Source organism: Candidatus Dependentiae bacterium (assembly GCA_035445995.1).
GTDB lineage: Bacteria > Babelota > Babeliae > Babelales > Vermiphilaceae > DAOMRS01.
This window is the reverse complement of the sequence record DAOMRS010000001.1, coordinates 1-230,686: the sequence shown is the minus strand read 5'-3', so window position 1 is coordinate 230,686 and position 230,686 is coordinate 1. Positions and strand designations below refer to the sequence as shown.

Below are 230,686 nucleotides of genomic sequence, written 5' to 3'. Positions count from 1 at the left end.
AAGAACGTCCTTGCCGTCAGTGCCGATACCGGCACCATAATCTTTATGAGCACCTTTACCGAGGCAGTCATAAATCATGTTGGCAACGCTCTTCTTAATAGTATGGCACACTTTGGTGCATTTGATAGTGAACAATTATTGAATAACAAATCACAAAAAATCAGTAACTTAGAATCTCTGCATCCGGCAATTAAAGCAAACCGTACTGCTCTCAAAAAATTAATCAAACAAGCAAATAATGTTGGATTACGTTGGTACAACAAGGCATATCGTGCAGTTGATAACAATATTTTCAGTCACACGAGTAAGTACCACCTGAGCATGCTTGGAGGAAGCTTATTTGGTATGTATTTGTGGTGGCTTTGGTCTATAAATAAAAACAAACCTAATATTATAACAACGGGTAATCTCAGCTGGCTCATAGGACCAAGTCCAGAATATAATCCATTATCAGGCGGCATCACCAACAAAGATAATCTTGGATTATTAGGCAACTTGGAATATACCATCAGTGGTTTTATGCGTAGCGCATTACCACTTGGCAGTATACTTGCAACATATAGCTGGGAAAACATCAAATCCTTGTGGGAATTCCAAACGCGTCCATGGCTCACCAAGAATCTCAGCATGCTACACTATCGGTTAAAAGGTGGTGCGTACCATGCTAAAGCAAATAAGATTGGTGAAATTATAGAAGAAGTTACGTTTGATGATCTTGTTGGGCTTGATCACGTCAAAGAATATTTCACCTTTTTAGTAGAATATCTAGAAAATCCAGAAGCTTATGCACGTCGTAAACTTACTCCCCAAAAAGGTTGTCTACTCGCTGGTCCAACGCGTACGGGCAAATCACACTGTGTTAAGGCACTCAATGGTGAGATTAATAAAATGCTCCAGCGTAAACAACGTTCTGAACGATTCACATTCCTTGAATTACCAGCAGCACTTATTAACTATCAAGGTATCAAGTGGTGTATGCATGTTCTCAAAGAAAGCGCACCGTGTATTGTATTTATCGATGAGATTGATTTACTTAACTTGCAGCGCAGCGGCCAAAACCAAATGTTGAGTGAATTTTTAACATCACTGAGCGGTGCACTTGATGAAACTGACCCACACAAACAGGTTATTATTATTGCAGCAACCAACAAACCGGAAAGTTTGGATTTTGCACTCAGACAACCGGGCCGATTTGGCAAAGAACTCCGCTTTGAGTATCCAAATTACAATGAGCGTCTTGAATACTTAAAACGAAAATTGAATAAGTTATCTCTTAACTTGCAAAACTTTAGTGTAGAAAAGCTTGCACGAGAAACTGATGGCAAATCATACGAAGGCCTACAAACACTTGTTGATCACTCAGTACTCAAAGCGCGTTTACGTGGTCAGTCAGTCACACAAGAACACTTGGAAGAAGCACTCGACCAAGAAGTACGCCGTGTCATGCTCACTAATATGAAAAATATCCCAGACCATGAGCAAGAAATTTTGGCCGCACATTTTGCAGGCCATGCACTCGCATTGCATCTGCTCAATCCTCATACCAAACTTGCCAAAGTAACTATTAACCCGGTCATGACCACACTCAAAGAAGAGTTAATTGGCAAACAGTTATTGCAAGGAGCTTTTGGGAAAAAAACCAAAGATGATGAACAAGCAAGGTATGAATATGGATGTGTATTTACCTATCATGAGCAAGACACAGTCAATATTATGAGCAAAGAAGAAAAAATACATATGTGCAAAATGCACCTTGCCGGTCATGCTGCTGAAAAAATTATACATGGCACTTGCAGCTACAGTTGCCACCATGCTGATAAAGAAAAAGCATTAACATTAGCAACATCATTAACATTTGAAGGATTAGATCCTGAAAGTTTACCAAAGCACATCGCACAACAAAGGTATGATCAAGCATTTGCACTACTGACACAATGCGAACAAGAGATAACCAAACTACTTGCACAACACAAAGAATCATTAATAAACATTGCACATGAATTGAAACAAGTTAAAACGCTTGATGCTCAGGAAATTAAAGAAATAGTACAAGATACGGAATCTGATATAGTTTAGAATAAATTTCATAAAAATAAGGAATTATAATGAAAAGTTATCTTGCATTGATTCTCATTAGTTCATTACCAATGCACGGCATGGAAAGTATATCAAGCTCATCCGAATCTGAAACAAACAGACCTCATGACCATGTTTCTATTCCTATCACCCAAGAGCCTATTACCTCTCAAGAAAAAATCGCGCAACAAATAATAAATTTTTTGCACAGATCTAATCCTTCTGAGGATAAATGCTGTGATTCATGCTGTTGTATGTCATCATTAGTAAACATATCAAAGGATTGGGTAAAAACTAAAAATCAAAAATTATATTCTTCCATTAAAGAAAAAGGCCCTCTCTCAGATATAACATATCTCAAACTTATCGCTGCTTACGATAGACATAGATATTACCCAGCATCTTTTGAGAATCTATTGACCTTAATGCCTACAGATGTACTAACAACCTATCTTGAACAGTCAAGTCTTCGATTAATACCCATTCTTGCAAAACATGGTGCTGATGTAGTTACCGCTAGACAAAATATTTTGGATAATATTTTGGATAAGGCATCCCATGGCTCAGATCATTATTCTAGTAAACGGTTAGCATGTTTACAATTAGAAAGTCCCAACGTATCTTTACGTGAAAAACATAATCTATATTGTCATTTACACCCTTGTTGCTGTTGTTTGACCTATTTTGGTATTATTACCGCACTGTTAGCTGGAGGAATTACGGCTGGGGTTCTAATACTCAGTTAAGAATACCCTAAAATAGGGAGCCATTATAATGAACCATACGTGTTATCTTGTATTAATGTTTTTTATTTCATTACCACTATATAGCATGGAAAGATTGTCTGATGAATCAAGTTCATCTGCCCAACTGAGTATATCCGAAGAATCACATGAACAAGCTGGTAAAATTGCACAAAGATTAATAGGATTTTTATCACTACGCAGCCGCGGCAACACGCGAGCAAATTTTCTGCTAGAGGCAATAATCGACAAGAACAACATCGATCTATATGAACTCATTAAAAATGGTGCATCTCTAAAAGATGAGACTTCGACACAACTGATAAAATCTTATGATAGCCACCAATATTATCCTCGGTCTTTTAAAAAGTTATTATCAGTTATGCCAAAACAAGTACTCACCGATTATCTTGCGCAAGCTAATGTTGGCTTAATACCTATCCTTGCAAAATGTGGCGCTGATGTAATAGCTGCTAGACAATACATCAGCGATACCATGTGTTCTAACAATAGTACGCCACCCGCTCAATTTAAAGCTCGCTTAACACAATTAGAATTAGCCAGCCCCGATGTATCATTATGTAGAAAACACTATATATATTGTCGTTCATCCCCTGAGCTCTATTGTTGCGCTTGTGTTGCTATATTGGGCACAATAGCAGGAGTAACACTTATTCTTGCAATAACTTTGCAGTAAGATAATTATTGATTTTGATATACCAAAAACTGGAGTACAATGAGTACTAAAAAATATTTTTCTTCTCTGACAAATTTTTTGCCCAAGAATCTGCTTAACAAACAAATTATTTTTATTTTCACTATTTTGGGGTTCACAATAACATATACCATGGAATTGATACTGGAAACGTCCAGCAACGAATCGAATAGATCTTACTCATCATATTCTAGTAGTTCACAATCTTGTGAGTCTATTATTGATTTTAACCAAGACAAGACAGAATCCATTATTGATCTAAATCGATATGATTCACATGTACAATTCGAGTTACTTGAACAAAGAATTAATACCTTACCTGCTTCTATTGCAACAAACATCATAAATTTTAAACTTGCACAATGTGTCCATAATACAAAAAAAGCACAAATTATTATTGAGGACTTGCTGTACGATTTGGATAATTTCAACAATTTGGTGATCACAATTGGTAATTTATTCGATAATTCCGAAACTCAATTAAATGAATTGATATATGATGGCGTTGATATACCAGATTACACCTATGAACGTTTGATTCGTGCTTACATAAAAGCTAAACGTCACCCAGATTCCTTAAATAGATTAATATCTTTAATTCCCCAAACAGTACTAGATTCAGTAAAAACAGACTGTTCATACTATGCTTTTAGTAACCGATATGCATACCATGATATTAAACATATGTTCACCAAATATGGCATTAACGATGAAAAATTATTGTTATTGACACAAAATGGTATCGATGTACCTGATACAAGATATTTGGACCTTATTACATCCTACGATAGACATAATTATTATCCCGCTTCATTCAAAAAATTGCTCAAAATATTACCAAAACATATATTAAACACAGCATTAACTGATGCATCGATGGATTTAATCCCTATACTCATAGAATGCGGAGCGGATACAAAAACTCCTTTGAATAACCATTCCCACGATCGTAAGGCACTTTTAGAATCTTATAATCCTGAGTTAAGCTGGAAAAAACGGTTTATGTTGCAGCTACAAATACAATGTAGCAATAATCATATGGTGCGCAATACAGTGATTTTATTTACCTGCGTTCCTCTGTCTATCTTAGGATTAATAACTACTGGGCTAATACTCCTATTGCATAACACATGAGCAAATCATGGTAGCATATCCAACATATCCACACGTTCTTGGTACCGTCCATTGAGTTCCTGAGCACCTAGCCACGTACGAATCATAGACACTGCTTGCTCACCGGATATGTAATCTGCAGGCAATGCAAGCACATTTGCGTGATCATGTTCTTTTGCTTCACGTGCAAGGTCATCATTCCATACCAATGCTGCATAAATACCTTTAAATCTATTGGCACCCATGGCAACACCAGCACCAGAACCACAAAGCAACACACCCCCTTCAACTTCACCGTCTACAAGTGCTTGAGCAACCGCTTTAGCAAATACAGGATAATCAGAACGTTCATCATTAAATGCACCCACATCGAGCCAGACAATATCATCCGATTGTTCTGTTATGTGTTTTTTGATATATTCTTTGATCGCAAAACCGCGATGATCGGCACCTATTGCTAACTTCATACAACCTCTTGTTCGTTCGTAAGATTATGTACATCCCAAGCTAATGTAGTTTCTTTTTTTATACTACGTAGTACAAGTTTGATTTCACCCACATTGGTTGTTAATAATGGTTGCTCATCTACATCTTGTGCATTAAATTTGACTACATAAGCAACTTTAAATCGATTAAATCGTTTGCCAAAAAAGAGTTGATACTCTTGTGGCAACTCAACCATCTTGACTTCAATTGGAGTAAAAATCTGATCATTAATATGTAATAATAACGTCCACAAACAATTATCTGCTCCCAGTGGTACCTCATATGAGCTCAAGACATAAAAAGAAATATAATGTTTGTTTTCTTCTAACTGCCGACGTAAAAATGCAGAGCTATCTTTACCATGTCGACTACTATATATCTGCGCATATGCAGTACGTACCTCGTCAGATAACCACAACGCATCAAAAATTGCATCTGTTGAAAATTGATCATACATGTAAACCGAGCGCACCTGTTTCTGTACATGAGAAATATCTACATTAACCTGCTCACCTTGATAAAAGCTATTTTGCGCCCATTCAGTAATGCGAGCGCATCCCGGTATAATGGTAAGTATTATCAAGATAGACCCTACATGTATGTATTTCATAATTTAGCCTCTTCTTTTTTTTTACAAAATCTATGCAACAGTAGTATCCTAGAAAAAAGACTGCAAATTTACAAGTACAAAAGGTATATTTTTATGAATCGTCTTAGTTTATTTTTGGCATGGCGTTACCTATGGGGTAGCGCATATGATAGTTCTATCGCTACCATGATGCGCATCTGCTTTTTCAGCATTTTAATTGGCTCTTTTGCCCTCGCACTCGTAAGCGCTGTCATGCACGGGTATGAAAAAGTTATTCACGAAAAAATGCAAGGGATTCATGCACAAGTAACCATTCGTGCCTATGGTGATCAATTACATGTGCCCGCACTAGAAGCTATTATCAAGAACAAATTTACACAAGTAAAAGCATTAAGCCCTGCCAGCATTCAATATGTACTTGTACAACAAGAAGATGGTGATCACATACCAGTTGTTGTCATGCTCAAAGCTATTGACCCTGTGCAGGAAGCACAGGTAAGCACTATTGCACATAAAATCACACCGCAACAAAACATACAGCCCACCCTTGCTAGTTTGATACATGATGAACACGTGGTAATCGGCAATGGCTTAGCACAAGAACTTGGTATTATGATTGGTGATCCTATTCAATTATTGTATGCAGAACATAATCAACCTAAACAACGCAAAGTTACCATGCAAGTACATAATGCCTATGTCAGTGGCACATTCAAAACAGGCATTGATGAATTTGATAATGGCTTAGTGCTTTGCTCATTCGACTTGATGCAACAATTATTCCCTGATGATGGCGTAACGCAACTCAGCTTACGTTTACACCCAGGCATTAATGAGCAAAAAACCATACAACAATTACAAGATGCACTCAAGCTGGAAGTTTATTCATGGAAGGACTTGTATCCAGCTCTTGTATCTGCATTAAAATTAGAGAAATATGCCATGTTTTTAATTCTTGCACTCATTACACTGGTTGCTAGCATGAATATTATTGCCCTATTATTTATGCAGATCACACAAAAACGTCCGGATATTGCAATAATACGAGCAATGGGTGCACCAGCAGAAACAATAACCTATATATTCCTAATTATTGGCATGAGTATCGCGCTTACCGCATCTGCATGTGGCATTGCACTCGCATGGTGCGCAACTCTAGTGCTACAACATTATCCATTCATTGAATTACCTGATGCGTATTACGTCTCGCATCTACCAGCCCAAATGGATTGGCCACTGGTACTGAGTGTTTTTGGTGTTGTACTAAGTATAAGCTTTGTTGCCACCTGGTTAACTGCACGGCGCACACACACCATCAACATTGCACAAGTTCTTAGATTTGAAGGATAAGTAATGAAGTCACATTTGACGAACTGGAACCTTGATAACAAATGTATATTACTCCGTGCTGATTTGAATGTACCATTAAAAAATGGCGCCATACTTGATGATACTCGCTTACGGGCACTACAACCCACTCTTGATTATATTTTAAGTAGAGGTGGCTCTATAGTTTTGGCCACGCATATTGGTCGACCAAAAGATAATGAACCAAAACTTTCAACGCAACACTTACTACCCTGGTTTAAAAAACATAATTATACAATCAACTGGCAACCCAATATAGACACCGTAATAAAACCAGCTCAAGGCACTATCACACTGCTTGAAAATCTCCGCTTTTATCCAGGCGAAAAAAATAATGATGCAACATTTGCACAAAAACTTGCACAATGGGGTGATTTGTATGTTAATGATGCATTTGGCACAATGCATCGAAATGATGCATCCATTACACGTGTTCCAAAATTGTTCGACATACATAAACGTACTGTTGGGTTTTTGGTTGAAAAAGAATTAAAAACACTTCATCAACTACGCAGTAACCCACAACAACCATGTGTATTACTTTTGGGCGGTAGCAAAGCTTCTGACAAAATACCGGTCATTGCAGGGCTGTTAGACAAAATACAAACATTAGTACTGTTACCCGCCATTGTATTTACTTTTATGCGCGCTCTCAACAAACCAGTTGGTAAATCATTAGTTGATGAAGCAAGCATACCAAACTGCAAAGACATTTTGGCGCGCGCACAGCAACAAAATATTACGATAATTATGCCTGTTGATTTTCAAGTAGCACAAGGCACTATTGATGGACCATTATCAATTGTATCAGCTGACAATTTTCCCGATGACGCTGTTGGTATTTCTATTGGGCCACGCACTATTGCCCGCATACAACAAGTTATTACACCAGCAAAAACTATTTTCTTTAATGGAATACCTGGATTTATAGATAGAAAAGAAACACTAGATGGTGTGCGTAAACTATTTGACATACTCGCACATGCACAAGGAGAAACGATTATCAGTGGTGGCGACTCAATCGCAGCTGTTACCATGTTTGACCTTGCTGAAAGAATGGATTACCTTACCACCGGTGGTGGCGCTACACTCACCTATCTGAGTGGTCAATCGTTTCCTGGATTGGAAGTCTTTAAAAAATAGGGCAAAAGCTAAGTAAACTCAACCCATTCAACACCATATCAATATCACAAGCATCACCCGTTTTATACGGCTTTTCATATATAAGTAACCCATGATTATCATGTTTCATATCCCATGCATAATAACCAGGATTTTGCATATGTAGTTCTTGACCAATCATACGCACTATTTCTTCATCTGATTCTTTACTTTTACGTAAACTTGGTCTAATAAAGTCGCGAACTTTTTGGTTGAATAGAGAACCTTGCATATGCGCAGTAAACAAACTTGGGTTTTGCCAAATATCATTATTTGGTGTCGTGTATACTTCTGGACGCCATACACCTGCAACGCCTTTTAAACAATCAAAATCAGGATTATCAATAAAGTACGCCGCTTTTTCTAGATCAAAACAATCAGTATGACATAATTCATGCAAAACAAACTCAGTGATATTTCCTTGATCTTTGAGTGCTAGCATTTTACGTGGTAATTGACTCAGTCTATTGAGCACCGCATGTTGACGTTTAAGTATTTCATTAACAGCCATCTCCTCTCCTTTCTAGTATAATACATTCTCCTCTCTCTCATTGACCATACCTCACCTATTCTTGAACAGCAACAAGGAATTACTTTTGAATTATTTTATCAATCAACACGAAGAAAAAACAAGATCGCACATAAGCCATTAGTTTATCACGTTACAATTTGACTCCACCCAATTTCTCTTTAGAATTATACGGGTGTATCATAATAAAATAATCTCTTTATCATAGAATAATTCATGAAGCAACGTATTAAACTTATTTTTATTACTCTTTGGATTCTTCTTGTTCCAATCGGACTTGATAGTCGTAGCCCATTACGTATTCAAGAATCATGGCTTCCCAAAATCACCGTATGCTGGGCAGACAAACCTAAAAAAACATATACTCTTAAACATGCAAGTTTAGAAGCTTACCCTTTGTTCGAGGTATTTAATAAAGAACACTTCGATACACATAAAATACCTCAAACGGTAATTCCACTACGTTCTAATACCACCGAATCAATTAAATCAGTAGATGGCAGAATATTATCTGATTTACTTGAAGAACTATTAATTGAGATACAAAAGAAAAAAAGACATTTTAAACATTTTAATGTGCTACAACGCAAAAATTGGAACCGCCGGCATCGATCAGGTTTGCTTGTATTGAAATTTAAAGACTATCCTTTTGTCGTAAAGCTATTTTCAGAAAATCCAAAAACATTTGTAAATTATTGGAACAAAGGATTCGAGCCAATTTTTTTTCTCTATATGGGCCATGGCGCAAACAGACATATCAGTGGTCTGACACGCATTAAAAATAAAGAACTCGTAGAACAGCGACTCAGCATGCACCCACATTGGAGCTCTATTGTCCGCATTCCACGCAAGTGGTATTGGCAACCAACCAACAGTCGCTGGATCCAATTGACAGGTACACATTTGAATGACACAGATCAAACACTAACCACCCAATTGCCAAGCATGTATGCTATTATTGCTGATGCAGAAAAAACAGATGATACGTTAGAAGTATCACAAGAACAAAAAAAGCGTATGGTTATGAAACTATGCTCACAGCTAGACCTGACTATAGATCCACATTATGATAATTTTGTTTTCCAGCAAGATGAAAAAACGGGAGATGTCCAAATTGTACTCATTGATACAGAATATTTTCCTATCATTGTAGGTATACGAGACAAAAAAACATTCAAAACATACACTGAATGGTATTTATATTTGACTGGCAAATTTGTGAACGATGCATTTTTTCGTACTAAAGATCAACGAAAATTAGCTCGTTTTGATGCACATAACCTAAAAATTCCGATAACTAGTTAGTGATTATTACTACGCACGAATTCCTGCTTCGATATCTTTTAATTTATAGGCAAAATCTGGGTTATCCTGTATATGTTTCTCTATTTTATGCAAAGCATGCATCACCGTAGCATGATTTCTACCACCCAGAAAATTCCCAATATCACGTAACGATTTATCGGTAAGTTGTTTCATTAAAAACATAGCAACCTGTCGCGCGAATGCTAATTCTTTATTCCTGCTTTTCGATCTAAAATCTTTTAAAGTAAATGAGTAATACTTACTCATACCAGTAATAATACGATCAAAATCAACCAACTGGTCAACCTGTGCATGTGCATGTGCAAGCACACGTTGTGCAAGCTCTAATGTCACTGCTTTATTGGTCAATGAAGCAAATGCCATTACCCGAATAAGTGCGCCCTCTAATTCACGAATATTAGATGTCACGCGTGATGCAATAAAGTGAGCAACTTCATCAGAAAGTATGCTATTACTCAATTCTGCCTTCTTTTTGAGAATTGCTATTTTTGTTTCTAAGCGCGGGACATGAATATCGGTCACCAAGCCCCAAGCCAATCGTGAGCGCAATCGTTCTGCAATACCAGACATGTTATTTGGTATCACATCACTTGAAAACACAATCTGTTTGTGGGCTTCATACAGCACATTAAAAATATGAAAAAATGCTTCCTGCGTTTGCTCTTTATTAGCAATAAATTGAATATCATCAATCAACAATACATCAACTACCTGATACTTTTGTTGAAATTTATGTATTTTATTAAAGCGAATTGCATTAATAAATTCATTCACAAAACGATCTGCCGTTTGATACAAGATAACCGCTTTCTTGTCTTTTTCTTTAATTTCATTGCCAATGGCATGCAACAAATGCGTTTTGCCCAATCCTGATCCACCATAAATAAATAATGGATTATATAAACGCCCTGGTTTTTCGGTAACAGCATGTGCAGCTGCATAAGACAATGAATTACTTGGCCCAACCACAAACGTATCAAATGAATAAGTACGATTAATATTACCACAATGGTTGACAAGCGAAGACTTGACCAATGCAGTCATTTTCTTTTCAACAGGCACCATATTAATATCATCATCAAATTGTACTACGGCAGCAGCTCGGTACTGCGGGTCTTCAGAAGCACCCGAAACCTTTGTATCTTTTTGCTCTTCGGTAAATACAACCATAAGATCAGTGACATGCAACAAACGTCCTAAATGCGTATGCAATAATGGCATATAATTTGTTTGAATCCATTTTTGCACAAATGTATTCGGCGCCTTGAGATATACCACCTTTTCAATGGTATCCCACCGCGCCAACGTCACCGCTTTAAACCATGTTTCCACTACACGACTTCCGGCTTCTTCTCGTGCTATGGTTAAAAATTGTTCCCAAATATTTGATATCACAAACTGATTAGTTTAAAAGGATTGTAATAGAACCACCATTAATGTAGCATATATGTCTTATACGCGCAAAGATATACTATTATTTTATCCGTGTAAATAATCGCATATTCCTTTGCATAACCCTTGTGCCAACTGCTGCGTATACATATTGTTTTTCAATCGCATGGATTCTTTTTTATTTGATAAAAATCCGACTTCTACCAAAATTGCTGGCATATGTGCACCAAGCAACACTTGTGGTACAGCATATTTGATCGAGCGATCATGTATAGGAACTTGCTTGCTGACCGTATTAATTACATTTTTATGCACTAATTGAGCTAGCTGATGGCTCGCATTATATCTAGTTAAAAAAATATTTTGTATCAGTAATGCATTTGCTGAATCAAAAAAAATTTGTTGTGGCTGTAGCAGATACGGCTGTATGCAAAACGTTTCAATACCCTCTACCGCCTCATTACTCGCATAATTTGCATGAATAGAAACAAGTAACTGAGCATCAGTAGCATTGGCAAGGGTCGTGCGTTCATCAAGCTGAGATGTACAATCAGTAATGCGCGTCATGACCACACTGATACCTTGTTTGCGTAAAAGTTGTGCTAATTTTTTACCAATAGTAAGTGTTACGTCTTTTTCTTTAAGCCCAAAGCAGCATGTCCCCGTATCCGTTCCACCATGCCCTACATCTATAACCACTTTTTTTTTACCTACATTCAGCGACGTTGTTTGCAAAATCGGGCGCTCAACTTTATTGAGGGTATCAAGTACTGCTTGGTTAAAAAAATGAATCACTAAACCTGGCTGCATACTAATTGACTGGAATGTATCATACGAAATTGCTACAACAGATGGTTTATACGACACAGTTATATCAACACCCTTTTTATTCTGTTGAGCCTGTATATTATACCCAATAGCATTATTTTGAATCAGTTTACGTAGTAACTGATTATCAATATAGGTATCCTCAAAATGAAAAACTAATTTTTGTATCCCTTGCATTGCCTGCGTATTATCCACTCTTACTTGTGGTTTGTGCGTAAAATAGAGCGCAATTTTGGCAAGTTCAACATGTACACTTTGCTCATTCCCTTTGTGATAAAAAACTTTGTTAATTTGATTGTGTTTTGCAGCAACACAAGTTATCATACTCATACTACACACAATAAATAATAATCTATTTATCATTTTCCACCCCTTTACTGATTGCGCATCTATTGCTTCTACCATTATTGTATCAATTCAAATTTCAAATAGTCAACAATACCTATGGCTTGACTTGAAATTAAGCTTTTTTATTGCACCTATTTTGTTTTCAGTTATTCAACTATGCCTCACGTAGGGGCTCAGTCCAATATACTAGCCGATGCGAACGTTCCCATGCAGGTAAAAAGCTCTTGATTGAATATTTTTTCAAGGTATCATCAGGAGATTCATGCGCTGGATCATGACAAATAACCGAACGAGTCTTTGCATCCCAGCCCACTACGACAAGTAAATGTCCATTCTCATATACTTTGGGAGCTCCCTCTAATTCACCACGCACACTAACTACAATAGGAATGCCACGCTTTAACTGACGATATAACTCAGCAAAACTATTCAAGCGACGGGTAAAAATATACGCCTTGTCAACACAATGCTCAAATGTATGCGCCACATTAAATGGCCAACTACCAAAAATATCCAGACCTTGATCAAAAACACGATCTGCAAATTGTACCGGGTCAATCTGTTCACCAAGTATAAAACTAGTCAGCATAGAACAAGATGTTGGCGAGCAAATGCGATGCGCATCAGGGTGATCCAAAGCAAATTGCGCTATTTTTGGCACCATACGCACATGAACTGAGGGTAACCCTGCACAATCAAATGATTCTGGCTTAAATTTTTTATAATCAGCTAGAGATACGGTTACACTTTTAAGTAATGAAAGATCTGCACCATTTTTTGCACCAACTTTTATGCGAAATGCATCAGTTGGTTTATTACGCTCTACTTCCAAACGTACATGCCTATATTGCGTATGGCCATCCGATTGTGTAAGGTACGATTTTTGTATGCGTGCACCCCAATCAATCATGTGATGCCACTTGCCCCATCGCTTGGTACGAGCATCGCGTGCTTGTACAAAAAATGAAAAATATCCACTAGTAGGTCGTATTGCATTCCAAGAAAAAATTAATTGAGAAAATGATGGAATATCCTTCTTTGCAAATAATAGCTCTTTTTTCTCACTACTTTGTGTCAACTCTTGAAAGCCAAATGCTTTACGGTACACCCATGCCCATTGTTTATCAATATGCACATCCTGCGCTTGTATTGGAAAAAATACTATGCATATAAGAGTAATTATATTAATTTTGTTCATGTTACTTCTCCTCACCTCACCCTAATCCACTCTATATTATAATACTATTTGTAATATCAACTACTCAAGGGTTTCAAGATGAAATGATTAATTATCTCTTTTCACACCATACCGCAATACTGCATACTAAATTAGAGAATCAGCATAACTGATAAGGAAAAGCTATGGTACATATAAAAAAACATTTTACATTATTACTTCTGTGTCTTTTGTTACCTTGCATATCTGATGCAACACATAAAGCAATTACTATTGTACCTGTTGCAGACCTTGTCGGCCAGCCCATGCAACAATGGTATGCAAATCAGTCCATTCATCAGTCATACGCCACCCTACCTCTATGCGGTGCCGGAACTGCTGCACAAGCAGGCCGCGTATGTCCGCGCATTCATCAATTACTATTCAATGAGATGGTTGAAGTAATAGCTGAACACGGTGAAGAAGTACATATTCGGGTACCACAAGTATTTTATTGCACACAAGCAAGCAATGTAAAACATAATACTTTCTGGACCGCAAAAAAAAATCTACTTTCTGTACATACGCTACAACAACACCAAGTAGATATGCGCTTATTCCCCCAACCTGTTGTCGCAAAGACAACGTATCGCGCTATACCACAACACATAGCAATTCTTGTCGAGCCATACACGGATCCAAAAACAAAATTGACATTCTCTGTAGGCACGCGATTTGTATATGACCCAGATACAATAACACACAAAAAGATTGGATTATATATATTCCATCCAGATACCTATACTATGGTCTTAACATATGTTGCACGAGAAAAATGTGTATTACCAAGCACATCACATCAAGAACAGAAAGATAATTTTGTAGCAACACTCAAAAAATGGGCCCATCCTGACAAACATGCAATACCTTATGTATGGGGAGGGTGCAGCTTTACGACTACACACCAAACACAGAATTTTTTAAAAAAAACATGTACCTTACCACATAATAACACCGGTACTTATTATGCAATTCCACATAACGTACAACAAACAAAAACCGGATTTGACTGTGCAGGTTTAATCGCGCGAGCAGCACAGCTAAATGGACTCCCATACTTTTGTAAAAATACAATGACCGCACTCAAGACACTGCAACCTCTACAACCAAATGACCGCATACAACCTGGTGATATTATCTATATCCCTGGACACGTAATAGTAATCAGTGATATAGAAAAAAATCTAATTATTGAAGCTCGTGGCTATGATCACGGCTATGGTAAAACGCAGGAAATCCCTTTATGTGAAGAATTTAAAGATATGTATTCATTGGCAGATTTACAAAATGCATATCATGCAAAAAAAACAATACATCGCCTTAATAAAAATGGCGATGTAGTACAAAAAATTACTAATTTAGTGATACTAAAATTAGACTCGATTTGGTCTGTGTAAATACTGGTTTTGCCAGTCATTTCTGTAGGAAATGACTGGTGCGCTTGACAGGAATTGAACCTGCGGCCTACAGATTAGGAATCTGTCGCTCTATCCGACTGAGCTACAAGCGCTAATGAAAATTATTAAAGAAATTATTCATTTTGAATGGCCTGCCAGTCATTTCTAGAGGAAATGACTGGTGCGCCTGGCAGGACTCGAACCTGCAACCAACGGTTTCGAAGACCGCTACTCTATCCTGTTGAGCTACAGGCGCACATGCATAAAATGTAGCACAAATACCCTTAAAAACCAAGTATTCTGCTAGTACTTTTAATTATTCGATGTGTAGGATTTCACAAGATTTCTTCACCATCTTGTACATATTGTATTCAGTATAGTATGAACCCCCATACTTAGATGACTGCACTACAAATATATAGTGGTTGCGCGCGATTACCTTGCCCCATACCCACTTAGTATGTTTTTGATCGGAGTCTGAGATGGTAACTACTGGTACAACCACATATTCATTAATGTGTGGTATAACTCCCAAACTTGCATAGCTTACCAATTGCTTATTGCATGGCACAGAAACCTGCGCACCTATTTTTTTACCTTTTTCTAATTCATCAAGTTCTGATTGAGTATTTGTGATCGCCATATCATATATGTCATCTGCCAAACATCCCATACAATTCAATAAACAAAATAGCGTGATCGATATGCGCATATTATTCCTTTTTTTGTATATCCAGGGTATATATAGCACTCAGTAAAAATGCAGCTCCCTGTATGCCTGCGCGTGTAGATTTACACGCCACTACACACATATCATTATATACAGAATGAACCTGCCCCCAAACAAAATTCCCTTCCAGTTTGACTATGACATGCTCATCTTGTTCTGGTATACGCTGCAACAATTGCACAGAGGATATATATGCACTATCAACTAGTTGACCTATATTACATTGCGCCATAGGATGCATGTGCAATACAATAAAAACCAACCATACAAAACGTTTCACCTACCATCCCTTAATTTTTTCTGAAATATGCAAGAAATTCTTTATTACCTGATCCACCAAGAATGGGTGATTCTATCACGCCAATACAATTAAACCCATGTGCAATAATTCCTTGCGTTACACGCTCAACTACCTCTTGATGTATCTTACTATCTTTAATAATACCACCACGCCCAACGTCTTCTTTTCGTGCTTCAAATTGCGGTTTGATCAGCACAAGCAATTGCCCCTGAGGTGCAATAACTTTATTAACAGCATCCATAACTTTAAGCACAGAAATAAATGATAAATCGAGTGTCACTAAATCAATCGAATCACCAAGGTCAGGCAATTCACGTAAATTAATACGTTCCATAACTACAACACGTGGATCAACTCTGATTTTTTCATGAACTTGGCCATACCCAACATCAACACCATATACCTTTTGTATACCACGCTGTAACAAACAATCAGTAAACCCACCAGTAGACAATCCTGCATCAAGTGCTACCAAACCAGTCACATCAATCCCAAAGTGATCAAGCACCTTTTCAAGCTTAAAACCCGCACGACTAACAAACTTTGGTTCTTCGGCATGACATACAATTGTTACATCAGATGCTAGCATAGTACCAGGTTTATCAATTTTTTTACCATCAACAAATACTTTACCTTGCATAATCCAGCTTTGTATTTGTTGCTTACTGTACTGTGGATAGAGCTCATGCACCAAGTGATCAAGGCGCTTTTTTTCTTTTGCCATATGGTACCAACTCATCTCATCATAATATGGTAGAATATCTTCTGCATAAATCTCTCGTAATTACAATTGGTTTATCTGTATCGCTTTTTCCACGATAATCTTGCTGACGAATATGCTCTACCAACTGCGTTAATTCCTTGTCCGCAAGTTTGATCCCCACACAATATCGATTAACTATCTTAGTAAAAATCTTGTCATTTTCACAACGCGCATTAAGATCCGCTAATAAACAGCGTGCCATTTGTTTTCTGTTATTTGCTGCATACCACAGCGATTTTTCTGTAATTACAAGATTATGTCTAGCATGAACTGATTGAATTCGAGAACTATCGCCACATTCATTCGTCATTTGAATTGTTTTATCTACAAATTCCTTTATTTTTTTTGGCGTAAGCTCGGATTTATGCATTATCTTTCGCAATACATCCACTGCATGTTCATCTGCAAATGTAACGTTATGGTCTGCAAACATAATTTGTGCTATTTCAACACGTTGCTCAGCACAAGGTATCTCTAACTCAATATGCCAAGCTTTAACTGGTAATAAATATGATTTATGATCGCTTATTCCAATAAGTATATTCCGTTCACATCCCGCTCTCAATATAGCTACACCCTGTTTTATCATCTCAAAATTTAATTTCTTATTAAAATATCGAGCGCTTCCTGATGATAATACGTGCATATGATCTATAATCAACGCTACATTTTCCTGTTGAGCATGCTGCTCAAATACATTACTTATTGATTTGCTTGTTTCTTCTGGATTCTTACCAACTAAACTATATGAAGAAACTAATACCTCTTGCAACCCTAATTTATATGCTATAGCACGAGCTAATGTATATCTACCCATACCTCCATAAAAAGAACCTATCATTATTGTATTATATTTTTTTACTTTACGTTCTATCGCATCTACTTGAGAGAAATATTTTAAAGCACATGTAAAATGTGGTATCAACTGATTATGTTCTACAATAGACTGCTGATCTGGTGTATTTTCTATATGAGAATCTAATGTCTGGGCACATTCGGAAGGCATTATAATCCTATCTTGCACAGAAGATGTTTTAGATGATTCTTCATCCGAGGAAGTAGGATCTGCTACATCCTCATCTTCAATGGCAACAAAGTTATTTACATCTTCGACTTCAACACCTACAAAGTCTTCTACACTTTCAATTAGACCATCAATCATTTCATCACTTTGTCGATGAAAAAAACTAAATATATTCCAAAATCCTCTCGATGATCTATCGTTTGGAGATTGCCCCATTGAGTAAGAATACAACGGAAATGATACCAAGAATGTTATTGATAATAACCTTTGCAAACACATAAATAGTTAATCCTACGTATTATTTTGGAAGCCATAATTCTTCAATCTATGCAGTCTTTGTCGCTTTCTGCAATGCTTTATTCGCTTGTGCAGCAGCAAGCAATTCTTTGGTTGTATTTGTCATTGGATAGCGATAATCATGTGCAAGTTTTGGTTCTTGTTCAATCAACTTATCCCATTCAAGCGCAACAATAACATTTTCTGATCTGCGCGCAACATTGTCTGATAAACGCATGGTAAAGAACTTGTTATCGCCTTTTTGTTGCAATGCATTTCTGAACTCATGCAAATTGCTTACTTTAATACCATTCACTTCATGAATAGTTGAACCAACGGCAACAGCGCGTGAGCGATACAAATGCGAACTTGGGAAAATATGTGTAATAATCAATGTTGGTTCATTGCGATTTTTCATGTCCATATATTTTGCAAGGCCAGGCGCATGACTACCAAGTAATTGTAAATGATTAATCGTGAGTGGTGTAATTACCATACCACCAAATACTTCATAATCTAATTCTTCATATCCTGGATAAAACTCAGATACGCCTTGTGATTCAGCTTGCTCAAAGATAGCTTTTAATTCTTTGCGTTCACCATTGCGGTACACAACAAGCTTAATTTCTTCCCCGATAGATATGCGTGATACATAGTCAATTAATGAAACTTTATCTTCTGACCATGGCACACGCATCTCCCCAAAAATATCAAGTCTATGATTATTAATCTCATACAACATATCACCACGCTTGACCCCAGCTTTGTCGAGCGTACTGTTGGAAACTACCTCAACAATATATGCACCACCTGGTGCCGGATTACCCAAATATTCGGTCAATGCATCAGTTGCATTATTAAATACTATGCCAAGGAATGGTTTGCGTAATAACTTAACTTTATACAAATCAGGCAAGATAATTTCCAGCTGACTGATAGGAATTGCATACCCTACGTTTTGTGCTCCAGGAATATTTGCATTATTTACTCCAACAACTTCACCTTGCGTATTGAGCAGTGGACCTCCAGAGTTACCTGGATTAATTGGCGCACTGGTCTGAATCCAACGATGCTCAAACCCGCTTACTACACCGGTTGTACTTTTGAGCGATTGCTGACCCAATGGGTACCCGAGCGCAAGAACTTCATCTGAGCGTAATACTTTGTCAGAATCCCCAATTTTCAAATAAGGCACTGTACCTAATTCATCTTTAATTTGTTGTAAACTATCCGGAGTCAGACGTAATAACGCAAGGTCCCGCTCAGGGCTTACACCGAGCACTTCAACATCAAGTACTCGTTTGCCCAATGCTGGAATTTGAATCCAAATGGCACTTGCTTGATCAATTACATGCGCATTGGTAATAATGTCCCCATCAGCATTAATAAAGAAACCACTACCCGATGAAGTTCCCTGTTTTGGTGTTTTGTAGGGCTGCAATAAATCAAGTTCTGCAATTTGTGAAAAAATTTGTACAACAGTATTTTCTACCTTCTCCTGAATTGGACGCCATAGTTGTGAACTAGTCACCACACGTTCAACCACATTTTGCTCAGGAGTCGGCACATCAATAGCAACCCGCATTACATCATCATATATCTGCGCGCTTGCTTGTTCGATTCTTTGTTGTCGCTTATATAATAAATAACCAAACAAAAATAAAATAACTATTGTCAGAAAAAGAAAAATATATGAAATGAGTATATGACGATTTTTCATGCAATCTCCCTTGCTATTTGTAAACATGAGTAAGTCAATAGGTTTCTAGTGTACCCTAAATACACAGAAAGGCCAGCCTACACCACAGCTGTAATTGACAAACTAATTGCTTGAAGTCTCTACCATCTACTTTTAAAAGTGCTCATTCCACGGTATACTAATCACAAATATAAAGCTTAAGGAGCATATTTCATGAGTTCTCAAACAAGCCCAGTTACCTTAGAAAAACTTGTTGCACTCTGCAAACGCCGCGGGTTCATTTACCAGTCTGCAGAAATTTATGGCGGCCTAAACGGCGTATATGATGCCGGACATTTGGGCGCACTCATGAAGCAAAACATTCGTAACGCATGGCGTTCTGCCATATCAAGCAACCATCTTGATGTAGTATTTTTAGAAGGTGCGCTTCTTGGCCCACAAGCAATGTGGGAGGCATCTGGACATTTAGAAGGATTCCATGATCCAATGGTAGATTGCATGCAATGTAAGCATCGCTATCGTGCCGATCATATCGATTTGAATAAAGCGTGCCCACATTGTGGTAAAAAAGCATGGACCGATGTGCGACAATTCAACATGATGTTTAAAACAGATGTTGGTGCCGCTGCAGAAAATGCTACCACTGCCTATTTGCGTCCTGAAACAGCACAATCTATTTTTGTAAATTTTAAAAACGTCCTTTCAACCAATCGTGTTAAAGTTCCATTTGGTATTGCTCAAATTGGCAAAGCATTCCGTAATGAAATTACACCAAAACAATTCCTATTTCGTATGCGTGAATTCGAACAAATGGAATTAGAATGGTTCTGTAAACCAGAAGATACTGATAAATTCTTCACCTTCTGGACTGAACACCGCGAAAAATTTTATACCACTATTGGTATCAATCCAAGTAAAATTCGCTTGCGGCCACATGGCGCTGATGAGCTTGCACACTACTCAACTAAGTGCGTTGACGTAGAATATGAGTTTCCATTTGGTTGGAAAGAATTGGAAGGTATTGCAGACCGTGGTAATTATGATTTACGCCGACACATGGAATATTCCGGTAAGGATCTGCGTGTATATGATGATGAAACTAAAGAATCATACATTCCACATGTAGTAGAATGCTCAGTAGGTACCGACCGATTGTTCCTTACCTTATTATTCGATGCATATTCAGAAGACATAGTCGAAGGCGAAGAACGTATTGTGCTCAAACTTAATCCAAAAATTGCACCAGTCAAAGCAGCATTCTTCCCACTCAGCAAAAAACTCAACGATCAAACACTAGCCATTTATCATGATATTAAAAAGAAATTAGGTCTTGAACTCATATTTGATGACAGTGGTTCAATTGGCAAACGCTATCGCCGTCAAGATGAAATAGGTACACCAGTATGCTTTACCTATGACTTTGATAGTGAAACTGATAACAGTGTTACGGCACGTAATCGTGATACAACCAAACAAGAACGTATTGCAATTGACAACATTGTACCGTATCTTAAAGATCTCTTAATTTAGTTTTTCTTTATTTTAAAGGAGATCTTGTGTTTGGATTCATGCGAGACCTATATGATTGGATGGGTTCATATGTGTATAAACCTTATGCAGATTTTATGCTTGGGTTTCTTTTCTATTTAGAAGCAATCTTTTTTTTGCCTACTGACCCCATGCTCATCGTATACTGCATCAAGCGGCGTGAACGATCATTTTATTATGCAACAATTGCAACAGCAGCATCTGTTTTAGGTGGTATCACCGGGTATTTTATTGGGTACTTTTTGTGGGATATGGCAGGAGAACAAATAATCCACAATAGATTTGTTAGCCATATTCTTTCTCCTGAAAATTTTGCAACAATTTCTGCATGGTATAAAAAATATGAAGTCTGGGCAATTTTGGCAGCAGGATTTACGCCAATACCATATAAAGCCGCAACCCTGACTGCAGGATTTTTTAAGTTATCACTGATTCCATTTATTATATGCTCTATTATTGCACGAGGCGCTCGCTTCTTTCTGTATGCCATCATCATTTTTATATATGGTGAACACATTCAAAAATCAATCGATACTTATTTTAATACTGTCATGACTTGTATGCTCGTCATGATTATTGGTACCATATGGTTGTTTACTCATTAAAAACATGTAGATGTTTTAAGTTATAAACCATATTTTTTAGTAAGGAATCATAATGAGCGCCAAGAATTTAGCCCACATTCCCCCCGGACGTATATTATTGCTTTCTATAATAACAACTATTTTGCTTGGTACAATTTGTCTTCTATTACCTATTTCACGCGTCACCTCTGTTCCATTAATTGATCTTTTCTTTACCGCAACATCTGCTACCTGCGTTACCGGGCTATTTACCATCTCCCTTGATCAGTTTACGTTTTTTGGACAAGCTGTCATTTTGGCACTTATTCAAATTGGTGGCCTCGGTTTGATTACCATGACCGTATTCTTAATCACATTGTTTGTAAATATCGGCATGGGCGCACAGTTAATGGCTGGTCAAATTTTAGAAATTGATTCGTGGAACAATGTAAAGCGACTTTTATTATTTATTATTATTTTGACTCTTGGTACCGAATTAATAGGTGCCTTACTTATTTACAATGCCATAGATCACGCATCAATTGATCACGCTTGGTTTTATGCATTATTCCATGCTGTCTCATCATTTTGTAATGCTGGCATAACAACTACCATTAAAATGATTGATTACCAACGCAATTGGTTAATGCTTGCAGCAACAATTATGCTTATGTTTTGTGGCGGATTTGGATTTGTTACCTGGCGCGAAATTCTCCGACGTATACAAGCCTACATAGGTAAAAAACGTTATAAATTCTCTTTACACAGCAAGCTCATTATCTATGTATCAATCATGCTGATAATCATATTTAGTATCATATTTTGGATACTTGAGCATGATAATACCTTACTTGATTTGAATGTACCACTCAGCATACTTAATTCAGTTTTTCATGCGGTATCATTTAAAAGTACAGGCTTTGTTACAATGGTACCCATTCAATTACAACTTGCTACGTTACTCATGATCATGATTTCAGGTTTTATCGGTTCATCACCGGGATCAACTGGTAGCGGGATTAAAATTACTACATTTTCTGTTTTTTTAGCTACCATAAAAGCTGCAATTACCGGAAAAACTTCAACAGAAATACAAGGTAGGCAAATACCTCTTGAACAAGTATACAAAGCCATAGCAATAATTGCGTTTGGATTTACGTGTATTATCTTTACCACATTTTGCCTGCTCATTACGGAAAAAAATACTCCATTTTTAACAATATTATTTGAGTCAGTTACAGCATTTACCAATCTAGGTATTTCACTTGGGTTAACATCACATTTATCGCCTATTGGTAAGGCATTCATTATTATGAATATGATCGTTGGCCGTATTGGATCACTCACCCTCATACTGGGTCTAAAATTCAGAAAACGCACTGAGTCCACTACGCGCATAAAATATCCAGAAGAACGTGTTATGCTTGGTTAATTAATTAAGGAATATGGTATGAAATTTTGTGTTATTGGATTAGGACGATTTGGCCAACAAGTAGCAAAAGTGCTTGCCGATAACGGCATGGAAGTTATGGCCATCGATAGCAATGAATCAATTGTAGCTTCGATTAGAGATAGTGTTACCCAAGCCATCTGTATGCGCGTCACCGACGAAGATTCACTACGTAGCGTAGGGGTAGATGAGATGGATACGGTGATTGTTGCCACAGGTGAAAACTTTGCACAGTCTATCCTGATTACTGCTCTACTCAAAAAACGACTACATATCCCACAAGTTATCGCCCGCGCTATCAATGATATACATAAAGAAATATTGACCATTGTAGGTGCTGACCGAGTCATTTTACCAGAGCAAGAAATTGGTATAAAAGTTGCCGATAACCTTAGCTCCCCCTTTATTGACCTGATACGCCTGAGTAAAGACTTCTCTATCAGCCAAATTAGAGCGCCCAAAAGCTTTGTAGGAAAAAGCTTGAAAGACCTGGCATTATTTGTCAATTATAAGGTCTATTGCATAGGCTTGAAAGAAGATGATAACGTTATATCTATAGACCCGGGGCACGTGGTCAAAGCACATGATAAGCTCATCTTTGCAGGCCATAATGACAACCTGAAACAACTGGCAGATCTGTAAGCCTCATTTATAAATTAGTTGTTTAATTATTGTATCAGTATGGTATACTAAGGTATGTAAATGAATCGTATTATTTTCTGTAGAAAGGAATCGTGGCTCGCGTAAAGTATCCTGGATAGAAATATCCCAAACCAATTGAATTAGAATATTGAATAACATTTTTCTCTCGAAGTATTTTTATGAAATTATATATCGGCAATTTGCCTTACTCAGCAACTGAAAACGAACTTAAAGACCTTTTTTCTCAGCATGGTACTGTAGTATCAGCTAAGATCATTACCGACAAATTCACTGGCCAATCAAAAGGCTTCGGCTTTGTTGAAATGAGTTCAAATGACGAAGGCAATGCAGCAATCCAAGGCGCAAATGGTGCAGACTTTAAAGGTCGTAACATTAAAGTGAACGAAGCTCGCCCAGTTCAACCGCGCAGCAACGATCGTCGCTCAGGCGGCAGCAACTATAACCGTTACAACTAAGGTTATAGGTTAAGTTGAATATTGAAAGCCCGCTATAAAAAGCGGGCTTTTTGCTTGGGCAAAAAAATAAGGCATAAAATCAATCTGATTCTATGCCTACAATTTTTTAATAAACTATTATATTACACTGATTCAATACGAACCACGGTAATCGGTTGTCTATGCCCGCGCTTTACACGTACTTTTTTACGACGTTTAAACCTAAAAACGGTAATTTTTGGTCCACGCATCTGCTTAACGATAGATGCTTTAATTGGAGTTGTAAGGTGTGGTGTACCTACTTCAAAAACTCCATCAGCATTCTTACGGAAAAGCACCTCATTGAATTGAACCGGTGTTCCAGCTTCACCTTCAAGTTTCTCTATGGCAACAGTTTTGCCTTCGATTGCTTGGTATTGTTTACCGCCGGTTTGAAAAATAGCGAATTTTGAGACTGAATTAATTTGTTCCATCAAATGACCCTATAATCTGCAAGACTTGAATCTATATTACGTAATAATTCTGGATTATTGATGCTATCATTCTAGCATAGAAGCTATGCCAGGTCCAGTATAAAATAGCATTTTAAGCCATTCATTACTAATAGAAATCTCTATCCTTGTAATTCTTTAAGCTCCCATAATACATCAAATGCCTTTTTAGGGGACAATTCATTGTAATCAATGGTTTGGAGTTTCTGTAATAGTAGCTCTTTTTGCCCGAGGACTTGCCTTAAGGCGCTCATTTCTGATTCAAGCTGGGCTATTTTTTGCGATTCTAAGCCTACCACCGGCTGAGCCAATGCGGCCTGGACCGGCAAACTATGGCTTACATCCAGCTGATTGACAAGTTCTTGGGCACGCGCAATAACACGTGGTGGCAATTGGGCTAATTTAGCCACTTCTACCCCAAAGCTACCATCAGCAACCCCTTTTATTATCTTGTATAAAAACACGATACCTTGATTTGTTTTCTTACTGGCTGCATAATAGCTCACCACCCCTGGATAACGTTCCTGTAAATGGGTTAATTCATGATAATGCGTTGCGAACAAACAGCGGGATCCAATATGTTCATACAAAAATTCAACTACAGATTGAGCAATAGCCAATCCATCAAACGTACTGGTACCACGGCCAACTTCATCTAAAATTACCAAGCTATGTTGAGTCGCTAAAGCACATATAGATGCCGTTTCTTCCATTTCTACCAAAAAGGTACTTTTACCTTCTGCTAAATTATCCCCTGCACCTATACGCGTAAATACACGATCAAACAATGGTAATTGTACAGCTTGGGCAGGAACAAATGACCCCATCTGTGCTAAAATGCCTATTAATGCCACCTGACGCAAGTAGGTAGATTTCCCGCCCATATTGGGGCCAGTAATAATCCATAAAGACTCTTGATCATTAAGTATCGTATCATTGGGAATAAAGCGACTATTTTGTTGTTGCTCAACCACTGGATGACGACCATTCGTAATGTGAACAATTCTGTGTTGGTTGAATACAGGTCGGACATAGCCATTATTATATGCCACCTTACTCAAGCCTAATAATGCATCAAGATGTGCTAATGCATGTGCTAACTTACGCAATGGCGTTATATACACAACTACTTCTTGTTTAACGCGATTGAATACCTCTTGCTCAACTGCAGTACATTCATCTCGTGCTCGCAATATAGCACCCTGCAATGACTGTAATTCATCAGTCATATAGCGTTCTTTGCCGGCTAATGTCTGCATGCGATTATAATGCATTGGTACTGCATCAGTATTAGATTTAGTAACTTCAATATAATACCCTTGCACTTGATTATAACGAATCTTCAAAGAGCCAATACCGGTAGCCTGTTGCTCTTGAGCTTCAAGCTCAACGATCTTCTGATTACCATTTGCAGCAAGATCACGCAATTCATCTAAACGCGCATCAAAACCTGATTGAATAATCCAATCTTTGCTACTATCTACATTAATTGCTGCATGTAACAAACCATGTAATCTTGTAAAATCAGTTATCTGGCTTAAAATAACCTGAAATAATGTTACGTGTGTATACGGCTGCAAAAGTGCAACTATGGTTGGCAACACATTAAGCGCATGTAACAATGCAACAAAATCATGTAATTGTGCACGGTGCAATGCAATACGGCCAACTACACGTTCAATGTCACCAATTTGCTTCAAGCGATCTTCTAATTGTTGTGCCAATGAGACATCCTGCATACAAGCGTCCACTACATCTTGTCGTTGCACAATGGCTTCTTGCTTGACCAACGGACGAAGCAACCATTTTTTGATCATACGGGAACCCATAGCAGTAGTCGCACCATCTATAACTGAAAATAACGTATTTTTATGACTTCCATCTTGTGTATTTTTGACAAGTTCCAAATTACGTTGAGTTGCACCATCTAATAGTAAAAAATCATCAGGCTTATATATATGAACATGATTGAATTGTCCCAATGCAACTGCTTGGTTTCTCCGTACATATGCATAAAAATAATATAGGGCTAATCGCAATGCTTCCTGTTGCTGTATTGTATTCACAACTTGTGGCTTAAACTGTTGTTGCAACCACGCATCAATTTCAGTTTGTTCTTGTGCAATATCTACATCAATAGCAGTCGTAAAATAACCAAGTTTTTTTACATATGTTTGTAGTGCTTGTCCCGACTGATTACGTGGTATAATGATTTCATCCGGAAAGAAGCGAATTAATTCTGATTCCAAAACTTTTTCTGCTTGTGCGGGCAATACCGTTGCAAATAATTGTGCAGTTAATAATTCCCCACACAATAATCCCCACTGATCTTGCATCGGAAATAATGAAAATAAATAAGAAGCAGATTTTTCATCAAGCAACTTTGCATCTGTAAGTGTTCCTGGTGTAAGTACTTGTGTTACACCGCGCTTGACTACGGTACCGGGGCGTGGTTTTTCTAGCTGGTTACAAATTGCGACCTTAAAACCACCCTTAATTAACTTTGATGCATAATGATCCAATGCATGAACCGGCACACCACATAAAGGAATAGGTTCTCCCTTATTTTTGCCACGTGCAGTAAGTGCAATTCCTAAAAATGCAGCAGCTTTTTGCGCATCTTGGTAAAAAAGTTCATAAAAATCACCAACTTGAAAAAGCAATAATGCATCTTGATATTCATTTTTGATATCATGATATTGTTGCATTAATGGAGTATTTTTATCATTATCGTGTGTCATATATTTCTATCGCTACTTAGTATGGTATAAAGTAGTGAGTATAACAAAGCTTACTGTATGATGTAAGCTAAAATAACAAAGGAGTATCATGTTAAACAAATTAATGGTGTATACACTCATATGCACATTTGTATGCATATGTTTTGTACCATGCGCTTGGGGCAAAAAAATAAAAATTCATGATGCTGCACCAGATTTTTCTTTATTAGACAGTGAAGGCAACGTCCATACATTATCAGCTCTGCGTGGTAAAAAAGTCGCGCTTTACTTTTATCCAAAAGATAGCTCCCCATACTGCACCAAACAAGCTTGTAACTTACGAGACAATTTTGCAACACTAAAAAAAGAAGGTATCACTATTCTTGGCATAAGTAGCGGATCGACTAAGAGCAAACAAAAATTCAAAACAAAATATCAGTTACCATTTCCACTTCTGCAAGCGGATAAGAAAACGCTCAGGGCATATGGCGTGCATGGCTTTTTGACTAAGCGAAAAACATTCTTAATTGATGGCAATGGAACCATTGTTGATATTATTACCAAAGTAGATGTCAACAATCACACGCAACAAATTATTAATGGATTTAAGAAATCAAGTTAATTTATTGCTCTTGATTATCTTCTTCAATAAATAGAAAATGTTCTATTTCATTGCTCAATATGTTTTCATATTTTTGCAAAACATGTAACAGGTCAAGATAATCAATATCTTCTTCTGCTACTGTCAACAAAGGCTGTATTTCTAATGAAAATTCATCAATACTCATACTTACTCGTTGCTCAACTCGTGAGGCTTCTTGTTGTAGTGGTATAGAGAAATTCATTTTTTTTGCATACATGTATCCGAGCAATTTTTCTGCCCGTTCTACCAAACGCCTACTTACGCATATCAAACTATCTTTATCAATAGTAGAACCACGACCAGAAGAACGATGATTCAATACGCGCTGTATATCTTTTTGCATATGTTGCATTAAGGGTATGCAGCGCGAACAATGCGTATCAAAACTTTTGATCGATTGAGTATAAATAATATGATTCATTGAATCACTAATAGTATGTGATACAAATTCATAAACAACTGCCATAATAGTAATGCCCAAAATATTTTTACCCGTACTGGCTACCCAAGAACCAAACTTACTAAAATAATCAGCTGCTGGAGAAATAGATGGCGGAGTAACTTCAGGTTGAACGGTATTTGATTTTTGTTCTTGCGTATGAGCAAAAGAATGTGCAATCGAATACACCTCAAATGCAAATGCACCGCATGTCATTCCCCCTACCGTATACAAAAGCGCCTTACGTAACTGGACATCACGCGTGATACGCTCTGCATGCTTGACAACTTCTTGATGATTAACCGTGGGTAGCAAGACCTCTTGCGTGGTACATGTGACAATGCTATGCATCATCAATAAACCCAACATCAATAATTTAAAAATATTCATTATGTATAGCCCTACCATACCAAAAAAATAAGATACTTTTTCAAGTATCCCTTATAATACTACATTAATATATCTATGCAATGGCTGTAAGCCCTATAGAATTACCAAATTGAATATACCAAATTATTATTCGCGATAGGTAGTATATTTGTCAGAGCGTCCTTTGACCTTATCAATCGGATATTTTTCAGCATTTAACGCCATCTTTTTTGCATAAGCAGCACTTAAATCTATTTCACACACATTGGCCAGAGAAATAAGATACGCAAGCACATCAGCCATTTCATGCTCGAGTTCAGTACGTTTGGCACGCGCTAGTTCCCATGATGCATTATTATCACACCATTGAAATAGCTCCATTAACTCTGCAGCCTCTATGCTCAAGCTCATGCTCAGATTCTTGGGTGTATGGAACTGAGTCCATTCACGTTCCGCTACAAACTGCCGCATAAAATTTTTGATATCTTGTATGGTTGTTTTATTATCTTGCATTAAACATCCTTAATCTTTTTTATATTCGTGTATTAATTGCGCAATTTCTTCATTTACCGCTACATCTAATGGTGTTTTTCCATCATTATTTTTTGCTTCTTTATGAGCTCCTGCAGCCAATAATTGTTTTACAACCTGTGGTCTGCAGAATCCTAGTGTTCCATACCAACCTCTAGCAGCTAGATGTAATGGCGTGTTACCAAGTGGATCCCTCGCATTTATTTTTGCTCCTGCCTGCACTAATAATTCTATATTTCTTGGATTATGACAATCACGAGCTGCTAAATGTAATGGTGTGTCCCCAGCGTTATCTCTCACATCTACTTGTGCCCCCGCCTGCACTAATAGTTTTATAGCTTTTCCGTCAACATCAACTTGATAACTAATATTTAAACGACCTTTATACGCTGCCAAATGTAACGGCGTTCTTCCTGTTGGACCCATTATATTTACATCTGCTCCTGCCTGCACTAATACTTCTACAACTTCTGGAGCACCATACCCTGCTGCCAAATGTAACGGAGTAAAACCCTGTGTATTTTTTGCATTTACCTGTGCTCCTGCGCACACCAATGACTTTATAATTTCTGGCTTTGCATACGAAGCATACCAACCAGCAGCAACCTGATGCAATAGTGTGTTCTTCCCGCACTCTTTTACATGGACATCTGCCCCTAATTGCAGTAATAATTGCACCCAACCATGATTATTTCTTCTTACCATCCTCTGTAAATAACCGTCTATTAACCATTTGTTAAGTGATTTGCTAAAATTAGGGTCTTCCTGTCCTATTTTTTTTGCTAGCAAAAGCTTATTGAGCAAAAAAAATTTATTGAGTGACCTATTGATAGCACGTAGCTTTGCAAACATTTTCAGGAATTGATCAAATTTATTATTAGCTGTTTGGAAATCTGTGTATATATACGATGTGGTTAATAATAGCTCCATAGGTTCATACGCTTGATCAATAATTTCTTTCCAAATATCTTCCGGTAATCCAGTGGTTTCAAAGATGCCTAATTGAACAGAAGTTTCGTGAAACGGTATAATCGATGATTGAAATGCTTGTTCATATGATCTCTTCATACCATGGCATATATCTTGGAAACACATCATTGGTACTAAAAAAAATATTAATCGCAGAAACATATCCACTCCCTACTCACATGTATCTTGTACGGTTGTTTTATAAACATCCTTAGTCTTTTTTATATTCACGTATTAATTGCGCAATTTCTAGACGCCCTTTTTTCTTCTCTGCCAAATCCAATGGTGTTCGTCCATCATTATCTTTTGCATGTACGTCTGCCCCTGCTTGTAGTAATAGCCGCACAATTTTTTTTGGTACACCCCAATCAACTGCCCAATGTAATGGTGTGTTTCCATACATATCTCTTGCATTTACCTCTGCACCTGCATCCAGTAATTCTTGTAATACTGCAGGCCTACCCCATCTAGCTGCCCCATGTAGTGGTGTGCCCTGATGAAAATCCCTTGCTTCTATATCTGCCCCTGCGCGCAATAATGTTTGTATAGCTTCTAACCTATATGGAATCTGTACATATAGATTACTAGTGCTAACTGCTACGTGTAGAGGTGTTTCTTCTCGATTATTTTTTGCTTCTATATCTGCACCAACTTGCAATAATGCATTAATAGTATTTAAACAACACCGCTCAATTGCTAAATGTAATGGTGTTTGCTTATTGTAATTTTTTGCATTTACGTCTGCTCCGAATTGCACTAATAATTGTATACTCATTGGGCAACGTGCATTAACAGCATAATGTAAAGGAGAATCGCCATTAATATCTTCTGCCTGTATATCTGCCTCTGCTTGTAATAATAGATTTGCAACATCTAATCTCCTATTCATAATAATTAGATGTAATAGACTTTTCCCACTAAAAATTTGTCTACTTGGATTTGCTCCCGCTTGAAAAAATATGCGTGTCCAAAAAAAATTGATAGGAAAATTAATTTTCAAAAAACAATCAAACGTATGTATTCCCAAAAAATATCCCACATAGGTATCTAATACTTGTTGCTTCAAATTATACTTTTTAAGCATAAGGACTATGCGTGCTGGCGATAGAAATTGCTTCAAGTACTTATTCGTTGCACGCAATGTTGTAATTAGCTTTATTCCTCCTAATGCTTCATCTTTATAATTAAAAACGTAATAACCAACTAGTCCCGATAGGGGCAATATTTTTATAGGAGTAAAAGCGTGATCAATAATTTCTTCCCACATATCTTCCAGTAATCCAGTTGTTTCAAAGATGCTTAATTGCGCAGAAGTTTCGTGACACGATATAATCGATGGTTGAAATGCTTGCTCATGTGATCTCTTCATGCCATAACACATATCTTGCACACACACCATTGGTACTAAAAAAAATATTAATTGCAGAAACATACCCACTCCCTGCACGCATGTATAATGAATATTGATGAATTTAAGCTCTTTTGATTATAGTTTATTTTTTCAAAAGTTGCTTGAGATATGTACCCGTATGACTTTTTCTGTTCTGTGCTACTGCATGTGGCGTACCGGTAGCTACAATAGTACCGCCACCATCACCACCTTCTGGGCCAAGGTCTATAAGATAATCTGCTGTTTTGAGGACATCAAGATTATGCTCAATAATGATCATTGAATTTCCCTTGTCTACCAATTTATTGAGCACCTGTAGTAATTTTTGAATATCATTGGTATGTAGTCCGGTCGTCGGTTCATCTAAAATATACAAAGTATCACTGCCACGTTTGGCAAGCTCTTCCACAAGTTTGATACGCTGAGCTTCACCACCAGACAATGTAGTAGATGGTTGACCAAGCTTGAGATAATCAAGTCCTACATCACTGAGTAATTGTAAACGTTTTGCAATATGTTTATGTGCTGCAAAAAATAGTGCCGCTTGGTACGCAGTCATTTCTAATACATCAGCAATAGTTTTACCTTTGTAGGTAATTTGTAACGTTTCTGTATTATAACGTGATCCTTTACACACTTTACAGGTCATTTTGACTTCCGGCAGAAAGTGCATTTCTACTGTAATGGTGCCTTCACCCTTACATGCTGAACAACGCCCTTCCGGCACGTTAAAACTGAAACGCCCCAACGTATATCCGCGCGCATTACTTTCTGGCAATCCTGCAAACAATGCGCGTATTTGATCAAAAATTCCTAAATAAGTTGCCGGGTTTGAACGCGGCGTACGACCAATTGGCTTCTGATCAATAACTACTAAATTTTGTAATGATTGAGCACCTTCAAGATTTATATCATGAGACGTCTTTGAACGCTTAGTACCTGCTAATTCACGTTCAACTGCTGGCACTAATTCATGCATAATTAATGAACTTTTACCAGACCCTGAAACGCCAGAGATACCACATAACACACCAAGCGGAAATGCAACGGTAAGATCCTGCAAGTTATTTGCCGTAGCGTTATGTAAGGTCATGTATGATTTTGGCGTACGCACTGACGTTGGTACAACAATCATACGCTTACCAGCCAAGTATGCACCGGTTAATGATTTATCATTTTTCTTTAACTCTGTAGGAGTTCCTGCAGCTGTTACCGAACCGCCCAAGGTACCGGCAGCAGGACCCATATCAATTAGATAGTCTGCCTGCTCCATAGTATCATGGTCATGCTCTACCACAACCACTGTATTATCTTGATCGCGTAATTTTTTAAGTGTTTCGATCAGACGATCATTATCGCGTTGATGCAAACCAATACTTGGTTCATCCAAAATATATAATACACCAGACAATGAGGACCCTATTTGTGTTGCTAATCGAATCCGTTGCCCTTCACCACCGGACAAAGTAGCAGCAGAACGATTTAAGGTTAAATAGCCAAGACCAACATCATACAAAAAGGTCAGGCGATCAATAATTTCTTTAATAAGGCCATGACCAATTTCTTTGGCAGTCGGGTCAAGTTTGAGTGTTTTGAAAAACTGTAATGCATCTTTGATTGGATACTCACACACTTGGTATATGTCTTTATCATCCAACGTAATTGCCAATGCAAATTTATTCAGACGTTTGCCATAACATTCACGGCATGTATGCTCCGTTGCATACTTACCAAAAAATGATGGATATTCTGCTTTCCACGCATTCGGATCATTATCACCCCAAGGCCATTCATGAGTAATTCCCAAACCATGGCAACCAGGACACGCACCAATTGGTGAATTGAAAGAAAATAATCGTGGTTCCACTTCAGGTACTGAACCGCTACATTTTACACACATACGGTGTGATGAATAGAGATATTCCTCATGTCCTACAATAACTTTGCACATGCCGCCCGCATGCTTAAATGCAGCCTCAATAGCCTCCTGCAAACGTGAACGTTCGGCAGAGGTTATTTCAACCACATCAATTAAAATATCAATCGTGTGTTTTTTTGTTTTCTTTAAATTAAGTGCATGAATTTGATCCACTGCAGTAAATTTATGCCGTTCACCGTCAATCATAAACCGATATAATCCGGCATGAAATAGTTGCGTTAATTCATTAACAAATTCGCCCTTTTTTTCTTGCGCATAAGGGGCAGCAATGGTAACCGTTTTATTAGCAAATTTTGCACTCAATAGTGCGGTAATTGTATCAGGAGATTGTGCTGAAATAGCGGTATGACAATCAGGACAATGTACTTGACCAATACGTGCAAAAAGCACCCGTAAATAATCATATAATTCAGTAATAGTCCCTACGGTAGAACGCGGATTACTGCTTACCGTTTTTTGCTCTATAGCAATAGAAGGACACAATCCTTCAATACGGTCAACATCGGGTTTTTTTGCAGTACCTAAGAATTGGCGTGCATATGCCGAAAGCGACTCCATATAACGCCGTTTACCCTCGGTAAAAAGAACGTCTAAAGCAAGAGAACTTTTACCTGAACCTGATGGCCCGGTAATCACCGTTAATTTGCCCTTGGGGATAGCTACGTTAATGTCTTTTAAGTTATGCTCGCGTGCACCGAATACTTTGATCCAATCGGTGTTTTTGAGCGTTTTGCTTTGTTTTGACATATTAATTCTTGAAATTATTAGATTTTTCTACCCAATTCCTATTTATCATTAGTATAATATTACCATATCGCCCACCGCCTGACAAATGAGGCAAATGTGGCTTAAAAGACCAAATTTCTCTTTGATTTTTAACCAAAAGCACGTATACTACTATGCGTACTTATCTTTGAAGTATATGGTGAGTGTAGCTCAATCGGTAGAGCGCCAGGTTGTGGTTCTGGAGGTCATGGGTTCGATCCCCATCACTCACCCCATTAAATTCGCACTATTTTAGTTGCAAGTCAGATAGAATCTGTTACTATAACTAGCATATTTGGTGTCGGGATGTGGCGCAATCGGTAGCGCACTCGCTTTGGGAGCGAGGGGTTGCCAGTTCGAGTCTGGCCATCCCGACCATTTTTTTTACTCTCCATAATTATATCCTATATCCTAATTCACATAATCCTAAGCATTATTACAACTGTTGTTATGCTTTTATTGCTTGAATAACCTCCGATGATTTATAGTATCAATATATAAATCACGTAAAAAAGGGAGTATCGCTATGAAAATAAAAGCACATGCATTTGCACTCGCATCTACCATAGTAACCACTGGTATGTATGCACTTGCTACTATATTAATTAAAGTATTTCCAAGTTCTGCATTTGAGTATGCTGCACCACTATTTCACCTTGATCGTCTTAAATTAGTAAAATACCTCAAACCATTTTTTGCAATACGACCAATTAATTTTGCAATTGCACTTGCAGAAATTTCTATTTATACATACGTCTCATCATTCATACTTATTGTACTTTATAACTTATTTGCAGGTTATTACCGTAGAGGCCGCAAAGAATAACGAGACTATTGATGCCACACTATGTTGAAAAAACATCCGGCGAAAAAGAACTATTTGATGCAGAAAAACTAAAACGTTCTTTAAAAAAAGCTGGTGCAGATGGTAATCTGATTGATGTTATTCTGCGAGAAATAACAGCACAACAGCCACAAACTACGCAGGAAATCCATGCGATTGTGAGTGGCTTCTTGCAAAAAATTACCCCACCAATTGCTGCACGATATAACTTAAAACGTGCATTGATTGAATTGGGCCCCATAGGGTTCCCCTTTGAACAATTCATAGCACATATTTTACAAGCACAAGACTTTCATACAAAAACAAACCAAATAATACGCGGTGCATGTGTAGAACATGAAATTGATGTTATTACAGAAAAACAACATAAATATGCCATGGTAGAATGCAAATTCCATAATAGTTTAGGCACAAAAACTGATATTCAAGTTGCCTTATATACACAAGCACGTTTTGAAGACATCAAAAAAACAGAACAATTTCATGAAGCATGGATTGTTACCAATACACAATTTACATCAGAGGTTATCAAATATGGTGAATGTATGCGTATACAATTACTGGGCTGGAATTATCCGACCAGCAAAGGACTTGCACACTTAATTGATACACTTGGCATTCACCCTATCACTGCCCTGCAAGAGTTAACTGCGCAACACAAACGTGAATTAATCAAACAGGGACTGGTGCTATGCCGCGATGCCAATAAATATCAACATGCATTCAAGAGTCTTGGCTTTACTGATCACAGAATAAAAAAAATAATTGAACAAGCTGAAGCTGTCTGTAGACTATAAAACATATTGATTAATTTTTTATACCAGTCAGAAAGAAGTCCATGAAAAAATTATATGTACCATTTTTTGTTGTATGTACCGGCATTCAGCTACTTAGTATGGAATCTTCCCATAAAAAAGATTTAGATCAACAAATACAATCTAAGCTTGATAGATCTTATTGGCATAATGCGGAAAATATTATGGAAGAAATTGTCCACTTAATAGAACTAGGGGGCAATCCTGACTTTCAAGATAATAATGGGAACACACCATTACATATCGCCTGTGGTAATAACCGTATTGCTATGGTTCAAACACTTATTCAATGCGGCGCTAGCACTCACATAAAAAATAAAAGTGATAATACTCCCCTTGACAGTGCCAAAAATGCTGAAAGTATAGAAATTATACATTTTTTAGAACAAACAAAAAGCTAACAATTTATTTCATCTTGCCACACCTCCAATTATCGCTAGACTGAACATAAAAATAATTAGGAAATTTTATGTTCAGTGTGGAACAACGCATATTTAAATACTTTGATTGGGTATATTTTATACTAATATTAGCACTTGCAAGCATTGGTTTACTTTTTGTGTTTAGTGCCACTTATACAACAATCACACCTATATCGATTTATTTTAAAAAACAATTATTTGGTATTATTTCAGGTATCATTATTTATTTTTTATGTTGCTTAATTGATTATCGCACCCTACTGCGATGGGGATACTTTGGATATGTAGGCGTCATTGGCCTGTTATTATTTACTTTAGTAAAAGGCAGTATTGGTATGGGAGCACAACGCTGGATTAGTGTTGGCTTTATAAAATTGCAACCATCTGAATTAGCAAAATTATTCTTCCCCGCATTTGCGGCATATCACATTCATACTGAATATGGTCCGAACAAACGTTCGTGGTATACATACCTACCTATCCTAGGCATGCTGGGTCTTAGCTTTGTACTTATTTTAAAGCAACCGGATCTGGGCACCGCACTTATTATTGCATTTACCGGACTCGTAATGCTGTGGCTCGCAGGAATTGATAAAAAATTTTTTATTATTGGTTTTTTTGTTTCTGCTATCGCTATGCCTATTGTTTGGAAATTTATACTCAAACCATATCAAAAAAATCGTATTGCCGTATTTATGGGTTATGGTAGTAGCCATAAAGAACGATACCAAATTGAACAAGCAGCCATTGCAATAGGATCAGGCGGCATACAAGGTAAAGGTTTATTGCGTGGCACACAAAATCAATTACAATTTTTGCCCGAAAGTCGAACTGACTTTATTTTTGCCGTATTATGCGAAGAATGGGGATTTGTTGGAGCTCTTTGCGTACTCATACTGTTTGCATTATTGTTTTGGCGCATGTTTTTGACTATTCTGACATTCCATGATGCTGATATTCAATTGTTTGCAATCGGTATTGTATTGCATATCATACTCTCTGTTATTATTAATGTTGGTATGGTCATTGGATTATTACCTATCGTTGGCATCCCCTTGCCATTGATGAGTTATGGACTCAGTAATCTGTGGATAACCTTCGCTAGCCTTGGGTGGTTTAGTCGGATTGCTATGCAACAAAAATACTTAGAAGAATATGTATCTGTTACATACTAGGTAATATTAGTAATCGTAATCCCATCAATAATAAAAATAGTGCAATAACATAGCGGAAATGTCTTTGTGAAATTTTGTCCGTTAAATATTTCCCCATATATATTCCTATAAAAGCGCTTATCAACGTAATGCCTATTTTCGACATAAAATCATAATCTACATGTACGCCATAGTACCAATACATTGGCAAACGTATCATATCTACCGCACAACCAATTACCCCTACGGTACCTAAATAACTTTCTTTTCTCAAATTCAATGCTGAAAAAAACATAGCACCCACAGCACCTCGTATACCTGATATACCGGCTAAAAATCCATATACACTTCCTCCTAGTAGCTTAAAACTGTTAGTTGGCGGGATATAAAAAGTAGGTTTGTATACTATGAAAAAACTATAGATTATAAAAAATATCCCAAGCACTTTTATCATAATGTTCGGCATATATCCTACTAACAACGCTCCTATAAAACTTGTTATAATTGCAGGAACCCCACTTTTAAACACTAAATCCCATACAATATAATTTTTAAATAAAACAACCTTGCCAATGCTATTCATTAAATGAATAATACCAACCAAAAATAGTGTCTGCGACAATGGTAAAATCAATAAAACAAGTGGTGTCATTATAGTGCCTACACCAAATCCAGAAATAATGCCTATACAACTTGCTATACATGCAGTAAATGCCAAGAACAATAATATTTGCATGTCTCACCTTTTCATTAGACCTTATGAAGTAATTTATATAAGATATCTTTTGTTACTCAACCGATATTCTATTAATGTAGGTATATATATGGAAGAAATGCAAGGCATTGATATTATTGCACTACAAGAAATACCTGAAGAAACTAGTTTTGATTTTGTTCCAAAAACATTTGACCATTACATTGGACAAACGGAACTGAAAAAAAAGCTCGATGTGTACACGCAAGCAGCCAAGATGCGTAATGAGCCACTCGATCATATGTTATTGTTTGGCCCTCCAGGTCTGGGTAAAACAACGCTTGCGCATATCATGGCACATGTCATGGGTGTCGGAATAAAAATTTGTAGCGGTCCTATGCTGGAGCGCACGGGCGATTTGGTTGCCATATTATCTGGCCTTGAACCACGCAGCATATTCTTTATTGATGAGATTCATCGCTTACCAACTACAGTAGAGGAAATATTGTATAGTGCTATGGAACAATTTCGCGTAGATGTTATTATTGGTCAAGGTGCCGGAGCACAATCGGTCAGTTTACCCATTCATCCATTCACACTCGTTGGTGCTACTACCAAAAGTGGTATGCTATCTGCGCCATTGCGTAGCCGATTTGGTATCACCGAACGATTAGATTTTTATGAAGACGAAGAATTACGCGATATCATTCTACAAAACGCTCAATTTCTTCAAGTTAATATTTCACCTATGGGCGCATTAAAAATTGCACAATGCGCACGCGGCACACCACGAATAGCAAAGAAAATATTGCGGCGTGTACGAGATTTTGCTCAAGTACACAACAACAATATTGCACATGATGCATTAGTTACACAGGCACTGCAATTTCTTGGTATCGATGATGATGGATTAACCAAAGTTGACAATCTATTACTTCGCAAAATTATTGAACATTTTAATGGTGGTCCAGTTGGTCTAGACACGCTTGCATCTCTTGTTGGCGAAGATGCAGATACCATAGAAACGGTGTATGAGCCCTTCTTACTGCGCAAAGGGTATCTGGAAAAAACAGCACGCGGCCGGCAAATTGCACGTAAGAAATTACCTCATTTACACAAAAAATTTTTAGGGCAAGACACTTTATTGTAGGTCTGAATCGACAAAAAGCCCACAAAACGATACCATAGTACATGGAGGTATCAATTCAGTTATTTTTGCAGGAGAAAATGCCCATGGCAGGACATAATAAGTGGTCTCAAATTAAACACAAAAAAGCAAAAGAAGATTCAAAACGCGGTCAAGCGTTCACCAAACTTATTAAGGAAATCACTGTTTCAGCACGCCGAGGTGGTGGTGATCCTGCACATAATCCACATTTGCGACAGCTTCTGGAAAAAGGCAAAGAAATTAATATGCCCATTGATAATGCACAGCGCGCAATTAAACGTGGTACCGGTGAAATCCCTGGTGTAAGTTATGAAGAATTCACTTATGAAGGTTATGGTCCAGGTGGCATTGCCATTATTGTCGAAACACTTTCTGATAATAAAAATCGTACTGTAGCTTCATTGCGTCATTTATTTAGCAAGCATGGTGGCAACTTAGGCGATACCGGATCGGTCAACTGGATGTTCGAACAATTGGGTGTAATTAATGCAACTCATCCAACCATAACAGAAGATACATTGCTCGAAGCACTGTTGGATTTTAACATAAAAGATATCCGGGTCGACAAGAATTGGTTTACCGTCATATGTGAATCAAAATCAATAGAACAAGTAAAAGATATCATGAAAAAAGCCGGCATGCATATTGAAAATTCTGGCCTTGAATGGGTTCCTAAAAATACCATGTCATTAGAGTCATCACAAGAAGAAAAAGCACTTGAACTACTGTCCGCTTTACAAGATGATGACGACGTAAAAAACGTATACACTAATTTAGCGTAATGGAATATCTATGATTCAAAGCATGACCGGTTTTGCACATATAACATTTGTACTTACGGCTCCATCTGGTGAAAAAACAAGTGTTGCCATTAGTTTAAAATCACTTAACTATCGCTTTTTTGAAACAACATTCAAACTACCCTACACACTTTCTCACCTTGAAACTAAACTTATTAAACTGTGTAAAAAAAAGTTGGTACGTGGTCATGTATACCTGACCATCCATCTGAGCAATCCAAGTTTATTCCGTGGTAATATTGAACCAGCACTCAATACTATACAGAATTATATTAACGCGATTAATACCATAAGAAAAACACATAATATCAAACAGGAAATCACGCTTGATCAAGTACTACAATTACCCAATATTTTTGCGGTAGAAGAAATTGGGTCCGATGAAGAAATCGAACAAAAAATAATTGATACTATTGAAGAACTCATCGACCGTGTAGTACAAGCACGAGAACAAGAAGGTCAAGCACTCAAAAAAGATATTCAAGAACGCATTGCGATTATGCAAAAAGAAATAGATGTAATCGAAACATTATCACAACAGTTGATTGAAACACACAAAGAAAAAGTTCAAAAAGCTCTGGCAGAAATTACCCATGATGAAAGCTCATTGGCACAAGCACGCCAAGAAGCACTTTATGCTATGCTTGACAAGCTCGACATACATGAAGAAATTATCCGTTTCAAAAGCCATATAAAAAGTTTACGCGAACAATTGGATTCGCCACAAATAGAAAAGGGAAAACGTTTAGATTTTACTCTTCAAGAATTGGGGCGCGAAATAAACACCATTACTGCAAAATGTTCTGATGCCCAAATTAGTACACGTGCTATTAATGTAAAAGTAGAAATAGAAAAGGCACGTGAGCAAACACAAAATATTGTATAATTATTTTTTCTGCTCAACTTTTTTCACTAGATGCCGTACAATAAAACATATTGTTACGGCATTTTTCATGGGTAAGGTTTTCAATTTATATGAGTAAACATTTTACACACCTGCATTTACATACCGACTATTCATTGCTGGACGGCGCAATTTCTACGCAAAAACTTATCAACTTTGGCAAAGAGCATAATTTTAAAGCACTTGCAATTACTGATCATGGCAATATTTTTGGTGCAGTAAAATTTTTTCAACAATGTAAAAAGTCTGGCATAAAACCTATTCTTGGCATAGAAGCATATATTACCGAAAATGCTCGCTTAAAAGATGCAAATAACAAATATTATCACCAGATATTACTCGTACAAAATCAACAAGGGTACCGTAATCTATGTAAATTAATTTCTTATTCTTTTCAGGAAGGTTTTTATTTCAAGCCACGTATTGATTACCCCATGCTTGAAAAATATAATGAAGGATTAATTGTAACATCTGCCTGTTTGGGTGGTCATATTTCAAAACTACTACAAACCGGTGATGATACTGCCCTCAATAAGCAGCTTGATTGGTTCATGAATGTTTTTGGCCCTGAACGATATTTCCTAGAAATACAACCAGAAGACCAAGCTGAGCAAAAAATTCTGAATAATCATTTATATAGATTAAGTGCTGAAAAGAATATTCAACTTATTGCTGCAGGCGATTGTCATTATGTGCATGCAGAAGACAGAGAAGCACATGAAATTATGCTTGCTATTCAAACACATAATAAGTTGGATGATCCGGATCGCTATACGTTTGGTGATTGTCGAGTACATATGCGTACCGCAGAGGAAATGTTATCGTTATTTCCAGATCACCCTGATGCTATCTGGAATACGGGTAAAATAGCAGATCAATGTGAGTTTGATTTTGAAACAGATAAGTTATTTTTTCCAAAATTTGAAATTCCTCAGGAATTCACGCAAGAAAGTTTTTTCAGACATCTGTGCCAAAAGGGCTTAGATACTCTAAAAACTAATGGATTAATTCTCGCTGATAATTTTGCTGAATATCAAGAACGACTCACGATGGAAGTAGATCTCATTATAAACATGGGCTTTATAGGATACTTTTTAGTTGTCAGTGATTTTATTCAATGGGCACACCGCTCAGGTATTCCAGTCGGACCCGGACGTGGCTCTGCAGCAGGTTCTCTCGTTGCCTGGGCACTAGAAATAACTAATATTGATCCGCTCAAATACAATTTACTTTTTGAACGGTTTCTGAATCCTGAACGGGTGACGATGCCTGATATTGATATTGATTTTTGTATAGAAGGACGAGATCGTGTAATTGAATATGTTCGTCAAAAATATGGTCATGACAAAGTATGTCATATTATCACCTTTGGTACTATGATGGCAAAGGGAGTAATCAAAGACGTAGCACGCGTACTTGGCTTTTCTTTTGAAGACTCCAATGCAATAACAAACCTCATTCCCGATCAATTAAAAATTACACTCGATGAGGCGATTGAACAAGAACCACGTCTAAAAGACATGGTCGCAAATAACCCAAAAGTTAACAAACTAGTCAGCATTGCACGTAAACTTGAAGGCCTCACGCGTCATGCATCCAAACATGCAGCCGGCATTGTAATCTCACCTGAGCCGATTGATGAAGTATTACCAGTATATGTACCCCCAAAAAGCACTGAATTAGTCGCACAGTATGCAATGAGCGAATTGGAAAGTATAGGATTTTTAAAAATCGACTTTTTAGGGCTCAAAAACTTAACACTTATTGCTCATGCCATACAACTCATCAAAAAAAATCATGGCATCATGCTTGATATGAACAAAATTCCTCTTGATGATACACGCACATTCCAACTTATTTGCGCTGGTAATACATCAGGCGTATTCCAATTGGAATCAGAAGGTCTAAAAGAAGTTCTACGCAAACTACAACCAGATAAATTTGAAGATATTATTGCCGTCAATGCTTTGTATCGCCCAGGACCACTCGGTTCAGGCATGGTGGATGATTTTATTGAGCGCAGACACGGGCGTCAACAGATTACTTATTTGTTCGATGAGCTTGCGCCGATTTTGCAAGAAACTTATGGTGTTATTGTATATCAAGAACAAGTGATGAAAATTGCATCCACTATTGCGGGTTACAGCCTTGGTGAATCTGATATCTTGCGTCGTGCCATGGGTAAGAAAAAAGCAGAAGTTATGGCTGAACAGAGCGAACTATTTTTACAAAAATCACAAGAACGTGGTTTTGATGGTAAAAAAGCCGCTGAACTATTCGACTTAATGGCTTATTTTGCCGGCTATGGATTCAACAAATCTCATTCCGCTGCGTATGCACTCATTGCGTATCAAACAGCCTATTTAAAAGCAAATTATCTTGCTGAATTTATGGCATGCTTAATTTCTCTTGAGGCTACCAATGCCGACAAAATGAGCTTTTATTTACAAGAAGCAAAAGATATGGGTCTTGCAATCTTGCCACCAGACATCAACACATCTGAAATTCAATTTTCTGTTGTCGATAATAAAATTTTATTCGGATTACAGGGCATCAAGAACGTTGGTCTAGCTGCACTTGAAAATATTATTGCCGAACGTACAAAAAAAGGTCCTTTCTTGGACTTACTTGATTTTTGTAAACGCATAGATTTACGTACTGCAAACAAACGAGTTATTGAAAATTTAATTTGTGCGGGTGCATTTGATAAACTCCCTGGTAATCGCGCACAACAGTTTGAAGAAATTCATCAAATAATAGAACAAGCCGTTGCCTATAAACGTGATACCGCCACCGGACAAATGGGCTTATTTGGTGGTGGTGCACAGATAAACAAAGAACATATTTATTATGAATTTGAACCACGTAAAGAATGGGCAGATAAAGAAAAACTTGAAAAAGAACACAACGCCATGGGCTTTTATGTTACGGCCCATCCGCTAGAAGCATATAGCAAACAATTGAAATGGTTCACTATTACACCATTTGATCAAGCACTCCAAAAAGTAAAAGAAAGTAATACTGGACAAGAGATAACTATTATCGGATGCGGACTTATCAAAAATCGTAAAGATATTTTGACCAAAAAAGGAGATCGCATGAGTTTTGTACAACTTGAAGATACAAGCAGCGCCGCAGAACTCATTTTGTTCCCTAAAACTTTTTCTGCTGTTGAACAATGGTTGGATGAATACACGGTATTTATAGTAAAAGGAACTATTGATCCAACATCAACCACAAAATGTAAAATTAAGGTTAATAACCTAGTGCCCATTGAACTAGTTCTGCAAGCATGGCCACGTATAGAAAAAACAGTTTGCACCCTACCAGCAACTGTTGAGCAAGAGATGCTAGAAAAACTCAAACATCTTTTGCCTTCTGGAACAGTACCACTAGAAATAATATTTCATGAAAATGGTAAACAATTACAGTTGTCTACCAAGGAAAAAATTAAACTTGAAGCTGATTTATTAAAGCAAATTGAGCACGAGTTACAGATTAACGTACAATGCTACTTATAGATTACGGGCACACTTTCTGCATCTGCTTTTCAAGCAACTGAAACATATTGTGCCCATATTGCCGTGCACATTCGACATGTCTACATGCCGGTTTTGCACCATACTTTAATAATAATTCAACAACTTCTGGCATATCTTCAAATGATTGGCATGTCACTATATCGAGTGCAGTAAGTCCTTCTGTATTTTTATAGTTGGGATTTGCGCCATGTTCAAGCAATACGCGTACAACATCAGCATTACCAGTATAAGCTGCTATCATCAGTGCTGAACGTGGTTGTTCTATAAGCATATCTGTAATATAATTACTATCCACACCCTGCCTGAGTAAGCTATATACACGTTGATAATCTTTATCATAAATAGCTTCAGTCAAAGCAGAACCATCAGCAAAATACTTCTCTACCGCTTCTTTATTCAGACCTATTTTTGATAAATTGTCATTACTCAAAAATGCAATACGTGAAATGCTAAATTTTTGCGCTAATGATTGTATGACATATCTAGTAACAATTGGATTTTTCATCAAACCATTAAACTCTTTGTTAACTAATGGAACATTTTTTAGATTATTAATCGCCTCATCAAGTGAGTTTGTTTGAGTAATATGCGTAATAATTATGGTCTTTATTTCTAGCGGCAAATCAGTCATAGATGTTATCGTCTCTGTTTGGCTATACACAAACTGCATTGCACAAAGTAGATTAATACACAATATATATTTTATATACTTCATAACAAATCGCTTTCTGTCATTACTTACCTTTTTGTTGCTCAATCGCTTGTTTTAACATATTAATAATGCGTTCATCTCCCATTTTTTGCTCTCTTTCCAATTGTTCTTCAGATACACGAGCTCCATATTTGAGCAATAATTCAATTGTTTCTGGATCAACATTTCCTCCTGACAATTCAAGCTCAAGCGGTATAAAATGAGGGGTAACTCCATAATTTGGATCTGCACCATATTGGAGCAAAAGCCCCATTATTTCTTTATTACGTGTGAATACAATTGCAAGCGTTAAGGGCGTATATGGCTGATTCGAAAATGAATTTAAATGATAAAAATCACCATCAGCTCCTTGCTTTAACAGCTCTTCTACTCGTCGAGAGTTATTAGTTTGTACAGCTGCCACCAATTGATTACCTTCCGCAAAATATCTATTTACTGCGTTTTTATTCCAACCTATTCCCTGTGTAGAACTTTTAAAAGATATTTCAGGTATCTTAAACGTGTGCGCTAATTGCTTAACTAATTCTTCCGTTGTACGAGCATTCTTAATCCACGTATTAAATGCTTTATTGGTCGCAGCAAGAGCTCTCAGGTTATTAATTGCTTCATCAAAGGTATCTGCCGTGCCAACTAACCTAATAATTTCTAGTTTAATCTCTGGTGGCATATACTCAAGAGACGCTGGGTGTGTTTGTTCCATAGCATACACACCAGTAGCAACCATTAGTATTAAAAATAAGTACTTTATTATATTCATAAAATATCTTTCAACAAAAAATATAAACCTTACTTTAATATTACCACTACCAATCACCTAAAATAAAGAGTTATTGCTTGATTTTTACAAATTATAGGTTATTATATACCGTACACTGGGTTCAAACACCTGGAAATTGGAGGTTGATAGGGGAAATTGAGGTTTATTCGATCCCTGCAGTATAAATAGTAATGATAATAATGTGTGCTTGTATTAAGAATGGGCGTAACCTTGGTTACGCCTGTTCTTTTTTATTGACGAAGCACTATTCTTATTATTTAATAACAACGTGCAGAGAGTAATCTTAATTACCATTTTCTAAAATAAGGAGTAATTCGATGAAACGACTATTCGTCATATGTACCATGACCATATGTAGTATGAGCGTACTCGCCGTTGAAGATCAGACGCGCGAAAATCTTACACAGCAACGAGAAGAACAAAAAAGAAAACATGAAGAACGACGAGTTCAGATGGAAAAACGCAAAAACGAGCGTAAACAACAACATGAAAACCGTCGTCAAGAACGAGAAATCCGTCATAAACAACAACGCGCAGAGAGCAATTTACGTATGAAAGAAGCACGCAAAGCACGTCGTGCTGCACTCAATAGAAATAAATAACATATTCAAAGCAACGAAAGGCAGGTTTTTAAAACATCCCTTTCGTTGCTTATTTTTATGTAAATTATTTACTTTTTATTATTTTGTAATAATGCTTGAATTTCCGGTTTACCTTCAGCTAGTTGTGCTACGGTTTTACCTTCAGCATTTTTTGTACCCTGCTGTGCACCATGTTTAAGCAACATACGTACTACTTCTATTCTATTTTGAGTAACGGCATTAATAAGCGCTTTATTTTTTGTTTTTTGATTTGCATTACCTTTTTCAAGAAGCAACTGTACAATTTTATCGGGAATATTGTTATTACGTATCGCTTGGTCTAATGGCGTCTCCCCTTCAGCATTTTGAGTATTTACATCCGCATTATATTTCAATAGTAAAGCAACGATTGCACTATAGTCTGTTGCCTTATCATTTTTTTCTACGGCAAGATATAGTATAGATTTTTTATCAAAATCACGTTGAAAATTAACATTTGCTTTAGCATCAAGTAATATACGTGCTAATTTTACATTACCTGGATTATTTACCACTGCTGCTAGTAAGGGCGTAACAACGCGCGCTGAACCAATGGGCAAACCACTCACTGCGCCATAAAAATTAACATCCGCACCGTTTTTAAGTAATTGTTTTATTTCAGCTGGCTTATTATCTACTGCTGCATTAATTAATTTAGTACCCATTTCAATGTAATTGTTCACTGCTTGCTCATTGTAGGATAATTTTGCATTTTTCATTTGTTTAGCAATATCAGCGACTGGTTCATTAAACTTAAATGCCATTAAGATCAGTACATTAACAACAGTATCTTTTTGCAATTGTTGCAAATTCGATTGGCCTGATTGTTTAATCCGTTGAATTGCTTGTTTACTGGATGAAGCATTTTTGATTATAGCAGTTATATTTTTATCCTTATACGTGCTTTCGAGTCGTTGCTCATTAGTCTCTTTTGTACGGGCAAAAAGCATTACATTACATACAGATACCATTACCGCTAACACTATTTTTTTATTCATACGATCCTTCCTTTATTTATTATTGCTTTTTCATGATCTATACCTACCTATTAAACATATGCATGAGCAACTCCTTTCGTTTGCATTATTGTTCAACTATTTTTGAGGTAAGCGTAAGCATATTGATAATATGCGTCATTCAATGCTTGAATTTGTGCCAAACCCTGCTGTAATAGCAAATCATTACATTCTTTACTAAGCAAATCCATAGCCCGCTCAATATGTGCATGTATCTTTTTTTGAATTTTCAATTGATCGTATGGATATAATATATTAATGTGGTGCTCGTATTTATGCGGTTCTATGCTAATGATATGCTCATATACACCTGCTGCTTCAAGCCATCGATTATCTTGCTGATACGTTTGTATTGCAGTACGATATTTTTCTATTGCCTGTTCTTTATCATCAAACGCTAATAATAAATCACCTTCAAGCTGCAATACAAATGCCGCATCACCGATTGAATGTGATAGCAATCTATAGACACCTAATGCGCGCTCTTTCTCTCCTCGCGAAACACACTCGGCAAGTTTAAACCACGCAATATTATAGTTTGACTGGACATGCTTCATGAACACCTCTCGATTTTTCTCTATTTTATGAGCTTTTTTCAACACAATAATTAGGTATGATGTGTTCATCCTACTTTAATTTAGTGGACAAGTGCAAGCCCTAATTTTGATAAAAATATTTGAGAAAAAAAGAACCGAAGAATAATGTTTTGAGCATTTTGAAAATAGGAAAAGCTGGTTGATCTGATTTCATGCAAAAACAAATGGTGCCGGGAGTCGGAATCGAACCAACGACGCAAGGTTCTTCAGACCTACGCTCTACCACTGAGCTACCCCGGCACACAAATTTATATTACAGAGAAGACATCTTAAAATAAGATACTATAAAGACGTAATTAAGTGTACGTATTCAGACCTATTTGTCAATATTAAGATACCATTTTTTTGCCGTATTTAGAAATTTTTTATACTCAGCTCAGATTGCCAACCTGCTGCCCCTTTGGTAATATGAGTTGACACGAGCCGTATAACAGCATATTTTTGGGGATTTTATGGCACACTTATCTGATCAAATTAAACAGGTAAAAAAAGCCTTTCTAGAGCAAATCAATAAGGTTAAACAAGAGGCCGAGCTCGAACAAGTTCGCATCGCCTTCTTGGGCCGCAATGGCCAATTGACTGACCTCATGGCCAACCTCAAAACGTTAAGTCTTGATGAAAAAAAAGAAATTGGGCCACAGCTCAATCAACTGAAACAGTTTATACAAGAAACATTTGAAGCAAAAAAACATGAGCTTACTGCTGCTGTTCAAACTATTGCACGCAATAAGCAAAAATATTTTGATGTCACTGCATACAAATATAACCCTTTACGTGGCACTACGCATATTTATACACAAATTATTAATCAACTGGAAGATATTTTTACCGCCATGGGATATGCGATTGTTGATGGCCCAGAAGTAGAAACTGATTATTATAATTTTGAAACACTCAATATCCCAACTGATCATCCTGCTCGTGATGCACACGATACATTTTGGCTCAACACACCGGGCAAACTATTACGCACACACACTTCATCAGTTCAAGCGCATACCATGGAAGCGCAAGGTGCCCCACTGGCTATATTTGCACCAGGCCGCGTCTATCGCAATGAGGCTACTGATGCCTCGCATGATTTTATGTTTACTCAGGGTGAAGGACTATTCATAGACAAAGATGTATCAATTGCACATTTACTTGCAACTGCACAAACTTTTTTAAAACATATTTTTGAAAAAGATGATCTAAAAATTCGTGTACGACCTGGATACTTCCCTTTTGTAGAACCGGGACTAGAAATTGATGCCTCCTGCCCTTTTTGTAGTACAGGGTGCTCAGTATGCAAACATACAACATGGATTGAATTATTAGGTGCTGGTATTGTACACCCAAATGTACTACGCGCAAGTAATATTGATCCCGAAAAATACAGCGGGTTTGCATTCGGTTTTGGTATTGAACGCATTGCCATGATTAAATACGGCATTAATGACATTCGCTTATTTCATAGTAGCGATCTTGCTTTTCTTAATCAATTTTAGTTAAATACAGCAGTAAATAAAAAGGAACTACCATGGAAATTACAAAAATTATTATTCCTGCTGCTGGACTCGGTACTAGATTCTTGCCTGCCACAAAAGCCATCCCCAAAGAAATGGTCCCTATTTTGAATAAACCTGCAATTCAATACATCGTTGAAGAAGGTATTCAATCAGGCATATCTCAATTTTTGATGGTCACAAGCAAAAATAAAATAGCAATTGCCAATCACTTTGATGCATGTTGTGAGCTAAATACACTTCTGAAAGAACGCGGCAAAGAAAAACTTATTGCTGATGTAGAAACTATAATGCGTAAGGTACATTTTACCTATATCAGACAATCTGACCCACTTGGACTTGGACATGCAGTTTTAATGACCCGTTATTCCATAGGCAAAGAGTATTTTGGCGTCATGCTACCCGATGATATTATCCACAGCAAAGAACCTGGATTAGGACAGTTAATGCACATAGCACGTCAAGAAAAAGCTAGTGTAATAGCCGTACAAGAAGTTCCTGCAGATAAAGTATCTGCATACGGTATTATTGGGGTCAAAAAACAAATTACACCGAATCTCTTCCACATAAATAACTTGATAGAAAAACCATCTGCACAAAATGCACCATCTAATCTTGCGGTAGTCGGCCGCTATGTACTTTCACACAAACTGTTCGATGCGCTGGACGCTATTGCGCCTTACGCAGAAGGTGAGCTACAACTGACTGATGCTATTGCCCACATGCTCAATAACGGTGAAAAGGTATTAGCATACAAATTACAAGGCCAACGATATGACACCGGCACCCCTATGGGTTTTTTAAAAGCTAATATTGGCATTGGATTACAACATCCAGAATACGGCAAAAAAATTCAAAAATTATTCGAAACTAATTTACTTGATGCGCTGGCTGGCGATCTATAATATATCCTGATATAAATAAACAACCAACATCAATCAATCCTTTTTATACGCATATAATTTATTTAATTATTGCAATTAGAAAATTCATATTGATATACTCAATGGTGAATAACAAGGAGTGGTTTATGAAGAAATCAAATCTATTTTTTATGCTTATTATGCTTTTTAACATAGGCATTCAAGGCTGCCCAACATGCATTGGACGCATGCAAGCAGATTCACCCCCTTTTTTTAGTAAAAAAAATAACAAAATAGAAGTAGAAACAAGCAAATACAATCGAAAAACTGAACAAAAAGTTGAAACTCCAAAATCCAATAAACAATCTGATGAAAAAAAGGATGAAGCATGATAAAACGCCTTATTATAATTATTTTCATTGCCTGGATAATATCAAACAAGCTCTTTGGTGCTGTTGGCTGTATGGACAATAGCTGGCACCTGCAAAAAAAATATGATACTAAGAGTTTCCATTATGTGCAGTGTAATTGCCCCTGCTACCAGCACAAAACACTCAAAACAGCCGGCCTCTGTCTGCAATGTCAACATTACCACATGCCTCGCAAGTGGCAGGTTATTGGCAAAGATGGTAATGATATAGCTACGCTAGAACAAATTCATAGTACTGACCCAAGTCAGCAAGATATTAATCCTGCCGTTCAAAAGGTAGTGTTAAACCTGATACAACAGTATAAAATCGGTAAAAACAACTAACTCCTGATTTTCAGGGTACATACCACCCCTTTTGGCTCTCCTCAGGTAATATGTTAAAATAATGGTAGGTTTAAATGGAGGGCCTATCTATGAAAAAACTACTCATTATACTTTCTAGCATAACCATGATCATGCCGTGCATAAGCATGGATAAAAATGATTTACAAGGCATAACAGAAGATCGTGCGCTTCAAGCGGCTCTAGCAGCCAGCCTTGCCACATACAGACAAGAAAAACAAAACTGGCAATTGGATGAAGATGAAGAATTCGCTCATAACCTAGCTGAAATTGAAGCACTAGAAGAACGGGAACGAGTACATACATATACGCAAGAACAACAAGATGCAGAACTAGCTCACCAGCTGGCCCAAGAAGCATCTCAACCTTCTCCTGCTCCAAACGCACGTAATAATAATTCAGCACGTAAAACACCGGTTGCTCATCGTCAAGTACGCCAACCACGCAATACACCGAGAGCCAATCGCCGTCAAAACACACCAGCGTCACGATTACGCCCTATACAAGCTACAACACCTGCAGCTTTACAGAATCGTAACTTAATCTATTTGCCATCATTACCACAAGGCGCAAATCAATGTGGTCATTATGCTGCGATAAATGCCAAAGCAATACAAATATTGGTAGAACAAGGGAAAGAACTAACTGCAGCAAATATTCAAGCTGAAGCACGTAATTATGTGCATCTTGTTCCAGCCCAAGTCACCGGAGAAGTTAGTGAAATTTTATTACGTTATGGACAAAGCTTAAATTTACATTATTTATATTTTATCAAACATGATAAAAATACTGGATTTGTACCGGCAGGACTTGCACAACATGTAGATGAAGAAATTGACTCATTTGTACAATCGATTTGGGTAGAAAATAAAGTTGGACACTTCATTTGTAATACTGGTGGCCACTGGATATTATTGTCTGTTATCAAACGTACTGGTGAAGAAAAACCACGCATAATTTTACTTGACTCCGCAAATCCTGCCCAACCGGGTCATACAACATGTCGCATTGCAAGCACATTATTAGATAAACTTGGATTATAAAAAAGGCGCCTGGAATTAGGCGCCTTTTTTGTTGCTCATTTTATTTCTTATTATACCGCATTAAAAATGGCAATACGGTATCAGGATTTAATGATAAAGAATCAATGCCTTGCTCCATTAAAAATGTTGCTATTTCCGGATGATCGGATGGTCCTTGACCACAAATGCCAATATATTTTTTATTTCTTTTGGCACCTTCTACTGCCAGTTGCATCATTTTTTTTGCTGCTGGATCACGTTCATCAAAAGAAGCAGCAAGAATTTCTGAATCACGATCAACACCAAGTGTCATCTGCGTCAAATCATTGGAACCAATAGAAAATCCATCAAATCGCTTACTAAAATCATCAACTAATAACACGTTTGATGGAATTTCACACATCATGATGACTTCAAGCCCATTTTGCCCACGAATCAAACCATTTTTATCCATTTCAGCAAGCACTTTATCTGCCTCTTCTAGCGTCCGCACAAATGGTATCATCACTTTTACGTTTGTCAGTCCCATTTCTTCTCGCACTTTTTTGAGTGCGGCACATTCGAGCGCAAATGCTTCTTTATATCGCTCATTGTAATAACGTGATGCACCACGAAATCCTATCATAGGGTTTTCTTCAACCGGTTCAAAGTAAGTTCCTCCCACAAGCCCGCGGTATTCATTACTCTTGAAATCTGAAGTACGTACAATTACCGGTCGTGGATAGAATGCGGCCGCAATTTTACCTATACTTTCTGCCAACTTATCAACAAAAAACGCTGGTTTATTTGCATATGACTTAGTAATATCATCTATTTCTTCACGTATTTTTTTATCAGTCACACGCTCTGGATGAATCAATGCCATTGGATGAACTTTTATAGCATTTGGAATAATAAATTCCAAACGCATAAGCCCTACCCCCGCTACTGGCAAAGCAGATACGGCAAACGCACTATCTGGATCTGCCAAGTTAACCATCACATGAACAGGCAATTGCGGTATCGTATCAAGTTCGATACGTGTAGTTTTAAATGGCACCTTACCATCATAGACATATCCTATTGACCCTCGGCTACAATCTAACGTTATCTCTTGACCATCTTTAAGTATACGCGTAGCACCTTCTGCACCAACAATAGCCGGAATATTTAATTCACGACTTACAATTGCAGCATGGCATGTACGACCGCCACGGTTAGTAATAATACCTGCTGATTTTTTCATTGCTGGTACCCAATCAGGATCAGTCATATCAGTTACAATAATATCGCCTTTTTGTACTTGATGAATTCCCGATACATCTTTAATCACACGCACTACACCGTGCGCTATGCGTTGCCCAATACTCTGGCCCGTCACAAGCACAGATGTAGCCAATTGTTCAGGAGAACCATTTTCTATAGTAAATTGTGTTACCACATTATGATCGTTTTGTTTACCATGAATAGTTTCCGGACGTGCTTGAATAATATATATTTTGCCATCATCTCCATCTTTTGCCCATTCAACATCCATAGGAGTCCATGTACCACGCACCTGCGAGTAATATTTTTCAACCGTATTGACTGCACGTGCTAATACTAGAACCTCTTCATCTGAAAGTGAAAAATCATGTAGTTCTTCTATTGTAGTATCCACTAGCTCAACTGGTTTATCGGCATGCTTTGTGTAAATCATTTTCACTTTCTTATCACCCAGCTGCTTTTTAATAATTGGCGCAAAACCCTGCTCCAATGTTGGCTTGAACACCACAAATTCATCTGGCGTAACCAAGCCCTGCACAATGGTCTCTCCCAACCCATATGACGAATTGATAATCACTACATCCTTAAAACCACTTTCTGTGTCGATTGAAAATGCTACGCCAGAGCTAGCTAAATCAGAACGAATCATTTTTTGCACCCCAACAGAAAGTGCTACCTCAAAATGATCGAACCCTTTGGTGCGCCGATAGACAATCGCTCGATTAGTAAACAATGACGCGAGACACCGTTTATATGCATGGAGCAGTTCTTTATCGCCACGAATGTTTAAATAGGTCTCCTGCTGACCCGCAAATGATGCGTCAGGCAAATCTTCCGCGGTCGCAGACGAACGAACTGCCACATCACAATCAACTACCCCATAGCGCTCGGAAAGATTGCGATATGCCTGTAAAATTTCTTCTTGCAAATCAGATGGTATATCTCCACCTTCTATTAATGCACGAATTGCGCCGCCAACTTCATCCAAAACTTTAAGATCATCTTCTGGTGCTGCATCAAACTTGTCCATTAACTTCTGCATAGGTTCACGAAGCTTATTGTAATCAAGAAAATATCGATATGCTTGTGCCGTAACTGCAAAACCCGTCGGGACCAAAATACCCTGAGGCATCAATTGTGAGATCATTTCTCCCAATGAAGCATTTTTACCACCAACCAATGGTAAATCCTTCATAGTAATATCTTCAAACGTCTTTATATACTCCATTAAACTATTCCTTTTGTGTATATATTGTTTTTCTGCATGCGCAAACACCGCAACGAACAAACCAAATACTAGTACGCAGTGTAGTATTTTCATGTATTTCCTTTGTAGACTATAGGTAAAAAATGCTATCAAGGACATTATTGAGAATGTCTTGCATAACGTCCCATCAAACGTCCTTCTGCTATAATATGACCTTGCATAGCATCTTCTACCTCTTTTTTGTCAGAAGAAGCCCTCAAAGATAATACTTTATCCAATGCGTATATTTTGAAGAAATAACGATGTTCACCACTGGGCGGGCATGGCCCGCCCCATGCTTGTTTTCCCCAACTATTGGTACCAACCACCCCACCTGCCGCCTCAACATCCATATCCGATTCTAACGATGTCGTACTAGGTATTATGTTAAATGCCACCCAATGAACCCAGGTACCTGCTGGAGCATCTGGATCATCACATATGATAGCAATGCTTTTTGTAGCATCAGGAATACCATGCCAACGTAATGGAATACATTCATTAGCACCGTCACAAGTATATTGCGCTGGAATTAGTCCGCCATCTTTAAATGCAGAACTGGTCAAATTTATCATAGATATCCTTTATATAGTTATCCGGTTATCAATATCCATTTACCTTCACTTGTCTTATCATTTTTATTATGAAAAAGATACAGGTATGCGTCCCATACGATCCACAGCAATAATCAGCTAGCTATACATGTAATATATGCCATCTGTAGCCTATTTTCCCCAATGTTTTTTTGCCAATACAAACCATACATGTTATAGTAAAACCATCTATAATATCATTCATTTTTATTTTAAGGATCGCTCTATGAGTACGTATTCCTACGCACCCATAAGAAATACATCTTATCTTCTTAACGCTACCCAATCTTACATTACATACGTTATTATACGCTCTACTCTCCTGGCCATGCGATTAGCCAATATTATGAGCATGTGTTAAACTTCTACTCTTTTTAATTTTTAATACTCTTTTATCTACAGGAATATACATGAAAACTATACGTATAGAACACATTGTTGCTACTGGCTTGGCTATATTTTCAATGCTATTTGGTGCAGGAAACTTAATATATCCACTACAAGTTGGTGTTGAATCAGGAAATTTAACCGCTTTTGGGATATTTGGCTTCCTGATTACGGCAGTATGCTTACCGGTAATTGGGCTCATTGCTATGTTACTTTTTGATGGTGACTATCAGTCATTTTACTTGCGATTGGGCAAACCTATTGGCCACGTACTCTTATTTGCATCAATAATGATTATTGGACCAATATTGGCAATTCCACGTATTACAACTCTATCTCACACTATGATTGCACCTTTTTTGCCGACATTTTTACAAACCATAACACCGCTTACATCTTTCATTTTTGCCTTATTATTTTTAGGTACTACATTCTTAGCAACATACAGAGAAAATCAGATTGTAAACATATTGGGTAAGTACATTAGCCCGCTTCTTTTGCTCTCACTCATTATAATTATTGTTTCCGGTTTCTTTACCGCAGAAAATATTGTCCCGACTACTAACACTGCATGGCAAATTTTCAAAACAAATGCAGTACGCGGATATGAAACATTAGACTTGTTGGGTGCTATATTTTTTGCTGCTATCGTATTAACTATTTTGAAGCAAACTATTGGTACCGGGCATAGTGTAGGTACTTTAGTGCGAGTCGGCCTGCAATCTGGTATCATTGGTGTATCATTATTAGGCCTTGTTTACATTGGCATGAGCATGCTCGGGGCATATCATGGCCATGGCTTATTGCATATCAATGCCGGTGAACTATTCCGTGAGATTTCTTTTGGCATACTTGGCAATTATGGGGCATTACTTATAGGTACTGCAGTACTTATGGCATGTCTTTCTACATCAATAGCATTGAGTGCCGTAGCCGCTGAATATACACACCAGGTAATTTTCAAAAACTCAATAGATTATGTTCATGCATTAATGATCGTACTGCTTGCATGTATACCACTTTCTACCATTGGCCTTGGCCAGGTACTCAAACTGACTGCTGGACCAATTGTATACATTGGCTACCCAATTATTATTGCCCTTACCTTCTGCAATATTGCCTATAAAATGTGGAACTTTAAGTCAGTTAAGCTACCTGTATTTCTAGCATTTATTGTTGCATTGATCAGTTACGTCTGGTTCTAATCGGATGTTGTAGAAACATAATTTGCATGATAGACTACCAACTATATAATTTAGAAAGCATTTAAGTTCTCATTGAAATAGTAAAACGTGAGTTTAACCATTTTTTTTAATCGGGAGATTTATCCATGAACACAGTAATCAAAAAAAGTACGCTTTCTGGCATCATATTGAGTGGCCTCATCTTGAGTAGCATGCCGGCTCAAGCAGCATCAACATGTGTTCCTTCGGCAAACAAAGCTACCTTAATCGCTTTAATCATCGGTTCATTCATCGCTATGACCCGTGATCACAAAACCCCAAATTATGATCTTAAAAAATTAGCTCAAGTAGATGAAATTTTAGGTAAAGAATACTGGGAAAACGTATATAACTGTATCATGGATGGTTTAATTGGTGCAACTGACCGTGACGGTTCATTGAAAATTAAAGTTGGTGATAATAAAATCAGTTGGTCACCTAATCAAAAAGCATATGGAGTTTTAGGCAGTACTTTAAGCTTTGCAGGCAGATCAATTAAAGAAATGGATAAGCTTGCAGGTGTGGTAATTGGTGCATTCATACTCAAAGAAGCTCTAGAAAAATCTGAAGATACAAATCCTAAATCATTACTAGACATCATCAAATCTTTCTTTGTAAAAGTGCAAGGTAAAAAGCTTGCATAAAAACAATAGATTATAACTTGAATATTAAAGGGACGGAATAAAATCCGTCCTTTTTTTGTATACAAAGGACTAGTATATGCAAGCACCACTCATTGTAATTATCTACGATGGTTTGTACAATTCCGTCTTTGACGGTCAAGTATTACAACCGCTCATTGCACATAGCCAACTCTATCAAGATCAGCCACTATATCTTGTTTCTTTTGAACAAGAATCTGCAACAAAACTGTTGTCTATCAACAATAAACTTGCTCACCATGCCATTCAACTACACATACTTAAAAAATTCCCTCTTATAAACACCATGAGTTTATGGCTTGCAATCTGGCAACTGCGATATTTTCTCAAAAAATTTCCTGCCTACGAACTTAAAATTCGTGGGCCACTTGCCGGATTCATTGCTTTACATGCTATGCAAAAAAATGCATGTAAAAACATACGTATCCAAGCTCGCGGTCTTGCTGCAGAAGAATACATGTATGACCGTAAAGTTCCTAAAAACACATGGTTATATACATGGCACCATTATAAAGTAAGGCTGTTACATACTGTAGAACAATTTGTATATAATACTGCCATGCAAAAGCACAACAATATAACTATTGAAGCCGTTAGCCCTGCGCTCAAAGAACACCTTGTGCAAGCATATCACACACCTACTGCACGTATTACCATTGCACAGCATGATATTCCACCACTAGTTGTACCTGCACAAAAAACACTGTGGCGCACAGCAGTACGGCAGCAATTGAATATCATGCAAGATATGCATGTGTATTGTTATAATGGTTCAATAAAACCATGGCAATGCCCACAAGAAGTTCTCGAATTTTTTAGGCATAAATATGCACAAGATAAAAATAAGTTTTTGTTAATTCTAACACAAGATATACAGCAATTTAAAAAACTTATACACGAGTACCAACTTCCAGAACATTCGTATCATATTGCTACAGTGCCACATGATAAGATATATCACTATTTATCTGCATGTGACACGGGCATTATATTTCGCCAAAAACATATCGTCAATTGGGTTGCACGACCAACTAAAATACTTGAATATCAAGCAGTAGGATTAAAAATCGTACACAATAATACTATAGGATATTTGTCGCAAAAATAACTTTATTACCATTATATTTGCAATTCCGTATAGTTAGAACTTGGTAATTGTTCCGTATGTATTTGCATATCTTGTTTGGAACGCATTATAGCGTGCTGCTGGCATGCAACCACAAATTCTTTAAATATCGGGTTTGGATTCGTAAATCGACTCGTAAATTCTGGATGAGCTTGGGTAGCAATAAAAAACGGATGTCCTGGTAACTCTATGAATTCCATTAACACCGTACTATCTTCTCGTCGATAATAACCAGAAAATAACATACCTTTTTCTTCAAGCTCAGAAACATATGTTGGATTTACTTCGTAGCGATGCCGATGACGCTCACGTACAAAAAAACCATTGTTATTGTGCTCAAGCCGACCAGCTTTCTCATATAATTCAAAAATACGCGTACCACTTTTGACTAGGGCTTCATATTCCCCTAAACGCATAGTACCTCCATAATAATGATCATTGAGGTATTGTTGTTGCATAGGCAGCAAATCTATCACCGGATACGGAGTTGATTTATTTACTTCAGTGGTATGTGCACCATGTAATCCACATACGTTACGCGCAAATTCAATGACAGCAAGTTGTAATCCGTAACACAATCCCACATACGGTATATTGTTCTCACGCACATATTTAATTGCTGAAATCTTTCCTTCAACACCCGTATTACCAAAACCACCGGGTATTATGACACCATCAAAATGTGATAATTGTTCTATCGTATGTGGTTCCTGCTCATAACGCTTTGCATCAATCCATGTGATATCAACAGTAGCATTAAGTTCTGCGCCTGCATGCATTAATGCATGACAAATACTTATATAACTATCTGTCAAACTATACGCACCAACATCCAAGTATTTACCAACTACCGCTACGGCAACTCGTCGTTTGGGCGTACGCAGACATGTAACACGCTCTTTCCAACTAGACCAATTAGGTTTATTTTTACTTGTTAATCCCAATGTTTTCAGAACTTTTTCACCAAGTTGCTGCTCTTCTAAGTCCAGCGGCTGTTGATACACTGTTTCAATATCACATGCGGCAATAATATTTTCTGAAGCGACATGAGAGAATATTTCAATTTTTTTTCTACGCACATCATCAATCGGATATTCCGAACGACAAATAATAAAATCGGGCAATATTCCTTCCTGACCAAGCAATCGTATAGCTTGCTGTGTCGGCTTTGTCTTCATTTCACCAATATGGTGTGGTACCGGCAAATACGTAACCAAAATATGCGCCATACTATCTTGTCCCAACTCACGTTGTAGTGTTTTGAGTGCAAACAAAAATGGTACATTTTCATAATCACCTACCGTACCCCCGATTTCTATAATCGCAATCTCATGCCCTTGCGCTGCTTGTTTGATACGATAAATTACTTCATCAATAATATGAGGAATAAATTGAACCGTTTGACCAAGATATTCGCCCTTGCGTTCACGATCGAGAACTGCTTGGTATATTTGGCCGGTAGTAATGTTATTTTTACGTGAAATATCTTCATTAATAAATCGTTCATACGTTCCCAAATCTTGGTCGATTTCTCCACCATCTGCCGTTACCCAGACTTCACCATGTTCGGTAGGCCTGAGCGTACCTGCATCATAATTAATGTAAGGATCTACTTTGATCAAGGTAGTTTTATAGCCATGCTCTTTTAAAATTTTACCTAGAGAAGCTGTGGTAACTCCCTTGCCTACACCAGAAATAACACCACCGGTAACCACAATAAATTTGGTTTGCGTACTTTTATTCATTACTTTCCCAACATGTGTAATTTGGATCCTTTTGTTATTCAACTTAGCAGATCCATAGACATTGTCCACGAGTTCATAAACCAGATTAAATCAATATATTATAGCAGCAACCCCGCAACCATCGCGGACAAAATATTTGCAAGTGCCGCACCAAATACCGTGCGAAATCCAAATTCAGTTAATATACTACGTTTTTGTGGTACAAGCGCACCAATACCACCGATCTGAATTCCTATACATGAAAAATTAGAAAATCCACATAACGCATATGTTAAAATATCAACCGTACGTTCAGATAGTGGCATAGTAACCATCTGACTATAAGCAACTACCTCATTTACCGCAACCTTAGTACCAATTAATTCACCAGCAAGTAAGGCCTCATGTCCCGTAAACCCAAGCAAATAGCCAAATGGTGCAAAAAGATATGCAAAAATGAGTTCAATAGTAATAACAGGTATCTGCCATGCCACACCAAGATACATAAATAATGTATTAATACCATGTGTGGTAAAACCTAGCGTATAATTAATCAATGCAAGTAATGCTAAAAATGAAATTAACATTGCTGCAACGTTGAGCGCCAGTTGCAAACCATCTAAAGTACCAGCAGCAATAGCATCAAGTACATTTGTTGCAGTATCCTCAAATTCAGCTGATACACCCGCCATAGTTTTTGGTTTCTCTGTTTCTGGATACAAAATTTTAGCAACTACAATAGAAGTAGGGATTGCCATAACGCTTGCAGATAATAAATGCATGGTAGGCACGCCCATAGAAGCAAACACTACTAAAATTGCACCACTAATGGTCGCCATACCACTAATCATAACCACTAGAATTTCTGACTTGGTCATAGTAGGTAAATAATGACGAATTAATAAGGGAGCCTCCGTTTGCCCTAAAAAGCTATTAGCAATAGCACATATTGTCTCCGCACCTGAAGTACCAAGTAGTGGGCGAATCACATAACTAATAACACTTACAGCTTTTTGTACCAAACCAATGTGAAATAAGAATGCCATAAATGCACCAAAAAAAATAATAATAGGCAGTACTTGAAATCCAAAAATAAAGCCCCACGGTGAATCTGGATTTACTAAGCTTCCAAAAATAAACGCCGATCCTTGTCCTGCACATATATAGAGAGCACTTACCAAGTCAGCTATGGTACCAACAATTTTTTGACCTATGGTCGTCTTGAGCACAAAAAAACCAATCAAAAATTGCATTAACAAACCATTGAATACTAATTTGTAATTAATTTCAGAACGCTTTGCGGATGCACCCCACAATAAAGATAATATGACCGCAATACCAATAAGATTCATCCATCGATTATATTCAATCAAGTAATCAAGTAATAGCATAAACGCCCCTAAAAAGAAGATATTTAATTTTGGAAATATCTCAAAAGTGTACATGTTTTTGAACTGTTACGCCAGCCATTTAGTACAATCAGAACTTTCAACGATTAAGTGAAACGGCTTGCACACCTCCAAATAAAGATTTTATGCTAATTATTTTACATGGAGAGTAGTATATATGAGATATTTATGAAATAAAATATAGCTGAAGGTATATTCCGATTTTAGTAGTAAAAGCCTTTTGTATTAAGAAAGATTACATAAATTGTGTGCCTATAATGATTACAAATTGAAACATGATTTTTGTTGCACTGGCATACTATACAGGGAAGTTGTTGCACAAATTTTTACCAAAGTTTCTTATTGAATATTTGTGTTTGTTGCGTTTTATCATTTTTGGGTAAAAAGCAACACTTTTTTTCTATGTGTAACAATTGTTTTATATGAAATTCATGTATTAATTAATGTTATTTTTTCTTGAACTTTTATATAAAGTTCTTACAATCAAAATAATGCATCTATAATTATGAGAGTTGCATAAGAAGCCGAAAGCGAGGCATGTGAGCATAGATAAGATTAAGTGAGATTTCGTAATTGAAGCAACAGTAGAAATAGTTCAATAGTACGTAGAGTAGAGTACGGAAAATATTGAACGCGTAGCAGTGTATTATAATCATTACGGAGTAAACTATGATGTACAAAAACAAATGCATAAAAGCATTAATCTTGTTACTCATCTCGTCTAGCCTTATTCAGGCAATGAAAATCGAAAAACAATCTTTATTTATTCCTGCACGATTGGGAGATATTTCAGTTACCCATGATCAAGATTCATTTCATGTAACACATGATGGCCAAACAACCACGGTGAAAACATGGCAAATGGATAAAGAACTGCGTGGTGTTTCTCAAGATAAGCTTGCTAAATTGCTGGCTGCAGGGGCATATCTTCAAGTGAATCAATCAGGCAACAATGATTATACATTGAAGTTGCAACAACGTTTAGTTGGTGGTGGTCTTTTTGGCGCTAATGCAGGATTTTTTATTGGTAAATTTGCTGTACATTTTGTAGCACATGGAGCAATTACCGCAGTAAGTTTATTAACTGGACCTCTTGCGCCGGCTACAGCTGCTGGATTAGAGGCATGTTTATTGCCATTCATAGAAGGGGCAAGTAATGTTGTGGGACTTGGCTGTGGCATAGTCGGTGGTGTTGCAACTGGTCCAGTGTGATAACTATGTGGTATTGGTATGAGATATTTGTAGCTATCTTGCTGATACATATTGTTGTATATTGGCGTATATATTCACAGTATTTCTTTGGTAATGAAGGGTAATATATGTCACAATTCATGCACTGCATCATTGGCATTGGATTGTTTAATCTAGTTTGGCATATGTATCTTAAACATTTACCACCAATGCATGCATATATAAAAGACCAAAAACATTTGATAACAAAAGTGCTAGCTAAGATATTTGGCTAAATCAAGAGGGGGGTTCCTTATAGGAGCCTCTTTTTTATATGAAAGAACAATATGCCCAAGGATTTTGATATTTTATGTGAAAAATTGGTAATTTGGGAGTTTCTTGCAGAAAAAGGGCTTTATCAGAGTGCAACACTTATATACCCTGACCCACCAGATTGTGAATTTAAAAGTGGTGATAAAAGTGGTTGGATAGAAGTTACAAAGGCTATCTATAGAAAATTTAATCGAAAAAAAAGCATATTGAGCGGAAATAAACAAGAAAATAATAATCAATTATGGTACGATTTTACGGAAACAGATCTTGAGTATTATGAACAATCCAAACAAAAAATTGTAGAAAGTATCATGAAAAAGGATAATAATTCTGTTTATGATTCATCGATTGAAAAATATGGCAAAGGTGATTTATTATTACAAGTTGATGATTTCTATTTTTATCCCAAAATAAATCTAGAAAATATCACAAATCCAGATCATTATAAGCACCTCGAATTAAAAAGATTTAAAAGGGTCTATCTTTGGACCTCATCATCTTCCCCTTATCGATTAGTTGGTGTAAGGGTAATCTTGACACCAGAGATATTAATGGGATATAAAAAATTTTTTTTACTAATAGGTGAGGAATAATAGAAAAAATATTTTAATAGTTATACGTTAGCCTCAAAGTTGGAAATGCCGTTTCAATATGAGTTAACGTGATAGTAAACTCAAGTTTTACATTACAGACTGTATCCAAAAGCCACAGCCCCTTTTTACACAAAAAGATCACTCATTAATTCGAGATATACATTGTACTAATTGGCAAAATGTATTTTCTTCTCTTCTGCTAGCACGTGCTGAAATAGATTTTCTTGATCGTACCCGGACATGTTGTTTGACTACATTAACAATAGCTGACATATTATCCAAAATAATTTCTATATTGGGAAATTGAGCATACTGATATAATATATCGAACAGTATATTTTCATGCACACGCATTTCATATAATGCTTTTTCTAATTCTCGTTTTTCATGCACTTGAGGATCCGTAGAAAAAATATCTTGCGTATTAATATCAAGCATATTTCTATAATGTATTTCTGGCTCTATACGTGCCTGTCTGGCATGTACATAATTACAGGTAGCGTTCAAAAATCCTTCAGCTAAAAGACGCCGGTCTGCTGTATGCATTGCAACTATGGTATTCATGAACATTAAAAAAACTAAATGTATAATTTTCACCCTATTCCCTTTATATGTAAAAACCATACAAAATCATAACAAAAATGATATGAATAAAAAAAGCCACTGACAATGCAGCGACTTTTATTTTTATAATTCACACGAATAGAAAATTATTTATATTTTGCTAAAAATTGTTCTTTACGCATAGTACGCTCACGCTCACGTAATGCATCAATGATCTCACCAAGATCCCCTTCTATCACCCTATCGAGTTTTTTGAGCGTTATATCTACTTGATGATCAGACACACGGTTTTGTGGAAAGTTGTATGTACGCACTTTTTCTGCACGCATACCAGTACCCACTTGCTCTTTGCGCATTTTACTCATCTCTTCTTGTTGCTTTTCAATCTGAGCAACTAAAAGTCGCGATTGTAAACGCTTGAGTGCCTTTGCTTTATTTTTATGTTGTGAGCGTTCATCTTGGCAACTGACTACTTCACCGGTTGGTATATGCGTAATACGCACGGCAGAGTCGGTCGTATTTACATGCTGTCCACCAGCACCACTAGCACGGAACACATCAATACGTAAATCCGATGGGTTGATTTTTACATCAACCTCTTCTGCTTCGGGCAACACGGCAACCGTCGCTGTTGAGGTATGTACGCGGCCTGAGGTTTCTGTTGCAGGCACACGCTGTACGCGATGCACACCTGATTCATGCTTAAAGTGACCAAATGCCCCTGTACCTTCTATATGCAATACTACTTCACGATAACCACCCAGATCTGTATGGCTTTCACTTTCTATTGCAGTACGCCAACCTTGCTGTAAGGCATAATTAGTGTACATGCGTAATAGATCAGATGCGAATAACGCTGCCTCTTGGCCACCTGCACCTGCACGAATTTCTATGAACACCGAACGATCATCAAGCTCTGCTGGCGGAGCCATAAAATTATCAAGCTCATGCTCCGCTTGTGCTAATTGACTTTCAAGGTTAGCAACTTCTTCCCGAAACAACTCTGCCATTTCTACGTCTTGTGACTGTGCAGCTTGCGCTTTGGTATCGGCGATTTGTTGTTCTAAATCTTTAATTTTTCTGTATTTAGTAAGTAACGCCTCAAGATGCGAAGATTCTTTCTGCATCTCTTGGCGCTTAACTCTATCGAGATTTTGATCAGTAAGCGCAGCCAACAAATCCTGTTGTCGTTGCTGCATACGCTCCCATAGTGCTAATTGGACTGACACAATGAGTACCTACCTTACTTACTTTTTTTTATTTGCGTATTTTTTCTGGAATTTTTCAATACGACCAGCAGTATCAACGAATTTTTGATCGCCAGTGAAGTATGGATGGCATTTAGAACACAAGGTCATATTAATTTCTTTTTCGGTAGAACGGGTTCTAAAGGCACTGCCACATGCACATGATACGGTAATTTCGTAAAGCTCTGGGTGAATCTCTTTTTTCATAGCTCATTAATCCTTAAAATTGACTATTTGAAACTTTAGAAAGGTATTTTTTATTGATTATAAGTATTGCTTAAAATAGGGTACTTGTAAAGACCTAAGCCCGTATTTTAAATAACACTGAGCCGTGCCACATCAAGATCTATTGCCTCTTTGACAATACGTAGTATGTCATTAATATGCTCTTTATTACCCTTAAAAATAATCCCTTCATCGGGACATAAAATAAGTTTTACCTGTAATTCTTCTATATTGACTACTTTACGCCCCTGACTCATGCTTACTGTTGTTTTATAGGCTCCACCCGCACTCAATCGGCCTACAATGATATTAAACATTTGGGTGGTCCCTATTACCGGGAAAACCCCTATATTCATAGAAAAGTCTTCTGCATTTTTACCTGCCTCCAATTGAGCCAGCCAATGAAATCCAACGCCTAACATAATAGGTGCTGCTATGGTAGTCAGTACAATCACCATCACCGTAATGACATATTGATACGGAGAAATTACTTTTGAACCATATAAAACAGTTGCTACAACCAAGCCAACCTCACCCCGCGCTACCATTGATGCCCCAAATAAATAGGTATCAATCCAACGCCAATGATAAGCATTACGTTGGTACCACCAATTGCTCAAAGCAGTCGCCATCCAACAACCTATCAATTTGGAAACAATAGCTAATAACAATAATAATGCAACAATAAGCCATGCTGCTTTATCCAATATACTAATATCAATTTGCAATCCAATAGAGCCCAAAAAAAGTGGCAATAATATAGCATGGACATACGGAGAAAAAACTTTTTCTGCACGATGACTTTCATCAATACGGCGGTGAAACAATCCCGCAAAATATGCACCAGTAATACCTGCTAGGCCGCCAATCAATTCGGCACCTGCAAAATATAAGAGCATTTTTGCATTTGCAACCGGTGCAATCAGGTGTGTATAGTGATGTTTTTTTAGCCACTGCATAATAAAAGGAATTATCCAATAACCTGCACCGGCTATCACTATTAATGTACCAATCATATAGACCAATGCGCTTACTAATCCTACACTGTGGCCAACAGCCAAATTACCAACCGCACCAAACATGCCTGCCTCTGCCACTATGAAAAACACTGATAATAAAATAACTGCAAAAATATCATCTATAATTGCAGCACCCAACATTGCTTTTGAACTTTGTAAGTACATTTTATTATAGGCAAACAACATAGCAACAGGAATAGAAACGCTCGTAGCTGCAAAAGCAAGACTTATACCAATTGTTTCTGTTAAACTCCATTCGACTACACTCCCGTAATACATAGCTATTACAGTTAAAAATATAGGAAACAACGCGCCGAAAATACCTGCCGTTATTGCGGTTACACCAATCTGGTAGATATCACGAATATCAGTCTCATTACCAGCAATCCACAATAAATATGAAACGGTTAATGCAGAAGATATAAGTACAATAACAAAAACAAATAAGTCAGATGATGCAACTGAATATACTTCCCATGTATCATACTGTACCAAACGCAATGGTGCTGCGAAATATGACCAACCAGGCATATTCAAGAGCGATGGACCAAGTATAATGCCACCAACAATTTGCCCGGCAATAGATGGTAATCTAAATAATGAATTTAATATCCTACCAGCTGCAATAGTACCCATTAAAAGAAGCGCTACAAACAACGCAAACTTGGCAACAAAATGTGGGTTAAGAGCACTGCTCAAAAGTCCCATAGGTATAGACAATGGCTCAGACTGCGCCATGCAGGTAACATGAGAAAACAGAACAAGGAAAATACCCATCAAATATTGATAGCAATTCACAAAGAACCTTTCTGTATAAAACAATAATTAACCACAAGTTTTTATTGAATCCTATACAGAAATGGTATCATGAAGTCCAATGATTACCAAGAAAATAATATATTTACGCTACCACTGTATATAACCGAACCTGTGCATGTTTTTCGTCTTCTGGATTTTGGCATAATGCAACGAATGTACTATTAGATTTTTCTAAAAATCTTGCTTGCACAAACATATAGGGTTCTTCTATAGTATAGGATCCTTGTTTGCCTGTTAGTACATCCATAACCTCTATACGTTGATCTCTAATGACCAAAATTCTATCTTGCCGATAACGCACATCGGTTATACTATCACCGCCTGATAGTAATATCGGACGTTGATGTTGATGATGGCGCGGATCCGTAAATATAACTTTTATATGATCATGTTCCCGTATAACTACCACAAAATTTGTTTGGTCCCAAAACATAACCTGTTGCATACGATATGTATTCCAGCACTGATAAAAGGTATGGTAATTCTCACGCACCGTTACTTCAGTTGCACGCTCAATGTTTTTTTGCAATATATCAACTGCATATATATGATTTTGAGTACCCAATAAACATACTGCATCATTCCATAGAAATAATGGTGTAAACGCAAATTTATTCAATTCACCGGTTATGTTTATTTTTTCGGATACCATCTGCTTCAAATCAATATGCATCAAACATTTATTCTGCTGACAATACAGCAGTAATTCAGTCCCATCTTTTTTTTGGTATATATGCTGTATTTTAATGTCATGCAACAATACCATGTCACGTACATATTGTAACCTATTGGATACGATGTATAACCCATTATCTTGATTATTAATTACTATGTTGCCAGGTATATCTTCTAATATGTACGCATTCAAATGATGAATATCAAGCATTACTTCTTGCATAATTTTCATATAACTTCCTTTGCTAGCTATGCCATATATAACATAATCAATGCCATAATTCCCATCACTACATCTTCTGCTAAGGTTACATAGGTCATAGGAATTTTAAAGACAGCACCTAAACATGCGCATACAATCTTTTTTCCTTTTGCCAACTCAAGACCAACACCTATGCTACTGACAAACATCAATATAAAGGTAATCACATTCGTTGAAAATAATTGAAACCTGGTCAAATATGCTATACCAAGCATCAGTTCTATAAATGGATATATATACGCATATACCTTACTACGTTGTGCAACGATATCATACATGCGATACGCTTCAACAAACCCATGCAAATTAACAATTTTAAATAAACCAAAGATAACAAAAAATGCACCCATAAAATCTGACATAGCAGTATACATATGCCAACCATACCACCATTGTTTACTAACCGTGAATAAAACAATGAATCCAAAAATACTAATTAATGGCAAGAAATCTTGTAATATATAACTATGTTTACTTGATTTATGATTGTTCATAGCATTCTCCTTTATAGCTCGTATTATTCTTCGTTTATAGCATAATAATGCGTAGCATTACTACCTATTGCATTAAAGATATTATTTTCAGTATTATTAAATTAGAAAAATATTTAAAAAGGGGACCCTCTCATGAATAAATATGTAAAAATACTACTTATTGTACTCATTGTATTAGTAAGTGCCTATATCACATATGTGGTTTATAATTATGTGGTACAAGATGTAACACAACGCGTACGCAAAGGCGTATCTGAAGGCGTTAGTGAAGGAATAGGTTCTGGTGTAGGTGGACTACTCAACCCACTAACATTACCGAAAAAAATGTTTACCCCTCCAGCTAAATAAGGAAAAAAATGAAATTGCACACGACACGTATGAGTTTACCGGAAAAAGATCGTATTGAAATTATTGCAATGCTCAATAAATCACTCGCATCTACTAGTGATCTTTATGCACAATGCAAACAAGCGCACTGGAATGTAAAAGGACCAGAATTCATCTCACTACACAAGTTGTTTGATGAAATCGCTGAACAAATAGAAGATCAGGTAGATATTATAGCAGAACGCATCACAAGCTTGGGTGGTACCGCCTTGGGCACATTACAAGAAGCAGTTCAAAATACAGAATTACGTGTATACCCAACAAATATTTTTGCAGCTAAAGATCACGTTGAACATCTAGGACATAATTTTGCTATTCTTGGCGAATTATCACGTAACAATATTGATGCATCAATAGAAATTGGCGATCAATGTACGGGCGATTTGTACATTGAGCTTACCCGTTTACTTGATAAAAGCTTATGGTTCATAGAAGCATATATGCAAAAATAATCATCCATTCTAAAAGGCCTACCGTAGACATAGTAGGCCTTATTCTATTTTTTGGCACGTTCCATATTTATGCGTTGAACCAAAGCAACAAAATCAAAATTGGTATACCAATCGATTGATATGATATTTACTTTGCTCAAAACCCCCTGGTTCCGCCAAGTATTTATTAATTTAACTATTGTAGGGTTTGCTTGTTCTGCTAACTCTTCGAGCGAATCAATAGCATCTGTACGCCCTGGTAATAACACCCCAAAAATCTCTCCTGCTTGTCCTTTTACAATAGTTTCTATTTGAGGAGTCAGAGAACACCCTAAATCAAAAAAGTTAGCATCAGATTCCGGACGTTGAGTCAGGGCTTCAGTCAATTTTTGTTTAAAAATACTTAAATCAGTTGTATTCGGCCACACCGTATGTATAGTATTGTACGACCATAAATAATCATTTTTTAAGTAGTTGTTATCACCATACAAACAAACAATTTGCTTTTTGGTGTTCCAGATATCTTGTAGGGTGCTCGTAGTGGAAATCTTTTTTCTTGAAATTAAGCAATCACCAAGAACAGTAGAAACATCATGTATTAATCGCGCATGCCTATCTTGATCCATGTTTACAAAAATTTTAAAGCTAACAACAACGATTTCTTGAGGATATTGCTCGGCAAATTCTTTAAACGCCTGCAATACATCATCTACATTTGTACTAAAAAGACCATGATGAATTTTAAAACGATCATCTTCATCATCATAGCCTGGACGCAAATCAAAGTAGCGAATCCCATCTACTAATTGCTGCGCAATCGACGTTGATTGTGCTTTTGCCCATTTTGCGGCTATACGTCGTACCAAACTACTTTTGGAAAATAATGCTTCATGTGCTTTTATTAAATCTTTTAAAAAAGGTTCTTGCGTGATATTGGGAATAAATTTCGATTCCTCAGTTATATCACACGTACCTGCATCATGCGTTCCTGGTAATACTACTCGATTTAATGGCACGGTCGCTATTTGTCCTGCCATGTCTGCCATCCAAGTAGTATGTCCAGAACGTTCTGTCAAATCTGTCTGTATAACTTGAGGCGGTTGTGTCTTTTTAAAACACGATTGAGTTTTACCTGCATATAAATTACTTAAGTTACTTACCACTACCACACATACTATGCACTTAATAATATGTTTCATATTACTCACTTCTTTTTTAGTGTATATTTTAATGACCGCGCACCCGATACAACTAATGTATCAGCACTAATCTCATCACCAGGCACTGGAATTTCTCTGCATACTTTTTCAATTATTGGCACAAGCCCAGATGAACCCACCTTCAATTGTGTCCCTTTGTAATCAAATACTCTAGATGATCCTACATTTTCAACAACATTGCGGGTATTGTGCACTGCTATATAACCCAATGAAATATGTGGGCGAAAATTTATAAATTTCTTGACTGCTATATTTTTCGCACGTAATGATGTAGTAATAATATCAATTGCTTTTCGCAATTTTTTTGATTCCTTAAGTGGAAACACAATAAATGGAATTTTTTGTCCTAATAGAATAGGATGACTTTGTATATATATATCATCTATAGGAACTATACGTTGTGCCGCATGTTGTAGCGCAAGTTCTAAATCAGCATATTTGTCAGTGGGCATATTATCTATGTATACCAACGTAATATGTAATTCTGTTGCCGTAACAAATGTTAAACCATACGACCTGAAAAATGGATCCAAATCACGCACCAATAATCTTTGATTTTCCTTTAATTCATTTGCCAAAATAGCAGGGATGGTGATCTCTACACGTATATTTGCATTGTCACGTGCATACATATCACATAGCATAATAGACGCAACTAACACTACATATCGCACAATTATACTGTTCATATTGTTACCTTTCACGACCAATCATTATTTGGTGCGCTGTACAGTCTTCAACTCTTCCAATTCCTTGGTCAGAAAATAACTTAAAATTGTTCTGATAACTACAATAATTGCTAATAAGCCTAAGTTATAATAATCAGGAGCAACCAGTGACCCAATAATGTCTGCGCCTACCATAAATTCAAGACCAAGAATTACACTGTCGCCAAATTGTAGACGAATGTAATTCAAATCAAACGCATCACGCAATACAAACAACGCTAACTGATACAGTGAACGCAATGCACCTAAACAAATAACAAGCACACCAATTGATCCAATAATCGCTCGCATCAGGTGCAGGACATTATCAGGAAGTAACATATTCATATTAGTACTCCTTAATTTTTTTATATCATTTGTATGTCCATAATAATATATTGACAAATCTATATCATCATTTGATATGATTGCTAGTGTTACCGGTAAAAAAAATTAAAAAAGGAAAAAAAATGCATATAAGTAAACAATTACAAGTCATAATTGTTGTGGTAGTAGTTGCCTTGGTATTACTTTTTGTATTCCGTAGTTGCCAACAAGTAGAAATTAAACACAAAAGCACCGATGATAAAAGCAAGTTCTCTTTAGAACTTGAAAGAAAAGAACCAAGAAATAATCAATAAAAAAAAGTTACATAAATCTATTTTAAAAAAGCCCTCTATATATATAGAAGGCTTTTTTACATTGGAGCATTATGAAAAAATTACAAATCATCCTTCTGACTTGTTGTATATCCATCAAATTATTTTCATGTACCGGTTTATTTCTAAAAAACACACAAAATGGCTACACCTATGGGCGTACATTAGAGTTTGGCCAGGACCTACAATCTGATATATTATTTGTCCCCCATGCATACAACTTTGCAGCACCTACCCCAACAGATGATCAAGGGGGTCTTTCCTGGCAAACTAAATATGCTGCTATTGGTACCAACGCCTTTGGGTTTCCCTATTTTGTAGATGGCGTTAATGAAACTGGCCTTGCTGGTGGTTTTTTTTATTTTCCCGGATTTGCAGAATACCAAGAAGTTTCTCCTGATAAGTATGATAAGTCCCTGCCTATGTGGATGCTCCTCACTTGGATGCTTACCACTTGTTCCAATGTTCAAGATATAAAAAACACCTTACCAAACATATACGTCTCAAAAGCAAATCTACCTGGCAAACTAGGTCTTCCACCTGCACACTTGATCATACATGATGCAACCGGTAAAAGCTTAGTTGTTGAATATATAAATGGAAATTTGCACATGCATGATAACCCGCTTGGTGTTATCACTAATTCCCCAAATTTCGATTGGCATTTGATCAATTTACGTAATTACATTCATCTTTCTCCAATTACCACACAACCGAAAGACATGGGGGGCATGACCTTTGCATCACTCGGACAAGGCACCGGGATGTTGGGGCTCCCCGGAGACTTTACACCACCATCTCGCTTTGTACGCATTACCACATTTACCCAGGCAGCGCCACAAGCATCAACAGAACTTGAGAGTATCTATCAAGCATTCCACTTGCTCAATAATTTTGACATTCCCAAAGGTACCGTCAAAGACCACAATGGTCTTACAGAATATACACAATGGACAAGTGCAATAGACATGAAAAACAAAGTATATTACATAAAAACATACGAAGCATTTCAATTGCAGAAAATCGACCTCATGAAGCAAAAGTTTGATGCAAAAAAATATCAAACATTTTCTCTGAACCATCAAGATGTGATTCATGAAATAATTGGCAAGAACTAATCAAAAAGGCAACTCTCAAAACCCCTACCAGGTAACCTACATCTCCTCTTGTACAATTTTATAACAATATATTGACTATTTACAATTAGAATTAATATATTAATATAAGGATATAGTATACAGATTTATCTTTCTGAATCATGGGATGTTTATGGGGAATCGGCATTGTAACCCAATATATATATATATTACCTTTCTTCTTACATTTCTATTTTCAAACTGCATGGAAAAAGAAAGTCCTGCCCTACTCGATCCCAATACTGCTCCAGAAAGACCACTCAATGCTATTATTATATTCGATAAAGGTTCTACTGAAAATACTTACACGGGGGCCATGGCATTGCGCTACCACTTGCAAGATGCACTCAGGCAAAAAGTAGCTCCCATACTTGTAACCGGTTCAATTTTACACAGTTTTCATACGAGAAGAACAAAAGCAACCCAAAAATTAAAAAATGACCCATCTTTTATAGAAAAAATACAAAATATAGTCACCGAACAAAAAAAAGTAGAACAAACAGTAGATGATATCAACCATTCAATTACGGATCTTCAAACAAAAATAACAAACATACTCAAAGATGCCGCACAAAATCCACACTATCAAACACAACTTGCCCAACTCTATACAGAAAAAATAAATTTAGAGGCCAAAAAAATAGCGCTCAACAAACAATTATCTCTGGAAGGCACACATACCGATAAAACCATAGATCTTATCAATTTATATTGTGCTCAAGTGGTACCGTTTAATTTTAATGAATGGTACGTGTACAAACACGTAAAATCAGATATTTATCTTTTAATACCACAATTATATAAACAATATCTTAAAAATAATTGGCAAGCTATACAAAAAAATAATCAGAAAGATATAACAAAAATTACACAAAAAAATGGTATTACTGAGCAAGAACTGATGTTGGGATTTATGGTAGATCATACCAATATTTTAATACCCATAAAAAACATAGAAGAACTAGATAAACAACTCAACAATACATGGGGAACTCTTAAAAGGAAACTATTGATGCCTAGCATTGTATCGGATTTTATGAATCTCGATACCATACATACAATTGATCCATTATTATCATTTTTTGTTACTTCCCACAAATACAACCCTTTATATGGCCTATGGAATATATATCTTATTGGCCATGGCTTAACATCATTATTACGATTTGAGTGGACTATAAATAATCTACGTGCTCAGAGCTATGGTGCTTATATAGCTGGCTTTACCGTCCCTGAATTTAATAAATTTATCAAATTCTTACACAATAACATTCATACAAGCTTTTTTTACTGGATGACATGTTATGGTGGTGGTTACAACTTAAAGCTCGTAACTGACATGTTACAGCACCTAGAAAATGCACAAAAGCTTGAAGTTGAACAAGTCCCTTCGCTCAAAACAAATACACACAACTTTATTGCCGCATCAGGTGCATTAACTGATGCCCCAACGGAACCTGCAGACATCGTGGTGTTATTAAAATCATGCTTGAATGACCAGAATGTAATAGATTTCAAAACTTTTTTTGATACATTGGCAGTACTAACCCATGATATTGCACAGAGTAAACAAACACTAGCTCGTATGCAACAAGTAGATCCAACACGCCGAGAACAACTCATCAAAACGCTTCTGCTGCCTGATATGGTAAAAGCACTCAAAGCCGTTACGCCTACTCAGTTAGAAACAAAAAACTGGATATATTCAACCCCATCTGTTTATATCCCTGGGCATAAGCAATTCAAAGTTCCAGGATTTGATTATAACATTGCTATTTTTGATAAGAAATACTTATCCCTTTATAAGCCATATCCATTATGGTTATTTAATAAAAGTGCTGTTTTACTTTATGAACCAACGGTTGCGAATGTTATTACTATAACTGCTGATCAAGAAATACCATTATTAATTTCTATGATTCCTGGTAATGCAATACATAATTTAAATACTCTGGTATTCAGGAGAAGTGATGGCACACTTTACTATTTACAATACATTTTATTTCATTCATTTTTCAAACCAGAAGTAGTCTACGATAAGATATTTAAAATTAACAAAATCCAAAATATAATATTCGATGATCAAAAATCAAATAGAGTATATGAGGTGGAGAATGTAGTTATTCACCGATCTGGTACCATATCAGGTTATACCGGTACTATTATTTTTACGACAAAAAATGCAAATAATGACCATAATACATTCTTCAAAGGAACATGGACCAACAAAGGAACCATTGACTTTGAAGAAATCAATGCTAATCAGTATGCAAAAGAAAAAAGCAAAATGCTTAAACAGTTCGAAAAATAAAACCCGGCTTTTACACCGGGTTTACAATAGTCTCTATACGTAATTTATGATAAATGCAAACATTGCACCTGTTCATGAACATCAAATAGCGTATTTAATGAACCATAGTGCGTTGAGGTCAAGCTCACTACATGGTACATACCAAATAACTTAGCAAGTGCTTCTTGTAGATATTGAAGCCCACGTTCGCGATTGGTGCTTGTATATGGCTCATCAAGCGCTACAAAACAAAAACCATTACTGTCCTGAGTTGTTTTTAAGATAGTGTCTACACGCATGCACTCTGCATAAAAACGTGAAGTTCCTTCAAAAATATTATCTTCTATAAAGCGATATGTACAAATATGTGTAAACGGTGTTAATTCAAAATATTCAGCAGGAACAATACCTAGCGTCTGTGCAAGTATAACCGCATGCCCCGTACCATTCAGGTAGGTTGATTTACCAGCACCATTATCTCCCGTGATAAATATATGTGTGCCGCGCACAGTAGAGATATTCCATCCTCTGACTTGTTCCTTATTAATAAAAAGATGGCGAACATTTTTTCCTACTATTCGAGGAGATTCAGTAGCAGCAAATGTAACAAAACACCACGTATCTGATTTTGTGGTGTTTTTGAGCAACTGAGCGGATCCAACCCATACATCAATATCACCAATAGCATCCGCTAAAAGTAATAATTCATCGCGTGAATCTCTATATGCATTATATGCAGCCAGTACATTACCTACGTTGTTAAACACACGAGCCTCACCGGTAAATGTAGTACGCTCCAATAATTGGAACAAACGCTTGCACGCATCAGAACAAGTAGCAGACGATCCAAAGAAGTTATCTAATGTGTTATATGCCTCTATCATTGCAAAGTTATTATGCGACTTTTGTAATAACGCATATAATTCTCGAGACTTCCGCACATACGCCGCAATATGAATCATCTCATTTTGCAAATATTTCATCATCTGAGCACGGTGCCAAATATCGGCACCCATATCATACAACCCCGGTACATGTAAACCCCAGTGGAGCACCTGTACCCCATAATATGAAAGATCACTTACTTGTTCATGATCTTTTTTGTGGCTATGCTTCTTTTTGTGATCATGTTTTTTGTGACCATGATCATGATGCGAACAATGCTTATGAGAAGCAAGCAAATCAATCCCCATATGTAAAGCAATGTGTTCTGCAAGCGGTGCACACAATCCTACAATGTGGGTTATATATCCAAAATACAGCGCATATGCTGAGGTATTAAATTTTTTCAATACAGGCCAAGAAAAATATACGCGATCCAAAACCTTCTCAACCAGTGGATCTTTTGCAATGTGTTCATGTAAAGAGAACTCGTGCTGAGCCAATTGGTTTAACAAGTCCTTGAGTGAGGTATGCAGCACCTCGTGATCACGCAAGTGCGCAATACATTGTTGTCTATTTCTGAGCACATCCAAAGACGCGGTCGGGTTCAAAAACAAATTATTTAACCTATTACGACCACTGAGTGTTATGGTGTTATTAACCATATCACCAAGCGTTTTTCTATCCGTATGCTTTAGGTCTAAATCAACGTATGTTTTCTGATCTATAACCACCTGAGCAGCAGCATTGCATGCCATAAGTACAGAAAGTACCAAAGAACTCCATTTAATATTCATGACTAAAATTCCTCATTAAATTATCAGAATGACCCCATTTTCAAGAATGTGCGATGCTCTCTACCCAGGCCATAGGCCAACCTCATGCCATTAACTGGGCCTTATACAAGCAACGAACGTTACTTTAAGGTTAGTTTGTTTTAAAAAATAGTCAAAATTGAGTAGCAAAAACCCGAGTTTCTCAGGACTCGGGTTAAGATTTATAATGTACCGAACCATTTAAACTAATTCAAATGATTCTGCATATTTTGGGATAACTACCTGCCATCCAAAACGTTCTTTAATTTTCTTTTGTAACGATTCCGACGCTTGTATTTCACCATGGGTTAGAAATACTTGTTTAATATGGCCAAAAGAACTAAGCCATGCCAAAATCTCATTATAATCAGCATGTGCAGAAAGCATATCTAGCTTCTTTATATCTGCACGCACGGGATATGTCTTGCCATCTATCCCTATCTCTCGTGCACCACGTACTAAATCACGACCTCTGGTCTCATCTGCCTGATAACCCACAAAAACAATAGTATTCTTGGCATCAGAGATAAAATGTTTAAAATGGTCCACAATACGGCCGCCATCGGCCATTCCACTGCCCGCCACAATAATGGCACTCCCCTTCATACGATCAATGTGCTTTGAATCATCAATATTATGTATGTACGTTGCAATACCAAAAATATCTTCACATAATTTTACTGAAAATTTATGCTCATCGGGGAATTCACAATATAAATCTGTCACTTTAATAGCCATTGGACTATCTAGAAAAATAGGAATATTCGGAATAGTATGTTTTTGTTTCAATTGATATAAATAATATAAAACTTTCTGCGCTCGCCCTACAGCAAATGTAGGAATAATAATCTTGCCACCTTTTTTCACCGTTTGATTAATAATGTCTCGCAACTGCTCTATCGGATCTCCTATATCATGTAACCGATCACCATACGTTGATTCCAATACTAAATAATCAGTATGTTTGAGTTGCGGCGGAGATTTCATAATTATTTGGTCCGGTCGCCCAAGATCTCCGGAAAAGGTCAATGTAGTATTGCCATCCGACAACACAATAAATGACGATCCCAAAATATGTCCGGAACGAATTAATGTGCAGGATAATGAATCACTTAATACAATTGGTGAGTCATACGCAACCGTCTGAAAATACCTCAGTGATTCTTCAGCTTCCTTTCGCGTATATAATGGCTTTTTATGTTCTTTTTCAGCATTATTTTCTTGCACTGCCCCACTATCAATTAACAGAATACGACATAATGCATACGTTGCTTTGGAACAATAAATTTTTCCCTTAAAACCATTTTTAACTAATAATGGTACATATCCCGTGTGATCTATATGCGCATGCGTAAGTACAACAGCATCAATTGTTTTTGGATCAATCGGCAATGGATCCCAATTACGTTTATTAAGTTCTTCATTGCCCTGAAAAATCCCACAATCAATTAAAACTTTTGTATGCTCGTGTTCAACCAGATATTTTGAACCAGTCACATCTTCTGTTGCACCGAAAAAAGTTATTTTCATAATAGCTACTCTCATTTTTAAAAAGTAATCTGAACTATTTATATACCTAGATATAAAAAAATTAAACAAATAAGAAAATCTGCATCTATAAGAAATAGTTTTTGCATATTTAAAAAGCAATAAAAAAACCCGGCTTTTACACCGGGTTAATTTCTATAGTAAGAATAAACAAACATTTCATGGATTTACGTTCACATAAAATTCATGACATAACCTGACGCTCTCAATATATCCTCTCTAACTAAACCCAGTATTTAAGTATAATCCACGTCATAATTGTTCAAATAAAAGTAATCCACTAAGCCGTAAAGTTACGAATAAATTCAGTCATAATTTCCCGCGCCTTTATTAATTGTCTCACGGGAACAGACTCATCTGTACCATGAATATTATCTTGAATGGTAAATGGCGTAAACCCTACACTATCTATGCCTTTAGCCAAGTAAAACCGCAAATCAGATGATGCTTCAAAATAATGTGGTTTAACATCATAGCCAAATGATTGAATTGTTTTTTTAAGTTCTTTATATAAGAATGTTTCATCTTCAGAAAAATCTGGTTCTTCATCTGCTTGAGCCATAATTTTATACGTCAAATGTCGATACTTCTTAAATGCATCATCTAATAATTCAATTACATCTTTTTTCTTAATAGTTGGGGGCACACGAATATCTATTGAAGCCTGAGCATCATCTGGAATCATATTATAGGCTACAGTACCATCAGGTTTACGAACACCTGCAGTCAAAGAACTAATATTTAATGATAATAATTTTCCAGGAGCTGTAGTACGCGATTCAATCTGACTTTTAACATGAAGATTTACTATGAAGTTAAGAAATTGTATAAGTTCATGCGCAACATTAAAATTCTGCAAATGCGAACCGTGTGCTAACGCACCCTTACCATGTACAATAATTTGAATCGGTTTACGCTCTGAAACTTTGATCTCTAGTACATCGTCTAAACCTGATGCATGTCCCTCATCAATAACAAACCCGATATTAAGACTTTCAAATATATCAGAATTAACAAATTCTTTAGTCCCTTTAAATCCACCAACTTCCTCATCTGGCACAGCTAATATATGAATAGTTCTGCTTGGTACAAATCCACTGTCTTTTAATGCTTTGAGCGCAAAGTAGTGAACCATGCCAATCCCCTTCATATCCTGCACCCCTCTGCCAACAAGATTACCGTCAATTATTTGTGCTGCAAATGGATCTGCCACCCATTCAGCTACATTTGTTGCTTGTACCACATCCATATGGTGATTAAGCACTAAAGAGGGCTTGAATGAATCGGTACCCAAAAAACTAATAATTCCAACTGGATTTCCGGAAGGAAGCATAATTTTTTTGAATAGAAAGCCATCTCTACATGCATATGATTCAAGCAAGCACAATGCTTGTTGATAATTAGGATTCGGATGTGTTGTATCAATCCGAATATATTCTTGTAAGTTTCTAATCATTATATCATCAAGAGAACCGATTGGTTCTCTTGATGACAAATAATAATAGCTACTTATACCAACAAGAAGCATGATTGTTAAAAAAATTAATAGTTTAATCTTCATGCAACACCTCTTTTTTAAGCGGAAAGGCTAATACAACTCCAGCCCCTGGTACTGCATATTCATCAGATAGAGGCTTAAATTCTGTACTTTCCTGATCAAAACTAGGCTTAAATGCACGATAGCGTGTATGTAAAACTGAATTTATTTTTGATGAATAACCAATACACGCTGCTACGTGTTGAGCAAATGGTACAAATTGAGACACAATTGGCCTTGTTCTGTCATGCATAGCTCCAGGTGTATATGAACCATTATTTTCAGTTATACCGTATAATAACGCAATATAAGCACTCTTATTATGCTGTATATAGTCAATTACTTTTGACGCAATTGAATCAAGTGCTTTTTGCATAAGTAACTTATTTAAACCCTGTCCTCTATACTCTTTTTTGGTAAAATCACCACCATTGTAAATATATACTGCATTGTCAATCTTAAGTTGTTGATCATTATGCTCAAAAAAGTTTATTACATTATTTTCATACGAAATAACACCATTATAAATAAGCTCACTATCAGCACCCTGACAACGAATTTCATCTTCTAGAATAGATAATTGCTTTTCTTGATCATCTATTACAAAAAGCTTTTTATATCCAATAATATGTTCTCCTTGGGTAACTACAAATAGCTCATTATTTTCTATAGCACTTTGGAAATAAGCACTACGAAATTTTTTAGGTGGGATAACAATTCCCTCTTCTGTTGATGCTTCCTTGTTCATTAAATTAACTAATGAATCAAGGTCTGTTGGTGTTGCCAATCTAAAATTATATTCGTCTGCTATTGCTACCAAAGAAGAAAAAAAGCATGTAAAAACGATTATTAAAAATTTATTCATGATAAATCCTTATACAATAGATATATAGGCTTTAAGAGCAGAAAAAACCACTCAAAAGCAAATTTTTGATAAAACAAAAAAAATTATAAATTTAGGGAAAAAAGAATAGGTGGCTTAACGCCAAGAATTAGCCCAACGCCAGCAAGGAGCCTCTATGAGAGAAACGATAAGTTGTGTTCGGTATGGTATATGAAGAATGCTAAAAACCATATGAACCTCTTGGGCATTAGGGTTAAAAATATAACTAATACTATGTTACTAAGAATAATAATATCAGTCAAACGCCTCTGAGAAAGCAAAAAACCTGGCATTTAGACCAGGTTAATATTTATACATTTTTCTATTCGATTTGATCGTAAATAGTTCTAATCATTTCGTATGGCGGCAAACACTGGGTACACTTCCGTCTTCGCTAAAGCTTCGCCGGACACAGTCGAACCTTCAGATGGAGTATATTCAAAGAGGAATTAACGCTATTGTTAGGAGTATTGAGCTGAAAGTGTTAGGGCTATTTATACCGAAAAAAAAGGTATCGTTTTATAAATTAAATGAGAGTCTTTTTATTTTAGTTATACCTTAAAAGGAATATTCTCCACTTTTTATTTGTGGGAAATAATACTTTTTAGCTTCCTCAAAATTATCAAAATCACTCATGAATCGCCACAAGCGATCCGGTATGCCCATATCATATTTGTACACTAATATTGATAACATCGATTGAATATCATCTAAAATCTCAAAATAATTTTCTGCAGATTCGATATTTTCACATAATTTTATTTTGGAAAATATATACTTAATATTTTGGGCCATTAAATTCAATCTTTGTGAAACCTGAGCGCCAAGTTGCTCTATCTCTTTTATGTCTTTTTTTATATCACTTGGTGTAATAAAGATATCTTTCATTAATGTGATCCTTATTTATTTTTTAGTCCAGATAAATGAGAAACAATTTTTGTGGATGGATTGTATACCATTTCCCAACCATCATATATATACTTATAAAAACCAGGATAGCCTTTAGGATCTGGTAAAATCTTCTCTGCACCCTTTAATATAGATTCAGCTCTTAAACCAGGATAATGCCTACCATTCTTCCACAACCTATTATAATAATATTCTGTGAACTTAAAACCATTAACCTCATAATAACCATTTTTTAAAATAGGTACTGTAGTTGTATTTACAAAGCCAGCAGCCTCCCAAGCCCCTAACTTTCCTGTGGTATATAAAAAAGCAGCATATATAAAACCGGTGCGGGTAAGTTTACCCAGATGTCTCGCTCTATCTACATATACTTTTTCTTCTGGTGATAAGTTCAAATCTTCATCTATTGTTGATGAAATAATCTGATCAAGCTCTTCAATTTTTCCATAGTCTAAACCCTCAGGAAGATTCAATTCAGGATTTTTTTCACGAAAATCTTTATAAGCAGCATTTGCAGCATCTCTCATTGACTGACCTTGTTGTTCCACAAACTCTACAAAATTATCTTTCCATTTTCCCGTATCCGCCATATCTTGTAAATAAGTACCAACCATTATAACCAAAGCATTAATTTGCTCTTCTGGCGCAAGTAATCCTTGTTGTTCCAGATCATTAAGTGTCTGCCCTACAGCATCTAAAAACTGCGGTAAATCATCTATCGTTTTGACATCGATTTTATTTAATGCATTAGTAATGCGTTGGTCAATTTTTAAACTAATGTTGTGGGTGCTACTATAAGCAGATGTAGATAGCATATCCATATCGAGATCAGGACTCGGTGTTCTCTTTTGTTGTTCCTCACGTTGTTTGTTCAATTGTTCTTGTTGGGCTACATATGCCTTGTAATCATCACGTGATTTCAATAAATTTTCTGCTACTGCATATTCTTGTTCTGTATAGGTTCTTTTTTGATTAGCAGGAAGATTTGTTTGTATATTACCTGTGCATACTTGAGTTCCATTGTTTCGCACATCAGGCCACAAGATGCCATTACTAAATCTATCAAACGCATCAATAGCAGTTTCTATATCAGCGGTTTTAATAGTAGCTAATGCATCTGTAAGCGGATCTGCCAATATCCTATCAACTTCTTCTTTTTGCTGTGTTTTATATCTTTGCTGAAAAGGCAATAACCACCCTTCAAGCTCTTCTTTTAGATCTGTTTGTAATTTTTCCAGTGCTACTTTTTCACCTGCAAGCTGCAATGCGGTATATTCGCTTTGTGGCGAATGGGGCATCTGCTTGACTGATGCATGATCATATCCATAAGAAGTATTTTTGTCAGTACCTAATGCTACAGGAAGGATTGAGCGAGAAACTGGCAAATTTTCTTGAGCTGCAACATTAACCAAAACAACTGACTTGGGGCTCATTGGTACCAGTAATGTATTCAAAGATAAAAGCATAAAACACATAATTTTTCTAATCATATAACACATCCATTTAATTTTAGATAAACTAATAACACCTTAAAAACTATTGAATTGCACAACGATTTTTTCTCGCATCAATTTGAGCACGTCTTTTATCACCGTTTTCAACTAATTTTCTCATCATTTCCCATTGTTCATCAGTAAATATATGAGTCATAACTTTTAGTTTATCCTCTGGAGATTCACCCATAAAGGGTATAGTATCTGACATAAAACGCGTAATCTCCCTCACGGTTGTAGAATTAAATTTTCCAGCTTTCATATCTAAAATTAACTGTATAAACTGCTGTTGTATAAAAAGACGATCTTGTCTTTCAGCTGTTGATTCCTTCTGCTTTCCCCACTTAACACGTTTTTTTTCATCTACAAGCTCTCTTAAGGCTTCTTCTAAATGTTCTTTACGAATAACTCTTTTTTTACTTGTCTGATCTTTTCTTCTGAAAATTGCCTCTGCTTTAAAAACAAGCGACGTTAAATCCCGTATATTCCAATCGATAATCCTCTGTACAAACTCTTTAAAAAAAGCATCATCACATGATGTGTGCAACGTAGTAAATTTTTTGCCTGCAAAACAGGTACGCAATATGTCTATCTTAACGGCATCACCTACCGCTTCTGATATCCATATATTTTTACCAAGTGCTCTACTTTTAATTTGTTGTGGGGCATCTTCAATTTTGTTCATAGTCCCAACCAAAAAAAAATTATGATTAAACCTTTGTGCATCTAAAAAAGACCACAAAGATTTTGATGTTGCATCCGTATCATGATGCCTATCATCTGCATGTTCAAAAAGATGGTTGATCTCTTCTATTAATAATAAAGTTTTTTGCTTAGGATCTATCGAATTTAATACTTTGTTTAATTTTTCGGCAGTACCACCCCTATTTTTATCTTGGAAGTCTGTACTCGCATATTTTTGATGTGACCATCCATATTGCAATAATTCCGCTGCAACCGCATCTGCTTGTGTTGATTTACCAACACCAGGTGCACCTATAAAAAATGCAAATCTATAACTAGGTTCTTCAAAGAAATCTGGATCCTTTAAGTGATTCACAATGTTTTTGACATCTATGGGTGCTTGCGCAAATACTTTAGCCAATAATCGATTTAATTTGGCTATATCACTTGTATCAGTTGACACGGGTTGTTCTTGATTAACTTGAGGAGCAGAACTTGATTCATTTATTTTCCTTGTCTTCCCTTTGCCTTTGGATTGCAGCTCAAGAGCAAGTTTATGCTCTGGCTTCTCCATAGCATAAGAAATTGAACCAATAAGAAGGAATATTAACGAAAGCATAAAAAATTTTTGCATGATCTTCATGCAGAATCCTCCATTCCTAAATAAGATTAAAAACACTCTACTATTATTCGATAGTAAAGATTTTGCATAAAACTTCAAGTGATAGGTTTAATTAAGAGTGATTATTACATATATAATTAACAATCTAACCATATTTGTAAACCTGTAAGTAGTAAAAAACCCGGCTTTTACACCGGGTTAATTTTATAGTTCATTTTTATAGGAAAATGCCAGTCATTTTTTTATAAAATAAATGGCGGAGCTGACGAGACTCGAACTCGCGACCTTCCGCGTGACAGGCGGACGCTCTAACCGACTGAGCTACAGCTCCACAATTCGTGGATTTTCTGGCCCCTGGTAGGGGTAGAAAATAGTTTGGCTCCTCGGGCAGGACTCGAACCTGCGACCTAACGATTAACAGTCGTTTGCTCTACCGACTGAGCTACCGAGGAACATATTCAAAGATTATATCTGATGGGTATTCTGGTGGGCGGTACAGGACTCGAACCTGTGACCCCCAGTTTGTAAGACTGATGCTCTACCAGCTGAGCTAACCGCCCTTATCAGATAATTTCAATAAAGAAGATTGTAGAGGAAATTCAGCCTAAAGTCAAAGATAAAATTGCTATTTTTTACTCTTTTTTATCCAGGTATAGAGAGTCTCCTAGAGCTCTTGGTGGGTATCGTCAAAAATTCTTCATATGAGTTGCTCAAATCCTGCATATTCCTTGGCTATAGAATCCTCTAATTGCACTTCATATTCGACAAGAGCCCAGATCATGTTCTGTTCAATATAGCTAATGAAATATTCACCTTCGGAAGTTTTTGGTACGGTATCTTTAATAGCTTGATAATCGGCAGATTCGGTCCCATGTTCTAACATATTTTTTATTATATCAGATGTTCCCGAATAATAGTCACGTGCTTTTTTATTATGGTTACACGTCAAGTCTACACGTGCACCGTATCGTAAAAATTGATATATCAGAAACTCAGATGCCCCTCGCTGCACTGCATGCATAAATACGCTCATACCCATTTGATCCTGCTTGTTTGGATCAGCTCCAAGTGCCAATAAAGTTCGTATGTTGCGTTCTGCACGCGCTATATCCGCATGTTGTATCGGGAACAATAAAGGTGTCTCTCCTTGATTATCCAAAACATCTACATGGGCCTTACCAAGCTTGACCAGTACGAGTATAGAAGCCATATCTTCCAGCATAGCGCGATGCAGTGCGGTGTATCCACAATATAATGCACTTGGATTTGCACCTCTATGCAATATACGTGCTATCCTAATGAGTGACTTTGCCGAAGAATCACTCAAACAGGTTGTAGAATTGAGTATCTGAGTAGCATTATACTTCGATGTATCAACCCAAAATGGTTCTTGTGTTGCATCTTCTATACGTTCTTCTAAGTAGTTAATATGTTTACCTATTAATTCTATGGCTATACGTGCAACTGATTGTCGTTCATGTGCTTTTGTAGGTACTTGTACAACCTGCCTCTCAAACAAACTTTTTAATTCTTCAACCTTAGATTCATCTAACGGCCCCACTTTTTTTTCTAATGGTTCCATAACTGAGATTATTGATTCCATAAATACAGCAAGAGAATTCTCGTCGTTTATTTGAGGCATTTCTTGTTTCAATGCATCTATCTGTTCCCGTGCTGTGCGTATAGCCTTACGCTCCATTTCTTTTACATGTTGTTCAACCAATGCTCGGATGGATTCTATATATCTGTATGGCCCATCTAGTTCTTCAACCTGTTCCATATTATATGACGACATATGCATAATACCACATAAGGTTGCTACCAATAATATTCTTTTATAATGCATACTAACTCCTCTGTATTGTTATGTTGCTCGAGCCAATAATACACAATAGCGTAACTGCTGTAAATCGAGTGCTGGCTTGACCGCTATAGCATAATAAAGTCCATTCTGCTGACAAGTTGCAATAGTACCTAATGCAAAACCCTGCGGAAACACTAAGCCTTCACCGCTTGAAATCACTGCATCACCAACCTTCACCGTATCCAGATGACTCACATATTGCATAATTGTTTTGTCACCCATTTGTTGTCCACGATGAATACCCAATGCATGGCTGGTAGCACACGTTGCGGATACTTTGCATCCAGCATCAGTAATTAATTGTACTTTGCTGTACCACGGATACACTTCCACCACACGACCGACTAAGCAATTTTTGTACACTGCTACCATATCCTGCTGAATACCATCTGCCACTCCCGCGTCAACCAAAAAATGGTGTGATTGTTCCGAAAAACTTTTGGCAATAATTTGCACAATACGAGCCTCTCGCTCATATCGCTTTTTGAATTCATGTACTTCAACAATATCATCTGCATACGCATGTGATGCACGCAATGCGATAATTTCTGCATTGAGACTATCGCACTGGTTCTGCAGTTGTGTAATAGTGTCATGCAACTCATGCATAGAATGCTTGTATTGCCACCAGATTTTTATCGGTTCTATGAGCTTATGTTGCATAACCAAACATGGATACGTAGCATATGATGCCACCTGTTTGGCAACTGCATGAGAAGAAGATGCTATAGCTTCTACATTAAATAGATTAAACGAGGTACCTAGCATTAATATACCAACTGATAATATGAGTGGTATTAATAATATCCCTTTTTTGAGCATACTATACCTTTTTTATGGTCAAACCTTTTTTTTGCACATGTGCATCAGCATACCACACTCATGTCTGATCTTCATTAAAAACGATAAGAAAGTTCTACGGCTGGTGTACCACGGTGATCAAGCTTCATACCCACCATCAAATTATCACCCAATTTTTGGTCAATTAATCGATTTGCAGCTACACCATACATAGCACCCAGTGTTGCACCACCAACTACTTGTGATAGGTAATGGCGATTACAACTAACAAACGTGGTACCGATAATACCCGCTAATAATCCAAGTGGAATAGCATATTTGGGACCATATCGCATGCCATATAATACTGCTACATATACTGCCTCTGCGGTATGCCCTGACGGGAATCCGCCATATGCACGTTTTTTGCATGAAAATTTCTGGTTCCACGGTCTGAAGCAACTATCAAATCGTGCTTTTTTGATAATCTCTTTACCCCAAATAACAAACGGCAAGCCAATTAACATCATTCGGCTTGACTGGAACAGTTCCACTTCATGGGAAAAAAGCCCTTGCAGACCAAGTAATACAATGGGTGCTGCAATTGATTTTTGTGCAACATCATGGCACCATCTGGGCAATTGCCGAATATTTTTGTGGTACACCGGGTCGTAAAAATGCATTTGAATATTTTCATCAATCATGCGAGCACCAACAAACAATGGAAATGTACTCGCAAGAATTTTAAAAGTATCCCAAGAAATTAAGTTAACATTTAATATAAACGCATCTTTGAGTATGCCACCTACTTTTTGTGCTGCATAGGTGGTTCCTTCCGGATAGCGGGATTTGCGCCGTTTAGGCAACCGTATTTTTTTTGGTTTTCGTTGTAAAAGATATCTTCTTTTTTTTGGTACTGTCTCTTGAGCAGCTTGCTGCACCTCTTCTTGTGATGCAGGTAGTGTAGATGATGAAGTATCAACAGCAAGACCAATTATATGGGGATACAACATCAATATACTTAGGATAAGCACACTGTATCGAGCACTCTTCATCCACTGCTTCCCCCTGCTTGATTATGATACCTACCGGGCTACAGACAGAATACTGTATCAAGAAGTAACAAAACAAGGATTGCTCAAAATCTCATGTGTACTGCTAAAAACCCTGCGGATGCTTTGTATGCCAGTCAGTATGTTGTTGATAGACATGCCCCACGCGGTACAATAATGTCTCCGACAAATGTGGCCCAACCAATTGCATACCAATCGGCAGGTTATTGCTTGTAAAACCACATGGAACTGAAACCGCAGGGATACCTGCCAAGTTCATTGCACAGGTAAAGTAATCTTGTAAATCCATTTGTAATTTATCTACCGAATATGCACCAAATTTAAATGCCGGTGCTGGATGTGTTGGCATAATAAGCATATGTACATCATTAAAGACATCAATGAATTCACGTCGAATCATACGTTGCACTTTTTTGGCATTGTTATAAAACTGGCCTGCGTGACCGGCGGATAGCACGTAGTTACCAATGATAATACGCGATCTTACTTCCGCCCCAAATCCATCATGACGTGTATTTGAATACATAGCATCTAATGTTTGCGCTTGCTTGTCTCGCATACCATACCGTACGCCATCGAATCGCGCCAAATTAGAAGCTGCTTCTGCTCGGCTGACAATAAAATAGGTTGCTGCTGCATAATCAAGCATTGGCATAGAAATACGTTTAACTTTTGCACCACGTTTTTCAAGCACCGTGATTGCTTCTTCTATAGCACGAACAATTTCAGGATCCATTCCTTCTGCATGTAACGCATTATCAACCACACCAATACGTACATTGTCCGGCAATGTATCTGACAATTGTTCTACATAATCTTTTTTCTGTACATACAAGCTTGATGAATCTCGTAAATCATGCCCTGCGATAGTAGAAAGGACTAATGCATTGTCATATATCGAGCGTGTAAAAATACCGATTTGGTCCAATGATGAAGCATAGGCAACCAACCCATAACGCGATATCAATCCATACGTCGGCTTGAGGCCTACAAGGCCACAAAATGCAGCTGGTTGTCGCACTGATCCACCCGTCTCAGATCCAAGCGCCCACGGCACCAAACCTGCTGCAACTGCTGCTGCAGAACCACCACTTGATCCACCTGGCACACGACTCATATCCCAAGGATTTTTTGTTTTTTTGAATGCAGATGTTTCAGTTGAACTACCCATGGCAAATTCATCCATATTTGCACGTCCAATTAACAATGCACCATGTTTTTTTAAACGATGCACTGCACAGGAATCATAGGTAGATTTAAACGGTTCTAATATTTTTGATGCACATGAAAGGCCGCGATCTTGTTGGGCAATATTATCTTTGATAAGACCGGGAATTCCCTCAAGTAACCCTTGTGATTGAGCACGATCTAAAATAGATGCTGCATCAAAAACTTCAATAGCAGAACCGAGATCGCCATCAAATTTTTTGAATCGGTCAAGAAAAAAATTGAGCAATTCGGGTGTACTTATTTCTTTTTTAAGTAATTTATTTTTGAGCTCTTTAATAGATGCAAAAGCAAGTGTTTTCATGATAATTCCTATGTGCGATGTTCTATTCGTTGCTTTCTAAAATACGTGGCACTACAAAGTAGTTACCTTCTCGTTCAGGGGCTTGCGCAAGAATAGGTTCTGGGTCCGTTGATACCACCACATCTTCACGGAACACATTCACATTTTTTACGGGTGGCTCTTGAATATCAGCTGCAATATCTTGTACACGCTCTGCATAGCTGAGCACCTGATCTACTTGTTCAACTAATGCGCCTATCTCATCTTCATGGATAGTAATTTTTGATATATTTGCAATATAGATAATTTCTTCGCGTGTAACTTTTGTCATAATGCCTCTACTAAATTGACTGCTTGTTCCAATTTTTGCCACGGAACCGATGAATGTAGGCTAAGCTCATGAGTGCATTGCCTACGTAAAATGCGCCATATATCAAGATAAATCGCCAACTATTGTCCGCAATCTGCATTTTGGAAAACAGATACGAAAGTGGTCCAAAAAAACCAACACATACCGCCAAACGAACAATCATAACAATATTGGCATTTCCAGAAGCTCGGAGTGCTCCGGCAAGTATTAATTGTAACAAATCAAAGAATATAAGTACACTCAAAATTGGGAACGCTTGAGCTGCAAGCCCGGTAAATTTACCCTTTGTATCAAATAAGCAAATCAGTTGCTCATAAAACATACCAAAAAAAAGCAATACACCTATAACCATGACTGACGATAAAAATAGAATTTTTTTTGTATTACTCTTGATGCCATCCCAATTTTGTACCCCATAATCATTGCTAACCAAAAGTGTAATAACCTGGGCAAAGGCAAGAGCTGGTAGTATAGCAAAACGCTCCATATCTTTGAGTACAGAAAACGCAGCAGCACCTTCTTTGCCTAATGTACACAACATACTACTAAGCCACACGTATGCAAGCGCCATAATTGATTTGTCGAGTATGACCGGCAAACTGAGAACCACAAGTCGCCAACCATAGGAAATGTCACGCATGATGGAAAATAATTCAATACCATACTTACGATTATGTGGATGTAAAAAAGTATAACCTATGGCTGCAAGCGCCATAACACCATACCGTATGACTGAAGCAATAGCAGAGCCTTCCAAGCCAAGCGCAGGAAACCCCATTTTGCCAAAAATCAAAACATAATCAAAAATAACAAAGGTAAAAATCCCGGTAATAAAAATTGCCATTGGTACCTTGGTATTTTTTATGCCACGTAAAAACCCAATAAAGCTGAGTGAAGTAAACATGAACAGCAAACCCATTGCTTGCAGGCGTAAAAATGGCACACCAAGTTGAATCATTTTATCCGGCACACCATAGAATGCATAAATGCGGTAAGCCCCTAAATATAATGCACTTGCAAAAACGGCACCCACTAACATATTCAGCCAAAATGCATCGCGGGCGGAACGTCCAACATCTTTGTATTCACCACGGGAATTAAACATACCACTCAGTATAACAGTCCCTACCGAAACACCCTCTGCTACTTTGATTAACAAGTGGACAAGGGTACTGGTAACCCCGAGCGTGGCATACGTGGAAGTAGATTTTAATGAACTAATAAAATAGGCATCAAGCCAAAATGGTAATGAGTATAATAAAAACGCGGTAACAAATTCTGGTACAAAATATTTTAAAATACGGGTATAACTTTCACCATGTGTATCTGATAATCCAGACACATAGCTCGTTACAATTCCCTTTTTCATATGCACCCTTTCTGAAGTAATACAATAACGCAAAGAAGTAAGTTAATATAGTAGCTCTAGTATACTCAGAACAGATTGAAGCGCAATTAGCTGGAAATATTATGGCATATTATTTTTTTAAAAATACTAACTTGTGTTTCCTATTGCCTACTGAATATGGAATCTCTTCTTGTACAAACGGCGCCTCTTTTGTAGATGGTTGCCATTCTTTTGATGCCCAATAAACAAGCGTTGCATCTTTATACGGGCTTGCTGGTTTGAACATACGTAGAAGTTCTTCTGGCTGCAATGATGCGCGCGCGCAAATATAATTGGCGGGATAGTCAGTTTTACGTAAAAAGGTTCGCCAATCATATGTATATAAATCAACATTTTCTAATTTAAGTGCATTAATCACCAATTCCAAAAATGCAACTTTCTTGTGACTTACTTCTACCAATACAACTTCAACATGCGGATATTTGATGGCAAGTGGAATACCTGGAAATCCCGCACCGGTACCAACATCAATAATGGTTTGTTCGTTATGCAAATCAATAACATGTCCTAGTTGGAGTGAATCTTGAAAATGATACCGAATGACTGCAGTAGGAGCAGTAATGGTAGTCAAATTAGTCTTCTGACTCCATTCAATAAGAAGCTTAAAATAGTGGGCAAATTGATCTGCCTGCTTGACGGTCAATTGTTCATCGGCAACAAAACGATCCCAAATGTCTGCTGTTTTTGTATCAAATATGGTACGGATATCCAATGCAATTCCTTAAATGGTGGATTTTGGCAACTCTATTTTGCTAGAGTTTTTTGTATAAAGGAGTTTGTTATGAAATTATATAAACTTATTTTGAGTATAACATGTTTATTATCACAACAAAACTTGTTGACTGATCCAATTATTACTTTTTTTGTGCGTCCGTATCCTCATGATGAACAATTTGCACAAGAGACAGCGGATCGATTACAATGTGGTAAAAAACTTGCTAAAGAAACTATTTCATGTGCTACTAACCAATGCCTACAAGCAGGTATTACCGCAAGTTATGCCGGTTTTATCGATGTATCAAGTTTAACAGGGCAAATCACCTTTCCTCGTAAACATGCAGAACCTTATGTGTATATGGTTATTACCGATCGTATTGTACCGGTGCCTATGCTGGGCAATACCATCCGACATTTAGCATTTAACCCTGGTACCGCAACTGCTTTATATAAAATACAACAGAACTATGACACACAAACAAATAAAGTATTTTGGAACACACAAAAAATAGAAAAACCTGATAGCAATATCATCCCATTCGAATCGATCATTATTATTGCCAAACCCAAGCATATAGTAGTACCCGAAGGTATTACACTTACACAAGAAGGCCCAAATCTTATTCTGCCCGATATATACGCCAAAAAAGGTGTCAATTTAATAGACAGCACACTCTACATGCTTAATCTTTCTTACTTATTCGGGCTCCCTTACACCAAATACAAGCAAGAAGATAAACGCTATCTTGAACAAACTGGTGATTAGTATGCATTTTTAGTAACCATTCATGTTAGTATACTAACTTATATTCCATCTTATACTTCAATTAAGGAGAATTCTATTTATGAAATTACAAATTTCATTTGATATTACCGATTTAGATCAAGCCATTACAATAGCCCAACAGATCGCACCATTTGCAGATATTATTGAGGTTGGTTCATTACTAATTTTAAATCATGGTACACATGCGGTAAAAACATTTCGCAACGCATTACCAAACAGTGTGATTCTTGCCGATACAAAAATTGTAGATCGTGGTAAAGATGCTACTACTCTGTTCGCCAAAGCCGGCGCTAATTGGGTTACTGTTATGGGAGGCACTAATAAAAATATTATTCATGCTGCTTGCACCAATGCACATGCGCTCAATGCAAAAGTTATGCTCGATCTAATTGATGTTGAGTCAGTTGGACAAATCGCAATGGAAGCAAAAAATCTTGGTGTAGATGCATTATTATTTCATGAACCGTATGAAGAAGAAACGCTCACATTTTTAGACAGATGGGAGATGGTACACGGTAATACGGATTTGCCTATCTTTATTTCTAATAATATAAAACGCGATAATATCCATAAGATCATTGCAATAAAGCCAGATGGCGTAGTGATTGGCAAAAGTATTACTGACGCAACTGATCCGGTGGCTGAAGCTCAATTTTTCAAAGCATTGTGTTAGTTTATTTTCTTAAACTGATCTTCATACAATCGCTTAATCTCACTTACCTGCGTTGCTTCTTCAGCACTTTTATCAGTTCGATATCCCATAAAACGCGGGAATCGTAACGCATAACCAAGCTGCGTTACGGTTTTGCCTGCATAATGGAGCGGGGATAATGTAATTTCATCTGCACGAATACTACATACTAATTCAGGATATACCCAGACATCCGGAATTAATTCTTTTGCACATTGTATATTAGTTGGCTTATCTTTTTCTGCCAGTGCATCACATTTTTTCTTAAGATCTCGCCATTCTTCATCAGTCAGTCCCGTACCAATTTTTGCAATGGTCTGGAACATATCCTCTTGCTTATTATATACTGCCACCAAGAATGCACCGATACCAAATGCAGCGCGTTTGCCTTTACCCGCATAGTAGCCAACTATGACACAATCAATTGTATCTTCTAAATGGCCCTCTTCTTGTCGTTTTAATTTGATCCAGTTGAAGTTACGTTTGCCTGGTGTATACACAGAGTCGGGACGTTTGACGACTAAGCCCTCAAGCCCTGCTGCAATATTAGCAATAAAATAATCTTCTAATTCTTGCGCTGTGTTAACTGGTTGTTCGTCAATAACTTGTACATTATCACCCTTGTATTTATTGAATACATGCAGTAATTGCTTGCGGCGTTCTTCATGTGTTTTATGCAAAAATGAGTTACCATTCAAATACAATAGGTCAAAAATAAACACTTTGAGGGGTAATTCTTCTGCTGCTTGTTCAATGCCATGCTTACGTTTACGCTTTACCGTTTCTTGGAATGGTAAAAAACTTCCCGTATGTGGATCATATACAATTGCTTCACCTTCACAAATAATCGTATCCACATCAAGTTGTTGCAATGCTTTGACAATATCAGGAAACATGAATGACATGTCTTGTAAATTGCGCGAAAAGAAATGAACTTTAGGTTCATTGCCGGTATTGTCAATATGAATTTGCAAGCGAAACCCATCTAATTTTGACTGTGCAATACAGGGGCCAATTTTTTGTATAATATCTTTGGCAGTTGGCAGACGTTCTGCTGCAGCCGGCCGAATAGGAATACCGATTTGAATATCAAGTGTTTTGAGCGCTTCTACGCCACCTTCTTTTAATTGTTGTGCAATAAAACCAATATCTGCACATACATTATATGCATCTTCAATAACACCACGTAGTGATTTATCTCCCGTGATCATCCATGATAATGCATCAACAATCGTCATATCAGAAAAACCAAGACGAAGTTTTCCAAGTACAATGCGTATTACAAACTTAGCAGAAATAGGATCTAATTCTTTGAGTAACTGATGAAGTTGATTAACTTTTTCTTCCTGCGCACCCTCACCACTGATCTGCTCAATAGCGCTCAATTCATGGTAAACTTGTGTAATAGTCATTTCATCGGTATAACGCCACGAACCTTCTGCAACCAATGCACCCAAATCACCAACTTTTTTTGCACGCTTTCGTATTTCTTCCGGAGACTCATTGAGTAACTGAGCAACCACCTTGATCATCATCTTTTCTGCAATATTAAATTGCGTAGCAACATATGGCGGATGTAATTGACCAAGCGAAAGATCACAAATAATACCAATCTCGCGCGCAGACACGTGCTTGAATAAATCTGCTAATAACTGCGTAATCTCAAGACGAGATGAAATATGTTCAATTTTATCAAATACCTGAGCAACTTGGGTAAATTTCATAGACTAATCCTTTGGCAAAACTGCTGATATATAGCATAGCATTTTAGCCTTGAAATGCCCAGATTGCTCTGTATTTACTCAGCTATTTTTATTTTAAAAATATGACAATTCTTGTTTGCGATACTCAGCTTGCTGTTCAATAAAGCTTTCTGGCCATGATGCTGATACATCTACTATTTTTTTGTGATGTTTATCATAACATGGTTTAAGTTTTGGATAAATGCGAGTGCTCACTTTTAAATCACCCATGATTTTTGCTCGATTATCTTGAATAATATCAATATGCTTCAAATCACGTACATAACGACCATACGTATTGATAAGGTTTTCACAATCGGTACCATTACCAGTTGATTTAATAGCTTGCACTCGTATCATCAAGTTTCTAATATCACTCAAAACTTTTTCTCTATCTTTGATACTAAATCCAAGAACTTGATGAGGAACATTATCAATTTCTATCTCTTCTTGATCCAAAGAAAGACCACCACCATCACACAAATAGTTCATAATTGTTGTATTAGCACGCGCATGTGCACCAGAGATTTCTCTAGTACCCTTTTGCTGTACTAATAGTCTCGACAAACCGGTTTTTGCCATATCAAAAATAAATTGATCTATTAATGCGTTTTTACCAATTTTTTGTGGCCAATCTTTATATAATCCAACCTCACTCAATTGATCAAACATCGCAATACTTGTATATAGAGCAATAATTTCTGCACGAAGCTCTTCTAACGCATTAAAATTACCACCCAAGAACTCAGTAATATTTTCACCCGTAACCGGTATGGTATCACCCACTTTATAGGTTGCTTGACCAACAGACAGTTTTTCACCATCTTTAAAGGTATGCTTATCAAGTCGGCTACTGCCATGACCTAATGTTTCATGCAATGTACAATGTACTGCCCATGTCAAGCTACTCAGCTGATCATCTGGATCATGCTTGGCAAGCCAAGCTGCTTGTGCCTTTGTATTGAATAATAAACGTCCAAGCTTAGGGTTTATCAATGATGTCAGGCTTTTATCTGGTTGATACATAATTTGTTTTGAACCATATTTGGAACGAATTTCAGGATAATTTGGTAAACAATATGCAGCAGTACAACGCAGCGGCCCTAAATGCCCGGAACTAAATACTATTTTGTTAACTGATGCGTTCGGAATAGCAGATATATCATCTATATTTTCTCGCATAAACTCAGCAGGAAATGGCAATTGTTTTTCAAGCGTAGGTAATATAACATTTACTTTCTTCATATCCATACATTTGATAGTAACCTCGGCTTGAAATAAACCTACGCGAGACATTGGATCATCATAAACCTCAATAAAGCCAAAATTATAATCCAAGCGGCTATTACTTTTGAGCCATTCAATTGAATGTTGTTTAAAAAGCTCTTCATCACCCGTCTTTAAAAATTTAATCATTAGCTCAAGGCTTTTGACAAAGTGCTTATCAAACTGCTTTGGATATTTTTTTGAATGATTATATGCTTTTTGTAACCAATGGGATGCTACCGCTAATTCCTCACTATATTTACCGCCAATTTTGTATTTTTGTACGCATGGCACTCGTTTGCCATCGATAGTATCAATAAAGAAATAGGAGTTAACGCCTGCACGATCTGCTTCTGGTAATGCTTCAAAATCTTTTTGTGTAAAGCCCGGTGCATATATATTGCCACCACTTGCTTCAATATTACCTTCCACACAAGAAGTAGATTCTAATGAGGTATCAAATATAGTTGGTATCAACTCATTAAATATCATTAGTTTTGCATCTAATCCTTCAATAGTTATAGCTTCAAGGGCTTTTTCTACGTTATCCTTTGTCAAAGATTTGAATCCCAACCGTTCTGGTGTACGTTTTGAATTTGCATCTTCACGTAAAAAATATTGCCCATGATTCGTCCACAAATATACTAAAAATGTTTCTGTTTCTTTAAGGAACTGATCAATGTCAAAGGCATCTTTATCAACCCATTTTTTTATTATATCAGCATGATTTAATATATTTTCAAATAATTCAGTTACTACCACACCATGACGATGTAACTGGTCAGTGGCAATACGATTACCCGGTAGACTTGCACGAAACATATAATAAATAAACAGACGTTCTTCTGGCGTAAGATCATTAAACAATGATGATACATCAGAAATATATTGTGTTGCTATTTCATGAAATTGTTCAATTTTCTGTGGCGGTTCTTCCAGTTTGTTAATTTTATGCGAGTGTCTCATACTTTGTGTTGCCATGTTAACCATCATTATACCTATCATAATAAAATGAGTTGTTTTTTTCATACTACTCGCCTTCTTGTTATTGTAGATATTTTTTTATATTTTCTTGATGCCGCCATGTAATAATTACACTACAAACAATAGAAAATAAAATCAAAGCATAATTATCTGGCGCGTACCACCAGGTAACAAAAGGTAATATGATCGCGGCACTCACGGAAGCAATCCCAACGGTTTTAGTTAATACAAAGATAGTAAACCACACAAAGAACACATATAAAACTATGACCGGTTGTAAGGCACACATACTCCCGATTGCCGTAGCAACACCTTTGCCACCTTGACCATGTAAAAAAATTGAAAAAACATTACCAAATAATAATGCAATAGCGGCATAATATAATAGTACCTGATCGACTGAACTATGTTGCAGGAATTTTAAATAAATAAACGCTTTTCCTGCATCAAGCAATAAGATAATGAAAAAATATTTTTTACCCAAAACACGCGCTATGTTTGTAGCACCAATATTACCAGATCCATGAGAACGAATATCACGAATACCTAAAAGCCTGGCAAGTAAAAACCCGGTAGGTATAGAACCAATACCGTATGCACCTAATATGATTAAAAAATTGATAAACATTACAAAGCTACTTTATTAATACCATTAAAAAGTAAATTCATTATCATCATCGGCGGTATGAGATCCGCTATAAGTAGATGATTTTTGGTCTTTGTTAAATATATCCGCAAATGATACATAATATTTATATGCAGATAACAAGGATACCGCTAATGTAATAAACAACAATACTGCCTCAGTACCATTCCAATGCGGAGCGCTACGCATACCAAGATGCTGTACTGGATTGAGAATTACCACTAATATAAACAGCATCTGTAAAGTAGTTTTTATTTTACCAAGAATAGAAACTTTGACCGAGAAATTATGTTCTAGTGCTACATTACGTAACCCCATCATAAAGATTTCTCGTCCAATCAGTAGGATCACCCAATAAAAATATATTTTCCCTGCTGCCAATAGTGCTACCAAAGTAGAATATAATAAAAATTTATCTGCTATAGGATCCAGTATTTGACCCAACTGTGTTTCTTGTTTAAATCGACGTGCAATGTAACCATCAAAAAAATCAGTCAACCCTAGGAACCCAAATATAATTGCAATAAAACAATTAATCCAAAAGATATTAAACGGCAACAAATAAACAATAAGAAAAGGTAAAAATAAAGGTGAGAATATTAAACGAGCTATAGTTAACACGTTGGGTACATTTACGTGAGGATTGTCCAAAGTAACACCCCTTCATTAAAATTATATGTTAATCAAACAACTCTTTTTAATGTAATATACCTGCCAAAGCTTTGCAAGCCATGGCAGGTATTATTTTTTGGTAGCGGCGCAGGGACTCGAACCCCGGACCTATGGATTATGATTCCATCGCTCTAACCAGCTGAGCTACGCCGCCAAAATATTTCAATATTAGTTAATAGTATAACCTATATTCTTAATTTTTGAACATTAAAATTTGATAAAAAGAACTTAAATAGTGAACGTAAGAAAAACAATCCGGTAATCAGGGTAGCCAAGATACCAAGCATCATAGTTACTGCAAAGCCCTGGATAGGGCCACTACCTGTATTGTAAAGTACAACACCTACAATAAAAGTGGTTATATTGGCATCTAGTATAACAGTCATAGCATCAGAAAAACCTATTTCTACTGCTTTGCTATTAGAAGCGCCTTTTCTAAGCTCATCCTTAATACATTCGTATATTAAAATAGAAGCATCAATAGCCATACCTACTGTCAAAACCATACCTGCAATACCTGGTAGCGTTAATGTAGCTTTGAGCCATGCAAGGCCAACTAAAACTAAGATCAAATTATATACCAAGGCAAGAAACGCAAAAAAACCGGAAAGACTATAATAATACACACTAAAGAGCAATATTAATCCCAAACCAACCAAACAAGAAGTAAATCCTTTTTGTATGGATTCGGCTCCCAAAGATGGGCCGATTTGACGTTCTTCTTCAAAGGTTACTGGAGCAACATACGATCCTGATTGTAATAATACAGCAAGCTCATGTGTTTCTTTGCTATCTTTAAATCCACCACTGATACTGCCGCTCTCTCTAATAGCTGATTGTACATTCGGTGCAGAAATAACAACACCATCTAAAACAATTGCAATACGTCTGCCAATGTTTTTGCTCGTAAGCTCATAAAATTTACGTGCGCCAATATCATTAAAAGTAAATTGTACTACCGGTTCAACACCAGATTGTCCGCCGAGTGCTGCTCGAGCATCTTTGAGTAAGCGACCTGTAATATCTGTATATTTTGGCACTACATAGTATTCAGTTGCACCATTACCACGCGTTTTACCCGGTAAAATTTCTTTATTTGATGGAAGATCACCATCATATTCAAATAAAATATCCTCTTGAGATGAACCAATTTTTTCGACTAATCTGAAATCTAGTTGTGCAGATTTACCAATACGACTTTTTGCTTCTAATGTTTTTTCTATATCGGGTAGCTCAACAATAATATTGCGGTCACCTTGTTGTGCAATAGTAATTTCCGATGTGCCATAGGGATCAAGGCGCGTACGCAATACACCAATGTTTCGTGAAACGGCGTTCTCTTTAATACGCTCAACTTCACGTTCAGGCATAGTTAACCGTACTTGCGTACCTTCTTGTTCATGCTCTAAATCTTTTACGCTATCCTGTAAAAATAATGCAGCATTTTGTGCTTGATTTGCATTTTCATAATTCAAGATAATTGATGCACCTTCCACTTTTGCATCTTTTGCTTCCGGTTGATTTGCATTTTTAAGACGAGCTTCAACTGACTGTAACCGTTCGATCATTTCTGCTTCAACTGCTTTCTCTGTTTGTACTTCTAAGGTCAGATAGGTACCACCTGCAAGATCCATGCCTAGACGAATATGTTTTCTAAGTGGAATAACAAAATACAAACTAATACCCGCAATAAGTAGCCAAATCATTAACTCTGATGCAAATATGCGACGAACATTCATGAAGCTCCTTTCTGTTTTTTTTATAACTAGCCAGTAAATTTGAGATATGCCATAGTCCTAGCCAAGCTCCCCAGCCTTCGCCAGCAAGCAATGGTGGGCACGGCAGGATAAGCGTAGACTGGTGCCGAAGAGGAGACTCGAACTCCTACAAGATTTCTCTCACAGCCCCCTCAAAGCTGCGTGTCTACCAATTCCACCACTTCGGCATTTATATGTATTTCAAACAAACCAAAATGTACCATATTTCCAAGGTATTAGCAAACTTTAACTACACAAAAAGAGGAGCAAAACTGCCCCTCTTTGTTAAGCTTACTAAACCTGTATAATCCTAGAATAACCCCCTCTTTCTAGTGGGTAATTCTGCGTCATTATACGCTATATCTTTTTCCTCAACTTCATAGTCTTCTTCGTATTGTTCAGATGAACCAAATAGCTTAGTAAATGGCCAGGTAATGATTGAAATTATACTATTCCATACAGTTTTAAAAGTTGAACCTATGGTCGCAAATAATGAACTCATAAAGCCATTTGAGACAATTTCTTGATCCTCTTCTTCTTCATCTGTACGTTCAGTTTCTAATTCCTGAGAGTATGTAGCAATAAGTTTTTCCGCTTCTTGTTTAAGGTCGATCCCCTTATCCTTCAACTCTTGTACTTCGCTTTTTATGGTTTCAACCTGTTGCTGCGCAGTGCTAACGATTTGGTTAAAGTGCTGTGTAAATGCTTGCTCAATATAATCACGAATGTCTTTTATATTTTGCCATGTAACATCCATAGCATGGTACAAATCACGTGCTTTTTTATCACTCAATACACGTGCAATATCTTTAAACTGTGTCCAGGCTTCGCGCTCATAATTGCGTACACGATTAATCTGATCCAATAATTTATTTAATGAATTTTCAACATCATTATCAAGTTGATTAATAAGATTTATATCTTTTTTTATACGCTCTAACGTTTGTTTTTCTACGCGTAAGGTTTCTAATAATACACGTTCTTGAGAATCCAGATCTCCTTGGGTTGCTCGTTCTTGTTCTAATTTACGAATTAATTCATCTATAACTTCTTGTAATTCACCCTGACTCAAACCAATTTCTAGATAAAAAGGATCAAATACATCACGGTCAAGATACGTACGTTGTTGGAAAAAATTCATACGCGTCTCGAAAATGGATGCTACTGCTAAGCGAATTTTCTCATATTTACGCTCAGCGCGTTCCCACCAAATGCGTTTAAATAACCAATTACCACGCGGTTCATCCAAATCAACCGTATCAATACCTTCTATTTCTTCTATGGTTGGTTTTGGCTCTGTTGGCACTTCTGGTTGTTCAGGTACCTCAGTTGATACGGGCGCCACTTCTTGTGGCAGCTCAACTGGCTCTACCTCTTGCGGTTGCACTACAGGTACTTCTTGCATAGGTACTATTTCTACAGGTGCTGGTTGTGGTTCTTCGTCTACTGGCGTTGTAGTTACTTGCTGTTCAACAACAGGTTGTCCAGACATTTGACCTGCCTGTGGTACTACAACCGGCTCGACCACTGGCGCTTCTTGAATCGGCACTATCTCTTCGCCTACTGGTGTTGTAGTTACTTGTTGCTCAGCAACAGGCTGTTCTGATTCTTGAGCTTCTTGTTGAGCTCCTTCATCTATTTGCAACACATCCGATTGCGTTAGATCACCATCTGACACTGCTTGCTGCAATGTATTAGTTAGCAATCCTTCTTGTGCATAAAGATCAATAATATGGGTTCCATGCATTAAGATTAGTATGAGTAGTATTTGAAACAACCTGCACATTGCATACTCCTTTTGAGATTCTTATAATGTTTCAGCAAGTTCCTTGAGTTCAGCCATCAATGCCTTAGAAAGCTCTTCTGCTTCCCATGAGGTATAACTCCACCGCACACCTGAATCTACTTTTGATAATACCGAACGATCACTTTTGATATCGATAATATCAATTCGCACTACATTCATCAATGGATGTACCGAAGATGGTGCACGTACCACGCCTGCACGGCCCAAAATACTATACGCAACATTACCTTCATCCATAAAACACATCATCACTTTTTTTTGCCAAACCATATTATGATATCCGGTATGATCCTTATTAATAGAGATTAAAATACTCTCTAGACCCTTTGGATACACACATGAAATCGGTGTTGTATGAGGTAATCCTTTTTCTGAAAAAGTGGAAAGTACGCCAACAGTCTTACCCTGTTTTAATACATTCACCAAATCTTCTGGTAACTTGACGCCAACATGTTTTGCCATAAATAAAAATCCTCCTGCTCAATAAAATAACTTTTATAAACAAAATGCAATAATTCAGGAACTATAGAGACAGTCGCGCTACAATATCATTTTCAACAATAAGCCCCGCAGGTGTTAGCTGTAATCTTCCATCAATATCGACAATAAGATTTTTTTCTTGCAACATAGAGATCTGCTGACTGACCTGCGCTATTTCAGCTTCTGATAAACCAGATATCACCGTATCCCATGTAACCCCTTGCGCTCTTCTTAATCCTAACATGAGTCTTTCTAACCGAATCTGTTTAATACTTAAATCCTCACTAAATATAGTAACATCGTGACCTTGACTTGCACCTTCTAAATATTTCATTAAATTTTTTTCATTTTGAAATCGGCTCGTACCATCAAATGAACAAGCCCCTAATCCAAATGCTTTATATGGTTTGCGATCCCAATAAACGGTATTATGTCGTGATTCCCAACCTGTTTGCGCAAAATTAGAAACTTCATATTGTTTAAATCCATGCGTATCTAAAAGCTCTCGTGACCAATAATACAATTGCACTACTGTCTCATCTTTGGGTAGCCGTACTGCATTTGTTTTGACTTTAAAATAGAGTGGTGTTTGTTCATGTACCATTAAAAAATACATAGACATATGTTTAATTGGCCAGGTAACAACTTCTTGCAAATACGTCTTCCACTCCTGGGCCGAAACGCCAGGTAATCCCAAAATAAAGTCAACAGAAATATTGTGAATAACTTTTGATGCATGCTCTAACAAAAAATACACATCTTTTGCAGATTGCATACGATTGAGTTTATGCAAAGCCTCATCCTTGAGACTTTGCACACCCGTACTTATACGGTTAATACCTGCTTGCTTCCATAGTTCAAACTGTTCTATACGCACGGTTCCTGGATTCACTTCTATAGTTACCTCTGTTTGGTCTTGAATATTGAACATACTCTTTAGTCTACCAAACGTGTCAAGTAGTAAGTGATCGGGCCATGTACTAGGCGTGCCACCACCTATATAAATCGTATCTAAAGCCAATTTCCTGTCACATTGTTGTGCAAATGTTTCTATTTCTTTCATGAGAGCAGCATGGTAACGTTCCATGAATTGATCATGAGATGCAAGTGCAACAAACGGGCAAAAATTGCACCGATACGGGCAAAATGGCCAATGTATATATAAGGACTTAGTATTACTTGATGGATTATACTGCACGCAAAACCTACTTGTTTAAAACCTCACATTTTACAGATATGGTAAAAATGCCTGGCAAAATATTTTATCCGGGTAGTTTTATGATACCCGATAAAACCTTATTAATAAAGCTTCTTTTTTATTAAAAACAGAAGCGTCGCTCTATATCTGAGCGACGCTTCTATAAGACAATTATACGTTATCTAAAATTTAAATCGACCAAACAATAGCTCAAGAATACGCTGATCCAATGGAGGTAAATTGTTTTTTCTCATAAGCTCTTGAATACGCTGATCTACTAATTGCTCATCTGATGATTTTATTATTCCTGGATACGCCGCATCCACAACAAGAAGCAATGTTCTTAACCCAGCCATCACTAACGGCTCTGCAAGTAAGTACATAGAAGCATTCATATATTCTACAAATTGGCGGGATAATTCTTTTTTTTCTATCATTTGTTTTTGATGTAATAATTCAGCTATTTTAGGATAATATTGAGTTGAATCTTTCCCTGAAGCGGCTACTGCTTCCAAACTTTTTTGTATTAATAACAAGGTTGCATAGCTAGCAGGCACAACTATAATTTGTGCATCTGGATACTGTCTTTCTTCTTGAGGGGTTTTAGCTACCATCTTACCTTCAGTTCCTAATGCTATCAAAATAGCAAAAGCATCATACACAGTACTCAAGTTACCAATTTGCTTATCGGTTAAGGGAAGCATCTTATTATCAGTACTTTTTAATATAAGTCGTGAATCTACCACTACAGCCTGTATACCTATTGCACATATAAGTGCACTTAACCCTACTAATCCCATTAGTTTATTTTTCATAAGATTCTCCTTTTGACTACGCTATATCTATTTTCAGCATAATAAAAAGATTGTACAAATAGCAATAATAATAGGGGTTTTATAAACTGAAAAAATAATAAACCTGGCCTAAACCTTATCTGAATGGCTATTTTCTACCTGGGGCAAGGTATTGTGGATAAAAGCTTGGCTCCTGAGCAAATCCTGCTCTATTTGACTCTGCATAGCCTGTGTATTGGCAAACTTGATAAATACACTACCCTGAAAAACCTGCTCGAGCTCATTATAAAGCGTCTTATCAAAATTCATCTCTTTCAGGTAGGCGAGAACTTCAGCATCAGTCTTACTACGCACATCATACGCATAACGTTTTTGCATATAGTTTTTCAGGATTATGGTTAATGTTAAATAAAATTTTTGTCCATGCTCCGCTGTAGCTACATTATGTTGACGCAATAAGTGAAGTTGATCGAGTGCTTGTTGCCAATATGGTATCTGTTCAACTGATTTTTGACCATAGTATTTTTTTATAAACATCCATACCAGTATACTTATACCTACAAATCCCACGCCCAACATACTCCAATAGAACCATGGCCTTTGCCAAAATGGTACATACCAAACACCATAAATATCATATAATTGGTCTTGTAAATTTTCATGTGGCATCTTCATTTAGTACCTCATGCGACGTCTAAAAAATTTAATAATATCACCAATAATATGCTTATCATTCACCAGATCAAGCACATCAACTCCATATTTGGTAAACAAGTTATCTTGCTCAGTAACACGAGTTGCTAAATATTCGTTGATATAGTGCGCACCTTTTTTGCGCATGTCTACTGTGTAGATATGCCCCGTTTCTATATCTTCTACATCTACAAAGCCAATTGTAGGTACGGCGTGTTCATTTTTATCCAAATAACGCACGGCTATAAAATCATACATAGCTGCCACAAGGCCCAACTGTTTTTCAAAATTCGTATCTATAAAATCTGAAAGCATAAATACAACTGCATCTTTGCGTTTAAGTTGAGCAAGATGTTCTAAAGCCACCGCAATATTTGTCTTTTTATGCTGCGGCTCTGCGCCAAACAAAGTTTGCATAATAGTATGCACATGAAACTTACCCGATCCGGGTGGAATATATGTTTCTATTCGATCAGAAAACAAAATCAAAGCTACCTTGTCTTTACCAAATTCTGCTACCAATGCAAGCGCACTTGCAACTTGTGCTAGGATATCATGCCGCAACTCAGATGTGGAAGAAAAAAAACTTGATGCAGAAATATCAACTGCTAAAAAAATAGTTCTGCTACGTTCTTCTATAAACTGTTTCACCAGAAGCTTATTGGCTCGTGCTGATGCACGCCAATCGATAAAGCGAATATCATCTCCTTGTTGATATTCACGAATTTGATCGAACTCAAACCCGGTGCCCTTGAGTGCAGAGCGTGTATCGCCTACCAAGGAACCACTCAGTAACCGACGTGTATAAATTTGAATTTGTCTAATTTTGCGTAATATATCTTCAGATACTGCTGTTCGCTTTTTCATAATCTATTAAAAAAGTGCTTCTTTTTTTAAAATATCAGGAATTTTAATTGAACCATCTGGTTGTTGATATGTTTCCATTATCGCAACCATTAAACGTGGTAAAGCTAATGAAGACCCATTTAATGTATGCACTAATTCTGTTTTACTTGTCGCATCAATTTTGAATCTTATTTTTCCACGCCGTGCCTGAAAATCAGTACAGTTACTAACTGAAGACACTTCGTAATATTGACCTTGCCCCGGCAACCAAACTTCTATATCATATGTTTTTGCTGATGCGAATGAACAATCTTGCGCTGCAAGTAACGATATACGGTAATGTAAACCTAGTTGTTGTAAAATGTCTTCTGCACATGCAAGCATACGTTCCAATTCATTTTGTGATTTATCTGGTGCACAGATAGTGTATAATTCAACTTTTTCAAATTGATGAATACGAATCAGTCCACGTTCAGTTGCGCCATACGTGCCTGCTTCACGCCGGAAGCAACTGGTCCAGGCGGTCATACGAATTGGTAAATCTTCTATCCGTAAAATATGATCACGATACAAATTCCCTAAATTAACTTCTGCTGTAGGTGTTAAATATAAATCGTCTTCAGGAACTTTGTATGCTTGATCACGAAATTTTGGAAAATTACCGGTCACTTCTAACGATTTTGCATTGACCAGTACCGACGGTAATACTAACTCAAATCCATGCTTCATATTGTTTTTTAGCATAAACATAGCAAGTGCATAGAGCAACTTGACCGCATCACCTTTGTATAATGCAAAGTTGCTACCAGCCATGCGTGCTGCCGCATCAAAATCAAACCAACCAAGGTCAGTGCCAAGTTCAACATGATTTTTTATTGGATACTTAACTTCTTGATTTGAAAAATAGTATTCATTAATGAAATCTTTTTTTTGAAATGGTTTTTCCCCAACCACTTTGACAACCTTATTTGCTTCTTTATTTCCAACAGGAACATCATCCGAAGGAATATTCGGACAAAATAAATAGAGCTCATTAAATTTCTGCTCGAGCACTTCAAGCTCTGCCTCTTTTGTTTTGAGCTCTTTACCAATCATTATGGAACGCTCACGTAACTCAGGCGTTACGCCACCACGTGCTTGTTTGGCAAGCTCATTTTTTTCATGCCGTAAATCTTCTACCGCTTGTCGAATTACACGTACCTGAGCATCTAAATCAATTAATTGGTCAATGTTATATGCAGGGTCTTTTTTATGTACTAAGGTGCGTATACGATCCGGATTTTCGCGCAACAAAGCTAAGTCTATCATGAGGTATCCATATGCTAGTGGAACATCTTATTTATTTATCACCTAAGGATACTGCAAAAAAAAAGAGTTGAAAAGTAAAACAAGGCCGTGTTGTAACGGCCTTGTTCACAGAGTAAAAGCTTATCTTGGGTTTAGCTTTCTACAAGCCTAACCTATATTCTTATTTTACCCCTTCGCGCAAGCTTTTGCCTGGCTTGAAGCGAGGAACGTTGATCGCTGGAAGATCAATGCGTTGTTTAGTTGCTGGATTAATACCTTTGCGTGCTGGACGGCGAGATAACCAGAAGCTACCAAAACCAGTTATTGAAACTTTTTCGCCTTTTTTCAAAGTGCGAGTAACAATACGTGCAAATGAATTAAGAACACGATCAATGTCCTTTTTGCTAAACGTGGTTTCTTCGCTTAATTCGTTTATCAACTCACTTTTGTTCATGTGAGTACTCCTTAATAAGGGTTAGAACAACTGTAACACTGCCTTTTCTACTATTTCATTTTTACTTTTTTTGTAAGATATAGTAATTTCATTCTGGTTTGTCAAATTTATTCGTATTCTGGTATTATTAGAATCGTAAAACATTAAAAAAAATTACACATATTTCAAATAAGGAATTTAGTTGTGCTTATAGACACTCACTGCCACCTCAATATGATGGTAAAAAAAGATTTTGATATTCCAATTAATCAAAACCTATTGCCTGATGCTCGCATAATCGTTACAGATGCGCAGCAACACGACGTGTCTACCATTATCAACGTTGGTACCAGCTTGATTGAAAGTAAAAATTGTATTCTACTCGCACAATATATTCCTACCGTGTTTGCCACCGTTGGCATTCATCCGAATGATTGCACTGCCACTTGGCAAAAAGATCTCAATGAAATAAAAAAACTTGTACAACACAAAGAAGAAAATAAAATTGTTGGCATTGGTGAAATTGGCATGGACAAACACTATCCAGATTATAATCTACAACGTCAGTTTGATGCATTTCGAGCACAAATTGAACTTGCACTTGAACATGACCTGGCAATTGTTATACATACACGTGATGCCGCTGATGAAACATTAAAAATTTTACATGAATATAAACATGATATCAGACGAGGTATCATTCATTGCTTCTCAGAAGATGGGTATTTTGCCCAAGAAACTATTAGTATGGGATTTGCAATTGGAATTGGTGGCACAGTAACCTATCCAAACAATCAAAAATTACGTGATATAGTTACCACCGTTTCTCTTACTGACATAGTGCTGGAAACTGATGCACCATTTCTGCCACCACAAGAAATTCGTGGCAAACAAAATGCACCAAAATACATTCAAGTAATTGCCAAATATATTGCTCAACTACGTGGTGAATCATATGAGCTCGTAGCTCAAAAAACAACACAACGCGCACAACAAATTTTTAAATTACCAACGTCGTAACATTTGCTTAATGCCCAGGTCTAACCACAGATGTGATAAAGCACCAAGCACAAAAAATAATGTGTAATAAAACATAGGATACGTATATCCAGGCATATACGTGCTAACCAGAAACCATATGCTCAATGGCATGCCTATTACAAACCATACACGGTGAAATAGACCACGATGTTTTACCAGCATAGGTAAAACGGAAAACACACTGCATAGTGCCAATAATTGGTATTGCTGTTTGATAGTAAGTAGACCAATAACAAGCAACACAATCCAGTAAAAATATTTTTGACCCTTACTTTTTATATCAATATCAGGAAACAATGAACCCGCCAACGTGCTCCCCAACCACTGAAACGCCACGGTAGATGATGGACATTTGTGATATAACATAATCATAGCAAGTGAAAATGCAACACACCCACCAGCTAAATGTCCTTTGTAACCTGGCATAATTCACTCCTTTTTTTTAAAGCAAAATCTATGAATGTGTGTACACGATCCATGTACTCTACGGTATACTTTAAATGATTGCACGCATGTTTTGAGCTATCTTCTATCCACCAATACATCGCATGATCCATGTATTGTGCAAATTCTTGCACAGCATCAATTGCTACACAGGTATCATCGTACGCATGAATAAAAAGAATAGGTATTTCAATATCGGTATTTTGTATCTTTTTAGCCAGATTGGTCTGTTCATCACCATATAAAAAAGCCCATTTAAAAAAAACTGAATGCGTAAGACGAATGGTCCAATCTGCTATGGTAGATATGCACGAACCTAACAAAGTATGTTTGGCTTCTTTATAATGTGGTAATCCGTACAACCAGGCAACTGATTTCATAACATATTCCTGCGCTCGTCCCTGCACCACTGAACATGAAGCAGTATCAACTGAAACCCACCCACTATCAAAAATAATGCCCGCTATGCATGATTGATCGGGTAATCTAAGTACTGCATGTGTTGCATGAAAAGCCCCTGCACATAATCCCAATAAAACAATAGGACATGGATTCTGGTTATGTACAAAATCTATTGCTGCAATAATATCTTTGTATTCTTGTTGACCATACCACAACACATCCGCCCATAACCAGCCATCACTTTTGCCATGGCCTCGTGCATCAAAAAATAAAATGTTACAGTCTTGAGGCAAGATGGGGAAGAACGTAGCAATACCTTCTTTACGACCAGGCAACCAACCAGCACAACAAATCACCGTACTGCGTGCCTGTGGTCTAGCCAGATACAAACCATGTAGGGTTAAACCATCTTGCGTAGTAAAGCTAACCGGTTCAAATCCATCTGCACATAATTTTTGGTAGGTTTGTTCATAATTACGTAAAAATGAGGTATTAAAATACGGGCTACTCAAGACACGGGTAATACCGGGACGATTATCTGTTGGAAATAAAAAGATACCCCAAAAAATAACTAGAATAACCGAAAAACTCATATTTTGCTTCATAACAAAGCCACAGCGCCTTTAAGAGGGTTATACCTGACTTTAAGGTTACCTGGTAATTATTAATAGTAAAGTACATAATTTAATTGATTTTCTATTAGAAAATATATTAAGATGGGTATAGGTAAATAAGCAAATTCATACTTTTGTATGAGTAAAAAAAAGGAACCTTTATGAAAAAATTATTATCCATTATTTCTTTGTGCACCCTAATCTCACTCAATGCCCAAGAGCAAGACATTTTTATATCAATGGATGATGAACAACCAGTTATGCAAGACATACAACAAACTGATTCAATACAACAACCTATGCAACAAGAAACTATGACTTTTGAATCCATATCAGAACAACAAGCACCTCAAGAGATAATGCAACCAACTTCATCAGCTCATGCAATGCAATCTATGGTAAATATTGGCTTGCCACAAGAGGCGCGTATGCAAGTTGCTGAACTTCTACGTACATTACTGGCAAATGAATATGTGTTGTATGTCAAAACACAAAAATTCCATTGGAATGTGCAAGGACCACTTTTTGGACCACTACATAAATTATTTAGTGAGCAATATACACAACTTGCCATGTTTATTGATAGTATTGCAGAACGATCACTAGCTTTAGGATTTAAATCCATCGGCACTTTGCAAGAATTTATGCAATACACAACTATTCAAGAAATGCCCGGACAAAACCCAGATGATCAAGAGATGATCAAAGAATTATTACAAAATCATGAAATGATTATTAAACAATTGCGCACAAATTTAGAAATTACAAGTAAATTAAATGACATGGGTACTAATAACTTCTTGAATGATCTATTGGAAAAGCATGAAAAAATTGCATGGATGCTCAGAGCACATTTGCAATAAACATAGTTAATTATAATTAAAATAATTATTCCCTGTTTCTCTTGTAAAAAGAGACAGGGAATAATTATTTTATCATTTTTATACATGTTTATGTTAACTTCATAAACTCTGTACCTGGATAATAAAATTCCAATATTTTTTTATAATCCCAACCATCACTTACCATTGCACGAGCACCCCACTGGCACAAACCAATGTGATGACCTAGGCCATTGCCAGTAAAAATAATACGGTCACTCGTGTGCTGCACTGAGAATGCGAAGCTTTTTATATCCTTATGTAACCTATAAAATTCTTTGCCAGAAAGTACCACTTTGCGTACCGGACTATGAACAACTGTTTCTTGCACCACTCCTGCCAAATCATATCGTTTTACTTCAATGTTTTTCAGCTTACTAAAATCATGTATTCGTTGTTTAATAATGTTTTCAAACTCTTCATGCGTGTATTCTGCTCGCCATGCATACATTCTGCAATTTCTACAATGCGTACATGCATAACCACGCGCTAAATATGGCGCCTCATCAAAATTGATCCCCTCCATATGCGCAGGTATAATGCCACCACAACAACAATCAAACATAGCCACAATAGGCTTCTGTTTATGTGCTAAAAAAATACCTTTAGTTTCTTCTACTGCTTTTCTAATTACAGGGCAACTATGGAAACCTGCATAGGTCTGATGCTCACTGGTATTTTTTACATGGTACAATCGCTTGCTTTTTTTTGCATTGAGAACCATGGAAACTACATAGGTACGTGATGCAATTGCAAATACTTTGTTTACCTCTAACGGCCAACCAGGCCAGCTCTCAGTGCGGAGTACTGCAAAAACATAATCTTCTATCTCCAAACAATTAATGAGATAAACATGCTTCTTATGCTGCACAAACCATAATCCACCTTGATATGTGTTACCATGCAGTCCTATATGTGCCCCTTTTGGCCTTACAAATAATTGCAATCCAGGCATTTTTTTACCATTTATATAAAAAGCCCCTTTGTGATATTTGATTATCAATGTATCCGTGTCATACGAATAGCAAACTTTTTTGACATCATCATGTACTAAAAATCCTGCCGGTGCCAATAATTCCCAGCTATGTTGCTTAGTATGATCACATTCATCAAGAAGTACGCGTACATTCAAAGCACGCGATGCACTTGCATGTGACAACACAGGTTGCGTTTCCAATTCCGCTAATTGGTCTACTTTTTTTGCACCCTGTTCAGGAATATCTAGCCACGTATTATGAGTAAGTACATCAAGTAACGATGACTCATTATAATAAGAATTTACCAGCACCTGTTTTTTTTCTCGTTGAATTGTAATACCTGCTACCAAAGTATTATTAAAAAACATATGCGTATTATGCATTGGATATATGTTAAGTATCTTACCTGGCATACGATTACCATTAACCCATACTAACCCATTCCGTGTCATAATACTGAGTGTTTGCTCATTACGTAGTACACATTTTTTTGTTGCATCAGATATGACAAAACCACTTTCACTTGAAACAAGCATCCATGCACTATCTTTGTACACATGGTGTACAATAGGTCCAATCTGAGAACAAGATAGTTGAGATACCGTTTGTTTTTTTCTAGTCTGACCTGCATCAACATATGACTGCATGACTAAAAATAAACACACAATTAATTTATAATGAAACTTCATGTTTGCTGAGTTCTTCAATAAATGCAGGAGGAACCGGTATTTTTTTATCAATACCTTGGTTTGCCATTTTATCTGCAATCACATTATCTTCACGATATACATGATGAATATGTGCACCCACTGAATATAATAATGCATGCGCTAAAGAAAAAAGTTGTTTGAGATCAGGATGTTTCACTTTATATTCACCAGTCAGTTGCTTGACCAGCAATAATGAATCAGAACAAATTGTAATCTCATCATGAGAATGTACATATTTTTTTAATGTGAGCATTCCAAGCAATAATGCAAAATATTCTGCCTGATTATTTGTCTTGGGGCCAATATAATAGCCAATACGTTCGAACGATTCACCATTTTTCAAGATATGAATACCTACACCGGCAGGACCAGGATTATTACGCGCTGCTCCATCAATATATAATTTCCATATATCCTTTTTTCGAGAGGTTACGGTAGATTGTGTAGATGCCGGCCCAAATAATGTCATTTGCTTCACAATACTTGCTCCATAATTTCTGGCGCATATAAAAATCGAAAACATCGCTTACATTGTAGCAATGCACCACGTTTTAATCGTAACAAATCTTGATTTGGTAAATGATAAAAACAACCACTACATGAACCATCGGTAATAGGTACTACCGGATTAGTAACACGTGTACCCATGCTCGCATATCGTTCGAGCCAGTCTTCTGGTACAGATTTTACTTTTTCCAGACGTTCATCTTGCCGTGCTGCAAGCATAGCTTCTAACTTTTGTTGCGCTTTTTCTTTTTCTTGAATAATTGTTATAATTTCTGCAATTTTTGCATCAATATCTTTTTCTATACTACCAAAGTATTTTTCAGCAGCTTCATGTTTATTCCATGCTTCAAGAATAGACTGCTCTAATTTGTGTTGTGCATGTTTGAGTTGCTCTATTTCTGCCTGCAATGCCGTATATTCTTTTTGGCTTGCTATAGTATCTAAACGCTGCTTTGCCCGTTGCTCTTTATTATCAAGATCCTCCATTTCTAGCTCAAGCTCATCAACAGCTTTACGTGCGTCTACTGTCTGTTGCTTTGCCTGCTCAAGATCTTGGCGTAATTGTTGTTCTTGATTACGGAATGTATTAATTTCCAGTGATATATCAGCAATATTATTTTTTATTTCTTGAACCGATTGATCAAATTGTACTAAGTCAATCAAGGCACGAAATGCCTGCTCATTCATGGATGATACCTTTCTGTTGAACTGCGGGCTGCTTTGGACGTGAAGTTAATCACTTTGTTACTGGTGGGCCCACCAGGACTTGAACCTGGGACCTTTCGGTTATGAGCCGACTGCTCTGACCGACTGAGCTATGGGCCCCCAAAACAAAGAAACTATCAATAGAGTAGCCAAAAATGTCCATCTTGCCAAGTAAAACCTATGCCACAAACATCAAAAAGTCCTTAAGACGCTCGCTGTAACCCCATTCATTGTCATACCAGCCAAAAACCTTCACCATATTCCCCTGGGCTTGAGTTAACAATCCATCTATAACTACCGAATAATTGGTCCCGCTAAAATCGCTTGAAACAAGCTCCTCAACGGTAATACCTAGTATTCCTGGCATACTGGTTTTTGCTGCTTTAATAAAGGCATCATTAACCTGTTGCTTGGTTAAGTCTTGCGTACCAGTTACCACATTCAAATCAATAAGAGAGCATTTGCCAACCGGCACACGTAATGCCATAGCAGGAACCAGACCATCAAGTTCTGGCATCACTTTAGTTAGCATTTTTGATGCACCCGTGGTGGTAGGAATAATGTTAAGAGCCGCTGCACGTGACATACGTAAACTTTTATCCTCAACATCCAGCAAAACTTGAGAATTCGTGTACGCATGGATAGTGGTCATAAATCCCTGTTTAATTTCAAAAGCATCCTGCAGTACACGGAGCATGGGAATAAATGCATTCGTTGTACAACTACCTAAAGAAACTATTTTATCTTTTGATTTATCAAATTTTTCAAGGTTTACCCCTGGAATAATTGCAACATCTTCACCTTCTGCAGGTGCAGTAATAAGCACATATTGTGCGCCTGATTTGATATGTTGTTCAGCCCCTGCACGTTTGGTAAATTTGCCAGATGACTCCACTACCCAATCTACCTTATAGGTACGCCAGTTAATATTTGTGGGATCAGTTTCAGCAATAACTTCTATAGCATATCCATCGACAACTAGGCTGTTTCCTTGCATTTTCACATCGCCTGGATAAGTACCCATCAACGTATCATACTTAAACATATGTGCAACAAAATCCGGTCGCCCTGGCCCAATATTAATAGCGGTAATTTTTATTTTATTTCGCGTTGCCGAATCGAGTAAAACGGTACGTAAAAAACTTCTACCAATGCGGCCAAATCCATTTATTACTACATTAATCATACTACTTCCTTTTTGGTTTACTTATGCCAATCAATAACATCCTGCAGTATAGCAACCTCTTGTGGTTCTTCAAGAACAGGCAACTCTAACACTATAGGAATCTTGCACAATTTTGGATGCATAACAAAATGCTTGAGTAATACTTGGCCAAGCCTACCTTGCCCTACAACATCATGCCGATCAATACGTGATCCCATCAATTCCTTAGTATCATTTAAATGAATAAGTACAATACGATGAAGTCCCATGGTATCATCTAGTAGTTGAATAAATTCTTCTTGTCCTCTGATAGTGCTAATATCATACCCATAGGCATATGCATGTGACGTATCAACACAAAATGCAATACGTTCGGGCTGTTCAAGTTGTTCTAGCAGCTGCTTAAAGTCCTGCAAGTTACTACCAACTGACATATTACCATGCGCAGTATTTTCAAGCACAAAAATAATTTCTTGTTCTTCCTGCATAATTTTATTAAGCATCTGCGCAAGTGCATTAATACCTTCTGATACATTTTGTGCACCTTTAGCAGACCCAGGATGCAAAATCATATGCGTAAATTCTAATTTTTTTGCGAGTGCAAGTTCTTTTTTAAACATGCCATATCCATTGTATTGCAAACTCGCTAGATTAATCCAATAAGATCCATGCATGTACAATTGCTTGAAATGTCTACGACGAAATTCTACAAATTCATCAACTTGTTGCGGTGTTAATTTAATGAGCTTATTAGTGGTAAGCAACACAAGAAAACACTGAAAGAACGGCAACTGCAATCGAAGCGCTTTTTGTGCCAATGCCATTAACGAGCCATCCAAACGCATATGTAACCCAACTCGTTGTACACCATCCATCTCAATCTCCACTCATATAATTACGTAATACTGACTCATCAATATCAGGTGTAAGTGCCGCAATAAACACTGATTTGATATGGTTTAAATCTTCTGGTGAATCTGCCTCAAAACGCATAGAAAGTACTGGTTGCGTATTTGATGAACGTAGAATTCCCCATCCATACGGCAGTGTAGCACGTATACCATCCAGTGTAATTACCTGTGCGTCATCGCGTGATAAAAAAAGCTGTGTTACGCGATCAACTACCGCTTTCTTTCGTTCATCGGAACATGGGATACGATATTCCCGAGAACTATATTTTTTAGGGAAAATAGTTAATAACTCATCCAATGCTTTGCCTGACTGTTCAATCAATTCAAATAAACGCAGCATCGCATAAATACCATCATCAAAGCCAAAATTTCTATCTTTAAAAAAGAAATGACAACTCAACTCACCACCAAGTAATCCTTGATGCATTTTCATTTGCTCTTTAATGTTAGTATGTCCCGTAGCTGACATATATGGACGCGCACCCCACTGCTTAAGCAACTCAATTAGTCCTGAAGAACTCTTAATATCAAACACAATAGCAACTCCTGGATGCTTTTGTACAATCGGCTGCGCAAATAGTGCAAGTAACTTATCACCTAAAACTAATTGTCCCGTATGTGTTACAGGAGCCATACGATCACAGTCTCCATCCAAGCCAACACCTAAATCGGCATGCTGTTGTCGCACTGCTTGTTTGAGATCTTGCATATTTTCTTCTATAGTTGGATCAGCTTCATGATGTGGGTATGTACCATCGACTTCACCATATAACAATTTAACATGCGGCCACTGCATTTTTTGTATCAAATGCGGCATTACTGTGCCTCCGGCTCCATTGCCACAATCAACTATAACTGATAAATCCATACCCTTTAAATGTGAAAACTCATTGAACAGAAAATCTAGGTAACTAGGAATAATTGGCTGCTCGGTATATGTACCTTTGGCTGATGCATTAATATATTTTTTTTCTTTGTATAGTTGTCGTATATCTTGTACTTGTTTGCCCCACACGCCTTCTTGGCCCAAGCATATCTTAATACCATTATATTCTTTGGGATTGTGTGATGCAGTAATCATTAATCCACCGTCTACCGGCAAAGCATGCAATGCAAAATACAATGCAGGAGATGGGCATATACCAACAAAAACAACATGTAACCCACTATCAAGCAATGCACGACAAATCTCTCTTTTAAAATCGGGCGAATGTAAACGTCCATCCATACCAACTGCAATTGTTTTGGTATGAGGCTGTCGTTGTACAAAATAATATGCTATAGCACGAGCCAGATCATAGGCTTCATTAATGAGAAATTCCGTGCCAACTTTGCCGCGAATATCATATTCACGAAAAATAGTATCTTTCATTATGTAGGCCTTTTTAGATGATTCTCAACCTATAGAAAAAGTAGTATCGCTTTTTTACGACTATATGACAACCTAAAAGCATTAATCAATTTCATCCCATGAAATTTCGTCGACTAAATGTATAACAAAAATTCTGACCATAATCGATACAAGTTTAACATATTTTTGTTGTCGATATAAACGATCATAATCGTGTAGAATTTGCATAAATACAGGTAATAAAACTTGCTCATGATACTCACACAACTCACCATTGCTCCTAATACATGCTTGCTTTTCTTCATCATGTAGATGCTGTATATATTGCAACATAGCGCATTGCGCTTCTTGATTATCGTGCTGCATTGCCCAAAACAAATTTTTTTGCAAATGAACTACATCAAGCACCTTGATCATATCAATTACTTGTTCTCGTGTATCTGCCAGATCTATGGTTGATGTTATGCAATCAGTACGCATGCCGATTTCACGCCCTGCTAAGGTACTTATCTGATGCATATGCTGCATAAGTAGTTCCTTTTCACCTGGTTGCATATTTAATTGCAGCTTATGTGCATATGCTAAAGATAATGGCGTAAATCCATCTGCATAACCTTCTCTTACAGAATCAGTATATTCATCATATTCTTTAAATAATGCTAATATTTCCGGCCGTCCATACTCTATAGTAGTTCGTATATTGTGCTTAGTAATAAGAGCATTATCTATCAATAATAATGTTTTTGCTTCTTCTAAATTATTGTTTATTATTGCATTATGCATTCTGTGTTGTCGGTGTCGTCTTCTTTCTTCTTGCATACGTCTTGCTGCACCACGCGTATAGTAAGGCTCGGGGTATGGCTCAGTATCACGAGGCCGTTTCATAGCAACTACAGATGAAATTGAACATAGAGTAATTATACAAATAAACAACTTTTTCATAGAAACTACCTTATTAAGAATATATACTTGCAATACAATACAATAGTTACCGACACATTAAGGTATAAAAGGATCTCATGATTCCCTGTAAACTACAAATTAAAAATTTCATAAGTTATGGTGAAACCCAAACTATTGATTTTACTCCCTATAAATTAATTTGTCTGTCGGGTAAAAACGGTCATGGTAAATCGGCTCTTCTTGATGCCATTACCTGGGCATTATGGGGGCAAGCCCGTAAAACTACCGGATCCTCCAAAGCAGATCATGGTTTATTACGCCTTGGTCAAACTACCATGATGGTTATTTTTGATTTTGAACTCAATAATCAGCATTACCGTATCAGGCGCGAATATTCTTATTCGTACGGCAAACCACTGGCCGTTCTTGAATTTGGTACACTACATACAGATGGTACGTTTATACCTCTGACAGAAAAAACCATACGTGGTACCCAAGCTAAAATAGAAGAATCTCTACATTTAGATTTTGGGTCATTTGTAAATTCTGCTTTTTTACGTCAGGGACAATCAAATGAGTTTTCTACTAAATCACCCAAAGAACGTAAAGATATTCTTGCAACTATTTTGGGACTCGATCAATACGAAACCATTCGCAAGCTAGCCATGGAAAAAGTGCGTCAAGCTACCGCCCAAAAAACCGCATTAATAACTCTTCAAGAATCCATCCAACAAGAACTCAATCAGGCAGAAGCAATTACAACGGCATTAGTAACCGTTGATACGCACATGCAAGAAGTACTCAAGCACGAAGCTGATTATCAAAGAGAGCAAGAACTGTTAACAGAAACATACAAAAAACTAGCTGAACAGAAAAAACAATATGCCATGCTTGAATTCCAAATACAGCAACTTGATGCTGAAATTGGCAAACAACAAAAAACACTGATAGAAACAAGAAATACCTGGCGGACTATACATAACAAATCTATGCATGGGATTAATCATCAACATCTTGAGCTCAAGAAAAAAGAACTGGTTGAGCAGGTCAATACACACCAAAAAGATTTACAACATTCGCTTGAGCTCAAAGAACAAGCCTTGCAAATACAGATCCAAATTCAAAAAATACAGCAATTACATACTGAGCAACATAACACCTTAGTACACAAACAACAAATTGAACTTGAACGTACTCAAGTGGAATACACAAATTGCCTCCAAACAATTACCCAAACCCAACAAGATATAGACAAGCATGCAAGCTTAATTAATCAGCTACAACAAGAGCATAAAAAGCTCATACATGTGCAACAAGAACAAAAAACTCTACTTACCACCGCGCAACGGGATGCTGAACAGTTTATACGACGCAGAGAGTTTTACCAAAAATTTCTTGCTCAAGGCAATTGGTTAGATACACAACTACGTGCGCTACTACAAAAAAAACAACTAGCACATGATGAACAAGATCCAAGCTGCCCACTCTGTGAACAAAATTTATCTGCATCACGCCGGCGTTTTTTGAAAAGCAAGTTTGATGAACAAGAAGTATTTTTGCGGCATCAATTAAGCCGCATACGTACAATAATAGATAATCTAAAAAACATACTTATCAATCAACATACTCTTATAGAACAGAATAAAAAAGTACAAGAAGCGTATACACAACGAACGGTGAAAATTGATGAGTTACAGAAAAATATTACTACCATACAAACTACTCACCAAGAACTAGCACAAGCATTAACTAAATATAAAATACAAAAAGTAAGCCTTGCAAAAAATATACAAGTACTTACGAGCAACCTTGATTATTTACAAAAAAATAAAGTAAATAATTTAGAATCTAATAATGCATATAAACAAGCTTTACAACAGCTATATATAGTTGAAAAAAAGATCAAACATTGTACGTATAGTGCACAAACGCATCAACAAGTTATTGATCAACTCAAAAATATAGAACAGAAAATACAAGAACATGAACAATTTAAAGTAGCTCATGCTCAACAAGAACACCGTAAAGAAATTATTACGCATATAGGTACCACACTCAAACAACTCAAACAGCACAAAATACAATTACTCCAACAAATAACAACATATAGTCACGTGCCTCATCAAGAAACAACATTGCGTGATCACGAACAAAAACTTGCACAAAAAATACATACATTAACCAAACAAAAAGAACAATTGTGGCAGCATAAAGGAAGCTTAGAAAATCAACAAAAAAAATTAGAGCTACAAAAATTAGAATTCGCTAAAAAAACACAAGAAGCCGCTGCATTACAGCATACTATTGATGATTATCAAACTATCGCAACTGCAACTAGCAAAGATGGTATTCAAGCATTATTAATAGAAGATGCCATTCCAGAAATCGAACAAGAAGCAAATGATCTTCTGGCTAAACTAAGCAATAATCAAGCACAAGTATTTATTGAATCACTCCGCGATCTCAAGAAAGGTGGCACCAAAGAAACCCTGGATATTAAAATATCTGATGCTGCCGGTATCCGTCCATATGAAATGTTTTCCGGAGGAGAAGCTTTTAGAATTGATTTTGCATTACGCATTGCAATATCAAAATTACTAGCTCGCCGTGCAGGTACCGCTCTACAAACACTCATCATTGACGAAGGGTTTGGCTCTCAAGATGAAGAAGGCTTAGGCAACATTATGGACGCTTTGTATAAAATTCAAGATGATTTTCATAAAATTATTATTGTCTCACATCTGCCTACGATGAAAGATCAATTCCCCGTACACTTTTTTATCGATAAGCGACCAAATGGCAGTTGTATTACCGTCATTGAACAGGGATAATAGGTCCTCAATTTATTAATCTCAAGAAATTTTTTCTACTAACTTTATCAACCCATCAAATAGTAACGGAAGCGCACAAAGTAATGCCGGGGCTATCCAATTATTGATACATTTTGTATCACCATATTGCATGCCGATCGTAAAGATAATACACATAAAAAAACACAAACTATTAAATGAACGATATCCTACTAATTTTCCAAACTGATAGTCAGGTAGCTCCTCGTACCGCAGCTCATCTTTTGCTATTAAAGAGGTTGTTTCTGTAGTGCGCATTAATACCTTTGTATAATCTTCAGATTTCACCGTATACATACATGATGTTTCATTAAAAATAAGTACAGCTACGATCATTAATATCTTTTTAAACATGAAGATCTCCATCCTGATCTTCACAGCAAGAATCTAAACATATACTATTACAACATGTATTAAAACAGAGACGATTAATAAAGCCATTGTTACACTTACAACATGGAAGAATATTAAAAGCCAATTTTCTACCTTTTAGCTCTCCATTGGAAATACTTGCCGCTAGAATATCAGGAATTAATGCTGCACATGGAATCAATCCTAGCATGAGAGCTAATTCATGATGGCTCGTAAATTGATATACCAATCCGCTACTGATCATACCTGCTGGTACCGTAATACGATATAACCATATTTTATATTTTTTAAACAACAGATTTTCACTCATTTGTTTAAAGGTATCTTGCCAAGTGTCTGCAATAAATGGTTGTTCATCAATCGGAGTATCATCTTCAGGCATATCAAGAACAACCAGCTCCGGAGAAGAATTTGATTGTGTATAAACTTGTACTGGGGGCGTTGAAGAAGATTCTTCATCCAATATACCAGGTTGCATCATGGTGAATATAGACATATTCATACTAAGCACAACAACTACTAAGCACCATATCTTTCTGCACATATCATGTTCCTTTTTATGCTATGGTTTATAAAAGTTACCCCAGAGCATACATCGATAGATGAAAAAAACAAAGTTATTTTTCGCATAAAAAAAAGAGCCATAAATAGGCTCTTTTTCTATTATTCATCTTCTAATGCAACTACATCACGGACTTCTGCAATGTGCTCTTTGAGTGCTTCTTCTACGCCAAGTTTAAGTGTATAACTAGACGCAGGGCAACCAATACAAGCACCATGTAACCTGACATAGACCACGCCATCTTCAAATCTCACAAACTCAATATCACCGCCATCCATTTGAATGTTAGGCCGAATTTGTTCAAATACTTGCTCAATCTGCCTATGTAGTTCTTGGTCAGTCATACAAATTATACCCACTCCAATTGGGCAATAGTTGCAGTATCGCTCATACGTTGACCCATTGGAATAACACGAGTATAACCACCTGGACGCTCAGTATAGCGCGGTGCAATTTCTTTGAAAAGCTTTATAAGAGCTTCTTCTTTATACGGTAATAATGACAATGCGCGACGACGTGCATTATAGGTATTACCTTCACGTGCAATGGTTACCAATTTTTCTGCAAGACGCTGTGCTTCTTTTACACGCGCTTTGGTAGACACAAGTTTACCGTACATAATCAAGTTGATTACTTGATTACGTAACATAGCACGTCTGTGTGACGATTTAAGATTTAATTTTCTTCTACCACTTTGATGTAACATGGTATAACCTTTAATTATTTATATATCAATACTCTAGTCTTCACGTGACTTGAGTACTCTCTTAATATCTTCTTCGTTAATATTCATACCAAATGATAAGTTAAATGCTTTCATGCTATCTTTAACTTCATTCAATGACTTACGTCCAAAGTTTTTGATTTTAAGGATATCATCTTCAGAAGCATTTACTAAATCAATTACTCGTTTGATACCAGCTTGGATCAAGCAATTATGCGCACGTACTGATAATTCTAATTCTTCAATTGGTTTCAATAATAAATCAACTGATATACCCTTGAGACCTAATTGATCAAGTTGAACTGGCGCTACTACTTTTTCTTCTTCTGGAACCGCAGATATTTCATTGAATGGGATTTCTGCACTTGCCAAGAAATGTTCTAATTGAGTACGCAATACTGAAACTGCATAATGTAAAACATCTACTGGATTCTCAGAACCATCAGTATCAATTTTCAAAGTTAATTTATCGTAATCGATATCTTGACCAACACGAGTTTTTTCCACATCAAACATCACTTTAGTAATCGGAGAAAACATAGCATCTAGATACATACGGCCATCTTCTTGATATGCCTTATCTACCGGCCATTGCGCAGATTGATATCCACGCCCTGGTTCAACAAAAAATTCAATGTCTAACTCGCCACCTTCAGAAACATGTGCAAGTACATGATCTTTATTAATCAATTTAAGATTACTATCTGCAGAAATATCAGAAACTTTTGCAACAGCATCACCTTTAACATTAAGACGCATTTTGCCTGGCTTACCATCAGTGCTGGCAACCACAATACCCTTAATATTAAGAGACAATTGCATAGCATCTTCTACTACGCCAGGTATACTTGCAAATTCATTATTGATATTTTTTATAATTACTGAAGTAACCGCTGAACCTTCCACCGCAGCAAGCAATACACGACGTAATGCATTACCCAATGTTATCCCAAAACCCGGTTCAAGTGGTTGAGCAATCAGCTCACCATGGGTTTCACTTAGCTCTTTTTTATTCCACGTCAACCGCGGAATCGTAAGCGCTTTATATTCCTTCTTGCTCATTTTAACCCCCTAACACCTTAGGTAGTACCACCATTATAATCACCGAACACACAACATCAATTACTTAGAATACAATTCAACAATTAAATGCTCTTCAATAGGCACTTGAATATCAGCACGTACAGGATCACGTAATACAATACCCTTACGCTCTTGTTTGTTTAATTCAAGCCATTCAGGAACTTTAATCCCCATTTTCATACGCTTGTCTACAACTTGATCCAAAAATGCTTCTTTCTTTTCCACAGCATTATCAAGTGCTATAGTATCATTGACTGAAACTAGATAAGATGGCGATGAAACTTTTTTACCATTAACTAACACATGACCATGTACAATAATTTGACGAGCTTGCGCACGTGATATTGCCATTTTTAAACGATAGACAACATTATCCAAACGACGTTCTAGCATGTTTAACAAATTGTCACCTGGCGTTCCTTCAAATGCTTTCAATGCTATTTGAAAAAAACGACGGAATTGACGCTCACGCAATCCATACATGTGCTTAAGACGTTGCTTTTCATACAACTGTTTACCATATTCAGATAATTTGGTACGTCGTATGTCTTTGCTTTCTTTTTTTTCTCTATCAACAAACTTTGTGGAACGCGCTTGTTGTTGTGATTTTTCTGTCATATTTTTCATCATAAAAACTTAATTCCTCTAGGAGTGATTCGTGTACATCTATTAACGCGTTACACTCTGCGTTTTTTCGGTGGACGGCATCCATTATGTGGCAACGGGGTCACATCTCGTAACATTGAAATATGGAGGCCTGCTGCCTGCAATGCACGAACAACTGAATCGCGGCCAGAACCTGGACCTTGCATATTCACTTCAACATTTTTCACACCCATAGCAACCATTTCTTTTGCTAAATTTGCTGCTATTTGTGATGCTGCAAATGGTGTACCTTTGCGAGATCCTTTATAACCAAGTCTCCCTGCACTATTACGTAATATTACATCACCTTCTGGAGTCGTAATAGAAACTAGCGTGTTATTAAAAGAAGATTTTACGTGCGCTACAGCAGAGTCTACGCGACGTTTAACTTTTTTAGATTTTTTCTTGTAAGCCATCTTACCTCAATCTACATACTAACTATGTATTATTATTTTTTCGTTATCTTACGTTTTAATGCAACTGGAGCTTTTTTAGGACCTTTTCTTGTCCGCGCATTTGTTTTAGTGCGTTGTCCCCGTACAGGTAATCCACGTTTATGGCGCAACCCACGGTAAGAACCAATTTCTTGTAAACGCTTAATATTAAGTGAAATTTCCTTACGTAATTCACCTTCTACCGCATAATTAACGGAGATTTCTTTTTGAATCGCAGCAACTTCTGCATCACTTAAATCTTTTATACGTTTATCGAAATCAACATTAACTTTACGCAAAATATCACGTGAACGCGTAAGCCCAATACCAAAAAGATACGTCAAGCCATACTCAATACGTTTATTTGCCGGTAAGGTAACACCTTCTATTCTTGCCATATATCCTTATCCCTCAATTAAAATGCTAACCTTGACGCTGTTTATGTTTTGGATTTTTTCTGCAAATAATACGCACTATGCCTTCACGTTTAATAATGCGGCAATCTTTGCACATTGGTTTTACGGATGTCCGTACTTTCATATTGTTACTTCCTCATAACCGTTAGCAACTCTTATTTATAACGCAACACAATCCTTCCCCGCTTTAGATCATACGGAGAAAGTTCAATAGCAACTTTGTCACCAGGCAAAATACGTATATAATGCATACGCATTTTACCAGACACATGTGCTAAAATTTCATGACCACCCTCAATTTCAACACGAAACATCGCATTAGGCAGTGTTTCTTTTACAATGCCATCAACACGGATTACATCTTCTTTTTGCTTCATATTTCAATTATCCTTGTGCAACATCACGATTCAATCGTGTCAAAATTTTTGGTTTATTCTCAGTTACCACAACTGTATCTTCTACATGAGCGGCTAAACTTTTATCTTCAGTTTTTACCGTCCATCCATCTTCAGTAACATACACATTGTAGTTACCCGCAGTAATCATAGGTTCAATAGCAAATGTCATTCCTGGTCGCAAAACCGGTCCATTACCTGGTTCACCATAATTTAAAATTTCTGGGTCTTCATGCATTTGTTTACCAATTCCATGCCCCGCAAAATCTCGTACTACACCAAACCCATGTCGCTCTACTTCTTTTTGTATAGCTGCAGAAATGTCTGAAATTCTATTACCAGGGCGTACTTGTTCAATCCCTTTATCCAGCGCATCTTGAGCTACACGTACTAGTTTTTCCATAATGTCAGTTGGTGTACCTACAAAAAAAGCGCGAGCCATATCTGCACAGTAACCATGCTTTGATGCACAAACATCAATCTTTACCAGATCGCCTTTTTTTAGAATTTTATGTGCTACAGGTACCCCATGTACTACTTCATCATTTATCGAAATACAACTTGCATGACGATAACCATGGTAACCTTTTGTTTTTGATTTCATACCATTAATACGCAATTGATTTTCTATCCATGTGTTAAGTTCGAGCGTACTTACACCTTCACGTACCATTGGTTTTAAATCTTCAAATAAACGTGCGAGTATAAAACCCGCTTCCTCCATTTTGCGAATAGAGGACTTGTTTTTGATTGTAATCATACTAGATCAAGTCCTACAACACTCTTAAAATCTTCAAACACGTGATGTAATGATTTATCTGCATCAATTTCATGAATATGTCGTTCTATCTGACGATAAAAATCAAGCAACTGCTTTTCATGACGATGATAAATTTCTAATCGTTCACGCACTGCATTTTCTTCATCATCTTTTCTGCGACCAATAACCATTCCACACTTATCACACACATTTTCACACTGAGGAGCTAAAGCTGATCCTGGCAATAGTGAATAAACTGCCTGACATTCTTTGTTTTGACAGATATATCTACCACATAACCGCGCTATAATTGATTCATCTCGAATACCGAAACGAATCACATGTAATTTCAAATGATCAAGCTGTTGTTCTAAAAGCTCATTAAATGATTCTGCCTGGGCACGGGTACGTGGAAAACCATCTAAAATAGTGATACCATCCTGATCCCCCATTTGCATAAACCAGTCAATTACCATGCCAGTAATAAGACTATCTGAAACTAGTTTACCAGATTTTATGGCAAAATCTATCTCCTTACCGATTTTTGTTTGCCGAGCTATATGCTTTCTGCACAAGTTACCAGTAGAAAGTTGTTTCCAGCCAAATTTTTCTGTACATAAGCTTGATATTGAGCCTTTTCCAGAGCCTGGAGGCCCTATAAAAATGAATACGTTTTGCTGTCCACCGATCACTTTATCGACCTTTCAATCTGCCAGAAGTCAAAAATCCTTCATACCGATGCTCAATAAGATATGATTCTATTTGAGCAGCCGTTTCTAAAGCTACACCCACCACGATAAGTAATGAGGTACCGCCCATAATACTTAAATAAAATGGTAACCGTAATGCAGCATGAATAATAGTTGGAAATAATGCAAGTATCCCCAAATATACAGCTCCAACTGTTCCCAAACGCATCAAGATATAATTAAAAAATTCAGCAGTCTTTTTGCCTGGACGAATGCCCGGAATAAATCCACCACCTTTTTTAATGTTTTCTGCTAGTTCATCTGGATTAAATTGCAATGCTGTATAGAAAAATGAGAAAAACATGATTAGTATGAAGAGTAAAACACTATACAAAATACCGGTTGGAGCAAAGCTTTCTACAACCCATTTAAACGATTCAAATCGTGCTGCAAGCACAGACGATAGAAATACTGGAATATTCAAAACAGCCGTAGAAAAAATTACCGGCATAACCCCAGCAGTATTAATTTTAAATGGTATATAGGTACTTTGTCCCCCATAAACTCGTTGACCAACAACACGTCGCGTATATTGCACTGGTATCTTACGTTCACCCTTCTCTAAGAACACGATACATGCAGTCACGGTAATAACAATAGCAACTGCTAATACTGCTACTAAAGGATCAAGTAAACGCTCTTGAACAGCACCAATCAGTTTAATAACATCCCCTGGAAAACGAGCAACAATACCTGCAAAAATAATCATTGAAGTACCATTGCCAATACCAAATAATGAAATTTGTTCACCCAGCCACATAACAAAGAGCGCGCCGACTGTAATAGAAAGGATAAATATAAAACGAAAAGCCCAACCCGGATCTATTACCAAATTCATACGTTCAAATAGTACGGCAAGACTAAAGCTTTGCAATATACATACACCTAGCGTAAGATACCGTGTATATTGATTAATAATCTTGCGACCATATTCGCCTTCTTTAGCTAATTGTTCTAAGTTAGGAACTGATAAAGTTAACATTTGCATCATAATAGATGCCGTAATGTACGGCATAATACCAAGTGCAAATAAAGTACATTGCCGTAGATTACCCCCGGAAAACAAATCTAAATAAGAAAATAATCCACCTAAACCTGTCGGTTGTTGCATCATTGCAAGCAATCGATCGATGTCTATACCAATAACGGGAATATGACTACCTAATCTAAAAACAATTAGAATTCCCAACGTGTATAAAACTTTACGTCTTAATTCAGGAACAAAAAAAATATTGATGAAGTTTTTTAAGAGAATCACGTGCTTACCTCTCCTGGTTTAACTTAGCTTCCCCTCCAGCCTGTTCAACTGCTTGCTTTGCAGATTGACTGAATGCATCTGCATGTATGATTAATTTTTTAGTAAGTTCACCATCACCTAAAATTTTAACAACAAATGGTTTCTTACTTTTATAACGTTTGATGATTCCGCGTTCGATTAATTCTTCGCGTGTTACAACATCACCATCATTAAATGAATCAAGATTAACCAAATTTACAATCACAGTATCACACTGAAATCGTGCGTTATTAAAACCACGCTTAGGCAAACGGCGATACAATGGCATTTGGCCGCCTTCAAATCCTGCTGGAGCATTACCACTAGTGCGCGCACGTTGCCCTTTATGGCCACGTCCTGATGTGCCACCCCTGCTACCACCACGACCAACACGTTTCATTTTTTTACCAGATGATTTTAACTTATGCAGTTCTGCCATTTTTTGCCCCTACAATTTCTTTAATTGTTTTGCCACGCATTTTTGCTAGTTGTTCTGCAGAACGTAATTTAGCAAGAGCATTTAACGTAGCTTTTGCAACATTTTGTCCATTTTTTGAACCAAGTGATTTAGTCAATACATTTTTTGCACCAAGTGCATCCAAAATTGAACGAACTGCACCACCCGCTATAAGACCTGTACCTTCTGATGCCGGACGAATTACAACCTTACATGCGCCGTGTTTTCCTTCTACTTCATACGGCACAGTCACGCCACGTAATGGAATAGTAATCATGTCTTTACGCGCACGATTTGTAGCTTTTGCTATTGCGGATGCAACTTCTTTACTTTTACCTAAAGCAACACCCACTTGTCCATTGCGATCTCCAGAAACTACAAATGCAGAAAAAGAGAATCTCTTTCCACCTTTAGTTACTTTTGTAACTCGCCGCACACTTATTACATGATCGACAAAAGTATTTTCTTTTTTTTCAGCCATTATTTCTATCCATTATTTAGATTTTTAAACCGCCTTCACGCAATCCGTCTGCTAGAGCTTGTACTCTACCGTGATACAAGAATTTGCCACGATCAAATGCCGCAGCTTGTATACCTTTTTCTTGAACGCGTTTTGCAAGCTCTTTACCAACAGCAGCTGCTATTGATTTTTTGTCACCAGAAACATCTTTTAATTCTAATGACGAACAACTTGCTACGGTTGTATGCGTATTATCATCAATAATTTGTGCATAAATATGATTCAAACTACGAAATATTGAAACACGTGGTAGCACACTGTACTGCTTCACGTGACCACGTACACGAAGTCCGCGTCTTTTAGCTCGAATCCTATCTTTTCTACTTATAGCCACAACATTCACCTTATAAAAATTAATTAACCAGCTTTTGTTTTACCCGCTTTACGGAAAATAAATTTTGTTGCTTCGCTTACACCAGTACCTTTATATGGTTCAGTCGGGCGTAATGCCTCAATTTTACTTACTGTTAAACCAACCAATTCTCTATTTGGTGATTTAAGAGTTAGTACTTGACCCGTGCGATCCACTTCTGCTATTACAGTTTCAGGCAATTCAAAATCGATCTTATGACTGTATCCCAATACAAAAACTATATTTTTACCGGATACTTGCGCCTTAAAACCTAACCCCGTAATTTTTATTACTTTTTCAAATTTTTTTGCAGCACCAGCAATTTCATTTGCTAATAATGCACGATGTAATCCCCAAACACGATTCATCTCTCTAATTGATTTTTTTTGTGCATCTACTGATTGGGTATCAACAGCTAGTTTTAAATCTTTATCTTGTAGGGTAGCAAGTAATTCCGATGGTAACTGGTATGTTCCTGAATTATGAGCACCTTTATAATGAATAACTTTATTTTTTATATCAACTTCTACATTGTCGATATTTATTGGTTTCCGTCCAATCTTAGACATAGTTTCACCTTATTTACCAGACGGTACAAATAACTTCACCGCCAACACCTAATTCTTCTGCCTGTTTATGTGAGATTACACCACGATTAGTAGTCAAAATAGATAAACCCAATCCACCGATAACTGGTTGAATATTACCTGTTTTTGTATATTTACGACGTCCTGGAGTACTTGCTCGTTGAATTTCGTGAATTGCAGATTCACCATCCACATATTTCAATATAACTTTTAATGCTTTCTTATTGTTATCTTGGTCAATCACAACCACATCACGAATAAAGCCTTCGTCTTTTAAAATATTTGCAATTGCATAGCGCATTTTAGAATGTGGTGTAGTAATAGAAGGTCTCGCAACCATAATACCGTTACGAATGACAGTAAGAAAATTACCAATAGAATCAATTGACATAGGTACCCCCGATTTTACCAACTTGTTTTTTTAACACCTGGGAGTAACCCATTCAGTGCATTTTTTCTGAAACAAATACGACACATACTAAATATTCGCATATAGGCACGCGGTCTTCCACATAATTTACAACGATTATACGCGCGTACTGCAAATTTTGGTTTTTTATTTGATTTTTCAACCAAAGATTTTTTAGCCATAAATTACCTTACACTTTTTAAACTATTTCTTTTCACGAAATGGCATACCAAATTTTTTCAACAATTCTCTGCCACCGTTATCATCAAATGCTGTTGTATGTATGGTAATGTTCATACCATACGGCTTTTCACTTACGCCATACTCTACTTCTGGGAAAATTATCCAATCTTTGATCCCTAAATTATAATTCCCTGATCCATCAAAGTTTGGTGTAACGCCCTGAAAATCTCGAACCGTAGGCAATGCTAAATTAATTAAGCGATCTAGAAATTCATACATAGATTTTCCACGTAAAGTAACCATCGCCCCTATAGGCATGCCTTCACGTAATTTAAATCCTGCAATTGATTTGCGAGCACGTGTTCGTACTGGCTTTTGTCCTGCAATACGAGCTAAGACACCTTCAACTACTTGTAATTTTTTTGTATCTGCATCTTTCACACCAATATTAAGAACTATTTTACTAATCTTAGGTGTTTCCATAATATTTTTTACACCAAGCGTTTTATATAAAGCTGGGCGTATTTCATTTATGTATTGTTCTTGCAGTCTGGCTTTTTCCATAATTGCTCGTCTCTCGTTAAGAACTGCTTATTAAAAAATTTCTTTGCAGCGGCCACACGCACGGGCTCTTTTTCCACTATCTAATATTTTACTTGTTACTCTACAAGCCTTTTTGCAATTAGAACATACCGGCATTACATTTGAAAGATGAACAAAAGTTTCTTCTTTACGAATACTGCCAGTCTCTCCTTGTCTACGGGCTTTAACATGTTTAGTTGCTACCGCAACATCTTTCACTAAAATCATGTCTTTTTTAGGTGTAATAGTGATAACCTGGCCTTCCTTACCCTTATCTTTGCCAGTTAACACTTTTACATAATCATTTTTTTTAACACGAGCTACCATATAAACCCCCTACAAAACTTCTGGTGCTAATGAAACAACTTTCATAAATCCACGAGCACGTAATTCTCGTGCAACTGGTCCAAACACACGTGTACCAATCATTTCATCATCTTTTACTATTACTGCAGCATTATCACCAAAACGAATATAGCTGCCATCAGCGCGACGATATTCTTTTCTTGTGCGTACAATTACCGCATCAACTACATCGCCTTTTTTTACGGTTCCACCAGGAATAGCCTTTTTAACTGCACACTTAATGCGATCACCTAAATATGCATAACGTTTCCGCGTGCTTCCAACAATGTGTATACACTGTAATTCTTTTGCGCCAGAATTATCAGCTACTTCTAAGTATGATTGTTTTTGAATCATCGTTTGTCTACCTTATCGAATCCATTATGCTAATTGTGATTTAACTATGCGAGTTAAATACATATATTTTGTTTTTGAAATTGGTCTACCTTCGTAGAATTCTACTTGATCACCAATTTTAGCACTATTTTGCTCATCATGTACTTTATATTTTTTTGTACGACGCATTATTTTGTGAATACGTGGGTGTTTAAACGTATGTACAACTTCTACTGTGATAGTTTTGTTCATCTTATCAGAAACAACTTCACCCACATGTGTACGTTTTATTTTTTGACTAACTTCCATGGTTACCTTCTTGAATTATTCCGCTTGCTCTTTTGCACGCAGTTGTGTTAATACACGAGCAATAGTGCGGCGTAATTTAATAAATTGAGAATAATCTTTTACATGAGCAGTCGAACTATTAAGACGTAATGTAAATAATTCACGTCTTAGTTGATCTAATTTGATTTTCAAATCACCAACATTCAACTGATTCAATTCTGCTTTTAACTTTGTTACTTTCATGATACCGCCACACTAAACTTGCACTTCGTGATCTTTTTTAACGAACTTTGTTTTCATAGGTAATTTGTATGCTGCGCTTTGCAATATTTTACGAGCTTCAGATTCTTCTATTCCAGCAACTTCACACACAAGACGACCGCGCTTAACTACTGCTGCCCATCCCTCAACGTTACCTTTCCCTTTACCCATTCGGGTTTCCGCCGGTTTTTTAGTGAATGGTTTATCTGGAAAAACACGTAAGTAAAATGAACCTACTTTTTTTAAGTTTCGCGACAAAGCAACACGCATTGCTTCAATTTGCTGCGCTGTTAACCACACTGGTTCCATTGCTTGCAAACCATACTCACCAAACGCTATAGTACGCGCTCCCTTTGATCGCCCTTTACGACGTCCTCTTTGTACTTTTCTAAATTTTGTCTTTTTCGGCATTAACATGGTCTATATCTTTCAACGTTTTAAATTTATGCGTGTTGATATTCGCCTCTACACAACCACACACTTACACCAATAAGGCCATAAGTAGTAAGTGCTTCTGCAAAACCATAATCAACATCCGCACGTAGTGTATGAAGAGGTATAGAGCCCATTCGAGTCCACTCTTCACGAGCAATTTCAGCACCATTTAGGCGCCCCTTGCAGCGAATCTTTATCCCTTTAGCACCACTTTTCATAGCTGAAAGTGCTGCTCGTCGCATAGCCTTTTTATAGCTACCGCGGCGTTCAAGTTGTTCAGCAATATTTTTTGCTAATAATACGGCATCAAGCTCTGGCTTTTTTACTTCCTGAACTGAAATCTCTATGGAATTTTTATTGATTAATTTAGCAAGATCTTTACGCATAGTATCAATTTCTTGGCCTTTTTTCCCAATAACAACACCGGGACGACCAGAATGAATGATAACTCGTACACTATCGCCAGCTTTTTCAATTTCAAGCTTAGCAACTTCTGCACGTGCAAGAACCTTATTCAAATAATTACGAATCTTTAAATCTTCTAATAGTTGTTTACCATATAGAGCGGTTGCACCTCGTGCAAACCAACGAGCATCCCAATCTAGATAAACACCGAGTCTAAAGCCTTTTGGATGAACCTTTTGTCCCACCTTATACCTCTTTCTCGTCAATAGTTTCTAAAATAATACTTAAATGACTTAATCGCTTGCGCTGCATGTTAGCTCGCCCCATAGCGCCAGGCTTAAAGTAACGATGAGCTGGCCCTTGGTCAACACGAATATCTTTAATACGAAGATTTGTTGCATCTACATCTTTTGAGCTTTTTGCATTTGCAACTGCTGATGCGATTATTTTATGTACTGGAACTGCACGTTGTACTTGGCATGTCATAAGCCAATCAAGGGCATATTGCGCATTTTTTCCACGTACTACATCAACGAGAGGACGCAGTTTAAACGGAGAGTAGCGAACATATCGTGCTTTAGCTAAAAATTGCATGGTGTTTAACCTCAACTAATACCTGATTCTTAAATTTGATATCTCAGTAATGAATATCATTTATACCTATAAATTGTACCGTAATTACGCGTAACCGGCAACTTTTTCCTTAGCTATTTGCTTCCATACCGGCTTTACGTTGACCACTATGTAGTCTAAAGGTACGTGTTGGTGCAAATTCACCAAGACGATGGCCGACCATGTTTTCAGTGATAAAGATGGAAACAAATTTTTTGCCATCATGTACGGCGATATTAAGTCCCACAAATTCCGGTATAATCATACTGCGACGTGACCACGTTTTTATAACTTCACGTTTGCCACTTTCTTTTGCTTTATTAACTTTTACCAGTAATGATTCATCTACAAATGGACCCTTTTTGGTCGATCTTGCCATAATCGGCTACCTCTTTCTAACTAATAGTAGTCAAAATTTATTTTTTTCTTCTCTTCAAAATTAGTGAATCTTTTCTACGACGCGTACGTGTCCCTTTACATCCTTTACCCCAAGGCGTACTTGGATGTGAACCTGATTTTGAACGGCCTTCACCACCACCGTGTGGATGATCTACAGGGTTCATCGCCATACCTCGAACACTCGGTCTAAAACCACGATGGCGAGTTCGTCCAGCTTTACCCCAGACAATATTTTGGTAATCAGCATTACCCAAAACACCTACGGTTGCCCAACAATCTAATAACACCATACGAATTTCACCTGATGGCATTTTTAAAGTTGCATGCGTATCACTCTTACCCATAATCTGAGCAGCTGCACCAGCACTACGAACTAATTTACCACCTGACTCTGGACGCATTTCAATGTTATGTACTTCAAAACCAACTGGGATATTTCTCAATAACAAACTGTTACCAACCTTAGCTTCAGCTTGTTTACTTGCCATAATAGTACTTCCTACTTGTACACCAGCTGGCAGTAATGTATATTTTTTTGCACCACTTCTATATATAACCAGACCTATACGAACATTACGATTAGGATCATATTCTATAGTTTTTACGGTACCAGAAACATCACGTACATCTCGTTTAAAATCAATTAATCGATACTTACGCGAAGCTCCACCACCCCTGTGTCGTACAGTAATTCTGCCATATGCATTACGACCACCTTTAGATTTATTAAGCCCTACTACCAAGCTGCGCTCTGGTGTTTTGTGGGTAATATCGCTTGAATCTAAAAACGATTGAAAGCGCAAAGAAGCATTTCTTGGTTTTCTTCGTTTAATCGCCATTTTATTCCTTACTAACTATTTGCTTTCTGCGCTTCTTCTACATGCATTGGCGCAGTACCTGCTTGTTCAAAAAAATTAAGCGTATAACCCTCTGCAAGTGTAACAATCGCCCGCTTTTCGCGATGTATAGTCGGACGAGCAATACGTCTACGACTCATAGCACCACCAGTTGTGTACTTTGCTATAAGAGTTCTAACTTTTTTAACCTTTACATCAAAAAGTTGTTCTAGTGCTTGCTTAATCATCGGCTGCGTTGCATCTATATGTACTTTAAGTACCAATTGATTGTGTATACGGTTAAGCTTATATGCTTTATCTGAAATAACTGGGCCTTTAATAATATCGTACATTGTTAACTTTAGTGCCATTTTGAAACCATTCCTTTAAACATATCCAAATCTTTTTTTAAGAAAACCCAATGTTCTCCATTGGCTAAATCAAAAGCATTTGGTTGATCAAAATATAATACGCGTACTTTTGGAATATTGGCAAATGACGCATAAGTTAGCATATCATCTGGAGATAAAAATAAATTAATTCTTTTACCTGCAAACTGCGCTTGATTAAGTGTCTCATACGCTAATGCTGTATTAGGAGACTCATTCTGTACAGACCAATCAACCCAACTAATCCTGCCTTGCCCTACATAATCAGCAAGTAGCTGCTGTAAAACAGCTTTTTTTTGTTTTTGATTTACTTTTATTACACGAGTACGAGCTTGTGGACCAAATGCAACACCACCACCACGCCATACAGGTGAACGAGAAGAACCAGCCCGTGCGCGGCCAGTACCTTTTTGTTTCCATGGTTTTTTACCTGAACGGGCAACATCTGATCGTCCTTTACTCGATACAGTACCTTGACGCCAATTTTGCATAAGCACTCGTATCCAGGTAGAAAAACTATTATTTGATTTTTTAACCACAGGATTTTCTATGCCAAGGTCAGCATATGTTACCACCATATGACGCATATCCTGTTTTTCTTTTGTATTTTTCATCGACAATCACCTTATGCCTTACGTATAAATATGAGTGATCCTGCTTTTCCTGGAACAGAACCTTTAACCAATACGACTTGCGCTTCTGGTTCAATTTTTGCAATAGAAAGATTACGCATCATTCTTTTTTGCACACCCATATGACCAGGCATTCTTTTACCTTTAATAACTCGACCTTGAGATCTCATAAAGCTAATACTACCCGGTATTCTTTTAAACATGGAACCATGACTTTTTGGACCACCACCAAAACCGTGTCGCTTAACTACACCAGCAAAACCACTACCTTTGGTAATACCAGATACATCTACTATATCACCTTCAGCTATTATCGTATTAAAATTAAGAGGATGCCCAACAGTAACATCTTGTAATGCATCATCTAATCTAATTTCTTTTACGAAATCAAAATACTTAGTAGAACTTTTCAACCAACTCTCTTGATATGGCTGTCCATGATAGCGTTTTCTTATGTGTCCCATTTGAATAGCATCATAGCCATCGCGCTCTTTGGTTTTAATGTTTGTCACAACCCAATTGGAAATATCAACTGCAGTCACTGGAATAACTGCATCATTGCTAAATATTTGGGTCATTCCAATTTTTTTACCCCATAACCCTTTAACCATTGAAAACCTTTCTCATCTATCGAATTTCAACATCAACACCGGACGATATATTAAGCTTCATAAGCGCGTCCATTGTTTTGTCTGAAGGTGCTACTATATCAAGAACACGTTTGTGTGTTGTCAATTCAAATTGTTCGCGAGACTTCTTGTCAACATGGGGCGATCGTAACACGGTAAAGCAGCGACGTTTATTAGGAAGTGGAACAGGTCCCATAAGTTGGGCACCTGTTCTACGAACCGTTAAAACAATTTGTTTTACTGCTTTATCTAGTAAACGATGATCATATGAACGAAGTTTTAAACGAATGCGTTGCTTTTTCATCGCTTACCTACTTATTCTATAATTTGAGTTACCATACCAGAACCAACTGTTCTACCACCTTCACGAATAGCAAAACGAAGTTGCTCATCCATTGCGATTGGTGAAATTAATTCTACGTTCAATTCAACGTCATCACCAGGCATTACCATTTCACGCCCTTCAGGAAGAGTTACAACTCCTGTTACGTCCGTTGTACGGAAGTAAAACTGTGGTCTATATCCAGAGAAGAAAGGACTATGACGACCACCTTCTTCTTTACTTAAAATATATGCTTTGCATTTGAATTTTTTGTGTGGTTTTATAGAACCTGGTTTTGCAATAACCATACCACGCTCGATATCTTCTTTTTTGACACCACGTAGTAATAACCCAACGTTATCGCCAGCTATACCAAGATCTAGTGATTTTTGGAACATTTCCACACCAGTTACTGTTGATTTTAAGGTAGTACCAAAACCAATTATTTCAACCTCTTCACCTACTTTTACTTGGCCAGCCTCTATACGACCTGTTGCCACAGTACCACGGCCAGAAATTGAAAATACACCTTCAATTGGCATCAAGAACGGTTTGTCTATTGGACGTGCTGGTTCAGGAATAAATTCATCAACAGCATCCATCAATTTTTGTATTGCTTGAGTGCCCAACTCGCTGCTATCGCCTTCGAGTGCTTTAAGAGCTGATCCTCTGACAACAGGAATTGTATCTCCTGGGAAATCATATTTCTTCAAAAGATCTCTGATTTCTTCTTCAACCATGTCAACCATTTCTGGATCATCAACCATGTCAACTTTGTTTAGGAAAACCACCAAGGCTGGAACGTTTACGTTACGAGCCAATACAATGTGTTCACGAGTTTGAGGCATCGCACCATCTGCTGCTGATACCACTAAAATCGCACCATCCATCTGTGCTGCACCAGTAATCATATTTTTTACATAATCAGCGTGGCCAGGACAGTCAATATGTGCATAGTGACGTTTGTCTGTTTCATATTCAACGTGAGACGTTGCAATTGTAATACCACGTTCTCTTTCTTCGGGCGCATTATCAATCTCATTAAATGCTTTAGCTTGAGCGTAACCCTTAGACGCTAGATAATTAGTAATTGCAGCCGTTAATGTGGTTTTACCATGGTCAACGTGACCAATTGTTCCGACATTCAAATGCGGTTTTTTCCGCTCGTAAACACCTTTTGCCATTGTATAGCTCCTACAACAATTTAAGCTTTTTGCTCTATTTTTTCTCTACGATTGCTTCTTGCACGTTCTTCGGCACTTCCCGGTAACATGCAAATTCCATAGTATAACTAGCTCGCCCTTTAGTCATGGATCGCAAATCCGTTGCATACCCAAACATTTCTCCTAATGGAACTTCAGCTGTAATAACCTGTTTATCAATTTCAGCATCCATACCCAAAATTCGACCACGACGAGAGTTTAAATCGCCCATTACATCGCCCATGAATTCTTCTGGTGTTTCTGCAACTACTTTCATGATAGGCTCAAGCAATACTGGAGACGCTTGTTTCATGGCTGTTTTAAATGCCATAGTTGCTGCGATTTTAAATGCAATTTCAGACGAGTCAACATCATGATACGACCCATCGTATACTATTGCCTTACAATCAACAACTGGATAACCTCCAATCACACCTGAAGTAAGCGCTTCAAGTAATCCTTTTTGAATACCCGGAATAAATTCTTTTGGAATACGACCACCAACAATTTTATCTTCGAATATATAACCCTTACCCCGCTCTAATGGTTCAAGTTTAATCCAAACATGACCATACTGACCTTTACCACCAGATTGGCGTACGAATTTACCTTCAGCATCTACTGGTTGCTGTATGGTTTCTTTATATGCTACTTGAAGCTTGCCTTGCTGTATGTCCACCTTATGCTCTCTACGTAAACGATCTACAACAATCTCAAGATGCAATTCACCCATACCTTCAACAACTGTTTGTCCTGTTTCTTCATTATATGAAAACCTAAATGATGGATCTTCTTGCATCATTTTTCTTAAAGCTATCCCCATTTTTTCATAATCAGCTTTATTTTTTGGTTCAACAGAGCTTGAAATTACAGGATCTGGAATAGAAATTGATTCTAAAAACACTTTAGGCGCATTTTCCTGGTATAATGTATCACCAGTAATAGTATCTTTAACTCCTACAACTGCTGCAATATCACCTGCGCTTACTGATTTAATTTCTTCACGTTTATTTGCATGCATTTTAAGCAAACGGCTTACACGCTCTTTTTTACCAGTACGTGCATTATAAACATATGAGCCAGAATGCAATTCACCAGAGTATACACGTATAAAGTTCAAAACACCTACAAATGGATCGGTCATAATTTTAAATGCTAATGCATAAAACGGTGCTTCTACATCTGGTTTAATCAACACAGTTTTTTCTGTGTTAGCATCTATGCCCTCAACCGGTGGTACATCTAATGGTGACGGCAAGTAATCTACCACTGCATCAAGAACAAGTTGTACCCCTTTATTTTTAAAGGCTGTACCACAAAATGCAGGTACTACTTTTAAGTCAATCACGCCCTTGCGTAATGCACGCTTTACTTCATCAACTGAAATTTCTTCTTCATTCAAAAATTTTTCCGCTAATGCATCATCAAAGTCACAGGCAGTTTCTACAATTTTATTATATTGATTTTTTGCCTGAGAAATATATTCAGCAGGAATATCTGACCAAATAATTTTTTCACCCATATCACCCTCGAATGTAGCCATTCTTTGGGTTAATACATCAATAATGCCATTAAAATTCTCTGCTTCACCAACAGGAATTTGCATAGCAAGAGGGTTACCTTTTAATTTATTTTTGATGTCATTTACTACCTTATCAAAGCTTGCACCGACACGATCCATCTTATTAGCAAAAGCAATGCGTGGCACTTTGTAACGATTCGCTTGACGCCAAACAGTTTCTGACTGTGGTTGCACGCCATCTACCGCTGAGAAAACGGCAATTACACCATCCAATACGCGCATAGACCGCTCTACTTCAATAGTAAAGTCTACGTGGCCAGGTGTATCAATGATATTAATTTGATAATCTTTCCAAAAACATGTTGTAGCCGCAGATGTAATGGTAATACCACGCTCACGCTCTTGCTCCATCCAATCCATAACGGCTGCACCTTCATGCACCTCACCGATTTTGTGTGTCATGCCGGTGTAAAAAAGAATACGCTCGGTTACCGTTGTTTTACCTGCATCAATATGCGCCGCAATACCTATATTTCTTCGTGTCTTTAAGCTTTGACTCATAATATAATCACCTTTTATTACCACGCATAATGCGAGAACGCACGATTAGCATCTGCCATACGCTGCACATCTGTTTTTTTACGAATTGCCCCACCTTTTCCCTCTACTGCATCAAGCAATTCATATGCCAAACGCTCACCCATAGTTTTTTGGGTACGAGCTTGAGCACCTTGAATAATCCAGCGTATACCTAATGCTTGTTTACGCTTTGGACTTACTTCTCGAGGAACTTGGTATACACTACCACCTACACGGCGAGAACGAACCTCAACATGTGGTACGACCTGGCTAAATGCTTTTTCGAACAAAGCAAGTGCTTTGGCCTGATCGCCATTACTTTTTTTGATAAGGATGTCCATTGCATCATATACAATAGTGCGAGCTATATTTTTTTTACCACGCTCCATGACCACGTTGATCATTTTTTGTATGAGAGAAGAATTAAATCGAGCATCAACACCAATATTACGTGTGAAGTCTACATTTTTACGTCTAGGCATGGATTAACTCTCTTTCTTTGAACGTTTTGCACCATATAATGAACGAGACTGTTTTCTACCTTCAACACCTGCTGCATCAAGCGCACCACGAACGATATGGTATTTCACACCAGGTAAATCTTTCACCCTACCACCACGAACAAGCACCACTGAGTGTTCTTGTAAATTGTGCCCTTCCCCAGGGATATAAGCAGTGACTTCTATACCCGTAGAAAGCTTAACACGCGCTACTTTACGCAATGCTGAGTTTGGCTTTTTAGGAGTTGTTGTAAATACACGAGTACATACACCACGAGCTTGCGGTGATTTTTTAAGTGCAGGACTTTTAGATTTTGCTTTAATTCTTTTTCGTCCTGATCGACACAACTGGTTTACCGTAGGCATAATATATTATTCCTATTATATTGAATAAAAAATAAGGCGTGTGCCTTATCGTTCGACCGTAATTTTTACCGGATTATCATCGAGAATAGAATCCGATGATTACCTGTTATTTTACCCTTTTTGTTAATTTTTTCAAGGATTTACACAAAAAACTTTACCAGAAAAATAGATTTACCCTTTATAAATCAATATCTAGGTACAACAGGCCTAAAGATCTTACTGGGATAGGCATAGACTTATTACATGATTAATGATACTTTGTCTACAATTATTTTTGCTGGCCAACAGCATGATTATCTTAAATTCATGAGGGTCTTATGTTTCTAGTTAACGCTATTTTATTATCCTGGAAGAATCTTTTTTTTATCCTTATCGGCCTGATGGGTATAGGTTTTCTAATCGCCCTGCATGAATTTGGCCATTTTCTATTTTGTAAGCTATTTAAAATACGCACCCCTTCATTTTCCATTGGGTTTGGGCCACGATTATTTACAAAAAAAATAGGGGGTACTGAATTTGCCTTATCTGCTATTCCTCTAGGTGGCTACGTAGAAATAGCTGGGGCCGTTGAGGTCGGCCAGGGTGAACAAAAAGAAGCATATCGCATGGATGAATATTCATTTGCTCGTAAACCTTACTGGCAGAAATTCTTTGTGATGATGGGAGGTATTTTATTTAACCTGTTATTTGCTTATCTTGCTATGATTCTCGTAAGCATGTCCGGTTTACCATCATCTCCCCTTGCGTACCCTCAAAATGCTCAGCCTATAATCAGTGCTATTGCCCAAGATTCTGCTGCTGAAAAAGCCAATTTAGAGGAGGGGGACACCATTACTGCAGTAAATAATACGCCTATAGAAGGAAATGTAGGCACCCTAACCGACCTGCTTGCTCCTCATGCAAACCAAATGGTCACATTAACAATCGAGCGTGATGGTAAAGAACGTACAGTAGAAATAACTCTTGATGAAAAACAGAAGTTAGGTAAAACCGTTGGAGCTTTAGGAGTTGGCTTCAAATTTACTGCTACGCCTGGACTTCCGGTGTTAGAAGCTATTAAGCAAGGCATAGCTATGACCAATGCACGTCTTATTGAAATATTCCAGGTAGTAAAACAAATGTTTTCAAAGCGAGACACTCGTAATATAGCTGGGCCATTGATGATTATTTCTTTAACCATGCAAGGCGCCGCTCAAGGCGTTAAAGTTCTCTTGATCTTGCTCGCTATAATCAGTATTAACCTAGCAGCATTAAACCTACTCCCATTGCCAATATTAGATGGAGGGCAACTGCTTTTTTACACAATAGAAGCAATAATCGGCAAACCATTACCACATAAAATTCGTGAGTATATTCATATTGCAACCTGGCTTATGATGCTCGCATTGTTCCTGTATTTAAGCGCACAAGACCTTGTACGCATAACGAGTCCATACCTAGAAAAAATCTGGGCTCTCTTAGGATATTGAATATAATAATAATATTTAGACATGAAAAAGGCAGGAGATCATCCTGCCTTTTTTTTCACTGAAGAAAATTAATCAAATTTTTGAGGATTTTGTGCTACGTGCGGGTGATCTGTACCAGTATAAACCTTTAATTTTTTGATAATTTGGCGGCTTAACTTGTTTTTTGGCAACATACCCTTTACTGCTAATTCAATCAATTGCGTTGGATGCTTCTGGAGAACCTCTTGTGCAGTTCTAACCTTAAGCCCACCCATCCAACCGGTATAGCGTTCATACTCTTTATCGGTAAGCTTATTACCAGTTAATTTAACCTTATCTGCATTGAGTACTACCACATAATCACCACCATCAGTGTGTGGGGTATGGGTTGCTTTATCTTTACCGCGCAATCTATTTGCAATCTTGGTTGCCAAACGACCGAGCACTACACCTTCAGCATCGACCACCCACCATTGTGGAGCTCTATCTTCCTTGCGTAGAAAAAATGCTTTATTCATATCCATGATAAAATTTCTACCTTTGCCTTAAAATACTTATGTTCAATATTTTTCACACGAACAGGGAACTCATGCGAATAGATATTCTTAAATGTAAAGTAAAACTTTTTCCAGGTCAACTAAAATAGCAAGATTTAAGCCTAAAAAGTGGCTAATAAATTGACAAAATTGAACACCCTAGGCTATCATGAATGACAATTAATACAGATATTCTTACTAAAGGAACCTATTTCATGACACCAACCTGGCTTTCTTTATTACCGCCACTTATTGTCGTCATTACAGCTTTTATTACAAAAAAACTAAACCCATCTCTTTTACTCGGTATTATTTCTGCAGCTATTATTGCAACAGATGGGTCATTAGGCAACTCTTTATTATTAATCCAAAAAAGATTTTCTAATCATCTTCATGACCTAGATGCCATATATCTGTACATTTTTTTACTTACTATTGGAACTCTAATTGCATTATTAAACTATACTGGTGGTGCAATTGCATTTGCACAATCATTCACTGCAAAAGTTAAACGTAAAAAAACAGTAGAAAGCTCATCCATATTACTTTCTTACATTCTGGGCATTGATGATTATTTGAGTATTTTAACTAATGGTTATGTTATGAGCCCAGTGTTTGATCATCTGAAATTAACTCGATTAAAACTCGCATTTTTAATTCATTCAATGGCTGGAGCTTTTGTTATTTTGGTACCTATATCTAGCTGGGTTGCCGCTATTACCGTATATTTAGATCAATCAGGAATTGGACTTGACCAGCATGCGCAAGATATAAAAATTGCGGCAGATCCCTTTTTTATTTACTTACATACACTGCCATTCATATTTTACTCACTCTTGCTCATGGCAGCTGTCTGGCTCATTGTTCAAGCCCGTTTGTCATATGGACCAATGTATAAATATGAGCATGGGACATATCATGAACCAATAGCAACACGACAAACGACTCCTGTTTTAACTACTCCACGCGGCACATCTGCTGATTTATTAGTACCATTATTTACATTACTTGCCTGTGTATTTATTGGACTTCCTTATGCTGGTGGACATTATATATTTGGTGGAACACGAACTTTAATAGAAGCATTCCAACATAATGATTATACATTTCTTGTTATGTGCATTTCAGGCACTATTGCTTTGCTGGTGGGACTCACGTTTACATTATTGAAAAGCACCGTACATTTGCACGAATTACCACACATTTTTAAGAATGGTTTTAATTTGATGCGATCAGCGATTCTTATGGTAATTTTAGCTTCAGTACTTGGTGTTTTGCTACGCGCAGATTTATTTACTGGGCAATACCTTGCATCACTTTTGATGAACACACTCTCTATTACCATGCTACCAGTTACATTTTTTCTGGTTTCACTTATTTGCGCAATATTCACCGGATCTGCATGGGGCACCTTTGCACTTATGCTATCCATTGCTATTCCCATGCTTACATCGCTTTTGCAACTAGCTACGCCCGTAACACCAGATCTTATGCCAATTCTATTCCCTACGATTGGAGCTATTTTTTCTGGAGGTGTTTGTGGCGATCATATTTCACCAATATCAGAGACTACTGTGATGACGGCTTCAAGTACCGGAACTAATCCAATTGATCATGCATATACGCAATTCCCTTATGCATTGCCGGTAATAATAGGAACCATTATTGCATTCATTGCATCAGGAAACTTAATACATATACCACTATGGATGAATGCATTAATATCATCTTTAGTAGGTATTATTGTTTGTTTTAGCTTGCTTAGTATTTTCAACGTATATTGGCACACAAATAAAAAAGATTAATGCTCAATGCCGCTATCATTTGAATCATCAAAGATATCCGATTCATCAGCCTCTGCATGCATAGTATCTTCTAAGCTCTGTTGTACCATTTGTTCAATTGCATTTATGCTTTTAGGTAAATCTTCACTCAAGCATACAACACCGTTTTTAACAATCCAATAATCATCCTCAATACGTATACCAATCTGCTCCTCGGGGATATAAATACCAGGCTCTATAGTAATTACATCACCTTCTTGCAACGGAATAGTGTAATCACCTACATCATGTACATCAAGTCCCAAAAAATGGCCTATGCCATGCGGAAAGTAATCACCATAGCCTCGTTGTGCAATAAATTTTTTTGCCAAATGATTTAATGATTGATCAGGTTGTTCCTTATTTGAAAGCCACATACCTGGCTTTGCAAGATCGGCAATATACTGCTGTGTTTCAAGAACAATAGTATAAATTTCTCGTTGTCGTTTTGTAAAAGTACCTGATACCGGATATGTACGAGTCAAATCTGCTGCATAATTACCAAATTCTGCACCAATATCAACAACTACTAAATCACCATGCTTCATAATGCCATTATTATTTGTGTAATGAAGAATAGTACTATTTTTTCCACTACCCACAATACTTGGGAAAGATGGTTTTGTACATGAACCAATCATAATATACTCAAGTGATGCTTGAACTTCGCATTCCATCATACCATCTGCAATAGCACTTGCTGCTGCTTCTTGTGCCATAATGGTGATCTCAACTGCTTTATACAATAGATCAATTTCATGCATATCTTTGCTACGGCGCATACTTGCTACTAGTGGAGAAATATCCTGCACTACTTTTGAAATATCAGGAATAAATTCTTTGATTCGATTCAAAATTAACCTCTGCTCAGTATAGCCACTTGGATTATCTGGATTGAGGGTAAAAATAGTTTGTTTATTTTTTACAAGCATATCAAATAACTTAATCAAATGAGTATATTCCTGCTCAGGAAAGAATGGATAAAATTGATATCCCGTACATGCATCGCCTAACACTAACACTTCATCCACACCAAGCTTTGTAGCATTCTCTTGAGAAAGCTCAATGGGCGAAAATATCCATTTTTTTCTATTCTCAACACAATTGGGTATATATAAAGAAACTTTACCACTTAAATGAAGAACCAGAACTATACCCGGTTCATGTATACCTGAAAAATAATAAAAGGAACTTTCTTGCCTGAATGACGTCCGTTCACCTTCAAACCCTGCAAATAAAACAATTGCACCCGATGCATTTTTATAGGTATTTTTTACTAAATCAATTAGTTTTTTTCTACGCAAAGCATAGATAGAAAAATCATGCGCTAGAGAAACATTAAACATTATAAAAACCTTTTACCTGTAAGAACAATAATTCCATGGAATAATTAAAAGGGTCGACGCTCAGACAATGCTTTATACACCGTTAATCGATCCATTACTTCAAGTGATGAACCTACGGGCAATCCACGAGCCAAACAAGAAACAAGCACCTGCTTATCCTTTAATTTACGGGCAATAAATGCTGCTGTAGCTTCACCCTCTGGAGTTTGATTGGTAGCTAAGATTACTTCTTTTACGTTTTTGTATTCTATGCGTTGTACTAACGACTCAATAGTCAGATCTTCTGCGCTAATTCCCTCAAGTGGTGATATGACCCCACCCAACACATGATATACACCGCTATATCCCTGTGTTTTTTCTATCGCTAATAATTCATACCAAGATTCTACAATACAGACAATGCTTTGATCACGCTTACTTGATGAACAAAAAATACATGGCTGTTCTTTTTCACGCCAACAAAAACATGTTTCACACGTACGTAGTTTATCACGTACTTCTCGAATCACCTGGCAAAATTGTTCAACTTTCTGCGCATCCATACACAAAAAATGATTAGTAATTCTGTACAAGTTTTTAGACGCAACATACGGAATTTGCTGTAGCACCTTAATCAACTGTGCTAATGTTGGCAACTGATTCAACATTTCATCACTACCTATTTTTTATTAAGCAATTTTTAAAGATTTCACTAATTGCGTTTGTAATACTCCAAGTAAAGTACTTACAAAAATATACAATGCTAGCCCTGCAGAAAAACTTGTAGTAAATGCACCGAACACAAATGCCATAGCGACAACTGACATACGTTGTTGCGAATCACTAATTGCTGCTTGTGCTAACATCGCCAGAGTAACACCTATAGGCAATATATAATACGGATCACTTGCAGAAAGATCTGGAATCCATAACATTGGTGCGTGGTATAATTCTATTGAATTCGCCAATATCCGGCTGAGCGCAAAAAAGATTGGGATTTGTAATAATAATGGTAAACATCCACCCAATCCTGGCATACCATGTTTACGGATTAATTCTGCACGTTCACGTGCTAATATATCTGGCTCATTTTTATATTTCTTCTGTAGATATTGTAGCTTCTTTTGCATTTCAGTACGTTGCTTCATACCTGCTTCACTCTTGATAGTAAACGGCAATAATAATAATTTAATAAAAACGGTTAATAGTATTATAGCAAAACCATAATTATGCACATATTTATACAAAAAGTTTAATATTTTAATAAGAATCCTAGATATTGGAGCCAAATAACCAGAATATTCAAACGTTTGTTCAAGACGATCATCAACAGCAGCAACAGCATCTGCTTCTTTAGGTCCTAGGTAGAATGACAATTTCCATTCAGTCGGTTTCGATATCGATTCATTTTCTAAGACAGAAAATATTTTATTCTCTGAATGCTTATAATATGCACGCTGTGCAAAAACATTTGCATCATCAATCATTGCATGAATCATATAACGCGTATCAGAACCAAACAATGTAGGCTTTAACCAACCTTGATTTATTGGTAATGAGTTTTTATTTTGCTTGGTAAATACATTTGCCTCATCAATAACTATTGCTGATACTACGTCCGAAACAACTTCTTGCATATGTGGTTCTGCAAAAAATATGCGGGACTCAATACTTTTTTTAGGATCTATGGATAAATTCAAATCAATCTGGTGTACTTTATTATGTACGGTAAAAATTTTACGCACTATACCATAATCAGATTGTGCTTGATAGATAAGTACTGTTGAATCATCCGTATTTTGCTGCTCTTCAAGCGTATAGTAATATGGCGTATTTTCTTGGAACGCAACTAGAAAACATCGTTGCTCTTTCTCATTTTCATTAGGTGGCGTTAAAATAGTAAGTAGTTGTTTTTCTCCATCAATAATACGCTTGAGTACTACGCGTTCAAGTGAAGCCGCTTGAGTAGAAAACGTTACTATACCCCACTCAGTTTCTATTTGAGTTGTTTTAGTAGGCGTTATTTTTTCATTATCAAAAAAATCAACTTCTGTATTAAGAGGCTTACTGGCTTGTGCCGATTGAGATGCCATGAAGGTTGCAGGATCCTTACTTCCAGATATGTTAGGAGCAAACCAACGATTTATCACAAATCGTTGTAATAACCATGCTGTAGCAAGTGCAAATAAAAAAGGAACTATATAATCTTTAATATTCATGATAAAAAAACCTCTTAACGCTAAAAAAAGCCCTTGTGTACACTATATATGTAGAGTAAGGTAGCAAAAAACAGCCATTTGGGCTAGCAAATTTCATTAAAATGTGTAGCCTTTATCGAGTAGTATGACAAACATAAACATAAAAAAGGATCATTACATGAGGATGGAAAAAAGAAAATTTCGCATTGGAGAACTTGCAAAGCGCCTTGAAGTAGAAAGATTTGTCATTCGTTTTTGGGAAAAAGAATTTGAAATTAGTACTTCACGTTCTAATGGCAAACAACGCTTTTATGATGAAGACGATTATAGAAAATTCGGTCGTATTAAAGAACTTCTATATAGAGAAGGCTTCACTATAGCTGGCGCAAAAAAACAGTTGGCTCATGAAATAAAAACTAGCGGCACTAAGATAATCGCTTCACAAAGAACTACCATGGAAGATAAAGATACCGTAGCTTTACAAGAAGAAGTTAATGCACTTAATTCTCAAATCAAGATACTCAAAACACAACTCGTAAAACTGCGCGAATTATTATAAGCATAAGACAAGGCATTGCATGTATAATCCGCAAAAGAAAGCACATATCCATTTTATTGGTATTGGTGGTATTGGCATGAGTGGTATCGCCACTATTTTACGCACACAAGGATATTCCATATCAGGATGTGATATTGACTTAGATCAATCCAGTATACAAAAATTAAAACATATTGGTTGTTCTATACATGAGGGCAATAATACGTTGCAATGCCATGATCCTTCTATTGATATTGTGGTATACTCTTCTGCAATACAAGCTACTAACCCCGAAATATTTGCAGCCCAACAACGTGGTATACCAACAATTAGTCGCGCACTTATGCTTGCTGAGTTAATGCGTACTAAATATAGTGTTGCTATTGCTGGATCTCATGGAAAAACAACTACTACATCACTTGTTTCACATATCTTAATGGAAGCAGGACTTGATCCAACCGTTATAATTGGTGGCCACTTACAAACTATTTCCAATAATGCTCGCATGGGGAGTGGAGAATTTTTAGTCGCTGAAGCAGATGAAAGCGATAGGTCATTCTTACACTTGCAAGCAACACTTGCCATTGTTACCAATATTGACTTAGAACATTTAGAAACATATAAAAACCTAGAAGATATTAAACAAACATTTAAACAATTTTTAAATAATTTACCATTCTACGGTAAAGCTATTGTATGTATTGATGATGAAAATGTGAGATCATTACTTCCCATGAATCACATAAAGACCATTCAATATGGCCTGACTTCAGATGCTGATATATATGCACTAGATATCCAGCTCCATCCTGATCATGCCACGTGCATAGTACACAAAAAAAATCATTCTGAACCTCTCGGCCTTTTGCACAGTAACATGCCCGGACGACATAATATTCTTAATAGTTTAGGAGCATGCACGCTCGCATTAGAATTAGGCATTCCGTTCAGCACTATTGTGCAAGCGCTTAAAACATTCAAAGGTATTGAGCGTCGTTTCACCTATCGAGGTATTTTTCAAGGTGCTGAAATTTTTGATGATTATGGCCACCACCCAAAAGAAATCGCCTCAACCCTCATGGTAGCCCAGCAACGTGCAAAAAAGTCGCTCACGGTCATTTTTCAACCCCACAGGTACACACGTACCTATAAGCTATGGGACGATTTTGTACAAACATTCCTAACGGCTCAAATTGATCACCTAGTTATAACTGATATTTATGCAGCAAGTGAAGCCCCTATAGATAATATAAACAGTGAAGAATTAGTAGAATCAATTAAAAAGCTAAACCCAAACTTCAAGGTTACGTATTTACCCTTTGACGAAGATTTTACACATCTAAAGCAGTATCTAACCCAACATACCGGCCAAGACGATCTTCTCTTACTTTTGGGGGCTGGTAAACTGAACAAGTTAGCATGCCAATTAGCCCAATAAATTAGGCATAAACTCATTTTTATCCCATTATTTAAACCTGTATAAATGCTTATCTTATTATATTTTTGCTAAATCATTGATTTTTCACAATTACAAATAGTAAATTTGTAAGTGAGAATAATGTATAACCCAACATAGTTATAAAGGGAAGCATATGAAAAAAGTAAGCATAGCTTTAGTAACACTGGTCGGAGGTATTCTGATCTTAAATGGAAACTCTTTGCAAGCTAAAAACAGAAAAGCAATCGGTTTATTTGGCGGTGCAGGTAGTGGTGCTCTAGTTGGTGGTCTTGCTGGTGGACCAGCTGGCGCAGGTATTGGTGCTGCAGTTGGTGGTGCAACTGGTCTATTTGTTGGTGCATCTGTCGATGATAAACGTAAACGAGAAGAAAAACAACAGTATCGTGAAGAACGTCAAGAACGTCGCTATCGTCATGAAGGTGGCAATGGTACACGTACCACTACTACAACTCGTACTTCAAAATTCAAAAAAAATAATAGTTACTAAAACTAACGAAGAAAGAATTATACCATGAAAAGAATAAGCTTAATACTTGTAACATTCATCACACTTGGCTTAGTATCTGGCCATACAGCAGAGGCACGATATTACCGTCGTGGTGGTTATTATCGTGGTGGTGGCAGTAATTTTGGTGCCGGTTTTGCAACTGGCGCAATAACTACAGGTGCTATTGCTGCAGCTGCAAGTAGTGGTCGTGGTTCATCTAAAAGTGAACGCCGAGCACTCGAGCGAGAAAACGATACACTACGTCGAGAAAACCAAGATTTGCGTGATCGCTTAAATCGCCTTGAAGAACGCGTAAACCGACGTGGTATATTGTAAGAGATAATTTAGGGAATAACGTTCCATAAATCCATCCCACTCCATAACACATGCCAGAAAGACATACAAGTTTATTACCTTCTTGTGTCTTTCTGGCATGGAGTATTTTATACCTAATGCAAATCAGGTTATTTTTTTATAGATAGAATTTTCAGAAATAAGACTACATACTAACATGTGTAAACTCTATAAAAAAAGGAACAATATGAATAAGCAATCCATAACCATCTGTATCCTATTTTCATTTATGATATATTTTTCTTGTAACTGCTTTAGCAACAACTTTGCACGCAGGTTCGACCTTAATAGCTATATCACACAAAATCCATTATGGTTTAAAAAACCAAAACAAGATGATAATCGCATACAACAACAAAAAAATATAGACAAAAAAAATAAAAGCTTTGATGAAAAAATTGAAAAAGATAGGATTAGAAGTCGCCTAGAACAAAAAGCTACCACTCGTAAAATCCACCACAATAACTAATTCAATTTTTTTATGTGATGGCCGTACGGAAATGCTGCATATTTTTCCTGGCTTGAAGAAAATAAGTTGCTGCTCTATGCCATTAAAATAAGCAACCTGTTGCCAACCAAGCCATTCCATCTCATGCACATAAAATTCAGCAACTTGTACAGCAGACATATCATAAGATATATACCCAAGCATTGCATGTGAGGAGCTAATTTCTTGATCTTTAAAAAAATGAAGAATGGGAAGAACATTTAATGGGATAGGAATATCACTGAGCTTAGCTTCTTGTTCTTGAATTAAATCAGTTGGTATCCGATTATTTTTTTTCGACGTATTTTGCTTTGTTTGTATATTTCTATGCTGCATACCAGAACATGCCGGCAACAAACTTATAACACAACCCAACAATAGCCATACATACATGAGCTACCTTACATGTATTGATCAGATACCAACAATATAATTTATTCAGTTATCTCAGATGCGGTATTGTTTGCTCGTTGCGATTCTTTTTGCTCTTTAGTAAGAACTTTTTCTTGAACGCGAGCACGTTTACCAATACGATCACGCATATAGTATAATTTTGCGCGACGAACATCACCCTTATGTATAAATTTAACTTTTTCTATAAGTGGTGAATAATATGGGAAAATACGTTCTACAGCAACACCATCAGCAGAAATTTTACGTATCGTAAATGATGATGAAGCACCATTGTTGTGTATAGCAATTACATCGCCTTCAAATACTTGTAAACGTTCCTTATCGCCTTCTTTAATGCGAAGAGATAACGCAATACAATCACCTACATTAAATTCTGGAAAATTTGTATTTTTTGTACCAATTAAACGAATGGTTTCTTTGGTAAGTCCCTGAGCCTTCATAATAAATCCTCTAGTCTGACCTATAATTATCTGCAATATGTGTATTTCTAATATACCCAAAAACTGATTTAATGCCAATTTTATCGGTATATTTTTTCATTTAAACCTAGCCAACGATCAAGAATAATCGCCACTGCTGACCTGACCGATAAATGCCTAAAATCGGAAAGTCCATGCACCGGCAACAATACATAGTCACAACGCGCCATCAATTCAGGAGTAAGACCCTTGCCAGTGCCAAAAATAAACAGAACGGGCCTGTCATGATGCCATACTTTCGACTGATCCCAAAAAGAAATTTGCTGTGCATGATTAGTATCTCTAGCTGAAGTTGCTACTAATAACGGCTTTTTACCCTCTTTTTGTTCTATAGCTGCAATCACCTCATCCAAGCTATCAGTAAGCTCTACGCAAGAAACTGCTTTATGCCTACCAGGATTATAGTCTATACCTACTCCCTTTTTCCAAAAATCAAGCAATGTACGCACAATTTTTTGCTGATCTAGTAAGGGCGTAACTATAAAGAAGTTTTTAATATCATACGTGCTTGATGAACGTGCTATATCATGAATATCAATTGAGGTGACTGATGTAGTACCCGGTGCACGATTATCACCTATCAACACATCACTATGCATTAACGCGACATAATGAGACGGTATAATAGTACGTACTAGTGATCTTTGCCCATCAGTCATATGCTGTGAACGCATCCAGGCAAAATGATTTTGTACCGTGCGTTGAGCTGCTTGTTGAGTACGCCATGCCTCAATGGCAGCATGGTTACCGGATCGCACTACCTCAGGTACTGATTTGCCATGCCATTCAATCGGTTCTGTATATGATGGATAATCGACAAATGGACCAGAAAAGGATTCTTCTTCCACTGATTGTTCTTTTCCAACAACACCAGGAATAAGTCGAAGTAATCCCTCAAGCAAAATCATAGCCGGCATATCTCCACCCATAAGCACAAAATCACCTATGGATACAATTGCATCTGCATATTCTTCTTCCACACGCGCATCCATTCCTTCATAGCGTGCAGGTACCAACATGAGATGTCCTTGCTTTTGTACGTGCTCAGCCAAGCGTGCAAGTGATTGCTGGTTTAATTTTTCCCCATGCGGTGAGAAAAATATCCTGAATGCCTTACCATATTTTTTTTCTTGCGCATCTATAGCTTTTTCTACCACTTCTGGCCGTATAAGCATACCGCTTCCCGGACCAAAAGTTGGTGCGTCAATGCGTTTTTTTGCAGGTACAAATGAAAAAAAGGTATCAACATCTATGTTTACAATACCTTTATCCTGTGCATGCCGCACTAAACTTGTACGTAAAAATGGCTCATATAATTCTTCAAAAACCGTCAGAATAGAAATATTCATTAAATAATTTCCACGGTTACTCGTTTGGTATCAGGCAGTATTACATGTAACAATGTACGAATTGCCTTGATAGTTTTGCCTTCTTTACCAATAACACGCCCTCTGTCTGCATCATGAACATGAACCTTTAACGTAATTGATGCCGTATCAGATTCATCCATCTCTACAGAAACCGCATTCGGTTGTGTAACAAGTTCTTTAACAATATGTTCGACAAGATCTTTCAGCATGATATACCTTTTCATGCCACATGACTGAGAAATGGGTCTAGTAGCATGCTTGTTATTTATTCTTTGTTATCTGCTGATTCAGTTACTGCTACTTCTTTTTTGGTAGCTTTTTTAGCTGACTGAGTTTTAGCCTTAGGTTCTACTTGGCTTGCAGTAGCATTCGTACGCTTGAATTGGTTAAAAATCTTTTTTGCAGATTCAGTTACCTGCGCACCTTTACCTACCCATTGAAGATATAATTCTTCATTAAATTTTACAATGGAACCCGCAAGCGCATCGTATGTACCAATGGTATCAATAACTTCACCATCACGTTTTTTGCGACTATTCATCACAACAACTCGGTGAAATGGAACATGCTTTTTACCTGCACGAGAAAGTCTAATTTTAACTGACATATAATGTATTCCTCTATAGATACATGCTTAAATATTGGATCCAATTTTATAACTAGAATTTGCCAAAAAAACCACGTTTTTTAAATAGTTTAGCATATTGTTGAACTTGTTCAAAGCGCTGAAGTAACAAATTTACCTCCTGCACCGTTACCCCTGCACCTTTTGCCACCCTGTTTTTACGCGATCCATCAAGAAGTCGAGGCTGTATACGTTCTTTAAGGGTCATTGAACTAATAATAGCCTTAAACCGCTTAACCTCCATATCTCCCTTCTGTAGCATATCCTGCGATAGGTTCACGTTACCCATTCCAGGGATATATTTGACAACTTGGGATAGTGACCCTAACCTGCTCACCATATCCATTTGATCTGCAAAATCCTGCAAGGTCATCTTCCCCGAACTCATAGATTTATATGCTGCTTCTTGATCTACTTGCTTGATTTTTTCATTTGCACGCTCAATTAAGCTCTTTATATCTCCCATACCAATCATACGGCTAGCAGCACGTTCAGGATAAAAAGGATCAAGATCATCTATTTTCTCCCCTACCCCCACAAAACGTATTGGTTTTTGGAGCACAAAGCGAAATGCAAATGCTGCACCACCACGCGTATCGCTATCCATCTTAGTCAATATAGCTGCCTTAAACCCAATTCGTTCATTAAATGCTTTTGCTACATTGAGTGATTCTTGCCCCGTCATGGCATCAAGAACTAAAAATTTATAACGTGGCTCCAGAAGCTTATCAATAGCAACAAGCTCGTGTAACATAGCTTCATCAACATGTAACCGACCTGCCGTATCCAAAAGCAACAGCTCATACCCACCTTGTTTATAATGGTTCACTATCTCTTGAGCAGCACGTACAGGGTCAGTACTTTGTGCACGGTAAAAATCTACTTGTACTTGATTTGCTAATACTTCAAGCTGATCAATTGCTGCCGGCCTATAAAAGTCTACAGACCCGACCAAGATACGTCGTGTCTTACTTCTTGCTTTTGCTTCCTTTTGGACCCAATGAGCGAGCTTGGCAATGGTAGTTGTTTTACCAGAACCCTGTAAACCCATAACCAATACAATTGATGGTAATTGGAAAGAAAATGGCGCTTCATGCTTACCACCTAAAAAAGCCACTAATTTATCATTAACCACTTTCATAAGTTGCTCTGCCGGCTTGAGTGATCCCAAGACACCCTGCCCGACTACTTCTTGTTTAACATCTGCTATAAATGTTTCTACCACATCATAGGGAACATCGGCATCAAGCAGCGCATCTCGCACAGAATCAAATGTTTCCTGCAGATTATGTTCTGTCAATTTAGTAGATCCAGTCAACCGAGAAAAAAGTGAGGAAAATTTCTGAGATAATAAATCAAACATGTAAACTACCCTTAGAAGAAGATGTAATTTTGGAAAATTTTTATTGCTTTAGTATAGCATGAAATAAGATCTTTTTTCCACTTTGATCACCTTGACAATATGTAACATTTCTATTAGTATTTTTACTATAAAAAATACCACTACATCTCTTAACCATAGGTCAGTAACGAAGCATGACAAAACCAGCATTTTACACTACCAAACCTCATCCGAAAACGCTTATCATTGGTGTTGAAGCACCATATAACCGTACTCTTAATATAGATGCTTATTTTGATGAATTTGTCAGCTTAATAGAAACAAGCAAAACTCCCTATGATGCAGAGCTGTACCTTAAATTACGCACTATTGATCCCACTTATTTTTTTACTAAAGGTAAATTGGTAGATTTAAAAAAATTTGTTGAAGAAAATCAAATCAGGCACATTGTTATTTCCGAACAACTAACTCCTACACAAGAGCGTAATTTATCTAGTTATTTATATTGCAGCATTACCGATAGAACACGATTAATTTTAGAAATTTTTGAAAAAGCTGCTCATTCGGCAGAAGGTCAAGCGCAAGTTGCTATCGCAAAAATGCGTTTTGAAAAAACACGGCTTGCGGGTAAGGGTGTTGGGCTTGCACAACAAAAAGGTTCCATTGGGGTACGTGGTGGTTTTGGTGAAACACTCAAAGAACGTGAATCACGTCATATTGAAGAAACCATTAACAAGTTGAAAAAACAGCTTGAAACGCTCCAAAAAAATCGAGATACTCAGCGCAAACAACGATTAAGCAAGCGCATCCCGCACATCTGTTTAATTGGTTACACCAACGCCGGTAAATCTACTATTTTAAATGCGCTTACCAAAAGTGATGTACTTGCTGAAGACAAATTATTTGCAACACTGGATACTACTACCCGTAAACTTTTTATCAATGGTAAAGAAAAAGGCCTACTTTCTGATACTGTTGGATTTATTCAACAATTACCACCACATCTAATTGATGCATTTAAATCAACTCTTTCTGAACTTGAACATGCTGATTTATTGTTACATGTTATTGATATATCAGCTCCCGATTGGGAATCACATATCAAGGTTGTATATGAAATTTTAGATGATTTGGGTGTAGATAAACCAATGCTGCATGTCTTTAATAAATGCGACAAAATTCATAATATAGAAGCATTACAAACAAAACTAGAAAAATATCAACCCTATGTTATGGTAGATGCATTATCAAAAGAAGGATTAACATTACTTATAGAATTTTTAGATGAATGGGAACCATCTATACAAATACCTACAAATAAAAAACTTGCTGGTTTCATATAATCAAGTCTAGGTAGAATGAAGCGTATACATTATATTGTCCTACTTTTTTTGAGTATCATTAGCATTTATTACGTCCACCGTTATTTACCATTCTTTCATACACTCACTGCACAAGACTATTGCATACAGGCAGATAGATATAAAGAGCAAAACCAATTTACACAAGCAATCATTGCCTACAAATCAGCCCTAAAACTTTCACCTCATGACTTTCTTATTAGCATGAAACTCGGTGATACACTCTGTCTTGCACAGCGTTATGATGAAGCATTAGCAATATGCCAAGAAACCGTCAAACATTATCCACAGCAACAATTTGCCATTGGATATAATATGGCCATGACTTATGAAAAGATGGGCAACTTACAAGAAGCAATCTATATCCTCAAGCAAATTACTCAGCATAGGCCAAACTGGGCATCTCCACACTTAAATCTTGCATTTGATCTACTCAAACTCGGTGACTTAAAAAATGGATTACGCGAATATGAGTGGCGTTGGCAAGCAACCAACATACAAAAACTCGCAACCACAAAGCCCGAATGGGATGGATCGGATGTACGTGGCAAAACGGTTTTAATCTATGCAGAACAGGGGTTTGGTGACACACTACATTTTATTCGTTACGCACAAATACTCAAAAACATGGGTGCTCGTGTATTGGTATTCCCGCAAACTGCACTTATTCCTTTACTCAAATTATGTCCATACATTGATCACGTACTAGAATCCGCAACGACCCTACCACCGTTTGATTATCATATTGCTACTATGAGTCTACCTTACGCATGCCGCACAGAGCTAGAGACTATACCTGCCAATATTCCCTATTTATATGCTGACGCTTCGTTGGTAAACCAGTGGAACAAAACATTAGCGCAAGACAAAAACTTCAAAATCGGTATTTGTTGGCATGGCAACCCACGCTATACTGATTTATCACATCAGCAAACGGTTAAAGCAAAATCAATTCCACTGCAATTATTTGAGCCGCTCAGTAAAATCCCACAGGTAAGCTTATACTCATTGCAACAAATTGGCGGACAAGATGAACTACACCATATTAATTTCAAAGTGCATACATTCGATAATGATTTTGATACGGTGCATGGACGCTTCATGGACACTGCTGCAGTTATCCAGAATTTAGACTTAATCATTACCATAGATACTTCAATATCTCATCTGGCAGCAGGACTTGGTAAACCAGTTTGGATATTACTACCAAACCCTCATGATTGGCGCTGGTTTTTAAATCGAACTGATTCACCATGGTACCCAAATGTACAATTATTCAGACAACCAACACGCGGTGACTGGAACAATGTCATACAAACAGTAGCTCAACAACTACGCAAACAACTAACAGAAAAATCTGTTTAGATCATACCTATTGTTTTTTCTTTTTCCCCTTGTTATAACAAAAGAAAATCCATCAATTAAACAAAAGGAAACCTATATGCAATTCCGTTATTTTGCACTCACTCTACTCATGTGTCCGGTATATATGATTCAAAGCATGGAATCCGAAGATTTGAGCCAAACACAACTATTAGTCGGAAACATCACCGAATTAAAACAAAAATTAGAAGAAGAAGAAAGAAAACTGACTGAACATAACAAAGAAAAATTAGATCTTGAAGTTCGAGCATATCATCTGGATCGTTATAAACAGGATGAAGCCATAGAAAACATAAGCGACATAACGCATGCTATTAAATTGCATTGGCAAAAAACCAAAATTAATAAGGTATTAACAGCAACAGAAACAACGTCTGATGAACAACAAGATACTGATGCAGAACAAGAAGCCACAGCGGCTCCTATAGAACCGCAGAAAAAAACTATGAGTTGGTCAGAATTTTTTAAAACCGTATTTCGCTTTTAATTTTTGTACACTATATATAATTTCAACGCCGTGGATGACACGGCGTTTTTTCATGCTCTTAGTTGACATCTTTATGCATGCGTAGTACAAAAAAACCTACTACTTTCTGAAAAAAGGATTGTACTATGAAGATTCATCAACAATTATCTATCTTACTACTGCTATGGCCAGCTCATAATTACACACAAACTACTACCCTTCCTGCCAATGCACATGTACAAATTGCTGACATATACCGTGATCACAACGCATTCGATGATGCAATCGTGCACTACAAAAATGCCTATGAACAAAACACACGTGATTTAAACGTATTACTCAAACTTGCCAACACATACAATATCATCAATGAGCATGAGCACGCATTAGCACTCTATAAAAAAGGAATGGAACTTGCCCCACAATCGACTACCATGCGCTACAATGCTGGGTACAGCTTGCGCCAAATGGGTAAAAATAAAGAAGCCATAGAATTTTATGAGCAAACCATCAAATTGAACCCTCATTATGCCAAATCACACTTTAGCTTAGGATTATCATTATTACAACTTGGTAATTTCGAACGTGGTTGGCAAGAACATGAGTGGCGTTGGGCTGCATATGATGAAAAACCACCAGAATATAAAAAACCTGTTTGGGATGGTTCTGATCCAAAAGGCAAAACTATTTTTATTACGTGTGAGCAAGGACTCGGTGATACGTTTCAGTTTATTCGCTATGCTCAGCTACTGAAAGAAAAAGGCGCGCAGGTACTCGTACAAACACAATCACCACTCAAAACTATTTTGCAACAATGCCCATATATTGACCGTGTAGTAAGTGTCGGAGATATACTCCCAGATTTTGATTTTCATGTAGCAACTATGAGCTTACCTTTATTATTCAAGACACAAATAGATACCGTACCCACCAATATTCCTTATTTATACGCCAAACCAGAACTTGTCGCATATTGGCAAAAAGAGCTTGCAACCGACACTAACTTTAAAATTGGTTTATGCTGGCACGGCAACCCTAATTATTCTACGCAAGCATTGCGTGAAACAGTCAAAGCAAAATCATGCCATGCACATACATTTTTACCACTTGCAGATATAAAAGGCATCAGCTTGTACTCGTTACAAAAAGTTGGCGGTACGGATCAGCTGAAAGAGCTCAATGGAAAATTAACCATAAAAGAATTTACTGGTGACTTTGACAATACACATGGTCGATTTATGGATACTGCTGCTGTCATTAAGCAACTAGATTTGGTAATAACCATTGATACATCTATCGCACATTTTGCAGCAGCACTTGGTACACCTACCTGGGTATTGTTACCAGAACCTGCAGACTGGCGATGGATTATTGGAAGAAATGATACCCCATGGTACCCTAATATGCGTTTATTCAAACAACATCAACGTGGCGATTGGCAAAGTGCCATGCACGACATAACAACTGCACTCAAACAAGAACTCAAAAAAAGGATTAGTTCATGAAATGTCAGCTAGCTGTACTTGCAACACTTATTATTCCCGTATGCATATCTGCTAAAGCAAACTTTGCAGAAGTGTTTAATGAAGCAAATACATTATTCGAAAAACAATTATATGAACAAGCAATTGCTAAGTATCAAGACGTAATTGAGCTTAATCCACACACTGCACAAGCATATTTTAACATGGGGCTTGCTTTTGCCAGCCAAAGTAAAACCATCAACTCAATACATGCGTTCAAATCTGCTATTGAAGTAGATCCATCATATACCAAAGCACATCTAAACTTAGCAAGTGCGTATGAAAAAACAAAACAACCGGATAAAGCACTCGAACATTATGAAATTGTGTGTACGTTAGAACCGCATCGTTTTTCTGCGCATCAAAAAGCTGCTGAAATACTGAACGAAAAAATGCGATTTGAAGAAGCTGCCACACACCTTGCACGAGCTCTCGAACATAACCCTCGAGATATTAATCTGCGTTTTGAATATGCAAATACGCTCAATATTATTAATAAAACTGAAGAAGCACTGGTGATATATCAAGGATTGCTAAGTGAACAACCAAACAATACATCTATTGCATATAACATCGCGTATACATTAAAAAAATTAGGACGTTTACAAGAGGCATTTCCCTACTATCAACAAGTGCTCCAAAACGATCCCAATCATGAATCTGCAAACTTTAGCTGCGGACTCGCTTACTTAGTAACAGGCGATTTTGAAAAAGGATGGGAAAAATATGAATGGCGAGAGAATAATCCTTATCGCACCTACACACAACCCATTTGGGATGGCTCTAATTTAGACGGCAAAACTATATTTTTATATGCAGAACAAGGGCTTGGTGATACGTTTCAGTTTATTCGTTATGCAAAAATTGCAAAAGAAAAAGGCGGTCACGTGGTAGTAGCCGTGCAAAAGCCACTCCCAGACATCATACGATTATGTCCATACATTGACCGTGTTATCGGTATGCATGATGAGCCAGGTTACTTTGACGTTCATGCACCAATGGTGTCACTCCCTTACATACTCCGTACCGTTGAAGCAACTATCCCACATGAAATTCCCTATTTATTTCCAGATCCGGCGTTTGAACTGTATTGGAGACATCAACTTGCCAAAGACAAAAATTTTAAGATTGGTATTTGCTGGCAAGGTAATAAAGGATACCGTACTGCATTCTTGCGTGCTGCTGTTGCTGCCAAATCCGTATCGTTACAAACATTTGCACCACTTGCTCAATTGCCCGGAATTAGTTTATACAATTTACAAAAAATAAATGGGGAAGAACAATTGCACGAGCTAGATGATTCATTTCCGCTACATATATTTGAAGGCAACTTTGATGAATCACATGGTCGCTTTATGGACACTGCAGCAGTTATTAAAAATCTTGATTTAGTAATTACTATTGACACTTCCATTGCACATTTGGCCGGCGGCCTTGGTACACCAACATGGGTACTTATTCCTGAACCCCCCGATTGGCGCTGGATGCTTGAACGTACCGATACGCCATGGTATCCAAACATGCGTCTGTTCAGACAACCAGTGCAAGGAGATTGGGATACGGTTATGCAAGATATAGTTCAGGCATTACAACAAGAATACTTAGCACACTAATTTTTTAGGTTATATATGAAGAAATTTTTTAGATTACTACTCGTAGCAACGTATGTTACTATCTGTGCTCATGATAAAAATATGTTACTTGAACACATCAATAGCTATATTGCATCACATGGTATAGATGATAGCAGTATAGATGCGCATAGATTGCGTGGATCTATGTACTTAGATATGGGAAAATTTCAAGAGGCACTTACCGATTATGATTTCGTAATTACCTATCAGCCCCAGGATTTCAAATCACATTTTAGAAAAGCAGATGCATTAATTGCTCAAGGCAAGTTTGATGACGCTATCGCAGTATATCAACCACTCTTGCAGAAAAACCATATCTTGGACCCCGCTCAACTGGGTCTAACGTATTGTTATTTGAGTAAAGGTGATTTGGCGAACGCATGGGCTACGGGTGAATGGAATTCCAAAAAAAATAAACCCTATGGATCACATCTGCGTACCTTACTCAAAACTAATACCATTGCTGGCAAAACAATAGTATTAATATCAAAAAATGGGTTTGGTGATACGATACAATTTATTCGCTATGCAGAACCACTCAAGCGTATGGGTGCTACAGTTCTGGTATGTGTACCACAAGAATTGTTACCTTTATTGAGTAGTAATCCATATATTGATCAATTATACTCATGCGAAGAAATACCTATGCATAACGCATCGGCAGATATTACCAGTATGGCTGCCATACTCCACGATACGGTTGATACCACCATACCAAATAAGATTCCCTACCTTTTTGCTGATGAACGATTATGCACGTATTGGCAAGAAAAATTACAACATGATACTAACTTTAAAATCGGCATCTGTTGGCAAGCGAGTCCACAACACGAAGTATTGTATCCACCCACTAAACAACGCAGCATGCCATTGACCCAATTTTTTAAATGTAAAGATATACCGGGTATTAGTTGGTACAGTTTACAGCAAGTGGATGGTCTCGATCAACTAGCCCAGATCCCACCTGATTTTAAGCTACATGTGTTTCCCGATGACTTTGATAAAACTCATGGCATTTTTATGGATACTGCTGCCGTAATTGCCAATCTTGATTTAGTTATCTCAGTCGATACGGCAACTGCGCACCTGGCCGGCGCATTGGGCAAACCCGTCTGGTTATTACTTCCATACGTATCTGATGCACGTTGGACGTATGGATGCACTGATTCAATGTGGTACCCCTATCACCATATTTTCAAGCAGCCGGAACCATTTGATTGGGATAGTGTAATAGCAACTATTCTTAAAGAACTTAGCGCTCATGTGAAAAATAAATAAATTTTTAAAATAAAAAAGCATGAAAAACAGTTGGTTACTTGTACCATTAATAACTCTATCGAGCTATACCCTAAGTCCTGAATACCTGATCGATTTGGCACGTACATTAAATGAAGTAAACCTATGTGATACAGCACTTACACATATCAATAAATACATCGCATCTGACGCCTCACATACAATTGATGCATATATGCAACGCGGATGTATTTATTTTAAAATGAAACGCTTTCTTGATGCTATTAATGACTTTGATACCGTTATTGCTCATAACCCGAATAGTATTCGTGCACAACATTGTAAAGCGTATGCTCTCATGCAATCAGAACAACTTGATAAAGCAATTAGCATATATCAAGAATTAATCGACCAACATCCCAATGATGCTCATCTACGGCTCGGCTTAAGTCTTGCGCTGTTAAGTAAAGGAGACTTTGAACGTGGTTGGCATGAGCATGAATGGCGCTGGGAAGCATTCCATGCAAAGCGCCCCGAATATAATAACCCCGTTTGGGATGGCTCAGCTGACCTCAATAACAAAACAATTCTAATTACCTGTGAGCAAGGATCGGGAGATACTTTTCAATTCATCCGTTATGCCAAATTAATCAAAGAAATGGGCGCTCATGTGATTGTGCAAACCTCTTTAATTCTCAAAACTATTTTGGAACAATGTCCCTATATTGATCATGTCATCTGTTCTACCGATACATTACCAGCATTTGATTTTCATGCATCAACCATGAGCTTACCATTCTTATTTAAAACATGTTTGGATACGGTGCCGACACATATTCCATATCTATATGCTAACCCCGAACTTGTTACCTATTGGTGTAAAAAATTAGCAGCTGATACCAACTTCAAAATCGGTTTATGTTGGCAGGGCAATCCGAACTATTCTATCCAAGAATTGCGTGATATAGTCAAAGCAAAATCATGTCATGTACATACTTTTTTACCTCTTGCAGATATTAAAGGTATTAGTCTATATTCACTACAAAAAATAGGCGGTGAAGATCAACTAGAACATATCAATGAAAAACTACATATCACAGCCTTTAGTGATGATTTTGATAATTCACGCGGTCGCTTTATGGATACTGCCGCAGTTATTACCAATCTTGATCTGGTAATAACTATTGATACTTCAATTGCGCATCTGGCTGCGGGACTTGGCAAACCAACATGGGTACTTCTTCCCAAACCATCTGATTGGCGCTGGATGCTCAAGCGCACCGATACCCCATGGTACCCCAACATGCGATTATTCAGACAGTCTACACCAGGAGATTGGGATGCGGTTATACAAAATATTGTTCACGCATTGCAACAAGAATTTTTAGAGAATATATCATGAAAAAATATGTATATATGTTTATTTTTGCTACTCTCGCTCTACAAGCAAATAGCCATGAAAATATTATGCATCAGATCGATCAATTGCTTGTACAAGAACGGTTTGATCAAGCACTTGAATACATTGACAAGTATATTGCATTAGGAGGATCTCAGATTATCAATGCACATTTTCAACGTGGATGCATTTATCTGAAAATCGGCAGACTTGATGAAGCAATTAAAGAATTTGATACCGTTATTGCACGTGCGCCGGGCACCATACCTGCACATTACAATAAAGCATTCACGCTCAAAATAGCAGAACGATTTGAAGAAGCATTGATTATATATCAGGATCTAATTAATAAAGATCCTAATTACGAATCTGCACGCATTGGATTAAGTTTTGCTCTCATTACTCAAGGAGACTTTAAAGATGGTTGGCCCGCACATGAATGGTATCTTAAACGAGCAGGTAAATATGCTCCTGAATTACGCAATTTGCTTGCAACAAATTCGGTAGCAGGCAAAACAATACTATTAACACCTGAAGGTGGTCTTGGCGATACGTTGCAATTTATTCGCTACGCAGAACGACTGAAAAATATGGGAGCTACTACCATTGTGTTCGCACAAGAACAATTGATTCCTTTACTAAGCAATTGTTCTTATATTGATATGCTGTATCCGACAGGCAACCCAATTCCGCCGCATCATGCACGTGCAACACTTATGAGCTTACCGGCTGTATTTTACGATGATGAACATACCATGCCACGCACTATCCCTTATATTTTCCCCGATACAACATTAATAAACTATTGGCAGCAACAATTAGCCAATGATCATAATTTTAAAATCGGTATTTGTTGGCAAACAAGCATACATAATGATATTTCACGTCTGCCTATTGCCCGTCGCGGCATACCACTTGCACAATTTTTTAAACTCAAAGATATTCCTGGCATCAGTTGGTACAGCTTGCAACAAGTTGAAGGTCTTGAACAATTAACCCAGGTACCTCATGATTTTAATCTGCACATATTTCCGAATGACTTTGACACAACGCACGGCAGTTTTATGGACACCGCTGCAGTTATTACACAACTTGATTTAATTATCTCAGTCGATACCGCAACCGCTCATCTTGCCGGTGCATTGGGCAAACCGGTCTGGTTGTTGCTGCCATTTTCTACCGATTGGCGTTGGATTGCCGGACGTATTGACTCACCATGGTACCCCACCATGTGTATTTTCAAACAACCCATTCCATTCGATTGGGATAGTGTATTGAATAACATACAGCAAGTCTTAGGACGATTAATTATTAATATTAGTCCAATAGTGCCCATATGTAGTTAAAACTGATGCACTTGGAACTACATTAGCCGCAGAAAATACACCAGTACTTAAATAGGCAATACCAATAATAGCACTAGCGCCTATTGTTGAATTATTCCAATACCCTGCATTGGTACTGCCAGTATCAACAAAAGCAGTGTTTTGATTAATTGATTGACAACCAATTACCAATAAATCTGTCACTATACATGCAAATCCCGCGGTCACATTATCGTGCGCAATACAATCACGTATCACCACAGCCGTAGCTCCTCCACCACCTGCAGCAAACCCATAGCTCCCATTAGCAGAACTCACGCAATTAATACATTGTATACCACTGGCATTATTACCAGCTCCAAACCCAAAATCACCATTCCTTTGCGCAATACAATCTTCAAACAATGCATTGGTTGTTGTTTCAGCAACAAAACCCTGGCCGCACTCCTGTGCTACACAATCAGTAAATACCATATCGGTGCATAACAGGCACAAAAATCCACCATGCGTAGAACTACTACCAATATGAAGGGCTGCCGATCGGTATACCGTCGTTTTACTCGTATTATAAAAAATAAATCCATACTGTGTAGTATTCATCACCGAGCAATTGGCTACTTGTATATCAACACTGCCATCAAAATAAAATCCGTTAGCAACATCAAATGTATTGATATCTATAAGTTGTAATTGACTCGCGCCACTAGTAGTCAGACCATAACTGGTAGCATCAAATATCTGCATGTTACTCACCATAACATTGGTAGCATTGTTCAAGATAATACCAATCGCCGCATTAATAATGGTGCCATTTATTATTTCAATATCAGTAATAGTAGTGTTCAGACCAATGCCTACACCGCTGTTTGCATCAAGCATATATCCATGCAAATCGAGGGTTACATTATCTGCATTAATCAAAATTACGGTACCGGAACCGACTATGTCTTCGGCTAGACAATACGTGCCGGCTGCTTCTATGGTAAGCGGTATATCTGTTTGGGTGATCATATATGGACATGCTAACAGCTCAACTTTTGATTCTATGACTTCCAACCTTGATTCTATAACTTCTGACAATGAAGTATCTCCACCACTCATCATGTTATCTATTTTTGATTCTATGACCATGAGCTTAGAACATACGGTAACATCGAGTATCGAGATATCATCGCATAAGTCACTATCATAAGCACCACCGGCAAAGTTGGCGGTAGTATTACCATTCACTATATTGTTACATAGCTCTATAGTCGTTACCCCATTCAGATCTATCCCAACCCGATTGCCTACTGATGAACTATTTTTAACTTGGCAATTCGCACCACTTATATCAAATCCTACGCCATTAACTCCCGCTCCCACGTTGCCTAACGCTACACAGTTGTCTATTACGTTATTGTCCCCTCGTATATCAAAACCTATTGACGTATTGTTGCTGCATTCACAATTACGTATAGTGCAATTAGGCGATGTTGTACTGCTTAATATTCCGGTAGCACCACTTCGTACTATGCAATTTTCTATTACCGCTCTATTTGAACCCGCTGTTATATTTATTCCGGCACCAAGGCTAACTGAGGCAATATCGCATCCGTCTATCGTACAATCATCACCACTAATCCCAATTCCACCTGATACTATATTATTAATTTGCATATTTCGTACCGTAACCCTAGTTGATGTTGCCATTGATATTCCAGGCCCATTTTTTCTTTGTACTCTTCCATTCTGCACCACCACATTATTTGATGTTGATACTCGTATTGCACTACCCGATGTGCTACCACCATCTATTGTATGTCCTCGTAAATCCAATACTACGTTTTCTGTACTTAATATATCTATTCCTATACTCCCTACTGATGCATCTATATCTTCGCCCACACAATATACGCCCGGTGCATCTATTGTATATGGTATATCTGATTGCATAATAATAACATCACATGCACAACACTCTGCTAAATCATCCAATTGCTCCTGAATGTTTGCTAATTCATCAAGAATTAGGACATCATTGGCTGATATTTGCACATCAATCACCTCTACTTTGCTTTCGAGCACCTCCAATTGTGAAACAATAAGCTCGGCATCTATATTCAGATCTTCCACTATTGATTCGATTATATCTAGTTGTGAACGCACTAATGCATCATGTACTGATAGTTCTATATCCAACACATCTATCTTGCTTTCTAGTACATCAAGCTGTGACACATCTGATGTTGCTAATACTTCATCTATTTTGGAATCTATTACTATGAGTTTAGAGCATATCAATTCATTATCGAGCGATAGATCTGTATCAATCACATCTACTTTGCTTTCAAGCACATCCAGTTGGGAGACAATTAATTCGGTATCTATATTCAGATCTTCCACTATTGATTCGATTACATCTAGTTGTGAACGCACCAACTCATCATGTACTGATAGTTCCACATCCAGCACATCTATCTTACTTTCTAGTACATCCAGTTGTGATGCATTTGATATTTCTATCGTGTCTATCTTTGAATCTATGACTACAAGTTTGGAATTTATCAATTCATTGTCTAGTGATACATCTACGGTGAGCACATCAATCTTGCTTTCCAGCACGTCCAGTTGTGATGCATCTAACCCACCAATCTCATCTATTTTTGAATCTATTACCATTAACTTGGAATTTATCAATTTATTGTCTAGTGATACATCTACGGTGAGCACATCTATCTTACTTTCCAGCACATCCAGTTGTGATGCATCTAAACCACCAATCTCATCTATTTTTGAATCTATTACCATTAACTTGGAATTAATTAACTCATTGTCTAGTGATACATCTACGGTGAGCACATCTATCTTGCTTTCTAGTACTTCCAGTTGTGAGGCATCTGATACTTGCATGATATCATCTATCTTTGACTCTAGTACCATGAGCTTAGAACATACCAACTCATTATCTATCGATAAGTCGGTATCGATTACATCCACCTGGCTTGATAGTTCTAATATCAACACATCCAAATCACTCAAATTATCCAGTATAATTTCAGAAACACTCGATAAAACCGTATACGTATCAAGTAAATCGTCACTTATTGATACTAATAGCATCATATTTTTGTTAACTAAATCTATCTCTGAGAGCGCTAATGCTTCTAATTCATGCTCTATATGTTGTAATTTGGAACAAATTAACATATTATCGATCGATAAGTCTGTATCGATTACATCTATTTTTGATTCTAATACATCCAATTGTGATGCATCCGATAGTTCAATATCATCGAGCTTTGAATCTAGCACATCGAGTTTTGAACATATCAATGTATTATCTACTGATATCTCAACACTCAATGCCTCCACCGCGGACAATATCTCTACAGTCCCCAGCGATCCGCTTACCATAAAATCCAGCACCTCAACCAATGATTCAATAGTACACACCTTTGATGCTATTACATCCAACTGCGACCCACCTGATGCTATCATGATTTCGTCAATCTTTGATTCGATGATTTCTAACTTTGAACAAATCATTACATCATGTATTGATAGATCGGTATCAACTCCATCAACGTGTGAACTTATCAATTCAAGCAATGATTGATTTATGTCTACGGTTGATTGTATCTCCACCACCGTTGTATATGTTGCATCTATTTCTTGCGCGGTGCGAAATAACAAATTATGTATGTTTTCACCCGGTTGTGGATCAATTAATGGATATATAGTACACCCATATATACTCAACAACAAAATTATGCAAATATGACTCGGCTGACCCTTCATAATCAGTGCTCCAGTAACTACTTCTTTTTTTATAAAATCATTACTATTCAGATCTAACTAAATACCAAACCCCTGTCAACCGACAACACCTTTTAGTTGTTAATATTAGTCCAATAGTGCCCATATGTATTAGTAACTGATCCACTTGCAACTACGGTGGCCGCGAGAACACCTGCTGTAAATACACCGCCACTATAGCTCGTCGAGGCACCTATTGTTGAATTATTCCAGTAACGCGCATTCGTACTGCCATTATCAAAAAAAGCAAGACTTGTATTCATACACCGACAACCAATCACCAACAAATCTGTCACCAGACAAAAATATCCCGGTCCGCCATTATCATGCGTAACACAATCACGTATGACAACCGACGTAATTCCTCCCGTACCACAAGAAAATCCATTATTATCATTCGCAGAGCTTACACAGTTAATAAATTGTATACCTCGAGCCGTATTAGCAGCTCTAAACCCATTCCCGCCATTACTCTGAGAAACACAATCTTCGAACAATGCATTGGTTGTAGTTTCCGCACTAAACCCAGTGTATCCGCACTCTTGTGCTACACAATCAGTAAATACCATATCAGTGCACAACTGGCACAAAAATCCATAATGCGTAGAACTACTGCCAATCTGGAGCGCTGCTGACTTATACACCGTTGTTTTATTCGTGTTGTAAAACCTAAATCCATTTTGTAACGCATTCATCACACAACAATTGATCACCTGCATATCAGCACTGCCATCAAAATAAAACCCGGTATCAACATCGAATGCGCTGATGTCTATGAGTCGCACTTGGCTCGCGCCACTACTGGTCAAACTATAACTAGTAGCATCAAACATCTGCATATTGCGCACCATAACATTTATAGCATTGTTCAAGATAATACCTATGTCAGCATTAATAATAGTACCGTTTTTTATTTGAATATTATTGATATTGTTGCTCAGCCCAATCCCTACACCGCTCATTGCATCGAGCATATAATCTTGCAAATCTAGGGTGACGTTATCTGCATTAATCAAAATAGATGTACCGGAACCTACTATATCTTCTGTCAGACAATAGGTACCTGCTGCTCCAATGGTGAGCGGTATATCTGCCTGGGTAATCATGTGTGGACATGCTAATAAATCGATTTTTGATTCTATAACTTCTAAGAATGAAGTATCGCCACTCATACTGTCTATTTTTAATTCTATGGCCATTAGCTTAGAGCATACGGTAACATCGAGTATCGAAATATCATCACATAAGTCACTGTCATACGCACCGCCTGCAAAATCGATAGTATTACCATTTACTATGTTGTTACATAATTCTATGGTCGTTACTCCATTCAGATCTATCCCTACATTATTGCCTACTGATGAACTATTTTTGACTTGGCAATTCGCGCCGCTTATCGTAAATCCTACCCCAGCATCTATCGTGTTGCCTGATGCTACACAATTGGCTACTACGTTATTTGCCCCTCGTATATCAAATCCTGCTGTCGTATTACCACTACATTCACAATTATGTATGGTGCAATTAGGCGATGTTGTACTACTTTGTATTCCTCTAACGCCGGTTCTTATTATGCAATTTTCTATTACTGCTCGTTCTGCACCTGCTGTTATTCTTATTCCTGATCCAGTAAATGAACTAATCTCGCATCGTTCTACCGTACAATCATTTCCCCCTATACTGATCCCATGCAATATCAAATTACTTATTTGCATGTCTCGTATAATAACCCTATGTGATGATGACACAGCTATTGCATCTCCGTTGGTGCCTACTACCCTACCATTTTGTATGACAATATCACTTGATGATAAGCACTGTATTGCATTATTGGTTGAAGGGCCAGCATCTATTGTATGCCCTTGTAAATCCAATACTATAGTTCCTGTTGATATTATTCCTATCCCTACACTAAATGCCGATACGTCTATATCTTCTCCTAAGCAATATACGCCGGGATTTTCTACCGTATACGGCATATCTGATTGCATAATAATAACATCACACGCACAACATGCTGCTAAATCATCTACTAGTGATTCAATTACTGATAGTTCATCAAGAATCAGAGCGTCATTGACTGATATCTGCGTATCAATTACATCTACTTTGCTTTCCAGCACATCCAGTTGTGAAATAATGAGTTCGGTGTTCAGACCATCTACTATTGATTCGATGATCGATTCGATTACATCCAGTTGCGAACGTACTAATTCATCATGTATTGATACGTCTACATCTAGCACATCGATTTTACTTTCTAGTACATCCAACTGTGATGCGTTTGATAGTTCTATCGTGTCTATCTTTGAATCTATGATCACAAGTTTGGAGCATATCAGTTCATTATCGAGTGATAGATCTGTATCGATCACATTTACTTTGCTTTCCAGCACATCCAGTTGTGAGATAATTAATTCGGTATCTATATTCAGATCTTCTACTATCGATTCGATTACATCCAGTTGCGAGCGCACTAACTCATCATGCACTGACACGTCTACATCCAGCGCATCTATGTTGCTTTCTAGCACATCCAACTGTGATGCATTTGATAGTTCTATCGTGTCTATCTTTGAATCTATGACTATTAACTTGGAACATATCAGTTCATTATCTACTGATACGTCCATCGTGAGTACATCAATCTTGCTTTCTAGTGTATCCAATTGCGATATATCTAGTGGTCCAATCTCATCTATCTTTGAATCTATGACCATTAACTTGGAACATATCAGTTCATTATCTACTGATACGTCCATCGTGAGCACATCAATCTTGCTTCCTAGTATATCTAGCTGTGATATATCTAGTGGTCCAATCTCATCTATCTTTGAATCTATGATCATTAACTTGGAGCATATCAGTTCATTATCTACTGATACGTCTGCCGTGAGCGCATCAATTTTGCTTTCTAGTACATCCAACTGTGATGCATCTGATGCTGCTATAATGTCATCTATTTTTGAATCTATTACCATTAACTTGGAATTTATCAGTTCATTATCTATTGATAGATCTGTATCCAGTGTATCTATCTGGCTTGATAGCCCTGATACCAGCACATCCAAGTCACTCAAATTATCTAGTATAATTTCAGAAACACTTGATAATACCGTAAACGTGTCGAGCAGATCATCACTTATTGACACTAATATCATCATATTTTTATTGATCAAATCTATTTCTGATGCTGATAGTATTGCCAGTTCATTTTCTATATGCTCTAACTTCGAGCATATCAGCATGCTATCTATTGATAACTCTGCATCTACGACATCTAGCTTTGATTCTAGTACATCCAGCTGTGATGCATTCGATTCTGTCATGATGTCATCTATCTTTGAATCTATTACGTCGAGCTTGGAGCATATTAATACATTATCTACCGATACTTCAACGCTCAATGCTTCCACTGCTGATAGTACCTCCATGGTTCCCAGTGAGCCACTCACCATGATGTCCAGCGCTTCAACTAACGATTCTATAATACACACTTTTGATTCTATTATATCTAGCTGAGAGCCATCTGATTCTATTACAATCTCGTCTATTTTCGATTCAATAACTTCTAACTTTGAACAGATCATTACATCGTGTATGGATAAATCAGTATCAACCTCATCTACTTGTGAACTTATTAACTCAAGCAATGATTGATTCATGTCTACCGTCGACTGTATTTCCACCACGGTAGTAAACGTTGCATCAACTTCTTGCGCGGTTCTAAATAATAAATTATGTATGTTTTCACCTGGTTGAGGATCGATCAGAGAGTAAAGTGAACAGGCATACATACTCAACAACACAATTATGTACTTACGACTTGGCTGATCTTTCATAATCAGTGCTCCAGTAACTACTTCCTTTTACAAAATTCTTATTTCAGGCCTAACCCACTCATAAACCTCTGTCAATTGATAAACTACTTAATCGCTAATGTTTATCCAATAGTGCCCCGTTGCAGGCCGTACCGATGACCCTGCAAGCGTATGAGCTACAGTTACCCCACTATAAGCAGTTCCATTACCCATTGTTGCATTATTCCAAAAACGTGAAGCCGCCACAGTATTCCTAAACCCGTTTGTTGTATTATTAACTGCTTGGCATCCAAGCACCATTAAGTCAACCGCACTCGTGTCAAACCCATTGGACGAATTATCAGTTGCAATACAATCACGTATCAAAACAGATTCTATATTCGTGGTGGCAAACCCATGTTGTGAATTGAACGAACTTCTACAATTACTCCATACTATTCCCAATGAATTGACAGAGGCAAGAAATCCTGATGCCGTAGTTGCAGCACCATTGCGTTGTGCAACACAATTTCTGAACACCGCACTTGTGGTAGCTTGCACAATAAACCCTGCATTGCCACAATCTTGTGCGGTACAATTAATAAATACCATATCAGTACATAAATCACACCAAAACCCATAATATGGCGCACTATTACCAGCATTAATTGCTGCAGACGCATACACCGTAGCTCTGGTTGTATTATAAAACCTAAAACCATGTTGCGTCGCATTCATTACACAACAATTGACCAATTGCATATCAGTACTGCCATCAAAATAAAATCCGGTAGCAACATCAAAGACACTCATATCTGTCAGCTGCAATTGACTTGCTCCACTACTGGTCAAACTATAACTAGTAGCATCAAACATCTGAATATCACTCACTACAATATTAGTAGCATTATTCAAACCAATACCAATCGTAGGATTTACAATAGTACCGTTTCTTATTTCAATATCGGTAATATTAGTGTTCAAGCCAATGCCCACCCCACCATTTGCATCAAGCATATAGCCATGCAAATCCACGGTTACGTTACTTACATTTACCAAAATAGATGTACCAGAACCGACAACATCTTCGGTCAAACAATAGGTACCTGCTGCCGCTATGGTTAACGGTATATCTGCCTGGGTAATCATGTGAGGACATGCTAATAAATCGATTTTTGATTCTATAACTTCCAACAATGAAGTATCTCCATTGCCACTCATCATATTGTCTATTTTTGATTCTATAACCATTAATTTAGAACATATGGTGACATCAAATACCGAGACATTGTTGCACAAATCACTGTCATACGCACCACCGGCAAAATCGGTAGTATTACCATTCACTATGTTGTTACATAATTCTATGGTCGTTACGCCATTCAGATCTATCCCCACTGTATTGCCTACTGATGAACTATCTTTAACCTGGCAATTCGCACCGCTTATATCAAATCCTATGCCACTGCCTCCCGTGTTGCCTGAGGCTACACAGTTAGCTACTACGTTATTTGCCCCTTGTATATTAAATCCCGCTGTTGTATTGCCACTGCATTCACAATTAATTATAGAACAATTGGCCGCTATACTGCTCGTTAATATCCCAGTAACGCCATTTCTTATTATGCAATCTTCTATCACTGCTCTTACATTTGCACTTGGTGTTATATTTATTCCTACTCCCGTAAATGAAGTAATTTCGCATCGTGTTACCGTACAGTTAGTTCCGCTTACACTAATCCCATCTGCTATCACATCACTAATTTGCATATCTCGGATAATAACTCGCTCAGATGTTGATGATGACACGGTGATAGCATCTACATCAGTCCCTACTATTCTTCCATTCTGTATCACCACATTATCTGATGATATGACTTGTATTGCATTATTGGTTGTACCACCACCATTAATCGTATGCCCTCGTAAATCCAACAATACATTTTCTGTCGATACTATCCCTATCCCTACGTTAAATGCTGATGCATCTATATCTTCTCCCAAGCAATACACACCCGGTGCTTCTATTGAATACGGGATATCTGCTTGCATAATAATAACATCACATGCACAACACTCTGCTAAATCATCTAGTCTTGATTCGATTACAGCTAGCTCATCAAGAATCAACGCATCATTGACTGATATTTCTATATCAATCACATCTACTTTGCTTTCCAGCACATCCAGTTGTGAGATAATGAAATTGGTATCTATATTCAGATCTTCTACTATTGATTCGATTACGTCCAGCTGCGAACGCACTAACTCATCGTGTATTGATATTTCTACATCTAGCACATCTATTTTACTTTCTAGTACATCAAGCAGTGATTCCTCTGATATTGCTAATATCTCATCTATTTTTGAATCTATTACCATTAATTTGGAACATATCATTTCATTATCGAGTGACAGATCTGTATCGATCACATCTACTTTGCTTTCCAGCACATCAAGTTGTGAAATAATTAATTCGGTATCTATATTCAGATCTTCTACAATTGATTCAATTACGTCCAGCTGCGAACGTACTAATGCATCATGTACCGATACGTCTACATCCAGTACATCAACCTTGCTTTCTATCACATCCAACTGTGATGCATCTGAACTTTCTATTTCATCTATTTTTGAATCTATGACTATTAACTTGGAACATATCAGTTCATTATCTAGTGATACATCTACAATGAGTACATCAACTTTGCTTTCTATGGCATCTAACTGCGATACATCTATTGCTCCAATCTCATCTATTTTTGAATCTATCACCATTAACTTGGAGCATATCAGTTCATTATCTACTGATACGTCTGACGTGAGTACATCTATGTTGCTCTCGAGCACATCCAACTGCGATACATCTATGGTACCGATCTCATCTATCTTTGAATCTATTACTTCTAACTTGGAGCATATCAGTTCATTATCTACCGATACATCTGTCGTGAGCACATCGATCTTGCTTTCTAGCACATCTAACTGTGATGCATCTGATGCTTCTATAATTTCATCTATCTTTGAGTCTATTACCATTAATTTGGAATTTATCAGTTCATTATCTATCGACAGATCCGTATCCAGTTTATCTATCTGACTTGACAGTCCTGATACCAGCACATCCAAATCGCTTAAATTATCTAATATAATTTCAGAAACACTTGATAATACCGTAAACGTATCAAGCAAATCATCACTTATTGACACTAATATCATCATATTTTTATTGATTAAATCTATTTCTGATGCTGATAATAGCGCGAGCTCATTTTCTATATGCTCTAGCTTAGAACATATCAACATGCTATCTATCGATAATTCTGTATCTATGACATCTATTTTGGATTCTAGCACATCCAATTGTGATGCATTCGATTCTGCCATGATCTCATCTATCTTTGAATCTATTACATCTAGCTTGGAGCATATTAATATATTATCTACTGATACTTCAACGCTCAGCGCTTCCACTGCTGATAGTACCTCCATGGTGCCCAGTGAACCACTCACCATGATATCCAGCGCTTCAACCAATGATTCTATAATACATACTTTTGATTCTATTATATCTAGCTGAGAGCCATCCGACTCTACTACGATCTCATCTATCTTCGATTCGATAACTTCTAATTTTGAACAGATCATTACATCGTGTATTGATAGATCGGTATCAATCCCATCTACTTGTGAACTTATTAATTCCAGTAGTGATTGATTCATGTCTACCGTAGACTGTATCTCCACTACGGTCGTAAATGTTGCATCAACTTCTTGCGCGGTTCTAAATAATAAATTATGTATGTTTTCACCTGGTTGAGGATCGATCAGAGAGTAAAGTGAACAGGCATACATACTCAACAACACAATTATGTACTTACGACTTGGCTGATCTTTCATAATCAGTGCTCCAGTAACTACTTCTTTTTTTACAAAATCACTACTATTCAGATCTAACCCAATACATAAAAAGTGTCAATTTATCAAAGAAGGGCTTGGTGTTGCCAAGCCCTTCTTTGATAAACATCTATCAGTTAATCTTTTTTAGTTACTAATATTAATCCAGTAATGACCAATGGTATCAGTGATCGACGCTCCCGCGAGTTGATTGTTTATAGCAACGCCAGAATAAGCGCCAGACGTATTACCTAATGTTGAATTATTCCAGTAACGCGCCGTGGTACTATTAGTATCTATGAAACCAAATGCACCATTATTTACGGCCTGATTTCCCTGTATAAGTGGTTCTATTGCTGAAGTAGAAAACCCATCGCTTCCATTCCCATAGGCAGTACAATCGCGTATTATTATACCAGTTGCACCATTAACAGAAATTCCGTCTGCACCATTATTATTCGTTGTACAGTTGCGTAAGGCCATATTAGAAGTACTTGCACCAACCGTAATGCCATTGCTCGTATTGTCATTTACAATACACCCACTTAACACGATGGAGGAAGATCCATCATCCATCCTAATCCCACTAGCACCATTATACGAACTGACACAATTAATCATCTGTACACCAATAGCCGGAGAGAATGAAGGCCCAGTTCTAAAGCCAGATCCCGTACAATTTTGTGCAACACATGATTCAAGTGTGCATCCTTCCGTAAGATTAGTAAGGAAAAACCCTTCATCACCACATTCTTTTGCTACACAATCTACTAATACTGCATCTGTAACTGCAGCTAAGCTAAATCCACTATCTGATAAGCTTACCGCCTCACATCGATATAATGAAATTCTACTCATCTCACTAATACGAAATCCATTCGCGGCACCTCCAATTACTGTGCAATCAACAACTTGCACATCACTACCATTGATAGCAAAAGCGCTACCCGTTGAGTTATACACGGCAACATTTTCTATTAATGCCCCTGCTACTAATAAGACAACAACATCATTTGTATCATCAAATATTTGGATATCACTAATATGTATATTGGTTACGGTATCTGTCGCGTTAATGGATCGCACGCCATCTCTGATAATACCATTCCTTATTACAATATTACTTTGTAATTCAAACGCAATAGCCGATCTTCCATTTGCATTAATAGTATATCCATTGAGATCAAGGGTGACATTGCTTGTGTTAATAGTGATGGCACTACTTACACTATTGTTAGTCAAATCTTGCGCTAAGCAATAGGTACCAGCTGCGGTAATAGTATACGGTAACTGAGCAATTATATGAGGACAGCTCGTACTCAGTATAATATCAACTTTTGACTCTATTGCTTCTAATGCAACATCGAATACTGATATATCATCACATAAATCACTGTCATACGCACCACCCGTAAAGTCGGCAGTATTACCATTTACTATGTTGTTACATAAGTGTATGGTGGTCACACCATTCAGATCTATCCCCACATTATTACCTACTGCTGAACTATTTTTGACTTGGCAATTCGCACCACTTATATCAAATCCCACCCCAGCAGCTATCGTGTTGCCTGATGCTACACAGTCGTTTACTACGTTATTTGCTCCTCGTATGTCAAATCCTGCTGTCGTAACGCCACTGCATTCACAATTATTTATGGTGCAATTAGGCGATGTTGTACTACTTTGTATTCCTCTTACCCCATTTCTTATGATGCAATCTTCTATTACAGCTCGTTCTGCACCTGCTGTTATATTTATTCCTGTTGCAGTAAATAAAGTAATCTCACATCGTTCTACCGTACAATCATTTCCACCTATACTGATCCCATCTGATGTCACGTTATTAATTTGCATGTCTCGTATAATAACTCTACTTGACGATGACACAGCTATTGCATCAACATCGGTGCGCACTATCCTACCATTTTGAACCACAATATTATCTGATGATAAGACCTGTATCGCATTATTCGTCGTACCACCGCCATCTATTGTATGCCCTCGTAAATCTAATACCACATTGTCTGTCGATATTATTCCTATCCCTACGTTCCCTGCTGATGCGTCTATATCTTCTCCTAAACAATATACACCCGGTGCTTCTATTGAATATGGTATATCTGATTGCATAATAATAACATCACACTCACAACACTCTGCCAATACATCTATTTTTGAATCAATAATATCCACCTGTGTTATTATTTCCATCTGCCCGGTGCACAAATTCGTATCTATCGCATCCAGTCCGGAGAAATTTTCTACTGTATTATTGTGCACCAAGTTATTACATAATTCTAATGAACCACTTCCTACATGCTCTATCCCAGTACCCGCATTGTATGCTATAGAGCTGTTTTTTATTTCCGCGCTCACACCTGCATAATTTACGCCATCTGCTCCATTACCTGCTATACTACAGTTATTTATCATGATCTCGCTTACATCCGTACCTATGCGTATACCGTGTTGAGCATTATTTTCACTCTCGCAATCTATAATCTGCACATTGGTTGCACTGCCGTTTGGAGCTATTAAGAATCCTTCCCCTTGACCAGAACCTAATATGCTTCCTGATGCCTGACAATTTTTAAATATAAGATCGTTATAAATACCTGAACCACTGCTTTCTTGCAGAATAAACGCCCCTCTATCACAGCTTTGTGCTTGGCAGTTTATACAGGTCAATCCACTTGCTGGAGCTACCGAACTTGGTTCTATCCAAAAACCACGAAAACATCTTTGTGCTGTACAGTTTATTAAACTAATATCATCTATGCGTATTATTCTAAATCCTGGCGTACATGCTAATGCATTGCAATCCCGTATAACTACATTAGTCACGTTGGTACCGGAAGCATTTGGTGTACTTATTAAAAACCCTGCTAATGATACTTCTTGCGCAACACATCGTTCTATGACTATATTGCCCGTTTCTAAAGATGATGATATACCGTTACCACCTACATTTTTAATCGTACAATCTGCTATATACACATTGCCACCACTACCTGATAACTGTATACCGGTTCCATCTGGTGAATCTGTTACGGTACATCCTTCTATAATCAATCCATCAATCTCAAAAGCCCATATGCCCCCACCAACTGTATTATGCATATGTACATTACTAATCTTTACATTACTGCATCCGGTCGATTCTCCTGCAAATATCCCAAAACTCAATGAATCTGTTGCATCTCGTAAAAATCCATTTTTTATCGTTACGTTATCAATAGTATCGTCTATAACTATTATATGGATCCCGCTTGATGCATTCCCGGTAATTGTATATTCATGCAAATCAAGCACCACATCATCTGACGATATGGTAATCGCATATGACCCACTCGCATTAGCTACGTCTTCCCCTAAGCAATAGGTCCCCGCTACGGTGATGGTATATGGTATATCTGCTTGTGTGATCATCGTCGGACATGCTAACAAATCAACTTTTGATTCTATTACCAGTAATTTAGAGCATATAAGTTCATTATCTATTGATAAATCATTATCAATAACATCTATCTTACTTTCAATCACATCCAATTGCGATGCGTCTGACTCTATAACGATCTCATCTATTTTTGAATCTATCACTTCTAACTTTGAACATATCAATTGATTGTCAATTGAAACCTCTACACTCAGATTATCTATTTTCGATTCAATTACATCCAACTGTGATGCATCCGACTCTACAACAATCTCATCTATCTTTGAATCTATCACTTCCAGTTTTGAACATATCAGTTGGTTGTCAACCGAAACTTCTACACTCAGATTATCTATTTTTGATTCAATCACATCCAACTGTGATGCGTCTGACTCTATAACAATCTCATCTATCTTTGAATCTATCACTTCCAGTTTTGAACATATCAGTTGGTTGTCAACCGAAACTTCTACACTCAGATTATCTATTTTTGATTCAATCACATCCAACTGTGATGCGTCTGACTCTATAACAATCTCATCTATCTTTGAATCTATCACTTCCAACTTTGAACATATCAGTTGGTTGTCAACCGAAACCTCTACACTTAATGCTTCTATTGCAGATAAGATTTCCTCGGCGCCCAAAGATCCACTAATCATAATATCAAGTGCATCTACTAATGATTCTATAATACACACCTTGGAGGCAATGATATCAACCTCAGTCCCTATACGTACTGTCAGGCCATGCAGGTTCTCACCCGGCTGCGGATTCACATAGGTGATGGATGCACATAGTATGTTTGGCATCAAAAACAACAACAAAATTGACCATACATTAGATTTGATCTGCATAGATTACTCTCCGTTCCTATTTTTTTTAAATTCTATTTTAAGATCTAGTAAAAGATATAACTTTGTCAACAATAGAAAATTAACAAGGTATTACCAAAAAACATACAAAATCACCAAAATTTTCATAAAATCATTGGCCATGGCCTATTATTTAAACCAAATTAATTTATACTATGCTTCTATAAACTTGATTATTTGGAGTACTATGCATAAAGATACCTCCTTCAACACATTTTTATCCACAGAACTAAACCAAGCACAACAACAGGCAGTCACCCATAAAACTGGCTCTATTCTTGTGGTCGCCGGTGCAGGGTCAGGTAAAACGCGAGTAATTACAACTCGAATTACTAACCTTATAAAAAATCACGCCGTCAACCCGCAGTCTATTATTGCACTCACCTTTACCAATAAAGCCGCAACTGAAATGCGTGAACGTATTATCAAATTTTTAGGCACAGAAGAATCGTTGCCGTTCATAGGGACTTTTCATTCTTATTGCGTACGCATGCTCAAGCAGCATCAGGATAAATTAGATGCACCATTTTTTTCAATATTGGATGAAGATGACAAATGCAAACTTATCAATAGCATTTTACAAAAAAGCAACCTGCAAAAACAAATAAGTGCACGGCAAGCAGCGTATCAAATTTCGTATGTAAAAAATCATACCGTCAATCCAAGTAAACCAGCACTTGATACCCTACACAACCCACTCATGCATGATATTTTTTATGCATATGAGAAAGAAAAAAAAATAAGCAAGTGTTTAGATTTTGATGACCTTTTGCTTGAAACCGTCCACCTATTTGATACACACACAGCATTTAAACATGAGTTTCAAAAAACAATACAACACATACTTGTTGATGAATACCAAGACACTAACACAGTACAGCATGCACTACTCAAACACATGGCACTTGCAAACAAAAAGTTTGCCGCAGAATCTATCTGTGTAGTTGGCGATGAGGATCAATCTATATATTCATGGCGTGGGGCAACAGTAAGCAATATTTTAAACTTTACCAAAGATTTTCCCAAAACAACTATCATAAAAATTGAACAAAATTATCGCTCGGTACAACCGATATTGGATGCAGCCAATCATGTGATTACACATAATCAAGAACGCAATCCAAAAAAATTATGGTCCGACAAAAAAGGTAAAGATCGTATTCGTTTACTCACTACACTTACTGAATATCAAGAAGCCGCCACTATTGTCCACTGTATTGAAGCATTGCATGCATCAAAAAAAACACAGGAAATTGCAATTTTGTATCGTACTCACTCGCAATCACGCGCGCTGGAAGAAGCACTTATTAGACAAAATATTACGTACAAAATTATTGGTGGTATGCAATTCTATGAACGTAAAGAGATTAAAGATATTTTGGCTTATTTACGCTTGATTATAAATCCTTTTGATCGTACTTCATTCTTCAGAGTCATTAATACACCTGCACGTGGATTAGGAGAAAAATTTGAGGAACTCGTATATGAAACATGGCAACAAGAACCATTTTTAACCTTTATTGATGTGCTCAAAAAACTTATTGATACCAAAGAAATTACCGGAAATAAGCAAAAATCTGTAGAACAATTCCTGTTCGTGATCAATGGGCTTGATGCCATGAGCACACCATATCAAGCAACACAACAAATTATAGAACGCAGTCGCTATCTTGCATATTTGAAAGATGCACATGAACCAGAAGACGCTCGTGCACGTATTGAAAATATGCAAGAACTTATTAAAGCAATGCAACATTTTGAAACAGAAAACATCACAACCATTACACAATTTATTGAAGAAGTTACGCTCATGCAAGAAAAACAACATGAGCAAGATACGACTCAACAGCCGGTGCTTATGATGACGTTGCATGCTGCAAAAGGGTTAGAATTTGATACCGTAATTATTGCGGGTCTAGAAGAAGGTCTATTACCATCTGCACGTTCACTGACCGATAGCCTTGCAGTAGAAGAAGAACGCCGTTTATTTTATGTCGGGATTACTCGTGCTAAAGAACGCTTACTCATTACGCACGCAAAATACCGCTATTCATACGGCCAAATGGTTGACCAAGTAGCATCACGATTTGTGTCAGAACTACCACAGTCTGGTATTAAACATGATGATTGTACGTACTGGAAAAATTATCAAACACAAACATACTTTGGTGATTGGCTTGGTACACCACCTATAAAAAATGAATTTCAATCATTTGCTATGCCAGCATCAGTACGAGAAACTACCAAGAAAAAATCATGTGTATCTCAACCAAAAACTGCTGTTTCACCTACAAAAAAAGGTTCTCAACTACCTACTGCTATACGAAAAAACAAAATTGTTACACATAAAAAATATGGCGTTGGAGTTATAGAACATACTGAGACTCGTGGCGAAAAAACGTATGTAACCGTAAAATTCAAAAGTGGAAGCAAGAAAATTTTGGCAACATTTTTAGAAAATGTTTGAAAAAATTTTTATTTATTTTTTTACTTTGATCCTATTTTTTTTAATTTTGTAAGTTTGCCTTATGCAGGCAGCATCCAGCCGTCGCCAAGGCTATGGCGGACACGGCCAGACCTTTTGCTTGTACAAAAGGTCTGGACTAAAATACACAAACAGCTTGTTTGATCCTTCTTCCGCGCAAACGCACGACACTCAGGCCTGCGGCCGAGGTCTACGATGCGCTACCGGATTCTTTATGTTATGTACTGGTTCATTCGCGCTCATAGTAACAATCCGCAGCCGCGTGTATCATACTGTCGACTAAAATTAGCACAGTGAATTTGATTAACTTAAAAATATGAGCAGAAAATATAGGCGAGAGTTTGTCGTATGAGCGCTAAAGAGAGATTAAAAAGAGATTCTTCTCTTTTTTGCCCTTGTATCAAATATATTGGGCAAACAATATATTTGCCCCGCGCGGGAAGCGCAAAGCTTGTGATAAAATAAAGATAAATCTAAAACAAAAAAATTATACATTAATAGATCAAACTTAGTTTATCCTGCTCGGATGGAGCACTCCTAAATTTTCAATTCCGCTGCCAATTGTAACGATCCTGCCAAATCTCTATCTTCTAATAAAAATATAGTTGGATCAGTAAGCATAGCACCAATGTCCGCATCTTTATCGAGCATTACATCTTTACCAATTTGCTTGCCACTTGGTAACACAACACCCTCACCCGGCGTAATAAAGTAGCCATCATTGGTATGGACAATTTGATATTCAATCCCCTGTACCGCCGGATTATCATTCAAATACGGACCTTCCCATTTTTTTGGATATACTAAGTTCATTGGCCCGACCTCTGAACTCTTGAACGCAACCACATTCAGGAAATTAATTGGATTTTTTTGGTAATCAAAACTCAAAATTCTACATGTCTTATGAATACGCTCAAAAATACCTTTTAGCTGAGCAACATCTGCCGCAATCAATAAACCACTTTCTTCGCGCATCTCATAGGTATCTTGTTTAATCCCAACAAAAAAAATTACTAGTATAAACACACAAATACTGATCAATATTGCATACTTACTTACACTATTCATATACTCCCCTTTTTTATTATTTTTTAAAATAATCCAACTTCATAGCACTACGCACTTCATCCATGGTTTGTTGAGCAACCTCACACGTACGCTGTGTACCTTCTTGCAATAATTGCATAATTGCTTGTGGATCTTTTGCTAATACAGCACGACGCGTACGGATCGGATCTAAAAAATTATTGAGCACTTCAATAAGACGCTTTTTGAGTGTTACATCGCCCAATCCACCACGTTGATAATGTTCCTTTAATTCTGCAACTTCTTGTATATTTGGATCAAATACATCAAGATAGGTAAATACAACATTACCTTCCACCTTCCCAGGATCCTGTACACGAACATGATCTGGGTCGGTATACATGCTCATCACTTTCTTTGCTACCATATCTGTAGTATCTGAAAGATATATAGCATTGCCGAGCGTCTTGCTCATTTTTGCTTTGCCATCTGTACCGGGAAGTCGAGAAAATTTGGAAACTAATGCGTGTGCTTCAGGAAACACCGGACCATAAATACGATTAAAACTTCTGACAAGCTCATTTGTTTGCTCAATCATAGGCAATTGATCTTCGCCCACTGGTACCAAAGTACCTTTGACTATCGTAATATCAGCTGCTTGATGTACCGGATACACTAAAAACCCTGCTGGCAGCGATTCACCAAATCCTTTTTGTTGTATTTCTGCTTTTACCGTTGGATTACGTTTGAGCCTATTGACAGTGACTAGATTCAAATAAAAAACGGATAATTCTGCAATTTCAGGAATCATTGACTGAATAAATATAGTTGTTTTTTGTGGGTCAATTCCAATGGCAAGATAATCCAGTGCTACTTCAAGTACATTGCTACGTACTTTTTCTGGATATTCAAAGTTATCAGTTAATGCTTGTGCATCTGCGATCATCACATATTGTTTATGTGTGTTTTGTAATTCAATGCGTTGCGCAAGTGAACCGACATAATGCCCAAGATGTAAAGGACCCGTCGGGCGATCCCCCGTTAATACAATTGCCATGTATAATTCCTTATGCAGATAAAAAAGCCTTTTTTGACAATATACCCAAGCATATACCAAAAGGCAATCAGGCATGAACCTTTACGTAGCTATTATTTTTTAGTATGCATAAATTTACCATCATATTTTCAAAAAAAAGGAATACAGTATGAAACCACATTATATGACAAGTCTCGTAATTTTTCTGATATTCACCGGTAGTCTTTATAGTACACAAATAAATACCGTCCTTGCAGAAATAGGCATAGGTGAACTTATAGATAAAATAACCATTCTACAAATTAAAAGTGAGCGCATAACCGATCCTAAAAAATTACAGAACGTTCAAACTGAGTTAACAACGCTACAAGCTACCTATAGCGAGCATATAACTACCAATAAAGATCTTGAAGAACTTACCAATATGTTACGTAAGATTAACGAAAAGTTATGGGATATAGAAGATGCTATACGTCAAAAAGAATATACAAAAAATTTTGACGCAGAGTTTATAGCTCTTGCTCGATCTGTATATATTAATAACGATTTACGAGGCCGCATTAAACATACTATTAATAAATTATGTGGATCACACATAGTTGAAGAAAAATCATACGCTGCGTACTAAGGAGAATATATGATCATCCCATTTGGTTGGCGTGACGGTATTGAGATTTTATTTTTCTCAGGAATTTTTTATTACCTGGCGCTCTGGTTACGCCAAGATAGAAAAAGCAATCTTCTGTGGTATTTTTATGGATACTGTATTGCAATATGTACTGCATATTTTGCTGCACTGAGTAGTGTAAGTTTATTTTTGTTACTTTGTTCTCCTATAATTATCATGCTATTCATGGTAATCCATCAAGAAACCTTGCAACGGAATTTTGTTGCTCTTAAGAATACACCTCCGACACAACCGATACATACCAATTGGCTAGAAATTTTTATGCAAGGCTGCCTCATTGCTATGAACAAAAATAAAACAATCACCTGTATTATTGAACGTACTGATAGTATGCAAGAACTAGTCCAAACAGAATGTATACTCAATACCCCGCTAAATACACTTTTAATGGAAACTATTTTAACAAGCACGACATACAGTCAAGACACCATGCTTTGGATCAATGATTATGGTATGTTACGTGGTATTAATACCAAATGGCATACCTGGCCAGAGCATGCAAACTGGCTAGATTGCGCATGCATATATACTGCTAAAACCGATGTACTCATACTCCACTGCAATCCAAGTACACGGTCTTTTACGCTTGTTGTTGATGGCAATTCAATAGATAACGTTAACACGCAACAAATCCAACACCTCTTGCAAAAATATGTTTATATAAAAATAAAAAAAGGAAATAAATATGGGATTACTCCGCAAAACAATATTCAACAAGAACGCACCCCTTAAGGTTTGTTCTCTCGCATTAGGCTATACGTTTTGGTATGTATTTGGAAACTTGTTTACTATAAACATTACTACTGATGTACCATTATGTTTTTTCAACACATCGCAGCATCTATCTATTCAAGCTCCTGATACCGTACAAATTATTTTATCTGGTAAACGTACACAATTACAAACCTTGGATACCAATCACTTAGCCATACACATCAATGCACAAGATTTACCTATTGGTACCCAGCCACTCCGCATTACACAAGCCACATTATTTTTGCCTGATTCTATTAAACTGGTACACTATGAACCAACACCAGTAATTGTTACAACTACCATATCATAACAACACATAGCATTATGACACGCAACATATTTGGTACCGATGGCATTAGATCCCCTGTTGGCACTTCACCATTTACTCGTTCTGAACTTATTCAACTTGGTTGTGCCATTGGTCAATGGGCATGCGAATATTACAAAAAAAATAATGTTCGCATACTTCTTGCGCAAGATACGCGTGAATCAGGTAGCTTTATTACTGCAGCATTAGCAACAGGATTGTTACCCTATGGTATTGATTTAATACATGTGGGCACCTTACCAACACCCGCGTTATACTACATACAAAAAAAATATGACGCTGATTGTTGTATCATGGTTTCTGCCTCACATAATCCTTATCAAGACAACGGCATTAAGATATTTGACACGCTCAACAATAAATTATCTGTTATGGCAGAGGAATACATTACGCAACTATTTTATTCTACTCTACCAACTAGCTACACGCAGTTGGGCACCCTACATTATGCTACCAATGCCATTGATTATTATATACAAGGCATTCAGAGTTTGTTTCCAAAAAAATTCTTGGATGGTAAGAAGATAGTACTCGATTGCGCACACGGTGCCACAAGCTATACAGCTCCTGCATTATTCCAAGCACTTGATGCACATAGTATCATTATCAATAATACACCTACGGGGAGAAATATTAATGATAACTGCGGCAGCATATATCCACAAATCCTACAACAGACAGTTATAGATGAACGTGCTGACATTGGATTCGCATTTGATGGTGATGGCGATCGTATTATTGCAGTCAACAAATATGGTGAAATAAAAAATGGTGATGATATATTGGCACTTCTCATTAATCATCCACGCTATGCATGCGAACAAACTATCGTTGGCACTATCATGAGCAATCAAGGATTAGCTGCATTCTTGCATCAACATAACAAATCATTTATACGAACTCACGTAGGTGATAAATATATTGCAGCTCAATTACGCACGCAAAACTTATTGCTTGGTGGCGAACAATCCGGCCATATTATTTTATATGATTACCAGCCAATTGGTGATGGTGTAGTTACTGCACTCCATATTTTAGAAACACTAATTGCTACTCAGAATTGGAATATGCATACTTTTGAACCATTTCCCCAAGTACTCATTAATATCCCTATTGCTCATAAGAAAAATTTAGACGATCCTTCTCTCCAAGAAATTATAGCCCAACATGAGTCGCAGCTGGATAATGGACGTATTGTTGTTCGATATTCTGGTACAGAACCATTACTGCGTGTTATGGTAGAAGAAAGAAATAAACATACTGCGCATGAGATAGGCACTCAACTTGCACACATATTACAACAACAACTACGCGCATAATGAGGAGGAATTATTATGCAATTTGTAACCCGTATGCTTAGAAAAACACTCGATACTTTGTGGCTGCTCTTTCTACAAGGCTTATTGACGATACTCCCTATCACACTCACCATTGTACTATTTCACATAACGTTTAGACTTTTTGCTACTTGGGTTGCTCCAGTACGGGGATTAGTACCTACCACTTTTCTGAGTAACGTTCCTCACGCAGAAATTTTTATTATAATTATTGCTATCTTCGTGCTGGGTATATTTTTGAGATTATTTGTACTACATCCAATTATTCATGCGCTTGAAGCACTTATTGTACAAATTCCCCTGGTACGCCCCGTATATGCAGGTATCAAACAATTAGTACAAGCATTCAGTTTACAGGATAAGATTACCTTCAAACGAGTTGTTCTCATTGAATTCCCCCGCAAAGGTATTTATAGCCTTGGATTTTTGACTAGCGAATTACCTCAAGCAATATCACCTGATACGATAAATCGTTACTTTAATGTGTTTGTTCCCACTACACCAAACCCAACAAGTGGATACTTCATCATAGTGCCAGAACCTGAAATAAAAACTATAGACTTAACTCGCCAAGAAGCAATGGCCATGATTATCTCTGGTGGCATTATTCAACCTGAACGATTTTAATCTAATTACTTTACTATAAATTGGTTGCAAAAAAATTTAGAAAAAAACAGATCAAGCACATGCTCATTACCACCATTTTTTAAACGAAAGTCTATTGCATACATCATAGCATGCGCCTGTTTTAATTCACGCATACTATAATTACGCCACTCACGTTGTATAAATGTAAACGGTAAACGAAAGGCCATCTTTTTTGCATCATCCTTTTTATTTTTTTTGTGCAATTGTAAAAATCCATGTGCACGCCACAATTGTTCAGCCCAATATGCAACCCAAAATTGTGGTGAATACTCATGCTGGATACGTACCCACAACGGAAAGAATAGCCGTGCATCTTTTGCAAAAAAATGCGTGCTTAAAGCAAACAATGATGCTTTGGGTGTAAGGATATATGCAAGCCAATCGTCTAAAAATGATGATAATGATGCTACATTCAATAATTGCCCATACTGTGCCAGCATACAAAATCCATCAAGAGCTATTTCTTTATGCCGTGCAAACACTGCTTGCGCAAATTGTTGTGCATGAGTAGCATCAAAACCGCATAACGTCTGAAGAAGATCAATAGCATGTTGCTTATCAATATATTCAGGAATATCAATATATATCGTATCTTTTGCGTGGTAAGATATATCCTCATGTAATGCAAAAAAAACAACCCGATTGGGTCCTAAATAATTCCGTACATATTGTAGAAATTCTTGTTTTATTTTTTGATCAAGCACAGAAACAGCACGCATCCAATACAATGTACTAGTACCTAAAAAACTAGTAGATAATCTACCTTTGATATCTGCCATATTCTGTTCTTCTAAATCACACGACTCAATACGAAGTGTCTTGTTATTTTTTAGATAGGTAAACAAACGTGAAAAAAATAAAACTGGATATGTGTTTTGGCTACGAAAACATATAACCGGATTGGTATGATCAGTAACCTGAGCAACTATAAATGGTATATTCATGATGCTTATGGTATCGTATGCTTATCTATTTTGCAAACTAAACAATGGACCAGATTTTTTTCGTTTGAACACGGTATCCTTTTTTTCTGGTTCAGTAGATAGATTATCTAGTGCAGAAAATAACTTTGTTATGCTTGCTCGTGCAATAGTATGTATCTCTTGCAATTGTTCCCACGTGATTGGTTCTTTTTCAGCGCTACTTTGTAACTCAATAATATCGCCAGACTCTGTCATAACTACATTGCAATCAGCACTCAAATTACTATCCTCTGCATAATTTGGGTCGGCAATGACATAGCCATCTTTAATACCAATAGATATAGCAGCTATGGCCTGTGTAGTAATTGGTTCTCTAATAAGTTTTGTTTGTAACCAATGCTTTTCAGCTTGTTGTAATGCCAAACTTGCTCCGGTAATTGCAGCTACACGTGTACCACCATCTGCTTGTAATACATCACAATCAATTAGAATGGTACGTTCACCAAGTGCAGTTAAGTTAACCATCATACGCAATGCTCGTCCGATAAAACGAGAAATTTCGGTTGAACGACTATTTTTCTTCATAAGAGAAATTTCTCGAGGAATGCGATCTTTAGATGAATTGGGTAACATCGCATATTCTGCGGTAAGCCAACCAATATGTTGACCTCGCAAAAACGGAGGCACATTATTTTGTATGGTAACGGTACACAGCACCTTAGTATCACCAATACTCAATAATACCGAACCATCTGCATAACCGAAAGCATTATACACGATATTAACCGGACGTATCTCTTGAGCAGTACGTCCGTCTATGCGCTGTATACTCATTGATAGAACCTATTGTTCTAACAAACGAAGACTTGTACGACCAGAAACCGGATCGTGGTCAAGTACTTCTACTTTCACCACTTGGTCAACGGTAAAATGTTTCATGAAGGTTTTTTGCAATGTACGTGGTATATTCGATACATGCACAAGACCATCTTGTCCTGGTACTAATTCCACAAAGAGACCGAATTCAGCTACTTTGCGAATTTTCCCTTCAAAAATCTCACCCTTGTCAATTTGGCCAGCTAATGTACGCACCCAACGAATTGAAGCTTTAACATCTGCTTTAGGACCTCCAAATATTTTGACGGTTCCGTCTTCTTCAATATCAATGGTTGTGCCAGTTTTGTCAATAATTTCACGAATAGTTTTGCCACCAGTACCGATCACTGCTCCAATTTTATCAGTATCAATTTTGATAACGGTCACTTTTGGTACAAGATCAGACAATGGATATGGCTTATCAATTACTTCTTGCATTTTACTCAAGATAAATAATCTACCTGCACGTGCTTGCTCAAGTGCTTTTTCAAATACTTGACGAGATAATCCACCTTTATATTTAATGTCCATCTGAATAGCAGTAATACCTTTGTCTGTACCAACTACTTTAAAGTCCATTAATCCAAAGGCATCTTCTAAGCCGGAAATGTCAGAGATTACTTTGAAACCACCTTTTTTGCTTTGGAGTAAGCCCATCGCAATACCGCTTACCATTTTCTTAATAGGAATACCGGCTTGCATCATAGCCATAGTAGAACCACACACGGTCGCCATAGAACTTGAACCATTTGATTCTAAAATATCTGAGCTCACTAAAATGGTATAAGGAAATTTTTCTTTTTCTGGTAATACATAGGTAAATGCTGAACCAGCCAAATATCCATGACCAACTTCACGTCTACCTGGACCACGCAAGAAGCGAACTTCACCAGTAGAAAATGGTGGGAAATTATAATGCAACATAAATGTTTGCTCTTGTTCCCCTTCTACCATAACACTCTCTAATCGCTGTGCATCCTGGCCACCGCCAAGGGTAACACTTACCAATGCTTGCGTTTGTCCGCGCGTAAATAATGCCGAACCATGTACGAATGGCAATACCCCAACTTCACCTGATATGTGGCGAATTTGATCATCAGCACGTCCATCTACTCGCTTGTTTTTAGCAAATACTTGTTCGGTTAATTTTTCTTTTAATACATCATCGAATATATAATTTAGTACTTTGCTTGGCACTTCAGTCGTCAAAATTTCTTCTGCATACTGTTGAGTAAATTGCTCACGCAAACTGGCAAGATATAGATTACGTTCTGCTTTATCTTCTATATACATGCGATCAACATGATCATCGGTCAAGAACTTATTAATACGATCAGTCCATGTTTCCCAATTATACGGATCAGCAATTTCTTCTTTTTTATTGCCAATTTTTTTGGTCACTTCTTCTTGCCAGCTAACTAATTCTTTTATGTGATCATGAGCCTTAAATAATACATCAATAAACTCTTCTTCTGAAAGTTCATTTGTAGAACCTTCAACCATACAAATACCTTCTTGGGTACCTGCAATAATAATACGCATATCTGATGCCACGCTTTGAGGATACGTTGGATTCATTATCCATGCACCATCAACACGACTAGCTTCAACCATGCCAACTGGACCCAAGAATGGAATCTTAGATGTTTGTAACGCCATTGATGCTGCTATAAACGCCGCTGCTGCTGGATCATGCTCTTTATCAACAGAGTACGTAGTAATAATAATTTGCACTTGATCAAAAAAATTAGCTGGAAATAACGGACGCAATGCACGATCAATCATACGTGAGGTAAGGACTTCACGATCAGAAGGCCGACCTTCGCGTTTAAAATATCCTCCTGGAATCTTACCGGCAGCAGAATATTTTTCACGATATTCTATAGTAAGCGGTAAAAATCCCGGAAAATCTTCTGACGGTGCAGATACAACGGTTGCTAATACAACAGTACCACCTTGTTTAAACCACACAGCACCATCTGCTTGGCGTGCTATTTTCCCTAACTCAACCTCATAGCCAAACTTATCTAATTTAAACGTTTGTACCATTGTAATTAACCTACCTTGTATAAAATTTGCTACGTTGTATATAATGATTTATTAAATATTTACTTACGTAGTCCTAGTTTTTGGATCACGTCAAGATATTTTTCTGCATTTTTTCGTTCGATATATTGCAAAAAATTGCGACGATCACACACCATCTTTAACAAACCGCGTTTTGAGCTGAAATCTTTTGGATTTTTTTGACAGTGACTAGTCAACTGATTGATATTTTCTGTCAACAACGCAACTTGTACTACCGCTGAGCCTGTATCTTTTTCATTGATACCAAACCCTTGTATTATTTTATCTTTTTCTGCTTTTGTTAATGCCATTTGATCTTTACCTTATTAAAATACTATTATTCAACCATTTCATACTTAACTTAATGGTAGGCGCGAGCGGGATTGAACCGCTGACCCCTGCTACGTCAAAGCAGTGCTCTACCACTGAGCTACGCGCCTAAGCTACTTCAGCTGTGCCATTCATACGTAATGCCTGTTCTTCTCGTTGTGCTTGACGTTCTAGCTCAGACAAATCATCACCTATGTATTTTTCCTTGAATGACTTAATACCTGTACCTGCCGGAATTAATTTACCAACAATTACATTTTCTTTCAGACCATACAAGTGATCAACTTGACCTGCGATGGATGCCTCTGCCAAAATACGTGTAGTTTCTTGGAAAGATGCTGCTGAAATAAAACTTTCTGTACCTAGCGATGCTTGTGTAATACCCATTAACACCGGCTTAGCAGTCGCAACACGCTTACCTTCTGCCTGTAACAATGAGTTAACATTCGCAAAGTGAATACGATCCACTTTATCCCCTACAAGGAATTCACTATCACCTGGATCAGTCACACGAACTTTACGCATCATTTGACGCACAATTAATTCGATATGACGATCGTTAATATCAACACCTTGTAAACGATAAATTTCTTGAATTTGATCCACTAAATAGCGCTGTACAACATCTGGACCAAGAATACGTAAAACATCATGTAATATAGGCACGCCACTTGTAAGTTGTGCGCCAGCGCTTACATGCTCACCATCAACTACGTTTAATTGTTTACCACGTGGTATAAAGTAATCAAATGATTCTGCACCAGACACCACACTTACTTTACGTAATCCACGATGTAAGCCGCCAATTACTACTTGCCCATCTATATCAGAAATAATTGCTGCATCTTTTGGTTGACGCGCTTCAAATAATTCTGCAATTCGTGGCAAGCCACCAGTAGTAATATCTTTGGTTTTTGATACCGCACGCGGTGTTTTAACCAAAATCTCACCAATTGAAACAAATTGATTTTCTTCAACGTTCAAGTATGAACCTGCCGGCAAGTAATATTGAGCTATTTCATTGCCTTCATCATCAACAATGCTTAAAGCTGGTTGATATTTTTCACTACGTGTTTCAAGTATTATATGATTTGATTTACGAGTTGCCTCATCAAATCGTTCTTGAATGGTTATGTTTTCAATGAGATCAATAAACTGAACTGTACCAGATTTTTCTGTAAGCAATACTTTGTTATGCGGATCCCATTCAGCAAGTTTGGTACCTACGGTAACATCTTGTCCATCAGTTACATATATAACTGAACCATATTCTATTGGGTGACTTTGCAATTCACGCCCATCTTGAGACATAATTAGCAAACGCCCCTTACGGCTCATAACTAATGACTGGCCTTCTTTGTTTTTCACTACACGAATGTTGCGCCATGAAATTACACCATCAGATTTTGCCACAAAAAACGGTTGTGCTGACAATCCACTAGCTGTACCACCAATGTGGAATGTTCTCATGGTCAACTGTGTACCGGGTTCACCAATAGATTGTGCTGCTATAATACCTGCGGTAGTACCAATATCTATTAATTTACCTTTTGATAAATCGTAACCATAACATTGTGCACATATACCACGTTTTGCTTGGCATGTAGCAACTGAACGTACATATAATTTTGATACGGCAGAATTATTAATTTTTTCCATATCATTTCGCGTAACTATATGACCTTGTTTGAATAAAAGCTCTCCAGTAATAGGATCTTTTACATCGGTAGCAAGTACGCGACCAAATACACGTTCAACCAATGAGTAAATAACATCTCCAGCTTCTTTTAAATCTTCGATTTCAACATACCCAAGAGTTCTACAATCATCAATTGTGATTACAACATCTTGTGCAACGTCAACCAAACGACGAGTTAAATAACCTGAGTTTGCTGTTTTGAGCGCAGTATCTGCCTGACCTTTACGAGCACCGTGTGTAGAAATAAAGTATTCATACACATGTAACCCTTCTTTCAAGTTAGTTTTTACTGGCGTTTCCATAATCTCACCAGTTGGTTTTGCCATAAGACCACGCATACCTACTAACTGCTTAATTTGCTCTTTAGAACCACGCGCACCAGAATCAAGCATCATAAAAATAGGATTAAATGGTTTAAACGACTTATCCTTATTTAAGAATGCCTCTTTATCCTGAAGCTCAAGTTCTTTGTACATAGACGATGCAATATCTTCAGTCGTATGACCCCAGATACTAATAATTTTATTGTAACGTTCACCATTAGTGATAACGCCATCCATGTACAATTGTTCTGCTTTTTCTACGTCTTGTTCCGCTTTTTCAATCAATGCATCTTTATTGGCTGGAACAACTAAATCCGCGATAGAGAATGATATACCAGCTAATGTTGAATAATGGAATCCAAGTTTTTTAATCTTGTCCAAACTCACTACAGTTGCCGGACTACCAAAACGGTAATACACGCGTTCTACTAATTTTCTCAAATCACTTTTTTTGAGTACTTTGTTGACCCAATTGAAATCTGCACCTTTTGGCAATGCTTCGTATAAAACTACACGGCCCGTAGTAGTTTGCACAATTTCATCATTAGGTAACCGTAACTTAATTTGTGCATGCAAATCAACTTGACCAAATTGGTATGCAGTAATCACCTCATTCACGGTCCCAAAAACAATACCTTCACCTTTAGCACCTTCACGCATTTTTGACATGTAATGAAGACCTAAAATCATATCTTGCGATGGTACGGTAACTGGACGACCACTAGCCGGTGACAAAATATTTTTAACTGAAAGTATTAGCTCTTGGCTTTCTTTTTGTGCATTTTCACTTAACGGTAAATGTACCGCCATTTGGTCACCATCAAAGTCAGCGTTGAACGCTGCACACACTAATGGATGTATACGAATAGCTTTACCATCTACTAATATTGGATAAAATGACTGAATACCTAGTCGATGTAGTGTTGGTGCACGGTTCAAAAGCACAGGTCTATTTTTAACGACTTCTTCCAATACATCCCATACTTGAGGATCTAATTCATCAACCATACGACGCGCTACGCGCATATTGGTAGCAGCCTCACGCTCCATCAATCCCGCAAAAATATATGGCTTAAATAACTCTAATGCCATAGCTTTTGGAATACCACATTGGTCCATACGTAATTCTGGATCAACCACAATTACAGAACGTCCAGAATAATCAACACGACGACCAAGTAAGTTTTGACGGAAACGACCTTGCTTACCACGTAACATTTCACTCAATGATTTGAGTGGACGACGGTTTGAACCACGTACTGGCTGACCGCGACGACCGTTATCAATTAACGCATCAACCGCTTCTTGTAGCATGCGTTTTTCGTTTTCAATAATAACCGATGGTGCTTCTATTTCCATCAAACGCTGCAACCGTATATTTCTATTGAGTACACGGCGATATAATTCATTCAAATCTGAACTTGCAAATCGACCACCTTCTAAAGGTACCAATGGTCTTAAATCTGGAGGGAGTACTGGTAATACCGTCAACACCATCCATGATGGTTTTGCTCCACTTTGCTGTAATTCAGATAAAACTTTGATACGGCGCATGAGTTTATGACGCACTGCAACCGATGTTGTTTTTAAATATGCATCTTTCAACGCTTTTAATTCGGTTTCAAGATTCATATTTTCTAATACAGTACGAATAGCTTGTGCACCAATTTCTGCGATAAATTCTAAATCATCTGGATGAGCATCAAGATAATCTTCATATTCCAGTTTACTCAACAACGTTTTGACTGGATACGGAGAATTACCTTGTTTTACTACCATGTATGAATCAAAGTAAATAACGCGTTCAAGATCTTTAACTGGCATATCCATAATTAAACCAAGATAACTTGGAATACCTTTTAAAAACCAAATATGACATACAGGAGCTACTAATTCAATATGCCCCATACGCTCACGACGTACGCGAGATTGAATTACCTCAACGCCACATTTTTCACATGTTACACCGCGATGTTTCATCCGTTTATATTTACCACAATTACACTCCCAGTCTTTGACTGGACCAAAAATACGTGCACAGAATAATCCATCACGCTCAGGCTTTAGTGTTCGGTAGTTAATTGTTTCAATCTTTTTTACTTCACCATACGATAATGAACGCGTCTTTTCTGGAGAAGCTAACCCAAGCTGTATGGCATTGAAACGGGTAATACCAATGTATTCTTTAAATCTTTCCAACATCCGATTACTCACTGACAGTCTCCTTGCCAAGCTTCAAGAGATCAACTTGCAAGCCTAAGCTTTGCAATTCTTTAATCAACACATTAAATGATTCTGGTACACCCGGCTCTGGTACGTTTTCTCCACGCACAATCGCCTGATATGCTTTATGACGCCCCGTTACATCATCTGACTTGTATGTCAACATTTCTTGGAGCGCATATGCCGCACCGTATGCTTCTAATGCCCACACCTCCATCTCACCAAGACGTTGTCCACCTTGTTGAGCTTTACCACCAAGTGGTTGTTGTGTTACCAATGAGTATGGCCCAACAGAACGCGCATGCAATTTGTCATCAACCATATGATTTAATTTCATGATATACATATAACCAACGGTAACTGGCTGATTAAAATACTCACCAGTACGACCATCACGTAAGTTAAATGATCCACTCATTGGAATACCAACTTCTTTCATTAATGGCTTAATGTCTTCTTCAAATCGTGCACCATCAAATACTGGTGTTTTAAAGAACACACCATTTTTTGCAGTATGACGAGCTAATTGAAGCACACCATCTTTGCCATATAATTTTTCATATGAATCAATGACATCATTACCATAAAACTTGATGAGCTCTTTTTTAACAAAATCATAACCTTTATTTTCAATTATATCTTGTAGCTGCATACCAAGTTTTTTACCTACAAGCCCAAGCGTTGTCTCTAAAATTTGACCAACGTTCATACGAGATGGTACACCTAATGGGTTCAGCACTATATCAACCGCTTGGCCATCTTCTAATAATGGCATATCTTCTCGCGGTACAATATTTGAAACCACACCTTTGTTACCATGACGGCCTGCAAGTTTATCACCAGCTGAAATTGGTCGCTTCATTGCAATATACACTTTAACAACCTTAATCACACCCGATGGTAATGTATCGCCCTTCTTCAATTTATTGATATGCTCATCTTTTAAATTCGTTAAAATACGAACCTGATTTTCATATCCATCTTTAAGTTTTTTGATAATATCATTAGCTGATTTGTCTTTTGCTTTTAGTTTGAACAATTCAACTATTGATTCATTCTGTAAACTATCTTTATCAAATTTTTGTTTGAATAATAAACCTTTGATAGTTGTTGAAGCCGGTTCTTGCCCATGCAATTCTTCGCGTACTTTTTCTGCAATCATACGACCAAGTGAAGTAATATGCTGTGCAAAATTCGTTTCAACCTTTTCAATTTGCTTATTAATTTCTTCTTTATAACGCTTATCTTTACGTACCCCGCTACGTGAGAATATTTTCACGTCAGCAACAGTACCTTCGACTCCAGGCGGTACGCGTAATGATGTGTCTCGTACTTCTCGTGATTTTTCACCAAATATTGCACGTAATAATTTTTCTTCTGGTGAAAACTGTACATCACCTTTTAGGGTAACTTTACCTACAAGAATATCCCCAGGTTTAACACGTGTTCCAACGCGTACAATACCATCTTCATCCAAACCAATTAATGCAGATTCACTGACATTTGGAATATCACGTGTAATTTCTTCTGGACCAAGCTTAGTATCTCGCGCATCTACAACATATTCATCAATATGTACAGATGTTAATACATCCTCTGAAACAAGGCGCTTATTTAAAACAATTGCGTCCTCGAAGTTATATCCATTCCATGGCATAAAGGCAACAATTAAGTTTGCTCCTAGTGCAAGCTCGCCATTAAAAATTGCTGAACCATTAGTAAGAACATCACCTCTTTCTACACGATCACCAACACGTACAATTGGCGTATGATGAATCCAGGTACTATAACTTGAGCGTTGAAACTTATCTAAATAATACGTATCAACACCTTGAGATATCCACTCATCTATATGTGCAAATTCATGTTCAGGTGCACGCACAATAATTTTTTCTGATGATACATACTCTACAGTACCAGTTCGTTTTGCCGTAATAACTGCACCAGATGCTTTGGCAATAGATTTTTCCATACCAGTACCAACAATCGGTGCACTCGTTTGTATTAATGGCACTGCTTGTCGTTGCATATTTGCACCCATTAATGCACGAACTGCGTCATCATGTTCCAAGAATGGAATTAATGCTGCGGATACCGATACGAGTTGTTTTGGTGACAAATCAATATAATCTATTTTGTCAGTTTCCACGTTTATAAAGTTACCGCCATGTCGCGCAAGAACTTTATCGCCTTCTAATTTTTTAGAACCTGGTTTAAGCGCATCTGCCTGTGCAATATAATGTTCTGTTTCTTGGAAAGCATCCATAAACACAACATCATCCTGTATTTTGCCATCTTTTACTGGAGAATATGCAGTTTCTATAAATCCTAAATCATTAACCATAGCATATGTTGCTAATGATGAAATAAGACCAACTGTTTGACCCTCAGGAGTTTCAATTGGACAAATACGACCATAGTGAGAGTTATGTACGTCACGAATTTCATACGTAGCACGATCTTTCATAACGCCGCCAGGCCCAAGAGCAGACAATCTACGTTTATGTGCAATTTCAGCTAATGGGTTGGTTTGATCCATGAATTGTGATAATTGTCCCATGCCAAAGAATTCACGAACTACCGCACTTAATGGTTTTACATTCAAGAAATCTTGTGGCATCAATGCCCCATGAGCTTCTTGCATTCTAAATCGTTCACGAACAATACGCTCAATACGCATAAAACCAAGATACATTTGGTTATTTAATAATTCTCCAACCAAACGAACACGTCGGTTGCCCAAATGGTCAATATCATCCAATTCGCCTTCACCACGTTCACGTAAATTCACCAAATAACGCATAGTAGCAACTATGTCTTCTTGCGTAAGAACAGCACGATCTTCTGGTCCATTAAGACCAAGTTTACGATTCATGCGAATACGACCAACTTTAGTCAAGTCGTAAAACCTACTATTAAAGAATAGATTTTCAAATCGCTCTTTTATTTCTTTTAATGAAGAACTATCACCAGGCCACACTTTTGCGTGTAAATCTTTAAGCGCATCTTCTAGTGTAAAAGAACGATCTTGCGTTAATGTCATCGCTATAGTTGGCTGGAATACATAACCAGATGATTGAATTAAACTGAATTCAAATTTTTTATGTTTTTCAATCAAATCTAAGTAATCTTCAGAGCACACCGTACCTTGCTCAATAATAACTTCTCCAGTTTCTGGATCAATTACATCTTTTGAGAAAACTCTGTTCAACAAGCCAGTACGTTTAAGCACTAATTTGTCAATCCCTGCTTTTTGTAGACGAGATAAAACTTCTTTAGTTACCCGTTTACCTACAAATGCCTTCTCATGTTCTTCTGGAAGCATACCACGTTCAAGACGTTGCCCAAGCAAACTTGCGTCAACAACACAGTAAAATGCACCTTTTTCATACACAATGGTATCTGATGCATAAAACATTGGAATAATTGCATCTCGCTCAATTCCAAGCGCTTGCAAGAACGTTGTAGCTAATAATTTTTTCTTTTTATCTATACGAACATATAAGTGATCATTACTATCAAATTCAAAATCAATCCATGAACCACGCATTGGAATAATACGTGCTAAATAGAATGGGCGTCCACGAAAATCTTTACCTTTTTTACTTTGTGAAAATACAACGCCAGGTGAACGATGCAACTGACTCACAATAACACGGTCAACACCGTTAATTAAGAATGTACCAAGATTACCAAGTTTAAATCGACCACCTTCTTCATAAAGATCAGCCATAACAGGAATATCAGTAAAGAAAATGTCTTGTTCTTTAATATCGCGAACTAACTTATTTCCTTTATCATCAACATCCCAACTTGTAAGTTGCATTCTAACTTTAAGTGGCATGCCAAATGTTTGACCACTTGAACGACACTCAGCAAGAGTCATTGGCAATTGCACTACTACACGAGCCAAGCAATTTGAACACGTTTTGTAGCGTGCACTTTGCTTAGTACACGATGGACAGCTAAAATCATTTGGTAAACGAGAGCAGCCAGTTTTTTTGCACGCAGAACAACTCCATGTGTAGCGGTTCTCAATGCCAGTTAATTTTCCACAGGTACAAGCCCAATTGCCTAGCTCATAGCTAACATATTCTAGTGATAATTTATCTTCATGCTCAATCGGAAACACATCGCGTAGTACACGTTCTAAACCAATCAATTGTCGTTCTTCTGGTAAGTAATCCAATTGTACAAAATCATTAAACGACGTAGATTGAATTTCAATTAGGTTAGGTACCGGAACTATATCTTGTACCCGACCAAACGATCTACGCACCGCGCCTTTACCCGTACGAAAGTTAGACATTCAGCCGCTCCTCGTTACTCCAAATAATTGTCCATACAACAAATAACGTTCACCCCACTCATGCAAAACATAAAAGCTTCCACAAAAAATTATGAAAGCTCCACTTTTGCACCGGCTTCTTCCAACTTCTTCTTAATTTTTTCTGCATCTTCTTTAGGAGCAGCTTCTGCAATAACTGAAGGAGTTTCGTCAACAGCTTTTTTAGCATCTGACAAACTTAAACCTGATACTACTTCACGTAATGCTTTGATAGTTTTAATTTTTTCAGCACCAGATTCTTTCAAAGTAACTTTATACTCTTTTTTCTCTGCTGCTGGAGCTGCTGCTTCAGTAGCAACTGCTGGCGCACCTGCTACCATTGGCATTGCTGCAGAAACACCAAATTTGTCTTCCAACGCTTTAACTAAATCAGCTGATTCTAACATTGTTAGACTACCAATTTCTTCAACCAATTTTTCGATTTTGGATGCCATGATGGTCCCCATTTCCTGTGATTAAAAATTAACTACTTTACTTACAACACTAACTTTGTTTTTTATTTTGAATCTCTTGTAATACCCACAAGAGTCGCACAATAGATGTATGCATTACGCGTACAAGATTACTGCTTGGGGCCTGAATCCCGCGACATACTTGAGCAAGTAACACCTCTCTTGATGGCAATTGAGCAATGCGTAATATACCACGCTCATCCAACACCTGAGAATCTATGTACCCAACCTTCAAAACTAACGCCACATTATTTTTTGCAAATGTATGCAAAACCTTTGCAATCGCTGGTACTTCTCCTGCTGCAAACACAAGACCTACTTGGTTTTTGAAATGCTCAGCTATATCTTGCGCACCATCAATACCTTCAGCCGCACGCTTCATGAGACGCGCTTTAGCAACTTGTAAGCGCCCACCTTGCTTGCGAAGCTCTGTACGTAATGTTTGCATTTGATCAACAGTCAATCCTTGATATCCTACAAGAAAAGATGCATTGCTGCTAGCAAAGTCATTACGCAATTCTTGTATAACTTGATCTTTTTGTTGTCTATTTAATGCCATAACAACCTCTTTCCTACATTAACTCATCAGGATTAACTTGGACCCCTACCCCCATCGTTGATGAGAGAGTCATTTTCTTGAGATATTTACCTTTTGATGCTGCTGGCTTTGCTGCAACCAATGCTCTGATAAAAGCAGATAAATTATCTTTTAACTGGCTTTCATCCAAAGATACTTTTCCAAATGCAAAATGTACAAGACCACTTTTGTCATTTTTGAAAAATACGCGACCTTTTTTCAGATCAGATACTACCTGTTCAACATCAAAAGTAACGGTGCCTAGTTTTTTATTTGGTAATAATCCTCGCGGCCCTAACGCACGCGCTACTTTACCAACTAGCCCCATAAGATCTGGTGTTGCAACTGCATAATCAAAGTCCATCCAACCACCAGAAATTTTTTCAATAAGATCTTCTGCACCAACATAATCAGCGCCTGCTTTCTCAGCTTGTTCTGCGTAATCACCTTTTGCAAAAACCAACACACGGGATTTTTGACCACGTGCATGAGGCAATACAACAGAACCACGTACTACTTGCTCACCTTTGGAAGCATCAATGCCCAAATTGATATCTACATCAACTGATTCATCAAACTTAGCAAATGCCAGTTGCTTGATCTTATTTAATGCTTGATCAACCGGCAAAACGGTGCTTTTATCTACCGCTTGAACCGCTTTGCTATACTTTTTTCCATGTTTTGCCATCGCGCACCGTCCCTACCATTAATCAATAACTTCTACACCCATACTGCGTGCACTACCAGCAATAATTTTCTTAGCTTGCTCAATATCATGTGCATTCAAATCTGGGAATTTAACTTTTGCTATTTCTTCAATATCACTCCAAGAAATTTTACCCACTTTATCAGTGTGCGGCTTAGAGGATCCCTTTTTTAAATTAATTTTCTTTTTAATTAATTCAGTAACCGGAGGTGTTTTTAAAATGAAAGAAAAAGTACGATCTTTATAAACCGTAATTAAAACTGGGATAGTTTGACCTTTTTGGTTTGCAGTTTGCGCATTAAACTGTTTGCAAAAATCCATAATTGGAACACCATGCTGCCCCAATGAAGAACCAACTGGTGGAGCTGGCGTTGCGCCGCCTGCAGGAATTTGTAACTTAATCTGTGCTTTAATTTCTTTTGCCATAGTTTTAACCTATGCTCGCTTATCGTTTAACTTGATGAAACCCTAACTCTACTGGCGTCATACGCCCGAAAATGCTCACCATCACTTTTAATTTCTCATTTTCTGAATCAACGCTTTCAACAATGCCTACAAACCCTGCAAATGGACCATCTGCAATGTCAACTTCACTGCCCACAGAAAATTCTTCTTTTTTAGGACCAACCTCAATTTCACCTTCGACTTGCTTTAAAATGCGATTGATTTCTTTTTTAGATAGTGGAGCTGGCTCCTTACCTCCTAAAAATTTCAATACGCGTAAACTTGATGTAACAAGCCGCATTGTCTCTGGTTTCATTTCCATTTCAACTAAAATATAACCAGGAAACAACTGCTGATCACTTTCTTTTTCATCAACAGATTCAAAGAATTTTTTTAATTTTGCTGACGGCACAAATACCTCACCAAATTCATCTTGCATCGACTGTTCTGCGATACGTTTCTCGATGTCAGTTTTTACTATTTGCTCATACCCAGCATAGACCTGGACAACATACCACCGTTTCATGTCGTTACATCCTGCCTGTCAACGTTAATAACCACCATAAAGTGAAAATATATATTTTGCTAATTGAGAAAATCCGAAATCAAGTGCCCCCAAGTAAATGGAAAAAATGCAAACTAAAAAAAGCACTACAATTGTAGAGCCTATAAATTCATCCCATTTAGGCCAAACTATTTTAGTAAGCTCAACCCGTACGTCACGTAAAAAGTGAATTGCATTTTTTGCTAACATGGTGCTCTGATCCTACCTTACAAATTTTTATAATAATACACCTTCACTCATGTTATTGGCAGGCCAGGAGGGACTCGAACCCCCAACCAACAGATTTGGAGTCTGCTACTCTACCAATTGAGCTACTGGCCTAGGTACTTTACTTTGTCTCTTTATGTGCATTATGCTTGCGACAACGTGAACAGTATTTACTTAATTTAAGTGTGCCAACTGTTCTTTTTTTCCCTACAACCTGTGTGTAATTTCTTTCCTTGCATTGTTCACATACAAGATGAGTAGTAACTCTATTTTTTGCCATAATTTTTTAACCGTTCCCATTCGCCTCGATGTTGTTTATCAATTTGGTTGGTGACACTGGAGCCCGCGACCGGACTTGAACCGGTGACCTCTCCCTTACCAAGGAAGTGCTCTGCCAACTGAGCTACGTGGGCCCAAATCCTTGTAAAAGCGTATTTCCTTACTATTTAATATAGATAGAGTAAATTAAAAATTGTAAAAAGACAACATAATTATAAAAACTTATACACCTTGTAAACATTGTATTTTATGGAGCTGGTGATAGGATTCGAACCCACGACCTGCTGATTACAAATCAGCTGCTCTACCAACTGAGCTACACCAGCACACATTACAATATTTTGGAGCGGGAAACGGGACTCGAACCCGCAACCTACAGCTTGGAAGGCTGTCGCTCTAGCCAATTGAGCTATTCCCGCCTTTTTTGGCGGATTTATGTACCTCAATCCGCTGTACATTAATTTCAAATTTTTATAGTTGCAAGAATGCCGAAAAACTATTGTACACTTCTTATAATTTTAATCAACACTGATTTTGTTAAAATAAAACCTTTTATGATACAGACTTCAAGACAGGCTACCAGTCATAGCTTGCCAGGCTTGAAAACTCGAATAAACTGGTGGCGAGAGCAGGATTCGAACCTGCGAAGGCTGAGCCAGCGGATTTACAGTCCGCCCCCGTTGGCCGCTTGGGTATCTCGCCATCTGAAAACTAGGGATTTCAAACAAAAGGTTCGTGACTCTATAATATTGTTTTTATAGGAGGATTTCAACTTAATTTTGCAGTTTTTTGAGTTTTTTGCCATTTTTGCACTAAATGGGGTTATCTTCTGGTAGTTCCCAAGGGAAAACCTCCTATCCTAGCCATTTGTAACCTAGGGCTTTTGCTTTAAAATCCTTTATATACTAGACTGTTATACATAAATATAAGGAAACAATAGAGCTTCTTTCTATAATTTCTATATGAAAACTTCTTAAGGGGCATTGTTATGAAAACCAATAGATCATTAAAACTAGCACTTGCTATTTTGTTTATAGGCCAAGTAATCATACCTGGTTATATAACTGGTATGGATACCGTAAATAGCACATGGGAATCAGTAAAAACTTCTGGCATTAATTTCTATAATAATCCAATTAAAACCACTACCAAAGGCGCTTTTCGTGCTGCAAAATATACGGCACCATTTGCCATTCCTGCTGCAGCGGCATATGACGTATTATGGAGTGATATCATGCCAAATTGGATTTCATGGCCAATTGCAGGTATTGCAACCTATGCTGGATACCAAGCGATTAAGGATACTCCTGCATTTAAAGCTGTAGTAACAAAAACTAAACACGGTCTATCGCAAGCTGGTGAAGCCTTAGAAGAAGAAGGTGTACATATTGATGAAATAGCATCAACTGTCGTGAATGTAGGTACTCAAGCTGCTCAAGTAGTTGGTGCTGCAATCAATCCTACCCAAACAATTAGTAAGGTATATAAATTAACCAGAGATGCCGGAAATGTAATAGCTTCAGATTTTCATGATGGATTAGCTAGAGCAGGACACGAAGCTGTACGACTTTTGGAAGACAATGCTGATGAAATGAGAGCTGTAGCAGGCAGACAGCTTTCTGCAGCAGCTAGAGATACGCTCGGCATTCCTGCCAATCAATCGGTCGATGCTTCGGCAGTAGCACAGCGAATTAATAACGCTGCTTACAAATCATTATGGAAATTTGGATCCACTGGCGCTTTTCTAACTGCAGCTGCTCCTATTGCCGTTATTACTGCTTGGTTTAGTGGTAAGTATATTATGCATAAAGTAACTCAAAAACCTGAACCAAAAGTATTCCGTGCAACTTCAGATAAAACAAGATGGGAACGCTTCAAAAATTGGGCGCTTGGCCGCACTGAACATTTCCCAGAAATGATTTATAGCCCTGCGCTTGAAACACGATTAAACAACATTACTAAAGCCACTATCAACATTAATGAAAAAATTAATCAAGGCAAAACAAATGTCTTTTATCGCAACATATTGCTTGAAGGACCTCCAGGTACTGGTAAAACATATTTTGCCCGTAACATGATACGCCGTGTAAATGAAGCTACCAATGGTAAAATGCAATGGCGTGAAACTGACGGCTCTGCATTACTTAAAGGCGGCATATCGGCCATAGATGAAATGTTCGAATGGGCCGAAAAACAAACGGGTGTAACTATATTTATCGATGAAGCAGATACATTGTTTGTTGACCGTGATCAATTGAAATTAGATTCTGAACAAACAATCGTATTGAATCACTTGTTAAACCGTCTTGGTGATCGTAGTAATAAATACATGATTATTATGGCAACCAACCGCAAAATCGTATTTGATGCTGCTATGCAACGTCGTATTGATGACTTAGTAGAAGTTCCATTACCTGCGCAAAACGAACGCGCACGTGTGTTGCAATTATACCGCAATACCATATTGCTTGATGAAAAAGAAAATAGTGCTGAATTTGTTGCATCTGCCCAGGCTTGCCTGACTGATGAAAAAATCAAAACAATTGCGCAAGGTACGCAAGGCTTGTCTAATGGTGACTTGCAAGGTATCATGACGACTATTAAATCAGAAGCTGACATTACTGATAGTGGCTTGGTAACCAATGTACTCGTTGATGAAGTTGTACAACGATATGTTGCAAAACATCAATCAATGAATACCGGTAAAAATAAAACAACAGCAACGACTACCGCCATTGTTCAACCAAACAACAAGAAAAGTGCTCGACGCAACCGATAAAAAGGTAAAGCATATGAAACGGTTAGTACTCACATTACTTGCAGGGACCATCCTTACAGTAAGTTCAACACAAAATATACAAGCTACACAAACAAGAACTTATGTTGAAGATATGCATGGTCGTGCCTTGATATATCGCTCAAAGCTAAATTTTTGGTCAAGTTTATTAGCTTCAAGTATATTCATCGCTCCAGGATTATCATTTTTATATAGTGGATATACCCGCACACCCAATATATTGATTGGACATGGAGGCACACACCTACAAGATCCCACATTCGATTATGTCTTTGGGAGTTTATTAACTGCAGCTGGTTCATTTTTTATATATGATTGGTATAAAAATTACTGTAATTTACATATACCAGTCATTATGCTAACCAAATCAGGCATATGGTATGAAAATAAAATGAAATATCGTTGGAATGAAATTATCGGTATTGATCTGGTAAACATACCTGTACGCAATGAACACGGAATAATAATCTATGTAAATTATGTTGTGAGAATTACAACAAATCGCAAAAGATTTTCTGGATTAGAATCTTTTTCGATAAATCAAAATGAAATTGCTATTTCTAGAGAAAAATTACAAAAACTCATGAATAAATATTGGGATGCTTCAAAAGTTGAACAAACAAATTCTACACAAGACAACAAGCGATCTATACCTGAAAAACCCAAAAAAACAACAGCAAAAGCCCATCGTAGATTCAAGCAAAAAAACTCTTAAAAAAAGCTCCGGCACATGCGGAGCTTTTTTTATACACAACGTATCGTTAATTCGCGTGTATGCAAATCCTGACCATAATCTATGGCAATATTACATACATCATGCGTAAGTAATGGCGCTACAACCTCGGGCCATTCGATCAATGTCCAACTATTTGGCTGGTACAAATATTCATTAAATCCAGCAGTTATAAACTCATCAACACTACCAATTCTATATAAATCAAAATGGTAAAATGTTTCCTGTTTATCATTTACATATACATTCAAGTAGGTAAACGTAGGGCTGGTAATTTCTCCCTTAATTCCTAATTGCTCTAATAGTTGACGAATCAACGTCGTTTTACCTGCCCCAAGTGGCCCTTGAAACGTAAATATCTTGCATGTTTTTAATTTTTGTATGAGTAACCGTGCAACATACTCTACTTCTTGTTGAGAATATATAATTTTTTGTACGTTCATAATTTTTTCAACTTTTCTATTAACATGCGCTCTTGTTTTGATTTCTTGCGACCATTGGTAATAAAAGATACTTTTTTAATATCCTCTTTTTTTACCGGAACCGATGTACTAAATGCTAACATTACCTTATCAAGCGATTCGTCATCTTGCTGGGTTGTTTTCTCTAGACGTTCTTCTGATTTACTGCCTAGTTCTTGATCCTTTAGTGTATCTTGCACTAATTCATAAAAATATGATGGATCTATGGATACAATATCTAAGTACACTGCATAATCAGTTAAATCACGGTCTGCAGAAACCAACAATACATCTTTGTTTTTATAATCTTCAAGATATTGCTTAATAATGTCATCTGCCGTTTTGTATGCACCTGAATACAATTCTGTCACTCTACCACTCTGACTTTTGTGCAACCAATCAGACGGCCCACCATCAAATACCACTATTATCATATGTTTTTTGCGTTGTGCATAACGCTGCATCTGCCCAATAAACAGGATGCGCTCTTGTTCAGTAATAAGACGATCAGTAATGTGTTGTTTGAGTAAATTATATCCATCAATTATAATAATCATTTATTAATTCCTGCATATCCCTGAGTATTGCAAAAAACATAATAACTCCGTACAATTATTGCAAGTTGATTAGTCTATCACAATCGGTGTGGGAGCAAAATTATGTCTAAGTTAGTGCATATGCGACAACGCATTAAAGCTATTGAAACAATAAAGAAAATTACCCATGCCATGCGTCTTATTTCTATGTCCACTCATTCACGCCTCAAGAATAAACAAGAACCTATGACACAGTACATAGAACATATCAAAACGCTTTTTGAACGCATACATACGATAGTTCCCGAATGGCACAATCAACTCCTCAATCCATCACCTCAAACTCCTACAAAAAATCTTATTATTTTGATCGGCTCACAAAAAGGACTATGTGGCAATTTTAATTCGTCATTATTCAACTTTTTCAACAGAAGCAACTCACCATATATTCATCCATATGATATTATCGTAATTGGTAAAAAGGCAGTTGATTTCATACAAGAAGTAACAAATGGCAACCTTATCGCCACCTATCCAACATTTGGATTACGTAATTTATTTACACTTTCACAAGCACTAGTAGATACCATTATACATGCACCACAACCATATACTTCTGTCATTATGGTCAGCAATAAATTACAAGGATTTTTTGTACAAAAACCACATGATACACAATTAATACCATTTACCCTCGACCATGACATGAAACAGTCATCAACCGAGGAATATATATGGGAACAAAATGCAACTGAAATACTTGATGTTATTGCCCAACAATATTTGGAAGCATATATTCAGTTTACTTTATTCCAGTCATTGTATGCAGAATATGCAGCACGTTTTTTATCTATGGATAATTCTACTCGGAATGCTAATAATTTACTTGAACTTACAAAGCTTGAATACAATAAATTACGCCAAGCAAGGATTACTCAAGAACTGACTGAATTAACCGGTAGCTTTTAAATTCTAATTTGCTTTTCTTGACCCTCATATAGAATATTCTGATCAGAACAAGGTTCTCCATACAATTGAATATTCGCTCCCAATATAGCTAATTTTTTTTCAAGCGATTCATACCCACGTTTCCAATGCTGTATTCCTGTCATAATTGTTGTGCCTTTTGCACTCATACCTGCAATAGCAAGTGCACATGCAGCACGAATATCGGATGCAATCACCTGAGCTCCATACAGCTCTTCAACTCCTGTAACTATCGCTGTATTATTATTTACCGTAATATGCGCACCCATTTTTATAAGCTCACGTGCATGCACAAGGCGGTTTTCAAATACAGTTTCTTCAATAACACTGGTACCTTCTGCCAGACATTGCAAAACCATCATAGGCGCTTGTAAATCTGTTGGAAATCCAGGATATGGACTTGTTTTGAATGAAACAGCTTGTGGATTTTGTGTTGCCCGTAAAGTAATACCAACACCATTGCTGCCAACTTCAATAGTGTGACCCATTTCTTCAAGTTTTAATAAAAATACATCAAGTGCGTATGCTGGTGCTTGTGGTAACGAAATGGAGCCACCAGTTGCAGCTGCTGCTATGAGTAGCGATCCTGCTTCCAAACGATCAATGAGAATAGCGTGTTCAATTGGTCTCAAATCATCAACACCTTCTATTATCAAAGTTGCCGGTGGTGTGATATGTATCCGTGCACCCATTTTTTTGAGCACTATGATTAAATCAAGAACTTCTGGCTCAAGCGCTGCATTGACAATATGGGTAGTTCCTTTGGTCAATACGGCTGCCATCATAATATTTTCTGTAGCACCTACGCTTGGATATGCAAGTACTATTTTCTGAGGCTTAAGTTTTGTCGCACGCCCACGTAAAAAATCACCTTCCTGAGTAATTTCTACACCCATCTTTTTAAAATTATTCACATGATAATCAATTGGTCGAGAGCCCAATACACAACCACCTGGAACTGCTATATCAGCGTAGCCAAAACGTGCTAATAAGGGCCCCATAACCAAAATTGAAGCACGCATCTTTTTCATAATATCAGCTGTTACTTGCCACCTGCTAACATGTGTGGTATCAACCTCTAATGTATGTTGTTCTGGTACAAATACTATACGAGCACCTAATTGTTCAAGCAACTTAACCATATGCAATACATCTGCTGAACACGGAACATTATGCAATACAGATTTGCCACTAGTTAGCAACAGCGATGCCATAGTTACTAATACTGCATTTTTTGCTCCAACTAGTTCTGCCACTCCATGTAGTGGCTCAGATTGTTCAATTTTTAGATATGCATTTTGCATAAAAACTCACTTTTTATATATTTTATTAGCACAATCAAAAACGGCTCATCAAGTGTAACGTAAATAACGTGAAATCGATAGAAAAAATTGCTACTATAAAGTAATTATATTTATTATTAACCCCTACTTTAAGGAAATGTATATGAAATATTTATATATCACACAACTGATCCTCATATGTAGTACCGCAGTAAATTTTGCTATGGAAAAAGACTTGCAAAATTTTAAACAAAACTTAGAACAAAATACTTGTTATGATTGCCCTTTTGAAGTCATACATGCCTACAAAGATATTTATGAAACCACACAACAATCAATTGAACAAGGATTAATGTGCCCAACTATACCACACCGGTTCATAAGAAATGCACATGCAACCATGGTATTTAAAAAAAAACATGCAGATATTTATAATACATGTATCGAACATAACATACCACTTGCCTAAGGTAATATCATAGTTAACCATTTTAAAACTAGCGTGACCTCTATATTTCATCCCATTGTATTAAGTATGTTTAGTATTCCATTCCAACAACATTTAATTGAAACAAGAAACACATTATTAAAATTAAAAAATATTAATGACTTGAACACATTATCTGAAGAAGAAAAAAATATGTTTACTGTAGATCTGTTCAATCTCAGTTATCAACAGCTCAAAAAAGAATGTAATACCAATCTTACTAAGATTATCTCCTACTATGAGATACTCAAGCAATTAAAAGAAAAAAATGATGCTATTCATACGCGTATGCGTATACCAGAACCAATCTCATAAAAGTATTAATTATGCCTATTTGAGTATCTATTTGCCCTTGAGCTCTCGGACTTCTTCCGGTGTCAAGTAACGCCACTCACCAACACGCAATCCTTTTTTGGTCAAACCCGCAAATTGCACCCTATCGAGCTTATCGACCTCATAGCCCAATGCTTCAAACAAACGACGTACAACACGATATTTGCCACTATGCAACGCAACATAGACATTATTCTTTCTTTCACGCGGAACATACTGCGCTTCATCTACAACAACTTGTCCATCTTCAAGTTGAATACCTTGTTTAAGTTTCTGTATATCAGATGGCTTTACTACAAAATCAACTGTCACTTTATAAATTTTTTGTACCTGATATTTAGGATGCGCAAGTTGGTTTGCAAGATCTCCGTCATTGGTAAGTAATAAAACGCCCGTTGTATTTCTATCAAGTCTACCAACCGGATACACGCGCTCTGTGACCTCAGGCTTGAGTAAATCTATCACCGTTTTGCGACCACGTTCATCGGAGAGCGTTGTTACATAATCCTTCGGTTTGTTCAGCAGGATATAAACATTACTTCGCTCACGAGCCAAAATTTGGCCTTCTACGGCAACCCGATCAGAGGGCAATACCCGATACCCTGGTTCCTTGACCACTCGATTATTTATGGTAACTCTACCAGCTTTGATCAAATCGATTGCTTTACGACGAGAACACAACCCTGCTTGTGCAATGTATTTATTAAGCACAAGTCCATCTGTTTTTTTTATTTGTTTTTTTTGTATCATGGTTTACCACTATTGTTTTTGCAAAAAAAATACGTATCGTTATGCTAACATAGTTACGATACAAACCCAAATTTAGATTCACAGGAGCTCAAATACATGAGTATAAAAGATTCAAAAAGCAAAGGTTCACTTGAAGTTATTTGTGGTCCTATGTTTTCTGGAAAATCAGAAGAACTCATTCGCCGATTACGCCGTGCTACATTTGCCAAGCAAGGTATTTTAGTTTTTAAACATGCATTGGACGATCGCCATACAATTGAACAAGTTCGTTCGCACAATGGAAGCACCATTGATGCTTTTGCAACAGATCGTCTTGATGATATCTGTGCTCAAGTATATAACACAAAAGCAGATGTCATTGGGATTGATGAGGTACAATTTTATCCACAAGGCATTATAACCGTCATTTGTGAACTAGTAGATGCGGGCAAGCGTGTCATTGTTGGTGGTCTTGATCGAGATTTTCGTGGAATACCTTTTGGTCCTATGCCAACTCTGCTCGCAATTGCAGACAACATTACCAAGCTCACTGCTATTTGCACTACCTGTGGACGTGAAGCTTATTTTTCTCAACGCTTAGTAGGTAATAAGCCTGCCAAGTTTGATGATCCGGTAATTCAAGTTGGTGCTCAAGAAACATATCAAGCACGATGTCGTAATTGTTATTCTATCGATAGAAGACCAAATCTTGCAGAGTTCAGCTTCTAAAATATGTCAAAACAAAAAAATTCCTATACCTGTACCAATTGTACATACAAAACACTAAAATGGCTTGGCTGTTGTCCTGAATGCAAGGAATGGGATAGCTTTTTCGAAACAAAACCAACAACTATAACACCCATAGTTGGCAAAGCACAACTAGCAGGTGCAGCCACAACAACCATGCTACACTTGGATAATGTGCCAACGCACATGCAACAGCGTATGTTATCCGGTATTCATGAATGGGATCGTGTCATGGGTGGAGGCATTATCCCAAGTTCATTATTGGTACTTACTGGCGACCCAGGCATTGGCAAATCTACACTACTTCTACAAGTGTGCAATCAACTCGCACAACAATATCGCGTATTTTATTTTTCTACCGAAGAATCATTGCAACAAGTAAAACTTCGTGCACAGCGACTTGGCTGCCTGAACGCAATGTTATTATTTTCTGATGCTTCTGATTTAGCAACCATTATAGCAACTGCTCAATCACAAAAACCCACAATTATGATTATTGATTCCATACAAAATTGCTATATTGCCGGGTCACAAACGTTACCTGGTAGCGTTGGCCAATTGCGTGAATCAACATTTCAACTCATGCGTCTGGCAAAAGAACAAAATATTACCATCATACTTACTGGACACATCACCAAAGATGGTGTAATTGCAGGACCCAAAACATTAGAGCACATGGTTGATGCCGTCTTTTATCTACAAGGCGAAGACCGCTGGCAAACACGAGTATTGCGCGCAGTAAAGAACCGTTTTGGTACTATCAATGAACTTGGTTTTTTTGAGATGAAAGAGGAAGGATTACAAGAGGTCGCCAATATCAATGAACACTTATTGAGTGAAGTTTCTAACGCTCCAGGCTCAGTGCTCGTAAGTGTTATGGAAGGATCTCGTCCATTACTCCTCGAATTGCAAGCTCTTACCATTGAGTCAAAACTTGCTATGCCACAACGAGTAATTTCAGGGGTTGACCATAAGCAGGTAATGCTCATTGCAGCTATTTTACAAAAATATCTCCATATAAAATTAAACACCCATGATATATTTTTTAAAATAAGTGGTAGTTTTAAGGTCAAATCAAGCGCCATAGACCTAGGTATTGCCCTTGCACTACTTTCTAGTTACTTCCAGGAACCTCTACCCGAGAAATCAATTGCTCTAGGAGAAATAAGCTTAACTGGCCAGGTAAAGCCTATCAATCAAATTAATCAATTCGTACGTGAAGCAAGCACTTTTGGCATAGAACAGCTCATGATTGCTAAAAATCAAAAAATAGAGCATAAAATAGCCTCTACACGCCGTTTTCACAATATCTATGAGCTTTTATCTATTTTTGGCAATAAATAAGCCAAAAACAGCCCCCCTTTTGCTAAATTATTCTATTTGTATTAGAGTATTAATATACCCTCAAAAAGGGCTAATCTATAGGTTTAAATGGAGATTTTTATGAATAAGAAACTACTTATTTTACTATCAGGTATATCACTCCTTAATCCAATGCTCATACCGGCTATGGAAAAAGAAGAATACAGTACCCAAAAAGAATATAACATAAAAAGTCTAAAAGATTTGGCAATGGACGTTATTGTTGATAATGCCGAAGAATTATACTGTTTTTATGATAAATATCTACTTGAAGAATTAGACTATTTGCCCGAAGAATGTGCTATACCACTTATTCAAAAGTTGCCTCAAAGCTATATCGATGAGCATAAAAATGAAATCATAGATTTCATAGAACACAATAGACTTACACCTAAAAAATTAGAAGCACTTACAGTAAGACTGCCCAAACATGATGATAATGGTTACCATTCATTAACTCCTTTCATGCAACGTATTAAAAAAAGTAACTTAAAAAACGGTTTCTATGCAAGAGAACTTGCTTGGACAAAGGAAATTCCTGATCATCTAAGACAATTTCTTATGGCGGTAAAATTCGCACGAAAAGGTACAATTGATATTGGTACCGCAAAAATTATTATTGATCATTTCTGTAACGCAAAAATGAATAAAGATTTTTTAGAAATATATTGTAATTATTTCCCTAAAGAAATTTTACAGCATAATAACAAAGATATTTTTATCTTAGCACTTCTAGATGAAAATATTGATTTAGCTAAATACTTTGAAAGCTTTGAACGACTGGTTCTTGTGCATTTTGTTGGTATGAAATTTATTCAATTACAAATTATGCAAAGAAAAGCGGCAATACTATCTTTGTCTGGTAACAATGAACTAAAATATGCTGCTAGATTTGCTGAAGATAATTTAAAGTTATTTATACGAGATCACGTATCTGATTTAAAGGCATTAACTTCAGCAGATTTACAAGATCATTTCGAAAAAAAATATAATGAAGTAAAAACAACTTTGAATATAGATGATACAGGTCTTGGTTTCTTTGGAATATATCCATTCAAAACCGCAATAGAAAACTTTGTTAAAAAAAATATTACAAAAAAATTAAATAACTCTTGGTAAATTTAAAGGCGCTGTTAAAAGCGCCTTTTTTTACGTCACAATTTTTAATTTCTTGAGAACCTTCTGCACAATTATAACTAATGCTCCATCTCCCATCACATTCGCTGCTGTACCAAAAGAATCAAGTAGCAAATAAAGCGTAATAATAATACTTACCATTTCTGGTGTAAATCCAAATACCGTTTTTAAAATTGGACTTATTACGATAATGCCTCCTCCTGGTATACCTGATACCGCAAACATACTCAAGCAAAAATAAAACACAAAATGCATAAAAGCTGATAATGATGGCAAACATACTTGGTATAAAGTCATAGTTACCATTGCAAGCACCGGTACTCCTATCGCATCTCCCAATAAATGGACATTAGCCATTATTGGCATAGCCATACCCGCAAGAGCTCGATCACCGGTGTTTTTTGTTGCAGTTGCTACCGATACTGGAACTGTAGCTGTACTCGACATAGTACTAAATGCAGTCAGATAAGAAGGTAATGCTATATTAATTGCCCGAAGCGCACGCGGTAATGAGAATCCTACTGCTACAAAATATATCCATACCAAATAACTAATTTGCATAGCAACTAATATAAATACCGTACTTCCATATTGTTGTATAAGCTGCATGAACATTCCTTCATGTTGAATTTTAAGCAAAAATCCAAACACATACAAAGGCAATAAAGGAATAATAACTATATTTAAAATAGCTTCAATTAGTTCTTTAAGTCGAATAACTTGCTGTTCAAACCATGGCCATGGAAAAAAAGAAAATAGTAAGCCAAATCCTACCGCTGCGAGCATGGCATATTCAGAACTGAGTGCAAGCGGTAAAGACAATACATACAAAGGATCAATAGTAACATCTGCTGACAACATGGCCGCTGGATCAACACTACATATGCCGAGTGGTAATAAACCACGAATTACTACATAGCTAAGCAATGCGACTAATGCATTTGAACAAAAAATAAGTGCAAGCATAACCAATAAAACAACTGGTGCATTTTTTTTGAATGATAAAATACCTGTAAGCACAAATGAAAATACTATGAACGGTAAAAGAAAGCTCAACGCATCCTTAAACCAAACACTAAATGTATAAAAAAATTGTGCAGTATACGTGCTAAGCATGCCGCCAAATAAAAATACAAACCCTATAACACATAATAATTGAATAGGTAGTGATATGCGCTTAATCATATCGGCCTTTCATGTTGTACCGGCTCCTTGTGGACACTCAGGAATAACCAGATAAGTTAGTAATGTAAACTTCCATTTTTATTTAGCATACAATAAAATGAACAAAAGTATTACTTGCTTTTTTGAAAGGTCATTATGCAATTCAACTTTCGTTCTCGTTTATTTTGGGTTTTATTTAGCATTTTTTCTCTCATATGCATTGCTACAACAGTACATTTTTTTCCAAAAGCAATTCCTCTCATTCACCTTGATTTAACTATGGATCGTTCTGCGGCACAAAAACGCGCTAGAAATATTGCGCAACAATTTAATTTCGGACCAGAGAATGGACAACAAGCTATTATGTTTCATACTGATACGTTGGTAAAAACATTTATTGAACTTGAAGGTGGTGGTAAAGATAATTTTGTTTCCATGATGAAACAAAATTTATATCAACCATATACGTGGCAAGTACGTAATTTTACACCCTATCAAGTGCATGAATCCATCATACGGTTCACTCCCGATGGCATTCCTTATGGCTTTGTAGAAAAATTAGCTGAAGACATACCAGGCACTAATCTTGATGTACAAAATGCACGCTTACTCGCTGAATATCAAGCTATCAATAATTGGCACATAGATTTTGCACACTATACACTCATAGAACAATCAAAAGAAATACGTCTTTCTGAACGTATTGATCATACCTTTGTATATGAACGCATTGATCATAAAATAGGCGATGGCTATAGATTACGTATAGTGGTCAGTGGTGATAAAGTCACTGAACTTACTCATTTTGTACAAATACCGGATAGTTTTAAACGACAATATCAAGAAGTGCGAACAGCTAATGATACCATTGCTTGGTTTGCACAGTTAGTAATGCTACTTATCTACATTCTAGGCGGCTGCATAATAGGACTACTTATTTTATTTAAACAACACTGGGTAATATGGCAAACGCCACTCATGTGGGGTGCTATTATAGCACTACTTGACAATCTAACTATGCTCAACAATATACCACTTCTTTGGTTTGCATACCCTACCGCACTTTCACCCTATGGGTTTTTACTCAATTATTTGACTAGTATGCTCTATCAATTTTTGTACAAATTCATTTTCTACTCGCTCATTTTTATGGCTGCAGAAAGTTTAACACGTAAAGCATTTGGCAATCAGCTGCAATTATGGAAGTTATGGAACAAAAACTATGCAAGTTCTCTAACTGTCTGGGGATACACTATTGGTGGGTACTTGATTGTGCCTATACATTTTGCATTTATATCTTTCTTTTATATTTTCACCACACAATATCTCAACTGGTGGGTCCCTTCAGACACATTATTCGATCCTAATGTACTCGCAACATATGTTCCTTGGTTTTCTTCTTTGGCTACTGCATTACGTGCTGGATTTATGGAGGAATGCTTGTTCCGTGCCGTACCACTTGCAAGTGCTGCATTACTAGGTGCATATTATGGCAGAAAGAACATATGGATCATTTTTGCATTTGTTATACAAGCATTAATATTTGGAGCTGCTCATGCAAATTATCCTATGCAACCAGCTTATGCACGAGTTATTGAACTTATAGTACCATCTTCAATATTTGGTGGCTTATATCTTGCATTCGGACTGTTACCTGCAATAATTTCCCACGTGATCTATGATGTTGTGTGGATGTCACTTCCTATTTTTATATCAACTGCCCCCTGGGCATGGATCAATCAGTTAATTGTTATAATGCTTGCACTATTACCGATGTGGATCATATTATTTGCACGTTTGAAAGAAAACAAATGGTTCACATTAGGTTTACATGCTTACAACAAAGCGTGGCAACCCTTAATACCACCCAAACAAGTCAATTATGAAACTAAGGCACCCGAATTGATCACATTTACTTTGCGCAAACAATTATCAGTATATGCCCTTGGATTAGCTGCATGTAGCGTATGGTTATATACAACACAATTCAGACAAGATGCCCCGGCACTTGGTATAAACCGTACACAAGCAGAAGTAATTGCACGTACATATTTAAACCAACAAAACATACACTTGAATACGCAATGGCGTGTCATGACAGCTATTGATGACAATGATAACGCAAATGTACAACATGTATTTGTCTGGCAAGAAGCAGGGCAACTTATGTACCAAAAATTACTAGGAAATTATCTGACAGTTCCACACTGGGTAGTACGTTTTGCGCAATTTAATGGTGACATTGTTGCTCGTGCAGAAGAATACCATGTTTTTATCCAACCTAATGGCACCATATCACGCATGAATCACTTATTGCCAGAAAGCGCTCCTGGCATGTCGCTTGATGAAAATAGTGCCCGAATATTGGCATTTGAAGCACTACAACAACACTTTAATCTTGAATCAACAGAAATCATAGAAATTTCCGCTATTCCGCAACAAAAACCAGCGCGTAAGGATTGGATTTTTGTTTTTGCGCAAAAAAATATCTTACCCATCGATGGTGGCCAAGCACGAATTAAAATTACTATCGCAGGCAATGAAATAACTGATTGGCAGCGATTAGTACATGTACCAGAGCTATGGCAACGAGACTTCCAAAATAAACAAAATATAACACATGTCATTACACAACTGAGTGGATTATTAATCTACTTGTTTTTTATAATTGGCATGGCCATTGCATTACTTTCTTTGACTTTCAGTACTAACCCATTTACATCATTTTTTATTTTTTGCTTCATAGGTATTTTGAGCTTATTAACTATAAATACTATAAATTCATGGCCAGCTATCATAGTTAAATTAGTTACTAGCAAACCATGGCTTAATCAATTATTTATTACGTTTGGTTCACTCGGTATTGGCATCTTAATTAAAGCAATTGTTTTTGCACTAACTATTAGCTTTGTCAGTTATGTTAAAACAAAAAATAAACTACCTAAAAATATTTCTACTATTCTGCTTGGTATATCTCTTGGCATTCTACTTGCCTGCATAGAAAATATTTTTGTGTATCTTCTACCAACAGTCAAAGCAACATGGGCTGATTATGATCCGCTCAATACATTTGTACCTCTGTTCGCCCAAATATACAATGTACTTATTCCATTTATTAGTTTTACTACATTATGGTTATTACTCACTACTTTGGTTAATTACCATACTCAATATGGTATTCATAAAAAGTTTTCATCCACATTCATTCTTTGTGCTGGTGGATTTTTATTTGCCGGTATATTATACGCAGACAATCTTATCTTGTATGGAACATTTGGATTGGCATTCGGCATAACCTTAGCTCTGTTATACTTCTTAGTCATACGGTTTGATCTTGCTTTAATCCCTCTTATTGTTGGTACACAGATAAGTTTACGCACATTGCAACACGGTTTATTCCATGCATATCCATTCTCTTTTGTATATGCAATAAGCAATGTATGTGTTATAGCATGTATCGCGTGGCTCTGGTTCAAAAAATTAAATAGATAATATTCACGAAAGTACAGAATAATAATGAAGTATGATATTAAGGAACTCATAGAAAACCAACATACTTTTTTTGCAACTAATATCACCAAATGTGTATGTGAGCGAATCAAACAACTGACAAATCTTAAGAATACTTTGATTAAATATGAATCACGTATACTTGAAGCGCTATATGCTGATTTGCATAAAGCACCATTTGATGCATATAGTAGTGAATTTTATGTGGTTCTCAAAGAAATTAATTATGTACTCAAAAATATTCATTGTTGGGCAAAGCCACACAAAGTTACAACACCCTTGCTCTACAAACCTGCCCGTAGTTATATTGTTCCAGAACCTTACGGCGTTATCTTAATCATTTCTCCATGGAACTATCCGTTTCAATTAACGTTTTTACCACTTATTGGCGCAATTGCAGCAGGTAATTGTATTGTGATTAAACCATCCGAACATGCGCCACACACAACACGCATAATGAATACTATCATCAGTAAGTTATTTGATCCTGCGTATGTGAGCATTGTACAAGGCGGCATAGATGTGGGACAGGAATTACTTGAACAAAAGTTTGATTACATTTTTTTTACTGGAAGTACTCGTGTGGGACAATTTGTTATGCAAGCAGCGGCAAAACACCTAACACCACTCACCTTAGAACTTGGTGGCAAAAGTCCATGCATAGTGCATAGTGATGCACACATACCACAGACCGCCCAACGCCTAGCATGGGGAAAATTTTTAAATGCGGGGCAAAATTGTGTTGCACCTGATTATGCATTGGTTCATATCTCACAAAAATATGCTCTTATTGATCACATCAAGAAAACAATTACACAATTTTTTGGTGATAATCCGCAAACAAGTTCTGATTATGCTCGCATTATAGATGAACGACATTTTGATCGTCTTGTACCATTACTCACACAAGGGAGTATACTGACGGGTGGGCAATATGATCGCAAAGATTTATATATAGAACCCACACTTTTGGATAATGTTGATTTAACAGGTTCGCTCATGCAAGAAGAAATATTTGGACCACTTTTACCCATCATTACCTATGAACATATTGATGAAGCAATCAGCTTTATCAATAACAAATCAAAACCAATAGCTTTGTATATATTTTCCCGCAATAAAAAAATACACAACAAAATTATACAATCAACCTCATCCGGTAATGTTGGTATTAATGACACAATTTTGCAAGCTGCTTCAAGCTACTTACCTTTTGGCGGTACTGGTTTAAGTGGGTTTGGCCGATACCATGGCAAAGCAAGCTTTGATATTTTCTCCAATCAAAAATCAATATTCAAGAAATCATTATGGTTTGATAATAATTTACGGTATCCACCGTATGGTAAACTACAAAAATTTATTCATAACATCACACGCTGGAAAGAAAGATAGTTAATCTAACTTTCTTTCCATTGTTTCTATAATTTTCTAAACTACCGCCTGGTATCTTTAATTCATTTTTAAAAAGATGTCATACAACTATCATAATAATCAAACATAAAAAATATTGTTAAAAAATAAAGGTGCGATAATTTAAATTTATCGCACCTTTATTTTTTAATCATAACAAAAAAAGGAGATCTTTATGAAAAAATATATCTATCTCAACTTATTATTACTTTCACAATTTACTCGGCCTACGATAAACAATACCCAAGCCATCGTACTTGCAGGTGGTGAAGGGTCACGTTTTAAAACAGGTATTACCAAACAAATTGCACCAATTTGCGGGCAACCAATGATTGCTTACCCATTACGCGTACTTGAACAATTAAATATTCCAACTATTGTAGTGATTGGCCATCAACGAGAGCTAGTTAAACAGGCAATTACATCAGTCGGCATACAAAATATTACCTACGTTATACAAGAACAACAAAAAGGAACCGGACATGCTTTACAGTGCACGCAACACACCTGGAATTCACAAAACATTCTCGTAATGAATGGCGATATGCCTCTTATTACACCTGATATTATTGCGCAATTAATAGAAAAACATATGGACACCAATGCAGTAATCAGTTTCCTTATTGCAGCAAATACTGATAAATCGCTTGCACTTGGCCGTATTATACAACATGAAAATGAAATTGCTATTGTAGAAGCAAAACATTTTACCGGTAATATTGATAAATATCCCTATGTAAATGCTGGTTTATACATCATTCAACGAGATTTTTTAGAAAACTTTTTAAGTACTATTCAACAAAATGAACAAACTTCTGAATTTTATATTACAGACCTTGTACATATTGCAAGTAATAACAAATTACCAGTTACTACTTTAGAAGTACCCTTTGATCCTGTACGTGGCGTTAATACTCTCAAAGAACTTGTTATCGCTGAACAAATAAAACAACAAGAAATTATCGAACACTGGATGATACGCGGTGTACGGTTCTATTTGCCTGACACCATACGCGTTGATGTTAATGTAACCATTGGGGCCGGAACAGAAATTGGTGCAGGCGCACACATACTAGGCAATACAACAATTGGAAAATATTGTAAAATTGCCCCTTACAGCATAGTAAAAAATGAAACCATATCAGATAATACAACCTACCAACAATAATTCAGAACAAAAATAAAATTTATTTATAAAAAAATATCTTTTGTGTATATAAAAAAAAGCATAAAAAAAGGAACCTCATAAAAATGAGATTCCTTTTTAAAATAAATCTGGCAGTACCTGCTTTTCCGGGCCGTCTCCAGCCAAGTATTATCGGCGCTGTGGACTTTACTTCCGTATTCGAGATGGGAACGGGTGTTGCCCCACAGCTATATCCACCAGAAAATTTCAATCGATAAATCGATACATTACTTATAAAATTTAAAGTATTATTGTATCAAAATTATCTATAATTTCAACTTGTGATTGAAATATTTGTAAATAAACCTTTAACATCTGTCAAAAGTTGCGAAATTTTTAAAAGTTCGCGATTAAAACTCTCGATCTATTAGTACTGGTTAGCTAAGTGCATTACTGCACGTACACATCCAGCCTATCAACCTTGTAGTCTTCAAGGGATCTTACGTATTAAAATACGGGGTATCTTATCTTGAGGCGAGTTTCCCACTTAGATGCTTTCAGCGGTTATCTCTAACAAATTTAGCTACCCAGCGTTGCTTTTGGTAAACAACTGGAACACTAGAGATTTGCCCATCCCGGTCCTCTCGTACTAGGGACAGCCCCTCTCAAATACCCTACGCCCACGGCGGATAAGGACCGAACTGTCTTACGACGTTCTGAACCCAGCTCGCGTACCGCTTTAATTGGCGAACAGCCAAACCCTTGGGACCTTCTTCAGCCCCAGGATGCGATGAGCCGACATCGAGGTGCCAAACCTCCTCGTCGATGTGGACTCTTAGAGGAGATCAGCCTGTTATCCCCGGCGTACCTTTTATCCGTTTAGCAATGGCCCTTCCATTCAGAACCACTGGATCACTAAGTCCTGCTTTCGCACCTGCTCGACCTGTATGTCTCGCAGTCAAGCTCCCTTTTGTCTTTACACTCTACCGACGATTTCTATTCGTCATGAGGGAACCTTTGAACGCCTCCGTTACATTTTGGGAGGCGACCACCCCAGTCAAACTACCCACCAGACACTGTCTTTCGTCCGGATTACGGAACGAAGTTAGATTTTCAAATCAATAAGGGCGGTATTTCAAGGATGACTCCATCAGAGCTAGCACCCTGACTTCATAGTCTCCCGCCTATCCTACACAAACCAATCCAAAAATCAATGTCAAGTTATAGTAAAGGTGCACGGGGTCTTTCCGTCCTGCCGCGGGTAGCCGGCATTTTCACCGGCACTACAAATTCACTGAGTTTATCATCAAGACAGCGCCCAACTCGTTACGCCATTCATGCGCGTCGGAATTTACCCGACAAGGTACTTCGCTACCTTAGGACCGTTATAGTTACGGCCGCCGTTTACTGGGGCTTCAAATCGGAGCTTCGCCGAAGCTAACCCCTCCTATTAACCTTCCAGCACTGGGCAGGCGTCAGACTCTATACTTCCTCTTACGAGTTTGCAGAGCCCTGTGTTTTTGTTAAACAGTCGGTTGGGCCTATTTATTGTAACCTGCCTTTGCTTTCCAAAATAAATTTTAGTAACAATGCAGGCACCCCTTCTCCCGAAGTTACGGGGCAATTTTGCCGAGTTCCTTAATGATAATTATCTCAACGCCTTAGTATTCTCAACCTATCTACCTGTGTCGGTTTGCGGTACGATCACCCTTTGACTCGCTAGAAGCTTTTCTAGTCAGTGTGGGATCAGTCAAATACGCCTTTTCTTACGAATTGGCATACCCATAACGCTTCAGAAACACCTCACGGATTTACCTATGAAGCTATCCTTTGCGCTTAGCTTGGCAATCCATACGCCAAGTCAACTTACCCTCCTGCGTCACTCCATCGCTCAAACGTCATTAGGTGGTGCAGGAATTTTTAGCCTGCTTTCCATCGCCTACTCCAATTGGCCTCGGCTTAGGATATCGACTAACCCTGAGTGGATGAACCGATCTCACGGAATCCTTAGATTTTCGGCGAACAGGAATCTCACCTGTTTTTTCGTTACTAATACCAACATGCTCACTTCCTTGATCCACATCACTTGTCCTTACGGTCAAGCTCGTATCTATCAAGGAACGCTCCCCTACCTCTACACTAAAATCGAAATTTTAATGTAAACCATAGCTTCGGTGATTCGTTTGAGCCCCGTTCGTTTTCAGCGCAGAGACACTTGACCAGTGAGCTGTTACGCTTTCTTTAAAGGATGGCTGCTTCTAAGCCAACCTC

219 protein-coding genes, 17 tRNA genes and 2 rRNA genes (1 of these 238 cut by a window edge) are annotated in these 230,686 nt (G+C 37.2%); 78 read left to right on the top strand and 160 right to left on the bottom strand.

The annotated features are described in order from the left end of the window. The 4 genes in view from PK943_01190 to PK943_01175 are tightly spaced (at most 39 nt apart) and all read left to right on the top strand, a layout consistent with a single transcriptional unit that may run on beyond the window. Window positions 1-2,076: the 3' portion of an AAA family ATPase gene (locus PK943_01190; protein ID HRN77827.1), read on the top strand. Its footprint begins 39 nt before the window's first position; only the last 2,076 of its 2,115 coding nucleotides appear in the window; its start codon lies off the left edge, out of view; the stop codon is at window positions 2,074-2,076. Window positions 2,077-2,105: 29 nt separating this feature from the next. Continuing rightward, the gene (locus PK943_01185; GenBank protein HRN77826.1) at window positions 2,106-2,822 is read left to right on the top strand and encodes a hypothetical protein; all 717 of its coding nucleotides are present in this window, start codon (window positions 2,106-2,108) and stop codon (window positions 2,820-2,822) included. A gap of 28 nt (window positions 2,823-2,850) precedes the next feature. Continuing rightward, complete coding sequence (locus PK943_01180) at window positions 2,851-3,516, top strand: hypothetical protein (protein ID HRN77825.1); 666 nt, start codon at window positions 2,851-2,853, stop codon at window positions 3,514-3,516. Between the two features lie 39 nt (window positions 3,517-3,555). Further along, window positions 3,556-4,668, top strand: coding sequence for a hypothetical protein (locus tag PK943_01175; protein ID HRN77824.1), 1,113 nt, complete (start codon window positions 3,556-3,558; stop codon window positions 4,666-4,668). 5 nt (window positions 4,669-4,673) lie between these two features. On the opposite strand, the gene PK943_01170 is transcribed toward PK943_01175, so the two are convergent. Further along, window positions 4,674-5,114, bottom strand: coding sequence for an RpiB/LacA/LacB family sugar-phosphate isomerase (locus PK943_01170; protein ID HRN77823.1), 441 nt, complete (start codon window positions 5,112-5,114; stop codon window positions 4,674-4,676). Further along, the gene (locus PK943_01165) at window positions 5,111-5,743 is read right to left on the bottom strand and encodes a hypothetical protein (protein HRN77822.1); all 633 of its coding nucleotides are present in this window, start codon (window positions 5,741-5,743) and stop codon (window positions 5,111-5,113) included. Before PK943_01165 ends, PK943_01170 begins: the two co-directional genes overlap by 4 nt. A gap of 93 nt (window positions 5,744-5,836) precedes the next feature. On the opposite strand from PK943_01165, the gene PK943_01160 reads away from it, so the two are divergent. Both PK943_01160 and pgk read left to right on the top strand, forming a co-directional pair. Continuing rightward, window positions 5,837-7,072 (top strand): ABC transporter permease, encoded by a 1,236-nt coding sequence (locus PK943_01160; GenBank protein ID HRN77821.1) that lies wholly within the window; start codon window positions 5,837-5,839, stop codon window positions 7,070-7,072. Window positions 7,073-7,075: 3 nt separating this feature from the next. Continuing rightward, complete coding sequence (gene pgk, locus PK943_01155) at window positions 7,076-8,233, top strand: phosphoglycerate kinase (GenBank protein HRN77820.1); 1,158 nt, start codon at window positions 7,076-7,078, stop codon at window positions 8,231-8,233. On the opposite strand, the gene PK943_01150 is transcribed toward pgk, so the two are convergent. Further along, window positions 8,223-8,762, bottom strand: a complete 540-nt coding sequence (locus PK943_01150; protein ID HRN77819.1) for a hypothetical protein — start codon at window positions 8,760-8,762, stop codon at window positions 8,223-8,225. The genes pgk and PK943_01150 overlap by 11 nt on opposite strands. 234 nt (window positions 8,763-8,996) lie before the next feature. On the opposite strand from PK943_01150, the gene PK943_01145 reads away from it, so the two are divergent. Then, a complete protein-coding gene (locus PK943_01145; GenBank protein ID HRN77818.1) occupies window positions 8,997-10,085 on the top strand; it encodes a hypothetical protein in 1,089 nt (362 codons plus the stop codon). A gap of 9 nt (window positions 10,086-10,094) precedes the next feature. On the opposite strand, the gene dnaA is transcribed toward PK943_01145, so the two are convergent. The 3 genes from dnaA to PK943_01130 form a co-directional block, all read right to left on the bottom strand. Further along, on the bottom strand, window positions 10,095-11,501 hold the full coding sequence (gene dnaA, locus PK943_01140; protein ID HRN77817.1) for a chromosomal replication initiator protein DnaA: 1,407 nt from the start codon (window positions 11,499-11,501) through the stop codon (window positions 10,095-10,097). A gap of 84 nt (window positions 11,502-11,585) precedes the next feature. Next, window positions 11,586-12,689: an N-acetylmuramoyl-L-alanine amidase gene (locus PK943_01135; GenBank protein ID HRN77816.1), complete on the bottom strand. Its 1,104-nt coding sequence runs from the start codon at window positions 12,687-12,689 to the stop codon at window positions 11,586-11,588. A 139-nt stretch (window positions 12,690-12,828) separates the two neighbouring features. Beyond that, on the bottom strand, window positions 12,829-13,872 hold the full coding sequence (locus PK943_01130; GenBank protein HRN77815.1) for a C39 family peptidase: 1,044 nt from the start codon (window positions 13,870-13,872) through the stop codon (window positions 12,829-12,831). Window positions 13,873-14,036: 164 nt separating this feature from the next. Between PK943_01130 and PK943_01125 the strand changes: the two genes are divergently transcribed. Continuing rightward, window positions 14,037-15,287 carry a hypothetical protein gene (locus PK943_01125; GenBank protein ID HRN77814.1) on the top strand — a complete coding sequence of 417 codons (1,251 nt, stop codon included), beginning with the start codon at window positions 14,037-14,039 and terminating at the stop codon, window positions 15,285-15,287. A 36-nt stretch (window positions 15,288-15,323) separates the two neighbouring features. Here PK943_01125 and PK943_01120 read toward each other — a convergent pair. The 7 genes from PK943_01120 to PK943_01090 form a co-directional block, all read right to left on the bottom strand. Next, window positions 15,324-15,400 (bottom strand) — tRNA-Arg (locus tag PK943_01120). 66 nt (window positions 15,401-15,466) lie between these two features. Further along, window positions 15,467-15,543: transfer RNA gene (locus tag PK943_01115), tRNA-Arg, on the bottom strand. Window positions 15,544-15,603: 60 nt separating this feature from the next. After that, window positions 15,604-15,999: a hypothetical protein gene (locus tag PK943_01110; protein HRN77813.1), complete on the bottom strand. Its 396-nt coding sequence runs from the start codon at window positions 15,997-15,999 to the stop codon at window positions 15,604-15,606. A 1-nt stretch (window position 16,000) separates the two neighbouring features. Then, on the bottom strand, window positions 16,001-16,297 hold the full coding sequence (locus tag PK943_01105; protein HRN77812.1) for a hypothetical protein: 297 nt from the start codon (window positions 16,295-16,297) through the stop codon (window positions 16,001-16,003). Window positions 16,298-16,307: 10 nt separating this feature from the next. Further along, a complete protein-coding gene (locus tag PK943_01100; protein HRN77811.1) occupies window positions 16,308-17,042 on the bottom strand; it encodes a TlyA family RNA methyltransferase in 735 nt (244 codons plus the stop codon). A 19-nt stretch (window positions 17,043-17,061) separates the two neighbouring features. After that, entirely contained in the window at window positions 17,062-18,243 is a 1,182-nt protein-coding gene (locus PK943_01095; GenBank protein HRN77810.1) for an AAA family ATPase, read from the bottom strand. A gap of 187 nt (window positions 18,244-18,430) precedes the next feature. Next, window positions 18,431-20,101, bottom strand: coding sequence for a trypsin-like peptidase domain-containing protein (locus PK943_01090; GenBank protein ID HRN77809.1), 1,671 nt, complete (start codon window positions 20,099-20,101; stop codon window positions 18,431-18,433). A gap of 192 nt (window positions 20,102-20,293) precedes the next feature. Between PK943_01090 and PK943_01085 the strand changes: the two genes are divergently transcribed. The 5 genes from PK943_01085 to PK943_01065 all read left to right on the top strand — a co-directional run bounded on the left by PK943_01085 (window position 20,294) and on the right by PK943_01065 (window position 24,759). Beyond that, on the top strand, window positions 20,294-21,610 hold the full coding sequence (locus tag PK943_01085) for a glycine--tRNA ligase (GenBank protein HRN77808.1): 1,317 nt from the start codon (window positions 20,294-20,296) through the stop codon (window positions 21,608-21,610). A gap of 26 nt (window positions 21,611-21,636) precedes the next feature. Beyond that, on the top strand, window positions 21,637-22,233 hold the full coding sequence (locus PK943_01080; protein ID HRN77807.1) for a YqaA family protein: 597 nt from the start codon (window positions 21,637-21,639) through the stop codon (window positions 22,231-22,233). Window positions 22,234-22,285: 52 nt separating this feature from the next. Next, window positions 22,286-23,623 carry a potassium transporter TrkG gene (locus tag PK943_01075; GenBank protein ID HRN77806.1) on the top strand — a complete coding sequence of 446 codons (1,338 nt, stop codon included), beginning with the start codon at window positions 22,286-22,288 and terminating at the stop codon, window positions 23,621-23,623. A gap of 18 nt (window positions 23,624-23,641) precedes the next feature. Continuing rightward, on the top strand, window positions 23,642-24,283 hold the full coding sequence (locus PK943_01070) for a TrkA family potassium uptake protein (GenBank protein ID HRN77805.1): 642 nt from the start codon (window positions 23,642-23,644) through the stop codon (window positions 24,281-24,283). 179 nt (window positions 24,284-24,462) lie between these two features. Beyond that, the gene (locus PK943_01065) at window positions 24,463-24,759 is read left to right on the top strand and encodes an RNA-binding protein (GenBank protein ID HRN77804.1); all 297 of its coding nucleotides are present in this window, start codon (window positions 24,463-24,465) and stop codon (window positions 24,757-24,759) included. 122 nt (window positions 24,760-24,881) lie between these two features. Here the strand turns inward: PK943_01065 and rplU are convergent, their stop codons facing one another. Together rplU and mutS are read right to left on the bottom strand one after the other, a co-directional pair. Beyond that, window positions 24,882-25,211: a 50S ribosomal protein L21 gene (gene rplU, locus PK943_01060; GenBank protein ID HRN77803.1), complete on the bottom strand. Its 330-nt coding sequence runs from the start codon at window positions 25,209-25,211 to the stop codon at window positions 24,882-24,884. Between the two features lie 140 nt (window positions 25,212-25,351). Further along, on the bottom strand, window positions 25,352-27,970 hold the full coding sequence (gene mutS, locus PK943_01055; GenBank protein HRN77802.1) for a DNA mismatch repair protein MutS: 2,619 nt from the start codon (window positions 27,968-27,970) through the stop codon (window positions 25,352-25,354). A gap of 88 nt (window positions 27,971-28,058) precedes the next feature. On the opposite strand from mutS, the gene PK943_01050 reads away from it, so the two are divergent. Continuing rightward, on the top strand, window positions 28,059-28,571 hold the full coding sequence (locus PK943_01050; protein ID HRN77801.1) for a peroxiredoxin: 513 nt from the start codon (window positions 28,059-28,061) through the stop codon (window positions 28,569-28,571). 1 nt (window position 28,572) lies between these two features. Here the strand turns inward: PK943_01050 and PK943_01045 are convergent, their stop codons facing one another. From PK943_01045 to uvrA, 5 genes are all read right to left on the bottom strand, one after another. Beyond that, on the bottom strand, window positions 28,573-29,421 hold the full coding sequence (locus tag PK943_01045) for a hypothetical protein (protein HRN77800.1): 849 nt from the start codon (window positions 29,419-29,421) through the stop codon (window positions 28,573-28,575). A 126-nt stretch (window positions 29,422-29,547) separates the two neighbouring features. Further along, the gene (locus PK943_01040) at window positions 29,548-29,913 is read right to left on the bottom strand and encodes a nucleotide pyrophosphohydrolase (GenBank protein HRN77799.1); all 366 of its coding nucleotides are present in this window, start codon (window positions 29,911-29,913) and stop codon (window positions 29,548-29,550) included. Window positions 29,914-29,922: 9 nt separating this feature from the next. Then, the gene (locus tag PK943_01035; GenBank protein HRN77798.1) at window positions 29,923-31,062 is read right to left on the bottom strand and encodes an ankyrin repeat domain-containing protein; all 1,140 of its coding nucleotides are present in this window, start codon (window positions 31,060-31,062) and stop codon (window positions 29,923-29,925) included. A 49-nt stretch (window positions 31,063-31,111) separates the two neighbouring features. Further along, window positions 31,112-32,332, bottom strand: coding sequence for an ankyrin repeat domain-containing protein (locus PK943_01030; protein HRN77797.1), 1,221 nt, complete (start codon window positions 32,330-32,332; stop codon window positions 31,112-31,114). Window positions 32,333-32,393: 61 nt separating this feature from the next. Next, on the bottom strand, window positions 32,394-34,976 hold the full coding sequence (uvrA, locus tag PK943_01025; protein HRN77796.1) for an excinuclease ABC subunit UvrA: 2,583 nt from the start codon (window positions 34,974-34,976) through the stop codon (window positions 32,394-32,396). A 178-nt stretch (window positions 34,977-35,154) separates the two neighbouring features. Between uvrA and PK943_01020 the strand changes: the two genes are divergently transcribed. From PK943_01020 to rodA, 6 genes are all read left to right on the top strand, one after another. Continuing rightward, a tRNA-His gene (locus PK943_01020) sits at window positions 35,155-35,230 on the top strand. A gap of 66 nt (window positions 35,231-35,296) precedes the next feature. Then, window positions 35,297-35,372: transfer RNA gene (locus tag PK943_01015), tRNA-Pro, on the top strand. 148 nt (window positions 35,373-35,520) lie between these two features. Continuing rightward, window positions 35,521-35,820, top strand: coding sequence for a hypothetical protein (locus PK943_01010; protein HRN77795.1), 300 nt, complete (start codon window positions 35,521-35,523; stop codon window positions 35,818-35,820). A gap of 11 nt (window positions 35,821-35,831) precedes the next feature. After that, on the top strand, window positions 35,832-36,635 hold the full coding sequence (locus PK943_01005) for a restriction endonuclease (GenBank protein ID HRN77794.1): 804 nt from the start codon (window positions 35,832-35,834) through the stop codon (window positions 36,633-36,635). A gap of 41 nt (window positions 36,636-36,676) precedes the next feature. Further along, on the top strand, window positions 36,677-37,054 hold the full coding sequence (locus PK943_01000) for an ankyrin repeat domain-containing protein (protein HRN77793.1): 378 nt from the start codon (window positions 36,677-36,679) through the stop codon (window positions 37,052-37,054). 68 nt (window positions 37,055-37,122) lie between these two features. After that, entirely contained in the window at window positions 37,123-38,250 is a 1,128-nt protein-coding gene (gene rodA, locus PK943_00995) for a rod shape-determining protein RodA (GenBank protein ID HRN77792.1), read from the top strand. Here the strand turns inward: rodA and PK943_00990 are convergent. Next, the gene (locus PK943_00990) at window positions 38,240-38,965 is read right to left on the bottom strand and encodes a sulfite exporter TauE/SafE family protein (GenBank protein HRN77791.1); all 726 of its coding nucleotides are present in this window, start codon (window positions 38,963-38,965) and stop codon (window positions 38,240-38,242) included. The genes rodA and PK943_00990 overlap by 11 nt on opposite strands. A gap of 88 nt (window positions 38,966-39,053) precedes the next feature. Between PK943_00990 and ruvB the strand changes: the two genes are divergently transcribed. The 4 genes from ruvB to dnaE all read left to right on the top strand — a co-directional run bounded on the left by ruvB (window position 39,054) and on the right by dnaE (window position 45,316). Next, on the top strand, window positions 39,054-40,073 hold the full coding sequence (ruvB, locus tag PK943_00985; protein ID HRN77790.1) for a Holliday junction branch migration DNA helicase RuvB: 1,020 nt from the start codon (window positions 39,054-39,056) through the stop codon (window positions 40,071-40,073). Between the two features lie 83 nt (window positions 40,074-40,156). Continuing rightward, a complete protein-coding gene (locus tag PK943_00980; protein HRN77789.1) occupies window positions 40,157-40,873 on the top strand; it encodes a YebC/PmpR family DNA-binding transcriptional regulator in 717 nt (238 codons plus the stop codon). Between the two features lie 10 nt (window positions 40,874-40,883). Beyond that, window positions 40,884-41,777 (top strand): YicC family protein, encoded by an 894-nt coding sequence (locus PK943_00975; protein ID HRN77788.1) that lies wholly within the window; start codon window positions 40,884-40,886, stop codon window positions 41,775-41,777. An 89-nt stretch (window positions 41,778-41,866) separates the two neighbouring features. Continuing rightward, window positions 41,867-45,316 (top strand): DNA polymerase III subunit alpha, encoded by a 3,450-nt coding sequence (dnaE, locus tag PK943_00970; protein ID HRN77787.1) that lies wholly within the window; start codon window positions 41,867-41,869, stop codon window positions 45,314-45,316. A gap of 1 nt (window position 45,317) precedes the next feature. Here dnaE and PK943_00965 read toward each other — a convergent pair whose 3' ends face one another. Then, the gene (locus PK943_00965; GenBank protein ID HRN77786.1) at window positions 45,318-46,052 is read right to left on the bottom strand and encodes an ankyrin repeat domain-containing protein; all 735 of its coding nucleotides are present in this window, start codon (window positions 46,050-46,052) and stop codon (window positions 45,318-45,320) included. A 19-nt stretch (window positions 46,053-46,071) separates the two neighbouring features. Next, window positions 46,072-46,806: a hypothetical protein gene (locus PK943_00960; protein HRN77785.1), complete on the bottom strand. Its 735-nt coding sequence runs from the start codon at window positions 46,804-46,806 to the stop codon at window positions 46,072-46,074. Between the two features lie 338 nt (window positions 46,807-47,144). Between PK943_00960 and PK943_00955 the strand changes: the two genes are divergently transcribed. Next, entirely contained in the window at window positions 47,145-47,429 is a 285-nt protein-coding gene (locus tag PK943_00955; GenBank protein ID HRN77784.1) for a hypothetical protein, read from the top strand. 68 nt (window positions 47,430-47,497) lie between these two features. Here PK943_00955 and PK943_00950 read toward each other — a convergent pair whose 3' ends face one another. The 3 genes from PK943_00950 to PK943_00940 form a co-directional block, all read right to left on the bottom strand. Beyond that, window positions 47,498-48,445, bottom strand: coding sequence for an ankyrin repeat domain-containing protein (locus PK943_00950; protein ID HRN77783.1), 948 nt, complete (start codon window positions 48,443-48,445; stop codon window positions 47,498-47,500). A 92-nt stretch (window positions 48,446-48,537) separates the two neighbouring features. Continuing rightward, window positions 48,538-49,020 (bottom strand): hypothetical protein, encoded by a 483-nt coding sequence (locus PK943_00945; protein HRN77782.1) that lies wholly within the window; start codon window positions 49,018-49,020, stop codon window positions 48,538-48,540. A gap of 204 nt (window positions 49,021-49,224) precedes the next feature. Beyond that, window positions 49,225-49,299 (bottom strand) — tRNA-Phe (locus PK943_00940). Between the two features lie 212 nt (window positions 49,300-49,511). Here PK943_00940 and pheS point away from each other — a divergent pair. The 5 genes from pheS (at window position 49,512) to PK943_00915 (ending at window position 53,242) form a co-directional block, all read left to right on the top strand. Further along, window positions 49,512-50,546, top strand: coding sequence for a phenylalanine--tRNA ligase subunit alpha (gene pheS / locus PK943_00935; GenBank protein ID HRN77781.1), 1,035 nt, complete (start codon window positions 49,512-49,514; stop codon window positions 50,544-50,546). Between the two features lie 32 nt (window positions 50,547-50,578). Beyond that, the gene (galU, locus tag PK943_00930) at window positions 50,579-51,469 is read left to right on the top strand and encodes a UTP--glucose-1-phosphate uridylyltransferase GalU (GenBank protein ID HRN77780.1); all 891 of its coding nucleotides are present in this window, start codon (window positions 50,579-50,581) and stop codon (window positions 51,467-51,469) included. Window positions 51,470-51,594: 125 nt separating this feature from the next. Then, a complete protein-coding gene (locus tag PK943_00925; protein HRN77779.1) occupies window positions 51,595-51,819 on the top strand; it encodes a hypothetical protein in 225 nt (74 codons plus the stop codon). Then, the gene (locus PK943_00920; protein ID HRN77778.1) at window positions 51,816-52,181 is read left to right on the top strand and encodes a hypothetical protein; all 366 of its coding nucleotides are present in this window, start codon (window positions 51,816-51,818) and stop codon (window positions 52,179-52,181) included. The genes PK943_00925 and PK943_00920 overlap by 4 nt, the downstream gene beginning before the upstream one ends. An 89-nt stretch (window positions 52,182-52,270) precedes the next feature. Then, window positions 52,271-53,242, top strand: a complete 972-nt coding sequence (locus tag PK943_00915; GenBank protein ID HRN77777.1) for a hypothetical protein — start codon at window positions 52,271-52,273, stop codon at window positions 53,240-53,242. Window positions 53,243-53,282: 40 nt separating this feature from the next. On the opposite strand, the gene ppsA is transcribed toward PK943_00915, so the two are convergent. Then, on the bottom strand, window positions 53,283-55,787 hold the full coding sequence (ppsA, locus tag PK943_00910; protein HRN77776.1) for a phosphoenolpyruvate synthase: 2,505 nt from the start codon (window positions 55,785-55,787) through the stop codon (window positions 53,283-53,285). A 44-nt stretch (window positions 55,788-55,831) separates the two neighbouring features. Then, window positions 55,832-56,287 (bottom strand): YbhB/YbcL family Raf kinase inhibitor-like protein, encoded by a 456-nt coding sequence (locus PK943_00905; GenBank protein HRN77775.1) that lies wholly within the window; start codon window positions 56,285-56,287, stop codon window positions 55,832-55,834. A gap of 428 nt (window positions 56,288-56,715) precedes the next feature. Between PK943_00905 and PK943_00900 the strand changes: the two genes are divergently transcribed. From PK943_00900 to PK943_00890, 3 genes are all read left to right on the top strand, one after another. Continuing rightward, a complete protein-coding gene (locus tag PK943_00900) occupies window positions 56,716-57,897 on the top strand; it encodes a branched-chain amino acid transport system II carrier protein (protein HRN77774.1) in 1,182 nt (393 codons plus the stop codon). A 125-nt stretch (window positions 57,898-58,022) separates the two neighbouring features. Further along, a complete protein-coding gene (locus PK943_00895; protein HRN77773.1) occupies window positions 58,023-58,559 on the top strand; it encodes a hypothetical protein in 537 nt (178 codons plus the stop codon). Between the two features lie 76 nt (window positions 58,560-58,635). Beyond that, entirely contained in the window at window positions 58,636-59,685 is a 1,050-nt protein-coding gene (locus PK943_00890; GenBank protein HRN77772.1) for a hypothetical protein, read from the top strand. An 11-nt stretch (window positions 59,686-59,696) separates the two neighbouring features. On the opposite strand, the gene PK943_00885 is transcribed toward PK943_00890, so the two are convergent. Together PK943_00885 and PK943_00880 are read right to left on the bottom strand one after the other, a co-directional pair. Beyond that, entirely contained in the window at window positions 59,697-61,448 is a 1,752-nt protein-coding gene (locus PK943_00885; protein ID HRN77771.1) for a CTP synthase, read from the bottom strand. A gap of 98 nt (window positions 61,449-61,546) precedes the next feature. Beyond that, entirely contained in the window at window positions 61,547-62,818 is a 1,272-nt protein-coding gene (locus PK943_00880; GenBank protein ID HRN77770.1) for a nucleoside transporter C-terminal domain-containing protein, read from the bottom strand. Between the two features lie 687 nt (window positions 62,819-63,505). Between PK943_00880 and PK943_00875 the strand changes: the two genes are divergently transcribed. From PK943_00875 to PK943_00865, 3 genes are all read left to right on the top strand, one after another. After that, a complete protein-coding gene (locus PK943_00875) occupies window positions 63,506-64,048 on the top strand; it encodes a hypothetical protein (protein ID HRN77769.1) in 543 nt (180 codons plus the stop codon). Between the two features lie 107 nt (window positions 64,049-64,155). Beyond that, a complete protein-coding gene (locus PK943_00870) occupies window positions 64,156-64,302 on the top strand; it encodes a hypothetical protein (GenBank protein HRN77768.1) in 147 nt (48 codons plus the stop codon). Window positions 64,303-64,353: 51 nt separating this feature from the next. Continuing rightward, window positions 64,354-64,932, top strand: coding sequence for a hypothetical protein (locus PK943_00865; protein ID HRN77767.1), 579 nt, complete (start codon window positions 64,354-64,356; stop codon window positions 64,930-64,932). A gap of 138 nt (window positions 64,933-65,070) precedes the next feature. On the opposite strand, the gene PK943_00860 is transcribed toward PK943_00865, so the two are convergent. The 6 genes from PK943_00860 to PK943_00835 form a co-directional block, all read right to left on the bottom strand. Continuing rightward, window positions 65,071-65,529, bottom strand: a complete 459-nt coding sequence (locus PK943_00860) for a hypothetical protein (protein HRN77766.1) — start codon at window positions 65,527-65,529, stop codon at window positions 65,071-65,073. Between the two features lie 113 nt (window positions 65,530-65,642). Continuing rightward, complete coding sequence (gene prfA / locus PK943_00855) at window positions 65,643-66,725, bottom strand: peptide chain release factor 1 (GenBank protein HRN77765.1); 1,083 nt, start codon at window positions 66,723-66,725, stop codon at window positions 65,643-65,645. A gap of 18 nt (window positions 66,726-66,743) precedes the next feature. After that, a complete protein-coding gene (gene rpmE, locus PK943_00850; GenBank protein HRN77764.1) occupies window positions 66,744-66,950 on the bottom strand; it encodes a 50S ribosomal protein L31 in 207 nt (68 codons plus the stop codon). Between the two features lie 107 nt (window positions 66,951-67,057). Further along, window positions 67,058-68,785, bottom strand: a complete 1,728-nt coding sequence (locus PK943_00845) for a cation:proton antiporter (protein HRN77763.1) — start codon at window positions 68,783-68,785, stop codon at window positions 67,058-67,060. Between the two features lie 103 nt (window positions 68,786-68,888). Next, a complete protein-coding gene (locus tag PK943_00840) occupies window positions 68,889-69,713 on the bottom strand; it encodes a hypothetical protein (GenBank protein ID HRN77762.1) in 825 nt (274 codons plus the stop codon). Window positions 69,714-69,730: 17 nt separating this feature from the next. Further along, the gene (locus tag PK943_00835) at window positions 69,731-70,237 is read right to left on the bottom strand and encodes a hypothetical protein (protein HRN77761.1); all 507 of its coding nucleotides are present in this window, start codon (window positions 70,235-70,237) and stop codon (window positions 69,731-69,733) included. Between the two features lie 132 nt (window positions 70,238-70,369). On the opposite strand from PK943_00835, the gene PK943_00830 reads away from it, so the two are divergent. Together PK943_00830 and dps are read left to right on the top strand one after the other, a co-directional pair. Beyond that, the gene (locus PK943_00830; GenBank protein ID HRN77760.1) at window positions 70,370-70,585 is read left to right on the top strand and encodes a hypothetical protein; all 216 of its coding nucleotides are present in this window, start codon (window positions 70,370-70,372) and stop codon (window positions 70,583-70,585) included. 8 nt (window positions 70,586-70,593) lie between these two features. Then, window positions 70,594-71,076: a DNA starvation/stationary phase protection protein Dps gene (gene dps, locus PK943_00825; GenBank protein ID HRN77759.1), complete on the top strand. Its 483-nt coding sequence runs from the start codon at window positions 70,594-70,596 to the stop codon at window positions 71,074-71,076. 44 nt (window positions 71,077-71,120) lie between these two features. Here the strand turns inward: dps and PK943_00820 are convergent, their stop codons facing one another. Genes PK943_00820 through PK943_00810 form a run of 3 tightly spaced genes read right to left on the bottom strand, consistent with a single transcriptional unit; the run spans window position 71,121 to window position 73,330 of the window. Then, window positions 71,121-72,254 carry a phosphatidylinositol-specific phospholipase C domain-containing protein gene (locus tag PK943_00820; protein HRN77758.1) on the bottom strand — a complete coding sequence of 378 codons (1,134 nt, stop codon included), beginning with the start codon at window positions 72,252-72,254 and terminating at the stop codon, window positions 71,121-71,123. 5 nt (window positions 72,255-72,259) lie between these two features. Then, complete coding sequence (locus PK943_00815; GenBank protein HRN77757.1) at window positions 72,260-72,964, bottom strand: hypothetical protein; 705 nt, start codon at window positions 72,962-72,964, stop codon at window positions 72,260-72,262. A 24-nt stretch (window positions 72,965-72,988) separates the two neighbouring features. Further along, on the bottom strand, window positions 72,989-73,330 hold the full coding sequence (locus PK943_00810; protein ID HRN77756.1) for a DUF1622 domain-containing protein: 342 nt from the start codon (window positions 73,328-73,330) through the stop codon (window positions 72,989-72,991). Window positions 73,331-73,452: 122 nt separating this feature from the next. Between PK943_00810 and PK943_00805 the strand changes: the two genes are divergently transcribed. The 3 genes from PK943_00805 to PK943_00795 all read left to right on the top strand — a co-directional run bounded on the left by PK943_00805 (window position 73,453) and on the right by PK943_00795 (window position 77,088). Beyond that, window positions 73,453-73,623, top strand: coding sequence for a hypothetical protein (locus PK943_00805; GenBank protein ID HRN77755.1), 171 nt, complete (start codon window positions 73,453-73,455; stop codon window positions 73,621-73,623). Window positions 73,624-73,694: 71 nt separating this feature from the next. After that, on the top strand, window positions 73,695-74,759 hold the full coding sequence (locus tag PK943_00800; GenBank protein HRN77754.1) for a choloylglycine hydrolase family protein: 1,065 nt from the start codon (window positions 73,695-73,697) through the stop codon (window positions 74,757-74,759). Window positions 74,760-74,910: 151 nt separating this feature from the next. Further along, window positions 74,911-77,088: a hypothetical protein gene (locus tag PK943_00795; protein HRN77753.1), complete on the top strand. Its 2,178-nt coding sequence runs from the start codon at window positions 74,911-74,913 to the stop codon at window positions 77,086-77,088. A 44-nt stretch (window positions 77,089-77,132) separates the two neighbouring features. Here the strand turns inward: PK943_00795 and PK943_00790 are convergent, their stop codons facing one another. The 17 genes from PK943_00790 to rsmG form a co-directional block, all read right to left on the bottom strand. Further along, a complete protein-coding gene (locus PK943_00790) occupies window positions 77,133-78,746 on the bottom strand; it encodes a hypothetical protein (GenBank protein HRN77752.1) in 1,614 nt (537 codons plus the stop codon). 219 nt (window positions 78,747-78,965) lie between these two features. After that, window positions 78,966-80,294 (bottom strand): MBL fold metallo-hydrolase, encoded by a 1,329-nt coding sequence (locus PK943_00785; protein HRN77751.1) that lies wholly within the window; start codon window positions 80,292-80,294, stop codon window positions 78,966-78,968. A gap of 298 nt (window positions 80,295-80,592) precedes the next feature. Further along, window positions 80,593-81,873, bottom strand: a complete 1,281-nt coding sequence (locus tag PK943_00780; GenBank protein ID HRN77750.1) for a M20/M25/M40 family metallo-hydrolase — start codon at window positions 81,871-81,873, stop codon at window positions 80,593-80,595. Continuing rightward, window positions 81,863-82,714, bottom strand: a complete 852-nt coding sequence (locus tag PK943_00775) for a GNAT family N-acetyltransferase (GenBank protein HRN77749.1) — start codon at window positions 82,712-82,714, stop codon at window positions 81,863-81,865. Before PK943_00775 ends, PK943_00780 begins: the two co-directional genes overlap by 11 nt. A 576-nt stretch (window positions 82,715-83,290) precedes the next feature. Further along, window positions 83,291-83,620: a hypothetical protein gene (locus PK943_00770; protein HRN77748.1), complete on the bottom strand. Its 330-nt coding sequence runs from the start codon at window positions 83,618-83,620 to the stop codon at window positions 83,291-83,293. 11 nt (window positions 83,621-83,631) lie between these two features. After that, window positions 83,632-85,131 (bottom strand): hypothetical protein, encoded by a 1,500-nt coding sequence (locus PK943_00765; protein HRN77747.1) that lies wholly within the window; start codon window positions 85,129-85,131, stop codon window positions 83,632-83,634. Between the two features lie 46 nt (window positions 85,132-85,177). Beyond that, a complete protein-coding gene (locus tag PK943_00760) occupies window positions 85,178-86,461 on the bottom strand; it encodes an AAA family ATPase (protein HRN77746.1) in 1,284 nt (427 codons plus the stop codon). A gap of 233 nt (window positions 86,462-86,694) precedes the next feature. After that, a tRNA-Asp gene (locus tag PK943_00755) sits at window positions 86,695-86,771 on the bottom strand. 45 nt (window positions 86,772-86,816) lie between these two features. Next, a tRNA-Asn gene (locus tag PK943_00750) sits at window positions 86,817-86,892 on the bottom strand. A gap of 32 nt (window positions 86,893-86,924) precedes the next feature. Then, a tRNA-Val gene (locus PK943_00745) sits at window positions 86,925-87,000 on the bottom strand. Between the two features lie 137 nt (window positions 87,001-87,137). Next, a complete protein-coding gene (locus PK943_00740; GenBank protein ID HRN77745.1) occupies window positions 87,138-88,286 on the bottom strand; it encodes a hypothetical protein in 1,149 nt (382 codons plus the stop codon). An 18-nt stretch (window positions 88,287-88,304) separates the two neighbouring features. Beyond that, window positions 88,305-89,126 carry a rod shape-determining protein MreC gene (gene mreC / locus PK943_00735; GenBank protein HRN77744.1) on the bottom strand — a complete coding sequence of 274 codons (822 nt, stop codon included), beginning with the start codon at window positions 89,124-89,126 and terminating at the stop codon, window positions 88,305-88,307. A gap of 74 nt (window positions 89,127-89,200) precedes the next feature. Next, window positions 89,201-90,139 carry a phosphatase PAP2 family protein gene (locus PK943_00730; GenBank protein ID HRN77743.1) on the bottom strand — a complete coding sequence of 313 codons (939 nt, stop codon included), beginning with the start codon at window positions 90,137-90,139 and terminating at the stop codon, window positions 89,201-89,203. 103 nt (window positions 90,140-90,242) lie between these two features. Next, complete coding sequence (gene gatA / locus PK943_00725; protein HRN77742.1) at window positions 90,243-91,688, bottom strand: Asp-tRNA(Asn)/Glu-tRNA(Gln) amidotransferase subunit GatA; 1,446 nt, start codon at window positions 91,686-91,688, stop codon at window positions 90,243-90,245. A gap of 22 nt (window positions 91,689-91,710) precedes the next feature. After that, window positions 91,711-91,998 (bottom strand): Asp-tRNA(Asn)/Glu-tRNA(Gln) amidotransferase subunit GatC, encoded by a 288-nt coding sequence (gatC, locus tag PK943_00720; protein HRN77741.1) that lies wholly within the window; start codon window positions 91,996-91,998, stop codon window positions 91,711-91,713. Between the two features lie 10 nt (window positions 91,999-92,008). Continuing rightward, window positions 92,009-93,406 (bottom strand): MATE family efflux transporter, encoded by a 1,398-nt coding sequence (locus tag PK943_00715; protein HRN77740.1) that lies wholly within the window; start codon window positions 93,404-93,406, stop codon window positions 92,009-92,011. A gap of 109 nt (window positions 93,407-93,515) precedes the next feature. Beyond that, entirely contained in the window at window positions 93,516-94,157 is a 642-nt protein-coding gene (gene rsmG, locus PK943_00710) for a 16S rRNA (guanine(527)-N(7))-methyltransferase RsmG (protein HRN77739.1), read from the bottom strand. 69 nt (window positions 94,158-94,226) lie between these two features. Between rsmG and PK943_00705 the strand changes: the two genes are divergently transcribed. Both PK943_00705 and PK943_00700 read left to right on the top strand, forming a co-directional pair. Then, complete coding sequence (locus PK943_00705) at window positions 94,227-94,928, top strand: hypothetical protein (protein HRN77738.1); 702 nt, start codon at window positions 94,227-94,229, stop codon at window positions 94,926-94,928. Between the two features lie 79 nt (window positions 94,929-95,007). Continuing rightward, window positions 95,008-95,622 (top strand): orotidine 5'-phosphate decarboxylase, encoded by a 615-nt coding sequence (locus PK943_00700; GenBank protein HRN77737.1) that lies wholly within the window; start codon window positions 95,008-95,010, stop codon window positions 95,620-95,622. On the opposite strand, the gene PK943_00695 is transcribed toward PK943_00700, so the two are convergent. The 15 genes from PK943_00695 to PK943_00625 form a co-directional block, all read right to left on the bottom strand. Further along, window positions 95,619-97,364: an ATP-dependent DNA ligase gene (locus PK943_00695; protein ID HRN77736.1), complete on the bottom strand. Its 1,746-nt coding sequence runs from the start codon at window positions 97,362-97,364 to the stop codon at window positions 95,619-95,621. The genes PK943_00700 and PK943_00695 overlap by 4 nt on opposite strands. A 93-nt stretch (window positions 97,365-97,457) precedes the next feature. Then, window positions 97,458-99,677: a hypothetical protein gene (locus tag PK943_00690; protein HRN77735.1), complete on the bottom strand. Its 2,220-nt coding sequence runs from the start codon at window positions 99,675-99,677 to the stop codon at window positions 97,458-97,460. A gap of 16 nt (window positions 99,678-99,693) precedes the next feature. Further along, window positions 99,694-100,260, bottom strand: coding sequence for a glycerol-3-phosphate 1-O-acyltransferase PlsY (plsY, locus tag PK943_00685; protein HRN77734.1), 567 nt, complete (start codon window positions 100,258-100,260; stop codon window positions 99,694-99,696). A 24-nt stretch (window positions 100,261-100,284) separates the two neighbouring features. Then, window positions 100,285-100,929, bottom strand: coding sequence for a CDP-diacylglycerol--glycerol-3-phosphate 3-phosphatidyltransferase (pgsA, locus tag PK943_00680; protein HRN77733.1), 645 nt, complete (start codon window positions 100,927-100,929; stop codon window positions 100,285-100,287). Between the two features lie 98 nt (window positions 100,930-101,027). After that, window positions 101,028-101,104 (bottom strand) — tRNA-Met (locus PK943_00675). Window positions 101,105-101,135: 31 nt separating this feature from the next. After that, window positions 101,136-102,689 (bottom strand): protein translocase subunit SecD, encoded by a 1,554-nt coding sequence (gene secD, locus PK943_00670; GenBank protein HRN77732.1) that lies wholly within the window; start codon window positions 102,687-102,689, stop codon window positions 101,136-101,138. Window positions 102,690-102,808: 119 nt separating this feature from the next. Further along, window positions 102,809-102,895, bottom strand: a tRNA-Leu gene (locus PK943_00665). A gap of 122 nt (window positions 102,896-103,017) precedes the next feature. Next, window positions 103,018-104,493: a hypothetical protein gene (locus PK943_00660; protein HRN77731.1), complete on the bottom strand. Its 1,476-nt coding sequence runs from the start codon at window positions 104,491-104,493 to the stop codon at window positions 103,018-103,020. A 21-nt stretch (window positions 104,494-104,514) separates the two neighbouring features. Continuing rightward, window positions 104,515-104,976, bottom strand: a complete 462-nt coding sequence (locus PK943_00655) for a pyridoxamine 5'-phosphate oxidase family protein (protein ID HRN77730.1) — start codon at window positions 104,974-104,976, stop codon at window positions 104,515-104,517. Between the two features lie 61 nt (window positions 104,977-105,037). Next, on the bottom strand, window positions 105,038-106,192 hold the full coding sequence (gene hemW / locus PK943_00650) for a radical SAM family heme chaperone HemW (GenBank protein ID HRN77729.1): 1,155 nt from the start codon (window positions 106,190-106,192) through the stop codon (window positions 105,038-105,040). Window positions 106,193-106,374: 182 nt separating this feature from the next. Next, entirely contained in the window at window positions 106,375-107,007 is a 633-nt protein-coding gene (locus PK943_00645) for a hypothetical protein (GenBank protein HRN77728.1), read from the bottom strand. A gap of 108 nt (window positions 107,008-107,115) precedes the next feature. Beyond that, window positions 107,116-107,661: a hypothetical protein gene (locus PK943_00640; GenBank protein HRN77727.1), complete on the bottom strand. Its 546-nt coding sequence runs from the start codon at window positions 107,659-107,661 to the stop codon at window positions 107,116-107,118. Further along, window positions 107,662-108,546, bottom strand: a complete 885-nt coding sequence (locus PK943_00635; protein ID HRN77726.1) for a DUF58 domain-containing protein — start codon at window positions 108,544-108,546, stop codon at window positions 107,662-107,664. It lies immediately after the preceding gene. Between the two features lie 6 nt (window positions 108,547-108,552). After that, a complete protein-coding gene (serS, locus tag PK943_00630) occupies window positions 108,553-109,833 on the bottom strand; it encodes a serine--tRNA ligase (protein HRN77725.1) in 1,281 nt (426 codons plus the stop codon). Window positions 109,834-109,993: 160 nt separating this feature from the next. Next, window positions 109,994-110,266 (bottom strand): HU family DNA-binding protein, encoded by a 273-nt coding sequence (locus PK943_00625; protein HRN77724.1) that lies wholly within the window; start codon window positions 110,264-110,266, stop codon window positions 109,994-109,996. A 183-nt stretch (window positions 110,267-110,449) separates the two neighbouring features. Here PK943_00625 and PK943_00620 point away from each other — a divergent pair, with 183 nt between their 5' ends. Next, window positions 110,450-111,265, top strand: a complete 816-nt coding sequence (locus tag PK943_00620) for a TatD family hydrolase (GenBank protein ID HRN77723.1) — start codon at window positions 110,450-110,452, stop codon at window positions 111,263-111,265. Here the strand turns inward: PK943_00620 and PK943_00615 are convergent. Further along, window positions 111,251-111,712 (bottom strand): metal-dependent hydrolase, encoded by a 462-nt coding sequence (locus PK943_00615; GenBank protein ID HRN77722.1) that lies wholly within the window; start codon window positions 111,710-111,712, stop codon window positions 111,251-111,253. The genes PK943_00620 and PK943_00615 overlap by 15 nt on opposite strands. Further along, complete coding sequence (locus tag PK943_00610) at window positions 111,688-112,737, bottom strand: alpha/beta fold hydrolase (GenBank protein HRN77721.1); 1,050 nt, start codon at window positions 112,735-112,737, stop codon at window positions 111,688-111,690. The genes PK943_00615 and PK943_00610 overlap by 25 nt, the downstream gene beginning before the upstream one ends. Before the next feature lie 170 nt (window positions 112,738-112,907). Between PK943_00610 and PK943_00605 the strand changes: the two genes are divergently transcribed. Further along, a complete protein-coding gene (locus tag PK943_00605; GenBank protein HRN77720.1) occupies window positions 112,908-113,609 on the top strand; it encodes a DNA starvation/stationary phase protection protein in 702 nt (233 codons plus the stop codon). A gap of 88 nt (window positions 113,610-113,697) precedes the next feature. Here PK943_00605 and PK943_00600 read toward each other — a convergent pair whose 3' ends face one another. From PK943_00600 to PK943_00565, 8 genes are all read right to left on the bottom strand, one after another. Beyond that, window positions 113,698-115,293 (bottom strand): SpoIID/LytB domain-containing protein, encoded by a 1,596-nt coding sequence (locus PK943_00600; protein ID HRN77719.1) that lies wholly within the window; start codon window positions 115,291-115,293, stop codon window positions 113,698-113,700. Beyond that, window positions 115,277-115,783, bottom strand: coding sequence for a ribonuclease HI family protein (locus PK943_00595; GenBank protein ID HRN77718.1), 507 nt, complete (start codon window positions 115,781-115,783; stop codon window positions 115,277-115,279). Before PK943_00595 ends, PK943_00600 begins: the two co-directional genes overlap by 17 nt. Window positions 115,784-115,788: 5 nt before the next feature. Next, window positions 115,789-116,508: a hypothetical protein gene (locus tag PK943_00590; protein ID HRN77717.1), complete on the bottom strand. Its 720-nt coding sequence runs from the start codon at window positions 116,506-116,508 to the stop codon at window positions 115,789-115,791. 61 nt (window positions 116,509-116,569) lie between these two features. Continuing rightward, window positions 116,570-116,646, bottom strand: a tRNA-Ile gene (locus tag PK943_00585). Between the two features lie 58 nt (window positions 116,647-116,704). After that, window positions 116,705-117,712, bottom strand: a complete 1,008-nt coding sequence (locus PK943_00580; GenBank protein HRN77716.1) for a glyceraldehyde 3-phosphate dehydrogenase NAD-binding domain-containing protein — start codon at window positions 117,710-117,712, stop codon at window positions 116,705-116,707. Between the two features lie 17 nt (window positions 117,713-117,729). Beyond that, on the bottom strand, window positions 117,730-118,566 hold the full coding sequence (locus PK943_00575) for a deoxyribonuclease IV (protein ID HRN77715.1): 837 nt from the start codon (window positions 118,564-118,566) through the stop codon (window positions 117,730-117,732). Window position 118,567: 1 nt separating this feature from the next. Continuing rightward, on the bottom strand, window positions 118,568-119,974 hold the full coding sequence (locus PK943_00570) for a phosphomannomutase/phosphoglucomutase (protein HRN77714.1): 1,407 nt from the start codon (window positions 119,972-119,974) through the stop codon (window positions 118,568-118,570). 81 nt (window positions 119,975-120,055) lie between these two features. After that, on the bottom strand, window positions 120,056-120,895 hold the full coding sequence (locus PK943_00565; GenBank protein HRN77713.1) for a hypothetical protein: 840 nt from the start codon (window positions 120,893-120,895) through the stop codon (window positions 120,056-120,058). A 77-nt stretch (window positions 120,896-120,972) separates the two neighbouring features. Between PK943_00565 and PK943_00560 the strand changes: the two genes are divergently transcribed. Then, a complete protein-coding gene (locus PK943_00560; GenBank protein HRN77712.1) occupies window positions 120,973-123,687 on the top strand; it encodes an SMC family ATPase in 2,715 nt (904 codons plus the stop codon). A 21-nt stretch (window positions 123,688-123,708) separates the two neighbouring features. Here the strand turns inward: PK943_00560 and PK943_00555 are convergent, their stop codons facing one another. The 37 genes from PK943_00555 to rpsL form a co-directional block, all read right to left on the bottom strand. Then, complete coding sequence (locus PK943_00555) at window positions 123,709-124,059, bottom strand: hypothetical protein (protein HRN77711.1); 351 nt, start codon at window positions 124,057-124,059, stop codon at window positions 123,709-123,711. Then, window positions 124,052-124,621, bottom strand: coding sequence for a hypothetical protein (locus tag PK943_00550; protein ID HRN77710.1), 570 nt, complete (start codon window positions 124,619-124,621; stop codon window positions 124,052-124,054). The genes PK943_00555 and PK943_00550 overlap by 8 nt, the downstream gene beginning before the upstream one ends. 119 nt (window positions 124,622-124,740) lie before the next feature. Continuing rightward, a complete protein-coding gene (locus PK943_00545) occupies window positions 124,741-124,983 on the bottom strand; it encodes a NifU family protein (GenBank protein HRN77709.1) in 243 nt (80 codons plus the stop codon). A gap of 5 nt (window positions 124,984-124,988) precedes the next feature. Continuing rightward, window positions 124,989-125,345 carry a 50S ribosomal protein L17 gene (rplQ, locus tag PK943_00540; GenBank protein ID HRN77708.1) on the bottom strand — a complete coding sequence of 119 codons (357 nt, stop codon included), beginning with the start codon at window positions 125,343-125,345 and terminating at the stop codon, window positions 124,989-124,991. Window positions 125,346-125,378: 33 nt separating this feature from the next. Beyond that, window positions 125,379-126,425, bottom strand: coding sequence for a DNA-directed RNA polymerase subunit alpha (locus PK943_00535; GenBank protein ID HRN77707.1), 1,047 nt, complete (start codon window positions 126,423-126,425; stop codon window positions 125,379-125,381). Window positions 126,426-126,485: 60 nt separating this feature from the next. Then, the gene (gene rpsD, locus PK943_00530) at window positions 126,486-127,076 is read right to left on the bottom strand and encodes a 30S ribosomal protein S4 (GenBank protein ID HRN77706.1); all 591 of its coding nucleotides are present in this window, start codon (window positions 127,074-127,076) and stop codon (window positions 126,486-126,488) included. Window positions 127,077-127,123: 47 nt separating this feature from the next. Beyond that, the gene (gene rpsK, locus PK943_00525; GenBank protein HRN77705.1) at window positions 127,124-127,507 is read right to left on the bottom strand and encodes a 30S ribosomal protein S11; all 384 of its coding nucleotides are present in this window, start codon (window positions 127,505-127,507) and stop codon (window positions 127,124-127,126) included. A gap of 32 nt (window positions 127,508-127,539) precedes the next feature. Then, a complete protein-coding gene (gene rpsM / locus PK943_00520) occupies window positions 127,540-127,923 on the bottom strand; it encodes a 30S ribosomal protein S13 (GenBank protein ID HRN77704.1) in 384 nt (127 codons plus the stop codon). Window positions 127,924-127,948: 25 nt separating this feature from the next. Continuing rightward, window positions 127,949-128,065, bottom strand: a complete 117-nt coding sequence (gene rpmJ, locus PK943_00515; protein HRN77703.1) for a 50S ribosomal protein L36 — start codon at window positions 128,063-128,065, stop codon at window positions 127,949-127,951. A gap of 31 nt (window positions 128,066-128,096) precedes the next feature. Next, a complete protein-coding gene (gene infA / locus PK943_00510; GenBank protein HRN77702.1) occupies window positions 128,097-128,318 on the bottom strand; it encodes a translation initiation factor IF-1 in 222 nt (73 codons plus the stop codon). Window positions 128,319-128,325: 7 nt separating this feature from the next. After that, a complete protein-coding gene (gene map, locus PK943_00505; protein ID HRN77701.1) occupies window positions 128,326-129,096 on the bottom strand; it encodes a type I methionyl aminopeptidase in 771 nt (256 codons plus the stop codon). Continuing rightward, window positions 129,093-129,788 carry a nucleoside monophosphate kinase gene (locus tag PK943_00500; protein HRN77700.1) on the bottom strand — a complete coding sequence of 232 codons (696 nt, stop codon included), beginning with the start codon at window positions 129,786-129,788 and terminating at the stop codon, window positions 129,093-129,095. Before PK943_00500 ends, map begins: the two co-directional genes overlap by 4 nt. A gap of 1 nt (window position 129,789) precedes the next feature. Further along, window positions 129,790-131,103, bottom strand: coding sequence for a preprotein translocase subunit SecY (gene secY / locus PK943_00495; GenBank protein ID HRN77699.1), 1,314 nt, complete (start codon window positions 131,101-131,103; stop codon window positions 129,790-129,792). Window positions 131,104-131,107: 4 nt separating this feature from the next. Further along, window positions 131,108-131,560: a 50S ribosomal protein L15 gene (rplO, locus tag PK943_00490; protein ID HRN77698.1), complete on the bottom strand. Its 453-nt coding sequence runs from the start codon at window positions 131,558-131,560 to the stop codon at window positions 131,108-131,110. Beyond that, entirely contained in the window at window positions 131,544-132,059 is a 516-nt protein-coding gene (gene rpsE, locus PK943_00485) for a 30S ribosomal protein S5 (GenBank protein HRN77697.1), read from the bottom strand. Before rpsE ends, rplO begins: the two co-directional genes overlap by 17 nt. A gap of 16 nt (window positions 132,060-132,075) precedes the next feature. Further along, window positions 132,076-132,432: a 50S ribosomal protein L18 gene (gene rplR, locus PK943_00480; GenBank protein HRN77696.1), complete on the bottom strand. Its 357-nt coding sequence runs from the start codon at window positions 132,430-132,432 to the stop codon at window positions 132,076-132,078. A 23-nt stretch (window positions 132,433-132,455) separates the two neighbouring features. Continuing rightward, the gene (gene rplF / locus PK943_00475) at window positions 132,456-133,019 is read right to left on the bottom strand and encodes a 50S ribosomal protein L6 (GenBank protein ID HRN77695.1); all 564 of its coding nucleotides are present in this window, start codon (window positions 133,017-133,019) and stop codon (window positions 132,456-132,458) included. Window positions 133,020-133,032: 13 nt separating this feature from the next. Next, window positions 133,033-133,428, bottom strand: a complete 396-nt coding sequence (gene rpsH / locus PK943_00470) for a 30S ribosomal protein S8 (protein ID HRN77694.1) — start codon at window positions 133,426-133,428, stop codon at window positions 133,033-133,035. A 14-nt stretch (window positions 133,429-133,442) separates the two neighbouring features. Beyond that, entirely contained in the window at window positions 133,443-133,628 is a 186-nt protein-coding gene (locus PK943_00465) for a type Z 30S ribosomal protein S14 (protein ID HRN77693.1), read from the bottom strand. 22 nt (window positions 133,629-133,650) lie between these two features. Further along, window positions 133,651-134,193 carry a 50S ribosomal protein L5 gene (gene rplE / locus PK943_00460; GenBank protein ID HRN77692.1) on the bottom strand — a complete coding sequence of 181 codons (543 nt, stop codon included), beginning with the start codon at window positions 134,191-134,193 and terminating at the stop codon, window positions 133,651-133,653. Between the two features lie 30 nt (window positions 134,194-134,223). Further along, complete coding sequence (gene rplX, locus PK943_00455; protein HRN77691.1) at window positions 134,224-134,538, bottom strand: 50S ribosomal protein L24; 315 nt, start codon at window positions 134,536-134,538, stop codon at window positions 134,224-134,226. A 9-nt stretch (window positions 134,539-134,547) separates the two neighbouring features. Further along, window positions 134,548-134,913 (bottom strand): 50S ribosomal protein L14, encoded by a 366-nt coding sequence (gene rplN, locus PK943_00450; protein HRN77690.1) that lies wholly within the window; start codon window positions 134,911-134,913, stop codon window positions 134,548-134,550. A gap of 24 nt (window positions 134,914-134,937) precedes the next feature. Beyond that, complete coding sequence (rpsQ, locus tag PK943_00445) at window positions 134,938-135,201, bottom strand: 30S ribosomal protein S17 (protein ID HRN77689.1); 264 nt, start codon at window positions 135,199-135,201, stop codon at window positions 134,938-134,940. 15 nt (window positions 135,202-135,216) lie between these two features. Further along, a complete protein-coding gene (gene rpmC / locus PK943_00440; GenBank protein HRN77688.1) occupies window positions 135,217-135,423 on the bottom strand; it encodes a 50S ribosomal protein L29 in 207 nt (68 codons plus the stop codon). A gap of 12 nt (window positions 135,424-135,435) precedes the next feature. Continuing rightward, a complete protein-coding gene (gene rplP / locus PK943_00435; GenBank protein ID HRN77687.1) occupies window positions 135,436-135,858 on the bottom strand; it encodes a 50S ribosomal protein L16 in 423 nt (140 codons plus the stop codon). A 26-nt stretch (window positions 135,859-135,884) separates the two neighbouring features. Further along, window positions 135,885-136,526 carry a 30S ribosomal protein S3 gene (gene rpsC / locus PK943_00430; protein ID HRN77686.1) on the bottom strand — a complete coding sequence of 214 codons (642 nt, stop codon included), beginning with the start codon at window positions 136,524-136,526 and terminating at the stop codon, window positions 135,885-135,887. Between the two features lies 1 nt (window position 136,527). Next, window positions 136,528-136,875, bottom strand: coding sequence for a 50S ribosomal protein L22 (gene rplV / locus PK943_00425; GenBank protein ID HRN77685.1), 348 nt, complete (start codon window positions 136,873-136,875; stop codon window positions 136,528-136,530). A 109-nt stretch (window positions 136,876-136,984) separates the two neighbouring features. After that, a complete protein-coding gene (gene rpsS, locus PK943_00420; protein ID HRN77684.1) occupies window positions 136,985-137,272 on the bottom strand; it encodes a 30S ribosomal protein S19 in 288 nt (95 codons plus the stop codon). Between the two features lie 37 nt (window positions 137,273-137,309). Further along, window positions 137,310-138,131, bottom strand: a complete 822-nt coding sequence (rplB, locus tag PK943_00415) for a 50S ribosomal protein L2 (GenBank protein HRN77683.1) — start codon at window positions 138,129-138,131, stop codon at window positions 137,310-137,312. 11 nt (window positions 138,132-138,142) lie between these two features. Continuing rightward, complete coding sequence (locus PK943_00410) at window positions 138,143-138,499, bottom strand: 50S ribosomal protein L23 (GenBank protein ID HRN77682.1); 357 nt, start codon at window positions 138,497-138,499, stop codon at window positions 138,143-138,145. Beyond that, window positions 138,490-139,131: a 50S ribosomal protein L4 gene (rplD, locus tag PK943_00405; protein ID HRN77681.1), complete on the bottom strand. Its 642-nt coding sequence runs from the start codon at window positions 139,129-139,131 to the stop codon at window positions 138,490-138,492. Before rplD ends, PK943_00410 begins: the two co-directional genes overlap by 10 nt. Before the next feature lie 11 nt (window positions 139,132-139,142). Then, on the bottom strand, window positions 139,143-139,760 hold the full coding sequence (gene rplC, locus PK943_00400) for a 50S ribosomal protein L3 (protein ID HRN77680.1): 618 nt from the start codon (window positions 139,758-139,760) through the stop codon (window positions 139,143-139,145). Between the two features lie 16 nt (window positions 139,761-139,776). Continuing rightward, window positions 139,777-140,082: a 30S ribosomal protein S10 gene (gene rpsJ / locus PK943_00395; GenBank protein HRN77679.1), complete on the bottom strand. Its 306-nt coding sequence runs from the start codon at window positions 140,080-140,082 to the stop codon at window positions 139,777-139,779. 11 nt (window positions 140,083-140,093) lie between these two features. Then, the gene (gene tuf / locus PK943_00390; protein ID HRN77678.1) at window positions 140,094-141,284 is read right to left on the bottom strand and encodes an elongation factor Tu; all 1,191 of its coding nucleotides are present in this window, start codon (window positions 141,282-141,284) and stop codon (window positions 140,094-140,096) included. 34 nt (window positions 141,285-141,318) lie between these two features. Beyond that, entirely contained in the window at window positions 141,319-143,385 is a 2,067-nt protein-coding gene (gene fusA, locus PK943_00385) for an elongation factor G (protein ID HRN77677.1), read from the bottom strand. A gap of 17 nt (window positions 143,386-143,402) precedes the next feature. Next, window positions 143,403-143,885 carry a 30S ribosomal protein S7 gene (gene rpsG / locus PK943_00380; GenBank protein ID HRN77676.1) on the bottom strand — a complete coding sequence of 161 codons (483 nt, stop codon included), beginning with the start codon at window positions 143,883-143,885 and terminating at the stop codon, window positions 143,403-143,405. Window positions 143,886-143,888: 3 nt separating this feature from the next. Next, a complete protein-coding gene (rpsL, locus tag PK943_00375; GenBank protein ID HRN77675.1) occupies window positions 143,889-144,269 on the bottom strand; it encodes a 30S ribosomal protein S12 in 381 nt (126 codons plus the stop codon). 317 nt (window positions 144,270-144,586) lie between these two features. On the opposite strand from rpsL, the gene PK943_00370 reads away from it, so the two are divergent. Continuing rightward, window positions 144,587-145,738 carry a M50 family metallopeptidase gene (locus tag PK943_00370; GenBank protein ID HRN77674.1) on the top strand — a complete coding sequence of 384 codons (1,152 nt, stop codon included), beginning with the start codon at window positions 144,587-144,589 and terminating at the stop codon, window positions 145,736-145,738. Window positions 145,739-145,806: 68 nt separating this feature from the next. Here the strand turns inward: PK943_00370 and rplM are convergent, their stop codons facing one another. Next, window positions 145,807-146,235, bottom strand: a complete 429-nt coding sequence (gene rplM / locus PK943_00365; GenBank protein ID HRN77673.1) for a 50S ribosomal protein L13 — start codon at window positions 146,233-146,235, stop codon at window positions 145,807-145,809. A 233-nt stretch (window positions 146,236-146,468) separates the two neighbouring features. Between rplM and PK943_00360 the strand changes: the two genes are divergently transcribed. After that, the gene (locus PK943_00360) at window positions 146,469-148,058 is read left to right on the top strand and encodes a Na+/H+ antiporter NhaC family protein (GenBank protein HRN77672.1); all 1,590 of its coding nucleotides are present in this window, start codon (window positions 146,469-146,471) and stop codon (window positions 148,056-148,058) included. Here PK943_00360 and PK943_00355 read toward each other — a convergent pair. The 3 genes from PK943_00355 to yidC are packed head-to-tail and all read right to left on the bottom strand — an operon-like array spanning window position 148,055 to window position 151,620. Beyond that, on the bottom strand, window positions 148,055-149,422 hold the full coding sequence (locus tag PK943_00355; GenBank protein HRN77671.1) for an aminopeptidase P N-terminal domain-containing protein: 1,368 nt from the start codon (window positions 149,420-149,422) through the stop codon (window positions 148,055-148,057). The two genes, PK943_00360 and PK943_00355, sit on opposite strands and share 4 nt — an antisense overlap. Before the next feature lie 44 nt (window positions 149,423-149,466). Beyond that, window positions 149,467-150,069, bottom strand: coding sequence for a recombination mediator RecR (recR, locus tag PK943_00350; GenBank protein ID HRN77670.1), 603 nt, complete (start codon window positions 150,067-150,069; stop codon window positions 149,467-149,469). A gap of 21 nt (window positions 150,070-150,090) precedes the next feature. Continuing rightward, window positions 150,091-151,620: a membrane protein insertase YidC gene (gene yidC, locus PK943_00345; GenBank protein HRN77669.1), complete on the bottom strand. Its 1,530-nt coding sequence runs from the start codon at window positions 151,618-151,620 to the stop codon at window positions 150,091-150,093. Between the two features lie 157 nt (window positions 151,621-151,777). Here yidC and PK943_00340 point away from each other — a divergent pair, with 157 nt between their 5' ends. The 5 genes from PK943_00340 (at window position 151,778) to PK943_00320 (ending at window position 154,906) form a co-directional block, all read left to right on the top strand. Continuing rightward, entirely contained in the window at window positions 151,778-152,158 is a 381-nt protein-coding gene (locus PK943_00340) for a MerR family transcriptional regulator (GenBank protein ID HRN77668.1), read from the top strand. A gap of 19 nt (window positions 152,159-152,177) precedes the next feature. Next, on the top strand, window positions 152,178-153,575 hold the full coding sequence (murC, locus tag PK943_00335) for a UDP-N-acetylmuramate--L-alanine ligase (GenBank protein HRN77667.1): 1,398 nt from the start codon (window positions 152,178-152,180) through the stop codon (window positions 153,573-153,575). 154 nt (window positions 153,576-153,729) lie between these two features. Beyond that, window positions 153,730-154,083, top strand: coding sequence for a hypothetical protein (locus tag PK943_00330; GenBank protein ID HRN77666.1), 354 nt, complete (start codon window positions 153,730-153,732; stop codon window positions 154,081-154,083). 24 nt (window positions 154,084-154,107) lie between these two features. Then, window positions 154,108-154,419: a hypothetical protein gene (locus tag PK943_00325; GenBank protein ID HRN77665.1), complete on the top strand. Its 312-nt coding sequence runs from the start codon at window positions 154,108-154,110 to the stop codon at window positions 154,417-154,419. 205 nt (window positions 154,420-154,624) lie between these two features. Continuing rightward, window positions 154,625-154,906 (top strand): hypothetical protein, encoded by a 282-nt coding sequence (locus PK943_00320; GenBank protein ID HRN77664.1) that lies wholly within the window; start codon window positions 154,625-154,627, stop codon window positions 154,904-154,906. On the opposite strand, the gene PK943_00315 is transcribed toward PK943_00320, so the two are convergent. From PK943_00315 to ffh, 6 genes are all read right to left on the bottom strand, one after another. Beyond that, window positions 154,862-155,317 (bottom strand): hypothetical protein, encoded by a 456-nt coding sequence (locus PK943_00315; GenBank protein ID HRN77663.1) that lies wholly within the window; start codon window positions 155,315-155,317, stop codon window positions 154,862-154,864. The genes PK943_00320 and PK943_00315 overlap by 45 nt on opposite strands. Before the next feature lie 41 nt (window positions 155,318-155,358). Continuing rightward, window positions 155,359-155,778, bottom strand: coding sequence for a 50S ribosomal protein L19 (gene rplS, locus PK943_00310; GenBank protein ID HRN77662.1), 420 nt, complete (start codon window positions 155,776-155,778; stop codon window positions 155,359-155,361). 80 nt (window positions 155,779-155,858) lie between these two features. Beyond that, window positions 155,859-157,166, bottom strand: a complete 1,308-nt coding sequence (gene trmD, locus PK943_00305; protein HRN77661.1) for a tRNA (guanosine(37)-N1)-methyltransferase TrmD — start codon at window positions 157,164-157,166, stop codon at window positions 155,859-155,861. Then, window positions 157,166-157,393, bottom strand: a complete 228-nt coding sequence (locus PK943_00300; protein HRN77660.1) for a KH domain-containing protein — start codon at window positions 157,391-157,393, stop codon at window positions 157,166-157,168. The genes trmD and PK943_00300 overlap by 1 nt, the downstream gene beginning before the upstream one ends. A gap of 59 nt (window positions 157,394-157,452) precedes the next feature. Next, complete coding sequence (gene rpsP / locus PK943_00295; GenBank protein HRN77659.1) at window positions 157,453-157,794, bottom strand: 30S ribosomal protein S16; 342 nt, start codon at window positions 157,792-157,794, stop codon at window positions 157,453-157,455. Window positions 157,795-157,846: 52 nt separating this feature from the next. Further along, window positions 157,847-159,175, bottom strand: coding sequence for a signal recognition particle protein (gene ffh, locus PK943_00290; protein ID HRN77658.1), 1,329 nt, complete (start codon window positions 159,173-159,175; stop codon window positions 157,847-157,849). A gap of 173 nt (window positions 159,176-159,348) precedes the next feature. Between ffh and hflX the strand changes: the two genes are divergently transcribed. The 8 genes from hflX to PK943_00250 all read left to right on the top strand — a co-directional run bounded on the left by hflX (window position 159,349) and on the right by PK943_00250 (window position 169,502). Continuing rightward, a complete protein-coding gene (gene hflX, locus PK943_00285) occupies window positions 159,349-160,497 on the top strand; it encodes a GTPase HflX (protein ID HRN77657.1) in 1,149 nt (382 codons plus the stop codon). Window positions 160,498-160,512: 15 nt separating this feature from the next. After that, a complete protein-coding gene (locus PK943_00280) occupies window positions 160,513-161,880 on the top strand; it encodes a tetratricopeptide repeat-containing glycosyltransferase family protein (GenBank protein HRN77656.1) in 1,368 nt (455 codons plus the stop codon). 76 nt (window positions 161,881-161,956) lie between these two features. Beyond that, a complete protein-coding gene (locus PK943_00275) occupies window positions 161,957-162,385 on the top strand; it encodes a hypothetical protein (GenBank protein HRN77655.1) in 429 nt (142 codons plus the stop codon). A gap of 125 nt (window positions 162,386-162,510) precedes the next feature. Continuing rightward, window positions 162,511-163,869 (top strand): tetratricopeptide repeat protein, encoded by a 1,359-nt coding sequence (locus PK943_00270; GenBank protein ID HRN77654.1) that lies wholly within the window; start codon window positions 162,511-162,513, stop codon window positions 163,867-163,869. Beyond that, window positions 163,866-165,500 carry a tetratricopeptide repeat-containing glycosyltransferase family protein gene (locus PK943_00265; GenBank protein ID HRN77653.1) on the top strand — a complete coding sequence of 545 codons (1,635 nt, stop codon included), beginning with the start codon at window positions 163,866-163,868 and terminating at the stop codon, window positions 165,498-165,500. The genes PK943_00270 and PK943_00265 overlap by 4 nt, the downstream gene beginning before the upstream one ends. A 15-nt stretch (window positions 165,501-165,515) precedes the next feature. Continuing rightward, window positions 165,516-166,799, top strand: a complete 1,284-nt coding sequence (locus PK943_00260; protein ID HRN77652.1) for a tetratricopeptide repeat protein — start codon at window positions 165,516-165,518, stop codon at window positions 166,797-166,799. A 19-nt stretch (window positions 166,800-166,818) separates the two neighbouring features. Then, the gene (locus tag PK943_00255) at window positions 166,819-168,159 is read left to right on the top strand and encodes a tetratricopeptide repeat protein (GenBank protein ID HRN77651.1); all 1,341 of its coding nucleotides are present in this window, start codon (window positions 166,819-166,821) and stop codon (window positions 168,157-168,159) included. Next, entirely contained in the window at window positions 168,156-169,502 is a 1,347-nt protein-coding gene (locus PK943_00250) for a tetratricopeptide repeat protein (protein HRN77650.1), read from the top strand. Before PK943_00255 ends, PK943_00250 begins: the two co-directional genes overlap by 4 nt. On the opposite strand, the gene PK943_00245 is transcribed toward PK943_00250, so the two are convergent. The 4 genes from PK943_00245 to PK943_00230 all read right to left on the bottom strand — a co-directional run bounded on the left by PK943_00245 (window position 169,461) and on the right by PK943_00230 (window position 185,272). Beyond that, a complete protein-coding gene (locus PK943_00245; protein HRN77649.1) occupies window positions 169,461-173,261 on the bottom strand; it encodes a right-handed parallel beta-helix repeat-containing protein in 3,801 nt (1,266 codons plus the stop codon). The two genes, PK943_00250 and PK943_00245, sit on opposite strands and share 42 nt — an antisense overlap. Before the next feature lie 92 nt (window positions 173,262-173,353). Beyond that, a complete protein-coding gene (locus tag PK943_00240; GenBank protein HRN77648.1) occupies window positions 173,354-177,121 on the bottom strand; it encodes a right-handed parallel beta-helix repeat-containing protein in 3,768 nt (1,255 codons plus the stop codon). 87 nt (window positions 177,122-177,208) lie between these two features. Further along, a complete protein-coding gene (locus PK943_00235; protein HRN77647.1) occupies window positions 177,209-180,979 on the bottom strand; it encodes a right-handed parallel beta-helix repeat-containing protein in 3,771 nt (1,256 codons plus the stop codon). A gap of 144 nt (window positions 180,980-181,123) precedes the next feature. Next, window positions 181,124-185,272, bottom strand: coding sequence for a right-handed parallel beta-helix repeat-containing protein (locus PK943_00230; protein ID HRN77646.1), 4,149 nt, complete (start codon window positions 185,270-185,272; stop codon window positions 181,124-181,126). A gap of 205 nt (window positions 185,273-185,477) precedes the next feature. Here PK943_00230 and PK943_00225 point away from each other — a divergent pair, with 205 nt between their 5' ends. Continuing rightward, window positions 185,478-187,757, top strand: coding sequence for a 3'-5' exonuclease (locus tag PK943_00225; protein ID HRN77645.1), 2,280 nt, complete (start codon window positions 185,478-185,480; stop codon window positions 187,755-187,757). A gap of 555 nt (window positions 187,758-188,312) precedes the next feature. Here PK943_00225 and PK943_00220 read toward each other — a convergent pair. Together PK943_00220 and trpS are read right to left on the bottom strand one after the other, a co-directional pair. Beyond that, window positions 188,313-188,843: a hypothetical protein gene (locus tag PK943_00220; protein HRN77644.1), complete on the bottom strand. Its 531-nt coding sequence runs from the start codon at window positions 188,841-188,843 to the stop codon at window positions 188,313-188,315. A 16-nt stretch (window positions 188,844-188,859) separates the two neighbouring features. Next, a complete protein-coding gene (gene trpS / locus PK943_00215; GenBank protein HRN77643.1) occupies window positions 188,860-189,858 on the bottom strand; it encodes a tryptophan--tRNA ligase in 999 nt (332 codons plus the stop codon). Between the two features lie 148 nt (window positions 189,859-190,006). Here trpS and PK943_00210 point away from each other — a divergent pair, with 148 nt between their 5' ends. From PK943_00210 to PK943_00190, 5 genes are read left to right on the top strand one after another with little or no spacing between them, the layout of a single operon-like run. Beyond that, on the top strand, window positions 190,007-190,465 hold the full coding sequence (locus tag PK943_00210; GenBank protein HRN77642.1) for a DUF6165 family protein: 459 nt from the start codon (window positions 190,007-190,009) through the stop codon (window positions 190,463-190,465). A 9-nt stretch (window positions 190,466-190,474) separates the two neighbouring features. Beyond that, on the top strand, window positions 190,475-191,257 hold the full coding sequence (locus PK943_00205; GenBank protein HRN77641.1) for a hypothetical protein: 783 nt from the start codon (window positions 190,475-190,477) through the stop codon (window positions 191,255-191,257). Continuing rightward, a complete protein-coding gene (locus PK943_00200) occupies window positions 191,211-191,591 on the top strand; it encodes a hypothetical protein (GenBank protein ID HRN77640.1) in 381 nt (126 codons plus the stop codon). The genes PK943_00205 and PK943_00200 overlap by 47 nt, the downstream gene beginning before the upstream one ends. 14 nt (window positions 191,592-191,605) lie before the next feature. Further along, complete coding sequence (locus PK943_00195; protein ID HRN77639.1) at window positions 191,606-192,928, top strand: phosphoglucosamine mutase; 1,323 nt, start codon at window positions 191,606-191,608, stop codon at window positions 192,926-192,928. A 15-nt stretch (window positions 192,929-192,943) separates the two neighbouring features. Further along, window positions 192,944-193,573, top strand: coding sequence for a DUF502 domain-containing protein (locus PK943_00190; GenBank protein HRN77638.1), 630 nt, complete (start codon window positions 192,944-192,946; stop codon window positions 193,571-193,573). 5 nt (window positions 193,574-193,578) lie between these two features. Here PK943_00190 and PK943_00185 read toward each other — a convergent pair whose 3' ends face one another. From PK943_00185 to PK943_00095, 19 genes are all read right to left on the bottom strand, one after another. Next, window positions 193,579-194,538: a hypothetical protein gene (locus PK943_00185; protein ID HRN77637.1), complete on the bottom strand. Its 960-nt coding sequence runs from the start codon at window positions 194,536-194,538 to the stop codon at window positions 193,579-193,581. A gap of 21 nt (window positions 194,539-194,559) precedes the next feature. After that, entirely contained in the window at window positions 194,560-195,351 is a 792-nt protein-coding gene (rph, locus tag PK943_00180; protein HRN77636.1) for a ribonuclease PH, read from the bottom strand. A gap of 9 nt (window positions 195,352-195,360) precedes the next feature. After that, window positions 195,361-197,442, bottom strand: coding sequence for a polyribonucleotide nucleotidyltransferase (gene pnp / locus PK943_00175; protein ID HRN77635.1), 2,082 nt, complete (start codon window positions 197,440-197,442; stop codon window positions 195,361-195,363). Between the two features lie 59 nt (window positions 197,443-197,501). Beyond that, window positions 197,502-197,771 (bottom strand): 30S ribosomal protein S15, encoded by a 270-nt coding sequence (gene rpsO / locus PK943_00170; protein HRN77634.1) that lies wholly within the window; start codon window positions 197,769-197,771, stop codon window positions 197,502-197,504. Window positions 197,772-197,825: 54 nt separating this feature from the next. Beyond that, window positions 197,826-197,900, bottom strand: a tRNA-Val gene (locus PK943_00165). Beyond that, window positions 197,899-202,026 carry a DNA-directed RNA polymerase subunit beta' gene (gene rpoC, locus PK943_00160; GenBank protein ID HRN77633.1) on the bottom strand — a complete coding sequence of 1,376 codons (4,128 nt, stop codon included), beginning with the start codon at window positions 202,024-202,026 and terminating at the stop codon, window positions 197,899-197,901. The genes PK943_00165 and rpoC overlap by 2 nt, the downstream gene beginning before the upstream one ends. Continuing rightward, window positions 202,019-206,344: a DNA-directed RNA polymerase subunit beta gene (gene rpoB, locus PK943_00155; GenBank protein HRN77632.1), complete on the bottom strand. Its 4,326-nt coding sequence runs from the start codon at window positions 206,342-206,344 to the stop codon at window positions 202,019-202,021. Before rpoB ends, rpoC begins: the two co-directional genes overlap by 8 nt. Window positions 206,345-206,433: 89 nt before the next feature. Further along, on the bottom strand, window positions 206,434-206,817 hold the full coding sequence (gene rplL / locus PK943_00150; GenBank protein ID HRN77631.1) for a 50S ribosomal protein L7/L12: 384 nt from the start codon (window positions 206,815-206,817) through the stop codon (window positions 206,434-206,436). A 49-nt stretch (window positions 206,818-206,866) separates the two neighbouring features. Next, a complete protein-coding gene (gene rplJ, locus PK943_00145; GenBank protein ID HRN77630.1) occupies window positions 206,867-207,394 on the bottom strand; it encodes a 50S ribosomal protein L10 in 528 nt (175 codons plus the stop codon). A 13-nt stretch (window positions 207,395-207,407) separates the two neighbouring features. Then, complete coding sequence (gene rplA, locus PK943_00140) at window positions 207,408-208,100, bottom strand: 50S ribosomal protein L1 (GenBank protein ID HRN77629.1); 693 nt, start codon at window positions 208,098-208,100, stop codon at window positions 207,408-207,410. A gap of 18 nt (window positions 208,101-208,118) precedes the next feature. Beyond that, the gene (rplK, locus tag PK943_00135; protein ID HRN77628.1) at window positions 208,119-208,544 is read right to left on the bottom strand and encodes a 50S ribosomal protein L11; all 426 of its coding nucleotides are present in this window, start codon (window positions 208,542-208,544) and stop codon (window positions 208,119-208,121) included. Between the two features lie 19 nt (window positions 208,545-208,563). After that, window positions 208,564-209,088, bottom strand: coding sequence for a transcription termination/antitermination protein NusG (nusG, locus tag PK943_00130; protein HRN77627.1), 525 nt, complete (start codon window positions 209,086-209,088; stop codon window positions 208,564-208,566). Between the two features lie 24 nt (window positions 209,089-209,112). Beyond that, window positions 209,113-209,316, bottom strand: a complete 204-nt coding sequence (gene secE / locus PK943_00125; GenBank protein HRN77626.1) for a preprotein translocase subunit SecE — start codon at window positions 209,314-209,316, stop codon at window positions 209,113-209,115. 56 nt (window positions 209,317-209,372) lie between these two features. Continuing rightward, window positions 209,373-209,448 (bottom strand) — tRNA-Trp (locus tag PK943_00120). Window positions 209,449-209,455: 7 nt separating this feature from the next. After that, the gene (rpmG, locus tag PK943_00115) at window positions 209,456-209,614 is read right to left on the bottom strand and encodes a 50S ribosomal protein L33 (protein HRN77625.1); all 159 of its coding nucleotides are present in this window, start codon (window positions 209,612-209,614) and stop codon (window positions 209,456-209,458) included. 57 nt (window positions 209,615-209,671) lie between these two features. Next, window positions 209,672-209,747 (bottom strand) — tRNA-Thr (locus tag PK943_00110). A gap of 116 nt (window positions 209,748-209,863) precedes the next feature. Further along, window positions 209,864-209,939: transfer RNA gene (locus PK943_00105), tRNA-Thr, on the bottom strand. Between the two features lie 16 nt (window positions 209,940-209,955). Beyond that, window positions 209,956-210,032, bottom strand: a tRNA-Gly gene (locus PK943_00100). 198 nt (window positions 210,033-210,230) lie between these two features. Then, window positions 210,231-210,315, bottom strand: a tRNA-Tyr gene (locus tag PK943_00095). A gap of 286 nt (window positions 210,316-210,601) precedes the next feature. On the opposite strand from PK943_00095, the gene PK943_00090 reads away from it, so the two are divergent. Together PK943_00090 and PK943_00085 are read left to right on the top strand one after the other, a co-directional pair. Beyond that, window positions 210,602-212,392: an AAA family ATPase gene (locus tag PK943_00090; GenBank protein HRN77624.1), complete on the top strand. Its 1,791-nt coding sequence runs from the start codon at window positions 210,602-210,604 to the stop codon at window positions 212,390-212,392. Window positions 212,393-212,405: 13 nt separating this feature from the next. Further along, window positions 212,406-213,125: a hypothetical protein gene (locus tag PK943_00085; GenBank protein ID HRN77623.1), complete on the top strand. Its 720-nt coding sequence runs from the start codon at window positions 212,406-212,408 to the stop codon at window positions 213,123-213,125. A 29-nt stretch (window positions 213,126-213,154) separates the two neighbouring features. On the opposite strand, the gene tsaE is transcribed toward PK943_00085, so the two are convergent. Together tsaE and PK943_00075 are read right to left on the bottom strand one after the other, a co-directional pair. Further along, entirely contained in the window at window positions 213,155-213,586 is a 432-nt protein-coding gene (gene tsaE, locus PK943_00080; GenBank protein HRN77622.1) for a tRNA (adenosine(37)-N6)-threonylcarbamoyltransferase complex ATPase subunit type 1 TsaE, read from the bottom strand. Next, on the bottom strand, window positions 213,583-214,161 hold the full coding sequence (locus PK943_00075) for an NYN domain-containing protein (GenBank protein ID HRN77621.1): 579 nt from the start codon (window positions 214,159-214,161) through the stop codon (window positions 213,583-213,585). Before PK943_00075 ends, tsaE begins: the two co-directional genes overlap by 4 nt. Window positions 214,162-214,263: 102 nt before the next feature. Here PK943_00075 and PK943_00070 point away from each other — a divergent pair, with 102 nt between their 5' ends. After that, on the top strand, window positions 214,264-215,109 hold the full coding sequence (locus tag PK943_00070; GenBank protein HRN77620.1) for a FoF1 ATP synthase subunit gamma: 846 nt from the start codon (window positions 214,264-214,266) through the stop codon (window positions 215,107-215,109). Here PK943_00070 and murA read toward each other — a convergent pair. Beyond that, the gene (gene murA, locus PK943_00065; GenBank protein ID HRN77619.1) at window positions 215,106-216,431 is read right to left on the bottom strand and encodes a UDP-N-acetylglucosamine 1-carboxyvinyltransferase; all 1,326 of its coding nucleotides are present in this window, start codon (window positions 216,429-216,431) and stop codon (window positions 215,106-215,108) included. The two genes, PK943_00070 and murA, sit on opposite strands and share 4 nt — an antisense overlap. Before the next feature lie 142 nt (window positions 216,432-216,573). Here murA and PK943_00060 point away from each other — a divergent pair, with 142 nt between their 5' ends. Then, window positions 216,574-216,879 carry a hypothetical protein gene (locus PK943_00060; protein HRN77618.1) on the top strand — a complete coding sequence of 102 codons (306 nt, stop codon included), beginning with the start codon at window positions 216,574-216,576 and terminating at the stop codon, window positions 216,877-216,879. A 66-nt stretch (window positions 216,880-216,945) separates the two neighbouring features. Beyond that, window positions 216,946-217,212 carry a hypothetical protein gene (locus tag PK943_00055; protein HRN77617.1) on the top strand — a complete coding sequence of 89 codons (267 nt, stop codon included), beginning with the start codon at window positions 216,946-216,948 and terminating at the stop codon, window positions 217,210-217,212. 27 nt (window positions 217,213-217,239) lie between these two features. Here the strand turns inward: PK943_00055 and PK943_00050 are convergent, their stop codons facing one another. After that, window positions 217,240-217,980, bottom strand: a complete 741-nt coding sequence (locus PK943_00050; GenBank protein ID HRN77616.1) for a pseudouridine synthase — start codon at window positions 217,978-217,980, stop codon at window positions 217,240-217,242. 96 nt (window positions 217,981-218,076) lie between these two features. Here PK943_00050 and PK943_00045 point away from each other — a divergent pair, with 96 nt between their 5' ends. The 3 genes from PK943_00045 (at window position 218,077) to PK943_00035 (ending at window position 221,187) form a co-directional block, all read left to right on the top strand. Further along, window positions 218,077-218,688, top strand: a complete 612-nt coding sequence (locus tag PK943_00045) for a thymidine kinase (protein ID HRN77615.1) — start codon at window positions 218,077-218,079, stop codon at window positions 218,686-218,688. A 3-nt stretch (window positions 218,689-218,691) separates the two neighbouring features. Further along, on the top strand, window positions 218,692-220,050 hold the full coding sequence (gene radA, locus PK943_00040) for a DNA repair protein RadA (GenBank protein HRN77614.1): 1,359 nt from the start codon (window positions 218,692-218,694) through the stop codon (window positions 220,048-220,050). A 99-nt stretch (window positions 220,051-220,149) separates the two neighbouring features. Continuing rightward, a complete protein-coding gene (locus tag PK943_00035) occupies window positions 220,150-221,187 on the top strand; it encodes a hypothetical protein (protein ID HRN77613.1) in 1,038 nt (345 codons plus the stop codon). 30 nt (window positions 221,188-221,217) lie between these two features. On the opposite strand, the gene PK943_00030 is transcribed toward PK943_00035, so the two are convergent. Next, window positions 221,218-222,390, bottom strand: coding sequence for a cation:dicarboxylase symporter family transporter (locus PK943_00030; protein ID HRN77612.1), 1,173 nt, complete (start codon window positions 222,388-222,390; stop codon window positions 221,218-221,220). A 135-nt stretch (window positions 222,391-222,525) separates the two neighbouring features. Between PK943_00030 and PK943_00025 the strand changes: the two genes are divergently transcribed. The 3 genes from PK943_00025 to PK943_00015 all read left to right on the top strand — a co-directional run bounded on the left by PK943_00025 (window position 222,526) and on the right by PK943_00015 (window position 228,457). Next, a complete protein-coding gene (locus PK943_00025; protein ID HRN77611.1) occupies window positions 222,526-225,861 on the top strand; it encodes a type II CAAX endopeptidase family protein in 3,336 nt (1,111 codons plus the stop codon). Window positions 225,862-225,885: 24 nt separating this feature from the next. Further along, window positions 225,886-227,271 (top strand): aldehyde dehydrogenase, encoded by a 1,386-nt coding sequence (locus tag PK943_00020; GenBank protein HRN77610.1) that lies wholly within the window; start codon window positions 225,886-225,888, stop codon window positions 227,269-227,271. 193 nt (window positions 227,272-227,464) lie between these two features. Continuing rightward, the gene (locus PK943_00015; protein ID HRN77609.1) at window positions 227,465-228,457 is read left to right on the top strand and encodes an NTP transferase domain-containing protein; all 993 of its coding nucleotides are present in this window, start codon (window positions 227,465-227,467) and stop codon (window positions 228,455-228,457) included. A 105-nt stretch (window positions 228,458-228,562) separates the two neighbouring features. Here PK943_00015 and rrf read toward each other — a convergent pair. Continuing rightward, a 5S ribosomal RNA gene (rrf, locus tag PK943_00010) occupies window positions 228,563-228,677 on the bottom strand. 144 nt (window positions 228,678-228,821) lie between these two features. Next, window positions 228,822-230,686: ribosomal RNA gene (locus PK943_00005) — 23S ribosomal RNA — on the bottom strand; the annotation flags it as partial.

Excerpts from the sequence above, each read along its gene's own strand:
- PK943_01185 (HRN77826.1), top strand. The coding sequence starts at position 2,106 with ATGAAAAGTTATCTTGCATTGATTCTCATTAGTTCATTACCAATGCAC.
- PK943_01180 (HRN77825.1), top strand. The coding sequence starts at position 2,851 with ATGAACCATACGTGTTATCTTGTATTAATGTTTTTTATTTCATTACCA.
- PK943_01175 (HRN77824.1), top strand. The coding sequence starts at position 3,556 with ATGAGTACTAAAAAATATTTTTCTTCTCTGACAAATTTTTTGCCCAAG.
- PK943_01170 (HRN77823.1), bottom strand. The coding sequence starts at position 5,114 with ATGAAGTTAGCAATAGGTGCCGATCATCGCGGTTTTGCGATCAAAGAA.
- PK943_01165 (HRN77822.1), bottom strand. The coding sequence starts at position 5,743 with ATGAAATACATACATGTAGGGTCTATCTTGATAATACTTACCATTATA.
- PK943_01160 (HRN77821.1), top strand. The coding sequence starts at position 5,837 with ATGAATCGTCTTAGTTTATTTTTGGCATGGCGTTACCTATGGGGTAGC.
- pgk (HRN77820.1), top strand. The coding sequence starts at position 7,076 with ATGAAGTCACATTTGACGAACTGGAACCTTGATAACAAATGTATATTA.
- PK943_01150 (HRN77819.1), bottom strand. The coding sequence starts at position 8,762 with ATGGCTGTTAATGAAATACTTAAACGTCAACATGCGGTGCTCAATAGA.
- PK943_01145 (HRN77818.1), top strand. The coding sequence starts at position 8,997 with ATGAAGCAACGTATTAAACTTATTTTTATTACTCTTTGGATTCTTCTT.
- PK943_01135 (HRN77816.1), bottom strand. The coding sequence starts at position 12,689 with ATGATAAATAGATTATTATTTATTGTGTGTAGTATGAGTATGATAACT.
- PK943_01130 (HRN77815.1), bottom strand. The coding sequence starts at position 13,872 with ATGAACAAAATTAATATAATTACTCTTATATGCATAGTATTTTTTCCA.
- PK943_01125 (HRN77814.1), top strand. The coding sequence starts at position 14,037 with ATGGTACATATAAAAAAACATTTTACATTATTACTTCTGTGTCTTTTG.
- PK943_01110 (HRN77813.1), bottom strand. The coding sequence starts at position 15,999 with ATGCGCATATCGATCACGCTATTTTGTTTATTGAATTGTATGGGATGT.
- PK943_01100 (HRN77811.1), bottom strand. The coding sequence starts at position 17,042 with ATGGCAAAAGAAAAAAAGCGCCTTGATCACTTGGTGCATGAGCTCTAT.
- PK943_01095 (HRN77810.1), bottom strand. The coding sequence starts at position 18,243 with ATGATTGATGGTCTAATTGAAAGTGTAGAAGACTTTGTAGGTGTTGAA.
- PK943_01090 (HRN77809.1), bottom strand. The coding sequence starts at position 20,101 with ATGAAAAATCGTCATATACTCATTTCATATATTTTTCTTTTTCTGACA.
- PK943_01085 (HRN77808.1), top strand. The coding sequence starts at position 20,294 with ATGAGTTCTCAAACAAGCCCAGTTACCTTAGAAAAACTTGTTGCACTC.
- PK943_01075 (HRN77806.1), top strand. The coding sequence starts at position 22,286 with ATGAGCGCCAAGAATTTAGCCCACATTCCCCCCGGACGTATATTATTG.
- PK943_01070 (HRN77805.1), top strand. The coding sequence starts at position 23,642 with ATGAAATTTTGTGTTATTGGATTAGGACGATTTGGCCAACAAGTAGCA.
- PK943_01065 (HRN77804.1), top strand. The coding sequence starts at position 24,463 with ATGAAATTATATATCGGCAATTTGCCTTACTCAGCAACTGAAAACGAA.
- rplU (HRN77803.1), bottom strand. The coding sequence starts at position 25,211 with ATGGAACAAATTAATTCAGTCTCAAAATTCGCTATTTTTCAAACCGGC.
- mutS (HRN77802.1), bottom strand. The coding sequence starts at position 27,970 with ATGACACACGATAATGATAAAAATACTCCATTAATGCAACAATATCAT.
- PK943_01050 (HRN77801.1), top strand. The coding sequence starts at position 28,059 with ATGTTAAACAAATTAATGGTGTATACACTCATATGCACATTTGTATGC.
- PK943_01045 (HRN77800.1), bottom strand. The coding sequence starts at position 29,421 with ATGAATATTTTTAAATTATTGATGTTGGGTTTATTGATGATGCATAGC.
- PK943_01040 (HRN77799.1), bottom strand. The coding sequence starts at position 29,913 with ATGCAAGATAATAAAACAACCATACAAGATATCAAAAATTTTATGCGG.
- PK943_01035 (HRN77798.1), bottom strand. The coding sequence starts at position 31,062 with ATGTTTCTGCGATTAATATTTTTTTTAGTACCAATGATGTGTTTCCAA.
- PK943_01030 (HRN77797.1), bottom strand. The coding sequence starts at position 32,332 with ATGTTTCTGCAATTAATATTTTTTTTAGTACCAATGGTGTGTGTGCAA.
- uvrA (HRN77796.1), bottom strand. The coding sequence starts at position 34,976 with ATGTCAAAACAAAGCAAAACGCTCAAAAACACCGATTGGATCAAAGTA.
- PK943_01010 (HRN77795.1), top strand. The coding sequence starts at position 35,521 with ATGAAAATAAAAGCACATGCATTTGCACTCGCATCTACCATAGTAACC.
- PK943_01005 (HRN77794.1), top strand. The coding sequence starts at position 35,832 with ATGCCACACTATGTTGAAAAAACATCCGGCGAAAAAGAACTATTTGAT.
- PK943_01000 (HRN77793.1), top strand. The coding sequence starts at position 36,677 with ATGAAAAAATTATATGTACCATTTTTTGTTGTATGTACCGGCATTCAG.
- rodA (HRN77792.1), top strand. The coding sequence starts at position 37,123 with ATGTTCAGTGTGGAACAACGCATATTTAAATACTTTGATTGGGTATAT.
- PK943_00990 (HRN77791.1), bottom strand. The coding sequence starts at position 38,965 with ATGCAAATATTATTGTTCTTGGCATTTACTGCATGTATAGCAAGTTGT.
- ruvB (HRN77790.1), top strand. The coding sequence starts at position 39,054 with ATGGAAGAAATGCAAGGCATTGATATTATTGCACTACAAGAAATACCT.
- PK943_00980 (HRN77789.1), top strand. The coding sequence starts at position 40,157 with ATGGCAGGACATAATAAGTGGTCTCAAATTAAACACAAAAAAGCAAAA.
- PK943_00975 (HRN77788.1), top strand. The coding sequence starts at position 40,884 with ATGATTCAAAGCATGACCGGTTTTGCACATATAACATTTGTACTTACG.
- dnaE (HRN77787.1), top strand. The coding sequence starts at position 41,867 with ATGAGTAAACATTTTACACACCTGCATTTACATACCGACTATTCATTG.
- PK943_00965 (HRN77786.1), bottom strand. The coding sequence starts at position 46,052 with ATGAAGTATATAAAATATATATTGTGTATTAATCTACTTTGTGCAATG.
- PK943_00960 (HRN77785.1), bottom strand. The coding sequence starts at position 46,806 with ATGAATATAATAAAGTACTTATTTTTAATACTAATGGTTGCTACTGGT.
- PK943_00955 (HRN77784.1), top strand. The coding sequence starts at position 47,145 with ATGAAACGACTATTCGTCATATGTACCATGACCATATGTAGTATGAGC.
- PK943_00950 (HRN77783.1), bottom strand. The coding sequence starts at position 48,445 with ATGAATAAAAAAATAGTGTTAGCGGTAATGGTATCTGTATGTAATGTA.
- PK943_00945 (HRN77782.1), bottom strand. The coding sequence starts at position 49,020 with ATGAAGCATGTCCAGTCAAACTATAATATTGCGTGGTTTAAACTTGCC.
- pheS (HRN77781.1), top strand. The coding sequence starts at position 49,512 with ATGGCACACTTATCTGATCAAATTAAACAGGTAAAAAAAGCCTTTCTA.
- galU (HRN77780.1), top strand. The coding sequence starts at position 50,579 with ATGGAAATTACAAAAATTATTATTCCTGCTGCTGGACTCGGTACTAGA.
- PK943_00925 (HRN77779.1), top strand. The coding sequence starts at position 51,595 with ATGAAGAAATCAAATCTATTTTTTATGCTTATTATGCTTTTTAACATA.
- PK943_00920 (HRN77778.1), top strand. The coding sequence starts at position 51,816 with ATGATAAAACGCCTTATTATAATTATTTTCATTGCCTGGATAATATCA.
- PK943_00915 (HRN77777.1), top strand. The coding sequence starts at position 52,271 with ATGAAAAAACTACTCATTATACTTTCTAGCATAACCATGATCATGCCG.
- ppsA (HRN77776.1), bottom strand. The coding sequence starts at position 55,787 with ATGAAAATACTACACTGCGTACTAGTATTTGGTTTGTTCGTTGCGGTG.
- PK943_00905 (HRN77775.1), bottom strand. The coding sequence starts at position 56,287 with ATGATAAATTTGACCAGTTCTGCATTTAAAGATGGCGGACTAATTCCA.
- PK943_00900 (HRN77774.1), top strand. The coding sequence starts at position 56,716 with ATGAAAACTATACGTATAGAACACATTGTTGCTACTGGCTTGGCTATA.
- PK943_00895 (HRN77773.1), top strand. The coding sequence starts at position 58,023 with ATGAACACAGTAATCAAAAAAAGTACGCTTTCTGGCATCATATTGAGT.
- PK943_00890 (HRN77772.1), top strand. The coding sequence starts at position 58,636 with ATGCAAGCACCACTCATTGTAATTATCTACGATGGTTTGTACAATTCC.
- PK943_00885 (HRN77771.1), bottom strand. The coding sequence starts at position 61,448 with ATGAATAAAAGTACGCAAACCAAATTTATTGTGGTTACCGGTGGTGTT.
- PK943_00880 (HRN77770.1), bottom strand. The coding sequence starts at position 62,818 with ATGCTATTACTTGATTACTTGATTGAATATAATCGATGGATGAATCTT.
- PK943_00875 (HRN77769.1), top strand. The coding sequence starts at position 63,506 with ATGATGTACAAAAACAAATGCATAAAAGCATTAATCTTGTTACTCATC.
- PK943_00870 (HRN77768.1), top strand. The coding sequence starts at position 64,156 with ATGTCACAATTCATGCACTGCATCATTGGCATTGGATTGTTTAATCTA.
- PK943_00865 (HRN77767.1), top strand. The coding sequence starts at position 64,354 with ATGCCCAAGGATTTTGATATTTTATGTGAAAAATTGGTAATTTGGGAG.
- rpmE (HRN77764.1), bottom strand. The coding sequence starts at position 66,950 with ATGAAAAAAGAGATTCACCCAGAGCTTTACGAAATTACCGTATCATGT.
- PK943_00840 (HRN77762.1), bottom strand. The coding sequence starts at position 69,713 with ATGAAAATTATGCAAGAAGTAATGCTTGATATTCATCATTTGAATGCG.
- PK943_00835 (HRN77761.1), bottom strand. The coding sequence starts at position 70,237 with ATGAACAATCATAAATCAAGTAAACATAGTTATATATTACAAGATTTC.
- PK943_00830 (HRN77760.1), top strand. The coding sequence starts at position 70,370 with ATGAATAAATATGTAAAAATACTACTTATTGTACTCATTGTATTAGTA.
- dps (HRN77759.1), top strand. The coding sequence starts at position 70,594 with ATGAAATTGCACACGACACGTATGAGTTTACCGGAAAAAGATCGTATT.
- PK943_00820 (HRN77758.1), bottom strand. The coding sequence starts at position 72,254 with ATGAAACATATTATTAAGTGCATAGTATGTGTGGTAGTGGTAAGTAAC.
- PK943_00815 (HRN77757.1), bottom strand. The coding sequence starts at position 72,964 with ATGAACAGTATAATTGTGCGATATGTAGTGTTAGTTGCGTCTATTATG.
- PK943_00810 (HRN77756.1), bottom strand. The coding sequence starts at position 73,330 with ATGAATATGTTACTTCCTGATAATGTCCTGCACCTGATGCGAGCGATT.
- PK943_00805 (HRN77755.1), top strand. The coding sequence starts at position 73,453 with ATGCATATAAGTAAACAATTACAAGTCATAATTGTTGTGGTAGTAGTT.
- PK943_00800 (HRN77754.1), top strand. The coding sequence starts at position 73,695 with ATGAAAAAATTACAAATCATCCTTCTGACTTGTTGTATATCCATCAAA.
- PK943_00795 (HRN77753.1), top strand. The coding sequence starts at position 74,911 with ATGGGGAATCGGCATTGTAACCCAATATATATATATATTACCTTTCTT.
- PK943_00790 (HRN77752.1), bottom strand. The coding sequence starts at position 78,746 with ATGAATATTAAATGGAGTTCTTTGGTACTTTCTGTACTTATGGCATGC.
- PK943_00785 (HRN77751.1), bottom strand. The coding sequence starts at position 80,294 with ATGAAAATAACTTTTTTCGGTGCAACAGAAGATGTGACTGGTTCAAAA.
- PK943_00780 (HRN77750.1), bottom strand. The coding sequence starts at position 81,873 with ATGAAGATTAAACTATTAATTTTTTTAACAATCATGCTTCTTGTTGGT.
- PK943_00775 (HRN77749.1), bottom strand. The coding sequence starts at position 82,714 with ATGAATAAATTTTTAATAATCGTTTTTACATGCTTTTTTTCTTCTTTG.
- PK943_00770 (HRN77748.1), bottom strand. The coding sequence starts at position 83,620 with ATGAAAGATATCTTTATTACACCAAGTGATATAAAAAAAGACATAAAA.
- PK943_00765 (HRN77747.1), bottom strand. The coding sequence starts at position 85,131 with ATGATTAGAAAAATTATGTGTTTTATGCTTTTATCTTTGAATACATTA.
- PK943_00760 (HRN77746.1), bottom strand. The coding sequence starts at position 86,461 with ATGAAGATCATGCAAAAATTTTTTATGCTTTCGTTAATATTCCTTCTT.
- PK943_00740 (HRN77745.1), bottom strand. The coding sequence starts at position 88,286 with ATGCATTATAAAAGAATATTATTGGTAGCAACCTTATGTGGTATTATG.
- mreC (HRN77744.1), bottom strand. The coding sequence starts at position 89,126 with ATGCTCAAAAAAGGGATATTATTAATACCACTCATATTATCAGTTGGT.
- PK943_00730 (HRN77743.1), bottom strand. The coding sequence starts at position 90,139 with ATGAAGAGTGCTCGATACAGTGTGCTTATCCTAAGTATATTGATGTTG.
- gatA (HRN77742.1), bottom strand. The coding sequence starts at position 91,688 with ATGAAAACACTTGCTTTTGCATCTATTAAAGAGCTCAAAAATAAATTA.
- gatC (HRN77741.1), bottom strand. The coding sequence starts at position 91,998 with ATGACAAAAGTTACACGCGAAGAAATTATCTATATTGCAAATATATCA.
- PK943_00715 (HRN77740.1), bottom strand. The coding sequence starts at position 93,406 with ATGAAAAAGGGAATTGTAACGAGCTATGTGTCTGGATTATCAGATACA.
- PK943_00705 (HRN77738.1), top strand. The coding sequence starts at position 94,227 with ATGAAATTATATAAACTTATTTTGAGTATAACATGTTTATTATCACAA.
- PK943_00700 (HRN77737.1), top strand. The coding sequence starts at position 95,008 with ATGAAATTACAAATTTCATTTGATATTACCGATTTAGATCAAGCCATT.
- PK943_00695 (HRN77736.1), bottom strand. The coding sequence starts at position 97,364 with ATGAAATTTACCCAAGTTGCTCAGGTATTTGATAAAATTGAACATATT.
- PK943_00690 (HRN77735.1), bottom strand. The coding sequence starts at position 99,677 with ATGAAAAAAACAACTCATTTTATTATGATAGGTATAATGATGGTTAAC.
- plsY (HRN77734.1), bottom strand. The coding sequence starts at position 100,260 with ATGTTTATCAATTTTTTAATCATATTAGGTGCATACGGTATTGGTTCT.
- secD (HRN77732.1), bottom strand. The coding sequence starts at position 102,689 with ATGAATGTTCGTCGCATATTTGCATCAGAGTTAATGATTTGGCTACTT.
- PK943_00660 (HRN77731.1), bottom strand. The coding sequence starts at position 104,493 with ATGTGCAGGTTGTTTCAAATACTACTCATACTAATCTTAATGCATGGA.
- PK943_00655 (HRN77730.1), bottom strand. The coding sequence starts at position 104,976 with ATGGCAAAACATGTTGGCGTCAAGTTACCAGAAGATTTGGTGAATGTA.
- PK943_00645 (HRN77728.1), bottom strand. The coding sequence starts at position 107,007 with ATGAAAAATAAACTAATGGGATTAGTAGGGTTAAGTGCACTTATATGT.
- PK943_00640 (HRN77727.1), bottom strand. The coding sequence starts at position 107,661 with ATGAAGATGCCACATGAAAATTTACAAGACCAATTATATGATATTTAT.
- PK943_00635 (HRN77726.1), bottom strand. The coding sequence starts at position 108,546 with ATGAAAAAGCGAACAGCAGTATCTGAAGATATATTACGCAAAATTAGA.
- serS (HRN77725.1), bottom strand. The coding sequence starts at position 109,833 with ATGATAGACTTAGCTTTGTTGCGCGAAAATCCGGATCGTATACGCACC.
- PK943_00625 (HRN77724.1), bottom strand. The coding sequence starts at position 110,266 with ATGAACAAAAGTGAGTTGATAAACGAATTAAGCGAAGAAACCACGTTT.
- PK943_00615 (HRN77722.1), bottom strand. The coding sequence starts at position 111,712 with ATGCCAGGTTACAAAGGACATTTAGCTGGTGGGTGTGTTGCATTTTCA.
- PK943_00610 (HRN77721.1), bottom strand. The coding sequence starts at position 112,737 with ATGAAGCAAAATATGAGTTTTTCGGTTATTCTAGTTATTTTTTGGGGT.
- PK943_00605 (HRN77720.1), top strand. The coding sequence starts at position 112,908 with ATGAAAAAATTATTATCCATTATTTCTTTGTGCACCCTAATCTCACTC.
- PK943_00600 (HRN77719.1), bottom strand. The coding sequence starts at position 115,293 with ATGAAGTTTCATTATAAATTAATTGTGTGTTTATTTTTAGTCATGCAG.
- PK943_00595 (HRN77718.1), bottom strand. The coding sequence starts at position 115,783 with ATGACATTATTTGGGCCGGCATCTACACAATCTACCGTAACCTCTCGA.
- PK943_00590 (HRN77717.1), bottom strand. The coding sequence starts at position 116,508 with ATGAATGAGCAGGCATTTCGTGCCTTGATTGACTTAGTACAATTTGAT.
- PK943_00580 (HRN77716.1), bottom strand. The coding sequence starts at position 117,712 with ATGATTAATGTAGTAATAAATGGATTTGGCCGCATTGGTAGAAGTTTT.
- PK943_00575 (HRN77715.1), bottom strand. The coding sequence starts at position 118,566 with ATGGATGGTGTACAACGAGTTGGGTTACATATGCGTTTGGATGGCTCG.
- PK943_00570 (HRN77714.1), bottom strand. The coding sequence starts at position 119,974 with ATGAAAGATACTATTTTTCGTGAATATGATATTCGCGGCAAAGTTGGC.
- PK943_00565 (HRN77713.1), bottom strand. The coding sequence starts at position 120,895 with ATGAAAAAGTTGTTTATTTGTATAATTACTCTATGTTCAATTTCATCT.
- PK943_00560 (HRN77712.1), top strand. The coding sequence starts at position 120,973 with ATGATTCCCTGTAAACTACAAATTAAAAATTTCATAAGTTATGGTGAA.
- PK943_00555 (HRN77711.1), bottom strand. The coding sequence starts at position 124,059 with ATGTTTAAAAAGATATTAATGATCGTAGCTGTACTTATTTTTAATGAA.
- PK943_00550 (HRN77710.1), bottom strand. The coding sequence starts at position 124,621 with ATGTGCAGAAAGATATGGTGCTTAGTAGTTGTTGTGCTTAGTATGAAT.
- PK943_00545 (HRN77709.1), bottom strand. The coding sequence starts at position 124,983 with ATGACTGACCAAGAACTACATAGGCAGATTGAGCAAGTATTTGAACAA.
- rplQ (HRN77708.1), bottom strand. The coding sequence starts at position 125,345 with ATGTTACATCAAAGTGGTAGAAGAAAATTAAATCTTAAATCGTCACAC.
- PK943_00535 (HRN77707.1), bottom strand. The coding sequence starts at position 126,425 with ATGAGCAAGAAGGAATATAAAGCGCTTACGATTCCGCGGTTGACGTGG.
- rpsD (HRN77706.1), bottom strand. The coding sequence starts at position 127,076 with ATGATGAAAAATATGACAGAAAAATCACAACAACAAGCGCGTTCCACA.
- rpsK (HRN77705.1), bottom strand. The coding sequence starts at position 127,507 with ATGGCTTACAAGAAAAAATCTAAAAAAGTTAAACGTCGCGTAGACTCT.
- rpsM (HRN77704.1), bottom strand. The coding sequence starts at position 127,923 with ATGGCAAGAATAGAAGGTGTTACCTTACCGGCAAATAAACGTATTGAG.
- rpmJ (HRN77703.1), bottom strand. The coding sequence starts at position 128,065 with ATGAAAGTACGGACATCCGTAAAACCAATGTGCAAAGATTGCCGCATT.
- infA (HRN77702.1), bottom strand. The coding sequence starts at position 128,318 with ATGAAGCAAAAAGAAGATGTAATCCGTGTTGATGGCATTGTAAAAGAA.
- map (HRN77701.1), bottom strand. The coding sequence starts at position 129,096 with ATGATTACAATCAAAAACAAGTCCTCTATTCGCAAAATGGAGGAAGCG.
- rplO (HRN77698.1), bottom strand. The coding sequence starts at position 131,560 with ATGGCAGAACTGCATAAGTTAAAATCATCTGGTAAAAAAATGAAACGT.
- rpsE (HRN77697.1), bottom strand. The coding sequence starts at position 132,059 with ATGGCTGAAAAAAAAGAAAATACTTTTGTCGATCATGTAATAAGTGTG.
- rplF (HRN77695.1), bottom strand. The coding sequence starts at position 133,019 with ATGTCTAAGATTGGACGGAAACCAATAAATATCGACAATGTAGAAGTT.
- rpsH (HRN77694.1), bottom strand. The coding sequence starts at position 133,428 with ATGTCAATTGATTCTATTGGTAATTTTCTTACTGTCATTCGTAACGGT.
- PK943_00465 (HRN77693.1), bottom strand. The coding sequence starts at position 133,628 with ATGGCTAAAAAATCTTTGGTTGAAAAATCAAATAAAAAACCAAAATTT.
- rplE (HRN77692.1), bottom strand. The coding sequence starts at position 134,193 with ATGGAAAAAGCCAGACTGCAAGAACAATACATAAATGAAATACGCCCA.
- rplX (HRN77691.1), bottom strand. The coding sequence starts at position 134,538 with ATGGTAGCTCGTGTTAAAAAAAATGATTATGTAAAAGTGTTAACTGGC.
- rplN (HRN77690.1), bottom strand. The coding sequence starts at position 134,913 with ATGATTCAAAAACAATCATACTTAGAAGTAGCTGATAATTCTGGCGCA.
- rpsQ (HRN77689.1), bottom strand. The coding sequence starts at position 135,201 with ATGGAAGTTAGTCAAAAAATAAAACGTACACATGTGGGTGAAGTTGTT.
- rpmC (HRN77688.1), bottom strand. The coding sequence starts at position 135,423 with ATGAAAGTAACAAAGTTAAAAGCAGAATTGAATCAGTTGAATGTTGGT.
- rplP (HRN77687.1), bottom strand. The coding sequence starts at position 135,858 with ATGTTAATGCCGAAAAAGACAAAATTTAGAAAAGTACAAAGAGGACGT.
- rplV (HRN77685.1), bottom strand. The coding sequence starts at position 136,875 with ATGCAATTTTTAGCTAAAGCACGATATGTTCGCTACTCTCCGTTTAAA.
- rpsS (HRN77684.1), bottom strand. The coding sequence starts at position 137,272 with ATGGCAAGATCGACCAAAAAGGGTCCATTTGTAGATGAATCATTACTG.
- rplB (HRN77683.1), bottom strand. The coding sequence starts at position 138,131 with ATGGCGATTAAACGAAGAAAACCAAGAAATGCTTCTTTGCGCTTTCAA.
- PK943_00410 (HRN77682.1), bottom strand. The coding sequence starts at position 138,499 with ATGGCACTAAAGTTAACAATGTACGATATTATTAAAGGCCCAGTTATT.
- rplD (HRN77681.1), bottom strand. The coding sequence starts at position 139,131 with ATGAAAAATACAAAAGAAAAACAGGATATGCGTCATATGGTGGTAACA.
- rplC (HRN77680.1), bottom strand. The coding sequence starts at position 139,760 with ATGGTTAAAGGGTTATGGGGTAAAAAAATTGGAATGACCCAAATATTT.
- rpsJ (HRN77679.1), bottom strand. The coding sequence starts at position 140,082 with ATGAAAAAGCAACGCATTCGTTTAAAACTTCGTTCATATGATCATCGT.
- tuf (HRN77678.1), bottom strand. The coding sequence starts at position 141,284 with ATGGCAAAAGGTGTTTACGAGCGGAAAAAACCGCATTTGAATGTCGGA.
- fusA (HRN77677.1), bottom strand. The coding sequence starts at position 143,385 with ATGAGTCAAAGCTTAAAGACACGAAGAAATATAGGTATTGCGGCGCAT.
- rpsG (HRN77676.1), bottom strand. The coding sequence starts at position 143,885 with ATGCCTAGACGTAAAAATGTAGACTTCACACGTAATATTGGTGTTGAT.
- rpsL (HRN77675.1), bottom strand. The coding sequence starts at position 144,269 with ATGCCTACGGTAAACCAGTTGTGTCGATCAGGACGAAAAAGAATTAAA.
- PK943_00370 (HRN77674.1), top strand. The coding sequence starts at position 144,587 with ATGTTTCTAGTTAACGCTATTTTATTATCCTGGAAGAATCTTTTTTTT.
- rplM (HRN77673.1), bottom strand. The coding sequence starts at position 146,235 with ATGAATAAAGCATTTTTTCTACGCAAGGAAGATAGAGCTCCACAATGG.
- PK943_00360 (HRN77672.1), top strand. The coding sequence starts at position 146,469 with ATGACACCAACCTGGCTTTCTTTATTACCGCCACTTATTGTCGTCATT.
- PK943_00355 (HRN77671.1), bottom strand. The coding sequence starts at position 149,422 with ATGTTTAATGTTTCTCTAGCGCATGATTTTTCTATCTATGCTTTGCGT.
- recR (HRN77670.1), bottom strand. The coding sequence starts at position 150,069 with ATGTTGAATCAGTTGCCAACATTAGCACAGTTGATTAAGGTGCTACAG.
- yidC (HRN77669.1), bottom strand. The coding sequence starts at position 151,620 with ATGAATATTAAAGATTATATAGTTCCTTTTTTATTTGCACTTGCTACA.
- PK943_00340 (HRN77668.1), top strand. The coding sequence starts at position 151,778 with ATGAGGATGGAAAAAAGAAAATTTCGCATTGGAGAACTTGCAAAGCGC.
- murC (HRN77667.1), top strand. The coding sequence starts at position 152,178 with ATGTATAATCCGCAAAAGAAAGCACATATCCATTTTATTGGTATTGGT.
- PK943_00330 (HRN77666.1), top strand. The coding sequence starts at position 153,730 with ATGAAAAAAGTAAGCATAGCTTTAGTAACACTGGTCGGAGGTATTCTG.
- PK943_00325 (HRN77665.1), top strand. The coding sequence starts at position 154,108 with ATGAAAAGAATAAGCTTAATACTTGTAACATTCATCACACTTGGCTTA.
- PK943_00320 (HRN77664.1), top strand. The coding sequence starts at position 154,625 with ATGAATAAGCAATCCATAACCATCTGTATCCTATTTTCATTTATGATA.
- PK943_00315 (HRN77663.1), bottom strand. The coding sequence starts at position 155,317 with ATGTATGTATGGCTATTGTTGGGTTGTGTTATAAGTTTGTTGCCGGCA.
- rplS (HRN77662.1), bottom strand. The coding sequence starts at position 155,778 with ATGAAGGCTCAGGGACTTACCAAAGAAACCATTCGTTTAATTGGTACA.
- trmD (HRN77661.1), bottom strand. The coding sequence starts at position 157,166 with ATGAATATTTCTATTCTGACGGTTTTTGAAGAATTATATGAGCCATTT.
- rpsP (HRN77659.1), bottom strand. The coding sequence starts at position 157,794 with ATGTCAGTTAAAATTAGACTTTCTCGTGCAGGTAAAAAGCATGTTCCA.
- ffh (HRN77658.1), bottom strand. The coding sequence starts at position 159,175 with ATGTTTGATTTATTATCTCAGAAATTTTCCTCACTTTTTTCTCGGTTG.
- hflX (HRN77657.1), top strand. The coding sequence starts at position 159,349 with ATGACAAAACCAGCATTTTACACTACCAAACCTCATCCGAAAACGCTT.
- PK943_00280 (HRN77656.1), top strand. The coding sequence starts at position 160,513 with ATGAAGCGTATACATTATATTGTCCTACTTTTTTTGAGTATCATTAGC.
- PK943_00275 (HRN77655.1), top strand. The coding sequence starts at position 161,957 with ATGCAATTCCGTTATTTTGCACTCACTCTACTCATGTGTCCGGTATAT.
- PK943_00270 (HRN77654.1), top strand. The coding sequence starts at position 162,511 with ATGAAGATTCATCAACAATTATCTATCTTACTACTGCTATGGCCAGCT.
- PK943_00265 (HRN77653.1), top strand. The coding sequence starts at position 163,866 with ATGAAATGTCAGCTAGCTGTACTTGCAACACTTATTATTCCCGTATGC.
- PK943_00260 (HRN77652.1), top strand. The coding sequence starts at position 165,516 with ATGAAGAAATTTTTTAGATTACTACTCGTAGCAACGTATGTTACTATC.
- PK943_00255 (HRN77651.1), top strand. The coding sequence starts at position 166,819 with ATGAAAAACAGTTGGTTACTTGTACCATTAATAACTCTATCGAGCTAT.
- PK943_00250 (HRN77650.1), top strand. The coding sequence starts at position 168,156 with ATGAAAAAATATGTATATATGTTTATTTTTGCTACTCTCGCTCTACAA.
- PK943_00245 (HRN77649.1), bottom strand. The coding sequence starts at position 173,261 with ATGAAGGGTCAGCCGAGTCATATTTGCATAATTTTGTTGTTGAGTATA.
- PK943_00240 (HRN77648.1), bottom strand. The coding sequence starts at position 177,121 with ATGAAAGATCAGCCAAGTCGTAAGTACATAATTGTGTTGTTGAGTATG.
- PK943_00235 (HRN77647.1), bottom strand. The coding sequence starts at position 180,979 with ATGAAAGATCAGCCAAGTCGTAAGTACATAATTGTGTTGTTGAGTATG.
- PK943_00230 (HRN77646.1), bottom strand. The coding sequence starts at position 185,272 with ATGCAGATCAAATCTAATGTATGGTCAATTTTGTTGTTGTTTTTGATG.
- PK943_00225 (HRN77645.1), top strand. The coding sequence starts at position 185,478 with ATGCATAAAGATACCTCCTTCAACACATTTTTATCCACAGAACTAAAC.
- PK943_00220 (HRN77644.1), bottom strand. The coding sequence starts at position 188,843 with ATGAATAGTGTAAGTAAGTATGCAATATTGATCAGTATTTGTGTGTTT.
- trpS (HRN77643.1), bottom strand. The coding sequence starts at position 189,858 with ATGGCAATTGTATTAACGGGGGATCGCCCGACGGGTCCTTTACATCTT.
- PK943_00210 (HRN77642.1), top strand. The coding sequence starts at position 190,007 with ATGAAACCACATTATATGACAAGTCTCGTAATTTTTCTGATATTCACC.
- PK943_00205 (HRN77641.1), top strand. The coding sequence starts at position 190,475 with ATGATCATCCCATTTGGTTGGCGTGACGGTATTGAGATTTTATTTTTC.
- PK943_00200 (HRN77640.1), top strand. The coding sequence starts at position 191,211 with ATGGGATTACTCCGCAAAACAATATTCAACAAGAACGCACCCCTTAAG.
- PK943_00195 (HRN77639.1), top strand. The coding sequence starts at position 191,606 with ATGACACGCAACATATTTGGTACCGATGGCATTAGATCCCCTGTTGGC.
- PK943_00190 (HRN77638.1), top strand. The coding sequence starts at position 192,944 with ATGCAATTTGTAACCCGTATGCTTAGAAAAACACTCGATACTTTGTGG.
- PK943_00185 (HRN77637.1), bottom strand. The coding sequence starts at position 194,538 with ATGAATATACCATTTATAGTTGCTCAGGTTACTGATCATACCAATCCG.
- rph (HRN77636.1), bottom strand. The coding sequence starts at position 195,351 with ATGAGTATACAGCGCATAGACGGACGTACTGCTCAAGAGATACGTCCG.
- pnp (HRN77635.1), bottom strand. The coding sequence starts at position 197,442 with ATGGTACAAACGTTTAAATTAGATAAGTTTGGCTATGAGGTTGAGTTA.
- rpsO (HRN77634.1), bottom strand. The coding sequence starts at position 197,771 with ATGGCATTAACAAAAGCAGAAAAAGATAAAATAATACAAGGGTTTGGT.
- rpoB (HRN77632.1), bottom strand. The coding sequence starts at position 206,344 with ATGTCTAACTTTCGTACGGGTAAAGGCGCGGTGCGTAGATCGTTTGGT.
- rplL (HRN77631.1), bottom strand. The coding sequence starts at position 206,817 with ATGGCATCCAAAATCGAAAAATTGGTTGAAGAAATTGGTAGTCTAACA.
- rplJ (HRN77630.1), bottom strand. The coding sequence starts at position 207,394 with ATGGCATTAAATAGACAACAAAAAGATCAAGTTATACAAGAATTGCGT.
- rplA (HRN77629.1), bottom strand. The coding sequence starts at position 208,100 with ATGGCAAAACATGGAAAAAAGTATAGCAAAGCGGTTCAAGCGGTAGAT.
- rplK (HRN77628.1), bottom strand. The coding sequence starts at position 208,544 with ATGGCAAAAGAAATTAAAGCACAGATTAAGTTACAAATTCCTGCAGGC.
- nusG (HRN77627.1), bottom strand. The coding sequence starts at position 209,088 with ATGAAACGGTGGTATGTTGTCCAGGTCTATGCTGGGTATGAGCAAATA.
- secE (HRN77626.1), bottom strand. The coding sequence starts at position 209,316 with ATGTTAGCAAAAAATGCAATTCACTTTTTACGTGACGTACGGGTTGAG.
- rpmG (HRN77625.1), bottom strand. The coding sequence starts at position 209,614 with ATGGCAAAAAATAGAGTTACTACTCATCTTGTATGTGAACAATGCAAG.
- PK943_00090 (HRN77624.1), top strand. The coding sequence starts at position 210,602 with ATGAAAACCAATAGATCATTAAAACTAGCACTTGCTATTTTGTTTATA.
- PK943_00085 (HRN77623.1), top strand. The coding sequence starts at position 212,406 with ATGAAACGGTTAGTACTCACATTACTTGCAGGGACCATCCTTACAGTA.
- tsaE (HRN77622.1), bottom strand. The coding sequence starts at position 213,586 with ATGAACGTACAAAAAATTATATATTCTCAACAAGAAGTAGAGTATGTT.
- PK943_00075 (HRN77621.1), bottom strand. The coding sequence starts at position 214,161 with ATGATTATTATAATTGATGGATATAATTTACTCAAACAACACATTACT.
- PK943_00070 (HRN77620.1), top strand. The coding sequence starts at position 214,264 with ATGTCTAAGTTAGTGCATATGCGACAACGCATTAAAGCTATTGAAACA.
- murA (HRN77619.1), bottom strand. The coding sequence starts at position 216,431 with ATGCAAAATGCATATCTAAAAATTGAACAATCTGAGCCACTACATGGA.
- PK943_00060 (HRN77618.1), top strand. The coding sequence starts at position 216,574 with ATGAAATATTTATATATCACACAACTGATCCTCATATGTAGTACCGCA.
- PK943_00055 (HRN77617.1), top strand. The coding sequence starts at position 216,946 with ATGTTTAGTATTCCATTCCAACAACATTTAATTGAAACAAGAAACACA.
- PK943_00050 (HRN77616.1), bottom strand. The coding sequence starts at position 217,980 with ATGATACAAAAAAAACAAATAAAAAAAACAGATGGACTTGTGCTTAAT.
- PK943_00045 (HRN77615.1), top strand. The coding sequence starts at position 218,077 with ATGAGTATAAAAGATTCAAAAAGCAAAGGTTCACTTGAAGTTATTTGT.
- radA (HRN77614.1), top strand. The coding sequence starts at position 218,692 with ATGTCAAAACAAAAAAATTCCTATACCTGTACCAATTGTACATACAAA.
- PK943_00035 (HRN77613.1), top strand. The coding sequence starts at position 220,150 with ATGAATAAGAAACTACTTATTTTACTATCAGGTATATCACTCCTTAAT.
- PK943_00030 (HRN77612.1), bottom strand. The coding sequence starts at position 222,390 with ATGATTAAGCGCATATCACTACCTATTCAATTATTATGTGTTATAGGG.
- PK943_00025 (HRN77611.1), top strand. The coding sequence starts at position 222,526 with ATGCAATTCAACTTTCGTTCTCGTTTATTTTGGGTTTTATTTAGCATT.
- PK943_00020 (HRN77610.1), top strand. The coding sequence starts at position 225,886 with ATGAAGTATGATATTAAGGAACTCATAGAAAACCAACATACTTTTTTT.
- PK943_00015 (HRN77609.1), top strand. The coding sequence starts at position 227,465 with ATGAAAAAATATATCTATCTCAACTTATTATTACTTTCACAATTTACT.